177 protein-coding genes, 4 pseudogenes and 1 riboswitch (2 of these 182 only partly in view) are annotated in these 230,686 nt (G+C 72.4%); of the genes and pseudogenes, 86 read left to right on the forward strand and 95 right to left on the reverse strand.

What is annotated here, in order from left to right:
* The 8 genes from KHP12_RS09070 to KHP12_RS09125 form a co-directional block, all read right to left on the reverse strand.
* On the reverse strand, nucleotides 1-2,770 hold the 5' portion of the coding sequence (locus tag KHP12_RS09070; RefSeq protein WP_211832498.1) for a type I polyketide synthase. It extends 2,174 nt beyond the left edge of the window; 2,770 of the gene's 4,944 nt are visible here — the first part of the coding sequence; the start codon lies at nucleotides 2,768-2,770; its stop codon lies off the left edge, out of view.
* Nucleotides 2,771-2,831: 61 nt separating this feature from the next.
* The gene (locus tag KHP12_RS09075) at nucleotides 2,832-7,973 is read right to left on the reverse strand and encodes a type I polyketide synthase (RefSeq protein WP_211832507.1); all 5,142 of its coding nucleotides are present in this window, start codon (nucleotides 7,971-7,973) and stop codon (nucleotides 2,832-2,834) included.
* A complete protein-coding gene (locus tag KHP12_RS50845) occupies nucleotides 7,973-21,283 on the reverse strand; it encodes a type I polyketide synthase (protein ID WP_308289338.1) in 13,311 nt (4,436 codons plus the stop codon). The genes KHP12_RS09075 and KHP12_RS50845 overlap by 1 nt, the downstream gene beginning before the upstream one ends.
* Before the next feature lie 137 nt (nucleotides 21,284-21,420).
* Nucleotides 21,421-22,395, reverse strand: coding sequence for a dTDP-glucose 4,6-dehydratase (gene rfbB, locus KHP12_RS09105; protein ID WP_086883944.1), 975 nt, complete (start codon nucleotides 22,393-22,395; stop codon nucleotides 21,421-21,423).
* Between the two features lie 13 nt (nucleotides 22,396-22,408).
* Nucleotides 22,409-23,281 carry a glucose-1-phosphate thymidylyltransferase RfbA gene (rfbA, locus tag KHP12_RS09110; RefSeq protein ID WP_086883945.1) on the reverse strand — a complete coding sequence of 291 codons (873 nt, stop codon included), beginning with the start codon at nucleotides 23,279-23,281 and terminating at the stop codon, nucleotides 22,409-22,411.
* 135 nt (nucleotides 23,282-23,416) lie between these two features.
* Nucleotides 23,417-26,293 carry a helix-turn-helix transcriptional regulator gene (locus KHP12_RS09115; RefSeq protein ID WP_086883946.1) on the reverse strand — a complete coding sequence of 959 codons (2,877 nt, stop codon included), beginning with the start codon at nucleotides 26,291-26,293 and terminating at the stop codon, nucleotides 23,417-23,419.
* Between the two features lie 556 nt (nucleotides 26,294-26,849).
* Nucleotides 26,850-28,568, reverse strand: coding sequence for a 3-hydroxyacyl-CoA dehydrogenase family protein (locus tag KHP12_RS09120; protein WP_086883947.1), 1,719 nt, complete (start codon nucleotides 28,566-28,568; stop codon nucleotides 26,850-26,852).
* 38 nt (nucleotides 28,569-28,606) lie between these two features.
* Nucleotides 28,607-29,641 (reverse strand): 3-oxoacyl-ACP synthase III family protein, encoded by a 1,035-nt coding sequence (locus tag KHP12_RS09125; protein ID WP_086883948.1) that lies wholly within the window; start codon nucleotides 29,639-29,641, stop codon nucleotides 28,607-28,609.
* A gap of 296 nt (nucleotides 29,642-29,937) precedes the next feature.
* On the opposite strand from KHP12_RS09125, the gene KHP12_RS09130 reads away from it, so the two are divergent.
* The gene (locus KHP12_RS09130) at nucleotides 29,938-31,383 is read left to right on the forward strand and encodes a lipase maturation factor family protein (RefSeq protein ID WP_086883949.1); all 1,446 of its coding nucleotides are present in this window, start codon (nucleotides 29,938-29,940) and stop codon (nucleotides 31,381-31,383) included.
* A 46-nt stretch (nucleotides 31,384-31,429) separates the two neighbouring features.
* Here the strand turns inward: KHP12_RS09130 and KHP12_RS09135 are convergent, their stop codons facing one another.
* On the reverse strand, nucleotides 31,430-31,750 hold the full coding sequence (locus tag KHP12_RS09135) for a hypothetical protein (RefSeq protein ID WP_086883950.1): 321 nt from the start codon (nucleotides 31,748-31,750) through the stop codon (nucleotides 31,430-31,432).
* Between the two features lie 105 nt (nucleotides 31,751-31,855).
* Here KHP12_RS09135 and KHP12_RS52345 point away from each other — a divergent pair, with 105 nt between their 5' ends.
* A complete protein-coding gene (locus tag KHP12_RS52345; protein ID WP_281429933.1) occupies nucleotides 31,856-36,490 on the forward strand; it encodes an HAD-IC family P-type ATPase in 4,635 nt (1,544 codons plus the stop codon).
* 167 nt (nucleotides 36,491-36,657) lie between these two features.
* A complete protein-coding gene (locus KHP12_RS52350; RefSeq protein ID WP_269146172.1) occupies nucleotides 36,658-36,786 on the forward strand; it encodes a hypothetical protein in 129 nt (42 codons plus the stop codon).
* A gap of 99 nt (nucleotides 36,787-36,885) precedes the next feature.
* Here the strand turns inward: KHP12_RS52350 and KHP12_RS09145 are convergent, their stop codons facing one another.
* The gene (locus KHP12_RS09145; protein WP_210608770.1) at nucleotides 36,886-37,869 is read right to left on the reverse strand and encodes a cation diffusion facilitator family transporter; all 984 of its coding nucleotides are present in this window, start codon (nucleotides 37,867-37,869) and stop codon (nucleotides 36,886-36,888) included.
* Between the two features lie 319 nt (nucleotides 37,870-38,188).
* Here KHP12_RS09145 and KHP12_RS09150 point away from each other — a divergent pair, with 319 nt between their 5' ends.
* On the forward strand, nucleotides 38,189-38,443 hold the full coding sequence (locus KHP12_RS09150; protein ID WP_037958082.1) for a hypothetical protein: 255 nt from the start codon (nucleotides 38,189-38,191) through the stop codon (nucleotides 38,441-38,443).
* Nucleotides 38,444-38,519: 76 nt separating this feature from the next.
* Here KHP12_RS09150 and cobN read toward each other — a convergent pair whose 3' ends face one another.
* Nucleotides 38,520-42,164, reverse strand: a complete 3,645-nt coding sequence (gene cobN / locus KHP12_RS09155) for a cobaltochelatase subunit CobN (RefSeq protein WP_211834826.1) — start codon at nucleotides 42,162-42,164, stop codon at nucleotides 38,520-38,522.
* 52 nt (nucleotides 42,165-42,216) lie between these two features.
* A riboswitch (cobalamin riboswitch) is annotated at nucleotides 42,217-42,302 on the reverse strand.
* Nucleotides 42,303-42,444: 142 nt separating this feature from the next.
* Between cobN and KHP12_RS09160 the strand changes: the two genes are divergently transcribed.
* From KHP12_RS09160 to KHP12_RS09170, 3 genes are read left to right on the forward strand one after another with little or no spacing between them, the layout of a single operon-like run.
* Nucleotides 42,445-44,034, forward strand: coding sequence for a ferredoxin-like domain-containing protein (locus KHP12_RS09160; protein WP_211832509.1), 1,590 nt, complete (start codon nucleotides 42,445-42,447; stop codon nucleotides 44,032-44,034).
* Complete coding sequence (locus KHP12_RS09165; protein WP_086885768.1) at nucleotides 44,031-44,681, forward strand: precorrin-8X methylmutase; 651 nt, start codon at nucleotides 44,031-44,033, stop codon at nucleotides 44,679-44,681. Before KHP12_RS09160 ends, KHP12_RS09165 begins: the two co-directional genes overlap by 4 nt.
* Entirely contained in the window at nucleotides 44,678-46,288 is a 1,611-nt protein-coding gene (locus tag KHP12_RS09170) for a precorrin-2 C(20)-methyltransferase (RefSeq protein WP_210608772.1), read from the forward strand. The genes KHP12_RS09165 and KHP12_RS09170 overlap by 4 nt, the downstream gene beginning before the upstream one ends.
* A 34-nt stretch (nucleotides 46,289-46,322) precedes the next feature.
* On the opposite strand, the gene KHP12_RS09175 is transcribed toward KHP12_RS09170, so the two are convergent.
* Complete coding sequence (locus KHP12_RS09175) at nucleotides 46,323-47,081, reverse strand: cobalt-precorrin-6A reductase (RefSeq protein WP_210608773.1); 759 nt, start codon at nucleotides 47,079-47,081, stop codon at nucleotides 46,323-46,325.
* A gap of 59 nt (nucleotides 47,082-47,140) precedes the next feature.
* Between KHP12_RS09175 and KHP12_RS09180 the strand changes: the two genes are divergently transcribed.
* The gene (locus tag KHP12_RS09180) at nucleotides 47,141-48,289 is read left to right on the forward strand and encodes a cobalt-precorrin-5B (C(1))-methyltransferase (RefSeq protein ID WP_086884939.1); all 1,149 of its coding nucleotides are present in this window, start codon (nucleotides 47,141-47,143) and stop codon (nucleotides 48,287-48,289) included.
* 659 nt (nucleotides 48,290-48,948) lie between these two features.
* Here the strand turns inward: KHP12_RS09180 and cobM are convergent.
* From cobM to KHP12_RS09245, 13 genes are all read right to left on the reverse strand, one after another.
* Entirely contained in the window at nucleotides 48,949-49,719 is a 771-nt protein-coding gene (gene cobM / locus KHP12_RS09185; RefSeq protein ID WP_210608774.1) for a precorrin-4 C(11)-methyltransferase, read from the reverse strand.
* Nucleotides 49,716-51,023 (reverse strand): precorrin-6y C5,15-methyltransferase (decarboxylating) subunit CbiE, encoded by a 1,308-nt coding sequence (gene cbiE / locus KHP12_RS09190; RefSeq protein ID WP_086884552.1) that lies wholly within the window; start codon nucleotides 51,021-51,023, stop codon nucleotides 49,716-49,718. Before cbiE ends, cobM begins: the two co-directional genes overlap by 4 nt.
* Before the next feature lie 50 nt (nucleotides 51,024-51,073).
* Nucleotides 51,074-51,910 carry an acyltransferase gene (locus KHP12_RS09195; protein WP_086884551.1) on the reverse strand — a complete coding sequence of 279 codons (837 nt, stop codon included), beginning with the start codon at nucleotides 51,908-51,910 and terminating at the stop codon, nucleotides 51,074-51,076.
* Nucleotides 51,911-51,997: 87 nt separating this feature from the next.
* On the reverse strand, nucleotides 51,998-52,756 hold the full coding sequence (locus tag KHP12_RS09200) for a (2Fe-2S)-binding protein (protein ID WP_086884554.1): 759 nt from the start codon (nucleotides 52,754-52,756) through the stop codon (nucleotides 51,998-52,000).
* Nucleotides 52,749-53,828, reverse strand: a complete 1,080-nt coding sequence (gene meaB, locus KHP12_RS09205) for a methylmalonyl Co-A mutase-associated GTPase MeaB (protein ID WP_244203210.1) — start codon at nucleotides 53,826-53,828, stop codon at nucleotides 52,749-52,751. The genes KHP12_RS09200 and meaB overlap by 8 nt, the downstream gene beginning before the upstream one ends.
* 3 nt (nucleotides 53,829-53,831) lie before the next feature.
* A complete protein-coding gene (scpA, locus tag KHP12_RS09210) occupies nucleotides 53,832-56,060 on the reverse strand; it encodes a methylmalonyl-CoA mutase (RefSeq protein WP_086884550.1) in 2,229 nt (742 codons plus the stop codon).
* Nucleotides 56,060-57,943: a methylmalonyl-CoA mutase small subunit gene (mutA, locus tag KHP12_RS09215; RefSeq protein ID WP_211832511.1), complete on the reverse strand. Its 1,884-nt coding sequence runs from the start codon at nucleotides 57,941-57,943 to the stop codon at nucleotides 56,060-56,062. The genes scpA and mutA overlap by 1 nt, the downstream gene beginning before the upstream one ends.
* 231 nt (nucleotides 57,944-58,174) lie before the next feature.
* Nucleotides 58,175-59,458, reverse strand: a complete 1,284-nt coding sequence (locus KHP12_RS09220) for a cytochrome P450 family protein (protein ID WP_211832520.1) — start codon at nucleotides 59,456-59,458, stop codon at nucleotides 58,175-58,177.
* A gap of 194 nt (nucleotides 59,459-59,652) precedes the next feature.
* A complete protein-coding gene (locus KHP12_RS09225) occupies nucleotides 59,653-60,837 on the reverse strand; it encodes an MAB_1171c family putative transporter (RefSeq protein ID WP_167442681.1) in 1,185 nt (394 codons plus the stop codon).
* Nucleotides 60,830-61,492: an ImmA/IrrE family metallo-endopeptidase gene (locus KHP12_RS09230; protein ID WP_086884546.1), complete on the reverse strand. Its 663-nt coding sequence runs from the start codon at nucleotides 61,490-61,492 to the stop codon at nucleotides 60,830-60,832. Before KHP12_RS09230 ends, KHP12_RS09225 begins: the two co-directional genes overlap by 8 nt.
* Nucleotides 61,479-62,006, reverse strand: a complete 528-nt coding sequence (locus tag KHP12_RS09235) for a helix-turn-helix domain-containing protein (protein WP_211832522.1) — start codon at nucleotides 62,004-62,006, stop codon at nucleotides 61,479-61,481. Before KHP12_RS09235 ends, KHP12_RS09230 begins: the two co-directional genes overlap by 14 nt.
* Before the next feature lie 280 nt (nucleotides 62,007-62,286).
* Nucleotides 62,287-62,457, reverse strand: coding sequence for a hypothetical protein (locus KHP12_RS09240; RefSeq protein WP_020866352.1), 171 nt, complete (start codon nucleotides 62,455-62,457; stop codon nucleotides 62,287-62,289).
* Between the two features lie 181 nt (nucleotides 62,458-62,638).
* Nucleotides 62,639-64,096 (reverse strand): FAD-dependent monooxygenase, encoded by a 1,458-nt coding sequence (locus tag KHP12_RS09245; RefSeq protein WP_244203209.1) that lies wholly within the window; start codon nucleotides 64,094-64,096, stop codon nucleotides 62,639-62,641.
* A gap of 110 nt (nucleotides 64,097-64,206) precedes the next feature.
* Between KHP12_RS09245 and KHP12_RS09250 the strand changes: the two genes are divergently transcribed.
* The 4 genes from KHP12_RS09250 to KHP12_RS09265 all read left to right on the forward strand — a co-directional run bounded on the left by KHP12_RS09250 (nucleotide 64,207) and on the right by KHP12_RS09265 (nucleotide 70,306).
* Entirely contained in the window at nucleotides 64,207-64,803 is a 597-nt protein-coding gene (locus tag KHP12_RS09250; protein ID WP_086884544.1) for a TetR/AcrR family transcriptional regulator C-terminal domain-containing protein, read from the forward strand.
* A gap of 250 nt (nucleotides 64,804-65,053) precedes the next feature.
* Entirely contained in the window at nucleotides 65,054-67,378 is a 2,325-nt protein-coding gene (locus KHP12_RS09255) for a glycosyl hydrolase family 95 catalytic domain-containing protein (RefSeq protein ID WP_211832528.1), read from the forward strand.
* 116 nt (nucleotides 67,379-67,494) lie between these two features.
* Nucleotides 67,495-69,054, forward strand: a complete 1,560-nt coding sequence (locus KHP12_RS09260; protein ID WP_211832540.1) for a bifunctional phosphatase PAP2/diacylglycerol kinase family protein — start codon at nucleotides 67,495-67,497, stop codon at nucleotides 69,052-69,054.
* Between the two features lie 97 nt (nucleotides 69,055-69,151).
* Nucleotides 69,152-70,306, forward strand: a complete 1,155-nt coding sequence (locus tag KHP12_RS09265; protein ID WP_210608775.1) for a DMT family transporter — start codon at nucleotides 69,152-69,154, stop codon at nucleotides 70,304-70,306.
* Here the strand turns inward: KHP12_RS09265 and KHP12_RS09270 are convergent.
* Nucleotides 70,303-70,758 carry an Lrp/AsnC family transcriptional regulator gene (locus KHP12_RS09270; RefSeq protein WP_086884721.1) on the reverse strand — a complete coding sequence of 152 codons (456 nt, stop codon included), beginning with the start codon at nucleotides 70,756-70,758 and terminating at the stop codon, nucleotides 70,303-70,305. The genes KHP12_RS09265 and KHP12_RS09270 overlap by 4 nt on opposite strands.
* 112 nt (nucleotides 70,759-70,870) lie before the next feature.
* Here KHP12_RS09270 and KHP12_RS09275 point away from each other — a divergent pair, with 112 nt between their 5' ends.
* Entirely contained in the window at nucleotides 70,871-71,923 is a 1,053-nt protein-coding gene (locus tag KHP12_RS09275; protein ID WP_086884720.1) for a Glu/Leu/Phe/Val dehydrogenase dimerization domain-containing protein, read from the forward strand.
* A 9-nt stretch (nucleotides 71,924-71,932) separates the two neighbouring features.
* Entirely contained in the window at nucleotides 71,933-72,484 is a 552-nt protein-coding gene (locus tag KHP12_RS09280; protein WP_086884719.1) for a DinB family protein, read from the forward strand.
* 21 nt (nucleotides 72,485-72,505) lie between these two features.
* Here the strand turns inward: KHP12_RS09280 and KHP12_RS09285 are convergent, their stop codons facing one another.
* Nucleotides 72,506-73,390 (reverse strand): NAD(P)-dependent oxidoreductase, encoded by an 885-nt coding sequence (locus KHP12_RS09285; RefSeq protein ID WP_211832542.1) that lies wholly within the window; start codon nucleotides 73,388-73,390, stop codon nucleotides 72,506-72,508.
* A 149-nt stretch (nucleotides 73,391-73,539) separates the two neighbouring features.
* Here KHP12_RS09285 and KHP12_RS09290 point away from each other — a divergent pair, with 149 nt between their 5' ends.
* Complete coding sequence (locus KHP12_RS09290; protein WP_086884399.1) at nucleotides 73,540-73,869, forward strand: winged helix-turn-helix transcriptional regulator; 330 nt, start codon at nucleotides 73,540-73,542, stop codon at nucleotides 73,867-73,869.
* Nucleotides 73,870-73,967: 98 nt separating this feature from the next.
* Complete coding sequence (locus tag KHP12_RS09295; RefSeq protein ID WP_086884398.1) at nucleotides 73,968-75,308, forward strand: MFS transporter; 1,341 nt, start codon at nucleotides 73,968-73,970, stop codon at nucleotides 75,306-75,308.
* A gap of 24 nt (nucleotides 75,309-75,332) precedes the next feature.
* On the opposite strand, the gene KHP12_RS09300 is transcribed toward KHP12_RS09295, so the two are convergent.
* Entirely contained in the window at nucleotides 75,333-75,800 is a 468-nt protein-coding gene (locus tag KHP12_RS09300) for an ATP-binding protein (RefSeq protein ID WP_086884397.1), read from the reverse strand.
* 225 nt (nucleotides 75,801-76,025) lie between these two features.
* Between KHP12_RS09300 and KHP12_RS09305 the strand changes: the two genes are divergently transcribed.
* From KHP12_RS09305 to KHP12_RS09315, 3 genes are read left to right on the forward strand one after another with little or no spacing between them, the layout of a single operon-like run.
* Nucleotides 76,026-76,883: a Sco1979 family transcriptional regulator gene (locus KHP12_RS09305; protein ID WP_086884396.1), complete on the forward strand. Its 858-nt coding sequence runs from the start codon at nucleotides 76,026-76,028 to the stop codon at nucleotides 76,881-76,883.
* A gap of 2 nt (nucleotides 76,884-76,885) precedes the next feature.
* Nucleotides 76,886-77,182 carry a DUF397 domain-containing protein gene (locus KHP12_RS09310; protein WP_037958038.1) on the forward strand — a complete coding sequence of 99 codons (297 nt, stop codon included), beginning with the start codon at nucleotides 76,886-76,888 and terminating at the stop codon, nucleotides 77,180-77,182.
* Nucleotides 77,179-77,997, forward strand: coding sequence for an SAM-dependent methyltransferase (locus KHP12_RS09315; protein WP_086884395.1), 819 nt, complete (start codon nucleotides 77,179-77,181; stop codon nucleotides 77,995-77,997). The genes KHP12_RS09310 and KHP12_RS09315 overlap by 4 nt, the downstream gene beginning before the upstream one ends.
* 274 nt (nucleotides 77,998-78,271) lie before the next feature.
* Here the strand turns inward: KHP12_RS09315 and KHP12_RS09320 are convergent, their stop codons facing one another.
* Complete coding sequence (locus KHP12_RS09320; protein WP_086884308.1) at nucleotides 78,272-79,684, reverse strand: sensor histidine kinase; 1,413 nt, start codon at nucleotides 79,682-79,684, stop codon at nucleotides 78,272-78,274.
* On the reverse strand, nucleotides 79,684-80,388 hold the full coding sequence (locus KHP12_RS09325; RefSeq protein WP_037958047.1) for a response regulator transcription factor: 705 nt from the start codon (nucleotides 80,386-80,388) through the stop codon (nucleotides 79,684-79,686). The genes KHP12_RS09320 and KHP12_RS09325 overlap by 1 nt, the downstream gene beginning before the upstream one ends.
* 174 nt (nucleotides 80,389-80,562) lie before the next feature.
* Here KHP12_RS09325 and KHP12_RS09330 point away from each other — a divergent pair, with 174 nt between their 5' ends.
* A complete protein-coding gene (locus KHP12_RS09330; protein ID WP_211832544.1) occupies nucleotides 80,563-81,825 on the forward strand; it encodes a glycosyltransferase family 4 protein in 1,263 nt (420 codons plus the stop codon).
* Nucleotides 81,826-81,907: 82 nt separating this feature from the next.
* Here the strand turns inward: KHP12_RS09330 and KHP12_RS09335 are convergent, their stop codons facing one another.
* The 7 genes from KHP12_RS09335 to KHP12_RS09365 form a co-directional block, all read right to left on the reverse strand.
* Nucleotides 81,908-83,386: an SDR family NAD(P)-dependent oxidoreductase gene (locus KHP12_RS09335; protein ID WP_086884310.1), complete on the reverse strand. Its 1,479-nt coding sequence runs from the start codon at nucleotides 83,384-83,386 to the stop codon at nucleotides 81,908-81,910.
* A gap of 91 nt (nucleotides 83,387-83,477) precedes the next feature.
* On the reverse strand, nucleotides 83,478-84,584 hold the full coding sequence (gene pqqE, locus KHP12_RS09340; RefSeq protein ID WP_086884311.1) for a pyrroloquinoline quinone biosynthesis protein PqqE: 1,107 nt from the start codon (nucleotides 84,582-84,584) through the stop codon (nucleotides 83,478-83,480).
* On the reverse strand, nucleotides 84,581-84,871 hold the full coding sequence (pqqD, locus tag KHP12_RS09345) for a pyrroloquinoline quinone biosynthesis peptide chaperone PqqD (RefSeq protein WP_086884312.1): 291 nt from the start codon (nucleotides 84,869-84,871) through the stop codon (nucleotides 84,581-84,583). Before pqqD ends, pqqE begins: the two co-directional genes overlap by 4 nt.
* Nucleotides 84,868-85,599, reverse strand: coding sequence for a pyrroloquinoline-quinone synthase PqqC (pqqC, locus tag KHP12_RS09350; RefSeq protein WP_086884313.1), 732 nt, complete (start codon nucleotides 85,597-85,599; stop codon nucleotides 84,868-84,870). Before pqqC ends, pqqD begins: the two co-directional genes overlap by 4 nt.
* Nucleotides 85,596-86,495: a pyrroloquinoline quinone biosynthesis protein PqqB gene (gene pqqB, locus KHP12_RS09355; protein ID WP_086884314.1), complete on the reverse strand. Its 900-nt coding sequence runs from the start codon at nucleotides 86,493-86,495 to the stop codon at nucleotides 85,596-85,598. The genes pqqC and pqqB overlap by 4 nt, the downstream gene beginning before the upstream one ends.
* A gap of 10 nt (nucleotides 86,496-86,505) precedes the next feature.
* Complete coding sequence (gene pqqA, locus KHP12_RS09360; RefSeq protein WP_037958064.1) at nucleotides 86,506-86,649, reverse strand: pyrroloquinoline quinone precursor peptide PqqA; 144 nt, start codon at nucleotides 86,647-86,649, stop codon at nucleotides 86,506-86,508.
* Nucleotides 86,650-86,710: 61 nt separating this feature from the next.
* A complete protein-coding gene (locus KHP12_RS09365) occupies nucleotides 86,711-88,552 on the reverse strand; it encodes a discoidin domain-containing protein (RefSeq protein ID WP_086884315.1) in 1,842 nt (613 codons plus the stop codon).
* A gap of 312 nt (nucleotides 88,553-88,864) precedes the next feature.
* On the opposite strand from KHP12_RS09365, the pseudogene KHP12_RS09370 reads away from it, so the two are divergent.
* The 3 genes and pseudogenes from KHP12_RS09370 to KHP12_RS09380 all read left to right on the forward strand — a co-directional run.
* Nucleotides 88,865-90,082 (forward strand): annotated as a pseudogene (locus KHP12_RS09370) (glycoside hydrolase family 27 protein); the annotation flags it as partial.
* Nucleotides 90,083-90,166: 84 nt separating this feature from the next.
* On the forward strand, nucleotides 90,167-90,973 hold the full coding sequence (locus tag KHP12_RS09375; protein WP_211832545.1) for a hypothetical protein: 807 nt from the start codon (nucleotides 90,167-90,169) through the stop codon (nucleotides 90,971-90,973).
* Between the two features lie 11 nt (nucleotides 90,974-90,984).
* Nucleotides 90,985-92,067, forward strand: a complete 1,083-nt coding sequence (locus tag KHP12_RS09380) for a PQQ-dependent sugar dehydrogenase (protein WP_086884317.1) — start codon at nucleotides 90,985-90,987, stop codon at nucleotides 92,065-92,067.
* Nucleotides 92,068-92,119: 52 nt separating this feature from the next.
* Here KHP12_RS09380 and KHP12_RS09385 read toward each other — a convergent pair whose 3' ends face one another.
* The 3 genes from KHP12_RS09385 to KHP12_RS09395 are packed head-to-tail and all read right to left on the reverse strand — an operon-like array spanning nucleotide 92,120 to nucleotide 95,973.
* On the reverse strand, nucleotides 92,120-93,265 hold the full coding sequence (locus tag KHP12_RS09385) for a glycoside hydrolase family 88/105 protein (protein ID WP_211832547.1): 1,146 nt from the start codon (nucleotides 93,263-93,265) through the stop codon (nucleotides 92,120-92,122).
* 27 nt (nucleotides 93,266-93,292) lie between these two features.
* On the reverse strand, nucleotides 93,293-94,579 hold the full coding sequence (locus KHP12_RS09390) for an NAD(P)/FAD-dependent oxidoreductase (RefSeq protein ID WP_211832549.1): 1,287 nt from the start codon (nucleotides 94,577-94,579) through the stop codon (nucleotides 93,293-93,295).
* Entirely contained in the window at nucleotides 94,576-95,973 is a 1,398-nt protein-coding gene (locus KHP12_RS09395) for an MFS transporter (protein ID WP_086884320.1), read from the reverse strand. The genes KHP12_RS09390 and KHP12_RS09395 overlap by 4 nt, the downstream gene beginning before the upstream one ends.
* Before the next feature lie 167 nt (nucleotides 95,974-96,140).
* Here KHP12_RS09395 and KHP12_RS09400 point away from each other — a divergent pair, with 167 nt between their 5' ends.
* From KHP12_RS09400 to KHP12_RS09425, 6 genes are all read left to right on the forward strand, one after another.
* On the forward strand, nucleotides 96,141-97,355 hold the full coding sequence (locus KHP12_RS09400) for a CdaR family transcriptional regulator (RefSeq protein ID WP_086884324.1): 1,215 nt from the start codon (nucleotides 96,141-96,143) through the stop codon (nucleotides 97,353-97,355).
* A 200-nt stretch (nucleotides 97,356-97,555) separates the two neighbouring features.
* Nucleotides 97,556-98,914 carry a type I glutamate--ammonia ligase gene (locus KHP12_RS09405; protein ID WP_086884321.1) on the forward strand — a complete coding sequence of 453 codons (1,359 nt, stop codon included), beginning with the start codon at nucleotides 97,556-97,558 and terminating at the stop codon, nucleotides 98,912-98,914.
* A 3-nt stretch (nucleotides 98,915-98,917) separates the two neighbouring features.
* Nucleotides 98,918-100,087 carry an amidohydrolase family protein gene (locus KHP12_RS09410; RefSeq protein ID WP_086884322.1) on the forward strand — a complete coding sequence of 390 codons (1,170 nt, stop codon included), beginning with the start codon at nucleotides 98,918-98,920 and terminating at the stop codon, nucleotides 100,085-100,087.
* A 382-nt stretch (nucleotides 100,088-100,469) separates the two neighbouring features.
* A complete protein-coding gene (locus KHP12_RS09415; RefSeq protein ID WP_211832551.1) occupies nucleotides 100,470-101,261 on the forward strand; it encodes an SDR family NAD(P)-dependent oxidoreductase in 792 nt (263 codons plus the stop codon).
* 160 nt (nucleotides 101,262-101,421) lie between these two features.
* On the forward strand, nucleotides 101,422-103,827 hold the full coding sequence (locus KHP12_RS09420) for a GH92 family glycosyl hydrolase (protein WP_211832553.1): 2,406 nt from the start codon (nucleotides 101,422-101,424) through the stop codon (nucleotides 103,825-103,827).
* A gap of 84 nt (nucleotides 103,828-103,911) precedes the next feature.
* Nucleotides 103,912-104,976, forward strand: a complete 1,065-nt coding sequence (locus KHP12_RS09425; RefSeq protein WP_086882759.1) for a zinc-dependent alcohol dehydrogenase family protein — start codon at nucleotides 103,912-103,914, stop codon at nucleotides 104,974-104,976.
* Between the two features lie 69 nt (nucleotides 104,977-105,045).
* On the opposite strand, the gene KHP12_RS09430 is transcribed toward KHP12_RS09425, so the two are convergent.
* Together KHP12_RS09430 and KHP12_RS09435 are read right to left on the reverse strand one after the other, a co-directional pair.
* Nucleotides 105,046-107,142 carry a 3-hydroxybutyrate oligomer hydrolase family protein gene (locus KHP12_RS09430; RefSeq protein WP_086882760.1) on the reverse strand — a complete coding sequence of 699 codons (2,097 nt, stop codon included), beginning with the start codon at nucleotides 107,140-107,142 and terminating at the stop codon, nucleotides 105,046-105,048.
* A gap of 27 nt (nucleotides 107,143-107,169) precedes the next feature.
* On the reverse strand, nucleotides 107,170-108,477 hold the full coding sequence (locus KHP12_RS09435) for a CitMHS family transporter (RefSeq protein WP_211832555.1): 1,308 nt from the start codon (nucleotides 108,475-108,477) through the stop codon (nucleotides 107,170-107,172).
* Nucleotides 108,478-108,621: 144 nt separating this feature from the next.
* Between KHP12_RS09435 and KHP12_RS09440 the strand changes: the two genes are divergently transcribed.
* The 3 genes from KHP12_RS09440 to KHP12_RS09450 all read left to right on the forward strand — a co-directional run bounded on the left by KHP12_RS09440 (nucleotide 108,622) and on the right by KHP12_RS09450 (nucleotide 111,931).
* Nucleotides 108,622-109,563: a LysR family transcriptional regulator gene (locus tag KHP12_RS09440; protein ID WP_086882762.1), complete on the forward strand. Its 942-nt coding sequence runs from the start codon at nucleotides 108,622-108,624 to the stop codon at nucleotides 109,561-109,563.
* Between the two features lie 180 nt (nucleotides 109,564-109,743).
* The gene (locus KHP12_RS09445; RefSeq protein ID WP_086882763.1) at nucleotides 109,744-110,958 is read left to right on the forward strand and encodes a CaiB/BaiF CoA transferase family protein; all 1,215 of its coding nucleotides are present in this window, start codon (nucleotides 109,744-109,746) and stop codon (nucleotides 110,956-110,958) included.
* 22 nt (nucleotides 110,959-110,980) lie between these two features.
* Nucleotides 110,981-111,931 (forward strand): HpcH/HpaI aldolase/citrate lyase family protein, encoded by a 951-nt coding sequence (locus tag KHP12_RS09450; protein ID WP_086882764.1) that lies wholly within the window; start codon nucleotides 110,981-110,983, stop codon nucleotides 111,929-111,931.
* Here the strand turns inward: KHP12_RS09450 and KHP12_RS09455 are convergent.
* On the reverse strand, nucleotides 111,920-112,495 hold the full coding sequence (locus KHP12_RS09455) for a CGNR zinc finger domain-containing protein (protein WP_086882765.1): 576 nt from the start codon (nucleotides 112,493-112,495) through the stop codon (nucleotides 111,920-111,922). The genes KHP12_RS09450 and KHP12_RS09455 overlap by 12 nt on opposite strands.
* Nucleotides 112,496-112,577: 82 nt before the next feature.
* Here KHP12_RS09455 and KHP12_RS09460 point away from each other — a divergent pair, with 82 nt between their 5' ends.
* Nucleotides 112,578-113,750 carry an epoxide hydrolase family protein gene (locus tag KHP12_RS09460; RefSeq protein WP_086882766.1) on the forward strand — a complete coding sequence of 391 codons (1,173 nt, stop codon included), beginning with the start codon at nucleotides 112,578-112,580 and terminating at the stop codon, nucleotides 113,748-113,750.
* On the opposite strand, the gene KHP12_RS09465 is transcribed toward KHP12_RS09460, so the two are convergent.
* A complete protein-coding gene (locus KHP12_RS09465; RefSeq protein WP_372455185.1) occupies nucleotides 113,701-115,251 on the reverse strand; it encodes a serine hydrolase domain-containing protein in 1,551 nt (516 codons plus the stop codon). The genes KHP12_RS09460 and KHP12_RS09465 overlap by 50 nt on opposite strands.
* Before the next feature lie 110 nt (nucleotides 115,252-115,361).
* Here KHP12_RS09465 and KHP12_RS09470 point away from each other — a divergent pair, with 110 nt between their 5' ends.
* The gene (locus KHP12_RS09470) at nucleotides 115,362-116,582 is read left to right on the forward strand and encodes a sensor histidine kinase (RefSeq protein ID WP_086882773.1); all 1,221 of its coding nucleotides are present in this window, start codon (nucleotides 115,362-115,364) and stop codon (nucleotides 116,580-116,582) included.
* Nucleotides 116,573-117,220 (forward strand): response regulator, encoded by a 648-nt coding sequence (locus KHP12_RS09475; protein ID WP_211832557.1) that lies wholly within the window; start codon nucleotides 116,573-116,575, stop codon nucleotides 117,218-117,220. Before KHP12_RS09470 ends, KHP12_RS09475 begins: the two co-directional genes overlap by 10 nt.
* A 24-nt stretch (nucleotides 117,221-117,244) precedes the next feature.
* On the opposite strand, the gene KHP12_RS09480 is transcribed toward KHP12_RS09475, so the two are convergent.
* Nucleotides 117,245-118,477, reverse strand: a complete 1,233-nt coding sequence (locus tag KHP12_RS09480; RefSeq protein ID WP_086882768.1) for a glycosyltransferase — start codon at nucleotides 118,475-118,477, stop codon at nucleotides 117,245-117,247.
* A 208-nt stretch (nucleotides 118,478-118,685) separates the two neighbouring features.
* On the reverse strand, nucleotides 118,686-119,591 hold the full coding sequence (gene sigJ, locus KHP12_RS09485) for an RNA polymerase sigma factor SigJ (RefSeq protein WP_086882769.1): 906 nt from the start codon (nucleotides 119,589-119,591) through the stop codon (nucleotides 118,686-118,688).
* A 187-nt stretch (nucleotides 119,592-119,778) separates the two neighbouring features.
* Here sigJ and KHP12_RS09490 point away from each other — a divergent pair, with 187 nt between their 5' ends.
* The gene (locus KHP12_RS09490; RefSeq protein ID WP_086882770.1) at nucleotides 119,779-121,614 is read left to right on the forward strand and encodes a glycoside hydrolase family 9 protein; all 1,836 of its coding nucleotides are present in this window, start codon (nucleotides 119,779-119,781) and stop codon (nucleotides 121,612-121,614) included.
* A gap of 52 nt (nucleotides 121,615-121,666) precedes the next feature.
* On the opposite strand, the gene KHP12_RS09495 is transcribed toward KHP12_RS09490, so the two are convergent.
* Nucleotides 121,667-122,155 carry a glutathione peroxidase gene (locus KHP12_RS09495; RefSeq protein WP_020866409.1) on the reverse strand — a complete coding sequence of 163 codons (489 nt, stop codon included), beginning with the start codon at nucleotides 122,153-122,155 and terminating at the stop codon, nucleotides 121,667-121,669.
* A gap of 147 nt (nucleotides 122,156-122,302) precedes the next feature.
* Nucleotides 122,303-122,791 carry a hypothetical protein gene (locus KHP12_RS50855; protein WP_246644223.1) on the reverse strand — a complete coding sequence of 163 codons (489 nt, stop codon included), beginning with the start codon at nucleotides 122,789-122,791 and terminating at the stop codon, nucleotides 122,303-122,305.
* A 13-nt stretch (nucleotides 122,792-122,804) separates the two neighbouring features.
* Here KHP12_RS50855 and KHP12_RS50860 point away from each other — a divergent pair.
* Nucleotides 122,805-122,861, forward strand: a pseudogene (locus KHP12_RS50860) (DUF3761 domain-containing protein); the annotation flags it as partial.
* A gap of 57 nt (nucleotides 122,862-122,918) precedes the next feature.
* Here KHP12_RS50860 and KHP12_RS09505 read toward each other — a convergent pair.
* Nucleotides 122,919-123,833 (reverse strand): YceI family protein, encoded by a 915-nt coding sequence (locus KHP12_RS09505; RefSeq protein ID WP_211834827.1) that lies wholly within the window; start codon nucleotides 123,831-123,833, stop codon nucleotides 122,919-122,921.
* 88 nt (nucleotides 123,834-123,921) lie between these two features.
* Nucleotides 123,922-124,218: a hypothetical protein gene (locus tag KHP12_RS09510; protein WP_208653070.1), complete on the reverse strand. Its 297-nt coding sequence runs from the start codon at nucleotides 124,216-124,218 to the stop codon at nucleotides 123,922-123,924.
* A gap of 164 nt (nucleotides 124,219-124,382) precedes the next feature.
* On the opposite strand from KHP12_RS09510, the gene KHP12_RS09515 reads away from it, so the two are divergent.
* From KHP12_RS09515 to fxsT, 6 genes are all read left to right on the forward strand, one after another.
* Nucleotides 124,383-126,257: a sigma-54-dependent Fis family transcriptional regulator gene (locus tag KHP12_RS09515; RefSeq protein WP_210610320.1), complete on the forward strand. Its 1,875-nt coding sequence runs from the start codon at nucleotides 124,383-124,385 to the stop codon at nucleotides 126,255-126,257.
* A gap of 65 nt (nucleotides 126,258-126,322) precedes the next feature.
* Nucleotides 126,323-126,880: a hypothetical protein gene (locus KHP12_RS09520; RefSeq protein WP_086886023.1), complete on the forward strand. Its 558-nt coding sequence runs from the start codon at nucleotides 126,323-126,325 to the stop codon at nucleotides 126,878-126,880.
* A 69-nt stretch (nucleotides 126,881-126,949) separates the two neighbouring features.
* Entirely contained in the window at nucleotides 126,950-128,092 is a 1,143-nt protein-coding gene (locus tag KHP12_RS09525; RefSeq protein WP_210610318.1) for a phosphorylase family protein, read from the forward strand.
* Between the two features lie 416 nt (nucleotides 128,093-128,508).
* The gene (locus tag KHP12_RS09530) at nucleotides 128,509-129,972 is read left to right on the forward strand and encodes a VMAP-C domain-containing protein (RefSeq protein WP_244203305.1); all 1,464 of its coding nucleotides are present in this window, start codon (nucleotides 128,509-128,511) and stop codon (nucleotides 129,970-129,972) included.
* Nucleotides 129,969-131,153 carry an AAA family ATPase gene (locus KHP12_RS09535; RefSeq protein ID WP_086885168.1) on the forward strand — a complete coding sequence of 395 codons (1,185 nt, stop codon included), beginning with the start codon at nucleotides 129,969-129,971 and terminating at the stop codon, nucleotides 131,151-131,153. Before KHP12_RS09530 ends, KHP12_RS09535 begins: the two co-directional genes overlap by 4 nt.
* Nucleotides 131,150-135,517: an FxSxx-COOH system tetratricopeptide repeat protein gene (gene fxsT / locus KHP12_RS09540; protein WP_210610316.1), complete on the forward strand. Its 4,368-nt coding sequence runs from the start codon at nucleotides 131,150-131,152 to the stop codon at nucleotides 135,515-135,517. The genes KHP12_RS09535 and fxsT overlap by 4 nt, the downstream gene beginning before the upstream one ends.
* A 45-nt stretch (nucleotides 135,518-135,562) precedes the next feature.
* Here fxsT and KHP12_RS09545 read toward each other — a convergent pair whose 3' ends face one another.
* The 3 genes from KHP12_RS09545 to KHP12_RS50865 form a co-directional block, all read right to left on the reverse strand.
* On the reverse strand, nucleotides 135,563-137,293 hold the full coding sequence (locus KHP12_RS09545) for an HEXXH motif domain-containing protein (protein WP_308036086.1): 1,731 nt from the start codon (nucleotides 137,291-137,293) through the stop codon (nucleotides 135,563-135,565).
* 86 nt (nucleotides 137,294-137,379) lie between these two features.
* Nucleotides 137,380-137,568, reverse strand: a complete 189-nt coding sequence (locus KHP12_RS09550) for a hypothetical protein (RefSeq protein ID WP_198282495.1) — start codon at nucleotides 137,566-137,568, stop codon at nucleotides 137,380-137,382.
* A gap of 162 nt (nucleotides 137,569-137,730) precedes the next feature.
* On the reverse strand, nucleotides 137,731-138,096 hold the full coding sequence (locus KHP12_RS50865; RefSeq protein ID WP_241787711.1) for a DUF4232 domain-containing protein: 366 nt from the start codon (nucleotides 138,094-138,096) through the stop codon (nucleotides 137,731-137,733).
* On the opposite strand from KHP12_RS50865, the gene KHP12_RS50870 reads away from it, so the two are divergent.
* Together KHP12_RS50870 and KHP12_RS52355 are read left to right on the forward strand one after the other, a co-directional pair.
* Entirely contained in the window at nucleotides 138,089-138,478 is a 390-nt protein-coding gene (locus KHP12_RS50870) for a hypothetical protein (protein WP_244202498.1), read from the forward strand. The genes KHP12_RS50865 and KHP12_RS50870 overlap by 8 nt on opposite strands.
* Nucleotides 138,479-138,753: 275 nt before the next feature.
* Nucleotides 138,754-139,173, forward strand: a complete 420-nt coding sequence (locus KHP12_RS52355) for a LysM peptidoglycan-binding domain-containing protein (protein WP_037952635.1) — start codon at nucleotides 138,754-138,756, stop codon at nucleotides 139,171-139,173.
* A gap of 94 nt (nucleotides 139,174-139,267) precedes the next feature.
* Here KHP12_RS52355 and KHP12_RS09565 read toward each other — a convergent pair whose 3' ends face one another.
* Complete coding sequence (locus tag KHP12_RS09565; RefSeq protein ID WP_037952439.1) at nucleotides 139,268-139,537, reverse strand: DUF1876 domain-containing protein; 270 nt, start codon at nucleotides 139,535-139,537, stop codon at nucleotides 139,268-139,270.
* Between the two features lie 35 nt (nucleotides 139,538-139,572).
* Nucleotides 139,573-140,217 (reverse strand): annotated as a pseudogene (locus KHP12_RS09570) (phosphoribosyltransferase); the annotation flags it as partial.
* A 125-nt stretch (nucleotides 140,218-140,342) separates the two neighbouring features.
* On the opposite strand from KHP12_RS09570, the gene KHP12_RS09575 reads away from it, so the two are divergent.
* Complete coding sequence (locus tag KHP12_RS09575; protein ID WP_037952441.1) at nucleotides 140,343-140,582, forward strand: hypothetical protein; 240 nt, start codon at nucleotides 140,343-140,345, stop codon at nucleotides 140,580-140,582.
* On the forward strand, nucleotides 140,579-141,337 hold the full coding sequence (locus KHP12_RS09580; RefSeq protein WP_086879594.1) for a DUF72 domain-containing protein: 759 nt from the start codon (nucleotides 140,579-140,581) through the stop codon (nucleotides 141,335-141,337). The genes KHP12_RS09575 and KHP12_RS09580 overlap by 4 nt, the downstream gene beginning before the upstream one ends.
* An 18-nt stretch (nucleotides 141,338-141,355) precedes the next feature.
* Here KHP12_RS09580 and KHP12_RS09585 read toward each other — a convergent pair whose 3' ends face one another.
* From KHP12_RS09585 to KHP12_RS09600, 4 genes are read right to left on the reverse strand one after another with little or no spacing between them, the layout of a single operon-like run.
* Nucleotides 141,356-142,180 (reverse strand): carbohydrate ABC transporter permease, encoded by an 825-nt coding sequence (locus KHP12_RS09585; protein ID WP_086879589.1) that lies wholly within the window; start codon nucleotides 142,178-142,180, stop codon nucleotides 141,356-141,358.
* Nucleotides 142,177-143,085 (reverse strand): carbohydrate ABC transporter permease, encoded by a 909-nt coding sequence (locus KHP12_RS09590; RefSeq protein WP_037952445.1) that lies wholly within the window; start codon nucleotides 143,083-143,085, stop codon nucleotides 142,177-142,179. Before KHP12_RS09590 ends, KHP12_RS09585 begins: the two co-directional genes overlap by 4 nt.
* The gene (locus KHP12_RS09595) at nucleotides 143,082-144,500 is read right to left on the reverse strand and encodes an extracellular solute-binding protein (protein WP_086879588.1); all 1,419 of its coding nucleotides are present in this window, start codon (nucleotides 144,498-144,500) and stop codon (nucleotides 143,082-143,084) included. The genes KHP12_RS09590 and KHP12_RS09595 overlap by 4 nt, the downstream gene beginning before the upstream one ends.
* A gap of 22 nt (nucleotides 144,501-144,522) precedes the next feature.
* A complete protein-coding gene (locus KHP12_RS09600; RefSeq protein WP_086879587.1) occupies nucleotides 144,523-145,650 on the reverse strand; it encodes a carbohydrate kinase family protein in 1,128 nt (375 codons plus the stop codon).
* Nucleotides 145,651-145,804: 154 nt separating this feature from the next.
* On the opposite strand from KHP12_RS09600, the gene KHP12_RS09605 reads away from it, so the two are divergent.
* The 9 genes from KHP12_RS09605 to KHP12_RS09645 all read left to right on the forward strand — a co-directional run bounded on the left by KHP12_RS09605 (nucleotide 145,805) and on the right by KHP12_RS09645 (nucleotide 155,649).
* Nucleotides 145,805-146,566, forward strand: a complete 762-nt coding sequence (locus KHP12_RS09605) for a DeoR/GlpR family DNA-binding transcription regulator (protein WP_086879586.1) — start codon at nucleotides 145,805-145,807, stop codon at nucleotides 146,564-146,566.
* Nucleotides 146,563-147,915 (forward strand): 6-phospho-beta-glucosidase, encoded by a 1,353-nt coding sequence (locus KHP12_RS09610; protein ID WP_086879585.1) that lies wholly within the window; start codon nucleotides 146,563-146,565, stop codon nucleotides 147,913-147,915. Before KHP12_RS09605 ends, KHP12_RS09610 begins: the two co-directional genes overlap by 4 nt.
* Before the next feature lie 331 nt (nucleotides 147,916-148,246).
* Nucleotides 148,247-149,008, forward strand: a complete 762-nt coding sequence (locus KHP12_RS09615) for a DeoR/GlpR family DNA-binding transcription regulator (protein WP_020866433.1) — start codon at nucleotides 148,247-148,249, stop codon at nucleotides 149,006-149,008.
* A gap of 51 nt (nucleotides 149,009-149,059) precedes the next feature.
* Complete coding sequence (locus KHP12_RS09620; protein WP_086879584.1) at nucleotides 149,060-150,409, forward strand: ABC transporter substrate-binding protein; 1,350 nt, start codon at nucleotides 149,060-149,062, stop codon at nucleotides 150,407-150,409.
* Nucleotides 150,406-151,371, forward strand: coding sequence for a carbohydrate ABC transporter permease (locus tag KHP12_RS09625; RefSeq protein WP_107471656.1), 966 nt, complete (start codon nucleotides 150,406-150,408; stop codon nucleotides 151,369-151,371). Before KHP12_RS09620 ends, KHP12_RS09625 begins: the two co-directional genes overlap by 4 nt.
* Nucleotides 151,368-152,246 carry a carbohydrate ABC transporter permease gene (locus KHP12_RS09630; protein ID WP_086879582.1) on the forward strand — a complete coding sequence of 293 codons (879 nt, stop codon included), beginning with the start codon at nucleotides 151,368-151,370 and terminating at the stop codon, nucleotides 152,244-152,246. Before KHP12_RS09625 ends, KHP12_RS09630 begins: the two co-directional genes overlap by 4 nt.
* Nucleotides 152,243-153,232 carry a zinc-dependent alcohol dehydrogenase family protein gene (locus KHP12_RS09635; RefSeq protein ID WP_086879581.1) on the forward strand — a complete coding sequence of 330 codons (990 nt, stop codon included), beginning with the start codon at nucleotides 152,243-152,245 and terminating at the stop codon, nucleotides 153,230-153,232. Before KHP12_RS09630 ends, KHP12_RS09635 begins: the two co-directional genes overlap by 4 nt.
* A gap of 79 nt (nucleotides 153,233-153,311) precedes the next feature.
* Entirely contained in the window at nucleotides 153,312-154,682 is a 1,371-nt protein-coding gene (locus KHP12_RS09640) for an NAD(P)/FAD-dependent oxidoreductase (protein ID WP_086879580.1), read from the forward strand.
* 169 nt (nucleotides 154,683-154,851) lie between these two features.
* Nucleotides 154,852-155,649 (forward strand): DeoR/GlpR family DNA-binding transcription regulator, encoded by a 798-nt coding sequence (locus tag KHP12_RS09645; protein ID WP_051573119.1) that lies wholly within the window; start codon nucleotides 154,852-154,854, stop codon nucleotides 155,647-155,649.
* A gap of 86 nt (nucleotides 155,650-155,735) precedes the next feature.
* On the opposite strand, the gene KHP12_RS09650 is transcribed toward KHP12_RS09645, so the two are convergent.
* Nucleotides 155,736-156,302 carry a snapalysin family zinc-dependent metalloprotease gene (locus tag KHP12_RS09650; protein WP_308289348.1) on the reverse strand — a complete coding sequence of 189 codons (567 nt, stop codon included), beginning with the start codon at nucleotides 156,300-156,302 and terminating at the stop codon, nucleotides 155,736-155,738.
* 158 nt (nucleotides 156,303-156,460) lie between these two features.
* Here KHP12_RS09650 and recQ point away from each other — a divergent pair, with 158 nt between their 5' ends.
* Nucleotides 156,461-158,332, forward strand: coding sequence for a DNA helicase RecQ (gene recQ, locus KHP12_RS09655; protein ID WP_086879579.1), 1,872 nt, complete (start codon nucleotides 156,461-156,463; stop codon nucleotides 158,330-158,332).
* Between the two features lie 207 nt (nucleotides 158,333-158,539).
* Here recQ and KHP12_RS09660 read toward each other — a convergent pair whose 3' ends face one another.
* Both KHP12_RS09660 and KHP12_RS09665 read right to left on the reverse strand, forming a co-directional pair.
* Nucleotides 158,540-160,693 (reverse strand): OmpL47-type beta-barrel domain-containing protein, encoded by a 2,154-nt coding sequence (locus KHP12_RS09660; protein WP_244202500.1) that lies wholly within the window; start codon nucleotides 160,691-160,693, stop codon nucleotides 158,540-158,542.
* 62 nt (nucleotides 160,694-160,755) lie between these two features.
* Nucleotides 160,756-163,233: a ThuA domain-containing protein gene (locus KHP12_RS09665; RefSeq protein ID WP_246643093.1), complete on the reverse strand. Its 2,478-nt coding sequence runs from the start codon at nucleotides 163,231-163,233 to the stop codon at nucleotides 160,756-160,758.
* A gap of 223 nt (nucleotides 163,234-163,456) precedes the next feature.
* On the opposite strand from KHP12_RS09665, the gene KHP12_RS09670 reads away from it, so the two are divergent.
* The gene (locus tag KHP12_RS09670) at nucleotides 163,457-164,461 is read left to right on the forward strand and encodes a multicopper oxidase domain-containing protein (RefSeq protein WP_037952470.1); all 1,005 of its coding nucleotides are present in this window, start codon (nucleotides 163,457-163,459) and stop codon (nucleotides 164,459-164,461) included.
* 58 nt (nucleotides 164,462-164,519) lie between these two features.
* Here the strand turns inward: KHP12_RS09670 and KHP12_RS09675 are convergent, their stop codons facing one another.
* Nucleotides 164,520-165,713 carry a S1 family peptidase gene (locus tag KHP12_RS09675; protein WP_086879578.1) on the reverse strand — a complete coding sequence of 398 codons (1,194 nt, stop codon included), beginning with the start codon at nucleotides 165,711-165,713 and terminating at the stop codon, nucleotides 164,520-164,522.
* A 142-nt stretch (nucleotides 165,714-165,855) separates the two neighbouring features.
* Nucleotides 165,856-166,566, reverse strand: coding sequence for a FadR/GntR family transcriptional regulator (locus KHP12_RS09680; RefSeq protein WP_086879577.1), 711 nt, complete (start codon nucleotides 166,564-166,566; stop codon nucleotides 165,856-165,858).
* A 232-nt stretch (nucleotides 166,567-166,798) separates the two neighbouring features.
* Between KHP12_RS09680 and KHP12_RS09685 the strand changes: the two genes are divergently transcribed.
* Nucleotides 166,799-168,073 (forward strand): SLC13 family permease, encoded by a 1,275-nt coding sequence (locus KHP12_RS09685; RefSeq protein ID WP_086879576.1) that lies wholly within the window; start codon nucleotides 166,799-166,801, stop codon nucleotides 168,071-168,073.
* Between the two features lie 35 nt (nucleotides 168,074-168,108).
* Here KHP12_RS09685 and KHP12_RS09690 read toward each other — a convergent pair whose 3' ends face one another.
* The 3 genes from KHP12_RS09690 to KHP12_RS09700 form a co-directional block, all read right to left on the reverse strand.
* Nucleotides 168,109-170,526 carry a glycoside hydrolase family 65 protein gene (locus KHP12_RS09690; protein ID WP_211832564.1) on the reverse strand — a complete coding sequence of 806 codons (2,418 nt, stop codon included), beginning with the start codon at nucleotides 170,524-170,526 and terminating at the stop codon, nucleotides 168,109-168,111.
* A gap of 91 nt (nucleotides 170,527-170,617) precedes the next feature.
* The gene (locus KHP12_RS09695; protein WP_086881792.1) at nucleotides 170,618-171,073 is read right to left on the reverse strand and encodes a lamin tail domain-containing protein; all 456 of its coding nucleotides are present in this window, start codon (nucleotides 171,071-171,073) and stop codon (nucleotides 170,618-170,620) included.
* 248 nt (nucleotides 171,074-171,321) lie between these two features.
* A complete protein-coding gene (locus KHP12_RS09700) occupies nucleotides 171,322-172,074 on the reverse strand; it encodes an SDR family NAD(P)-dependent oxidoreductase (protein ID WP_086881793.1) in 753 nt (250 codons plus the stop codon).
* Nucleotides 172,075-172,326: 252 nt separating this feature from the next.
* Between KHP12_RS09700 and KHP12_RS09705 the strand changes: the two genes are divergently transcribed.
* Nucleotides 172,327-174,888, forward strand: a complete 2,562-nt coding sequence (locus tag KHP12_RS09705; protein ID WP_372455186.1) for a PA14 domain-containing protein — start codon at nucleotides 172,327-172,329, stop codon at nucleotides 174,886-174,888.
* A 184-nt stretch (nucleotides 174,889-175,072) separates the two neighbouring features.
* Here KHP12_RS09705 and KHP12_RS09710 read toward each other — a convergent pair whose 3' ends face one another.
* Together KHP12_RS09710 and KHP12_RS09715 are read right to left on the reverse strand one after the other, a co-directional pair.
* A complete protein-coding gene (locus KHP12_RS09710) occupies nucleotides 175,073-175,738 on the reverse strand; it encodes a TetR/AcrR family transcriptional regulator (protein WP_086881795.1) in 666 nt (221 codons plus the stop codon).
* A gap of 342 nt (nucleotides 175,739-176,080) precedes the next feature.
* Nucleotides 176,081-177,300 (reverse strand): annotated as a pseudogene (locus KHP12_RS09715) (RNA-guided endonuclease InsQ/TnpB family protein).
* A 62-nt stretch (nucleotides 177,301-177,362) separates the two neighbouring features.
* Here KHP12_RS09715 and KHP12_RS09720 point away from each other — a divergent pair.
* The 9 genes from KHP12_RS09720 to KHP12_RS09760 all read left to right on the forward strand — a co-directional run bounded on the left by KHP12_RS09720 (nucleotide 177,363) and on the right by KHP12_RS09760 (nucleotide 186,284).
* Nucleotides 177,363-177,614 carry a hypothetical protein gene (locus KHP12_RS09720; protein ID WP_211832568.1) on the forward strand — a complete coding sequence of 84 codons (252 nt, stop codon included), beginning with the start codon at nucleotides 177,363-177,365 and terminating at the stop codon, nucleotides 177,612-177,614.
* A 55-nt stretch (nucleotides 177,615-177,669) separates the two neighbouring features.
* Nucleotides 177,670-179,175 carry an MFS transporter gene (locus KHP12_RS09725; RefSeq protein ID WP_372455187.1) on the forward strand — a complete coding sequence of 502 codons (1,506 nt, stop codon included), beginning with the start codon at nucleotides 177,670-177,672 and terminating at the stop codon, nucleotides 179,173-179,175.
* 427 nt (nucleotides 179,176-179,602) lie between these two features.
* Nucleotides 179,603-179,761, forward strand: a complete 159-nt coding sequence (locus tag KHP12_RS09730; protein WP_167442488.1) for a hypothetical protein — start codon at nucleotides 179,603-179,605, stop codon at nucleotides 179,759-179,761.
* Nucleotides 179,761-180,255 (forward strand): GNAT family N-acetyltransferase, encoded by a 495-nt coding sequence (locus tag KHP12_RS09735; RefSeq protein WP_086881797.1) that lies wholly within the window; start codon nucleotides 179,761-179,763, stop codon nucleotides 180,253-180,255. The genes KHP12_RS09730 and KHP12_RS09735 overlap by 1 nt, the downstream gene beginning before the upstream one ends.
* A 177-nt stretch (nucleotides 180,256-180,432) precedes the next feature.
* On the forward strand, nucleotides 180,433-181,341 hold the full coding sequence (locus tag KHP12_RS09740) for an amino acid ABC transporter permease (protein WP_086881798.1): 909 nt from the start codon (nucleotides 180,433-180,435) through the stop codon (nucleotides 181,339-181,341).
* Complete coding sequence (locus tag KHP12_RS09745; RefSeq protein ID WP_086881799.1) at nucleotides 181,338-182,126, forward strand: amino acid ABC transporter ATP-binding protein; 789 nt, start codon at nucleotides 181,338-181,340, stop codon at nucleotides 182,124-182,126. The genes KHP12_RS09740 and KHP12_RS09745 overlap by 4 nt, the downstream gene beginning before the upstream one ends.
* Nucleotides 182,123-183,376 (forward strand): dipeptidase, encoded by a 1,254-nt coding sequence (locus KHP12_RS09750; protein WP_086881800.1) that lies wholly within the window; start codon nucleotides 182,123-182,125, stop codon nucleotides 183,374-183,376. The genes KHP12_RS09745 and KHP12_RS09750 overlap by 4 nt, the downstream gene beginning before the upstream one ends.
* Before the next feature lie 53 nt (nucleotides 183,377-183,429).
* Entirely contained in the window at nucleotides 183,430-184,374 is a 945-nt protein-coding gene (locus KHP12_RS09755; RefSeq protein ID WP_086881801.1) for a transporter substrate-binding domain-containing protein, read from the forward strand.
* Nucleotides 184,375-184,382: 8 nt separating this feature from the next.
* Nucleotides 184,383-186,284 (forward strand): CocE/NonD family hydrolase, encoded by a 1,902-nt coding sequence (locus KHP12_RS09760; RefSeq protein WP_246643094.1) that lies wholly within the window; start codon nucleotides 184,383-184,385, stop codon nucleotides 186,282-186,284.
* Between the two features lie 33 nt (nucleotides 186,285-186,317).
* On the opposite strand, the gene KHP12_RS09765 is transcribed toward KHP12_RS09760, so the two are convergent.
* From KHP12_RS09765 to KHP12_RS09830, 14 genes are all read right to left on the reverse strand, one after another.
* Nucleotides 186,318-187,409, reverse strand: a complete 1,092-nt coding sequence (locus KHP12_RS09765; RefSeq protein WP_210610307.1) for a helix-turn-helix domain-containing protein — start codon at nucleotides 187,407-187,409, stop codon at nucleotides 186,318-186,320.
* A gap of 110 nt (nucleotides 187,410-187,519) precedes the next feature.
* Nucleotides 187,520-187,825 carry a gas vesicle protein K gene (locus KHP12_RS09770; RefSeq protein ID WP_020866465.1) on the reverse strand — a complete coding sequence of 102 codons (306 nt, stop codon included), beginning with the start codon at nucleotides 187,823-187,825 and terminating at the stop codon, nucleotides 187,520-187,522.
* A complete protein-coding gene (locus KHP12_RS09775; protein WP_037952512.1) occupies nucleotides 187,822-188,040 on the reverse strand; it encodes a gas vesicle protein in 219 nt (72 codons plus the stop codon). Before KHP12_RS09775 ends, KHP12_RS09770 begins: the two co-directional genes overlap by 4 nt.
* Nucleotides 188,037-188,846, reverse strand: a complete 810-nt coding sequence (locus KHP12_RS09780) for a GvpL/GvpF family gas vesicle protein (RefSeq protein WP_086882261.1) — start codon at nucleotides 188,844-188,846, stop codon at nucleotides 188,037-188,039. Before KHP12_RS09780 ends, KHP12_RS09775 begins: the two co-directional genes overlap by 4 nt.
* A complete protein-coding gene (locus KHP12_RS09785) occupies nucleotides 188,843-189,235 on the reverse strand; it encodes a gas vesicle protein (RefSeq protein ID WP_037952516.1) in 393 nt (130 codons plus the stop codon). The genes KHP12_RS09780 and KHP12_RS09785 overlap by 4 nt, the downstream gene beginning before the upstream one ends.
* Nucleotides 189,232-189,681, reverse strand: coding sequence for a gas vesicle protein GvpO (locus KHP12_RS52855; RefSeq protein ID WP_086882262.1), 450 nt, complete (start codon nucleotides 189,679-189,681; stop codon nucleotides 189,232-189,234). Before KHP12_RS52855 ends, KHP12_RS09785 begins: the two co-directional genes overlap by 4 nt.
* Before the next feature lie 3 nt (nucleotides 189,682-189,684).
* Complete coding sequence (locus KHP12_RS09795) at nucleotides 189,685-189,936, reverse strand: gas vesicle protein GvpG (protein ID WP_037952520.1); 252 nt, start codon at nucleotides 189,934-189,936, stop codon at nucleotides 189,685-189,687.
* Nucleotides 189,937-189,938: 2 nt separating this feature from the next.
* Nucleotides 189,939-190,742, reverse strand: a complete 804-nt coding sequence (locus KHP12_RS09800) for a GvpL/GvpF family gas vesicle protein (protein WP_086882263.1) — start codon at nucleotides 190,740-190,742, stop codon at nucleotides 189,939-189,941.
* Nucleotides 190,742-191,185 (reverse strand): gas vesicle protein GvpJ, encoded by a 444-nt coding sequence (gene gvpJ, locus KHP12_RS09805; RefSeq protein WP_078559206.1) that lies wholly within the window; start codon nucleotides 191,183-191,185, stop codon nucleotides 190,742-190,744. Before gvpJ ends, KHP12_RS09800 begins: the two co-directional genes overlap by 1 nt.
* Nucleotides 191,186-191,215: 30 nt before the next feature.
* The gene (locus KHP12_RS09810) at nucleotides 191,216-192,238 is read right to left on the reverse strand and encodes an SRPBCC family protein (RefSeq protein WP_086882264.1); all 1,023 of its coding nucleotides are present in this window, start codon (nucleotides 192,236-192,238) and stop codon (nucleotides 191,216-191,218) included.
* Nucleotides 192,239-192,243: 5 nt separating this feature from the next.
* Nucleotides 192,244-192,774 carry a hypothetical protein gene (locus KHP12_RS09815; protein WP_086882265.1) on the reverse strand — a complete coding sequence of 177 codons (531 nt, stop codon included), beginning with the start codon at nucleotides 192,772-192,774 and terminating at the stop codon, nucleotides 192,244-192,246.
* A 140-nt stretch (nucleotides 192,775-192,914) separates the two neighbouring features.
* Nucleotides 192,915-194,060, reverse strand: coding sequence for a glutathione-independent formaldehyde dehydrogenase (locus KHP12_RS09820; protein ID WP_086882271.1), 1,146 nt, complete (start codon nucleotides 194,058-194,060; stop codon nucleotides 192,915-192,917).
* 162 nt (nucleotides 194,061-194,222) lie between these two features.
* The gene (glpK, locus tag KHP12_RS09825) at nucleotides 194,223-195,740 is read right to left on the reverse strand and encodes a glycerol kinase GlpK (protein WP_086882266.1); all 1,518 of its coding nucleotides are present in this window, start codon (nucleotides 195,738-195,740) and stop codon (nucleotides 194,223-194,225) included.
* 38 nt (nucleotides 195,741-195,778) lie between these two features.
* The gene (locus KHP12_RS09830) at nucleotides 195,779-196,621 is read right to left on the reverse strand and encodes an MIP/aquaporin family protein (protein WP_086882267.1); all 843 of its coding nucleotides are present in this window, start codon (nucleotides 196,619-196,621) and stop codon (nucleotides 195,779-195,781) included.
* A gap of 249 nt (nucleotides 196,622-196,870) precedes the next feature.
* On the opposite strand from KHP12_RS09830, the gene KHP12_RS09835 reads away from it, so the two are divergent.
* Nucleotides 196,871-198,142 carry an FAD-binding protein gene (locus KHP12_RS09835; protein WP_086882268.1) on the forward strand — a complete coding sequence of 424 codons (1,272 nt, stop codon included), beginning with the start codon at nucleotides 196,871-196,873 and terminating at the stop codon, nucleotides 198,140-198,142.
* Between the two features lie 19 nt (nucleotides 198,143-198,161).
* On the opposite strand, the gene KHP12_RS09840 is transcribed toward KHP12_RS09835, so the two are convergent.
* Nucleotides 198,162-200,555: a phosphoketolase family protein gene (locus tag KHP12_RS09840; RefSeq protein WP_086882269.1), complete on the reverse strand. Its 2,394-nt coding sequence runs from the start codon at nucleotides 200,553-200,555 to the stop codon at nucleotides 198,162-198,164.
* A 139-nt stretch (nucleotides 200,556-200,694) separates the two neighbouring features.
* The gene (locus KHP12_RS09845) at nucleotides 200,695-201,645 is read right to left on the reverse strand and encodes a universal stress protein (RefSeq protein ID WP_086882272.1); all 951 of its coding nucleotides are present in this window, start codon (nucleotides 201,643-201,645) and stop codon (nucleotides 200,695-200,697) included.
* 220 nt (nucleotides 201,646-201,865) lie between these two features.
* Here KHP12_RS09845 and KHP12_RS09850 point away from each other — a divergent pair, with 220 nt between their 5' ends.
* From KHP12_RS09850 to KHP12_RS09880, 7 genes are all read left to right on the forward strand, one after another.
* Nucleotides 201,866-202,468, forward strand: a complete 603-nt coding sequence (locus tag KHP12_RS09850; RefSeq protein ID WP_037952537.1) for a CBS domain-containing protein — start codon at nucleotides 201,866-201,868, stop codon at nucleotides 202,466-202,468.
* Entirely contained in the window at nucleotides 202,465-203,370 is a 906-nt protein-coding gene (locus KHP12_RS09855; RefSeq protein ID WP_037952539.1) for a universal stress protein, read from the forward strand. The genes KHP12_RS09850 and KHP12_RS09855 overlap by 4 nt, the downstream gene beginning before the upstream one ends.
* A gap of 562 nt (nucleotides 203,371-203,932) precedes the next feature.
* A complete protein-coding gene (locus KHP12_RS09860; protein ID WP_086882270.1) occupies nucleotides 203,933-204,787 on the forward strand; it encodes a universal stress protein in 855 nt (284 codons plus the stop codon).
* A 128-nt stretch (nucleotides 204,788-204,915) separates the two neighbouring features.
* A complete protein-coding gene (locus KHP12_RS09865) occupies nucleotides 204,916-205,983 on the forward strand; it encodes an alcohol dehydrogenase catalytic domain-containing protein (protein WP_037952545.1) in 1,068 nt (355 codons plus the stop codon).
* Nucleotides 205,984-206,001: 18 nt separating this feature from the next.
* On the forward strand, nucleotides 206,002-206,853 hold the full coding sequence (locus tag KHP12_RS09870; protein WP_210610306.1) for a universal stress protein: 852 nt from the start codon (nucleotides 206,002-206,004) through the stop codon (nucleotides 206,851-206,853).
* A 129-nt stretch (nucleotides 206,854-206,982) separates the two neighbouring features.
* Nucleotides 206,983-208,341, forward strand: coding sequence for a nicotinate phosphoribosyltransferase (locus KHP12_RS09875; protein ID WP_210610304.1), 1,359 nt, complete (start codon nucleotides 206,983-206,985; stop codon nucleotides 208,339-208,341).
* A 64-nt stretch (nucleotides 208,342-208,405) separates the two neighbouring features.
* Entirely contained in the window at nucleotides 208,406-209,071 is a 666-nt protein-coding gene (locus KHP12_RS09880) for a CBS domain-containing protein (RefSeq protein WP_086886453.1), read from the forward strand.
* 423 nt (nucleotides 209,072-209,494) lie between these two features.
* Here the strand turns inward: KHP12_RS09880 and KHP12_RS09885 are convergent, their stop codons facing one another.
* On the reverse strand, nucleotides 209,495-210,076 hold the full coding sequence (locus tag KHP12_RS09885) for an Rv1733c family protein (RefSeq protein ID WP_086886450.1): 582 nt from the start codon (nucleotides 210,074-210,076) through the stop codon (nucleotides 209,495-209,497).
* 147 nt (nucleotides 210,077-210,223) lie between these two features.
* On the opposite strand from KHP12_RS09885, the gene KHP12_RS09890 reads away from it, so the two are divergent.
* Together KHP12_RS09890 and KHP12_RS09895 are read left to right on the forward strand one after the other, a co-directional pair.
* Nucleotides 210,224-210,928, forward strand: a complete 705-nt coding sequence (locus KHP12_RS09890; protein ID WP_107471949.1) for a response regulator — start codon at nucleotides 210,224-210,226, stop codon at nucleotides 210,926-210,928.
* Between the two features lie 65 nt (nucleotides 210,929-210,993).
* Nucleotides 210,994-211,998, forward strand: coding sequence for an Acg family FMN-binding oxidoreductase (locus KHP12_RS09895; protein WP_211832570.1), 1,005 nt, complete (start codon nucleotides 210,994-210,996; stop codon nucleotides 211,996-211,998).
* A gap of 189 nt (nucleotides 211,999-212,187) precedes the next feature.
* Here KHP12_RS09895 and KHP12_RS09900 read toward each other — a convergent pair whose 3' ends face one another.
* Nucleotides 212,188-213,900, reverse strand: a complete 1,713-nt coding sequence (locus KHP12_RS09900; RefSeq protein ID WP_210610302.1) for a sensor histidine kinase — start codon at nucleotides 213,898-213,900, stop codon at nucleotides 212,188-212,190.
* A 192-nt stretch (nucleotides 213,901-214,092) separates the two neighbouring features.
* Between KHP12_RS09900 and KHP12_RS09905 the strand changes: the two genes are divergently transcribed.
* On the forward strand, nucleotides 214,093-218,706 hold the full coding sequence (locus tag KHP12_RS09905) for a glycoside hydrolase family 2 TIM barrel-domain containing protein (protein ID WP_211832572.1): 4,614 nt from the start codon (nucleotides 214,093-214,095) through the stop codon (nucleotides 218,704-218,706).
* Between the two features lie 28 nt (nucleotides 218,707-218,734).
* On the opposite strand, the gene KHP12_RS09910 is transcribed toward KHP12_RS09905, so the two are convergent.
* Nucleotides 218,735-219,256 (reverse strand): NUDIX hydrolase, encoded by a 522-nt coding sequence (locus KHP12_RS09910; protein ID WP_167442664.1) that lies wholly within the window; start codon nucleotides 219,254-219,256, stop codon nucleotides 218,735-218,737.
* Between the two features lie 50 nt (nucleotides 219,257-219,306).
* Entirely contained in the window at nucleotides 219,307-220,077 is a 771-nt protein-coding gene (locus tag KHP12_RS09915) for a class I SAM-dependent methyltransferase (protein ID WP_086884253.1), read from the reverse strand.
* Nucleotides 220,078-220,209: 132 nt separating this feature from the next.
* On the opposite strand from KHP12_RS09915, the gene KHP12_RS09920 reads away from it, so the two are divergent.
* Nucleotides 220,210-220,767 (forward strand): winged helix-turn-helix transcriptional regulator, encoded by a 558-nt coding sequence (locus KHP12_RS09920; protein ID WP_086884252.1) that lies wholly within the window; start codon nucleotides 220,210-220,212, stop codon nucleotides 220,765-220,767.
* A gap of 60 nt (nucleotides 220,768-220,827) precedes the next feature.
* On the forward strand, nucleotides 220,828-221,316 hold the full coding sequence (locus KHP12_RS09925) for a DUF2267 domain-containing protein (RefSeq protein ID WP_086884251.1): 489 nt from the start codon (nucleotides 220,828-220,830) through the stop codon (nucleotides 221,314-221,316).
* 9 nt (nucleotides 221,317-221,325) lie between these two features.
* Here the strand turns inward: KHP12_RS09925 and KHP12_RS09930 are convergent, their stop codons facing one another.
* Nucleotides 221,326-221,664: a DUF8129 domain-containing protein gene (locus tag KHP12_RS09930; RefSeq protein WP_086884250.1), complete on the reverse strand. Its 339-nt coding sequence runs from the start codon at nucleotides 221,662-221,664 to the stop codon at nucleotides 221,326-221,328.
* Nucleotides 221,661-222,071 (reverse strand): ChaB family protein, encoded by a 411-nt coding sequence (locus tag KHP12_RS09935; RefSeq protein ID WP_211832579.1) that lies wholly within the window; start codon nucleotides 222,069-222,071, stop codon nucleotides 221,661-221,663. The genes KHP12_RS09930 and KHP12_RS09935 overlap by 4 nt, the downstream gene beginning before the upstream one ends.
* Before the next feature lie 316 nt (nucleotides 222,072-222,387).
* Here KHP12_RS09935 and KHP12_RS09940 point away from each other — a divergent pair, with 316 nt between their 5' ends.
* The 3 genes from KHP12_RS09940 to KHP12_RS09950 all read left to right on the forward strand — a co-directional run bounded on the left by KHP12_RS09940 (nucleotide 222,388) and on the right by KHP12_RS09950 (nucleotide 224,892).
* The gene (locus KHP12_RS09940) at nucleotides 222,388-223,080 is read left to right on the forward strand and encodes a peptide deformylase (RefSeq protein ID WP_086884248.1); all 693 of its coding nucleotides are present in this window, start codon (nucleotides 222,388-222,390) and stop codon (nucleotides 223,078-223,080) included.
* A 202-nt stretch (nucleotides 223,081-223,282) separates the two neighbouring features.
* Nucleotides 223,283-224,038, forward strand: a complete 756-nt coding sequence (locus tag KHP12_RS09945) for a GNAT family N-acetyltransferase (RefSeq protein WP_086884247.1) — start codon at nucleotides 223,283-223,285, stop codon at nucleotides 224,036-224,038.
* Nucleotides 224,039-224,052: 14 nt separating this feature from the next.
* Nucleotides 224,053-224,892, forward strand: a complete 840-nt coding sequence (locus tag KHP12_RS09950; RefSeq protein WP_246648479.1) for a lysophospholipid acyltransferase family protein — start codon at nucleotides 224,053-224,055, stop codon at nucleotides 224,890-224,892.
* Nucleotides 224,893-225,100: 208 nt separating this feature from the next.
* Here KHP12_RS09950 and paaK read toward each other — a convergent pair whose 3' ends face one another.
* Nucleotides 225,101-226,408 carry a phenylacetate--CoA ligase PaaK gene (gene paaK / locus KHP12_RS09955; protein WP_086884246.1) on the reverse strand — a complete coding sequence of 436 codons (1,308 nt, stop codon included), beginning with the start codon at nucleotides 226,406-226,408 and terminating at the stop codon, nucleotides 225,101-225,103.
* Between the two features lie 255 nt (nucleotides 226,409-226,663).
* Here paaK and KHP12_RS09960 point away from each other — a divergent pair, with 255 nt between their 5' ends.
* Nucleotides 226,664-227,200 carry a hypothetical protein gene (locus KHP12_RS09960; protein ID WP_086884245.1) on the forward strand — a complete coding sequence of 179 codons (537 nt, stop codon included), beginning with the start codon at nucleotides 226,664-226,666 and terminating at the stop codon, nucleotides 227,198-227,200.
* Between the two features lie 320 nt (nucleotides 227,201-227,520).
* Here KHP12_RS09960 and KHP12_RS09965 read toward each other — a convergent pair whose 3' ends face one another.
* The 3 genes from KHP12_RS09965 to KHP12_RS09975 form a co-directional block, all read right to left on the reverse strand.
* Nucleotides 227,521-228,297, reverse strand: coding sequence for a sugar phosphate isomerase/epimerase family protein (locus tag KHP12_RS09965; protein ID WP_211832582.1), 777 nt, complete (start codon nucleotides 228,295-228,297; stop codon nucleotides 227,521-227,523).
* Entirely contained in the window at nucleotides 228,294-230,249 is a 1,956-nt protein-coding gene (locus KHP12_RS09970; RefSeq protein ID WP_211832584.1) for a DUF2264 domain-containing protein, read from the reverse strand. Before KHP12_RS09970 ends, KHP12_RS09965 begins: the two co-directional genes overlap by 4 nt.
* A 69-nt stretch (nucleotides 230,250-230,318) precedes the next feature.
* Nucleotides 230,319-230,686, reverse strand: the 3' portion of a protein-coding gene (locus KHP12_RS09975) for a hydroxyacid dehydrogenase (RefSeq protein ID WP_210610522.1). The gene runs 613 nt beyond the window's last position; 368 of the gene's 981 nt are visible here — the last part of the coding sequence; its start codon lies off the right edge, out of view; it ends in the stop codon at nucleotides 230,319-230,321.

A 230,686-nucleotide genomic window follows, 5' to 3' on the forward strand; every position in this document is an offset into this window, starting at 1 on the left:
CGCCCCCGGTGGCGGCCGCCTGCGCCACGGGCCGCTCCAGCCAGTAACGCTGCCGCTGGAAGGCGTACGTGGGCAAGTCCACCACGGACGCGCCCAGCCCGGCGAACACCGCCGCCCAGTCGACGGCGACGCCCCGGACGAACGCCTCGCCCAGCGAGGTGATGAACCGCTCCGGACCACCCTCGTCACGCCGCAGCGACCCCACGACCACGGCGTCCTCGGCGGTCGCCTGGAGCGGCATGGTCAGCACCGGATGCGGCGACATCTCCAGGAACGTGCCGAACCCCGCGGCCGACAGAGCCCGCACCGCCGACTCCAGCTCGACCGTCTCGCGCAGATTGGTGTACCAGTACCCGGCGTCCAGAGCCGCGGTGTCCAGGGGTGTGCCCGTGACCGTGGAGTGGAAGGTGATGTCCGAGGTGCGCGTGCGGATCGGGGCGAGCAGGTCGAGCAACTCCTCACGGAGCGCCTCCACATGGGCCGAGTGGGACGCGTAGTCCACCGGGATCAGCTTCGCCCGTACCTCCTCGGCCTCGCACTCCGCCTGAAGTTCACGCAGCGCCTCCGGATCACCGGACACCACGATCGAACCCGGGCCATTGACCGCCGCCACCGAGATACGCCCATCCCAGGCCGTGATCCGCTCCCGCACCCGACCGGCACCCTCCGAGACGGACATCATGCCGCCGTGTCCGGCCAGCCCACGTCCGATGGCCTGCGAGCGCAGCGCCACCACCCGCGCCCCGTCCTCCAACGACAACGCACCCGCCACCACCGCCGCCGCGATCTCCCCCTGCGAATGCCCCACCACAGCCGCAGGAACCACCCCACACGCCCGCCACACCTCCGCCAACGACACCATCACCGCCCACAACGCCGGCTGCACCACATCCACCCGCTCCAACGCCTTCTCATCCCCCAGCACATCCGCCAACGACCAGTCCACAAACGCCGACAACGCCACCTCACACTCCGCGACCCGCCCCGCGAACACCGGCGAGCAATCCAGCAACTCCACCGCCATCCCCACCCACTGCGACCCCTGCCCCGGAAACACGAACACCGGCTTCCCGGCGTGGCCCGCCACGCCCTGGGCCACCAGGCCACCGGGCTCGGCCCGGGTGAGCGCCGTCAGCCCGGCGCGGAAGTCCTCGACGCCACCACCGACCACCACCGCGCGGTGGTCGAAGCGGGCGCGGGTAGTGGCCAGCGAGAACCCCACGTCCGCCGGGGACGGCTCCGGACCCTCCGCGAGACGCGCCAGCAGCCGCTCCGCCTGCCCGCGCAGACCCGACTCGGTCTTGGCCGACAGCACCCACGGCACCGCCGCGCCACCCACGGGTGCCACGCCCTCGGTCGACCTGTCCGCGGGCCCGGTGGCCTCGGGGGCCTCGGGGGCCTGCTCGATGATGGCGTGGGCGTTGGTGCCGCTGGCGCCGAAGGCGGACACCCCGGCGCGGCGGACCCGCCCGGTCTCCGGCCACGGCCGGGCCTCGGTGAGCAGTTCGACGGCGCCCGAGGTCCAGTCCACGTTGGGCGACGGCTCCTGGATGTGCAGGGTGCTGGGCAGCACCCCGTGGCGGATCGCCTGCACCATCTTGATCACACCGCCGACCCCCGCGGCGGCGGCCGTGTGGCCGATGTTGGACTTCAGCGAGCCGAGCCAGAGCGGCCGGTCGGCCGGGCGGTTCCCGCCGTACGTGGCCAGCAGGGCGTTCGCCTCGATGGGGTCGCCCAGCGACGTCCCCGTGCCGTGTGCCTCCACCACGTCCACATCGGTGCCGGACAGGGTGGCGTTGGCCAGCGCCTGGCGGATCACCCGCTGCTGGGCACGGCCGTTGGGCGCGGTGAGACCGTTGCTGGCGCCGTCCTGGTTGACGGCGCTGCCGCGGACCACCGCGAGCACGGTGTGGCCGTTGCGGCGGGCGTCCGAGAGCCGTTCCAGCAGCAGCACCCCGACGCCCTCGCCCCAGGCGGTGCCGTCGGCCGTCGAGGAGAACGCCTGGCAGCGGGAGGAGGTGGACAGCGCCCGCTGGCGGCTGAACTCGATGAAGCCGCTCGGCGTGGACATCACGGTGGTGCCGCCGGTGAGCGCCATCGAGCAGTCGCCCTGGCGCAGCGCCTGGCACGCCATGTGCAGCGCCACCAGCGAGGACGAGCACATGGTGTCGACCGTGACGGCCGGTCCCTCCAGGCCCAGGGTGTAGGCGACCCGGCCGGAGAGGATGGCGCCCGAGGCGCCCATGGACATCTGGCCTTCGAGCCCCTCGGGGAGTTCGGTCAGACCGCGGGCGTAGTCGAAGTCGGTGGCGCCCATGAAGATGCCGGTGTCGCTGCCGCGCAGGGTGCCCGGGTCGATTCCGGCCCGTTCGAAGGTCTCCCACACCACTTCCAGCAGCAGCCGCTGCTGCGGGTCCATGGTGAGGGCCTCGCGCGGCGAGATACCGAAGAACGCCGGGTCGAACTGGTCCACGTCCTGGAGGAATCCGCCCTGGCGGGCGTAGGTGCGGCCCTCGCGGTCGGGGTCCGGGTCGAAGAGGTTCGGCAGGTCCCAGCCCCGGTCGGCCGGGAAGTCGCGCATGCCGTCCCGGCCTTCGGCCACGGCCTGCCACAGGTCCTCGGGGGACCGGATGTCGCCCGCGTAGCGGCAGTTCATCGCCACGATGGCGATGGGCTCGGGGGCCTGCAACTCCTGGATCCGGCGGTGGGCGGCGCGGAGATGGCCGGTGGCCCGCTTGAGGTAGTCGCGCAGCTTCTTCTCGTTGTCCATGGTCGTCAGCTCCTCAAGAGGGCCGGAACGTCGGTGGCGGCCGGGGCGGTGGCGCGGCGGTTCATGGGGCCGTCAGATCCCGGCCCAGCAACTCGAACACCCCGTCGAGCAGCTCGAACATCTCGTCGTCGGTGGCCGATTCGATGTCGTCCAGCTCCAGGGCGGCGAGGGTGGACTGGACGCGGTCGAGCTCGGCGAGCGCCACGGTGTCCGCGGGCTCCCCGCCCGAGGGCAGGAGCTCCTCCCGCAGCAGCACGGCGAGGTCGTCGGCGGTCGGGTAGTCGAAGACGAGGGTGACGGGCAGCCGGAGCCCGGTGGCGGCGTTCAGCCGGTTGCGCAGATCGACGGCGGTGAGTGAGTCGAAGCCCAGCTCCTTGAAGGCCCGTCCGGTCTCGACCGCGCCCGCGTCGGCGTAGCCGAGGGCCGCGGCCGCCTGCTCGCTCACCAGCTCCACGAGGACGGTGTGGCGGTCGGCCGGGCCGAGCTCCGTGAGCCGCGTGCGCAGCGCGGCGGCGCCACCGGCATCCTCCCGCTCCGCCCCGGCCGGGTCCTGCCAAGTGCCGCCCGCCTCGGGGAGGTCGGCGAGCAGCGGCAGCGGACGGGTGGCGGACAGGGCGGGGGCGAAACGGCCCCAGTCGATGTCGGCCGCGACGAGGAAGCCATCGCTTCGCGCGACGGTCTGCCGCAGCAGTTCCAGCGCCCGTACGCCGTCGATGGGCGGCGCGCCACGGCGTCGCAGCTGGTCCGCCATCTCGCCGTCGATCATTCCGCCGCCCGCCCAGGCGCTCCAGGCCACCGAGGTGGCGGGCAGGCCGTCCGCGCGGCGCAGTTGGGCGAGTGCGTCGAGATACGCGCTGGCCGCCGCGTAGTTGCCCTGTCCGGCGGCGCCCACGGTGCCGGCGATCGAGGAGATCAGGACGAACGCGTCGAGGTCCAGGTCCAGGTCCCGGGTGAGCTCGTGCAGCAGGCGCGCGCCCGCCACCTTGGGGCGCAGTACGGCCTCGATCCGCTCGGGGGTGAGCGCGTCGACGGTGGCGTCGTCCAGCGCGCCCGCGGCGTGCACCACCGCGGTGAGCGGGTGGTCCGCGCCGTCGCGCGTGACCTGGTTCAGCAGGTGTGCCAGTGCCTCGCGGTCGGCCACGTCGCACGCGGCGACGGTCACCCGGGCGCCGCGCGCGGTCAGTTCGGCCTCCAGCGCGGCCGCGCCGGGGGCCTCGGGGCCACGGCGGCTGACGAGCACCACGTGTTCGGCGCCCTCGTCGACCAGTCCGCGGGCGATCTGGGCGCCGACGCCGCCGGTGCCGCCGGTGATCAGGACGGTGCCGCGGGGCTGCCAGCGCTCACCGGAGCGGGTGGCCCCGGCCCGCCGGAGCCGCCGGGCGAGGGTCCCCGAGGCGCGGATGGCCAGCTGGTCCTCGCCGTCCTGGCCGGTCAGGGCGCGGGCGAGCGCCCGGAGGGATCCCTCGTCGAGCGTCCCGGGCAGATCGATCAGCCCGCCCCAGCGCTGTGGATGCTCCAGGGCGACCACAGCGCCCAGGCCCCAGACGAGGGCTTGCGCGGGGGCTTCGAGACGGTCGGCGCCGCTGGTGGAGACGGCGCCCCGGGTGACACACCACAGGGGTGCGTCGACGCCCGCCTCGCCCAGCGCCCGCACCAGGTCGAGGGTGGTGGCGAGCCCGGTGGGCACGTCGGGGTGTTCCGGGTGCGGTGCCTCGTCGAGAGCGAGGAGAGACACCAGGCCGCCGGGCGCCCCGGTGTCCCCGAGGGCCTCGGTGATACGGGCGGCGAGCCGGGTGCGGTCGGTGTCGTCCGGGCCGATGCGCAGGGGGACGACCTCGACGCCGAGCGCGGCGAGCCCGGCCATGATGGCCTTGGTGACAGCGGGGCCAGGGGTGGCGGGGGCGTTGTTGGTGAGCCCGGCGGTGGCAGGACCGGCGGCACCGGCCTCGGTGTCGGTGGCTCCAGAGCTGACGGGCCCGGCCTCGGCGACCGTGGTGTCGAGGGTTCCGGTGTCGACGGCTCCGGCAGTGGTGGCACCGGAGTCGTTGGCCCGGGCGTCGGCGGGCCCGGCCTCGGCGGCCTCGGTATCGGCGGCCTCGGTATCGGTGGCCTCGGTATCGGTGGCCTCGGTGTCAGTGGCGCGAGCCTCGGCGGGCACCGCCACCAGGAGGCGGCCCGGGAGCGTGAGGGTCCGCCGGCCGTCGAGCGATTGCCAGTCGAGCGGTTGCCAGCCGATGCGGTAACGCCACGAGTCGAGCGCCGCCTGGTCGCTCAGCCGGGACCGCCACGACGAGAGCAGCGGAAGCACCTCGCTGAGGGGCGCGTCGGCGGCCGCGCCCAGCGTCGCCGTCAGCGTGTCCAGGTCCGCGTTCTCGACCGCGGTCCAGAACTCCGTCTCCGCCGGGCCGGTGGCCGCCTCCGCGACGGGGCCGGTCCGGGGCTCGACCCAGTAGCGGGTGCGCTGGAACGCGTAGGTGGGAAGGTCGACGCGCCTCGCTCCCCGTCCGGCGAACAGTCCCCGCCAGTCCACCTCCGCGCCATGGACGTAGCCCTGGGCGAGCGAGAGCAGCATCCGCTCGGGGCCGCCCTCCTCGCGGCGCAGGGTGCCGATGACGGCGGCCGAGCCCTCGGCCGCCTCGACGGTGGCCTCGATGGCGGCGGCCAGCACGGGGTGCGGGCTCACCTCCACGAACAGCCGGTGGCCGCTGGTGAGCAGCGCCCGGGTGGCCGTTTCGAGCCGTACGGTCTCCCGCAGGTTGCGCGCCCAGTAGGCGGCGTCGAGCCCAGCGGTGTCCAGGGGTTCACCGGTGACGGTCGAGTGGAAGACGATCCGCGAGGTGCGCGGCCGGACAGGGGCGAGGATCCGGAGCAGTTCGTCGTGGATCTCCTCCACCTGCGCGGAGTGCGAGGCGTAGTCCACCGGGATCAGCTTCGCCCGGACGTCCTCGGCCTCGCATTGGGCCAGCAGCTCGCGCAGGGCCTCCGGTTCGCCGGAGACGACCACCGCGCCGGGGCCGTTGACGGCCGCCACGGAGATACGGCCGTCCCAGGCGGCGATCCGCTCCCGCACCTCCTCGACCGGGAGCGACACGGACATCATGCCGCCGTGTCCGGCCAGCCCACGGGCGATGGCCTGCGACCGCAGCGCGACGACCCGCGCCCCGTCCTCCAGCGACAGCGCACCCGCCACCACCGCGGCCGCGATCTCCCCCTGCGAATGCCCCATCACGGCGGCGGGAGTCACACCACACGCCCGCCACACCTCCGCCAGTGACACCATCACCGCCCACAACGCCGGCTGCACCACATCCACCCGCCCCAGCGCCTTCTCATCCCCCAGCACCTCCGCCAACGACCACTCCACAAACCCCGAAAGCGCCGCCTCGCACTCCGCCAACCGACCCGCGAACACCGGCGAGGAGTCCAGCAACTCCACCGCCATCCCCACCCACTGCGACCCCTGCCCCGGAAACACGAACACCGGACGGGCCTCGGGCACCGCCGCGCCCTCCCCGCGCACCACCCCCGGGGACACCCCGCCGGAGGCCAACGCCTCCAGGGCGCCCAGCAGTTGGGGGCGGTCCGCGCCCACCACCGCGGCGCGGTATTCGAAGACCGACCGTCCGGTGGCGAGCGAGTGGCCGACATCGGCCGGGGACACCTCGGGGCGCTCGTTCAGACGCGCCAGCAGCCGCTCCGCCTGTGCCCGCAGGGCCGCTTCGCTCCTGCCCGAGAGCACCCAGGGGACGGCGGATCCGCCGAGCGCGGTCCCGTCCAGGGCGGGGACGCCTTCTTCGCCGTCCTCCTCCTCAGCCGGAGCCTGTTCGAGAATGACATGCGCGTTGGTGCCGCTCACGCCGAACGCGGACACCCCGGCGCGGCGCGGACGGCCGCGCTCCGGCCACTCCCGCGCCTCGGTCAGCAACTCGACGGAGCCGGAGGACCAGTTGACGGCCGGGGACGCCTGCTCGACATGGAGTGTCCTCGGCAGCGTGCCGTGGCGCAGCGCCATCACCGTCTTGATGACCCCGCCGACCCCGGCCGCCGCCTGGGTGTGGCCGATATTGGACTTGAGCGAGCCGAGCCACAGCGGATGGCCGGAGGCGCGGCCCTTGCCGTACGTGGCGAGCAGCGCGCCCGCCTCGATGGGATCGCCGAGCGCCGTGCCCGTGCCATGGGCCTCGACGGCGTCGACGTCGTCCACGGTGAGCCCGGCGGCGGTCAGCGCCGCCTCGATGACCCGGCGCTGGGCCGGGCCGTTGGGCGCGGCGAGGCCATTGCTGGCGCCGTCCTGGTTCATCGCGCTGGATCGCAGCACGGCGAGGACGGGGTGGCCGTTGCGGCGGGCGTCGGAGAGCCGCTCCAGCAGCACCATGCCCGCGCCCTCGCCCCAGCCGGTGCCGTCGGCGCCCGCGGCGAAGGACTTGCAGCGGCCGTTGGCGGCCAGTCCACGCTGATGGCTGAACTCGACGAAGACACCCGGGGTGGCCATGACCGCCACCCCTCCGGCCAGCGCCAGCGAGCATTCGCCGCGGCGCAGCGCCTGGGCCGCCAGATGCATGGTCACCAGTGACGAGGAGCACGCGGTGTCCAGGGTGATGGCCGGCCCTTCGAGGCCGAGGGTGTAGGAGATCCGGCCGGAGGCCACGCTGGAGACGTTGCCGATCAGCAGATGGCCCTCGACGCTCTGCGGGGCGTACTGCGGGTCCCCGCCGTACTGGAACGAGGCGAGCCCCACATAGACCCCGGCCCTGGTGCCCTTCAGCGAGAGCGGGTCGATGCCCGCGCGCTCGATCGCCTCCCAGGACACCTCCAGCAGCAGCCGCTGCTGCGGGTCCATGGCCAGCGCCTCGCGCGGGGAGATGCCGAAGAAGGCCGGGTCGAACTGGTCGGCGTCGTGGACGAAGCCGCCCTCGCGGGTGTTGCAGGTGCCGGACCGGCCCGGGTCGGGGTCGTAGAGCCCATCGACGTCCCAGCCCCGGTTGGCGGGGAACTCCGAGATCGCGTCGCGGCCCTCGGCCACCAGCCGCCACAGGTCCTCCGGCGAGCGGACACCACCGGGGAAGCGGCAGCCCATCGAGACGATGGCGATCGGCTCCCGCTCATCGGCCTCGATCCGCTCCAGCCGGTCACGGGCCTGCTTGAGGTCGGAGGAGACCCGCTTGAGGTAGGTGAGGAGTTTCTCTTCGTTCTCGTTCGCCATCAGGAAGCCCCGAATTCGTTGTCGATGAAGTCGAAGACCTCGTCGGCGGTGGCGGAGAGGAGGCCGGTGTCGGGGGACGGCCCGCCGGTGTGTTCCCCGGGCGTGCCGCCCAGCTTCGCCATGAGGTCGTTCAGCCGCCCCGTCAGCCGCTCCCGCACCCCGTCCTCGGCCATCAGCTCCGGCAGCGCGGACTCCCACCGGTCCAGGTCGTCGAAGAGGGTGCGCGCGTCCGCCGGGCGGGCCGACGGCAGCTGGCCGCGCAGGTACTCGGCCAGTGGCGCGGGCGCCGGATAGTCGAAGACGAGGGTGGCGGGCAGGTCGAGTCCGGTGACCGCGGCCAGCCGGTTGCGCAGTTCGACGGCGGTGAGCGAGTCGAAGCCCAGCTCCTTGAACGGGCGGCCGCCGGCGACCGCGTCGGACGAGGAGTGGCCGAGTACGGCCGCCGCCTGGGCGTGCACCAGGTCCCGCAGGGCCCGGTCCAGGTCCTCGCCCGTCAGGTCCGCGAGGCTCGCCAGGAAGGTGTCCGCCACGTCGTCCGGCCCGGTGGTGTCGGGAGCCGCGGTGGTGGCGAGGGCGTCGCGCACCTCCGGCAGCTCGCCGATCAGCGGCCGGGGGCGGGCGGCGGTGAAGCCGGGGACGAAGCGGTCCCAGCGCACATCGGCGAGGACGAGGGAGGTCTCGCCGGTGTGCAGCGCCTCGCTCAGCGCGGTCACGGCCAGCTCCGGTGCCATCGCGGGCAGTCCACGGCGGCTGAGGTGCTCCGCCACCTCGCCGTGCTCGATCATGCCGTGGTCGGCCCAGGGCCCCCAGGCCACGGAGGTGGCGGGGAGGCCGCGTGCCTCGCGGTGCTCGGCGAGGGCGTCCAGATGGGCGTTGGCGGCCGCGTAGGCGCTCTGCCCGCCGCTCCCCCAGGTGGCGGCGATGGACGAGAAGAGCACGAACGCCTCGAGGTGGTCCTGGTCCAGCAACGCGTCCAGATGCGCGGCGCCCAGCACCTTGCCGTCGGCCATCTCCGCGAAGTCGGCCACCGTACTGTCGGCGAGCTGGGAGAACTCCACGACGCCCGCCGCGTGGAAGACGGCGTGCACCGGGTCGCCCCCGGTGGTGATCCGGCGCAGCAGTGCCGCCACCTCGTCGCGGTCGCGGACGTCGCACGCCGCCACCGTCACCCGGACACCGCCCTCGCCCAGCGCGATCAGCTCGTCGCGCAGTCCGGCGGCGCCGGGCGCCGCCATGCCGCGGCGGCTGGTGAGCACGAGGTGTTCGGCGCCGGAGCGGGCCAGCCAGCGGGCCACCTGGGCGCCGAGCCCGCCGGTGCCCCCGGTGATCAGCACGGTGCCATGCGGTTTCCAGCTCTCCCGGCCCGGTGTGCGCAGCGGCGCCCGGACCAGCCGCCGGACGAACACCCCGGCGTCGCGGAGGGCGAGTTGGTCCTCCAGGCCGCTGTCGCCGGCGATGCCGGAGAGCGCGGCGCACAGCCGGTCCGCCGTGCGCTCGTCGAGGTTCTCGGGAAGGTCGACCAGTCCGCCCCACCGCTGCGGGTGCTCCAGGGCCACGACCCGGCCGAGGCCCCAGGTGGCGGCCTGCGCGGGGCTGCCGAGCGGATCGGATCCGCTCACCGAGACGGCGCCGGTGGTGGCGAGCCACAGCGGGGCGGCGATCCCCGCGTCGCCCAGCGCCTGGGTCAGCCCGACGTTGAGGGCCAGACCGGTGCTGAGCGCGGTGTGTTCGGGGTGCGGGCCGTCGTCGAGGGCGAGCAGCGAGAGCACACCGGCCGGTGTGCCACCGGTGTCCGCCTCGTGGCGCAGCCGCGCGGCCAGCGCGTCACGGCCGGTCGTGGCCACGGTGAGGGGCACCACGCGCGCCCCGCGCCGGTCGAGGGCGGCCGCCACGGCGGCGACCCGCGCGCCGTCCGCCCGGCCCTCCGGCACGGCCACCCACCAGGTGCCGGACAGCGGCGCCGTACGCCCCTCGACGGCCATCGGGGACCAGGTGATCCGGTAGCGCCAGGAGTCCACGGTGGCGCGGTCGCTCTGGCTCCGGCGCCAGGAGGAGAGCGCGGGCAGCAGGTCGCCGAGCCGCGCCTGCTGGTCGATCTCCAGGGTGGTGGTCAGCGCCTCCAGGTCCTCGCGCTCGACCGCCTCCCAGAAGCGGGCCTCCACGGAGGACGCGTCCGTGGTGGCGGCGTCGGTCGGCGTTCCCGGCGTGGCGGGGTCGAACCAGTAGCGCTGCCGCTGGAAGGCGTACGTGGGCAGCTCCACCCGATGCGCGCCGCGCCCGGCGAACACCCGCTCCCAGCCGACCTCGCCACCGTGAGCGTGCACCTGGGCGACCCCGGAGAGCAGCGCCTCGGTCTCCTCGCGGTCCTTGCGCAGGAGCGGTACGAACGCGGCCGGACCAGAGACGCATTCCTGCCCCATGGCGGAGAGCACACCGGCCGGACCGAGCTCCACAAAGCGAGTGACACCCTGCCCTTCGAGGAACCGTATGCCGTCCCCGAAGCGCACCGCCTGACGCACATGACGCACCCAGTACTCCGGCGAGCACACCTCATCGCCCGCCAACTCGCCCGTGAGGTTCGAGACGATCGCGATGTGCGGCATGGCGTAGGTGATCCGGCCCGCCACCTCGGCGAATTCGCCCAGCATCCCCTCCATCAGCGGCGAGTGGAACGCATGCGAGACGCTCAGCCGCTTGCTCTTGACCCCCACCGCGTCCGCCACCGCGAGCACCGCGGACTCCTCACCGGAAATGACGGTCGCCACCGGGCCGTTGACCGCCGCAACGCTCACCCGGCCCTCGTAACCGACCAGACGCGGTGTCACATCGGCCTCGGCGGCCTTCAGCGACACCATCGCACCGCCCTCGGGCAGCGCCTGCATCAACCGGCCACGCGCCGCCACCAGCGCACAGGCGTCCTCCAACGAGAACACCCCCGCCACATGGGCCGCCGCCAACTCCCCCACCGAGTGCCCCACCAGGAAGTCCGGCACCAGACCCCAGGACTCCACCAGCCGGAACAGCGCCACCTCCAAAGCGAACAGCCCGGTCTGGGTGAACACCGTCCGATCCAGCGCCTCAGCATCCCCGCCGAAGACCACCTCCCGCACCGAACCGCCCAGATGACGGTCCAGCCCCGCGCACACCTCGTCGAACGCCGCCGCGAACACCGGGAACGCCGCGTACAACCCCCGCCCCATCCCGAGCCGTTGAGCGCCCTGACCGGTGAACAGGAACGCCGTCCTGCCCTCGTCGTCGGCCACCGTGCCCGGGGTGACACCCGTGGCGAGCTGCTCCAGTCCCCTCAGCAGCTCCTTCTGGTCGCGGCCGACGACCGCCGCCCGGTGGCCGAAGGCGGACCGGGTCAGCGCCAACGAGTAGCCCACGTCCACCGGATCCAGCTCCGGCCGCGCCGCCACATACGACCGCAGCCGCTCCGCCTGAGCGCGCAGCGCCACCTCGCCCCGTGCCGAGAGCACCCACGGGACCACATCGGTGCGCACCGACGGCTCCGGCTCGGTGGCCGGTTCGGTGGCCGGGGCGGCGGGCGGTTCCTCCAGGATGAGGTGGGCGTTGGTGCCGCTGATGCCGAAGGCGGACACCCCGGCGCGCCGCACCCGCTCGCCCGCGGGCCACTCCCTGGCCTCGGTCAGCAGCTCGACGGCCCCGGCCGTCCAGTCCACATGCGGGGTGGGCTCCTTGACGTGGAGCGTCCTGGGCAGCAGGCCGTGGCGCATCGCCATGACCATCTTGATGACACCGGCGCCGCCGGCCGCACCCTGGGTGTGGCCGATGTTGGACTTCAACGCGCCCAGCCTCAGCGGCCGTTCGGCCTCCCGGCCCTGGCCGTAGGTGGCGAGGATGGCCTGGGCCTCGATCGGGTCGCCGAGCGTGGTGCCGGTGCCGTGCGCCTCGACGGCGTCCACCTCATCGGCCGACAGCCCGGCGTTCGCCAGCGCCTGGCGGATCACCCGCTGCTGGGACGGGCCGTTGGGGGCGGTGAGGCCGTTGCTGGCGCCGTCCTGGTTGACGGCCGAGCCACGCACCAGCGCCAGCACCTCATGGCCGTTGGCCCGCGCGTCGGACAGCCGCTCCAGCAGCACCATGCTGACGCCCTCGCCCCAGCTGGTGCCGTCGGTGTCGGAGGAGAACGCCTTCGACCTGCCGTCCGGGGCGAGCCCGCGCTGCCTGCTGAACTCGATGAACAGGCTCGGCGTCGACATCATCGTCGTGCCGCCCGCCAGCGCCATCGAGCATTCGCGCTGGCGCAGCGCCTGCGCCGCCTGGTGGATGGCGACCAGGGAGGAGGAGCACGCGGTGTCGATGGTGAGCGCAGGACCCTCCCAGCCGAGGGAGTAGGCGATGCGGCCGGAGACCACACTGGCGGCCTTGCCCGTCAGCAGATACCCCTCCATGTCCTCGGGGATCTCGCCCAGCCGCGAGGCGTAGTCCTGGCCGGTGGAGCCGATGAACACGCCCGCCGTGCTGCCCTTCGTGGAGTGCGGGTCGATCCCGGCGCGCTCCAGCGCCTCCCAGGAGGTCTCCAGCAGCAGCCGCTGCTGCGGGTCCATGGCCAGCGCCTCGCGGGGGGAGATCCCGAAGAACTCGGGGTCGAAGTCGTAGGCGTCGTAGAGGAAGCCGCCTTCCTTGGCGTAACTCCGGCCCGGCGTATCGGGGTTGGGGTCGTAGAGCTCCTCGACGTTCCAGCCGCGGTCGGTCGGGAAGGTCGAGATCACATCGCGGCCGTCCGCCACCAGCTCCCACAGGTCCTCGGGGCCGCGGACCCCGCCGGGCAGCCGGCAGCTCATGGCCACGATGGCGATCGGATCGTCATCGGCGGGGCGGACGGCGGCCACCACGGCCGCCACTTCCGCCTGCTCGCCCAGTGCCTCGCGCCGCAGGTGGTCCACCAGCACGGCGGGGGTCGGGTAGTCGAAGAGCAGGGTGGTCGGCAGCCGCAGCCCGGTGGCGGCGCCCAGCCGGTTGCGCAACTCCACGGCGGTCAGGGAGTCGAAGCCGACCTCGCGGAAGGCGCGGGTGGCCTCGATGTCGTCCGGGGCGGCGAGCCCCAGCACGCCCGCCGCGTGTTCCCGCACCAGGTCCAGCAGGAACGGGTCCCGGTCGGCCGCCGGCAGGGCGGCCAGCCGCCGCCCGAACGAGCTCTCGTCGCTCTCCGCGGCCCCGCCTCCGCCACCGGCCCGTACGACGCGGCGCACCGGTGTCCGGACCAGGCCGCGCAGATGGGCCGGTACGGCGTCCTGGCCGGGGGTGGCGGCGCCGCTCGCGGCGCGCTTGCGCAGCTCGGCGAGGTCGAGCCGGACGGGTACCAGCGTGGCATCGCCCGCCTCCCGCGCGGCGTCGAAGAGTTCCATGCCCTCCGCGCTGGGCAGCGGACGGATGCCGGAGCGCGCCATGCGCCGCACATCGGCGTCGTCCAGATGCCCGCTCATGCCGCTGCGCTGCTCCCACAGGCCCCAGGCGAGGGACTGGGCGGCCAGGCCACGGGCCCTGCGGTGCTGGGCGAGGGAGTCCAGGAAGGCGTTGGCGGCGGCGTAGTTGGCCTGTCCGGCGTTGCCGATGGTGGCGACGACGGAGGAGTAGAGCACGAACGCGGCCAGGTCGTGGTCCGCGGTCAGCTCGTGCAGATTCCACGCGGCGTCGACCTTGGGCCGCAGCACCCGGTCGAGCCGCTCGGGGTTCAGCGCGTCCACGACGCCGTCGTCGAGCACACCCGCCGCGTGGATCACGGCCGTCAGTGGACGCGCGGCGGGGATCGCGCCGAGAAGCCCGGCGAGCGCCTCCCGGTCGGCGGCGTCGCAGGCGGCGACGGTGACGGTGGCTCCCGACCCGGCCAGCTCCGAGCGGAGTTCACCCATACCGTCGGCCGCGGGCCCACGCCGACTGACCAGCAGCAGATGCCGTACGCCATGCTCGCCCACCAGATGGCGGGCGACGAGCCCACCGAGGGTCCCGGTGGCGCCGGTGATGAGGACGGTGCCCTCGGGGTCCAGCGGCCGGTGGCCGCCGGCGGGCCCGGTGGCCCGGGCGGCGGTGGTCTCGGCGGGCCCGGTCGCGGCGGCCACAGTGCCGGTGGCACCGGCCCCCTGGGCAGCCCCGGCAGCCCGGGTTGCGGCGACCGCGGCAGCCCCAGCAGTCCCGGTAGCCCCGGGGCCTGCGGCCCCGGCAGCTCCGGTGGTGGCAACCTCCGCGACCCCGGTGGCGGTGGCCCCGGTAAGCGCGGTGGCGGTAGCCTCGGTGGCCCCCGTCCCCCTCGCCACCCGCCCCAGCCGGGGCACCCTCACCAGTCCCTCGCGTACCGCGCACTGAGGTTCGCCAGAAGCCACCGCGGCCGGGAGAGCGGTCGCCGACTCCGGATCGGCGTCGAGGTCGACGAGGACGAAGCGGCCGGGGTGTTCCGACTGGGCCGAGCGCACCAGGCCCCATACGGCTCCGTGGGCCACGTCCGGGACCGCTTCGCCGGGGGCGGCCGCGACCGCGCCGCGGGTGAGGAACACCAGCCGGGACGAGGCGAGGCGCTCATCGGAGATCCAGCGCTGGATCAGCGCCAGCGCTCGGTGGGTGGCCGCGTGGGCCGCCTCCGCCACATCGCCGTCGCCCTCGGCGACGCACGGCACCAGCACCGCGTCCGGCGCGTCCGCCGTCTCGTCGTACGGCACCGCGTCCACGGCCGCGGAGAGCCCGAGCGGGTCGTCGCCGAGCACCGCCCAGCTCGCCGGGGTCCAGATGGTGTCGCCGGACACCGCGGGCCACTCCAGCCGGAACAGCGACGGGTGGAGGGCGGAGCGGCCGCCGATCGGTTCGGGCGTGTCCACCGCGCGCAGCACGAGCCGGTCCACCGACGCCACCGGGGCGCCGCTCAGGTCGACCGCGACGACCGCGTACGTACCGGGACCCGTCGGCGTCAGCCGCACCCGCAGCGCGGTGGCACCCGTCGCGTACAGGGCGACACCGCTCCATACGGCGGCCAGCCGCGACCCGCCACCGTCGCCATGGCCATCGCCGCCACCGTCGCCCGGGGTCTCCACCGCGTCGAGCGCCGACTCCAGCAGCACCGGGTGCAGTCCGTAGCGCGCGGCGTCGGCCTCCTCGGCCTCGGTCAGCCCGACCTCGACGTAGAGGTCCGCACCGAGCCGCCAGGCCGCGACGGAGCCTCCGGCCACCCCCGCCGGGACGGCGTCGGCCGGGGGCCACGTGGCGAGGCCGATGTCGGCGGCCGGAGCACCCGTGCCCAGAACCGCCGTGGCGTACCGCGTCCACGGCTCGTCCGGGTCGGCGCCCTCGGCGCGCGCGTGGACGCTGAGGGCGCGCAAGCCCCCGCCGTCCGGGGCGCCGATACGCACCTGGATCACCGCGGCGCCCTTCTCGGGCAGCACCAGCGGCGCCTCCAGGGACAGTTCCTCGATCCGGTCGCAGCCGACCTGGTCGCCCGCGCGGATCGCCAGTTCGGCGAGGGCGCTGCCGGGGAGCACGGCCGCGTCGGGGCCGGTGCGCTCGGTGAGCCAGGGGTGGTCCTGTGCGGAGATCCGGCCGGTGAACAGGTGGTCGTCGGCGCCCGCCAGCGGGACCGCCGCGCCGAGCAGCGGATGCCCGGCCGCGTCGAGTCCGGCCGCCGCCACATCGCTCGCCGCGGCCGGCTTGTCCAGCCAGTACCGCTGCCGCTGGAACGGATACGTCGGCAGCTCCGGGGCACGCTCACCGCGCCCCGGGGCGCCCCCGAACACCGTGTCCCACGACGGCTCGACGCCCTGCACGTACGCCTCGGCGAACGAGCCCACGAAGCGCTCCGGGTCGCCCTCGTCCCGGCGCAGCGTGCCGACGACGGCGGCGTTTCCGCCCGCGTCCTCGATGGTCTGCTGGAGCGACATGGCGAGCATGGGGTGCGGGGAGCATTCGATGAACGCGGTGTGGCCGTCGGCCAGCAGCGCCCGGGTGGCCCGCTCGAAGTCCACCGGCTCGCGCATGTTCCGGTACCAGTAGTCGGTGTCCAGCTCGGTGGTGTCCAGCGGTCCACCGGTCACCGTGGAGTAGTACGCGATCCGCGAGGCGCGCGGCCGTACCCCCGCCACCTCGCGCAGCAGCCGCTCGCGCAACCCGTCGACCTGCGGGGAGTGTCCGGCGGTGTCCACGCCCGGCACCCGGCGGGACTTCACCCCGTCGGCGGCCAGCTCGGCCATGAAGGCGTCCAGGGCCTCCGGGTCGCCGGAGACGGTCACGGTGGCGGGACTGTTGACGGCGGCGATGCCGAGCCGTTCGCTCCACGGCCGCAGCCGCTCCGCGACCGTCCCGGCCGACGCGAGCACCGAGAGCATGCCGCCCTTGCCGCTCAGTTCGGCCCATGCCTGGCTGCGCCGGGCCACCACCTTGGCGGCGTCCTGGAGCGAAAGCCCTCCGGCCACGTACGCGGCGGCGATCTCGCCCTGCGAGTGGCCGACCACCGCGGCCGGTTCGACGCCGTGACTGCGCCACAGCGCCGCCAGCGACACCATCACCGCGAACAGCGCGGGCTGCACCACGTCGATACGGGACAGCGACGGCGCGCCCGGCTCACCGCGCAGCACATCGCGCAACGACCAGTCCAGGAACGGCTCCAGGGCGTCGGCGCACTCCTCCAGCCGCTCCGCGAAGACCGGCGAGGTGTCCCACAGCGGGAGCGCCATCCCGATCCACTGCGAGCCCTGCCCGGGGAAGACGAACACGGTCTTCCGCCGGCCGCCCGCCGTGCCCTGGACCACATGGGGCGCCGGGGTGCCCTGCGCGAGCGCGCCGAGGCCGTCCAGGAGCCGCTCCCGGCCCCGGCCGAGGACCACCGCCCGGTGGCCGAAGGCCGTGCGGGTGGTGGCGAGGGCGTGGCCGAGTGCGGCGAGGTCGGTGCCTGGGTGGTCGGCCAGCTGGTCCCGCAGCTGCTCGGCCCGGGTGCGCAGGGCCTGTTCGGTGCGCCCGGACAGCACCCAGGGCAGCACGGGCAGCCCCGGGGCCGCCGGGCGCGGCTCGTCGTGGCCGGCGGCCGGTTCGGCCGGGGCCTGCTCCAGGATGGCGTGCGCGTTGGTGCCGCTGATGCCGAAGGACGACACGCCCGCGCGGCGCGGCCGCCCGGTCTCCGGCTCCGGCCACGGCCGGGCCTCGGTCAGCAGCTCCACGGCCCCGGACGACCAGTCCACATGCGGAGAGGGCTCGTGTACGTGGAGGGTCTGGGGCAGCACGCCGTGGCGCAGCGCCAGCACCATCTTGATGACACCGGCCACGCCCGCGGCCGCCTGGGGGTGGCCGACGTTGGACTTCAGCGAGCCGAGCCACAGCGGCCGGTCCTCGGCACGGTCCCGGCCGTACGTGGCGAGCAGCGCGCCCGCCTCGATGGGGTCGCCGAGCGAGGTGCCGGTGCCGTGGGCCTCGACCGCGTCCACATCGGCCGCGGTGAGCCCCGCGTCGGCCAGCGCCTGCCGGATGACCCGCTGCTGGGCCGGGCCGCTCGGGGCGGTGAGGCCGTTGCTCGCGCCGTCCTGGTTGGTGGCGGAGCCACGGACCAGCGCCAGCACCTGGTGGCCGTTGCGCCGCGCGTCCGACAGCCGCTCCAGCAGCACCATGCCCACGCCCTCGCCCCAGCCGGTGCCGTCGGCGTCGGACGAGAACGCCTTGCAGCGGCCGTCGGGCGACAGCGCCTTCTGGCGACTCAGCTCCACGAAGATCCCGGGGCTGGACATCACGGTGGCGCCGCCGGCCAGCGCCAGCGAGCACTCGCCCTGGCGCAGCGACCGCACCGCCATGTGCAGGGCCACCAGGGAGGACGAGCAGGCCGTGTCGACGGTGACCGCCGGACCCTCGAGCCCCCAGGTGTAGGCGATCCGGCCGGAGGCCACGCTGGTGGTGCCACCGGTGAGCAGATAGCCCTCGAACCCCTCCGACGCCTCGTCCATCCGCGGCCCGTAGTCCTGCGGCATGGCGCCGACGAAGACACCGGCGTCGCTGCCCTTGAGCGTGGTGGGGTCGATCCCGGCGCGCTCGAACGCCTCCCACGCGGTCTCCATCAGCAGCCGCTGCTGGGGGTCCATCGCCTGGGCCTCGCGGGGGCTGATGCCGAAGAAGGCCGGGTCGAACTGGTCGGCCTCGTAGAGGAATCCGCCCTCGCGCACATAGCTGGTGCCGTGGCGGGCCGGGTCCGGGTCGTAGAGCGCGTCCAGATCCCAGCCCCGGTTGGCGGGGAAGCCGGCGATGGCGTCCCGGCCCTCGCTGACCAGCTCCCACAGTTGCTCGGGGGTGCGCACCCCGCCGGGGAGGCGGCAGCTCATCGCCACGATGGCGATCGGGTCGTCGTCGTCCGTGGTGACGGTCCGGGTGGCGGCCGGGCGCGGGGCCACGGCCGGCCGAGTGCCCACCACCACCTCCCGGAGGTGGTGGGAGAGGGCCAGCGGGGTGGGGTGGTCGAAGAGGACGGTCCCGGCGAGCCGTGTTCCGGTGGCGGTGCTGAGGAGGTTGCACAGTTCGACGGACATCAGCGAGTCGAAGCCGAGGTCCTTGAAGATCTTCTCGGGGTCGACCGCGTCGGGTCCCGGGGAGCCCAGCACCCAGGCGGTGTGCGTTCGGACCAGCTCCAGCGCCACGCGCTCGCGCTCGGCGGCGTCGGTCAGGGCCGCGAACTCCGCACGCCAGGAGAGGGGTTCATCGGTGGCGGCGTCCTCGGTGCCGGGGAGGTCGGTGTCCAGCCAGTAGCGCTGCCGCTGGAAGGCGTACGTGGGCAGCTCCACCCGATGCGCGCCGCGCCCGGCGAACACCCGCTCCCAGCCGACCTCGCCACCGTGAGCGTGCACCTGGGCGACCCCGGAGAGCAGCGCCTCGGTCTCCTCGCGGTCCTTGCGCAGGAGCGGTACGAACGCGGCCGGACCGGAGACGCATTCCTGCCCCATGGCGGAGAGCACACCGGCCGGACCGAGCTCCACAAAGCGAGTGACACCCTGCCCTTCGAGGAACCGTATGCCGTCCCCGAAGCGCACCGCCTGACGCACATGACGCACCCAGTACTCCGGCGAGCACACCTCATCGCCCGCCAACTCGCCCGTGAGGTTCGAGACGATCGCGATGTGCGGCATGGCGTAGGTGATCCGGCCCGCCACCTCGGCGAATTCGCCCAGCATCCCCTCCATCAGCGGCGAGTGGAACGCATGCGAGACGCTCAGCCGCTTGCTCTTGACCCCCACCGCGTCCGCCACCGCGAGCACCGCGGACTCCTCACCGGAAATGACGGTCGCCACCGGGCCGTTGACCGCCGCAACGCTCACCCGGCCCTCGTAACCGACCAGACGCGGCAGTACCTCGGCCTCCGGGGCCTGGAGGGAGACCATCGCACCGCCGCCGGGCAGCCCCTGCATCAACCGGCCACGCGCCGCTACGAGAGCGGCGGCGTCCTCCAGCGAGAACACCCCCGCCACATGGGCCGCCGCCAACTCCCCCACCGAATGGCCCACCAGGAAGTCCGGCACCAGACCCCAGGACTCCACCAGCCGGAACAGCGCCACCTCCAAAGCGAACAGCCCGGTCTGGGTGAACACCGTCCGATCCAGCGCCTCAGCATCCCCGCCGAAGACCACCTCCCGCACCGAACCGCCCAGATGACGGTCCAGCCCCGCGCACACCTCGTCGAACGCCGCCGCGAACACCGGGAACGCCGCGTACAACCCCCGCCCCATACCGAGCCGTTGGGCGCCCTGACCGGTGAACAGGAACGCCGTGCCGCCGCTGACCGCCTCCGCGCCCGGGACCACGCCCGCGGCGATTTGCTCCAGCCCGTTCAGCAGCTCCTCACGGTCGCGACCGACGACCGCCGCCCGGTGGCCGAAGGCGGACCGGGTCAGCGCCAACGAGTAGCCCACGTCCACCGGATCCAGCTCCGGCCGCGCCGCCACATACGACCGCAGCCGCTCCGCCTGAGCGCGCAACGCGCCCTCGCTACGGGCCGAGAGCACCCACGGCACCGTGTCGAGGGCCGTCTGCCGTTCCGCGGCCGGGTCGTCGGCGGGTGCCTCCTCCAGCACCATGTGCACATTGGTGCCGCCCATGCCGAACGAGCTGACACCCGCGAGCCGTGGGGCGTCCGGCTCCGGGGCCCAGGCGTCGAGGGCGGTCTGGACCGTCAGGCCCAGGGTGTCCAGGGGGATCGCGGGGTTCGGCGTCTCGTGGTTGAGGCTCGGGAACAGCTCGCGGTGGGCGAGCGAGAGCACCGTCTTGATGAGGCCGGTGATCCCGGCCGCGCCCTCGAGGTGGCCCACGTTCGTCTTGGCGGAGCCGACCCGCAGCGGCGCGCCGTCCGCTCGGCCGGCGCCGAGGACCGCGCCCAGCGCCGCGGCCTCGACCGGGTCGCCGACCTTGGTGCCAGTGCCGTGCAGTTCGACGTACTGGACCCGGGCGGGGTCGACTCCGGCGCGCTCGTAGGCGGCGCGCAGCATGGCCTCCTGCCCGTGGGCCGCGGGGGTGGTGAGGCTGTCGCCGCCGCCGTCGTTGTTGGCGTCGGAACCGCGGATCACACACAGCACCGGGTCGCCGTCGCGCAGCGCGTCCGGGAGCCGTTTGAGCACGACGAGGCCGCCGCCCTCGCCGCGCACATAGCCGTTGGCGCGGGCGTCGAAGGTGAAGGAGCGGCCGTCCGGGGAGAGCGCGCCGAACCGGGAGGCGGCGATGAAGCCGTCGGGGGCGAGGTTGAGCTGGACGCCGCCCGCGACGGCGGTCTCGCTCTCGCCGCGCCGCAGGCTCTCGCAGGCCAGGTGCACGGCGGCCAGGGACGAGGACTGCCCGGTGTCCACGGCCACGCTCGGGCCGCGCAGCCCGAGGGCGTAGGAGACCCGGTTGGCGATGATGCCGCGGTTGAGGCCGGTGAGGGTGTGCTGGGTGATGGCGGCCGGTTCGCCGCGGTGGACCAGGGCCGCGTAGTCGTCGGCGATGGCGCCGATGAAGACGCCGGTGCGGCTGCCGTCGAGTCGCGCCGGGACGAGTCCCGCGTTTTCCAGCGCCTCCCAGCACAGTTCCAGCGCGAGCCGCTGCTGGGGGTCCATCGCCCGTGCCTCTCGGGGTGAAATCCCGAAGAACTCCGGATCGAACTCGGCTGCCCTTTCGACGAATCCACCGAATCGAATACCGGCGTCCCGGAGCTCATCGGCATACCGGTCCGCCGGGATCTCCGTGATGGCGCTCTCTCCATTGCGCAGCAACTGCCGGAACTCATCCGGGGTCGATGCGCCCGGCACGCGACATGCCATACCGACGACTGCGATGTGCCCGTCACGCATCAGGGAGTTCTCCGACATCACGACCTCAGACTCTTCTCTCAGTTGAGATTACGACGCGACTGGACTGACCATGATCCGAAAGTCGACGGTATGGGGCGGGAGTCGGCTCAACCACCCCTAACCGCATCCACCCCTAACCCTTGGCGTAGGGGTGGTCACCTCTTCTTGAGCGGTTCCCACCAACCGCGGTGTGTCATGTACCACTTGGCGGTTTCCGCGAGGCCGTGTCCGAACGACATCTCGGGGCGGTAGCCGAGTTCGGCGGAGATTTTCGCGATGTCCACCGAGTAACGGCGGTCATGGCCCTTGCGGTCGGCCACCCGCTCGATCAGGGACCGGTCGGCGCCCAGCAGTTCGAGCAGCTGTTCCGTGAGTTCCAGATTGGTCAGTTCGGTGCCGCCGCCGATGTTGTAGACCTCTCCCGGGCGGCCGTTCTCGGCGACCAGGGCGATACCGCGGCAGTGGTCGTCCACGTGCAGCCAGTCCCGGACATTCCCGCCGTCGCCGTAGAGCGGTACCGGTTTGCCGTCCATGAGGTTGGTGACGAAGAGCGGTATGACCTTCTCGGGGTGCTGGTACGGGCCGTAGTTGTTGGAGCAGCGGGTCACACAGACGGGCAGTCCATGGGTGCGGTGGAAGGCCCGGGCCAGCAGATCTGAGGACGCCTTGGACGCGGAATACGGCGAGTTGGGTTCGAGTGGTTCCTCCTCGCTCCAGGAGCCGCTTTCGATGGAGCCGTAGACCTCGTCCGTGGAGACGTGGACGAACTTTCCGACCTCCGCGTTCGCGGCCGCGTTGAGGAGGGTGTGGGTGCCCAGGACATTGGTGCGCACGAATTCCTCGGCGCCGGATATCGAGCGGTCGACATGCGATTCCGCGGCGAAGTGAACCACCAGATCGGTGTCCCGCAGCAGCTTGCCGACGAGCTCGCCGTCGCAGATGTCACCGCGGACGAAGCGCAGCCGGGGGCTGTCCGCGACCTCGGCCAGGTTGGCCTCGTTGCCCGCGTAGGTGAGCTTGTCGACCACCACGACCTGGGCGTCCGCCCAAGCCGGGTACGCCCCTGTCAGGGTCTGCCGGACGAAGTGGGAGCCGATGAAGCCCGCGCCGCCGGTCACAACTATGCGCACTGGAGACAACCCTTCAGCGGTTATTGGCCGCGATATCCATCAGATAGTGTCCGTAGTCCGTCTTGCTGAGCTCCGCACCGAGCTCATAGCAGGCGGCGGCGTCGATGAACCCCATGCGGAAGGCTATCTCCTCGAGACAGGCGATCCGCACGCCCTGGCGCTGCTCCAGAAGCTGCACATACTGCCCCGCCTGAAGCAGCGAGTCATGGGTTCCGGTGTCCAGCCAGGCGAATCCGCGGCCGAGCCCCACCAGTCTGGCCTTTCCGCGTTCCAGATAGACGCGGTTGACGTCGGTGATCTCCAGTTCGCCGCGTGCGGAGGGTCTTACGTTCTTGGCGATGTCCACGACGTCGTTGTCGTAGAGATACAGACCGGTGATCGCCAGATTGGATTTGGGGGCGGCCGGCTTCTCCTCGAGGGAGATCAGCCGACCCCGCTCATCCATTTCCCCGACCCCGTAGCGCTCGGGGTCCTTGACTCCGTAGCCGAAGAGCACACAGCCGTCGACATGGCTTGCCTCATCGTGCAGCATCTTCGAGAACCCGGGCCCGTGGAAGATATTGTCGCCGAGGACCAGCGCCACCTGTTCGTCGCCGATGAACTCGGCTCCGATGATGAATGCCTCGGCGATTCCATTGGCTTCGGGCTGCTCGGCGTACTCGATCGAAAGACCCAGCCGGGCGCCGTCGCCGAGAAGCGCGCGGAACAGCTCCACATGGAGCGGGGTCGAGATGATCTGGATTTCCCTGACGCCGCCGAGCATGAGCACCGACAGCGGGTAATAGATCATCGGTTTGTTGTAGACGGGAAGGATCTGCTTCGACACCGCATGTGTCAAAGGATGCAGTCGGGTACCGCTTCCTCCGGCGAGGACTATGCCCTTCATGCGGCCAGAAGCTATCAACGCGGCCGGCCCGCGCTCCAGGTCTGTCGCGGCGATAGGGGGGTAATCAGGGGTGGGCATGGAACAGGGGTGGCCGCGTGTGGCCACCCCTTCCGCGGGACATCGCCCCGTCTTCGCTCAGGCGATTTCGTCCACCTGGGCCCGGAGCGCGGTCGGCAGCTGCTGCCGGCTCCTGATATTCAGCTTGCGGTACACCCGCGTCAAATGCTGTTCCACCGTGCTGATGGTGATGAACAGGCTGGCGGCTATTTCCCGGTTCGTATAACCGTCCACCGCCAGGGCGGCCACCCGGGCCTCGGATTCGCTGAGCTTGGTGCCCAGGGACGGCGGCACCGCCGGTTTCGGGCCGAGCGGTCCGGACACCGGCCGCACCACCGGCCGTGGATCGCGGGCCTCCAGACCGGAGTCGAGACGGATCCGGGCGCACAGCTCCTCGGCGCCGCACTCCTTGGCCATCCGCCAGGCCCGGCCCATGATGGCGTCGGCCCGCCCCAGCTCCCCGGATCCGCGCAGCGTACGTCCCAGATCGTCCAGCGCCCGGGCCAGCTCCAGGCGGTCGCCGGAGCACTGGAGCTCCTCGACGGCCTGGCCGAGCAGCCGGGACCGGTTCTCGATGTCGCCCGCCGCGGCCAGTAACCGCAGGGAGACGCCACGGACCCGGGAGTCCCCGGCGCCGTTCCTGGCCAGCTGTTCGGAGACCAGGTTGGCGGCCTTCTCCCGGTCGCCGAGCTCCAGCCATGCCTCGGCGGCGTCCGACCGCCAGGGCAGCAGCGCCGGCTGGTCGAGCTCCCACAGCTGGGCGAGCCGGCCGGCCATGAGGAATTCGCCGAGCGCGGCGTTGATGCGGTTGGTGGCCAGGTAGTAGCGGCCGCGGGCGCGGGTGTAGCCCAGTCCGTAAATGCTCTTGAACAGCGCCTCGGGGACCGGACGGCTCAGATGCCGCGCCGCCGCGTCATGCTTGCCCATCTCCGTGTACGCCAGGATCTGGCTGGCCAGGGGGCCGCCGATGAAGACGCTTCCGTCGCGGCCCGGCACGATCTCCAGGGCGGTGGTCGCATAGGCCGCCGACTCCACGAGATTGCCCTGCCGCAGGGCGATTTCGGCGCGGATCGAGGCGAAGATGGCCCGCCAGCCCGGCGCCCGGCGCCGCTCGGCCTCCTCCATCAGCGCGTCGCACCACGGCGCCGCCTTGTCCGGGCGGCCCGCGTACACCAGCGCGTTCACCGAATTGACGATGGGCTCGAAGGTGGCGTCGGTGAGCGGCGAGACATCGAGCACCTTCTCCGCCGCGGCCACCGGCGACTCCTCGCTCCCCCCGCGGCCGAAGAAGCCGCTGAACGCCGCCGTGATCGTCGACAGCGCGGAGGGTCTGCGGGATCTGAGCTGCGCACGGAGGGCGCCGCCGTCCTCGCCCTGGCGCGCCGTGGCCCCGGGGGCCCGGTCCTGCGCACCGGACTCCTGGGCCCAGCGGGTGGTCAGCCGGAACTGGGACATCGAGGTGGGTCCCGCGTTGCTCATCACGGCGTTGAGCCGGCCGATGGCACCGCGCGCCTCCTCGATCCGGCCGTGGGCGAGCAACAGCTCGATCAGCCGCCCGATATGGGAGGCGGGCAGCCGGTCGGCGTACAGCGCGGCCAGCGGCTCCTCCAGCATCCGCTCGGACGCCGAGGGGTTGAGCCGCCACATGATCCCGGCGGTGCCGATCCTGATGCCGGCCCGCAGCTCCTCGTCCGCGCAGGCCGCGTACGCCAGCTCCAGGCAGGCCACCGCCAGCTTGGCGTCGTCCTCGGCGAGCGCCTGCTGCGCGGCGTCCCGCAGCAGCGGCACCGCCCAGGGCTCGTCCGCGGCCTGGGCGGCGAGCAGATGGCGGGCCACGGCGAGGGTCCCCCCGCCGCCCTGGTGCAGCAGAACGGCGGCGCGCCGGTTCATGTCCAGCCGGACCTCGGGGTCCATGTCCTCCAGCACCGCGGCCTCGACATACGGGTGACGGAAGGCGAGACCGTCGACGAGGCCCGCCGCGTCCAGCGCGGCGACTCCGCGGCGGGTTCCGGCGGGGCCGATGCGCAGCAGCCGGCCGAGGAGTTCGAGGGAGGCGGACGCCCCGAGCACCGCGATGCCCTCGGCCAGCCGGGAGACGGTGCGCCCACTGCGGTAGACGCAGGTGAGCACGGCCTGCACAAACATGTCGCCCACCACGGGCTCCACTGCGCGGCTGCGCCGTGGGGGCGCCCCCGCGGTGCGGTAATCGTCAATCACCGCGCGTAACAACAACGGATTACCGCCGCTCACCTCATACCAGGTGTAGGCCACATCGGTGGAATCCGGAAGTCCCAGACGGGTGGTGAGCAGATGTGCCGTCTCGTCCCAGGACAGCCGTTCCAGCCGCAGCCGCTGGAAATTGGGCTGGCGCAGCAGTTCGGTATTGAAGACCGCGTCTTGTCGTTCGCTGTCCGTCGCCTGTGCGAACACCATGAGGAGTTTGGCGGAGCGCGAACGGGTCGCCAGGTACAGCAGGTACTGAAGTGACGCCGCGTCGACGAGCTGGAGTTCGTCGACGCAGATCACCACCGGTTCGCGGGAGGCGAGTTCATGGAGTGCGGCACGGAACTCCCGGGCTCCCTGGACATGGCTGGGGTTCGTGCCGACGGGGTCGCCACCTGGGGTTTCCCGGGGCGGTGCGGCGTCGAGGGCGCCGTGGTCGAGCGCCCGGCGCAGATGGTCGGCGGTCGCCCTGGGCAGCCGGGGCGAGTCCAGGAGCTGGCGCAGTGTGCCGAGCGGGGCCCGGTCGGCCGAGGTTCCGTATGCCTTGAGGACGAGGGCTCCGGCCTTCGCCGCATGGGCCGTGACGGCTTCGAGCGTATGGGTCTTGCCACAACCGACCGCGCCCTCGACGAGCACGATACCCGCCTCCCCGGACAGGCATCTGGAAAATGCCCGCCGAAGTCTCTCGAATTGCGCGTCGAATTGTCTGGCTCTGGCCGATGAAAACACCATTGCTCGCAACCCCCGAATGCGACGCGAAGCACTGCTACGGCAGTCCGAACGCCTCCCAGCAAGCTATACACCTACCGGTCACGCCACCATCGCCGCACGTAAAATCATCGTTAACGAATTACCAATTCTGAGCGGACTGCCCGACGATCGACAAAAGCGATGCGAGTGAGACACCCCCACCTGGGGCAACACGTGGCAGCCGAAGCGCACCGACACCCTGACAACCTGCGCCACCCCCGTTCACGTGGGCATTTGTTCGGAACGGCCAGCATACACGAGACCCCCTAGCCGCACCCGGGAAAGCTCTCGACATCCTTGACTCCGACACGAAGTGGTCATACACAGAGGGTTTCGAGGATCCGTTTCGAACATTTATTTGCCCGTTTTGATCGCCAATGCGGTTCTTATGTCTGTTGCCACTGGTAACCGCAAGTGATTCGCCGGGAATTCTCATGCCATAAAGCGGACAGAGGGTGGGCACGCCTATTCCCGCGCCGATGAATTCCGGAGCCACACACCTCGCCGTTGGACTGTTCCCATGGCATCTGACCCGCCGCTATCGCTCGTGGAGATGCAGCCCCCTCCCGCCCTTGCGGCCCAGGTGGCCCGCCTCGACCAGGCGCCGGAGATGGCGTGCCGGGGTCAGGGCCGGGTCCCGGAAGGTGCCGTGCAGAGTGCGCTGGATGGCGAGCGAGACATCCAGACCGATCACATCCAGCAACCGCAGCGGGCCCATCGGATAGCCCTGCCCGGCCGCCATCACCGTGTCGATGTCAGCGGCGGTGGCCCAGCCCTCCTCGAGCATCGCCACCGCGCTGTTCAGATAGGGGAAGAGCAGGGCGTTGACGATGAAACCGGCCCGGTCGGGGCAGTCCACCGCACGCTTGCCGAGCGCCGCGGCCACCGCGTGCGCCGTGCCGAGCGCCTCCTTGGAGGTCAGCACGGTGTGCACCACCTCGACCAGCCGCATCACCGGGGCGGGGTTGAAGAAGTGCATCCCGATGACGTCCTCGGGCCGCCGCGTCGCCATCGCGCACTCGATGACGGGCAGGCTGGAGGTGGAGGTGGCGAGCACCGCGCCCGGTGCGCACACCCGGTCCAGATCGGCGAAGACGGCCCGCTTGACGTCGATGTCCTCCGCCACGGCCTCCACCACCAGATCGCAGGCGCCGAGGGCCTGGAGTTCACATCCCGCGGCCAGTCTGCCCATCGCCTCGGTGAGCAGCTCGGGCGCCAGCTTGCCGCGCCGCACCCCACGCTCCAGCGAGCGCTCCACGGCGGCCGTGGCCTCTTTAGCCCGCATTTCGCTCCGGGCCACCAGCACCGTCGGATAGCCGGAGCGCGCGCACACCTCGGCGATCCCGACGGCCATCGTGCCCGAGCCCACCACCCCGATCCGCCGTACCGCACGGGCCGGTACGGGCTCGCCCAGGCCGTCCGTCTCCCCGCCCCGCGCCGCGCCGCCCGCGCCGTACTCGTAGAAGCCGCGGCCCGTCTTCACCCCGAGCAGACCGGCGGTCACCATATGGGCCAGGGTGGGCGCGGGCGCGTACCGCGGATCGCCGGTGCGCTCGTACAGCGCCTCCAGGGAGTCCCGCGCGGTGTCCAGACCCATGGCGTCCAGCTGGGCCAGCGGCCCCATCGGCAGTCCGCAGCCGAGGGTCATGGCGGTGTCGATGCTGTCGCGCGAGGCGTAGCGCCGCTCGTACATGGCCACCGCGTTGTTGAGGTACGCCATGGTCAGCGCGCCCCCGACGAAGCCCGGCCGGTCGGGCACCCGCACCGGGATCCGACCCAGGTCGCGTATGAGTTCCCGGACGTCGGCCAGGACCGCGTCCGCGGTGAGCGGGGTGCCCACCACCTCCACCGCCGGCTGCTCGCGGTCGGGGCCCAGCGGGAAGAGGTGCAGCCCCACCGTGCGGTCGGTCCGCCCGGAGCCGACGGCGATCTCGGTCACCGGGAGGCCGGTGGTCGTGGTGGCGAACACCGTCTCCGGCGGGCAGTCGGCGTGGGCGCGGGCGAGCAGCCCGAGCTTGGTCTCCAGCCGTTCGGGGACCGCCTCGACCACCAGATCGGCCCGCGCGGCGGCCGCCGGGTCGGTGGTGAACTCGACGGCGGATCCCGGCGCGGCCACCTCCGCCCGGCCGCGCCGCAGGGCCGGTTCGTCCCGCTCCACGGCGATCACCCGCCGGCCGCCGCGGACCAGGGCGTCCACGAGGTGGCGGCCGGTGGTGCCGAGCCCGAACACCGCGACGGTGGGGAAGCGCTGTGCCATGCCGATGAGTCCTTTCGCTGGCTGGGGCCTTGGGTTGGTCATGGACCGCGGTGGCCGTCCTGCCATGTGAGCAGCGCGGCGCCGAGCGACATCCCGCCGCCGAATCCGGCCAGCAGCAGCAACTCCCCGTCGCCGAACACGCCCTGCCGCCGGGCGTCGTCGAGCGCCAGCGGGATGGAGGCGGCGCTGGTGTTGCCGTGCTCGGCCACCGTCAGATGAGTGCGCGCCCGCGGCAGTCCGAGCTCCGGAAGCGCATTGGCCAGCAGCACACCATTGGCCTGATGGGGGATGAAGTGGTCCACGCTCGCGGGGTCCGTGCGGTGCGCGGCCAACAGGCGCCTGATCGCGCGCGGCAGCTCGGCCAGGACGTATTCGCTGACCGCGCGGCCCCGCATCCGGAAGAAGTGGCCCCCGTCGGCGAGGGTCTTCTCCGACGCCGGGGCGCGGCTGCCGCCCGCCGTCACCTCGATCAGGTCATGGAGCGCGCCGTCGCTGGTGAGCAGCGATCCACTGAGGCCGTAGCCGGGACGCACGGGTCCGAGCACCACCGCCCCGGCCCCGTCGCCGAAGAGCACGGCGGTCCGCCGATCGGTGCGGTCGATGATGCGGGAGTAGACGTCGGCGCCGATCACCAGGGCGTACCGGGCGCCGGACCCGGCGGACAGCAGCCCCGCCGCCGTCACCAGGGCGAAGACAAAGCCGCTGCACACCGCGTTGAGGTCGAAGGCGGCGGCGCCGGTCGCGCCGATCCGGTGCTGCACCAGACAGGCGGTGGCGGGCTGGGGTTGATCGGGAGTCGAGGTGGCCACCACGATCCAGCCGAGCTGATCGGCCCCGATCCCGGCGTCCGCGAGGGCGGCGCGGGCGGCCGCCACGGCCAGATCGGAGGTGGCCTCGTGGTCGGCGGCGTAACGGCGGCGGTGGATCCCGGTCTTCGCCGAGATCCAGTCCGGGGTCACCCCCGCGCGCTCGGCCACCAGCTCGTTGGACACGGTCTCGGCGGGCAGATACGAGCCGGTGCCGAGGATCCCGATGGGCCGCCCGCCGGAGGTCCGGACCGGCTGCCCGGTCATCTGGGTCTCCCGGCCGGCGCGGCCACCGCCGCCGTCGCCGGTGCCATCGCTGTCGTCGCTGTGCGCGGGGTGCGGCGGTGCTCGAGAAGAAGCATTGGGTGGTTCCCTCCGGATCCATGCCGGGCATTGACGCTACGGACCGGGCACGGCACCGATAACCCCTAACCCATCACCCCCCTAGGCCCCCTACCGAATGAACCCGGTCCGCCGTATGACCCGGCGCATGACGGGCACCCGTCGGAGGTGGTACCGGATATATGCAGGCCGAAAGCGCACCGGCCCAGGGAGCGGTCCCCATGGAGTGGTTCACCTCATCCGACTACTGGCTGAGCCGGCTGGTCTTCCAACGGGGGCTGGCCGCCATCTATCTGATCGCCTTTCTGGTGGCGGCCCGGCAGGGCCGGGCGCTGCTCGGCGAGCGGGGGCTGACGCCGGTGCCGCGCTTCCTGGACCGGGTGCCGTTCCGCCGCTCGCCCAGCCTGTTCCAGCTGCACTACTCCGACCGGTTCTTCGCCTGCTGCGCCTGGCTGGGGGCCGCGCTGTCGGCCGCGCTGCTGGCGGGGGCGGCGGACCGGGCGCCGCTTGCGGTCGCGATGGTGGCGTGGCTGGTGCTGTGGCTGCTGTATCTGTCGATCGTCAACGTGGGGCAGGTGTGGTACGGCTTCGGCTGGGAGTCCCTGCTGCTGGAGTCCGGGTTCCTCGCCGTGTTCCTGGGCAATGAGCACACCGCGCCGCCCGTGCTCATCCTGTGGCTGACGCGCTGGCTGCTGTTCCGGGTGGAGTTCGGCGCCGGGCTGATCAAGATCCGTGGGGACCGCTGCTGGCGGGACCTGACCTGTCTGTACTACCACCATGAGACCCAGCCGATGCCGGGGCCGCTGAGCTGGTACTTCCACCATCTGCCGAAGCCGCTGCACCGGGTGGAGGTGGCGGCCAACCATGTGGCGCAGCTGATCGTGCCCGTGCTGCTGTTCACGCCGCAGCCGGTCGCGAGCGTGGCCGCGGGCATCGTCGTGGTCACCCAGCTGTGGCTGGTGGCCTCGGGGAACTTCGCCTGGCTCAACTGGCTGACCATCCTGCTGGCGCTCCCGGCGGTCGACGGGCGCCGGGCCGCCGAGGTGCTGGGGCTGCCGGGGCCGCCGCACCTCGCCGCTCCCCCGGTCTGGTACGAGGCGGTGGTGCTGGCCGCCACCGCCCTGGTGCTGGTGCTCAGCTACTGGCCGGCCCGCAATCTGCTGTCGGGCCGTCAGCTGATGAACTTCTCGTTCAATCCGGTGCACCTGGTCAACACCTACGGGGCGTTCGGCAGCGTCAACCGCAGCCGGCAGGAGGTGGTGATCCAGGGCACCGACGAGGCGGTCCTCACCCCGGACACGGTCTGGCAGGACTATGAGTTCCGGGGCAAGCCGGGCGATGTGCGCCGGTTGCCGCGCCAGTACGCCCCGTACCATCTGCGGCTGGACTGGATGATGTGGTTCGCGGGGCTCTCACCGGGCTACGCCGGGTCCTGGTTCACGCCGCTGATCGGCAAGCTGCTGGTCAACGACCGGGCGACGGTGAAGCTGCTGCGGACCAATCCGTTCCCCGGAGTGCCGCCCACCCATCTGCGGGCGCGGCTGTATCTCTACCGCTTCACCACCCGGGCGGAGCGGCGGGCCACCGGGGCCTGGTGGCACCGCACCCTGCTGAGCGAGTTCCTGCCACCGGTCAGGCTGGAGGATCACGGCTCGTCGCGGGCGTGACACCAGGCGGGCCCGGGTCCCGGCGGCTGTGTGGCGCGGCCCGGGCTCAGGCGGTGGCGCCCTTCGCGTTCGGGGTCTCGGCGCCGGGCGGTGGGTTGCGCAGCACGGCGTAGCCGACGCCGACGCCCACCGCGATCGGCCATTCCAGGACTCCGGCGAGGCCCATCGCGCCGAGGCCGAGGTAGAGCGGCAGCCCGCCCTTGGCGGGCAGCACCCGCCGTGCGGTCCTGATCGGCATCGTGGCGATGTTCGCTGTGGCCATGGCGGCACGGGGGACGGTGAAGGTCACCGTGCGGTCGCCGTTCTTCCTCGCGGACGTGCCCGTCTTCCGGGTGTCGGCCGTCTTGGATGTGGTCGCTGCGCTCACGCCTTCCTCCTACCGGACGTCCTTTTGATTACTTTATGACGGAATTAGGTAAGTATAGGCCGATTTTAGGTTCCCGGCATATCAGGACCGAGGGGAGAGCAGCCCTTGCTGCCCATCACTGCGCTCACGGGCCTCGTCTCCGCACCGTCCCGCGGACTGAACGGTCTGCGGCTGCGGTTCGCGGACATCACCGATGTCCTGCGGGACACCGGCGACGGGCGCGGCGGCCGGAGGGTGTGGGCGCGGGCGGGCCGGGCTCATGTGGAGGTACGCGGGCTGACCGGCCACGGCGAGGGTCATGAGCGGCTGGTCCAGGAGCTGGAGGACGCGCTGCGGCAGGTGGCGGGCGTCAACTGGGCCGGGGTGAACGCGGCACTGGGCCAGGTCCTGGTCGACTTCGACGAGGACCGGCTCGGTCCCGACGAGGTGCTGAAGCTGGTCGAGCGCGTCGAGGAGGCCCATGGGACGGACGGGGACGCCTTCCCGACGAGCCGTCCGCAACCGCCGTTCGCCTCCGCTCCGGCGACGCTGGCCGCGACCGCGCTCGCCGCCGACTGTCTGGGTCTGATGACGGCCACGATCCGGCGGGTCGCGATGCGCCCCGCCCTCTCCCCCGCGCTGCGGATCCCGACGGTGATGGCGGAGCTCCAGCCGCGGGTGCGCGGTCTGCTGGAGTCCCGGCTGGGCCGTGCCCACGCCGACACCCTGATCGGCGTGTCGAACGCCGTGGTGCACGCCCTGACCAGGGGTGAGGCCCCGCTCGCCCTGGACGCGCTGCAACGTGTGCTGCAACTTGCCGAGATCCGCGGCCGGCAGGTCGTATGGCAGCGCCGGGAACCGGAGTTGGTGGCGGACGGCGATGGGCTCCCGGCGCGCTCGCATCCGCCCACCCCCCGGCCCGCGCCGCTGCCCTCCGGGCCGGTGGAAAACTGTGTCGACCGCACCTCACTGGCCTCGCTGTCCGGGGCGGGCGGGCTGCTGGCGTGGACCCGGGACCTCGAGCAGTCCGCCAAGGCGCTGCTGGCCACGGTGCCGAAGGCGGCCGCCATGGGCCGGGAGGCGTTCGCCGCCCGGCTGGGCGATGTGCTGGCGCGCGACGGCGTGGTGCCCATGGACGGCACCGCGCTGCGGCTGCTGGACCGCGTGTCGGCGGTGCTGATCGACTCGCGGGTGCTGTGCGCCGGCCGGCCGCGGCTGCTGTCGGTCACCACCGTGGGCGATCTGGGGGAGGCCGAGGCGTGGAGCGCGGCGCAGTCCGTCCTGGACCGCCGCACACTGCGGGAGCTGTCCGGTGAGGGGCCCTGGACGCGCGGCCCGTGGCGGCTGGAGCGGCCCTCCGGGCTCCCCGCGGCGCCCCCGACGAGCCCGCTGGCCCTGACCGCGGATCTGCACGGCGAGGACGGCCGGCGACAGGCCCGGATCCGGATCGGCTGTGAACTCGACCCGCTGGCCGACGCCCTGGTGGCGGCGGCCCGCTGCGGTGCGCGGCGTCTGGTGCTCACCAGCCACGCCAGCACGGACGAGATCGCTCCGTGGGCCGATGAGCTGCTCCCCCTCGGCGTGTCGCTCCCCGACTCGGTGCGCCGGCTACAGATCGAGGGCCACGGCGTGTTGGTGATCAGCGGCGAGGACGACGAGGCGCTGGGCGCGGCGGATCTCGGCGTCGCCGTCACGGCGCGCGGCGCGGGCCGGGTGTGCTGGTCGGCCGATCTGCTCTGCGGCCCGGGGCTGCTCCACGCGTGGCGTGTCCTACGGGCGCTCGAGGACGCGCGCTCGGTCAGCCGGCGGTCGGCCCGGCTGTCGATGGGCGGATCCGCGCTCGGCGCGCTGATCGCCGCGGCGGGGACCCGGCCCGCGGTGGCCGGGCCGGCCACCTCCCCGGTGTACAGCGCGGCGTTCCTGGCCATGCTCGGCGGGATCGGCGCGGCGCGCCGGGTGGAGCGCCGCCCGGCACCGGCGCCCCGTATCCGCGGCAACTGGCATGCCCTGGGGGCCCGGGAGACCCTGAGCGTGCTGTGCGCGTTCCGGGAGAACGGAACGGAGCTGCCCGACGGCTCGGGCGTGTCGCGCGGCGCGGGGACCGGGGACCCGGGCGCGTCGCGGACGTCCGGGGCGCTGTGGGCCGCCGGGGTGCGCCCCGTGCGCAGGGCCGCCGGGATGGTCGTACGGGCCGGGGCGGCCGATGCCGCGGGATCCGCCTCGGCCCGGTTCGCGGCCCTGACCCGGTACACCGTCTCGCTGGTGCACACGGTGCGCGAGGAGCTGCACGATCCGCTCACCCCGGTACTGGCGCTGGGCGCTGCGGCCTCCGCGGCGGTGGGATCCGGAGTGGACTCCTTCCTCGTCGTCAGCGTCATGGCGGGCAACGCGATGATCAGCGGCGCACAGCGGCTCCGGGCCGAGCGCTCGCTGCGCGGCCTGCTGCTGAGCGAGCGGATGAACGGCCGGCTGGTCGACTGGGCGCCCGCGATGTCCCTGGCGGACGGGGTGACGGTGGACCGTGAGGTGTTCTTCGCGGGGCTGACCACCGCCCCGGTGCGCACGGTGGCCGCCGAGGAGCTCCGGGTCGGGGACATCATCGCGCTGCGGCCCTCGGATGTCGTACCGGCCGACGCCCGGCTGCTGGTGAGCGACCGGCTGGAGCTGGACGAGGCCGGGCTGACCGGCGAGTCCGGGCCGGTCGCCAAGGACCCGGCCGCCACGCCGGGCGCCGACCTGGCGGACCGGTCCTGCATGCTCTACCAGGGCTGCACGGTGCTCGCCGGAACCGGATACGCCGTCGTCGTGGCCGCCGGGGCGCAGACCGAGGCCGGGCGCGCCGCCGAACTGGCCGGGCGCGCCACCGCGCCCATCGGGATCGAGGGCCGGCTGGCCGCGCTCACCAAGGTCGCGCTGCCCGCCACCGGCCTCGGGGGCGCCGCCGTCACCCTGCTGGGGCTGTTGCACGGGGTGCCGGTGCGCGAGGCGCTGTCCACCGGCGTGGCCATCGCGGTGGCCGCCGTGCCCGAGGGGCTGCCGCTGGTGGCCACGGTGGCGCAGTCCGCCGCGGCGCGCCGGCTCTCGCACCGCGGGGTGCTGACGCGCTCGGCGCGGGTGCTGGAGGCCCTGGGCCGGGTGGACGTCGTCTGCTTCGACAAGACCGGCACCCTGACCGAGGGCCGGCTGGCCGTGGCCCGGGTCGCCGGTTACGACCAGGAGCTGCCGACCCGCGGCGCGCTGGGCAAGCGGCTGCTGCGCACGGCGGCCCGGGCGTGTCCCGAGCCGGAGGGCGGGCGGGCGCTGGCCCACGCCACCGACCAGGCCGTCATCGACGCGGCGGCGGCGCACTGCGACGGGGACGGCGCCTGGCGTCCGGTGTCCGAGCTGCCCTTCGAGGCCAGCCGGGGATTCTCGGCGTGTCTGGGCACGCAGTCCGGGCGCCCGCACCTGGCCGTCAAGGGCGCGCCCGAGATCGTGCTCGCCCGGTGCGCGTACGCCCTGAGCCCGGGGGCGGCGGACGACACCGTGCCGCTGACCCCGGAGCGGCGGCGCGCCACCGAGCGCCTGCTGTACTCGCTGGCCTCGGACGGGCTGCGGGTGCTGGCGGTGGCCGAGACCCGGCCCGCCGCGTCCGACACGCCGACGGCGGAGGTGGCCGAGATCGCCCGGGAGCTGACCCTGCTGGGCTTCATCGCCATCGCCGACACCACGCGGCCGGGTGCCGCCGAGACCGTCAAGCGGCTCACGGACGCCGGGGTACGCGTCGCCATGGTCACCGGCGACCATCCGACCACGGCGGTCGCCATCGCCCGGGAGCTGGGCATCCCGGACGCCGAGCCGGTGCTCACCGGGGCGGAGCTGGACACCCTGCCCGAGGGCGAACGGGTCGAGCGGATCTCCCGTGCCACCGTCTTCGCCCGGGTCTCTCCCGAGCACAAGGTCCGTATCGTCCAGGCGCTGCGGCAGGCCGGACAGGTGGTGGCCATGACCGGGGACGGGGTGAACGACGCGGCCGCCATCCGCCTCGCGGACATCGGCATCGGGCTGTCCGCCCACGGCTCGGCCTCGGCCCGCGCCGCGGCGGACCTGGTGCTCACCGACCCGGACCCGACCCGGATCCTGGACGCCCTGCGGGAGGGCAGGGCGCTGTGGCGCAGTGTGCGCGACGCGGTGGCGATCCTGGTCGGCGGGAACGCGGGCGAGGTCGCCTTCACCCTTCTGGGCGCGGCGGTGGCCGGGCGGGCGCCGCTGGGCACCCGTCAGCTGCTGCTGGTGAATCTGCTGACCGACATGCTGCCCGCCCTCGCGGTGGCCCTGGCCCGGGCCCGGGAGCACAAGTCCGGTGAGGACCCGCTGGTCGGCGGCCCGTCCTCCGTGCTGTTCGGCTCCGATCTGGGCCGGATCCTCGCGGTGCGCGGCAGTGCCACCGCGCTGGGCGCCGCGGCGGCCTGGCAGTGCGGGCGGATGACGGGCCGGGCCCGGCGGGCGAGCACCATGGGGCTCGCGGCGCTGGTCGGCACCCAGCTGGGCCAGACGTATCTGACCGACTGGCACAGCCCCCTGGTGCTGATCACCAGCGTCGCCTCGGCGGCCACGCTGTTCGCCATCGTGGAGACGCCGGTGGTCAGCCACTTCTTCGGCTGTACGCCGCTGGGCCCGATGGCCTGGTCGATCGTCGGTGGCTGCTCGGCCGCCGCCACCGTGGGGGCGGCCCTGGCGCCGCGGCTGCTCTTCCCCCGGCGGGTGCCGCTCGCGGTCTGAGAACGCCGCTCACGAACGGGACATCCCGGGCGTTTCTCACCCAGATCTTTCCGTCCGTTAACCGGACGCTCACCCGGTGTGTGCCGCCCGCTTTCCGACCCCGGTCAGGCTAGGGAACTGGAAGCGGATGCCTTGCTTCCGTTCGTGTTCCATCCAGTGAGGTACTCATGGCCGACATTCTCACGACCGTCCTGGTCAAGCTGGCCCAGCTCGCGCTGGAGGCATTGGTCGCCCAGCTCGCGAAGACACTTCTGACCGCCGCCTTCAGGCCGACCGCCGCCCCGGCCGCGGCCTGACACGGCCGCCCCGCCGACCGTTCCCGGGTCTCCATCCCGGGCGACCGTTCCCGGACCCCCGACCCGCCGACCGTTTCCGGACCCCCGTCCCGCCCCCGCTCAGTGGCCGTACGACGCGGCCCGGTGCACCGGACCGTGGGCGGTCGGGCAGTGCTCCCCCTCTGGACGTCCCCGCTCGGCGGGCTCGTCCAGATGATCCACTTGCAGCGTGGTGTGGGTGATCCCGTACTCGCCGCTCAACACCGCCTCCAGATCCTCCCGTACGGCGTGGCAGTCGCCGCCCGCCGCCACCAGGACATGGGCGGAGAGGGAGACCTCGCCCGAGGTGATCTGCCAGACATGCAGATCGTGCACCTCGGCCACCTGCTCATGGGCGACCAGCCGGCCGCCCACCTCATCGGGCTCGACACCGGCGGGCGCGGCCTCCAGCAGCACCCGGCCGGAGGCCCGCAGCAGTTCCACGCCCGCCTTGATCATGAGGAGGACCACCAGCAGACCGGCGATCGCGTCGGCCCGGGCGAAGCCCGTCACCACCACCACCAGGCCCGCGATGGCGGTGGCGATGAAGGCGTAGAGATCGTTGAGCACATGCTGGAAGGCACCCTCGACATTGAGCGAGGAGCGGTTCGCCTTCGACATGCACCACGCGGCCGCGAGATTCACCACCACACCGGCCAGCGCCGTGGCCAGCACCAGACCGCCGGTCACCTCGGGCGGATCGATCAGCCGCCCCACGCTCTCATAGCCGAGATAGGCGCCGAGCAGCAGCAGGGAAAGCCCATTGGCCTGGGCGGAAAGGATTTCCGACCGCTTGAGCCCATAGGTGTATCCGCCACGTGCGGGGCGCGCCGAGAGCCGGATCGCGATGAGGGCGAGCACGATCGAGGCGGCGTCGGTGAGCATATGGGCCGCGTCGGACAGCAGCGCCACGGAGCTGGCCACGATCCCGACGATGACCTCCACCGCCATGAAGCCGCTGATCAGCGCGAGGGCGAGGGTCAGCCACCGGCGGTCGGCGTTCTCCGCCACCCCGTGGGTGTGGCCGCCGTGCCCCTCGTCGGGTCCGTGCGCATGAGCTCCCACCGGCTCCTCCTCGGATCGTCTTCGGGACAGGGCAATTGAAACAGGCCCGAGGGGAATTCGCCAAAGGCTGCAATGGACACGGTTATCAATAGACTCTTGCCACGGCGGCGAATGGATTTATGAATGCGGCAATGCTTTTCATTTCGCCGGGTGAAAAGAGAAACGGCCCGGTCGCCGCCCGGGCGGGTCACCGTGGAGCCGCCAGGCCGGGCCGGCCGGCAGTCGCTGACATGTGCGACAGCACGCCGATGCGGGTGAGACCAGCGTGCGGAAGGTGACCCGGCGGGGCGCGGCGCGTTGTCCGAATATGACGACGACGATGCGACGCCGTTCTCTCTCGCAGCCGAGCAGAGCGCTGGACCGGAGCACCGAAGGCGACGGAACGGTTCATCAGACCGTTCACACATCCACATCCGTACCGATCTACGCGGCGCTGGTCGAGCGCTGGGCCTCCGCGGGGCGCGCGGTGCCCGGGCGCTACGACCGCGAGTGGACCGAACTGGTCAACTGTCCCCCGTGGCCGGACCGGATCCGGGCGGCGACCCGCCCGGCGGCGCGCTCGTCCACCGACTGAGCCACCGCCGGATTCACCCGGACCCACCCGGACCCACCGGACAAGCGGCGGACGTGCGAGGAAGCGGCGGACGCGACTACTCGTCGTCCCCGCCCTCCAGGCCGCCCTCCGTCTCCAGATACAGCTCCCGCACCCGCTCCAGCACCTCCGGGTCGGGCTCGTCCCACAGCCCGCGGCTCTCGGCCTCCAGCAGCCGCTCGGCCATGCCGTGCAGCGCCCAGGGGTTGGCCTCCTCCAGGAACGCGCGGTTCTCCGGGTCGAGCAGATAGGTCTGGGCGAGCTTGTCGTACATCCAGTCGGCGACCACGCCCGTGGTCGCGTCGTAGCCGAAGAGGTAGTCGACCGTCGCGGCGAGCTCGAAGGCGCCCTTGTAGCCGTGGCGGCGCATCGCCTCGATCCAGCGCGGATTGACCACCCGGGCCCGGAAGACCCGTGAGGTCTCCTCGTGGAGGGTACGGGTGCGGACCGTCTCGGGACGGGTGGAGTCGCCGATGTACGCGGCGGGCGCGGTGCCCTTCAGGGCGCGCACGGTGGCCACCATGCCGCCGTGGTACTGGAAGTAGTCGTCGGAGTCGGCGATGTCGTGCTCGCGCGTGTCGGTGTTCTTGGCCGCCACCGCGATCCTGCGGTAGGCGCTCTCCATCTCCTCGCGCGCCGGCCGCCCCTCGAGACCGCGGCCGTAGGCGTAGCCGCCCCAGACCGTGTAGACCTCGGCGAGGTCGGCGTCGGTGCGCCAGTCGCGGCTGTCGATGAGCTGGAGCAGTCCGGCGCCGTAGGTGCCGGGGCGGGAGCCGAAGATCCGGGTGGTGGCGCGGCGCTCGTCACCGTGTGCGGCGAGGTCGGCGCGGGTGTGCGCCCGTACGTAGTTGTCCTCGTCGCTCTCGTCGAGGGAGGCGGCGAGCCGTACGGCGTCGTCCAGCAGCCCCACGACATGCGGGAAGGCGTCCCGGAAGAACCCGCTGATGCGCAGGGTGACATCGACGCGCGGGCGGCCCAGCTGGTCGAGGGGTACGGGTTCGAGTCCCGTTACTCGCCGCGAGGCGTCGTCCCACACCGGGCGGACGCCCAGCAGCGCCAGCGCCTCGGCCACATCGTCGCCGGAGGTGCGCATCGCGCTCGTCCCCCACAGCGAGAGGCCGACGGACTTCGGCCACTGACCGTCGTTGTCGGCGCGGTAGCGCTCCAGGAGCGAATCGGCGAGGGCCTGGCCGGTCTCCCAGGCCAGCCTGCTGGGCACGGCCTTGGGGTCGACGGAGTAGAAGTTGCGGCCGGTCGGCAGGACGTTGACCAGTCCGCGCAGCGGCGAGCCGGACGGCCCGGCCGGGACGAAGCCGCCGTTCAGCGCGTGTACGGCGTGGTCGATCTCGTCCGTCGTGGCGGCCAGCCGGGGTACGACCTCGCGGGCGGCGAAGTCGAGGACCGCGGAGACCGCGGGGCGCTGCTCGTCGGGCAGGGCGAGGACGGCCTTCTCGACGGCCTCCGGAGCCCATGCGGCGTCCTCCATCGCCTGGACCAGCGCGCGGGCCCGCTCCTCGGCCTCGTCGGCACCGGTGCGGGTGGCGGCCGACTCGTCCAGGCCGAGCGCCTCGCGCAGACCGGGGAGCGCGGACGTACCGCCCCAGATCTGGCGGGCGCGGAGGATGGCCAGTACGAGGTTGACGCGCTCGGGGCCGGTCGGCGCGCCGCCGAGGACATGCAGTCCGTCGCGGATCTGGGCGTCCTTGACCTCGCACAGCCAGCCGTCGACGTGCAGCAGGAAGTCGTCGAAGCCGTCGTCGTCCGGCCGCTGCTCCAGGCCCAGGTCGTGGTCGAGCCGGGCGGCCTGGATGAGGGTCCAGATCTGGGCGCGGATGGCGGGGAGCTTGGCCGGGTCCATCGCGGAGATGGCCGCGTACTCGTCCAGCAGCTGCTCCAGCCGCGCGATGTCGCCGTAGGAGTCGGCGCGGGCCATCGGCGGCACCAGGTGGTCGACCAGGGTGGCGTGGACGCGGCGCTTGGCCTGGGTGCCCTCGCCCGGGTCGTTGACCAGGAAGGGGTAGATCAGCGGCAGATCGCCGAGCGCGGCGTCGGGGCCACAGGCGGCGGACAGCCCGGCGTTCTTGCCCGGCAGCCACTCCAGGTTGCCGTGCTTGCCCAGGTGGATCATGGCGTCGGCGCCGAACCCGCCATCGGCCGTCGGGGTGGCCATCCAGCGGTAGGCCGCCAGGTAGTGGTGCGAGGGCGGCAGATCGGGGTCGTGGTAGATGGCGATGGGGTTCTCGCCGAAGCCGCGCGGCGGCTGGATGACCACCAGGAGGTTGCCGCGGCGCAGCGCGGCCAGCACGATCTCGCCCTCGGGGTCGCGGCTGGTGTCCACGAACATCTCGCCGGGCGGCGGGCCCCAGTGCTCCTCGACCGCGTCCCGGAGCTCCTGTGGCAGCGTGGCGTACCAGCGGCGGTAGTCGGCGGCCGGGATGCGGACCGGGTTGCGGGCGAGCTGCTCCTCGGTGAGCCACTCCTGGTCATGGCCGCCCGCCTCGATGAGGGCGTAGATCAGCTCGTCGCCCTCGCCGGAGACCAGGCCCGGGAGCGCGTCCGGTCCGTCCTCGGGGCCGAGGTCGTAGCCTTCGGCGCGCAGCCGGCGCAGCAGGGCGACGGCGCTCGCGGGGGTGTCGAGGCCGACGGCGTTGCCGATCCGGGAGTGCTTGGTGGGGTAGGCGGAGAGGACGAGCGCGAGGCGCTTGTCGGCGGCGGGGATATGGCGGAGCCGGGCGTGTCGTACCGCGATTCCGGCGACACGCGCGGCGCGCTCGGCGTCGGCGACATAGACCGGCAGGCCGTCCTCGTCGACTTCCTTGAACGAGAACGGCACGGTGATGAGCCGCCCGTCGAACTCGGGGACGGCGACCTGGGTCGCGGCGTCCAGCGGCGAGAGCCCCTCGTCGTTCTCCTCCCATGCGGCGCGCGGCGAGGTCAGGCACAGCGCCTGGAGCACGGGCACGTCGAGCGCGGTGAGCGCGCGCGCGTCCCACGCCTCGTCGTCGCCGCCCGCGGACGCCTCGGCGGGGCGGGTGCCACCGGCCGCGAGGACGGTGGTGACGATGGCGTCGGCCGCGCCGAGTGCCTCGATCAGCTCGGGTTCGGGGGCGCGCAGCGAGGCGACGAACAGCGGCAGCGGGCGGCCCCCGGCGTCCTCCACGGCGCGGCACAGGGCCTCCACGAAGGCGGTGTTGCCGCTCATGTGGTGGGCGCGGTAGTAGAGCACCGCGATGGTCGGGCCGGTGGCGTCGGCTGGGGCGGCCGCGCGGGCGGTGCGCTCCAGCGGACCCCAGGTGGGCGCGGGCGCGGGCGGTTCGAAGCCATGACCGGTGAGCAGCACGGTGTCGGAGAGGAACCGGGCCAGCTGGCCCAGGTTGGCGGGCCCGCCGTGGGCGAGGTAGGCGTGCGCCTCGGCAGCGATGCCGACCGGGACCGTGGACGCCTCCATGAGCTGGGCGTCGGGCGCCTGTTCACCGCTGAGGACCACGACGGGGAGGTCGCCCGCGAGCAGCGTGTCGAGCCCCTCCTGCCAGGCGCGGATGCCGCCGAGGAGCCGTACGACGACGAGTTCGACGCCGTCGAGCAGGCCGGGGAGGTCCTCGAGGGCGAGGCGGGCCGGGTTGGCGAGGCGGTACGGCACCGGGCCCGTGGCGGCACGGGCGCTGAGCAGGTCGGTGTCGGACGTCGACAGCAGCAGAATCATGCGGCGCATGCCTTCCTCGGGGTCCGCGCCCCGGGCGGGTTGAAGACGGCGGTAGTTCCTGGCTCGCGCGGCCGCTGCCGTTCGGCAGCCGCCGCGCTCACAGTGGCGGGACCGCGCCGGATTTCCACCGGCTTCCTACCGTGAGTGCCGTCTTGTGAGTTCGGCGAGCCGGGATCGACCCGCCGCTGAGCATAGTAAGCGTTGCTGACCTGCCACGGGACGGTGCGTTCCGGTCTCCGTGGAGCCTGGCCGGGGCGGTGGGCCGGACCGGATCGTCGGTATGCTCGCCGCCATGCCCCTCCCCCCGACAACCACCCCATCCGGGGATGAAACCCCCGTGCGCGGGCGCGATGACGCCTGTCCGGGCGCGCTGCGGCTACACCCGGCGGACGACGGTTCGCTGGCCCGGATCCGGGTGCCCGGCGGCCTGCTGACGACTCGTCAGGCGCAGGCGCTGGGGCGGGTGGCCGAGGAGCTGGGCGACGGGCGGCTGGACATCACCTCGCGGGGCAATGCGCAGGTGCGCGGCCTGGCGGCGGGGTGCGGCGCGGAGCTGGCGGCCCGGCTGCGGGCGGCCGGACTGCTTCCCTCGGACCGCCATGACCGGGTGCGCAACATCGTGGCGTCGCCGCTGTCCGGCCTGGACGGTGGCGGGCACGCCGATGTGGTGGCGTGGGTGCGTGAGTTGGACGCCGTGCTGTGCGGCGAGGCATGCGTCGACGCGTTGGCGGGGCATGGGGAATTGTCGGGCTTGTCGGGCAGGTTTCTGTTCGCGCTGGACGATGGGCGTGGCGATGTGGCCGCGTTGGGTGCGGATGTGACATTGATCGCAACGCCTGGTGGTGGGGCGATGCTGCGGATCGGGGGGCCGCCGGCGGATGCGGGCGTGGCGAGCGTCGCCACGGGCGGAGCGGCCGCGGGGGGTGATCTGTGGGTGCGGAGCGAGGACGTGGCGCGGGCGGCGGCGCTGGCCGCGGTGGAGTTCCTGGCGAGGGCCCGGGAGAGCGGGACCCGGGCGTGGCGGGTACGTGAACTCCCCGCCCGACACGCCGTGACCGCCGACGGCTTGGCCGCGCGACTCGCCGACGCGGGCGTCGAGGCCGTACGGGCGAAGCACCAACCAGCGGCATCTGCCGCACCCCCCGCCCCCGGGCCGGTCCCCGGCCCGGACGGGCGCCACGCGCTGTCCGTCGCCCTCCCCCTGGGCCGGGTGAGCGCCGCGCAGTGGCGGCTGCTCACCGGGCTCGCCTCCCGGAGCGGGGCGGATGAGCTGCGTATGACACCCTGGCGCGGCGTGGTGCTCCCCGGGTTCGCCCCGGACGACACGCGCGATGCCTTGTCCGAACTGTCCGACGCGGGACTGGTGACCACGCCGGACTCGCCGTGGCTCGGGGTCGGCGCGTGCACGGGACGGCCCGGCTGCGCCAAGTCCCTGGCGGATGTGCGGTCCCACGCGACACGCATGGTCGCAGACACGGTGCACGGGGTCGCGGACATGGCGCGCGGGGTCTCGGACATGGCGCGCGGGGTCGCCGACACGGTGCGCGGGGTCGCCGACACGGCGGAAGTGGGACCGGACACCGGACGAGTTGTCGCCGCCGGTTCGGAGCCGCGCCCGATGAACGGCACGGGGGCCGACGGCGGTCGCGGGGGCGCGCCCGATCCGCTGCCGGTGTACGTCTCCGGCTGTGAACGGCGCTGCGGCCACCCCGGGGGCCGCTGGGTGGACGCGCTGGCGACCGGCGACACGGACTATCGGGTCACCGTGCGGGGCGACGCGAAGGGCGACACGCCGGAGGCGGAGGACGGCGTGGAAGTGACAGCAGAGCAGTTGGCCGGCGCCGTTGCGGCGGCCCGTGGAACGACATGATCGAGGACACCGTGTTCGACTACGAGAAGGACGGAGCGGCCATCTACCGCGCGTCCTTTGCCACCATCCGCGCCGAGGCCGACCTCGGCGGGCTCCCCGCCGACATCAGCCAGGTGGCGGTGCGGATGATCCACGCCTGCGGCATGGTCGACCTGGTCAAGGACCTCGCGTACACCCCCGAGGTGGTCTCCCGCGCCCGCGCCGCGCTGCGGTCCGGCGCGCCCGTGCTGTGCGACGCGCGCATGGTGGCCAGCGGGGTCACCCGCAAACGGCTGCCCGCCGACAACGAGGTGATCTGCACCCTCTCGGACCCGGCCGTACCGGAGTTGGCGCGGCGCATGGGCACCACGCGCAGCGCCGCCGCGCTGGAGCTGTGGCGGGACCGGCTCGAGGGTTCGGTGGTGGCGGTCGGCAACGCGCCCACGGCGCTGTTCCGGCTGCTGGAGATGATCGAAGAGGGCGGGCCCGGCGCGCCGCGCCCGGCCGCCGTGATCGGCGTGCCGGTGGGCTTCATCGGCGCGGCCGAGTCCAAGGAGGCGCTGGCCGGGCATCCGGCGGCGCTCGACCACCTGGTGGTGCACGGCCGGCGCGGCGGCAGCGCCATCGCCGCGGCCGCGATCAACGCGATAGCGAGCGAGGAAGAGTGAGCGAGCAGCAGACGGGCCGGCTCTACGGTGTGGGGCTCGGCCCCGGCGACCCCTCCCTGATGACCGTACGCGCGGTGGAGGTCATCGCCGCGGCCGATGTCATCGCGTACCACAGCGCCCGGCACGGGCGCAGCATCGCGCGCTCCATCGCCGAGCGCCATCTGCGGCCCGACCACATCGAGGAGCGGCTGGTCTACCCGGTCACCACGGAGACCACCGACCATCCGGGCGGCTATCGCGGCGCGATGGAGGAGTTCTACGCGGACGCGGCCGCCCGGCTCGCCGCGCATCTGGACGCGGGGCGCACGGTCGCGGTGCTCGCGGAGGGCGATCCGCTCTTCTACGGCTCGTACATGCACATGCACAAGCGGCTCGCCGATCGCTACCCCACCGAGGTCATCCCCGGTGTCACCTCGGTCAGCGCCGCGGCCGCCCGGCTCGGCACACCGCTGGTGGAGGGCGAGGAGGTGCTGACGGTCCTCCCCGGCACCCTGCCGGAGGAGGAGTTGACGGCCCGGCTGGCGACGGCGGACGCGGCGGCCGTGATGAAGCTCGGCCGGACCTTCCCGACGGTGCGCCGGGCGCTGGAGCGGTCGGGACGGCTCGCGGACGCGCGCTATGTGGAGCGCGCCACGATGAACGCGGAGCGGACCGCCCCGCTGGCCGAGGTCGACCCGGAGTCGGTGCCGTACTTCTCGATGGCGGTGCTGCCCAGCCGCGTGGACGCGCCGCACGGTGACGGCGGTGCGGGCGTTGCCGGCGGTGACCGCGGTGACCGCGGCGACGCGCCGAACGGTGACCGCGTGGGCATGCCGAGCGGCGAGCGTGCGGACGCGCCGGGCGGTGTGTCCGGCCGCCCGGGCGAGGTCGTGGTCGTCGGCCTGGGCCCGGCCGGTCCGCTGTGGCTCACCCCCGAGGCGCGCGGCGAGCTGGCCGCCGCCGAGGACCTCGTCGGCTACACCACATACCTGGACCGGGTGCCCGTACGGCCGGGCCAGCGGCGCCATGCCTCCGACAACAAGGTCGAGGCCGTACGCGCCGAGTTCGCCCTCGACCTCGCGCGGCGGGGTCGGCGTGTCGCCGTGGTCTCCTCGGGCGACCCGGGCGTGTTCGCCATGGCCACCGCCGTCCTGGAGGCCGCCTGCGAGGACCCGTATCGCGAGGTCCCGGTGCGGATCGTCCCCGGTATGACGGCGGCCCACGCGGCCGCCGCCCGGGCCGGTGCCCCGCTCGGCCACGACTACGCGGTGATCTCCCTCTCCGACCGGCTCAAGCCCTGGGAGGTCATCGCCGAGCGGCTGCGCGCCGCCGCGGCCGCCGACCTGGTGCTCGCCCTCTACAACCCCGGTTCGCGCAGCCGCGTCTGGCAGGTGGGCAAGGCCCGCGAACTCCTGCTGGAGCACCGCGCCCCCGACACGCCCGTGGTGCTGGGCCGTGACATCGGCGGCCCCGGGGAGCGCGTGCGGATCGTCCGCCTGGCCGACCTCGACCCGGCCCAGATCGACATGCGCACGATCCTCCTGGTGGGCTCCACCCAGACCCGCACGGCCCGCCGCGGCGACGGCACCGACATCGTCTGGACCCCGCGCCGCTACCCGGAGGCGTAGCGCCTGGAGGGCTCCTGGCGCGGAGCGCCCCGGCTCAGGCCAGGGTCGTCCTCAGCCAGGTGACGGCCTCGGCCGGGGTTTCGGCCACCGGGATGCCCTGGGGCGCGGGTGGGCGGCGGACGATGACGACCGGGAGGGCGGCGGCGCGGGCCGCGGCGAGTTTGGGGGCGGTGGCGTGGGCGCCGCTGTCCTTGGTGACCAGCACCTCGACGCGATGGCGGCGCAGCAGTTCCGCCTCGCCCTCGAGGGTGAACGGGCCGCGGTCGAGGATCACCTCCATCCGGGGCGGGACCGGCGGCTCGGGCGCGTCGACCGAGCGGACCAGGAACCACTGCTCGGTGAGATGGGCGAAGGCGGCCAGGCCCATCCGTCCCGTGGTGAGGAAGATCCGCTCCCCCAGGCCGGGCAGCAGCCGCGCGGCCTCGGCCAGCGAGCCCGTCGAGTGCCAGCGGTCGCCCGGACCGGGTACCCAGCCGGGGCGGCGCAGGGCGAGCAGGGGAACATGGACGTCTGCGGCCGCCCTGGCCGCATGGGAACTGATCGTGTCGGCGAAAGGATGGGTGGCGTCGATGAGCGCGTCCACCTGGTGCTCGCGGAGCCAGCGGGCCATGCCCCCGGCGCCGCCGAACCCGCCGATCCGCACCTGCCCCACCGGCAGCCTCGGCGTGGCGACCCGGCCCGCGAGGGAGCTGGTGACGCGCAGCGCGGGCGTGTCGGCGAGCTCCTCGGCGAGGCGGCGCGCCTCGGTGGTGCCGCCGAGGATGAGCACATGGCGCGCCGGTGCGCTGTTCATCGGGATCGGGTGCCTTTCGTCGTCCGTGCGCCCGTCATCGTATGCGCGGCGGCCCGCCCATGGCTGAGGCGAAGACGACGGCCGAGGCGGCCGGGGGGCGGGGCGCGCAGCTGGAGCGGTCGGGGCTGCGGCACGGCTGGACCACGGGGGCGTGTGCCACCGCCGCGACGACGGCCGCGTACACCGCGCTGCTGGGCGCGGAGTTCCCCGATCCGGTGACCGTCGAACTGCCCAAGGGGCAGCGGCCCGCGTTCGCGCTCGCCGCCGAGGAGCTGACGGCGGACCGGGCCATGGCCGCGGTCGTCAAGGACGCGGGGGACGATCCGGATGTGACCCACGGCGCGCTGGTCAGGGCCACGGTACGGGTACTGCCGCCCGGCAGCGGAGTGGTCTTCCGGGCCGGTCCGGGCGTCGGCACGGTGACCCGGCCCGGGCTGCCGCTCGAGGTGGGCGAACCGGCCATCAACCCCGTCCCGCGCCAGATGATGCGCGACCACATCGCCTCGGTCGCGGCCCGGTACGGCGGCACCGGTGACGTCGAGATCGAGATCTCCGTGGACCACGGCGAGGAGATCGCCCGCTCCACGTGGAATCCGCGGCTGGGCATCCTCGGCGGGCTGTCCATCCTCGGCACGACCGGCATCGTGGTGCCCTACTCCTGCTCGGCCTGGATCGACAGCATCCGGCGCGGGGTGGATGTCGCCCGCGCGGCGGGGCGCACGCATGTCGCGGGCTGTACGGGCTCGACGTCCGAGAAGGTGGCGGTGGCCGTGCACGGGCTGCCGCAGGACGCGCTGCTGGACATGGGCGACTTCGCGGGCGCGGTCCTGAAGTATCTGCGCCGCCACCCGGTGGACCGGCTGACGGTCGCCGGCGGCTTCGCCAAGCTCTCCAAGCTGGCCGCGGGCCATCTGGACCTGCACTCCTCACGGTCCCAGGTGGACAAGGGCTTCCTCGCGGAACTGGCCCGCCGGGGAGGGGCCGACGCGGAGCTGGCGGAGGCGGTGGCCACGGCCAACACCGGCCTTGAGACGGTGCAACTGTGCACCGCCCGCGGCGTCCCTCTGGGCGACCTGGTCGCGGCGGCGGCCCGCGACACGGCCCTCGGGGTGCTACGCGGGGCACCGGTGGCCGTGGACGTCATCTGCATCGACCGCGCCGGCACGATCGTGGGCCGCGCGGAACCCCGCGGCCCCGGGGGTGGCTGACCCCCGGGACCGGGACGCGACACGCCCCGCGCGCCGGTGCCGACGGCTTCGCCCGCCGACACGACACGCCGGGGAGTCATACGGGCCGCCGCGCCCACCACGCTGCCGCACCAGGTGGACGCCCTCGTCACCACGAACGCGGCGTGCCACGCACAACACGCCCAGGCGATGCCGCGCACAGAACACCGCACGGACGCCCGCTGCGCGCCACTGCGGGCAGTCACCCTCCCCGCGTCCAGGCCCACACGCCGGGCGCACGGATCGCCGCACCCGCCACCCGGCCCACCGCACAGGGCGCCGCCACGTCTGCCACGCCGACGATCACGCCACGCGCCCACCACGCATGCGACGCCGTACCCGGGCCCGCCGGGCGCCTGTCACCGCCCGGCCCCACATGTCGCAGGGGCGCGGGTCGCACTCACCCTGCGGTCCGCCGTGCGCGGCGCCGACACCATCGCCGCCGCGGACATAGCGCGCCAAGCGCAGCATGGCCCACGCGAGCCCGCCGCGCGCCGCCGGGCCGGACGCTCGTCACCGCCCGGCCCGACACGCCAATCCGCCGCGCGCGCCGATGCTCCCGCCATCACGGACATGGCGCGCCGTGTGCGGCGCGGCTCACGCGAAAACGCTGCGCACGGGTGCCCGCCGAGGCGGCGGCCTCAGGGGGTGGGTGGGGAGCCGGGGGCGCAGGGGCGAGCCCTGGTCGGGGAGTAGAGGTGGCTGTCGGGGAACTGGGCGGCGGCCAGGGTGCGGCCGACGATGATGACCGCCGTGCGGACCACGCCTGCCGCCTTCACCTGAGCCGCGATGTCGTCCAGGGTGCCGCGCAGGACCAGTTCGTCGGGGCGGCTGGCCATGGCGACCACGGCGGCCGGGCAGTCGGCGCCGTAGTGCGGGAGGAGTTCGGCGACGACGCGATCCACGTAGCGGGCGGCGAGGTGCAGGACGAGAAGAGCGCCGCTGCGGCCCAGGGTCGCCAGGTCCTCGCCGTCCGGCATGGGGGTGGCCTGCTGGGCGATGCGGGTGAGGATGACGGTCTGGCCGACGGTCGGGATCGTCAGTTCGCGCTTCAGCGCGGCGGCCGCGGCGGCGAAGGCGGGGACGCCCGGGACCACGTCGTACGGAACGCCGGCCGCGTCGAGGCGGCGCATCTGCTCGGCGACGGCGCTGAAGACCGACGGATCGCCGGAGTGGAGGCGGGCCACGTCGTGCCCCGCCTCGTGGGCGGCGACGAGCTCGGTGGTGATCTGGTCCAGGTCGAGCTGGGCGGTGTCGACCAGGCGGGCGTCCGGCGGGCATTCGACGAGGAGTTCACGGGGCACCAGACTGCCCGCGTAGAGACACACCTGGCAGCGGGCCAGGGTCCGGGCGCCTCGGACCGTGATCAGGTCGGCGGCGCCGGGGCCCGCGCCGATGAAGTACACCGTCATCGTGGTTCTCCTTGAGCGGCTTGAGCGGCTTCGACGGATCGCCCGGGATCGGCGGCGTCCCCGCCAGGGCCGCGGAAAGCGAGCGGTTTGGCGGCGGACCACTGGGTGACCGGCATCGCCTGCCGCCAGCCGGTGAACCCCCCGACCGGGGTGGCGTGGGAGACGGCGAGGCGGACGAGGTCGCCGCCGTGGCGGCGGTACCAGTCGGCGAGCAGCGCCTCGGACTCCAGGGTCACGGTGTTGGCCACGATCCGGCCGCCCGGCGGCAGGGCCGCCCAGCACGCGTCCAGTACCCCGGGGGCGGTCAGGCCGCCGCCGATGAACACCGCGTCGGGGGTGGGCAGTCCGGCCAGCGCGTCGGGCGCGGCGCCGGTGACGACGGTCAGCCCGGGCACGCCGAGCGCGTCGGCGTTGCGGGCGATGCGCTCGGCGCGCACCGGGTCGCGTTCGACCGAGATCGCCCGGCAGGTGCGGTGGGCGCGCATCCACTCCACGGCGATGGAGCCCGAGCCGCCGCCGACGTCCCACAGCAACGCGCCGGGGGCCGGGGCGAGCATGGCGAGGGTGGCGGCCCGCACATGGCGCTTGGTCAGCTGGCCGTCATGCTCGTACGCCGCGTCGGGCAGCCCCGGGGCGAGCGACAGCGGCCGGGCGCCGTCCGCCGGGGCGCAGTCGACCGCGATGACGTTGAGGGGGTCGCCGGGCGGATGGGGCCACTCCTCCGCCGTGCCCTCCACACACCGCTCCCGTTCGCTCCCCAGCTGTTCCAGCACCCGCAGCCGGCTCGGGCCGAAGCCGCGCTCCCCGAGCAGCCCGGCCACCTCGGCGGGGGTGTCGGCGCCCGCGCTGAGCACGAGCAGCCGCCGTCCGGCGTAGAGCTCACGGTTCAGCGTGGCCAGGGGGCGGCCGACGAGGCTGATCACCTCGGTCTCCTCCAGCGCCCAGCCGAGCCGCGCACAGGCCAGGGAGACGGACGACGGATGGGGCAGCACCCGCAGCCGCGCGGCTCCCAGCAGCTCGGCCAGGGTGCGGCCGATGCCGAAGAACATGGGGTCGCCGCTGGCCAGCACGGAGATCCGCCGCCCGGCGTGCGCGGCGAACAGCCCGGGGACGGCGGGGCGCAGCGGGGACGGCCAGGGCACCAGGTCGCCGGGGCACTCCGGCGGCAGCAGGCCCAGCTGGCGCCGTCCGCCGATCACCACCTCCGCGGTGCGCAACGCCTCGCGGGCGGCGGGGCCGAGCCCCTCCCAGCCGTCGGCGCCGATGCCGATGACGGTCACGGGGGGAGTCGGCGGCGGGCTCACAGTGGTCACCTTCGCGGGTCGGGGACGGTCCACGAAACTCTACTGACCTGCTACGACGCCCCGGCCCCCGGCTCCCGCTCCAGCCCGTGCTCCGCCACATCGAGCTTCCGCTCCCCCGCCTGTTCGCGCTCACGCCCGCGCCCGCGCTCCCGCTCGCGCTCCAGCTCCGCCAGCGCGAGCAGTTGCTCCACGGTCATGTCCTCGGGGATCGGCACCGGCGCCGGGGTGCGCAGCGGCGGCTGCCAGCCCTCGTCCGGGGCCCAGCGCCGTATGATCCGGGCCGGCGCCCCGGCCACCACGGCGTGGTCGGGCACCTCGCCCCGTACGACCGCGCCCGCCGCGACCACCACATTGCGGCCCAGCCGCGCCCCCGGCAGGATCACCGCGCCCGCGCCCAGCCAGCTGCCGGGGCCGATGTGGACGGGCGCGGAGCGTGGCCACTGGCGGCCGATGGGCTGGTCCGGATCGTCGTAGGAGTGGTTGTCGCTGGTGACATAGACGTACGGACCGCAGAAGACATCGTCGCCGAACTCCACGCACACGGAGGCGATCACATGGCTGCCCCGGCCCAGCACCACGCCGTTGCCGATGCGCAGCACCGGTTCGGGGCCGAGGTCCACATCGGGCATCATCCCGGCGGTGAGGGTCACCTGCTCGCCGATGACACAGTGCTCGCCGAGCTCGATCCACGGTTCGCCGAAGAGGGTGCCCTGGGGGAACGCCAGCCGGGTGCCGACGCCGATGCGGCCGAAGCGGTACGGGCCGGGGCGCTCGGCGGTCACCGCGCCGGCCCGCTGTACGGCGCGCCAGCCGCGGTGGACCAGACGGGAAGTGACGCGTCCGCACCAGCCTCGCCAGGATGAGAACACGTTCTCCTTCTTCGGCATTCGCCCACCGTATCGACCCATCGGGAGAGCGTCTCCACCGGGAGACGCCCCTACCGGGAGACCGGCCGCCTCAGGAGAGCGTCCGCCTCACCCCGGCGTCCCGCGCCCACTCCCCCGCCCCGGTGCCTCGCGCAAGACGCAGTCGCCGCACAACCCGCCGCCCGGCACCCGGTAGTAGAGACAGCAGGTGCGGCGCCGATAGCCGAGCGGCGCGGTGCTGAGGGTGCCGGCGTCGCGCAGCGGCGGGTGGTCGAGCTGGGCGCGCGCCAGCTCGACGGCCCGGTCCGCCGCCTCGGTGCGGCCGTGCGCCAGGCACCAGTCGTGCAGCACCCGCAGCGAACCGGCCAGCGCCGAGGCCGCGTTGCCCCACAGCAGCCGCCCCGAGACCCGGTACGCCCGCTCGATGGCCTGGTGCAGCGGCACCAGATGGACATATGCCGCGGTGCCCACCGGACCGGCGAGTCCTCGCGGTTCGCCCATCACGGACGGCGCGCCGGGCCACCACAGGTCGTCGGGGGCGACACGCCCGGGGTTCCACCACAGCCGGTCGGGCCGGAGGTGGGGCACCCCGCCGGAGAGGGCCGCCGGACCGAGCGCGAGGGACCACACCCGGGCGGCGAGCCCCTGGAAGACGAGCGAGGCGGCGACCCTCGGCTCATCGGTGCGCAGGCTCGCGGCGACGGCCTCGACACGGGCGCGCAACAGCGGCCCGGCGGCGCCCGTGCCGGTCAGCCGGTACGCCTCGCCGATCCGCGCGTACCCCTCCGCACCCGGATCGCCGCCGCCGGTGCGCAGCGCGAAGAACGGCCCGACCCGCGCCGCGTCCGGCAGCGGTGCCTCATCCACCGTCGGCCGGGGCCCGAGGCGCCCCACCGTCAGCCGGAGCCTGGGACGCCCCACCGTCGGCCGGGGCCCGAGGCGTTCCACCGTCGGCCGGGCCCTGGAACGCCGCCAGCAGCCGGTCCGCCGCCAGCGTGGCCGTCAGCGCGCCCTCGCGGACCCGCTGCTCCAGCTCGGGCCCGAGCCGCCGCACCTCGGGGTGGGCGTGCAGCCGCGCGAGCAGCTGGTCGCGCACCATCGACCAGGTCCAGTCCACCTGCTGGTCGCGCCGCTTGGTCCGCAGCGCGCCCGTGGCCTCCAGCACCCGGCGGTGCTGCTCCAGGCGCTCCCACACCACATCGAGCCCGGTGGACTCGCGGGCGCTACAGGTGAGCACCGGCGGGTTCCAGGGCGCGTCCGGGGGCTGCAACAGCCTCAGCGCGCCCGCCAGTTCGCGGGCCGCCGACTTCGCGTCCCGTGCGTGCGGCCCGTCGGCCTTGTTGATGGTGACCACGTCGGCCAGCTCCAGGACGCCCTTCTTGATGCCCTGGAGCTGATCGCCGGTGCGGGCCAGGGAGAGCAGCAGGAAGGAGTCGACCATATTGGCCACCGCCGTCTCGGACTGGCCCACGCCCACCGTCTCCACCAGCACCACGTCATAGCCCGCGGCCTCCATGACGACCATGGACTCGCGGGTGGCGCGGGCGACCCCGCCCAGCGTCCCGGCGCTGGGCGAGGGCCGTACGAAGGCGTTGGGGTCCACCGCCAGCCGCTCCATCCGGGTCTTGTCACCCAGGATGGAGCCGCCGGTGCGGGTCGACGAGGGGTCGACGGCGAGCACCGCGACCTTGTGGCCGGCCCCGGTGAGCATGGTGCCCAGGGCGTCGATGAAGGTGGACTTGCCCACCCCGGGCACCCCGCTGATGCCGATCCGCCGCGCCCCGCCGGTGTGCGGCAGCAGCTCGACCAGCAGCCGCTGGGCGAGGTCGTGGTGGTCGGGCCGGGTGGACTCGACGAGCGTGATCGCACGCGCGATGTACGCGCGCTTGCCGTCGAGCACACCCTTGGCGTACTCCTCGATGTCAATCGTCCGCGGCATGGCCTACAGCTCGTGGCCAAGGTCGGCGGCCAGCTTCCGCACCAGGTCGTGGGCGGCGTCCGGGATGACCGTGCCCGGCAGGAAGACGGCGGCGGCGCCGGCCTCGTGCAGGGTCTGGACGTCCTGCGGCGGGATGACCCCGCCGACCACGATGGTGATGTCCTCGCGCCCCGCCTCGGCCAGCTGCTCGCGCAGCGCGGGCACCAGCGTGAGGTGGCCGGCCGCGAGCGACGACACGCCGACGATGTGCACATCGGCCTCCACCGCCTGCCGCGCGACCTCCTCGGGGGTCTGGAACAGCGGGCCGACGTCGACGTCGAAGCCCAGGTCGGCGAAGGCGGTGGCGATCACCTTCTGGCCGCGGTCATGCCCGTCCTGGCCCATCTTGGCGACCAGGATCCGGGGGCGGCGGCCCTCCTCGCGCTCGAACGCCTCGACCAGCGTGCGGGTGCGGTCCACGCCGGACGACTTTCCGGCCTCGTCTCGGTACACACCGGAGATCGTACGGATCTGCCCCGAGTGGCGGCCGTAGACCTTCTCGAGGGCGTCGGAGATCTCGCCCACGGTGGCCTTGGCGCGGGCGGCGTCCACGGCCAGGGCCAGCAGATTGCCCTCCAGGCCCGCGCCGGGCCCGGACTCGGCGGCCGCGGTCAGGGCGCGCAGCGCGTCCTGGCAGGCGGCCTCGTCGCGCTCGGCGCGCAGCCGCCGCAGCTTCTCGATCTGCTGGGCGCGCACCACGGAGTTGTCGACCGCGCGGACCTCGATCGCCTCATCGCTGTCGACCCGGTACTTGTTGACGCCGATCACCGGCTGGCGCCCGGAGTCGATCCGCGCCTGGGTGCGGGCCGCGGCCTCCTCGACGCGCAGCTTGGGGATGCCCGCGTCGATGGCCTTGGCCATGCCGCCGGCCGCCTCGACCTCCTCGATGTGCTGCCAGGCCCGCCGCGCCAGGTCGTACGTCAGCTTCTCGACGTACGCGCTGCCGCCCCACGGGTCGATGACCCGAGTGGTGCCCGACTCCTGCTGGAGCAGGATCTGGGTGTTGCGGGCGATGCGCGCGGAGAAGTCGGTGGGCAGCGCGAGCGCCTCGTCCAGGGCGTTGGTGTGCAGCGACTGGGTGTGGCCCTGGGTGGCGGCCATGGCCTCCACGCAGGTGCGCGCCACGTTGTTGTAGACGTCCTGGGCGGTCAGCGACCAGCCGGAGGTCTGCGAATGGGTGCGCAGACTGAGCGACTTGGGGTTCTTCGGGTCGAACTGCTTGACCAGCTTGGCCCAGAGCAGCCGCGCCGCCCGCAGCTTGGCGATCTCCATGAAGAAGTTCATGCCGATGGCCCAGAAGAACGACAGCCGGGGCGCGAAGGCGTCCACGTCCATCCCGGCGTCCCGGCCGGCCCGCAGGTACTCCACACCGTCCGCGAGGGTGTACGCCAGCTCCAGATCGGCCGTCGCCCCGGCCTCCTGGATGTGGTAGCCGGAGATGGAGATGGAGTTGTAGCGCGGCATCCGCTGCGAGGTGAAGGCGAAGATGTCGGAGATGATCCGCATCGACGGCTGCGGCGGATAGATGTAGGTGTTGCGGACCATGAACTCCTTGAGGATGTCGTTCTGAATGGTCCCGGCCAGCTTCTCGGGCGGTACGCCCTGTTCCTCGGCGGCCACGATGTAGAGCGCGAGCACGGGCAGCACCGCGCCGTTCATCGTCATCGACACGCTCATCCGGTCCAGCGGGATGCCGTCGAAGAGCTGCCGCATGTCGTAGATGGAGTCGATGGCCACGCCCGCCATGCCGACGTCACCGGTGACCCGGGGGTGGTCGCTGTCGTAGCCCCGGTGGGTGGGCAGGTCGAAGGCGACCGACAGGCCCTTCTGGCCGGCCGCGAGGTTGCGGCGGTAGAAGGCGTTGGACTCCTCGGCGGTGGAGAAGCCCGCGTACTGCCGGATGGTCCAGGGCTGGTTGACGTACATCGTCGGGTACGGGCCGCGCAGATAGGGCGCGGCGCCGGGGTAGGTGCCCAGGAAGTCGACGCCCTGGAGGTCCTCGGCGGTGTAGAGCGGTTTGACCCCGATGCCCTCGGGGGTGTCCCACACCAGGTCCTCCACGCCCTTGCCCACGCCGTTCTGGAACGCGGCGGCCCAGTCACCGGAGCTGGGCACCGGGCCTTCGGCCGGTCCGTCCAGATCGACCGCCGAGAAGTCCGGGATCTTCCCGGGCTCCACCGGAGAGCCGGTCATCACGCCACCCCCATGGTGTTCAGAGCCGAGGAGAGCACCTCGACCGCGTCGCAGCCCGCGAAGACGTATCCGTCCACTCCGGCCCGCTCGTACTCGTCCTGTTGTGCCCCCGGCCGTCCGGCCAGGTAGACCCGGGTCGCCCCGGCCGCCTTCAGCCGCTCGGCCACGGCGGCCGCCTCCTCCGCGTACAGCTTGTCGCTGGAGCACAGGCAGGCCACGCGGGCGCCGCTGGCGGTGAACGCCTCGGCGACCGTCTCCGCGGTCACGGTGACCGGTTCATGGACCGCCTCGATGCCGCCCGCCTGGAAGAGGTTGGCGGTGAAGGAGGCGCGGGCGGTGTGCGCGGCGGCGGGGCCCAGCGCGGCCAGGAAGATCCTCGGGCGGCCGCCCTCGGCCGCCAGATGGGCGTCGGAGCGGGTGCGCAGCGCCTCGTACGCCTCGTCGCGGCGCACCCTCGGCAGTCCGCCGCCGGGCTGCTCGGGCGCGGGCTCGCGCTCGAGGGGCCGCTCGGCGAGGTTCGGGAACTCGCTGACGCCGGTGATCGGCTCCTTGCGGCGGGCGAGGGCGCGGCCGCGGCGGGCCCAGGTCTCGGCGAGCCGGTCGCGGACCAGCCCGGAGGCGAGGGCGGCGGCCATGCCCCCGGCGCGCTCGATCTCCTGGAACCAGGCCCAGGCGGCGCGGGCGACGTCGTCGGTGAGCTTCTCGACGTACCAGGAGCCGCCGGCCGGGTCGATCACCCGGGCCAGGTGCGACTCCTCCAGCAGGATCGTGGAGGTGTTGCGGGCGATGCGCCGGGCGAAGTCGTCGGGGAGTCCGATCGCGCTGTCGAAGGGCAGCACGGTGACCGCGTCCGCGCCGCCGACGCCCGCGGCGAGGGTGGCCACGGTGGTGCGCAGCATGTTCACCCAGGGGTCGCGCCGGGTCATCATCACCGGCGAGGTCACCGCGTGCTGGCGCTGGGCGCGCGCCTCGGAGGGCGCGCCGCACGCCTGCGCCACGCGCGCCCACAGGCGCCGGGCGGCCCGGAGCTTGGCGATGGTGAGGAACTGGTCGGCGGTGGCCGCGTAGCGGAACTCCAGCTGCGCACAGGCGGCTTCGACGCTCAGCCCCTCCCCGGTGAGGGTGCGCAGATACGCCACCGCGGCGGCGAGGGAGCAGCCGAGCTCCTGGGCGGCCCCGGCGCCCGCCTCGTGGTACGGCAGCGCGTCCACCGCGAAGGCTCGCACCCCGGGGTGGTCGCGGTCGCAGGTCAGCGCGAGGTCCGCGGCGGCGGCCAGCTGCCCGGCCAGGCCCTCGTCGCGTCCGGTGCGGGCCGCGAGGCCCAGCGGGTCCGCTCCGAGGTTGCCGAGCGCGGCACCGGGCGGCACCTCGCGGCCGGCGTAGAGCCGCAGCAGGGCACGGGCGGCGTCCTCGAAGTCGGCGCCCGCGTCGAGGGCGACGGTGGCGAGGTCGAGATAGACCCCCTTCAGCGCCTCCGGCAGGGCGTCCACGGGCACCCCGGCCGCGCCGACCGCGAGCCAGACCGAACCGGCGCCGTTCTCCAGGTCGGCGAGGATCGCCTGGTTGGTGCGGGCCGGATCGGGGTGGGCGTGGCGCTGGCGTACGTCCCAGCCGGACACGGCGGAGCCCTCGGCCCGGCCGCCGCGCACGAAGGGCGCGAAGCCGGGGAATCCGGCGTCCTCGGGGGCGTCGTCGGCGGTGTAGAGGGGGTGGACGGTGATTCCGTCCTCGACTGCGGTCGCGAGGGCCTGTTCGGCCTCGGCGCCCACGGCGTCCGAAGTGCCGGTTTTACGCAGCACGCCTTCGACGAGGTGGCGCCATTGGGCTCGCGTCACTTCCGGGAAATCGTCGGCTAGGGGAAGCCCGTCGGGCAGGACCGTCATAGGAGGAGGCTAATGGGGTCCGCTAAAGCCGGAGCAGTGATTGGGGCTGTGAGCTTACTCTCTAGTGATCTCAGGGGTGAGCACTAGGGATTTCAGGGGTAGCGCCACATGGCACCCCGGAGACACAGAGGCCCGCCCGGTGCGACGGGGGATGCACACCGGGCGGGCTCGAAGACCTTTTTACCGCATCGGCGGGGGGTTATGCATCAAAAACCTGTTCGCTTCCCCCGCTCACCATGCGACAGGCAGCGAGATCAGGCCACGCGCGCGGATCGTCGGCCGCCACCGGAGCCGTTCCCTCGGGACGTCCAGCCGCAACCCCGGGAAACGGCGAAGCAGCGCGGCCAGAGCGGTTTCCAGCTCCATTCGGGCCAGCGGGGCGCCGAGGCAGTAGTGGATGCCATGGCCGAGCGCAAGGTGACCGGACCGGCCAAGATGTGGATTGAACTCGTCCGGATCCTTGAAGTGGGCCGGGTCACGGTGGGCCGAGGCCGCCGACAGCAGCACCGTCTCCCCGGCGGGGATGGTCACACCGCCGATCTCGATGTCCTCCAGCGGGAAGCGGCGGATCCCCAGCGACACCGGGCCCTCGTACCGCGCCAGCTCGTCGAAGGCGGCCGCGAGACCGCTCGGATCCTCGCGCAGCTCCTGGAGGGCCGTGGGGTGGTCGAGCAGGGTGAGCACCGAATTGGCGATGAGGTGGACGGTGTTCTCGTAGCCCGCGAGGAGGATGAGGAAGGCGAGCGAGGTCAGTTCGTCCTCGCTGAGCCTGCCGTCACCGCTGCCGTCACCGCTGCCGTCGCCGCCGCTGCCGCCGCCGCCGCTGCCGCCGCCGTCCCCGGCCTCGTCGTCACGGACCCGGATCAGATCCGAGAGCAGATCGTCCGCGGGCTCGGCGCGCTTCTTGGCGATCAGCTCGGTGTAGAAGCGCAGCATGCTGCCGACCGCTTCCTTCGCCGCCCCCGGCCGCGCCGGATCGGGGGTGATCAGGGCGTCGCTCCAGGCCCGGAAGTCGCGCCGGTCGCGCTGCGGGACGCCGAGCAGATCGCAGATGACGATGATGGGCAACTGCCCGGCGTAGGCGGCCAGGAGATCCGCGCGGCCGTCGGGCTCGATGGCGTCGAGCAGTTCCTCGGCGACCCGCCGGACCGGTTCGCGCATCTTCTCCACGCGGCCGGGGGTGAACGCCTTGACCACCAGCCGGCGCACCCGGGTGTGGTCCGGCGGATCCATGTTGAGCAGATTGGCGTCGAGGGCGGGCGGCAGGGAGAAGCCGCTGTAGTTGCCCGGCGCGGCGTGGCGCTTGTCCAGGGCGAGGCGCGGATCGGCGAACAGCCGCCGCACATCCTCGTAACGGGTCACCAGCCAGGCGGGGCGTCCGTCGGTGCCGGCGATCCGGTGGACCGGGCCGGCCTCGCGCAGCTCGGCCAGGGCCGGGTAGAGGTCCTCGACCAGCGGGGCGGTGTCAACGAGCTCCGGGCCGTCCGTTCCGGCGGCGTTCGCGGTGTTCTGCATGGATCCCGACTCTAGGCCGTGGCGTCCCCGGCGCCTGGACGGGTGGGCCATTCCAGCCCGTCCAGGCGATGTGCACGCCGGTGGTGAATGGTGGTGGCCGGGAGGCGGCGCCGGGGCTGAATCCCCCCGGCGCCGCCTGTGCCACGGGCGGCCCCGACCCCCGTCCAGGGCCACCTCGTCTGTGATCCCCCCGTTCACCGCCGCTGGGCGGCGGTCTCCTCTCTCAGTTCCGCGAGCACCTCGTCCACCAGCGGCAGGTGGTAGACGTCGGCGACGCGGGCCAGATGCTCATGCTCCTCCACCAGTTCGGCCCCTGTCGTCACCACCACGCTGTCCGCCGCGGACTCCGGCACATGTCCGTCTGCTTGATTCAGCAAACCGCGTCTGAGCGCCGCTGCTTCCACTACGGCAGCAAGTTGCCAATCGTCGAGTCGCGCCGCGCCGCCCTTGACATGCGCAATCTCCAGCGCGCGGGCCTCCACATGACGCCGTACGCCGCGCTGGACGTCCCGGATCTCCGCCATCTGACGGTTGGCCCGCCACTCCAGATCCGCGAACGGCCACCAGCCGGTCCAGCGGGACTGCCCCATGGACACCTCGGGGGCCTGCTCGGTGACCTCCCGCCACAGCGGCCGCAGCCTCCGGAAGCGGCGCCACGCGGAGGCCCGCGGGCCCACGGCGGGGATGGCGAAACCGGCCAGCACCAGAAGCGCCGCGACCGAGGCGGTCAGCGGGGCCACTCCGTTGGAAAGCCAGTAGAGCTCATGGCCCGCCCAGGAGAAGACGAAACCGATCAGCTTGCAGGCGCAGTACGCCAGTCCCAGCCAGCATCCGGCGGCCAGCACCCGCAGTCCCCGGGCCAGCCACGAGCCGCGCAGGCTGGCGGCATAGCGCGGGCACAGGATGCCGAGGCCCGCCAGACCGGCTCCGAAAATGGCCAGATACAGCACCAGGAAGAGGACCACTCCGGGGGCGTCGGCGTAGGCGGTGCTGAAGTCGCGGGGGTGCTCCACGGCGTCCGGACGGCCCACCGCGAAGCCGACGATGGCCACGGTCCACGCCACGGCCACGGCGGCGACCACCGCGCGGGGCGGCACCGCGGAGCCCGTCCAGCGCAGCAGCAGCACCAGGGCGCCGGTGGCGAACACCACGACGGAGGAGTAGAGGAAGACCATGGCGAGATTGGCGACGCCCACCAGCCCGTCGAACCAGCGGTAGACGCTGGGCGCGGAGAGCAGGAACACATTCGCCACGGCCGCGGTCATCACACACGCCAGGCCGAGATCGGCGTTGGCGCGGTCGCGGAACCAGGCCCGGGCCTTGTAACCGGCCATCGCCCAGGCGGCTGCGCCGAAGCACAGATAGACGAGGTCAAACACCGGCGTCACCGCCCGGTTCACCGCGTGCGCCATCACTGCGGTCGGCCTCGTCGGTGCGCACATGGCGCAGCGCCGGGCCCAGCGCCGCGGCGAGTTCGGCCGCCCGGCCCTCGAGCGGCAGCCCGTGGTCCGGCGAGGTCGGCACCACATGCTCCATCAGGAGGGTGCCCAGCACCTCGGTCTCGCGCTCGGTGAGGTTGTCGTAGCAGTGGTGGCGGGCGAAGTCCGGGGTCATCCCCAGCCGGCGCATGGCGGTGGTCACATCGACCGACGGCGTCCACATCCGCAGCGCGTCCTCGGTGACCGCCGGGTCCTGCTCGTGCCCGAGCAGCAGATGGCCGATCTCGTGCAGCACGATATGGATCTGGTGCCAGGGGGACGTCCTGAGCTCGTAGAAGATCCAGTAGTCCTCGTCGGTGGAGGCGGTCATGCCCGAGACCACGCCGCCCAGGCTCATCGGCACCAGATGGACGGGGCGTCCGACCCGGCGGGCCACGAGGTCGCACAGACCGGGCAGGTCGGTCGAGGCGGGCAGCCCGAGCTCCTTGATGAGCTGCTTGCACCGCCGCCGTATCCGGCCCACTCGCATGCCTGTACCACCCTCGTTTCCGGTCCGCCGCCAGGAGGAGAACAGTTCCGGGTCATCGGCTGCCATTCGTCGCCCCGCCGTCCGGACCGCCCGAACCGTCCGCCTCCCCGGCGTCGTTCGTACCGGGCGGCTCGGGCGGAAGGTTCATCTGCTGCCGGAACTGGGAGATGATCGTGGTGAGACTGTCCTGGACCTCTGGCGGGAGGCCCACGGAGCGCAGCGCGATGCTGCGGACCCGCTTGTCGCGCATGGCGACGAGGAACCGTACCTCCTCCTCGACCCGCTCCGCCTGCGAAGCCGACAGATCGCCCAGCAGATAACCGACGGGCACGGCGAAGAACTTGGCGAGCGCCCGCAGCACATCCGGGCTGGGGTTGGTGCGCCTGCCGTTGCGCAGCATCGACAGATACTGCTCGGTCAGGCTCACCCCGCCGTACTCCCCGCCGCCGCTGATCTCCTCGGCGACATACGCGTTGGTGTACGGCGCGCCCGGCGGGTGCATGGTGGTGAACAGGTAGTTGAGCCGGTCCGCCAGCGGGCTGCCGGTCGCGTCCGGTGACCTGTCTCCACCCGCTGCCATCTGCGCCCCCTCACGGCTGCTCCCGGGCTCGCACACCCTCACGGTTGGTTAAGGCGGACGATGCCGTGCGACGCATCTTGCCATGTGCCTCGCGGGGCGCACCAGCCCGGTCCGGCATCGCGGGGGTGGAGGACTTAACTACCAGTTGGTAGCTGAGCCAGAAGGGTGATCCGACGGGCGAGGGAGGCGACCGGTCGACGGCCGGGATGTCCGCTTGCTGCCAGCGGCCGCGGCCGGAGGACCGGTGTCCTCCCTCGCTCTCAGAGCCTGCGCCGGGCCATCAGTCCACGCTCTGGAGGATGTGCGGCTCGGCGAGGTCGTCCTCGTAGCCGGCGAGTCGGATCGGCGCGGAACGCGCCCATACCTCCAGACTGCCCACCTCGGCGGCCTGCACGAACCGCCCGCTGTTATCGGCGCGCGCGTCGTCGCTCTGCGTTTGTTCGGGGGTCACCGCACACTCCCTCGTGTCGGCTGAACCGGATCTGTCGTCAGATTAACCAGCGCTTGAACGCTCCGCGCGTCGATTCTCAGGGAATGGACAACGAGCCGCCGCCGGGACCGCGTTCCGCGCCCGGTGGCCGCGCGGGACCATCCGTGGTGAGCTGGTACGTACGGGATCCACCGAACTCGTCTCACTTGGTGGACAGCGCGGTATCCCAGGCGACATGGCCGTCGGGGCGCACCAGGACCGTACGCCGCCCTGCCCAGCCGTCATGGGCGGTGGTCGGGCGCGCGGTCACGGCCCGTATCCGGTCCGGGCTCCCGGCGATCGCCCCGGCGGCGAGGGCGTCGCCCGGTTCGCGTCCCGCATCGCCCTCCGTACCGAGGTGGAGCAGCACGAAGCGCCCGTCGGCCAGGAGCGGATACAGGCTGGGCTCGGGCGCGCCGTCCAGCCCGAGGTCGGGCGCCCGGGTGCCGGTGAGCCGGTCGGCCGCCCCGTCCGCCGGGTAGGCCACGTCCAGCGCGGAGAGCTCCCCGGCGAACTGCCGGTTCACCGCCGGATGGGCGGCCAGGAGCCGGCTGAACACCGAGCGCAGGGCCTGTGCGTCGGGCGTGTGGGTGGCGCCGAGCACGGTCTGGGCCTGGGTGTTCTCCAGCAGCGCGGCCCCCACGGGGTGGCGCTCGGCGTGGTAGGTGTCCAGCAGCCCGTCCGGCGCGCGGCCCTGGCAGACCGCGGCCAGCTTCCACCCGAGGTTGAAGGCGTCCTGGAGCCCCACGTTCAGGCCCTGGCCGCCCATGGGCATGTGCATATGCGCCGCGTCCCCGGCGAGCAGGACGCGGCCGTCGCGGTAGCGGGCGGCCTGCCGGGCGGCGTTGCCGAACCGGGACAGCCAGCGGGGTGCCCGCATCCCGAAGTCCGTGCCCGCGACCTGGCACATATGGCCGCGCAGCTCCTCGAAGGTGAGCGGCCGGTCGGCGGGGATGGTGAGGGACTCCCTGGTGGAGCCCGCGACGCGGTGGTGTCCGTCGGCCAGCGGGACGATCAGGAAGCCCCCGTACTCGTTGTCGACCGAGGGGGCCGACGGTGGCGCGTCGAGCACCACATCGCCGAGGAGGCCGGTGGCCGTGGTCCCGGTGCCGGGGAAGTCGATCCCGGCGGAGGTCCGTACGGCGCTCCCGGCCCCGTCGCAGCCCACCACCCACGCCGCGCGCAGGGTGTACGTCCCGTCGGGGCCCGCCACGTCCACCTCGGCGCCGTCCGCGTCCTGGCGCACCTCCAGCGCCCGGTGCCGCCAGTGGATCTCCCCGCCCAGCGCCCGCAGCCGCTCCTCCAGCAGCTGCTCGGTGCGCAGCTGCGGCAGGACCAGCGTGTACGGGAAGCGGGTGTCCAGCACGGAGAAGTCCAGCCGGACCGGCAGCCCGCCGTAGTGCCCGGTGGGCACGGGCACCCCTTCACGGACGAACGGCCCGGCGAGACCGCGCATCGCCAGCACCTCCAGGCTGCGCGGATGCAGGGTCAGCGCCTTGGAGTGCGGGCTGCGGGCGGCCGCGCGCTCGATCACGGTGACGTCCACGCCCACCAGCCGCAGCTCGGCGGCGAGCAGCAGCCCCACGGGTCCGGCCCCCACCACGACGACGTCGTTCACCACACCATCTCCCTCGCTCGGTTCCGGATCTCGACCTCTTGATCCAGGATCAATGATCTGGCCCCAGTAGACTTGATCCCGGATCAAGAGGCAAGCGAGGGGAGAGCGACGGCATGGGCCTGGACCGCACGGCCGTGGTGACGGCGGCGCTGGAACTGCTCGACGAGGCGGGGCTGGACAAGCTCACGATGCGCAAGGTCGCCGAGCGGCTGGGGGTGCAGCTCAACACCGTCTACTGGCACGCCTCCAGCAAGCCCCGGCTGCTGGAACTGATGGCCGACGCGATGCTCGAGGGGTGCGCCGACGCGCCGCTACCGGAGCCCTGGGACGAACGGGCGCAGGCGCTCGCCCACCGCTATCGCGCCGCGCTGCTGGCCCGCCGCGACGGCGCCCGGGTCGTGGCCGGGACGTATGTCGCCGAGGAGCACACCTTGCGCTTCGCGGACGCCATGGCGGGCGCGTTCCTCGGCGGCGGCCACAGCCCCGCCGAAGCGGGCTGGCGGACCTGGTCGCTGGTGTACTTCACGCTCGGCCTGACCCAGGAGGAGCAGGCCGCCCAGGGCATCGGCGGCATGGAGCCGCTGCTGCGGGCGGCCACCGCCGAGCGCTTCCCTTCCCTCGCCGCGGCCGTCGAACACTTCGGCGACTTCGAACACCGCTTCCGACATGGCGTCGGGCTGATCGTCAGGGGACGGGAGGCGAGCGCGTAACCCGCCCGCTTCCGGGCCAGGAGATCCGAGGTATTGCCGCGCCCACCCTCGCGTGGGCGCCATTTCCGCCAGCCGCCCTGGCCGTCCATCCGATGTTTATGACGCCCGAGGGGTTCCGGTTCCGCGATGAGGGCTGCATCATGCCCGAGGGGTTCAGATCGAGGAACCTCAGGCATGTACGTGACCGCCGCCGCGCCCCGCCGCCCCCGCCGAAGAACACCCGCACCCCGGTTCACACCCCTGGAGCGTCATGTCATCCGCACCCACCAGAAGGACCGTCGTCGGCACCGCCATGGCCGCGGGCGCCGCCGCCGGACTCGCCGGTCCGGCCACCGCGTACGCCGCCGAGCCGCAGGCCCCCGCCGCGGCCGCCCGCCCCGCGGGGGACCCCTGGGAAACGGTCCTCGCCGACGCCGACATGGTGTGGCAGAAGATGCCGCAGACCTGGTACGAGGGCCCCTTCCTCGGAAACGCCCTGCTCGGCTCGGGCATCTACGCCGAGCCGGGCGGCGCCAACGCGGTGCGCTTCAATGTGCAGCACAGCGAGGTCCAGGACCACCGGCCGGAGTTCGGCTCCCTCTTCGGGCTCGCGCGGCTGCCCATCGGGTATTTCACCCTGGAGCCGGTCGGCGCCATCACCGCCGTCGACTGGCGGCTGCGGCTGCGCGACGCCGAGCTGACCGGAACCATCACCACCGACCAGGGCACCCTCACCCTCCGCGCCCTGGTGCACAACTCACGCTCCGTCATGGCCATCGAGGTGACCCCGAGCGCCGGTGAGACCGCGTTCCGCTGGGTGTTCCACCCCGCCGAGGCGATCAGCCCGCGGGTCGACTTCAAACCGGTGCCCGACGGCTACACCGGCAACCCCCCGGCCGTCGTCGAGGACCACCACGGCGTCCAGGCCGCCGTGCAGCCGCTGCTGGCCGGCGGACAGCATGTGACGGCCTGGCGGGAGCGGACCCGCGGCGGGCGGCGGACGCTGTACGTCACCGTGGCCCACTCCCACCCCGGGCGCACCGCGCGCGACCGGGCCCTGAAGGACATCGGGTCCGCCTCGGCGCTCCCCTACGACGCCCTCGCGCCCACCCATCGCGCCTGGTGGCACGCCTACTACCGGAAGAGCTTCCTCTCCCTCCCCGACGCCCGGCTCCAGCGCTTCTACTGGATCCAGCTGTACAAGGTGGCGGCGGCCGCGCGCGCCGACGCCCCCGTGATGGCCACCTCGGGACCCTGGCTGGAGTCCACCCCGTGGCCCGCCACCTGGTGGAACCTCAATGTGCAGCTGGAGTACTGGCTGATCCACGGCTCCAACCACCTCGAACTCGACGCGGTGACACGGGCGCTCGGCGAATTCCGCGACAACCTCTCCAACCAGCTCGACGCCCCGTACCGCAAGGACTCTGCGGGCATCCCCCGGACCACCGACATCCATCTGGTCAACGGCGGCGCGGTGGCAGGCGGCGGCTTCGCGGTCGGCATCCCCGGCCAGGACCCGCCCACCCCCGAGGTCGGCAACCTCACCTGGGCGCTGCACAACGTGTGGCTGACGTACCGCCACACCATGGACGAGTCGGTGCTGCGCGATGTGGTCCATCCGCTGCTGCGCAAGGCCGTCGCCTACTACCTCCACTTCCTCACCCCCGGCAGCGACGGCAAGCTGCATCTGCCCGCCACCTTCTCGCCCGAGTACGGCGTCAACGCGCCCGACTGCAACTACGACCTGATGCTGCTGCGCTGGGGCTGCGCCACCCTCCTGGACTCGGCCCGGATCCTCGGCATCAAGGACCCCTCCGCGCCGCGCTGGCGGGAGGTGCTGGCCAAGCTCACGCCGTACCCCGTCGACGAGAACGGCTTCATGATCGGCGCGGGGGTGCCGTTCGCCAAGTCCCACCGCCACTACTCCCATATGCTCGCGGTCTATCCGCTGTACGAGGTCACCTGGGAGGACCCGGCCAAGCGCGAGCTGATCGAGACCTCCCTCAACCACTGGGTCGGCTTCGAGGGCGCGCTCCAGGGCTACACCTTCACCGGCGCCGCCTCGATGTCGGCGCAGATGGGGCGTGGTGAGGACGCGCTGAAGTACCTGGGCGAGCTGATGCGCCGCTTCATCCAGCCGAACACCATGTACAAGGAGTCAGGACCGGTCATCGAGACGCCGCTGTCCGCCGCGCAGTCGCTGCACGACATGGTGTGCCAGAGCTGGGGCGGGGTGATCCGGGCATTCCCCGCGCTGCCCGCCGCCTGGGGCGAGTTGATGGTCCACGACTTCCGCACCCAGGGCGCCTTCCTGCTGAGCGCCGCCCGCGAGGGCGGCCGGACCCGCTGGGTGCGGCTGCGCAGCGAGGCGGGCGCGCCGTGTGTCGTACGGCACTCCCTGGACGGGCCCATCGAGGTGCGGGACGCGCGCGGGCGGCGGCTGCCGTACGAGACCGTGGGCGCGGGCACGATCCGGATCGCGCTCGCCCGGGGCCAGGAGGCCATCATCACCGTCCGCGGCGACCGCCCGGACCTGACGGTCCGCCCGGTCGAGGCGGGCGAGCCGGCGCCGCGCTGGGGGCTCCCCGCGTCCTGAACCGCGTCCCGAACCGCGTCCCCGGTCTCCCGAACCGCGTCCCCGGTCCCCCGGGCCGGGCCCCGGTCGCCGACGAATGACGCGTGCCGACCGCCGTTCCGGGTTACCCATCACGCATGAGACGCATCAGTGACTTCGACCGCCGGCTGTTCGCGCGGGTCGCGGACAGCCGGCTCCGCGGTGCCCATCCGCTGCTGCCCCGGCTCAGCCGCACCGCCGACCACGGCCGGCTGTGGTTCGGCACGGCCGGGGTGCTCGCCACGGTCGGCGGCCGCACCGCGCGGCGGGCCGCGCTGCGCGGCGTGGGCTCGCTCGCCGCCGCCTCGCTCCTGTCGAACGTCGTGGTCAAGTGGGCCGTGGAACGCAAGCGTCCGGTCATGGACGCGGTGCCCCTGGTGCGCCGGCTGCGCCGGCAGCCGTGGACCAGCTCCTTCCCCTCCGGGCACTCGGCCTCCGCCGCCGCCTTCGCCACCGGGGTGGCGCTGGAGTCGTCGCGGTACGGCCTGCTGGTCGCCCCGCTCGCCGCCGCCGTCGCCGCCTCCCGGGTGTACGTGGGCGTCCACTACCCCAGCGATGTGCTGGCCGGTATCGCCCTCGGCGCCGGGGCCGCCGCGCTGACCTGCCGCTACTGGCCGCCGCGCCCCGAGGTCCCGGCACAGGCCCGGCCGCGGATCTCGGCGCCCGCCCTGCCCAAGGGCGACGGTCTGGTCGTCCTGGTCAACCAGCGGGCCGGTATGGGATCCCCCACCGGCGGATTCACGGTCGCCGAGCAGCTGCGGGTGCTGCTGCCCGCCGCGGACATCGTGGAGTGCGGACCCGACGACGACTTCATGGACCTGCTCCGGCAGTCCGCCCAGCGCGCCGCCGAGCGGGCCGGGGCGCTGGGCATCTGCGGCGGGGACGGCAGCGTCAACGCGGCCGCCACGATCGCGGCCGAACGCGGGCTGCCGCTCGCCGTGTTCCCCGGCGGCACCCTCGACCACTTCGCGCTGGACCTCGGCGTACCGGCCTTCGAGGACACCGCGCACGCCGTGACCGAGGGCGACGCGGTGGCCGTGGACCTCGGCCGCGCCACGCCCCTCGCCGGAGGCGGCGGGACCAGCCACTTCGTCAACACCTTCAGCCTCGGCTTCTACCCGGAGCTGGTGCGGATCCGGGAGAGCCTCCAGGGCCGGCTCGGCAAGTGGCCCGCGGCCGCCGTCGCGCTCACCCGGGTGCTGCGCACCGCGAGCCCCTTGGAGGTCGAGGTCAACGGGCGGCCGCGGCGGCTGTGGATGCTGTTCGCCGGCAACGGCGTCTACTCCCCCGAGGGTTTCGCGCCCGCCTACCGTCAGCAGCTCGACGACGGGCTGCTCGATGTGCGGGCGATCGACGGCGATGAGCGGCTGGCCCGCACCCGGCTGCTGATCGCGGCGCTCACCGGCACGCTCGGGCGGTCGCATGTCTATACGACGCGGCGCATGCGCCAACTGCGCCTGTCGGGCCTCCACGGCGTGGACAGCCGTGCCTACGATGGAGAGGTGGCCGCCGACCCCGCGGAGAAGCTGCTCATCGACAAGTGGCCGGGGGCGCTCACCGTCTACCGCCCCGCCGAGCCGCAGAACGAGCTGCTCCAAAGGGCCCGTACGGCGGCCGCGAAGGCACCCCATTGGTGGAGGGCCCTACTACGCAAGTAGTACGCGCAAGTCTGTGCTCAAGGACGACGACGGGGGCGCGCCCCACCGTCAAGGATGAGGGCATGGACGAAGACCGATCGGCCCAGGGGGCCGCGACGTGACCTCCCTCGCGCTGTCTGTGCTGCTGGCCCTGGCCTCGGCGGTCTGCTACGCCGCCGGAGCCATACTCCAGGAGCATGTCGCGGCCACGACGCCGCGCCTCGCGTCCGCTCCGCTGCGGCGCGGGAGTTGGTGGACCGCGGTGACCCTCAACGGGGCGGGCGCGATCCTCCATGTGGCCGCCCTGGCCTACGGCCCGCTGAGCGTGGTGCAACCCCTAGGGGCTCTCACGATCGTCTTCGCCCTGCCGATGGCGGCCGTGTTCGTCCGCCGCCGGGTCGGCGCGGCCGGCTGGCGGGGCGCGCTGCTGGCCACCGTGGGGCTCGCCGGGCTGCTCTCGCTGACCGGCTCCTCGCGGGCCCAGTCGCTGGCCGAGCGGGACGGCTTCTGGCTGATCGTGATCACGGTCTCCGCCATCGCGGTGCTGATCGGGGCGGCTCGTCTGATGCGGTCGCCCGGGATCCGCAGTGTGCTGCTGGCGGCGGCCGCGGGGACGGCCTTCGGTGTCTCGTCGGTGGTCACCAAGAACGTGGCCTTGGAGTGGACCTGGGACGCGTGGGAGGACAACCTGCCCGGCCTGGTCGCGATCGGGCTGCTGGCCTCGGGCGGGGTGCTGCTGTCCCAGGCGTCGTACCGGGGCGCCGGGCTGGCCTCGCCGCTGGCGACGGCGACCGTGGTCAACCCCGTGGTCGCCACCGCCGTCGGCCTCGCCGCGCTGGGCGAGCACTTCCGGCACGGCGCGCCCGGCACACTGCTCGCCCTGGTGGCGGCCCTCGTCGCGAGTACCGGCCTGGTGATGCTGACGGTGCACAACGCCGAGGCGGAGACCGAGGCGGAGGCGGCCGCCAAGGGCGCCGAGGCCACGGTCATCGAGGCGCCGGGCGCCCCCGGACACGACGGGCACGATGCCGCGGGTGGAGCCGGTGGAGTCGGCGGATCGGAGATTCCGCAGGGGCGCGGCGGACCCGGCCCGCACGAGGTGCCGGTCGGCCCCGACGTGCCCGCCGAGCCCGGCCCCTCGCTCCGTCTCTCCCGCCCGATCCCCCGCCAGCCCACCGGCGACGAGGAGCCCGACCCCCACCTGTCCGACCCCCGCCTGTCCGACCCGCGTCTGCCCGAGTGCGGCGAGGCCGTCCTTCAGCCCAACGCCTAGCCAAGGCGCGCGGGGGCGGTGTTGCTCACCTGCTGAAAGATGACCGACGTGCGGAAGCCGGTGATCTCACCGCGCTTGCTGAGCCGGTCGGTCAGGAAGGCATGCAGGTGGTCGAGGTCCTGCACCGCCACGTGCAGGAGGAAGTCGTCGTCTCCGGAGAGGACGAACACATGGAGGACTTCCGGCAGGCCGCTGGCGAAGCCCTTGAACGCGTCGATGACCACGCGGCTGAGCGGACGGACCTGAACTGACACGAGCGCCTGGACCCCGCGGTTGAGGGCCGCGGGGTCGATGTCGGCGTGGTAGCCGCGGATGACGCCCCGTCGGTGGAGCGCCCGGACCCGCTCCAGGCACGTCGAGGGGGCGACACCGAGCCGCCTGGCGAGTTCCCGGTTGGACGTCCGTGCATCTGTCTGGAGGAGCCGCACGATCTCCGAATCAAGTTCGTCCATGGCCGATGACCGTATCCCATCTTCATTCAAACGTTCGGTGACGACCCCGTCCCATGAATCGATCACGCAGCATGACGCCATCTGACCGAACAGATGAAAGGACGGCAGGCGCATGCTCCTCGATCATGAGCGGGTCGCGATCCACACCGGTCCGCGCTCGCGGCTTCCGGTGATCGTGGCCGTTCACTCCACGGCGCTCGGTCCGGCAGCCGGCGGCCTTCGGCTCTGGCACTATCCGGATTGGCGGGACGGCCTCACCGACGCCCTCCGCCTGTCGGCCGCCATGACCTCCAAGTTCGCCGTGGCCGGGCTGCCCAGCGGCGGAGGGAAGGCCGTCGTGGCCCTGCCGGAGGGGGTGACACTCGATACCGGACGACGCCGCGAGGTGCTGCGCGACGTGGCAGACGTCATCGACTCGCTCGGCGGGATGTACGCCACCGGACCGGATGTCGGGACCGGCCCCGCCGACATGGCGCTGATCGGGGAAACCACCCCCCATGTGTTCTGCCGGCCGGCGCAGCTGGGCGGCAGCGGCGACTCGTCCCCCCACACCGCGCGGGGGACGCTCGCCGCGCTGCGGGCCGTCAGCCGACGGCTGTACGGCACCGCGAGCCTGAACGGCCGCAGTCTCGCCGTGATAGGTCTCGGCCGTGTCGGTGCCGGCCTCGCCCGCCTTCTGACCGCGGAAGGCGCCGCCCTGACGGTCACTGACATCGACCCGGACAAACGGAGGATCGGCGAGGAGCTCGGCGCCGTCTGGCGGGCGCCCGACGAGATCCTCGCCGCAGACGTGGACATCGTGGTCCCTTCGGCGCTCGGCTCCGTCCTGACCGGGCAGAACGTGGCGGAGCTACGCTGCCGAGCCGTGGTCGGACCGGCCAACAACCAGCTCGCCACGCCCGAAGTCGCGGATCTGCTGCACCACCGGGGCATCATCTGGGTGCCGGACTATGTCGCAAGCGCGGGAGGGGTCATCAACGCCATCAGCACCGAACTCCACCACGCCGGTGCCGACGCGGCCGACGCACGCGTCCGCGCCATCGAGGAAACCGTCAACGACCTGCTGGAGACGGCCCACCGCCTCGGCCGGACCCCGGCGCAGGCGGCCGACGAGCTGGCCACCCGCCGCCTGGGCGCCGCCTCGGGTCTTCGACGGGGCGCCTGAAGGGCGGACATGAGCCATCCCACCAGACGAGGCGAACTGTTCGGCGGCGCCGACGGCGCTCGCCGATTCACCGGCCCGGCCACCGGCGACGAGCGGCGCATGCTCGTCGATGTCCTGCGCGCCCAGCGCGCCACGCTGCGACTGAAGTGCTCCGGCCTGGGCCCGGAGTTGTCCCTGCGGTCCGTGGAGCCGTCCACGCTTTCGCTGCTCGGCCTGGTCAGACACCTCGCCGAGGTGGAACGCCGCTGGTTCCGGCGGGTCCTGGCCGGGCAGGACCCGCCGGCGCTCTTCTCCTCGACAGCCGATCCCGACGGGGACTTCGACGGCGCCACGGACGACCACGGGGGGATCGCGGCGGCGTGGGAGACGTGGCGGACCGAGGTGGCCTTCGCCGAACAGTTCGTCGCCGAGGCCCCCGGCCTCGACGTCGAAGGTGACGACTCATGGCGCGGAACGGTCTCGCTGCGCTGGGTCCTCATCCACATGATCGAGGAATACGCCCGCCACAACGGCCACGCCGACCTGCTGCGCGAGCGGATCGACGGGGCGATCGGCATGTGAGGCCGGGACACCCCACGACGGCTAGGCCGTGCCGGGCCGCCCCTGGCCGAGCAGTTCCACCAGCCCCGAGAGGCCCTCATGGCCATGGCCGTCGGCGACCCGGCGGGCCATGAGGTGGCCGATCGGGGCGATCAGTTCGGGGCTGATGCCCTGGTCCCGTGCGGAGCCGGTGAAGTTGACAAACGCGGCCGACTGCATGGCGAGGTTGGAGACCACCCCGGTGGCGTGGTCACCGGAGTCGATCTGCCGCGCGTAGCCGTCCACGGCCCCGGACATGGCGGTGAGCCAGCGCCCCACCAGCGGGGCGACATCGGCCGCCGCCACCCCGTCGGACCGTACGAGGGCGTAGGCGTGCAGCACCCCCGAGAACATCCCGTACATCGCGCTGAGCAGGGCGATGTCGTACAGCGGGGCACGGCCGGGGTCCTCGCCGAGATCGTGGCTCTCGCCGAAGAGGTCCAGTACGGCCCGATGGTCCGCGAAGGCGGCGGGCGAGCCGCTGTAGAGGAGGAAGGCGGCGGGTGTGCCGATCATCGGCGGGACGGCCATGATGCCGCCGTCGAGGTACTGGGCACCGTGTCCGGCCGCCCACGCGGCCAGCTCACGGGCCTGCCGCGGAGTGCCGTTGGTGAGGTTGACGACGGCCTTGCCGGACAGGGCGTCCCCGAGGGGGGCCAGCACCTGCCGTACGGAGTCGTAGTCGAGCAGGCAGACCACCACCAGGGGGCTCGCCGCGACGGCCTCACCGGCCGTGGCGGCGGTCAGCGCGCCCTCGGCGGCGAGCGCCTCGGCCTTGGCGGCCGTACGGTTCCACACCGTCGTCCGGTGCCCGGCCCGCAGCAGGGCGCGGGCCAGGGCGGTGCCCATGTCGCCGAGGCCCAGCACCGTCACGGGGGATTCGCTCATCTCGGTTGCTCCAGGGGTTTCGATACCGCTTGGTCGTAGGGGTTCGTCGCGCCGATCACAGGCTCGTTCCCCGGCGGTAGTGTGGGCAAGTACGCACTAAATAGTGCGTACTTACCTTGAGGTCAGTGGGGGCGGGCGGGGCTTTGGGAATGCAGCCTTATGTCTGCGGTCTGGACGCGGCCGTGGATGTGATCGACGGAAAGTGGAAAGTCCTGATCATCTGGGCGCTCAATCACCAGAGGTGCCGTTTCGGGGAATTGCGGCGGCTGGTCCCGGGCGTGACCGAGAAGGTGCTGACGCAGCAGCTCAGGGAGTTGGAGGCGGACGGAATCGTCCACCGGGAGAGCTACGACACGAAGCCGCCGAAGGTGGAGTATTCGCTCACCGAGCTGGGCGACGAGCTGAATACGGCGCTGGGTCCGCTGGGCGCCTGGGGCAGGCGGCGGAAGGCGGCGCTGGAGCGGGCGGGGCAGGGCTGACCCCCGGGCCGGAGGGGCGGGCCCCCGCGGAAACTCTTTTCCAACCGGCCCTCCACGGGGTAGGGGTGAGGAGTTCACCCCGCTCACTTGGAGGCCCCGTGACCGACAGCGCTCCCCGGAGCCAACCACGCACTCCCTGGCGAGCCGTGTTCGGCGGCTCGATCGGAAATCTCGTCGAGTGGTACGACTGGTTCGTCTACGCCAGCTTCGCCACCTACTTCGCCGGAGCCTTCTTCCCCAAGGGCAACGACACGGCGCAGCTCCTCAACACCGCCGGGATCTTCGCGGTGGGCTTCTTCATGCGCCCCGTCGGCGGCTGGCTGCTGGGCCGGTTCGCCGACCGGCGCGGCCGCAAGGCGGCACTCACCCTGACGGTGACGCTGATGTCGGCCAGTGCGCTGCTCATCGCCATCGCCCCGACCTATGGCCAGGTCGGCTACTTCGGCGCGTTCGTGCTGCTGGTGGCGCGGCTGCTCCAGGGCCTGTCGGTGGGCGGTGAGTACGCGGCCAGCGCCACCTATCTCACCGAGGCGTCCCGGCCCGGCGGCCGCGGCTTCGTCTCCAGCTTCCAGTACGTGTCGATGACGGCGGGTCAGCTGATCGGCCTCGGTCTTCAGATCCTGCTTCAGCACACCATGTCCGACGACGCGCTGCACTCCTACGGCTGGCGCATTCCGTTCGTCGTCGGCGCCGTGGGCGCGGCCGTGATCTTCTGGCTGCGGCGCAATCTGCTGGAGACCGAGGTCTACACCGAGGAGGAGGACCACCAGGACCAGGAGCGGGGGACGATCGCCGAGCTGCTGCGCCACCGCAAGGAGGCGGCGCTGGTCATCGCGCTGACCATGGGCGGCACGGTCGCGTACTACACGTACACCACGTATCTCACCAAGTACCTGTCGAACACGGCCGGGATGAGCAAGTCCGACGCCTCGCTGGTGAGCTTCTGTGCCCTGTTCCTGTTCATGCTGTTGCAGCCGCTGGCCGGATCGTTCTCGGACCGGATCGGGCGCCGTCCGCTGCTGATCACCTTCGGCATCGGCTCGATGCTCTGCACCGTCCCCATCATGACCGCGCTCTCGCACGCCGACAGCTTCGCCGGGGCGCTGCTGCTCTCGCTCGCGGCGCTGGTCATCGTCACCGGCTACACCTCGATCAACGCCGTGGTGAAGGCCGAGCTGTTCCCCACCCATGTCCGGGCGCTCGGGGTGGCCCTGCCGTACGCGCTGGCCAACGCGCTGTTCGGCGGCACCGCCGAATATGTGGCGCTGTGGTTCAAGAAGGGCGGTGTGGAGTCCGGGTACTACTGGTACGTATCGGCCTGCGCCGCGGTCTCGCTCGTCGTCTACCTCACCATGCGGGAGACCCGGGACGCCGCCCTCTCCCGGGGCCGCGCCGATGACCCGGCCGCCCCGGGGAAGCGGCGGACGACGGCGGTGTGACGGGCCGAGGGGCCGGTCCCGGCGTCAGCGGTCGGCGGTCACGCTCATCTGGGCCCAGACCACCCGTCCGCCGTTCACGCCCGGCCGGTCCCCCCACGCGTCGGCCAGGGCGCGGACCAGCGCGAGTCCGCGTCCGCACTCATCCTCAAGACCGGCCTCCCGCGGTGTGGGGACGGCCGGTCCACCGCCCTGGTCGGCGACCTCGACATAGAGCATCCGCCGCTCATGGGCGCGCAGCACACAGAGGATCTGCTCGCTCCCGGTGTGCACCAGGGCATTGGTGAACAGCTCGGACATCACCAGTTCGGCGGCCTCGCAGACCTCCTCCGTAAAGCCCCACTCCGGCGCCCGGGACCGCACCCGGTGCCGGGCGACCGCGACCGAGGCGCCTCTGGCGGGCAGCTGGAACCTCTCCTGACGGAGGGCGGAGTCAACGCTCCCGGAGCTCGGGTGGTGGGCCATCGTCGAGCGCTGACGCAATGCCACGGCCATGTGCCTTCCGTCCGTCCTACCTGTGGGGGCGTGAATGCCGTACGTGAATGCCGCAAGTGCGCGACACAGCAGCCACGTTGGACTGGTCACACCCGTCACTATCGTTGCTGCAAGCATCAGTTGGCAAGGCGCGATCTGCAAAATGCAGAATAGCCAGCGCACTCTGTCGCCCCCACCTCGTACGTGGCACACTGATCCTGACAAGACCGTCCCAGGAGGTACGACGTGGGTGAAGCGCGGTCTGCCCCGACCGTCGGGCAGATGGTCCTCGGCATGCGACTGAGGGACCTTCGCGAAAAAGCCGGCGTCAGTTACGACGTGGCTGCCAGGGCGCTGCACGTCAACCAGACCACGGTGCGCAGGATGGAGAAGGCCGAGGTCGGCCTGAAACTCCCCTACGTCGAGAAGCTGCTCCAGACCTACGGCGCCGAGCAGCAGGAGATCGACGCCTTCCTCGCACTCGCCGAGGAGGCCAACCGGCCCGGCTGGTGGCACCGGTTCCGCGATGTGCTGCCGGACTGGTTCAGCCTCTATGTGAGCCTCGAGGGCGCGGCCAGCCGGATCCGCGCCTATGAGCCGCACTTCATACCCGGGCTGCTACAGACCGAGGACTACGCCCGCGCGCTGCTCTCCATCGGCTTCCCGCACGGGTCCGCCCAGGAGCTCGAGCGCCGCGTGGCGCTGCGGATGGAGCGCCAGGAGCTGCTCAGCCGCCCGGACGCGCCGCATCTGTGGGTCGTGATGGACGAGACGGTGCTCCGTCTGTCCATCGGCGGTCCCGCGGTGATGCGCGCCCAGATCGACCGTCTGATCGAAGAGGTGCAAAGACCGAACATCACCCTTCAGGTGGTGCCGTTCTCCGCCGGCCCTCACCCGGGCATGGGCGGACCCTTCCAGCTCTTCCGGTTCCAGATCCCGGAACTGCCGGACATCGTCTACGCCGAGGGCCTGACCGGCGCCGGCTATCTCGACCAACGTTCCGATGTGGTCGCTTATCTGGAGGCCCTGGACCGCATGGGCACCCAGGCCACATCGGCGCGGCGGACGGAGAACTTTCTCCGTGGGATTCGCAAGGAGCTCTGACTGTGGATCAGGTACACGTGTACAACGGCATGCCCGCCAAACATCTGGGAACCGAAGGCTGGGCCAAGCCCTGGAGCGGCCCCAACGGCGGTGCTTGCGTAGAGGTCATGAGGCTGAACGACGGGCGGGTGGCCCTGCGTCAGTCGACCGATCCGGACGGCCCCGCCCTGATCTACACCCACCACGAAATCGAGAAGTTCATCCAGGGTGCCAAGGCCGGCGCCGCGGACTTCCTGCTCACACGCCCAGAAAACCTGACCACCTCGGCGGGTACCGCATCGGAACGGAGGGCCGCGTGACCGACAACGGACTCGCCCCTGACCAGATCGACACCACCAAGCCGCACCCGGCTCGGATGTACGACTTCTACCTCAACGGCAAGGACCACTACGAGGTCGACGCGGAGGCCGCCGGGCGGGTGCTGGAGGTCTATCCGACCGTCCGGCTCAACGCCACGGTCAACCGGGCCTTCATCCACCGCGCCACCCGCTGGCTGGCCCGGGAGGCCGGGGTCCGGCAGTTCCTGGACATAGGCACCGGGATACCCACCGAGCCCAACCTCCACCAGGTGGCCCAGGCGGTCGCCCCGGAGGCCCGGGTGGTCTACACCGACTACGACCCCATCGTGCTGGCCTACGCCCAGGCGCTGCTCGTCGGCACCCCCGAGGGCCGTACGGCCTATGTGCAGTCGGATGTGCGCGATCCCCAGCGGATCATGAGCGCGCCCGAGCTGCATGAGACGCTGGACTTGGACCAGCCGGTGGCGATCTCCGTGAACGCGCTCTTCCACTTCATTCCGGAGGAGGACAAGCCGTACGAGATCATCCGCGAGCTGATGGCGCCGCTGGTCCCGGGCAGCTATCTGATGCTGACCCACTCCACGCATGACTTCTCCGAGGAGACCTGGCGGAACGTCATCCAGGTCTACAAGGAGAGCGGGATCTCCTTCACCACCCGCTCCCAGAGCGAGGTCGGGGCCTTCTTCGACGGTCTGGAGCTGGTCGACCCGGGTGTGTCGGAGCCCCACCACTGGAATCCGGACCCCGAGGACCGGCCGGAGAGCATCCGCAGCGCGGACATCAACATGTGGGCGGGAGTGGCCCGCAAGCCATAGGGCAAGCCACGGGGGGTGTTCGGCGGGTCCTGGCGCCTGCGGCGGGCTGTTCCCCTCCCCGCCCCTTCCCACAACTGGGGCTCCGCCCAGACCCCGGTGCGGGTGTTCACGGCGGCGCCGGTCGGTTCGATGGTCCCCGGGGTCTGGGGCGGAGCCCCCCACGCGGCGGAGCCGCATAGCGTCAGGTGCCGGGAAGGGTCGGGGAGGGGAAAGACCCGCCGGGCCACCCCGTAACAGCGGCACGCAGGATGGCCGGGGGCTTCGCGGCGCGGTGTTACGGCGCCTCCGTGGTGTCGGCGACCGTGAAGCCCAGTATCGCGCCCCCGCCCGGTCGCGGCCGGGCGAAGACGGTGCCGCCGTGTGCGAGGGCGACCTCGCGCACGATGGCCAGGCCCAGCCCAGAACCGGGCAGGCTGCGGGCGCCGGGCGCGCGGTAGAAGCGGTCGAAGACCCGCTCGCGGTCCTCCTCGGCGATGCCCGGGCCCCGGTCGAGTACCTCCACCCGGCGGCCGCTGATCACCACCTCGACCGGCTCGGTGCCGCCCTGGTCGAACTTGGCGGCGTTCTCCACCAGATTGGAGACCGCGCGCTGGAGAGTGGCCGGGTGGCCCGTCAGCCGGGTGTCGCCCTCGGCCCGTACGGTGATCTCCCGGCCGGTCCGGCGCCGGGCGAGGGTCGCGGCGGTGGTGGCCACCTCCTCCAGCGAGACCTCGGTACGGGGTTCGTCGTCCCGCTGCCCGGCCGCCAGGTCCACCAGCTCGTTGACGAGATCGGTCAGCTCCCGGGTCTCCCCCGCCAGATCGGCCAGCAGATCCTCGCGCGCGGGCCCCGGCAGCTCCTCGAAGCGGCGCAGCAGGGAGATGTTGGTACGCAGCGAGGTGAGCGGGGTGCGCAGTTCGTGCCCGGCGTCCTGGACCAGCCGCCGCTGGTCGTCCTTGGAGCGCGCGAGCTGTCCGAGCATGCCGTCGAAGGCCCGCCCGAGGCGGCCCACCTCGTCGTCCCCGGCGACCGGCACCGCCACCTCCATCCGGCCGGTGGCGGCCACGCTCTCGGCGACCCGGGTCAGCCGCACCAGCCGCCGGGTGATCCGCCCGGCCAGCCACCAGCCGGCCAGCCCGGCGGCCAGGATGACGGCGACCACGAACAGCGCGGTGCGCTTCTGGAGCTCGCGCAGCAGATCCTCGGTGTCGCTGATCTGCTGGGCCACCTGGATCGCGCCGGTGCCGTCGCCCACGGCGACCGTGGCCATCCGGAACTGCTCCCCGCCGATGCCGATCTCGCGCCGTAGGACGGTGCCCGGGGTGCTGGAGGCGGCGGTCGTCCGGTCGTCGTCGATCACCGGCAGCGGGGGCTTGCCCGCGTCGTAGACCGTGCCCCGGCCGTTGATCACCTGGACGTCCATCCTGCTGATCCGGCGCAGATCGTCCCGCAGGTCGTACGGGACGGGCACGACGGCCTCCGTGGGGTACTGCCGCAAGTCCACCTTATCGCTGCGGACCTGGCTGCGCAGATCGCGGATGACGTCGTCGAACGCCGACTGCTGGTCCACCCGCACCAGCCCGGCCGCCGCGTCATAGCTGAGCCCGCCGACCAGCAGGGTGACCACGGTGGCCGCCGCCGAGAACAACAGCGCGAAGGTGGTCCGCAGGCTGGGCCGGCCACGGCGGAGCGGGGGGAGCCGCACCATCACTCCTCCCGCAGGCTGTAGCCGACCCCGCGCACCGTGTGGATCAGCGGGGTGCGCCCCTCCGGATCGACCTTGCGGCGCAGATAGCCGATGTAGACGGCGAGGTTCTTCGAGCCGGGGCCGAAGTCGTAGCCCCAGATGCGGGCGTAGATGGTGGTGTGGTCCAGGACGATGCCCGCGTTGCGGGCCAGCAGCTCCAGCAGGTCGAATTCGGTGCGGGTCAGCTCCAGCTCCGTACCGCCGCGCCAGACCCGCCGGGCCGAGGAGTCCAGCCGCAGATCGGCGACCTCCAGCACCCCGTCGATGGCGGTGTCCTCCGGCGCGGCCGGTTCGGCGGGGGCGGCGCGGCGCAGCAGCGCGCGCAGCCGGGCGAAGACCTCCTCGATCTCGAAGGGCTTGGCCACATAGTCGTCGGCCCCGGCGTCCAGGCCCTCGATCCGGTCGGCGGTCTCGACCCGCGCGGTGAGCATGAGGATGGGGGTGCGGTCCCCCTCGGCGCGCAGCACCCGGCACACCTGGAGCCCGTCCACGCCCGGCATCATCACGTCCAGCACGATCACGTCCGGGCGCTCGCGGTGGATGGCCGCCAGCGCCTCTATCCCGTCGGGCACGGCGGTGACGCGGTACCCCTCCAGGGTCAGGGCGCGTTCCAGGGCCTGGCGGATGGCACGGTCGTCCTCGGCGAGCAGCACGGTGTTGGTCACACCCCGAGTCTGCCAAGGCCGCAGCGGTGCCCGCGGCGGGCGGGGTCCTGAGCGGGGCTTCTTACCTCGCTCTCACCTTCTTCACGCGGTGGGCTTACCGGGCCTCGACAAGGTGTCAAGCAGCTTCCGGGGGAAACTCGCCCCGGGGACGCACCCGGCCGGAGAAAATACCGCATGAAGATCGCATTCCTGCTGCACAACGCCTACGGGATCGGCGGAACGATCCGGACGACCATGAACCTCGCGACGGCGCTCGCCGACCGCCACGAGGTCGAGATCGTCTCGATCATGCGGCACCGCGAGACGCCGCGTTTCGCCCTGGACCCGCGCGTGCGGCTGGTCCCCCTGGTGGACACGCGTCCGGAGAGCGCGGACGCGAAGGACCCGCTGTTCTTCGAGGCCAGCCGGGACTTTCCGGCCGCCGAGAAGCGGGTCAAGCAGTACAACCGGCTGATGGACACGCGGGTCGCGGAGTATCTGCGCGGCTGCGACGCCGAGGTGATCGTCGGCACCCGGCCGGGGGTGAACGTCTACATCTCCCGCTTCGCCCCGCGCCGCGCGCTGCGCATCGCCCAGGAGCATCTGCGGTACGAGGCGCACAGCAAGAAGCTGCGGGCGGAGCTGGCCCCGTTCTACCGCACGCTGGACGCCGTGGTCACCACGACGGAGGCGGACGCCGCGGTCTACCGCAGGAAGATGCCGATGCCGGGGGTGCGGACCCTGGCGATACCCAACAGCGTCCCCGACCCCGACGTCGCCCCCTCCGAGGGCACCGAGCCGGTGATCGCGGCGGCCGGGCGGCTGGTCCGCGGCAAGCGCTTCGACCTGCTGATCGACGCCTTCGCGGAGATCGCGGCGAAGTTCCCGGCCTGGCGGCTGCGGATCTACGGCGGGGGCGCGGAGAAGGAACGGCTCGCGGAGCGCATCGAGCGGCTGGGCCTGTCCGGGAGCGCGGAGCTGATGGGGCCCCGCTCCCCCATCGAGGCGGAGTTCGCCAAGGCGTCGCTGGTCGCGGTCGCCTCGGACGCCGAGTCGTTCGGGATGACGATCGTGGAGGCCATGCGCTGCGGGGTGCCGGTGGTGAGCACCGACTGCCCGCTCGGCCCCGCCGAGATCATCAAGGACGGGGTCACCGGACGGCTCGTCCCCACCGGGGACAAGCACGCGCTGGCGAGCGCCCTGATGGAGCTGATGGGCGACGCCCCGGCCCGGCGGGCGATGGGCGCGGCCGCCCTGGAGAGCTCCCGGATCTATGACCCGGAGCCGATCGCCCGGCGCTATGACCAGCTCTTCGAGGAGCTGCGCGCGAGCCGGTCCGCCCGCCTCTGGGAGCGCTATCGGACCGCCGCCCGCGCCCGTCTGCGGCGGCTGGCCCGCCGCTTCGGCCTCTCGCCCGGCCGCCGCTCCCCGGCGGCGGACCGCAAGGCGAGCGCGTGACCCGACGCCGGACCGCGGTGCCCCGTCGTCACCAGGACGTCGGGGCGCGTGGTCCCTCCCAAGGCGTCGGGTCGCGTAGTCCCTACCAGGACGTCGGGGCGTAGTCCTTCAGGAAGCAGCCGAAGAGGTCCTCGCCGCCCTCGCCCCGGACGATCGGGTCGTAGACCCGCGCCGCGCCGTCCACCAGGTCGAGCGGGGCGTGGAAGCCCTCGGCCGCCAGCCGCATCTTGTCCGGGTGCGGGCGCTCGTCGGTGATCCATCCGGTGTCGACGCTCGTCATCAGGATGGCGTCGGACTCGAACATCTCGCGTGCGCTGGTGCGGGTCAGCATGTTCAGCGCGGCCTTGGCCATATTGGTGTGCGGATGGCCCGCGCCCTTGTAGCCCCGGCCGAACTTGCCCTCCATCGCGGAGACGTTGACCACGTACTTGCGCCGGGCGGGCGAGGCGGCCATCGCCGGGCGCAACCGGCTCACCAGGATGAACGGCGCCGTCTCATTGCACAGCTGGACCTCGAGCATCTCGACCGGGTCCACCTCGCCGACCCGCTGCACCCAGGTGTTGCTCGGGTCCAGGTCCGGCACCAGCCCGCCCGCGTCGATCGCGGTCCCGGCCTCGATCCGGGCCGGTGAGGCGGAGCCGCGCTCAAGGGCGAGGGCGGTGAGGTCCTGCGGGGTGAGGGCGCCGTCCCGGGACGCGCGGGGCGCCGGCAGGGCCGCCTGGGCGCCGCTGCCGAAGGCGCCGAGGACCACGGACTCGGGGAGCTCCCCGGCGGGGAGCGGCGCGGACTCGCCCGCTATCAGCTCCGCGTACGCCTGCGGGGTGCGGCGGACGGTCTGGGCGGCGTTGTTGATCAGTATGTCCAGCGGACCCGCGGCGCTCACCGCGTCGGCCAGCGCGATCACCTGGGCGGGATCGCGCAGATCGATGCCGACGACCTTGAGCCGGTGCAGCCACGCCCCGCTGTCCGGCATGGCCTTGAAGCGGCGGATGGCGTCGGCCGGGAAGCGGGTGGTGATGGTGGTGTGCGCGCCGTCGCGCAGCAGCCGCAGCGCGATATACATGCCGATCTTCGCCCGGCCGCCGGTGAGCAGGGCACGGCGCCCGGTGAGATCGGTGCGGGCGTCGCGGCGGGCCCGGTTCTCGGCGGCGCAGTCGCGGCACAGCTGGTGGTAGAAGGCGTCGACCTCGACATACCGGGTCTTGCAGACGTAGCAGGAGCGGGGGCGCTCCAGGATGCCCGCGATCTCCGTGGTGACGGAGCTGGTGAGCGCGCGGCCCAGCGTCTCGTCGTCGATCCGGTCGGCGGCGCCGGTGGCGGTGGCCTCGGTCACGGCCTTGTCGTTCGCGGTCTTCGCGGCCCGCCGCTCCTGGCGCCTGCGCTGCTTGACGCTGCGGTAGATCCCGGAGGTGGCCCGGCGGACCATGATCGCGTCGGGGTGGTCGACCGGCAGCCGGTCGAGTTCCGCGAGGACGCTCAGACAGGTCGCCAGCCGCTCCGGGTCGATGCCCGGCCCCTCGGCCGGGGCACGCTCGGCCCGGCCTTCGTCAGTCACCGTCATCGCCGCTGCCGCTTTCTTGGTTCGTCTGTTCCCCTGGACAACGGCGAAACTTTACGGAAGCGGGGGCGAATGCGCCAAACCGCGTCCGGCCTCACCCTCCCGGCTTGCGGTACGCATAGCCGCCGGTCGGCGCCGGGGTGCCCGCTCCGGCCGGGTGCCCGGTGCCCGTCGTCAGCGCGCGGATCACCCCGTGGTCCGGGGAGAGCGCACAGGCGGGGTCGGTGCGGGCGGCGTCGCCGGTCAGGGCGTACGCCTGGCAGCGGCAGCCGCCGAAGTCCTCCGCGCGGCGGGAGCAGGTGCGGCACGGCTCGCGCATCCACTCCTCGCCCCGGTAGCGGCTGAAGGCTCCCGAGTGGTCCCAGATCCACTCCAGGGGGTGGTCGCGGACGGTGGGCGGGTCCAGGTCCGGCAGGCTCGCGGCGGCGGGGCAGGGCAGCACGGTGCCGTCGGGCGCGACGGTCAGCGAGACCGCGCCCCAGCCGCCCATACAGGGCTTGGCCACGCCGTCGAAGTAGTCGGGCACGACCCACACCAGGTCGGTGGCGCCGCCCAGCCGGTCCCGCCACCGCTGGACGGTGTCCCGCGCCCGGGCGAGCTGGTCGCGGGTGGGCAGCAGGGCGTCGCGGTTGCGCAGCGCCCAGCCGTAGAACTGGGTGTTGGCCAGCTCGATCCGGTCGGCGCCCCAGTCCAGGCCGCGTCGGATGATGGCGTCGAGCGCGTCGAGGTTGTCGCGGTGCAGGACGACATTGATCCCGAGCGGCAGTCCGGCCGCGCGCACCAGGGCGGCGGCGCGTTCCTTGGCGGCGTACGAGCGGTGCCCGGCGATCCGGTCGGAGGCGGCCGGATCGGCGTGCTGCACGGACAGCTGGACGCTGCGCAGCCCGGCGGCGGTCAGCGTGGCCAGCCGGGCGCCATCCAGGCCCACGCCGCTGGTGACGAGCTGGGTGTAGATCCCGGCGGACTCGGCGGCGGTGACGATCTCGGCGAGATCGCCGCGCAACAGCGGTTCCCCGCCGGAGAGATGGGTGTGCACCACCCCCAGCTCCCCGGCCTGGCGCATCACCTCCGCCCACTCGGCGGTGGACAGCTCACGGGAGCGGCGGACCAGCTCCAGCGGGTTGGAGCAGTAGGGGCAGTGCAGCGGACAGCCGTGGGTGAGCTCGGCGAGCAGGGCCCACGGGCGGGGCGCGGCGGTCACCGGACCCAGCCCTGGGTACGCAGCCGGTCGAGGAAGGCGGGCACGTCCTCGGCGACGGGCGCGCCGGGGAAGCGGCTCCGAAGCTCCGCCACGATGGCGTCGAGGTCGCGGTCGCCGTCGCACAGCCGCAGGATCTTCGCGGCGCTGCCGCGCAGCACCACCACCCGCTCGGGCAGCACCAGCAGATCGGCGTCCCGCACCCGGTCGTGGCGCAGGCTCACGGCGGGGGCCAGCGCGGGCCGCCATCCGGTCGGGGCGGGCCCGGTGCCGGGGCCAGGGCCGGTCATATGCCCTCCCCCGGGTTGTCCCTGATGTCGGCCCCCGGACCGTCCTTGGTGTCGGCGTGGTCGACCGCGTCCAGCAGCGACCACAGCACATCGCATTTGAAGGCGAGCGCCGCCACCGCTCGGTCCTCGTCCTCGGGGGTCCGCGCCCAGGTCAGGACCAGGTCGAGGGCCTCGGTGCTGTCCCGGCGCCCCTGGCCGACCCGGTTGCGGAAGTAGACCAGGCCCTCGCGCTCGATCCAGGGGTAGTACCGCTCGAAGGCGTCGATCCGGGTGAGCATGATGCCGGGCGCGGACAGCTCGGTGAGCGAGGCGGCGACGGCTTCCAGGGGCCCGCGCAGCCGGCAGAAGTTGACATAGCCGTCGACCGCGAGCCGCACCCCGGGCACCACCTCGGCACCCGACAGCAGCCGGTCCCGGTCCAGCCCCGCGGCCTCGCCGAGCCGCAGCCACCGCTCGATACCGCCCTCGCCCTCGGTGGCGCCGTCGTGGTCCTGGATGCGCCGCAGCCACATCCGGCGCAGCCGTGAGGTGTCGAGCTTGGCGGTGATCAGCGCGTCCTTGACGGGGATGTGGCGCTGGTAGTGGAAGCGGTTGAGGATCCAGCGGCGCAGTTCGGCGGGGGTGAGCTCGCCCGCGTGCATCCGTACGTTGAAGGGGTGGCGGTCGTGGTAGCGCTCCTGCGCGACCGCGCGCAACCGCTCCTCGAGCCGGGTCCGTGGGGTGCTCACAGGTCGATCACCATCCCGTCGGCGGCCACCTCGACGCCCAGCTTCCGCAACCCCGAGTGCTGGGGCGCGGCCGGGTCGTTGAGGGGGTTGGTGTTGTTGAGGTGGGTGTACAGGGTGCGCGCTTCGAGTGCGGCGAGCCGGTGCGCCGTGCCGTCCGGTCCTTCGATCGGCAGATGGCCCATGGCGGTGGCGGTACGCGAGCCGAAGCCGCTGGTGAGGGGCTCGTCATCGGACCAGAAGGTGCCGTCGACGATCACGCAGTCGGCCGCTTCGGCGGCGCGCTGGAAGGTGTCGGGCCAGGCGGCGAGCGCGGGGGCGTAGAGGAGGGAGCGACCGGTGGCGCGGTCGGTCAGCCGCAGGGCGACCACCCAGGCGTCGTCGTCCGGGGCGCCCCGTCCAGCCGCGTAGCGGGGGCGTTTGGCGGAGACGGGGACGGCGCCGACGGCGAGGGGCGAGCCCTCGACGAGCGGCCGGTCCCCGGGGCCGAGGGGGCGCCAGTCCAGCCGGGCGTAGGGGGTGAGGACCTCGCCCAGGTGGAGCCCGGTCAGCAGGGCGTGCCGCACCGGGTCGGTGGCCACGATCTCGATGGCGTCCGCCTCGCGCAGCCGGGCGATGCCGAGGGTGTGGTCGAGTTCGGCGTCGGTGAGGATCACCCCGGCCAGCGGGGTCCGGCGCGGTTCGGGCCCGGGGTGCAGTTCGGGGCAGTCCTCGATCTGGTCGCCGAGGTCGGGGGTGGCGTTGACCAGGTACCAGCGGCCTTCGTCGGCCTGGACGGCGAGCGAGGCATGGCGGCGGCGCCACCCCGGGTGGGCGCGTGCCCCGGAGCATCCGGGGCACGCGCAGTTCCACTGGGGTACGCCGCCACCCGCCGCGGTGCCGAGCACGCGCACGCGCATGGCGGGGAGCTCAGCGGGCGTTCAGCGAGTAGGCGGTGACCTCCAGCGCGGTCTCCACGACCACGTAGTCGGGGGTCTGCCAGGCGGTCTCGCCGGCCTCCGTACGGGTGCGGTCCGCCGTCTCGGGCGCCGTGCGCGGTGTGGTCTCGTTCATGGCTTCGACCTGCCTTCCATCTGGGTGGGGGATGAATCAACGGGACGGGGCGGCCGGGCCGTCAGCGGGCGGTCCGGATCCGCGGTGCCCCGCCGTCGGTGGTGGTGCGGCCGCTCCCGGGGTAGGCGGATCCGATGCGCACCTCGTCCAGCAGCAGCTTGCGGTAGTGCTTGGTGTCGGTGGCCGCGGCCCAGGTGCTGTTCACCGTGAGCCGGACATAGCGCTTGGTGGTGGCGGGGATGTCGATGAACCGCACCCCGCGGGCGCTGGGCAGCGTTCCGGAGGCGACCGGGCTGCCCCAGTCGCGGCCGTTGTCGGAGACGTGCACCTGGTAGTCGCGGATGCGGGCGGACTGCTCGGTGTCGGAACGGGCGTAGGAGACCGACCACTCCCGCTGGTTCACGGCCAGATAGCGGATGCTCTTCGCGGACCGCAGATCGAGGGTGACCGAGGCGGGCAGGGTGGTGTTGTTGTCCCAGTACGTCTGCGGATCGCCGTCGAGCACGGCGGAGGCGGGGTGGCCGCTCGCGGAGACACTGGCGCTCGCGGTGACGGAACCGGGCGGGACGATGCCCTGGCGGCCGTCGGTGCGGACCGCGAGGACGGTGTCGTACGGATCCCAGTCCGTGATGCCGGAGATGGTGATCCGGCCGTCGCTCTGGCGGAAGTCGAGCTTCTTCCCGGTGCGGTAGTCGGTGACGCCGGTCGCCTTGTAGCCGTTGTCCCGCAACGTCAGCGTGGAGCCCGAGGGCCGGGTGAGGACGTGGACGAAGTGGCGGTCGGGGTCGGCGGTGCTCACCGTGGTCACTCCGTGGGCGCCGTCGTTCCAGGCGCCGGGCTGGAGTCCACCGTAGGAGTAGCCACCGCCCTCGGTGCCGTCCAGCGATCCCCAGATTTTGTCGAGATAGGTCTTGGCGTAGTTGTTGAAGGCTTCCTGTTTGCCGGGGAAGCGCCCGTTCACCTGGGCGGTCTCGGCCATGAGGGATTTGACGGAGGAGCCGGAGTCGCTGATCAGCCGGCCGAGGGTGAGTCCCTGGTCCACCGCCGAGTCGGTGCCGCTGTACCACCAGGCCCCGCTGCTGGGCAGCTTGAAGCAGGCCTCGGTGAGCCGGGGCTGCGGGGTCCAGATGGCCTGGGGGTAGTCGTAGGCCGGGGTCATCCCGGTCTTCTGCTCATTGCTGACCGTGTCCATGATCGGCGTGTCTTCGTTGTTGTTGCTCAGCAGCCAGCCGGGACGGTCCGCGCGGATCTTCTCGTAGAGCCCGTGGTCGATCCAGTAGTCGTTGTCGTTGTCGATCCAGAACCCGGACAGCCCGGGGTACTTCCGCATCACTTCCACGAAGTTGTCGTAGGAGTACTCGCCGAAGCCGTCGCGCGTGGTCAGGTCGACGTCATGGCCCTTGTACGACGAGTAGGCCGCCGAGTCGAGCCATTCGTGGCCGCCTTCGGCATGCCACTGCGGATCGTTGGTCATGTAGAGCATGACCTTCAGCCCCTGGGCGCTCGCCGCGTCGATCAGCTCGCCGAGGAAGTCCCGCTTGGTGGAGCAGCTTCCGGGGATGGCGGACGGCCAGGCCCGCGCATAGCCCAATCGGCTGTGGAAGGAGGCGAGCACCAGGTAGGAGGCGTGCAGCTTCTTGGCCTCGGCCACCCAGTAGTCCGCGTCCCAGCCGCCGTCGGTGACCGCCTTCTCCCAGGCGGAGCAGCTGGTGTAGCCGGGCGAGGTGCGCATGCCCCAGTGCAGGAAGAGCCCCGCCTGGGACTGGCGCAGCCACTGCTGCCGGGGGTTGGTGACCTCGGCCCGCGCCGGGGTGGGACCGGTGAGGGTGAGGGCGAGGGCGATGACGGCCGACAGCACGGCGGCCGGCCAGGCGCCAAAGCGGCGGCGCGATCTGTGGCCCATGAGGGCTCCTTCTCCGAGCTGTGAATGCCGATGGAGGGATGGAGCGTGGTGATGTTCCGTTCTGTTGCAGGGTCACCAGCGGTCGGGGTGCGGTCAAGAAGCGTGCATCAAAAAGTCCTCCGATCTCTTTCGATGGCCCCGCCACACATAAGAGAATCAAGCTGAGCCAACCAAGCTGAATCCACAGGTAGTTGGCGCATTCTCATCGCTGAAGCCCCATCAGATCCCGCTCTTGGTCCACACCAATCCTTGACTCATCGCGCCATACCTCCTACCTTCCGCGATGCATTGTCACACCCAAAGGAGATGATCATGCAGAGATCGGCACGATTGCGCAGACTCCGCTCCTGTCTCGCAACCGCCACCGCGGTCACCACGGTCGCCGCCGGAGCCCTCACCGCCGGCCTCATCACGGGCGCGACACAGGCCGCGGCGCTCGACAACGGCGTGGCCCGTACGCCCCCGATGGGCTTCAACAACTGGAACGCCACGCACTGCGACGCCTCCTTCAACGAGTCCATGGTCAAGGGCATCGCCGACGCGTTCATCAGGCTCGGCTTCAAGGACGCCGGCTACACCTACGTCAACATCGACGACTGCTGGGCCGAGCCCACCCGGGACTCGGACGGCGCTCTGGTGCCCAACCGCACCCGCTTCCCGAACGGCATCAAGGCCGTGGCGGACTATGTGCACGCCAAGGGGCTGAAGTTCGGGATCTACACCAGCGCCGGCACCAAGACCTGCAACGGGGCGAACGGCTTCCCGGGCGGACTGAACCACGAGAAGCAGGACGCCAAACAGTTCGCCTCCTGGGGCGTGGACTACCTCAAGTACGACAACTGCAACAACCAGGGCGTCGACGCCCAGCAGCGCTACAAGGCCATGCGGGACGCGCTCGCCGCCACCGGCCGGCCGATCGTCTACTCGCTGTGCGAATGGGGCCAGACCAACCCCAAGGTGTGGACCTGGGGTGAGCCGGTCGGCAACTCCTGGCGGACCACCGGCGACATCAGCGACAAGTGGTCCAGCATGATCGACAAGCTGCACATCAACGACGACCTGGCGCAGTACGCGGGGCCCGGCCACTGGAACGACCCCGACATGCTGGAGGTCGGCAACGGCGGGATGACCGCCACCGAGTACCGCACCCACTTCAGCCTGTGGGCGATGATGGCGGCGCCGCTGCTGATCGGCAGCGACATCCGCGACGCCTCCGCCACCACCCAGTCGATCCTGAAGAACACCGACATCATCGCGCTCGACCAGGACACCCTGGGCAAACAGGCCACCATCGTCTCCTCCAGCGGCGGAAAGACCGTGTACACCAAGCAGCTGGCGAACGGCGACCGCGCCGTGGCGCTGCTCAACGAGAACTCGTCCAGCAAGACGATCTCGACGACGGCGAGCGCGATCGGTCTCGGCGGCTCCTCCTCGTACCGCCTGAAGGACCTGTGGTCGAAGGCCACCTCCACCACGAGCGGCTCGATCAGCGCCTCGGTACCCGCACACGGCACGGTCGTCTTCCGGGTGACGCGCGGCTGAACCTGTTGACGCATTAGGAAACTTTCCTTACTGTCCCTCGATGTGAACAAGGATCAGACAGGAGAATCCTTGATGGAGCGTCCACCGCTCTTACCGCGCACCGCCCTGACCCTCGCGGCCACTGCCGCGCTGATCGCCCCGGCCGCGGTCGCCTATGGCGCCGAGCGGTCCCCGCAGGCGCCGGCCGCGTCCTGGAGCCTCAAGTGGAACCCCGCGTCGGGGGCGAGCGTCGCCTCCGCGTTCGAGGGCGCCGAGGACGACCGCGCCGACTCCCACCCCGGCGTCACCCACATCTACCCGTACCAGGACGGTTTCCGCACCGACATCCACTACCCCAAGGACGTCGACACCAGCACCGACCGCCAGCGCCAAGAGGTCAGGGGCATGAAGCAGGGCGGATCCGCCGTCAAGATCCTCAAGAACGAGACCTGGCGGATCCAGTACCAGATGTATGTGCCGGACACCCTGGACGCGACCACCGGCTTCACCCACATCATGCAGATCAAGGTGGGGGACGTGGCCGCCCCGCTGTTCACCATGTCGCTGCACCAGCACAGCGACGGCCCGAAGGTCGAGATACGGACGTCGGACGACGACGACAATCTCACCGAGGCCGGCGCCGCGGACCTGGCGCCGATCCAGGGCAAGTGGAGCGATGTGTCGGTCGAGGTCAAGGCGGCCGACTCGGGTGCGTACGCCGACTGGTCGGTGACCACCGACGGCAGAGAAGTCGCCTCGTACAAGCGCACCGGCCTGGACCTGTGGCGCGGCAAGAACTACCTGCGGCCCAAGTGGGGCATCTACCGGAGCCTGAACAGCAGCGGCCTCCAGACCACGTATCTGCTCACCCGAAACTTCAAGGCGTACAAGCTCCAGTAGGAGGACGCGCGATGAAGAGTCACCGGAACACCCTCGTGGCCGCGGCCGCGACCACCGCACTCGCGGCCGGGCTGCTGCTCACCCAGACGGGCGCGGGCAACGCGGCACCGGCGCGGGCCGACTCCGCCCCGTCGGACATCAAGACCGTCTCGTCCGGCTGGAGCATCCCCTGGGGGCTCAGCTGGCTGCCCGACGGCTCGGCGCTGATCACCGAGCGCGATTCCTTCAAGCTGTACAAGCTCACCCAGTCGGGCACCAGGACGCAGGTGGGCACGGTGCCCAATGTGGTGACCACCGGCGGTGAGGGCGGGCTGATGGGCCTCGCGGTCTCCCCGAACTGGAGCAGCGACCACGCCATCTACCTGATGCACACCGCGTCCGACGGCAACCGCATCGCCAGGATGACCTACGACGGCTCCTCGCTCAGCGGCTACAAGGCGATCGTCACCGGCATCAAGAAGAACAAGTACCACAACGGCGGACGCCTCAAGTTCGGCCCGGACGGCTATCTCTACGCCACCACCGGCGAGGCGCAGACACCCGACCTCGCGCAGGACAAGAACTCCCTCAACGGGAAGATCCTGCGGATGACCACGGACGGCAAACCGGCCCCGGGCAATCCGTTCGGCACCCTCGTCTACTCGTACGGCCACCGCAATCCGCAGGGCATCACCTGGGATCCGCAGGGCCGGCTGTGGGAGGCCGAGCTCGGCAACAGCAAGTACGACGAGCTCAACCTGATCGAATCCGGCAAGAACTACGGCTGGCCGGTCTGCGAGGGCGAGTGCTCCACCTCCGGGATGACCAGCCCCAAGCGCCAGTGGTCGGTCGGCGACGCCTCGCCCAGCGGGGTCACCTACGCCGACGGCGCGCTGTACATGGCGGCGCTGCGCGGTGAGCGGCTGTGGCGGATCCCGGTGGACGGGACCAGCGCGGGCACCCCGAAGGCGTACTACACCAGCTCCTACGGGCGGCTGCGCACCGTGGAGACCGTGCCGGGCGAGAACACGCTGTGGCTGTCCACGACGAACGCGGACAACAACGGCGGGGAGCCGGACGGCGCGGACAAGGTCTTCGAGGTGGGACTGAAGTAGCGGCCGCCACGCGTACGGTCGCGCTCCCCCGGGGCGCGACCGTACACGTGCGTCAGTGCGCGAGCCGCTCGTTCATCAGCAGGAAGGCGCCCAGACCGTGGAGGTCGTTCGTATTGCGCTTGCGGCCGAGGTAGTAGGCCAGGTCCCCGACGTTGGTGCCCTCGCTGATGTCGGTGATGTTCGTCAGCCCGTCGGAGCCGACCGACACCTTCTTCAGCACGCCCTGATAGCCCCTGCGGGCCGCCGCGGAGTAGCCGCCGCCGCTGATCCAGCCGTGTTCCAGGGCGGCGTGCAGCATCAGGGTGTACATGCTGGAGGCGGAGGTCTCGGTCCAGTTGCCGGGGTCGCCGGCCTTGTCGACGACCTGGAACCAGCGACCGGTGGCCGGATCCTGGTAGCGCGTGAAGCCCTTCGCCAAGTGCCCTATGTTGCCGATCAGTTCGGCGCGGCGCGGGTGTTTCGCGGGGAGCAGCTCCAGCACCTCGACATGGGTCATCGCGGTCCAGCCGATGGCCCGTGCCCAGAAGTGGGCGGAGGTGCCGGTGGTGGGGTCGGGCTTCCAGGGGGCGTCGCCGTCGGCGTCATAGGCGTGGTAGATCAGCCCGTTGGCCGCCTTGAGGTGGCGGAAGTACACCGAGAGGTTCCTGGTGACCTCCTCGTACGCGAACGACTCGTCGCCGTAGGCGATGCCGTAGCGCAGCAGGAACGGCTGGGCCATGAAGACCCCGTCGCCCCACAACTCGTTGGTCTTGCCGGTGGCGTGCCACATCCCGCCGTCCGCGGTGCGCGGATAGGTGGTGATGCGGGCCCGGATCTGGTCGGCGGCGGTCCGGTAGCGCGGATCGCCGGTCTCCTGGTGGAGGATCAGCAGCAGATTGCCGGACTGCATCGCGTCCAGGTTGTCGAAGGTCCGGCTCATATGGCCGTCGGCGTCGACGAAGTTGTCCACCCACCCCTTGATGTACGCCAGGTACGAGGGCTCCTTGACCCGCTGGTAGACGCGGTAGGCGCCGAGCAGGAAGAGCCCTTGGGTGTAGCCCCAGCCGCCGAGGGTCGTGGGGTCCGGTTTGCGGGCGATGGTGGAGTCCACCACCGCCCGGGACCAGTCGGCGGGCGCCGCGTCGGCGCCCGCCGTGGGGAGGAGAAGGCCGCCGGTGATGCCCAGTGTGCTCGTGAGCAGGGTTCTGCGACTGACCACTGCAAGCTCCTTGGGTGTCAGGGCGCTTCAGTGAGCGCCATGTACACGCCAAGAGTACCGACGAATGTTCCGTACCGGGGCGAAAGTGGAGGAAAGCCCAGGATCCGCCGTACCCGTCAGCAGTCCGGCCACCAGCCGGCCGGTGGCGGGCGCGAGCATCAGCCCGAGCATGTTGTGGCCGGTGGCCAGCAGCACCCGGGGATGGCCCGGCACCGGACCGATCAGCGGCAGCCCGTCGGGGGTCATGGGCCGCGGCCCGACCCACTCCTCCTGGCGGTCGTCCCAGTCGGCATGGCGCAGATACGGACGCGCGGCGGCGACGATGGCCTCGATGCGCCGCTGCCGGAACCGGTCGGCGTCGCGCTCGAACTCCATCGTCCCGGCGACCCGGACCCGCTTGCCCATCGGCGTGAGCACCACCTTGGCCGCGCCGAGGTGGACCAGACGGGAGGGCGGCGGCTCGGCCGCCACCGAGAAGCTGTAGCCCTTGCCCGCCACCAGGTCGATGTCCTTGCCGAGCCCGCGCACCAGCTCCCGCGAGCCGATGCCCGCCGCGATGACCACCGTGTCGGCGCGGAAGGTGCCCGCCGAGGTGCGGACCTCGGTCCGGTCGGAGCGGTCCACGATCGATGAGACCCGTGCCCCCTCGACCAGTTCCACACCGTCGCTCCGCAGCCGCTCGGCGAGCCGGTCCACGAAGAGCGAGGGATCCAGGGACCACTGACGCTCCACCACGAACCCCGCCCGCGCGCCCTCGGTGAGCGAGGGCTCCGCCGCCGCGAGGCGGGCCCCCTCCAGCACACCGCCGGGCGCGATGGGCGCGTCCAGCCGGCGGAAGGCGGCGAGCGCCTCGGCGGCGTACTCCCGGGAGGGGAAGGCGAACAGGAAGCCGTCCTTGTGCGCCTCCCCGTCCACCCCGGCCGCCTCCAGCTCCTCGAAGAGCCCGAAGGTGCCCCTCGCGAGCGCGCCGAGGGCGGCGGCCCCCCGCGCGTAGTGGCGCGAGGTGGCCCGCATCCCGAACCGGACGAGGAACCGCAGCAGTTCGGCACCGGCCGGGGGGTGGATCGCCAGCGCGCTGTCCCGGCGGTGCAGCCCGCGCAGCGCCGTACCGATGACACCGGGCGCGGCCAGCGGTTCGACCAGGTCGGGGCAGACCTCCCCGGCGTTGCCACGGGACGCGCCGCTGCCCAGCCGGTCGCGTTCGAGGACGGTGACCCGCAGCCCGGCGCCACTGAGGTAGTGGGCACAGGCCAGGCCGACGACTCCGCCGCCGATGATCGTGACCGTGGAGGGCGGGGTGTCCGGAAAGGTCATGAGGGCTCCTTCACCGCGGGGGACGGGGTGGTCGAGGAGGCGTCACGGCGGGCCCGCAGCCGCCCGCGACGGCTGTGGTCCGTATCCGCCGCACTGGCGTCGGCGAGGGTGAGCCCGCTGGTCTCCGGGGCGAGGATGTACGACGTTCCCCAGCCGATGGCGCAGATCACCGCGCCGAGGAGCATGGCCAGCCGGGTGCTGTGGTCGAGGACGACGGGCGCTCCCCAGGTGCCGATGGCGGCGCCGACCCGGCTGATGCCGGTGGCGAACCCGTTGGCGGTGGCCCGGACCCCGGTCGGGAACAGCTCGGAGGGGTAGATGGCCTGGAGGCACTGGCTGGAGAAGCACGCCACTCCGAAGGCCGCGAAGAGGACGATCACGACGGCCGGTGAGGGGTGGGCGAAGGCCGCCAGGCAGAGCAGGGGGATCGCGGAGAGGCCGAAGCTCCACAGGAGCAGGGTGCGCCGCCCCTTGTTGATGACCAGGATCCCCGAGAGCGAGCCGAGCACGAAGAAGATCTGCACCACGACCGAGCCCAGGTAGGAGTCGTTGCCGTCGGCCAGTCCGAAGGAGGACAGGATGGTGGGTTCGTAGGTGGTGATGGCGTAGATCGGCAGCAGCTGACACGCCCAGAAGACGCTGACGAAGACGGTCCGCCGCAGATAGGCGCCGCGGAAGATGTCGCCGTAGCGGGTGCGCGAGGCGGTGTCGGCCTCCAGGTCGTCCAGGCTCGCGTCCGGGCCGAGCATCTGCTTCAGCACGGCCTCCGCTTCCTGGCCGCGGCCCTTGCTGAGCAGCCAGCGCGGGGACTCGGGGGTGCCGAAGCGCAGCAGCAGGATGAGGACGGCGGGTATCGCGCTGCTCGCGAGCATCCAGCGCCAGTCGTCGTGGCCGGAGGACAGCATCGCCCAGCCGACGACGTACGCGACGGCGGCGCCGACCGACCACATGGTGACCATGATGACCAGCAGCGGTCCCCGGGAGTTCCGCGGCGCGAACTCGGAGGCGATGGTGCCCGCGATCGCGAAGTCGGCACCGATGGCGATGCCCATGAGGAAGCGCAGCACGGTGAGCTGCCAGGGATCGGTGACGAAGAACTGGGCCGCGGAGAGCAGGATGAAGGCGGCGATGTCGAAGAGATAGACCTTCTGCCGCCCGACCCGGTCGGTGACATAGCCGAAGACCAGGCCACCGGCGAACATGCCGATCAGGGAGGCGGAGCCGACCACTCCGGCGTCGAAGGAGTTGAGGTGGTAGTCGGCGGTGAGGAGCGGAAGCGCGACGCCGATGATGCTGAGGATGTAGCCGTCGCAGAACTCGCCGCCGCCGGCGTACAGCGTGATCAACCAGTGAGTGCGGGTGGGACGGGACTTCTCCAGGGATGCTGTGCTCATGGCCGTCTCCTGAGGAGGGCTCCTGGGGAGGAGGGGACGGATGGCCGGGCGGTGCGGGGCGCCCGGTGGTGTTGACGGAAGACGGTATGCAGCGACGGGTCCCCGGTCATCGTTCGAAGCGTATGAAGACATCGACCTGAGAGCGGGTGCGTCTGTACGATCCGCCCATGGACCACCTTGGCGGCCCGCGCGGCGGCCCTCCCATACTGACGCCGGAGCTGGCACAGGAGATCGCCCGCGACATCGGGCGGATCACCGGTTTCAATGTACTGATCACCGATCCCGGGGCGGTCGTCATCGGCTGTGGCGACCTCGCGCGCGTCGGCACCGTCCACGAGGCGTCCCTGGAGGTGGTGCGCACCGGGCGCCCCGCCACCCACAGCGCCGAGCAGGCGGGCCGGATGCGGGGCGTACGGCCCGGGATGAGCCTGCCGATCACCGTCGGGGAGGAGGTGATCGGCACCGTCTGTCTGACCGGGGTGCCCGAGGAGGTGCACCGCTTCGGCCTGGTGGTGCGGCGGCAGACCGAGATCCTGCTGGAGGAGGCGGCGCTGCTGCGCTCGCGGATGCTCCATGAGCGGGCGGTCGACGACTTCGTCCGGGACATCGCGCTCTACGACCCCGAGGTGGTCGGCCCGGACGCGGTGGCCGCCCGCGCGGTCGAGCTGGGGCTCTCGCCCGGGGCGGCCCGCAGCGCGGTGCTGCTGGAGGTGCGCTCGGCGGGCGCGCCGGGCCGGGCGGACGAGGGCCCCGCGGCGGTGTCCCGGCTGACGGTGCTGCGGACGGTGCGGGAGGTGTTCCGCGACCGCCAGGACGTGGCGGGCGAGCAGACCGCGGGGCGGTACGCGGTGCTGGCCGTCGCGCACGAAGGGCGCGCGGCCCCGGAGAGGCTGCCCGAACGGTGCGAGCACCTGCTGGCGCTGCTCGCGGAGCGCCATGGTCTGGACGGCCGGATGGCCGTCGGCGAACCGGGGGCCGGGGCGGCCGGGATGCACGCCTCCTATCGCGACGCGGCGACGGCGCTGCGCACCGGACCGGCGGTCTTCCCCGGGGAGCGGGTCTTCATCGCCTCGGAGCTGCGGGTGCCGCATCTGCTGGGCTCGATACCGCCCCACGACCGGGCCCGGTTCACCGAGGCGGTGCTGGGGCGGCTGCGCGAGCAGCCGGACTGGCCGACGCTGCGGGAGACGCTGATCGGCTGGGCGGAAGGCGGCCTGTCGCTGGTCCGGGTCGCCGAGCGGCTGCACATCCACCGGAACACCCTGCTGTACCGGCTGGAGAAGATCGGGAAGTTGTCGGGCCGCCGGGTGCGCGAACCCGGCCAGGCCATCGAGATGTATCTCGCCTCCCTCGCCGACATCCTCCGGGAGGGGGCCAGGTGACGTAGGCGGCCTCCGCTACCTGGCCGAAACCGGACGCCTCGGCGGGCGGGCCGACCCCCCTCGACGCCACGGCCGGTCATGTCAACCACCGACCGGCATAAGCCACCGTCACACCCCGTATGCGATCGGGACAATGCGTCACCACAGGAACGTCCGCAGGCAATAGTCTCGGCGTACAGGACGTGGCTGAGGAGGCGCCCATGGGGACCGGGGATCGCGAGCAGGCATACGCACGAGCTCGGCAGGAGGCCGAGCGGCTCACCGCGAACGGCATCCAGGCCATCGCGCTGACCTGGGTGGACAACGCGGGTCTGACCCGGGTGAAGTCCGTGCCCACCGCGCGGCTGCCCCATGCCGCGCGGCGCGGGGTCGGGATGTCCCCCGTCTTCGACGTCTATCTCGTGGACGACTCCATGACCACCAGCCGCCATGTCGGCGGCCCGGACGGGGATCTGCGGCTCCTCCCCGACCTGGACCGGCTCACCCCGCTGGCCGCGCAGCCCGGCTGGGCCTGGGCCCCGGTCGACCGGTACGACCAGGAGGGCCGGGCGCACCCCGTCTGCCAGCGGCTGTTCGCCCGGCGGATGGCCGAGCAGGCGCGGAAGCGGGGGCTGACCGTGCGCATGGGGTTCGAGACCGAGTGGGTCGTCACCACGGGCGACCCGGACCAGGACCCGCCGCGCTACCCCACCGCGGGCCCCGCCTACGGCATGGCGCGGGTGGTCGACCTCGCCGACTACCTCGCCGATCTGCTCGGCGCGCTGGAGGCGCAGCAGGCCGAGGTGCACCAGCTCCACCCCGAGTACTCCCCCGGGCAGTTCGAGGTCTCCCTGGCACCCGCCGATCCGGTCGGCGCGGCCGATCTGGCCGTCCTGGTGCGGGAGACGATCCGGGCGTGCTCCGGGCGCGCCGGGTTCAACCCCATGTTCGGCCCGGTGGTGGACCCGGGCGGGGTCGGCAACGGCGCCCATCTCCATCTGAGCCTGTGGCAGGGGGACCGCAATCTGTGCCGGGACGGCGACGGGCCCAACGGCATGACCGCGACGGCCGAGGCGTTCCTCGCCGGGGTGCTGCGCGAGCTGCCCGCCCTGCTCGCCATCGGCGCCCCCTCCCCCGCGAGCTACCTCCGGCTCGAACCCTCCCGCTGGGCCGGGGCGTACCAGTGCTGGGGCCTGGAGAACCGGGAGGCCGCGGTGCGCTTCATCACCGGCGCGCCGGACGACCCGGGGGCCTCCAACGCCGAGATCAAGTCCTTCGACCCGGCGGCCAACCCCTACCTGGTGGCGGGCGCGGTCATCGCCGCGGGCCTCGGCGGGCTGGACGCCGGGCTCTCGCTCCCCCCGCCCGTCTCCGGGGACCCGGCCGCCGAGGGACGCGAGCGGCGGCTGCCCACCTCGCTGCTGACGGCGCTTGAGCACTTCGAGGACTCGGCCGTGCTGCGCGAGGCGCTGGGCGATCCGCTCTTCGAGTCCATCGCCGCGGTGCGCCGGGCGGAGGCCGCGCTGTTCGAGAAGTCGTCCCCGCGCGAGATCGCCGTCGCGACCCGGAGGCGGTACTGACCGATGGAGGCCGCCGAGCAGACGGATCCGACCGAGCCGCCGCTGCCGCCCCTGGTGGACCACCACTGCCATGGGGTGGTCCGCTCCGAGCTGGGCTCGGCCGAATTCGAGGCGTTCCTGACCGAATCCGACGCGCCCGCCGCGCTCGGCACCACCTTCTTCGACAGCCAGCTGGGGTTCGCGGTGCGCCGCTGGTGTCCGCCGCTGCTGGACCTCGAACCGCACTGCCCGCCCGCCCCCTACCTCGCCCGGCGGCGCGAGCTGGGCGCGCGGGAGGTGACCCGGCGGCTGCTGAGCGCCGCCGGGATCAGCGAGTTCCTGGTGGACACCGGGCTGCCGGGCAATCTGACCAGCCCTCAGGAGCTGGCCCTGGCGGCGGGCGGCACCGCGCATGAGATCGTCCGTCTTGAGCAGCTGGCGGAGCGGATCGCCGACACCTCGCTGACCGCCGACGACTTCCTGACCGGAGTGGCGGACGGGATCCGGGAGGCGGCCCGTACGGCGACCGGTTTCAAGTCGGTGGCCGCCTACCGCTACGGCCTGGACTTCGAGCCCGATCCGCCGGGCCCCGGCGCCGTCCACACCGCCGCCGAACACTGGCTGGCCCGGCGCGCCCAGGGCGGCACCGCCGCCGCCCGGGTCACCGACCCCGTGCTGCTGCGCCATCTGCTGTGGTCGGCGGCGTACACCGGGCTGCCGCTGCAACTGCACACCGGGTTCGGCGATCCCGATCTGCGGCTGGACCGCTGCGATCCGCTCGCCCTCACCGACTTCATCCGCGCCGTGCGCCCCACGGGCTGCACGCTGATCCTGCTGCACGGCTATCCGTACCACCGCGGCGCCGCCTATCTGGCCGCCGTCTTCCCGCATGTGTACGCCGATGTGGGGCTGGCCCTGTCGCACACCGGGGCGCGGGCCGGGGCGGTGCTCGCCGAGATGCTGGAGCTCGCCCCGTTCGGCAAGGTGCTCTTCTCGACCGACGCCTACGGGCTGCCCGAACTGTATGTGGTGGGGGCGCGGCTCTTCCGGGAGGCGCTGACCGCGCTGCTGACCCACTGGGTGGCGGAGGGCGCCTGGTCCCGACGCGACGCCCGCCGGGTGGCCGCGCTGCTGGGCGCGGACAACGCCCGCCGCGTCTACGGCCTGGGCACCCCTGCTCCCCGCGAGGGGTAAGGGGCGTCCGGCGGTACGCGTACGCCTGCGGCGGGCCACGCGGCGGAGCCGCATATCGGTGCTTCCCCCTACCCGCCCCTTCCCTCGCAGCGTCGATGTGCGGCTCCGCCGCGTGGGGGCTCCGCCCCAGACCCCGGGGTCCAGGGGCGAGGCCCCTGCCCCGCCGCGTGGCCCGCCGGACACCCCCAGCCACCCCGATGCGGCACCTCACCGGAACGGCCCGCTCCCGGGGCCCGGAGACCCACGGCCGCCGACGCGTACGGGCCGGGGGACACGCCGTCGCGGGCCGCCGCGTGCGTACGGGGGCGGGCCCATGCCCGGCGCGGAGCGCATACGCAGTACCGTGCCCGGAACGTACTCGACCGTAACCGGAGGAGATCGCATGCGGATCGCCGGCACGACCGTCCTGCTCACCGGGGCCACCGGCGGCATCGGCCAGACACTGGCCCGCGCGTTCGCGGCCAAGGGCGCCAAGCTGCTGCTCACCGGCCGCCGTGAGGAGGTGCTGCGGCCGCTGGCCGAGCGGCTGGGCGGCCGGGTGATCGTCGCCGATCTGGCCGAACGGTCCGATGTGGAGCGGCTCGTCGAGGAGGCGGCGGACGCCCGAATCGTCATCGCCAACGCCGCGCTGCCCGCCAGCGGCCCGGTCCTGGACTACCGGCCGGAGGAGCTGGACCGCGCCCTCGATGTCAATCTGCGCGCACCGATCCTGCTGTCCCGGCTGATGGCACCGCGCATGGTGGAGGCGGGCTCCGGACACCTGGTGATGATCGGCTCGCTGTCGGGCCGTACGGCCTCCCCCGGCGCGGCGCTCTACAACGCGGCCAAGTTCGGGCTGCGCGGTTTCGCCCTCGGGCTGCGGCAGGATCTGCACGGCACGGGGGTCGGGGTCTCGCTGGTGCAGCCCGGATTCGTGGGCGACGCCGGGATGTTCGCCGACGCGGGCACATCCCTGCCCACCGGGGTCCGTACGGTCTCCTCCCGGCGGGTGGCGGCCGCGACGATCCGGGCGGTCGAGCGGAACCGGGCCGAGGTGAACGTGGCCCCGCTGGAACTGCGCCTGGGCAGCGCCATCGGCGGGCTGTTCCCGAGCATCGCCGAGCGGGCCCAGCGGGGCGCGGGCGCGGGCCATACGTCCCGTCAGCTCGCCGACGGGCAGCGCGACAAGCGATAGCCCCACCCGCGCGCCCGGACGCCACGGCCCTGTGCGCGGGCGGTGTCGTCGGCCCTTCCGTCAATGACCCGCCCGCGCGCGGGTCATTGACACCGCCCAGCCCCCGTGCCAAAGTTTCGCGACCCTGGTCGGACAACGTTGTCATACGGAGGTGCGTCCCATGCGGTCGCTGATCGGTGGAATCCGTGCGCGCGCTGCGGGCACGGTCGCGGGCGTGATGGCGGCGGCGCTGCTGGGCGGCGGTCTGCTGGGACCACCGGGCGCGGCGGCCGCACCCTCGGCCACGTCCCCTCCGGCCGACCCCACCTCGCTGGTCCATCAGTTCGTGGGCACCGAGAACTTCGGCAACACCTTCCCCGGGGCGAGCGCCCCGTTCGGCATGGTCCAGGTCAGCCCGGACACCGGCGGCCAGGGCGGCTACGACTACGACCAGGACGCCATCCACGGCTTCAGCCAGACCCATCTGTCCGGCGTCGGCTGCGGGGTGGCGGGCGAGCTGCCCATCATGCCGACGACCGGCGCGGTCAGCGACGTGGACCCGGAGCACTACCGCTCCACCTACAGCCATGACGACGAGGAGGCCACCCCGGGCTACTACCGGGTGGGCCTGAAGTCCTACGGCATCGACGCCGAGCTGACCGCCACCCAGCGCACCGGCTGGCAGCGCTACACCTTCCCGGCCACCGGCGCGGCCAACGTCCTGTTCAACACCGGCAAGGCCAATCAGAAGGTCTTCGGCTCCGAGATCCGCGTGGTCGGCGACCGGACCGTCGAGGGCCGGGTCGAGGCCGGGAACTTCTGCGCCGGGAAGGACCGGCACACCGTCTACTTCACCGCCACCTTCGACCGCCCCTTCGCCTCCTACGGCACCTGGCGCGGCACCACCCCCACCCCCGGCTCCCGCGAGGCGGCCGGAGAGGGCGGCAACGGCGCCTGGGCCACCTTCGACGCGACCGAGGACCGGGATGTCGTGGTCAAGGTCGGGCTGTCGTACACCGGCCCCGAGGGTGCCCGGAAGAATCTCGCGGCGGAGACCGGGGACTCCTACGACTTCGACGCCACCCGCGCCGCGCTGCACGACACCTGGCGGAAGAAGCTCGACGCGATCCGGGTCGGCGGCGGCACCGAGGAGCGGCAGCGCGCCTTCTACACCGCGCTGTACCACGCCCAGCTGCACCCCAATGTGGCGGGCGACGTGGACGGCCGCTACACCGGTTTCGACGGCGCGACCCACACCGCCTCCGGCTACACCCCGTACCAGAACTTCTCGCTGTGGGACACCTACCGGCCGCAGAACCAGCTGCTGGAGATGGTGGAGCCGGGGGTGGCCCGCGATGTCGCGCTGTCGGTGGTCGCCATCGGCCGGGACGGCGGCTGGCTGCCGCGCTGGGCGCTGGCCAACAGCGAGACCAACATCATGACGGGTGACCCGGTGACCCCCTTCCTCGTCGAGGCGTGGTCCAAGGGCCTGCTGGCCGGGCACGAGGACGAGGCGTACGCGCTGCTGAAGAAGAACGCCACCAGCACCCCGCCCGCCGACTCGCCCTACAACGGCCGCTCCGGAGTGGACTATTACCGCGAGCTGGGCTACGTCCCCTCGGGGCTGAAGCTCGGCACCGACTGCGCCGACAAGGGCGGCGACAACGACTGCGTCCACCCCGCCTCGGCCACCCTGGAGTACTCGGCCGCGGACGCCGCGCTCGCCCTGATGGCGCGCGGGCTCGGCCACCGCGCCGACGCCCGGATGTTCGCCGAGCGCGGCCAGACGTACCGCACGCTGTGGGACGCCTCGATCGGGCAGTTCCGGCCGCGCACGGCCGACGGCGCGTGGGTGACCCCGTACGACCCGGTGGAGGCGGGCCGGCAGTTCCACGAGGGCGGCGCCTACCAGTACCAGTGGCTGGTGCCGCAGGACCCGGCCGGGCTCGTGGGGCTTATGGGCGGCAGGAGCGCGACCGAGAAGCGGCTGGACGACTTCTTCGCCTACGGCAGGCTGCTCACCGACCCGGCGGGCACCGCCCGTAAGGACTGGATCTCCGCCCCGTACGACTACTACGGCAAGCCCACCTACAACCCCAACAACGAGCCCGATCTGCACGCCCCGTACATGTATCTGTGGGCGGGCGCGCCCGCGAAGGCGGCGACCGTGGTGCGGGCGGCGATGACGCTGTTCACCACCGGGCCGGACGGGATGACCGGCAATGACGACCTCGGCACCATGTCGGCCTGGTACGTCTTCTCCTCGCTGGGTCTGTACCCGACGATGAGCGGCGGGGACTTCCTCGCCCTGTCCAGCCCGCAGTTCTCCTCGGCCGTGGTCCGTATCGGGCACTACGGCACCCGGCAGGGCGGCACGCTCACGGTCACCGCGCCGGGCGCGAGCGACACCAAGCGGTATGTCCGGAGTGTGTCGCTGAACGGCCGGAACGTGGCGCGGACTTGGCTGGACTGGGACCAGGTGGCCCACGGCGGGAAGCTGGCCCACCGGCTGTCCACCGAGCCCTCGTCCTGGGGCACCGGCCGGGGCACCGAACCGCCGTCGGTGGGCGCCACCCGCAAGGGCTGATACCGGCCGGTTGTGGTGTAGGTTCTATGGCCCGCCTGGACACACGGGCCATGGGGGATGTGGTCGAGCGAGGGAGCGGTGTCCATGCGTGCTGTGGTGTTCGACGAGTTCGGGCGCCGGCCCGAGGTCCGGAGCGTCGAGGACCCCGCTCCCTCCCCGCGCGGCGCGGTGATCCGCGTCGAGGCCACCGGACTGTGCCGCAGCGACTGGCACGGCTGGATGGGGCACGACCCGGACATCCGGCTGCCGCACGTCCCCGGCCATGAGCTGGCGGGGGTGATAGAGGAGGTCGGCCCCGACGTCCTCAACTGGCGGCCGGGGCAGCGGGTCACCGTGCCGTTCGTGTGCGCCTGCGGGCGCTGTGCCGCCTGTGCGGAGGGCGCCCAGCAGGTGTGCGAGCGGCAGACGCAGCCGGGGTTCACCCACTGGGGCTCGTTCGCCGAGTACGTGGCGATCGGACACGCCGATGTGAACCTGGTCGGGATACGCAACGAGCTGTCGTTCACCACCGCCGCCGGTCTGGGCTGCCGCTTCGCGACCGCCTTCCGCGCCGTCGTCGCCCAGGGCCGGGTGGCCCCGGGCGAGTGGGTCGCGGTGCACGGCTGCGGTGGGGTGGGGCTCTCCGCGGTGATGATCGCCGCCGCGGCCGGGGCCCGGGTGGTGGCGGTGGACATCTCGCCGCAGGCACTCGCCCTCGCCGCCCGGTTCGGCGCGGCGGTGTGCGTGGACGTGGCGTCCACCCTGGGCTCGGTGGCGGAGGCGGTCGCGGACGCGACGGGCGGCGGCGCCCATGTCTCGCTCGACGCGCTGGGCTCCCCGCGGACCTGCGCGGCGTCCATCAAGAGCCTGCGCCGCCACGGCCGCCACGTCCAGGTCGGGCTGCTGCCCCCGGCCGCCGGGACCCCGATGATCCCGATGGACCGGGTGATCGCGCTGGAGCTGCGGCTGCTGGGCAGCCATGGCATGGCCGCCCACGACTACGGGCCGATGATGGAGATGGTCGAGGCCGGTTCGCTGCGGCCGGATCTGCTGGTCACCGATGTGATCGGGCTGGACGCGGTCCCGGAGGCGCTGTCCACGATGACCTCCGGGGGCAGGGGCGGGGTCACGGTCATCGAACCGCACCGCCCGCCCCTGGCCGGGGACTGACCACGCGGCCCCGGCCAAGGTCTGACCACGCCCCTGGCCGGGAGCTGACGAACCGTCCCCGCGCGGTGCTCACGGCACCCACACCGTCCCGCCGGTCACCCGGATGCGGTCCCCCGCCGCCGGAGCGGAGGCGATGGGCGGGACGTTGGCCCGGGTCAGCTCGGGGGCGTGCCCCGGCTCACCGCCGCGTGGCACCGTGCGCACGACCTGGCTGGGCGGTAGCCCGGCCCGCCCCCGCAGCCGCTCCCCCATCAGATCCAGGGCCTGCTGGTAGTAGTAGCCGAGCGGGACGTACCGGTTGTCGAACCCGGCCGCCTGGGAGTCGCTGTGGTGGGCGTGGGTGACCTCGACATAGCTGACGGTGCCCCGCCCGCCCTGAGCCCGGGAGTTGAGCCCGAGGTACGGGCGTGAGCTGTGGTTGACCGGCACCCTGGTGTCATCGCGGCCCTGCACGATCAGCGTGGGCTTGCCGTGCAGATCGCCGTCGCGCCGGGTCTCGGCCAGCCCCTCGGCGAGCCGTGCCGCCCAGTCCCGCTCGGCGCGCGGCGCCCCGGCCCGGGGGAAGGCGAGCCGGTAGACGCAGGCCTCTCCCCGCAGGTTGTAGTCGTGCTCGCCGCCGGGTCCGACGGAGCGGGCGTCGGCCACGGGTCCGCCGGGCGAGTTCTCGTCGATCAGCACGCCCGGGGCGGGCGCCCGGCCGGAGCTGGTACCGAAGGCACCGGCCAGCTCCGCCCGGCGATACGGGACCGGGTTCCCGGAGGAGTCGGTGCGGGCCCAGCCGTAGCCGCACAGCGCGTCGTCGACCGAGGCGCGGGCGAAGCTCATCGCATAGGAGGCGGGGGTCTGCGGGTCGTAGTGCGAGACCTGGAGATACCCCGACTGGGGCTGGAATCCGGCGCGTACCAGGGCGTCCTGGGCGAGGCGCGGCAGCCCGTCCGGACCCGCCCGCTCGGCGTCCCGGCGCGGGATCAGCCGCGGGTCGTCGCCGACGAGGGCGGCGCAGCGGCGCCGTGCGGCGGACACGTCCACGCCCGGATAGCCGGGCGCGGTGGGCTCGGCGAGCGCGGCACACGGCTGGAGGAGTGAGGCCAGCGCGTTGTACCGGATCAGGGGCAGTCCGGCGGCGGGTACGGCCCGCCCGCCCTGACGGACCCGGATTCCGTCCAGCGGGGCGAGGTTCAGCTGCGGTTCGGAGGCCACGACCGCGTCGACGAGCCCGGTGCGGTCGGCCTCGCCCGCGGCGACGGCCGCGCCGCCGCCGTTGGAGACCCCGGTGGCCAGGACCGTGGTGGAGGCGGGGGTGTAGCCCGCCGGGGGCGCTCCGTCGCGCCAGTCGCGGTTCAGTACGGCGAGGGCGAGCCGGATCGAGCGCAGCACATCGCGTCCCCAGGTGGCCTGCGGATTCGCCCCCGAGTGGGCCATCTTGTAGGCGACGCGGTACGGGTGCTCCGCGTCGAAGCGGGCGCGCTCGGCGTCGCTCAGCCCGGCGTCGAAGGCGGTACGGCCGCGGAGTTCCGCGCGTGGACCGGTGGTTCCGTCGTGGGCCATGACGGTGCCCGAGTGAAGGTCGTCGAAGGCCGGGCCCATCCCCTTGTCGGTGTAGGCGACCGCGCAGCGGTGGTGCAGACCCCAGGCCCCCGCGGTGCCGACCATGCTGTAGACGCCGCCGAGCCCGGTCGCGGGCGCGGCGACGACGCACGGCCGGTCGCGGTCGATGTCGTCCGGGACCTGGACGACGAAACTCACGCTGTGGGCGCCGGTGCCCGCCACGGCCCGGTACTCGACGCCCGCGACCTTGCCGTCGCCGGGCACCGGCCGGCCCCGGTCGACATCGGGCCCGTACAGCCGCCCGAGGCCGCCGCCGGAGCCCGCGGACAGTCCGGCCGACCCCCAGATGGCCTGGCGGCGCAGCTCGGCGGCGGTGGGCCGGTCGGGGTCGGCGGCCCGCGGTATCGGCCCGCGCAGCCCGGTGAAGCCGAGCCCGGCGGTGAGCAGATCGTCGCTCCTCCCGTCGTAGTGCCGCGCCGTCAGCTCGCCGACGAAGGAGGGGAGAACGGACGGCTCGGGCCCTGCGGCGTGTGCGAGCGGGGTGGCGAGGGCCGTGGTGAGGGCCGTGGTGAGGGCGATGACCAGGGGCAGGTCGGACAGCCGGGGTACGGACGGCATGGACGGGTCCTCACTGATCGAAGCGGGTCAGAGCGGCAGGGCGCCCGTCGCGAGGGCGGCGGCGGTCATCACGAACGTCGTCCCGAACGCCCAGCGGAAGAGGAAGCGCTGGTGCTCCCCGAGCTGTACGCCGCTCATGCTCAGGAGGATGAAGGTCGCGGCGGTGAGCGGGCTCAGCGGGAAGCCGGTGGTCATCTGGCCGAGGACGGCCGCGCGGGCGATCTCGGCGTGGCCGGTGCCGAAGGCGTCGGCGGTCCCGGCGAGCACCGGGAGCACCCCGAAGTAGTAGGCGTCCGGGGTGAGGACGAGGCTCAGCGGCATGCTGGTGACGGCCACGAGCACCGGGAGATGGCCGCCGAGCCCGGCGGGGATGATGTCGACCAGCGCCTCGGCCATCTTCCCGATCATCCCGGTGCCGCCGAGGATGCCGGTGAACACCCCGGCCGCGAAGATCATGGTGATGACGAGCACCACGCTCTTGCCGTGCTTCTCCAGCAGCTCCTGCTGGTCCTCCCAGCGGGGGTGGTTGACCAGCAGCGCGAGGACGAAGGCGAGGACGAAGAGCACGGGCAGCGGCATGGCCTCCAGCACCAGACAGACCAGCAGGGCCACGGTGAGCAGCAGATTGAAGACGGTGAGCGCGAGACCGGCGCGTGCGGCGACCCGCGGTGTGCCGGGGCCGTCCCCGACCGCCACCTCGGCCCGTGGCGCGGGCTCGAGCGCGCCGAGCCGCCGCCGCTCACGGCGTCCGATGAGATACGCGGCGAGCAGCACCCAGGCGATACCGGCGGCGAGGGCGGGCAGCAGTGGCATGATGATGTCGGAGGTGTCGATCTTCAGGGCCGCCGCGGCGCGGGCCGTCGGCCCGCCCCACGGGATCATGTTCATCACGCCCGCGCCCAGGCCGACCACCCCGGCGAGCACCAGCCGGCTCATCCCCAGCCGCTGATAGACGGGGAGCAGCGCGGAGATGGTGATGAGGAAGGTGGAGGCGCCGTCGCCGTCGAGCGCGACGCATACGGTCAGCACGGCGGTGCCGACCGTGATCCGTACCGGGTCGTTCCTGGAGGCGCGGAGGATGCCGCGGATCAGCGGTTCGAAGAGGCCCGCGTCGATCATCAGGCTGAAGTAGAGCACCGCGAAGGCGATCATGATGCCGGTCGGGGCGACCTTGGACAGCCCGTCGAGCGCCATCGGGCCCAGGTCGTCGCCGTATCCGCCGATGACCGCGGTGACCACGGGCGTGAGGACCAGTGCCACCAGCACGGAGACCCGTTTGGTCATGGTGAGCAGCAGGAAGCCGCCGATCGTGCAGAACCCCAGTGCTGCCAGCATGGCCGCTCGCTTCCTCGTCCGGTCGGGTGCTGCCGAAGAGTTTCCGAGCGGGGAAAGATCCGCGTCCAGCATCGAACACAGATCTATCCATGCGTTTCGCGCAACAGTTCCCCTGCCCGGCCGCCGCGCCTACGCTCACGGACCATGGACGTCACCCTGCGCCAGCTGACCGCGTACGCGGCGGTCGCGCGCGCCGTGAGCTTCACCGCGGCCGCCGCCGAACTGCATGTGTCCCAGTCGTCGCTGAGCCGGGCGGTCGCCGATCTGGAACGGACGCTGGGGATGCGGCTGCTGGAGCGGGACACCCGCAATGTGCGGCTCACCCCGGCGGGCGCCGAGGCGCTGCGGATCGCCGACCAGATCCTCTCCGCGCACCGCGCGGGCCTGGCCCAGCTGGGGCGCTACGGCGCCGGTGAGCGCGGTGCGGTGGCCCTGGCGACCCTGCCCTCGGTCGCGGCCGTGCTGCTGCCGCCGGTGATCTCCGCCTTCCGCGCGCGCCGCCCCGAGATGACCGTACGGCTGCTGGACGGGCTGGAGCGCTCGGTGCTGGACCGGGTGGTCGACGGGGACGCCGACTTCGCGGTCAGCACGGTGGCCCGGCGCGCCCCGGGCATCACGCTTCGGCCGCTGGTGCGGGACCGCTTCGACGCGGTGCTCCCGGAGCACCATCCGCTGGCCGAGCGGGCGGAGGTGACCTGGGAGGAACTGGGCCGGGAGCCGTTCCTCGCGGTGGGCACCGACTCCAGCGTGCGCCGGATGACCGACGCGGCCTTCGCCCAGGCGGGGATGGAGGCGAACCCGGCGGCCGAGGCGTCGAACGTGGCCACGGTGGGCGGCCTGGTGGCGGCCGGGCTCGGCGTCTCCGCGCTGCCCGCCCTGGTCCATCCGCTGGTGGGGCCGGGCCGGCTGGTGCGGCGCCCGCTGGTGGGGCCGGTGGTGGAGCGCCGGCTGTACGTCGTCCTGCCGACGCGCCGCACGCTTCCGCCGGGGGCGCGTCGCTTTCTGGAGCAGCTGGAGGAGTTCCGCTCCGCGGCGGACGCCTTGCCGGCGGGGGTGGTGTGGGAGGAGGCGGGCGAGGACCAGTGAGGGCGCCGGGGGCACACCGCCGGGCGGCGACAGCGGCGATGGCTGCGACGGCGGCGGTGGCGGTGACGGCGGTGGCGATGACGCCGGTGGCGGCGGTGGCGGCGATCCTTGCGAGATCCGCATGAATTGATCCCCTTTCATTGCTGGACGCGCATACCCCCCGCCCCGCAGCCTGGCCGCATGGAGGACCAGACCAGCACAGGGCAGGGACAGCTCGCGGGGCTCAAGGTGGTGGAGTTCGCGCATGTGGTGGCGGGCCCCCTCGCCGGGGGGATGCTCGCCGACCAGGGCGCGGACGTCGTCCACGTGGAGCCGCCGGGCTCCGGTGACGCGGCGCGGGCGATGGGCCCGCGGCGCGACGGCGTACCGCTGTGGTTCAAGGTGGCGGGCCGCAACAAGCGCTCGGTGACCCTGGATCTGCACCACGAGGAGGGCCGGGAGGTCGCCCGGGAGCTGATCGCCTGGGCCGATGTGGTGATCGTGACGCTCCGGGCGGGCCGGCTGCGCGCCTGGGGCCTGGACTGGGAGGCCGTCCACGCGCTCAACCCCACCGCGATCCTGCTCCAGATCTCCGGGTTCGGCGCGACCTCCTCGCGGGCCGACGCCCCCGGCTTCGGGAAGATGGGCGAGGCCCGCAGCGGGGTGGTCCATCTGACCGGCTTCCCCGAGGGCCCGCCCGTGCACACCGGCTTCTCGCACGGCGACGCGGTCACCGGGCTGATGGGCGCGTTCGCGGTCCTGGCCGCGCTGCACCGCCGGGACACCGATCCGGACTCCTTCGACGGCGAGTGGATCGACCTGGCGCTGTTCGAGCCGCTGTACCGGCTGGTGGAGTGGCAGATCATCGCGTACGACCAGCTCGGTACGGCCCCCGAGCGGGCGGGCAACCAGCTGGCCGTCGCCCCGGCCGCCGTCATCAACACCTACCGCAGCGCCGATGGCGACTGGCTCACCGTCACCTCCGCCACCACCCGTTCGGTGCGCAATGTGGTGCGGCTGCTGGGCCTGCCCGACGAGGAGTTCGTCACCGTGGAGCAGCAGCACGCGGGGCGCGAGCGGCTCGACGCGGCGCTGCGGGAGTGGGTGGCGGCGCGCCCGGCGGCCGAGTGCCTGGCGGCGTTCGAGCGGGCCGAGGTGGTGGCCTCGCGGGTGTTCACCGCCGCCGATATCGTCGCCGACCCGGTCTACGCCGAACGCGAGGACATCATCACGGTGGACGACCCCGATCTCGGCCCGGTGCGGATGCAGGCGGTGATCCCGCGCTTCCACCGCTCCCCCGGCGCGGTGTGGCGGACCGGCCCCGCGCTCGGCGCGGACAACGCGCTGGTCTACGGGGAGTGGCTGGGCATCGACGGCGGGCGGCTGGCGAAGCTGGAGGCCGAGGGTGTCATCTGAGTCGTCTGAGTCGTCTGGCGGGGTGACGGGCGCGACCGGCGCGACCGCGCGCCGCGTCCCCCTGCGCTCCCTGCTCTTCGTGCCCGGCAGCCGCACCGGCTGGCTGCCCAAGGCGGAGGCGGCGGGCGCCGACGCGGCCATTCTCGACCTGGAGGACGCCGTTCCGGAGGACGGCAAGGCGGTGGCGCGGGAGGCGGTGGCCGAGGCCGTCGACCGGGCGGCCGGGACGCCCCCCGGCCGGATGCGACTGCTCGTACGGATCAACGCGCTGGACCGCGCGGCGGGCTGGCAGGGCGCCGACGAGCTGCGGGCGGTGGCCCGCCCCGGGCTCTACGGCATCGTGCTGCCCAAGGTGAGCGGCCCCGAGGACGTGATCACCGCCGACCGGCTGCTGGCCTGGTGCGAGCGCGAACACGGCCTGCCCGAGGGCCATTTCGCCCTGCTGCCGCTGCTGGAGACGGCCCGCGGGCTGCGCGAGGCGTACGCCATCGGCCGGGCCGCCGCCCGGATCGCCCACCTGGGCGCGGTGGCCGCGCCGGGCGGGGATGTGGAACGGGCGGTCGGCTACCGCTGGAGCCCCGAGGGCGACGAGACCCGCGAGCTACGGGCCCGGGTGCTGCTCGACGCCCGCGCCGCGGACCGCCCCCATCCGGTGGCCGGGCTGTGGGCCGACGTAGCGGACCTCGTGGGGCTACGGCGCTTCGCCGAGCAGAACCGTGCCCTGGGGTACGAGGGGATGGCGGTGATCCACCCGTCGCATGTGCCGGTGGTCAACGAGGTGTTCTCCCCGGACGCGGAGGAGCTGGCCCGCTGTCGGCGGCTGATCGCGGCGGTGGAGCGGGCGCAGGCGGAGGGGGCGGGGGCGGTGCGCTTCGAGGGCCGGATGGTGGACGAGGCGATGGCGGCCACGGCCCGCCGGACCCTGGCCGGTACGGAACACCGCCGAACCGGGTCAACCGGATCAAGCCACTGATCCGGGGGTTTTGCGCTGGTTGGCATTGAACCGCGCTTTCTTCTGACGGTTTCCGCACGTGTTCATGTCACACCATTTGCGCGTGCGGCTTTGGCTGGTGTCGAAGAAGGCGGCTCGGCAGGTCGGTGATGCGCACAGGGCCAGTTTTCCGTCTCGTTCGCCCGCGATGATGCTGATCGCGTCGGCGGCGATCACGCCGAGGGCGTCTTCCACACAGGAAGCCGAGCCGAGCCGCCATCGCCGCTCACCCTCGGGCGTCAGGATCGCCGCGGCCCGGCCCTGAGCGCTGCGGTCATTGATGACCTGGACAGCAGACGCGGGGAGAGCGTCCTGGATCGCGGCCGCTGTCGCGGCGGCGTGGATCGACTCCCTCAGTTCCCGGGCGAGGTCGAGCTGGGCAGGGGTGCAGGAGTCCACGGCGAGATCGTTCACCGCCAGCCAGTCGACGAGTCGGTGCGGCACTGGAATCCGCTCCACGGCGTTGCCATGCCGCTCCGACAGAGTCCCCGTGAAGCTGGTCGCCAGCACATTGCCGAGGCGGAAGTCAGGGAATCCAGCACGCATGGAACCACCTTAGCTGGTTGCGGCATGACTCCGAGAGCTGCTAGAACCGCCTTAGCCGGTTCCTCGATGGCCAGGAGGTCTCATGCCCCGTCCGACCAGCGACGTACAAGCATGTGAAGCCCACGCGACTGACGCCGACCTCGACGATCTGCGCGCGCGACTAGCCGCGGCGCGGCTACCGGAGGCCGAGACGGTCCATGGCGCCGCGCCCGGCCCTCGCCGATGGGAACAAGGCGTTCCGCTCGCCGACCTCATCGATGTCATGGACTACTGGCGCACCGGGTACGACTGGCGGCCGTTCGAAGAGCGCCTCAACCGGATCGGCCAGTTCCGCACGACCATTGACAATCTGGGAATCCACTTCCTGCACCGCCGGTCCCCGCGCGCGGATGCCACTCCCCTGATCTTGACGCACGGCTGGCCGGACAGCGTTGCCCGGTTCATCGATGTGGTGGACGAGCTGGCAGATCCGAAAGACGCGGACGCGCCGGCGTTCCACGTCGTGGTCCCGTCGCTGCCAGGCTTTGGTTACAGCGACAAGCCGGCCGCCACCGGGTGGGGAACCGAAAAGATCGCGGCCGCATGGGTGGACCTCATGGGAAGGCTCGGGTACCACAAGTTCGCAGCCCACGGCGGCGACTGGGGAGGCAATATCACCACCGTGCTCGCCGGCAGGTTCCCGTCGCACGTCCTCGGCATCCACACGACGTTCGCGGAGGGACCACCCGGGTCGACGACCGACGGGCTGACGGCGGTCGAGCGCGAGTGGGCCGAGGAGACCCGCGACTTCTGGCGCCACCGCGCGGCGTACGCGAAGCAGCAGGCGACCCGACCGCAGACCATCGGCTACTCGCTCGTCGACTCACCGGTCGGACTGCTCGCCTGGATCCTCGACAAGTTCGCCGAGTGGTCGGACACCGAGGACAGCCCGTTCGAGACGATTTCCAGAGACCGCGTTCTCGACAACGTCACCCTGTACTGGCTCACGCGGACCGGAGCATCGGCGGCCCGCATCTACTACGAAAGCCACAACTCCCTGGACCCCGAACTCCGGGTCGACGTCCCGTCAGCACTCACCATGTATCCCCGCGACGTCGAGAAGTGTCCGCGCCCCTGGGCACAGGAGCGGTACCGGCAGATCGTCCGGTGGAGCGAGCCCGAAACCGGGGGACATTTCCCGTCGCTGGAGGTTCCCGAGCATTTCGTCAAAGACCTGCAAGAGGGCCTCGCGGCAGTGCTGGCCGCTCACCGGTGAACGCGGCTCCACGCCCCGGAACACGGGCCCTCCGGGCCCGGAACACGGCGAGCGACCGTGCGGCGATCGCCACCGTGGAGGCCAGGGCGGCCGCGGCCGACCAGATGACGAGGGCGGGCCAGATGTACAGCAGCTGGGCCAGGGTGCCCTCGCGGTTCATGAACAGGCCGACCATATCGGTGAGTTGGGCGAAGAGGACGATGGGGACAGCGCAGGGCAGCATGCGCAGGACGACTCGCCACAGCGGCCGGCCCGCGGTGCGTCGCGCCCAGCGGCGTGCCCGAACGGCCCCGAGCACACCCAGCGCGATCGCCAGCAGGGTCAGCGCCGCGAGGACGTAGTCGGCCTTCATCGTGAACGGAGTGCGCACCGCGGGAGACTTGCCCCGGGCCAGGTCGACCAGTCCGTCGAGCATGACGGCGGCGTCGTCCCCGGAGATCATGCCGGTGTTGGCCACGATCGCGATGCCGGTCCGGCTGTCGGGCAGCAGCGTCTGGATGGCGTTGTGGGTCAGGAGTTCCCCGGTGTGCCGGATCTGCCGGGGCTTCTCCCCGGACGGACTCAGGGACCAGCCCATCGCGTACTCGCGGCCCTTCGGCGGGGTGTGCATGATGTCGATGCTCCGGGCGGAGACGACGCGCCGCCCCGCCGCGGACACGCCCTGGTTGTTCTGCGCGATCAGCCACCGGGAGAGGTCGTCCGCCGTGGTCACGACGCCGTGGCCGCCGGCCGCGAACCAGCGGGGGTGGGAGCGCGGGAACAGCATGCCGTAGGCGCGGACGTAGCCCCGGGCGTGATCGGGCATCTCATCGGTGGTGTCGACCGACTCGGTGTGGGTCATGCCCAGGGGCCGGAACACCTGGGTGGCCAGGTAGTCCGCGAAGGGCCGCCCGCTGACGACCTCGACCAGCCGTGCGGCGACGAAGTAGTTGGGGTTGTGGTAGTTCCACTCGGTGCCCGGCTCCGCGGCGAGCCGGGCGCCGCGCATGTCCGCGACCGCCTCGGTGAGGGTGTGTGCCTGGGGCCGGGCGAGGTCGGGGTAGGCGGAGTCGGCCATGCCCGATGTCTGGTTCAGCAGCTGCCGTACGGTGATCTTCTCGGCCCGCCGGTCGGCCATCGTGAACTCGGGCAGATAGCGATGGGCCGGCTGGTCCAGGTCGACCCGGCCCTCCTCGACCAGCCGCATCACGGCCAGGGCGGTCATGGATTTGGAGAGCGAGGCCACCGGCACCGGTGTCCGCGCGGTCATGGCCTTCCCGGCCGCGGTGTGCCCGTATCCGGCCGCGTGGACGACCTTGTCGCCCCGGGTGACCGCCACCACGGCGCCCGGCAGATCGGTCCGCTCCATATAGGCGTTGACGTAGGCGTCGATCGAGGCGGCGTTCAGCGTGGGGTGGGAAGGCGTGGTGGCGTGCGCGGTCGCCGGGCGCCACCACGCCGTCGAGGCGATGAGCAGGGCGATGGCCAGGTGGATGAGACGTCTGTGGCTACGGATCGGCATGGCGCTCATCCCACCGGGAGCGGAGCGGGTGGCGCATTGGTGTGCGGAGGAGATCAGAGGTAGTGCACGCACTACCGACCGGGCGGCGACGGGTCGCATATCTTCTGCGGGTGCCTTCTCGAACAGCCTGGCAGGCTCTCGCTCAGCATCCGTTGGGGTTCCTGGCCTCGGCCTGGCCCTGGCGGGCGTTGGCCTATCTGCTGTCCGGTGTCGTCTTCGGCGCGATCGCCATGGTCACGCTGCTGACCATGGCCGCGGCCGGGCTGGTGTCGCTGATCGTGGGGGTGGGGGCCGTTCTCCTCCTCGCCGTGGCGCTGTCCGGAATCGTCGTCACCCGGATCGAACGCGGGCGGCTGCGGCTGGTGGACCCGGACCCGGCGCCGGATCCGCACCGGGCCCCTGAACGCCCCGGGCCGCGGGGGTGGCTGGAGACCCGGCTGCGGGAGCCCGCGACCTGGCGGGAGCTGAGCTTCACCGCGGTGTCGATGACCGCCCTGTGGTGGATGGACCTGCTCGTCCTGGCCTTCGCCCTCGCCCTGCCCGTCCTGCTCATGACCTCGCCGGTGGATGACCCCGGCGCCTGGCCGTGGCTGGTCATCGGCCTGTGTCTGCTGCCCGCGGCGCCGTACACCATCACCGCCTGGGCCGGTGCCCGCGCCGCGCTGACCCGGCTGATCCTGGCGCCGCGCGACGGTGAACTGGGCCGGGAGCTCACCGAGGTGCGGGCCTCCCGGGCGCGTCTGGTGGACGCCTTCGACGCCGAGCGCCGCCGGATCGAGCGGGACCTGCACGACGGCGCCCAGCAGCGGCTGGTCTCCATCAATGTGATGCTCGGCCTGGCCGGTCTTGACGCGGAGCCGGGCTCGCCGGTGGCCCGACAGCTCGCGCTGGCCCAGGACGAAGTCACCCTCGCCGTCAACGAGTTGCGTGAGCTCAGCCGGGGTGTGCACCCCAAGGCGCTCACCGACCACGGCCTCGCCGCGGCCGTGGACAACCTCACCACCCGCTCCGCCCTCCCCGTCGCCGTCGACATCCGGCTTCCGTACCGCCTGCCCGCGACCGTGGAGAGCACGGGGTACTTCGTCGTCGCCGAGGCCCTGGCCAACGCCACCAAGCACAGCCGGGCCGCCCGGGCCGAGGTCCACGCCCGGCTGGACGCGGATGTCCTGACGCTGTCGGTCCGGGACGACGGCGTCGGCGGAGCGGACCCGGCCGCGGGCACCGGTCTTGTCGGCCTGGCCGACCGCGTCGCCGCGGCGGACGGCAGACTGCGGATATCCAGCCCCGCGGGCGGCCCTACACTGCTGCGCGTGGAGCTCCCGTGCCGCTGAACATCGTGCTCGCCGAAGACTCACCGCTGTTGCGGGACGGCCTGGTCAGCGTGGTCACCCGCTTCGGCCACCGGGTGTCGGCGGCCGTCGGCGACGCCGACGCGCTGATCGCCGCGGCCCATGAGCACGACCCCGACATCGTCATCACCGATGTGCGGATGCCCCCGGGCAACGCCGACGACGGCCTCCGCGCCGCGGTCGCGCTGCGCGGCCACCGCCCCGACCTGCCCATTCTGGTGCTCAGCCAGTACATCGAGCAGTCCTACGCCACCCACCTGCTCGACCTGGGCAGCGAGAGCGGCATCGGCTATCTGCTCAAGGACCGGGTCAGCGCCGTCACCCACTTCGCGAGCGCGGTGGAGCAAGTGGCCGCCGGGGCGACGGTCATGGACCCCGAGGTGGTGCGCCAGCTGCTGCGCCGACGGCAGGACCCCCTGCGGCGGCTCACGCCCCGCGAGCGCGAGGTCCTCTCCCTCATGGCCGAGGGACGCTCCAACGCCGAGATCGCCCGCGACCTCTATGTCACCGAGGCCGCGGTCAACAAGCATGTCAGCTCCATCCTCCAGAAGCTCGACCTCCGCCTGGACGGCCACGGTCACCGGCGCGTCCTCGCGGTGCTCACCTACCTGCGCGCCTGACGGTCTGTCTGCGCGCCTGAGCGTCTATCCGCGCGCTTGACCGTCCGACGCCCCGGCATCGAGGAGCAGCTTCGCGGCCACCGTCGTCCCGTCGGTGCGCATCGTGCCCGCCACGGCCCTCGCCCGTGCCCGGGTCCCGGGGGTCAGGGCGGTTTTCAGCGCGGCCGACAGGGAGTCGAGGGTCGGGGCCGGACCGTCGTGTGCCGCGCCGATGCCCAGCTCGGCCACTCGGGCGGCCCAGTGCGGCTGGTCCGCGACCTGAGGGACCACCACCTGAGGCGCACCGGCCTTGGCGGCCGTCGTCGTGGTGCCCGCGCCACCGTGGTGGACGACGGCGGCCACCCGGCCGAACAGCGCCTGATGGTTGACCTCGCCGACGGCGAGGCAGTCGTCCCGGTCGTCGATCGGGGCCAGTCCGGCCCAGCCACGGGCGAGGAGGACACGGCGGCCCTGCGCGCGGACCGCCTCGACGGCCACCCGGGCGAGGTCGGTCGAGGTGTGCATGGCCATGCTGCCGAAGCCCACGTACACCGGCGGTTCACCGGCGCCCAGGAACGCCTCCAGCTCATCCGGCAGCGGGCGCTCGTCCGGCAGGATCCACGCCCCGGTCTGTACGAGGTCGAGTTCCGTCATGTCCTGCCACGGACCCAGGACCGGGTCCGCGGCCAGCAACGCCCGGTCGGTGAAGACGTAGTCGCGGACGTTGTCCACCGGCGGCAGGCCGATCGCCGCCCGGTGGCGGTTCTCCGCCTCGCCGTACAGCTCGTTCACGCGCTGGGCGTCCTGCTCCCACAGCACCTCGAGGTCGGTCTCCTCCGCGGGGGACGGCGTGCCGGGCCGCCTTCCCGGGCGGAAGTGCCGCGAGGGCAGCCCGAACGGATGGAAACACGCGAACACATAGCGGATGCCCAGCTTCTCGGCCACCGAGCGGGCGCCGGCCGGCATCAGGCCGGTCGCGAGCAGTACGTCGCACCCCTCGGCCGCCGTGGTGAGCGTGTCGAACCGCGCGGCGACCAGCTCGGGCGCGAGCCGGAACGCGGCCGCGGCCGACGGCGGCCGCGTTCCGGTCACCACCGAGCGCACCGTCGGGCCGAGCGGCACCAGCTCCACGCCGACACCGGCCAGCAGCGCCGCGAACTCCTCGTCCGGCGGCGCGCAGACCCGCGCCTCCGCGCCGAGTTCCCGCAACCGCACCGCGAGTCCCGCCAGCGGTTCGACATCCCCGCGCGACCCCCATGACGACAACACCACACGCATATCGCAAACTCCCCGTTTCCCCAGGTCCTGGCATCGGCCGCCCATCCTGAGGCACACCCCGGGTCTTGCCGCAAGCCCCCCGGTGCGCTATAGGTTGATAGTGGCGGGGAGAGTTATCTCCCTGCCTTCGCTGTTTCATCAGCCCAGGTCCGTGAGCCCAGGTCCGTGAGCCCAGGTCCGTCAGCCCTGGTCCGTCACGCCCTATCCGTCAGTCCAGGTCCGTCAAGTCCAGGTCCGTCACATCGAGCCCGCTCAGCCGCTCCGGGTCGGCCAGGATGTCGATCGCCACGATCCTGCCGTCCGCGACCGTGAAGGCCAGCACCGAGTACGGCCGCCCCTCCCGCGAACTGACCACGCCCACGGCCCCGTTGACGAGCGCGGGCCGGGCATGGAGGCCCGGTCCGCTGAGGCGGGAGAAGGTGAGCGCCTGGTCCGCCACGGCCGCCGCGCCATGCACCTCGCGCGGGGCGGGGGCGGGTACGGGGCCGTAGTCGGCGCGCAGCACGACATCCGGGTCGAGCACGGCGATCAGCCCCTCGAAGTCGCCCTCGCGCGCGGCGGCGAGGAAGGCGCCCACGACCTCGCGCTGCCGGGCGAGGTCCGCGTCGGGGACCGGGGCCGCTCCTCGCACCCGGCGGCGGGCGCGGCTGGCGAGCTGACGGGCGGCGGCCGGGGTCCGGTCGACGATGGGGGCGATCTCGTCGAACGGCACGGCGAACAGATCGTGCAGTACGAAGGCCAGCCGTTCGGCGGGGGCCAGCGTCTCCAGGACGACCAGCAGGGCGAGGCCGACGGAGTCGGCGAGCAGCGCCTGGTCCTCGGGGCCGGGCCCGCTCGCACGGCTGATGACCGGGTCGGGGAGGTGCACCCCCAGGGGCTCCTCGCGCCGGGCGGTGCGCGAGCGCAGCATGTCCAGGCAGACCCGGCCGACGACGGTGGTCAGCCAGCCGCCCAGGTTCTCCACCGCGCCGGTGTCGGAGCGGCTGAGCCTCAGCCATGCCTCCTGGACGGCGTCGTCGGCCTCGTTCAGCGAGCCGAGCATGCGGTAGGCCACCGCGCGCAGATGGCCGCGGTGGGCCTCGAAGCCCTCCGCCAGAAGGTGGTTCTCGTTCATCGGTCACATCCCCTTGTCCAGACCACACCGTCGCGGGCCACACCGTGCTGACGGATGGGCCGGGCGCGATGTGACAGAGGGGGGCGGGATGGACCGTGCACCCGTCCAGTCCCTTGACGCACTGCGATCACATCATTACACAAGTTGGGAGCGCTCCCATGCCTCCCACTCCCCAGGAGGGTCCCTCATGTCCCTGCCCCTGTTACGCCGTCCGCGCGGTGCGCGGGCCGCCACCGCGCTGCTCACCGGTGCGCTACTGCTGATCGCCGCCCAGTCCGCGCCCGCCGGAGCGGACTCCCCCGCCGCGCCCTCGGCCTCCGCCGCGCCCTCCGCCGTCCAGGTCAATCAGCTGGGATATCTGCCGGACGGCCCCAAACGCGCCACCGTCGTCAGCGCGAGCACCACCGCCCTGCCCTGGCAGCTGCGCGACGCCGCGGGGCGGACGGCCGCCTCGGGCACCACCACCGTACGGGGCGCGGACGCCGCCTCCGGGCAGTCCGCCCATCTGGTGGACTTCTCCTCGTACCAGGGGACGGGCACCGGTTACACCCTCACCGTGGACGGGCGGACCAGCCACCCCTTCGACCTCCGCGCGAACCTCTACGACGGGCTGCGCGCGGACGCGATGTCGTTCTTCTACCAGCAGCGCAGCGGTATCCCCATCGAGGCGTCGCTCGCCGGCGCGGCCTACGCGCGCCCGGCGGGCCATCTGGGCGTCGCCCCCAACCGGGGCGACACCGCCGTGCCCTGCGTCAGCGGGGTGTGCGACTACACCCGGGATGTGCGCGGCGGCTGGTACGACGCCGGTGACCAGGGCAAATACGTGGTCAACGGCGGGCTCGCGGTCTGGCAGCTGGTCAACTCCTTCGAGCGCGCGAAGCGTACGGGGCACGCGGCCGCGCTCGGGGATTCCACGCTGCGCGTCCCCGAGCGCGGCAACGGGATCCCCGATGTGCTCGACGAGGCGCGCTGGGAGCTGGAGTTCCTGATGCGCATGCAGATCCCGGAGGGCAAGCCGCGGGCGGGCATGGCCTTCCACAAGGTCCATGACGCCGCCTGGACCGGGCTGCCCACCCGGCCCGAGCAGGACACCGAGCCGCGTGAGCTGCACGCGCCGTCCACCGCCGCCACCCTCAATCTGGCCGCCGCGACGGCGCAGTGTGCCCGGGTGTACGCCCCGTACGACGCCGCGTTCGCCGCCCGCTGCCTGGACTCCGCGCGCCGCGCGTGGGCCGCCGCGCGGGCGAACCCCGGTGTGCTGGCACCGGCCACCGACTCCACCGGCGGCGGGGCGTACGACGACAGCGAGGTGGGCGACGAGTTCTACTGGGCGGCGGCGGAGCTGTACGCGACGACCGGGGAAGCGCGGTACCGGGACGCGGTCACCTCCTCGCCGTATCACACCGCGAGCGATGTGTTCGCCCCGGGCGGCTTCAGCTGGCAGGCCACCGGGCCCCTCGGGCGGCTCGTCCTGGCCACCGTCCCCAACGGCCTGCCCGCCGCCGACCTCGCCCGCGTCCGCGCCTCCGTGGTCTCCGCGGCCGACGCCCGCTTGAACACGATGGCAGGCCAGGGCTATGCGGTGCCGCTGCCGGCGGACGGTTACGTATGGGGCTCCAACGGCCAGGTGGCCAACAACGGGACGGTCCTGGCCGTCGCCTACGAGCTCACCAAGCAGCGGAAGTACCGCGCCGGGGCGCTGGAGACGCTGGACTATCTGCTCGGCCGCAACGCGCTCGGCCAGTCGTATGTCACCGGCTACGGCGAGCGCGCCTCGCAGAACCAGCACCACCGCTTCTGGGCGCACCAGTACGACGCCTCGCTGCCGAACCCGCCCGCCGGATCGATCGCGGGCGGCGCGAACTCCGGGCTACAGGATCCGGTGGCACAGGAGAAGCTCCCGGGCTGCGCGCCCGCGGCCTGCTACATCGACGACATCGGCTCGTACTCCACGAATGAGGTGGCGATCAACTGGAACGCGCCGCTGGCGTGGCTGGCCGCGTTCGCCGCGGAACGCGGCTGACCGGGCGGGCGAGGGACCTGAAGGCCCCTCGCCCCACCCCCTTCGCCTCACCTCACCGGGGCAGCTGCGCCTCGATCGCCGCGACGACGTCGTCCGCCTCCGGCTCGGTCCGCGGCCGGAACCGGCCCACGACCTCACCGTCCGGCGAGATCAGGAACTTCTCGAAGTTCCACTGCACATCCCCCGCCTCGCCCTGCGCGTCCGGCGTCCCCGTCAGCTCGGCGTACAGCGGATGCCGCTGCTCGCCGTTGACATCGACCTTCTCCAGCAGCGGGAAGGACACCCCGTAGGTCGTCGAGCAGAACGTCTGGATCTCCTCGCTCGTCCCCGGCTCCTGCCCGGCGAACTGGTTGCACGGAACCCCCAGCACGGTGAACCCGCGCCCGGCATAGCGCTGCTGGAGCCGCTCGAGCCCCTCGTACTGCGGGGTCAGACCGCACTTGGACGCCACATTGACCACCAGCAGCGCCGCACCCCGGTGCTCACCGAGCGAGGTCGGCTCGCCGGTGAGGGTGCGCAGGGGGATGTCGTACAGGCTCATGGGATCTACCGCCTTCGTCGTTCGGTGAGTGAGCCCAAATCTATGCGCTCCGGGGCCCGTGACGCCGGATCACAATATGAACACCGAGCACACACAAACTCTTCACTTTTCAATCAGCGCGGTTAAGGTCGGTTCCTCGCGTATCACTCAAGGGGGGACCATGTCCTGGAATAACCAGCCATCACCGGCGCCGAGACGCCCCGGATGGGCACGCAAACGCGTCGCCGTCCCGGTCGCGGCCATCCTGCTCTTCGCCGGAGTCGGCATAGGGTCGGCCCAGGGCAACGACACGAAGTCGTCCGACGGCGACAAGCCCACGCCCAAGGTGACGGTCACCGTCACGGCCAAGCCCGCCCGGGTGAAGGCCAAGGCCGAACCGGCGCCCACCGTGACGGTCACCAAGACCGTCACCGCGAAGCCGAAGGCTTCGCCGAAGCCGAAGCCGAGCCGTGCGGACGACTCGTCCTCCTCCACCAGTGGTGGCGGCACGTCATCCGGCGGCACGTCCTCGTCGAGCTCCGGGGGCGGCGGGTCGTCTTCCGGCGGGTCGTCATCCGGCGGGTCTTCCGGCGGCTCGTCGTCCAGCAGCACGGGCGGATCGAGCAGCGGGGCCACGGCCCGCTGCAACGACGGCACCTACTCCTACGCCGCCCACCACCAGGGCGCGTGCTCGCATCACGGTGGTGTCGCCGTCTTCTACCGGTGATCTGCCACGGCGATGGGGGCGGGCCGCAGCCCGCCCCCATCGGTAACCGAGTACCGCCTACTCCGGCGGCGTCGGCGTGTCGTGATTGCGGTACATCGCCTGGATGTCGAGCTCCAGCTTGACCGTGGGGCCGACCACGGCGATGCCCCGGGCGAGCATATTGCGCCAGTTCAGGGTGTAGTCCTCGCGGTGGAGTTCGGCCGTGGCGAGGGCGGCACAGCGCAGTTCCTGTTCATAGCCCCCGTTGACGGCGCCGAGGTACGTGGTGTCCAGGGTCACCGAGCGGCTCACGCCGTGCATCGTGAGGGGGCCCTGGAGGGTCCACTTGGGGCCGCTGCGCCAGATGAAGCGGTTGCTGGCGAAGTGGATCTCCGGGAAGTTGTCCACGTCGAGGAAGTCGGCCGAGCGCAGGTGGGCATCGCGGGTGTTGTTGCCGGTGTTGATGCTGGAGGCGTCGATGACGACCTCGACGCGGGAGTCCTCCATTCGCTCGGCGATGTGGATGCCGCCCCGGAAGCGGGTGAAGCGGCCGTGCACATTGGCCATGCCGACGTGACGGGCGATGAAGCGGATCGCGGTGTGCGGCGGGTCGAAGAGCCAGGTGCCCGGCGGGGGGAGTTCGAGCTGCTGGGAGGGCTCCATCTGCACCCGGCGGGGAGGTTCGCTCCGGCCGGGGACGATGTCGACGGTGAGGCGGTTGGGCTGGAGACCGCTTCCGGTGAGCAGCACCGTGTACTGCCCCGGCTCGAGCGTGGCGAGGAACAGTCCATGCGGATCGGTGGTGGCCTTGGCCACCGTACGGGCGGCGCCACGCGTCTCGGTGACGGTGACCTCCACGCCACCCAGGGCCTGGCCGACGGGGTCCAGGACCTCGCAGCTGAAGGCTCCAGCACCCACGGGCAGGGGCACTCTGAGTCCTGATCCGCGGTCCGGACGCTTGGTGCGCATGCGCCGGAGCAGTGGGAGGGGCATTGCAGTCATCTCACTAACGTTCTTTGGGGATGGGGGCGCGTCTATGATGAAGCCCCAGGGTGGGCTCCGAACGCCTGGGGGGTGGGTGTCAGCCGTGGCCGAGGATCTTCCGTAGCGCGCCGAGCAGCAACTCCCCCGCCTGCGGGGAGACTTCGGCGTGACGGAAGCCGACGTGGTTGTCGGGGCGGGTCAGCAGGGCGCCGCGGTCGCCGATTTCGCGCAGCCGCTGCCGTTGCTCGGCGCCCTCCGGTGTGGCGTCCTCACGCGCGTCGACATTGCGCCACATCTGCTCGGGATCCGAGGTGGAGAGCAGATCCAGCGCCTCGAAAACCGGCGCGGTCTCACCGATGCTCCGGTTGGCGCGCTCGGTCTCGACGGTCTCCACTGCTGAAGGGCTCCTCTCGGTCCTCTCCCCGTCCCCTCCCCGGCGATGGCCGGTCTCCCGGCCCGATCGGTGATCGCCGACCGACCATTGATGATCTTGTTCCAGAACCCGGACCCCGAGGTGTCTCATTTCGAAACAGTGGCGACGTATACGGTGGAGAGGTTGTGACGACCACCGACGACACCCCCGCCACCGACGACACCCCCGCCGACCCGGCCCTTTCATCGCTGCGCCGGGCGCGCGACCGGTTCTTCAGCGGACGGCCACCGGGCGACGGGGTTCCCGAGGACCTCGCCCAGGCCTGGCGGCGGGCGCGGTTCTTCGGCGTACCGCGCGACCTGGCGGCCCCGCCCAGGGTCCGGCCACCGGTGGACTCACCGCTACTGGCCGCGGCGCGCCCCGTGCTGGACCGTACGGCGCCCACGCTGAGCAGTGCGATGGGGCTGGTGCTGGTGGACTCCCGCTGCCGGACGCTGTGGTCGGGCGGCGGGCACTACGCCGGTACGCCCGCGCCCGACGGCATGGCCGGTCTCGATCTGTCGGAGAAGGCGGTCGGGCACAACAGCGCCGCGCTCGCGCTGCGCACGGGGCGCCGGGCCGAGGTCCACGGCCCCGAGCACTTCCTCGATCTGTGGCAGGAGGTGTCGGCGGTCAGCGTTCCGCTGTACGAGCCGACGGCGGGCCGCCCGGCCGGCACCGTCACCGTGGTGGCCCCACTGGGCGAGGGCCACACCACCCACCCCGGCGCGGCACTCGCCGAGGCCATCGCGCACGCGATCGAGACGGAGCTGCTGGGCCGGGCGCGCCCGCCGGAGCGGGTGCTGCTCGACGCGTATCTGCGGCGGCGGGCCGAGGGGGCGGCGGTGGTGGCGCTCGACGGCAGCAGCCGCCTCATCAGCCCGGAGGCCGCGCGGCTGCTGTCGCACGAGACACTGGCGCGGCTGGAACGGCATGCCACGGCCCTCCTCAGGGACGCGGGCGCGGGTCCGGCCACGGGGCCGGAGGAGCACGCACCGGAGGAGATCGCCGTACCGGACGGCGAGATCCCCGTACCGGACGATGAGTTCGCCGTACCGGACGGCGCCGGGCTCACCGTAAGGATGACGCGTCTGGTGCACCGGGGCGAGGTCATCGGGGCCGTGGCCACGGTGTGCACGGCGGCCCGGCGGGCGCGGTCGGCGGAGCGCCGGGGCGATGACCGGCTCCCGGGGCTCGTGGGCACGTCCCGGCCCTGGCGGCTGACCGTCTCCCGGGCGACGGAGCTGGCGCGGGCCGTGGAGCCGCTGCTGCTGATCGGCGAGCCGGGCGTGGGCAAGACCGCGCTGGCCCGTGCCCTGCTCGGCCTGCGGGGCACGGCCGCACCGCGTGTCATCGACGCCGCCGAGCAGGTGCCCGGCGAGGTCCCGCGCTGGTGTCAGGCGCTCGCGGAGCCCCCGGAGTCCGAGGCGGACGGCGGCGCGCCGCCGCTGCTCCTGCGCCACGCCGAGCGGCTGGGCCAGTCCGATGTGGCGGCGCTGCTCTCGCTGCTGGCGGAGCGGCCCGCGGTGCCGCTGGTGGCGACGCACACCCCGGGCGCGCCCACCGGCCCGTGTCTGAGCCGGCTGCTGGACATCCTCGCGGCCCGGTCGGTGACGCTGCCGCCGCTGCGCGAACGCGTCGAGGACATCCCCGCGCTGCTGGCGGGCCTCCCCGAGCGCCCCTCCCCCGGACGTCCCCCGCTGACCTGGAGCCTGGACGCGCGCCGGGCGCTGGAGCAGCACACCTGGCCGGGCAATGTGGCCGAACTCGCCCAAGTCGTACGGGAGGTGGCCGGGCGCCGCCGCGCCACCGGGCCGGTGCGGCGCGAGGAGCTGCCGTACGGACTGCGGGTGCCACCGGCCACCCGCCGGCTGAGCGGTATCGAACGGGCGGAGCGCACCGCCATCCTGGAGGCGCTGCGCCGGCACGGGGACAACAAGGCGCGCGCGGCCGAGTCCCTGGGCATCGGCCGGGCCACGTTGTACCGGAAGTTGCGGGCGTACGGAATGGACCAGGCCTAACGGCGGAAACAGTCACCAGGGGGCCGGTCACACCGGAGCTGGTCATGGGCCGCGGAGGGGGCACGGTGACGCGAGACAACAGCGCCGAGAGCGAGGCGGTCACGGGCAGGCTGCTGATCCTCGAGTACGAGCAGGTGAAGGAGGAGCAGCGGGCACGGATCGGGTTCCGCGACAATCTGCTCTACGCGACGCTGGCCGCGATGGCGGCCATCATCACCTTCTCCCTGCAGAGCCATGGGCGTCCGGAGCTGCTGTTGCTGCTGCCCCCGGCGTCGGCGCTGCTGGGCTGGGCGTATCTGGTCAACGACGAGAAGATATCAGCCATCGGACGGTATGTCCGGGAGGATCTGGGGCCCCGGCTGACGGCGCTCGCCCCGGGCCGGCCACCGGTGTTCGGCTGGGAGCGGGCCCACCGCGACGACGGCCGCCGGATCTCCCGCAAGCGGCTTCAGCTCGCGGCGGATCTGCTGCTGTTCACGGTGGCGCCGATCGCCGCGCTGATCGTGTACTGGACGTCAGAGCCGGTGCGGGCGGTGTTGCTGGCGGTGTCGGTGGCGGAGGTGGCGGTGGTCGTCGTGCTGGCGGTGCAGATCGTGCTGTACGCGGATCTGCACCGGCCGTGATGTGGGATGACCCGTGGGAGTCCGTCGGGCTCCGTAAGGTGTCGGCAAGGGCAGTCCTAGGGGGGACACGTGGGCGCTGAGGGCAATGGGGGTACGGCGCGGGCCGATGTGGTGGTCCTGACCGCGCTGGAGGTCGAGTACCGGGCGGTGCGCGCCCATCTGGAGGATCCGCGTCCGGTCCAGGCGGAGCGGGGTGCGCTGTTCGAGGTAGGCGTGTTCCGCGAGGGGTCCGAGGAGCGGACGGTCGCCATCCATATGACGGGCCCGGGGAATCCGGGTGCCGCGGCCTCGGTCGAGCGGGCGGCGGCGCTCTTCGCGCCCCGGGCGATGCTGTTCGTCGGGGTGGCGGGCGGCGTCAAGGATGTCGCGCTGGGCGATGTGGTGGCCGCCGACGCGGTGTACGACTACGAGACCGGCAAGGACACCGAGTCGGGGTTTCTGCCCCGGCAGAAGACCTATCAGCCGGCTTACGGGCTGGTGCAACTGGCCCGGCTGGTGGCCGCGGGCGACGCGTGGCAGCGGCGGATCCCCCCGGGAGACGACCCGACGCGCCCCCGCGCCCATGTCAAACCCCTCGCGGCGGGCGGCCGGGTGGTGGCGCACCACCGCTCGGACGTCGGGCTCAGGCTCGCGGCCAGTGCGGGTGACGCGCTCGCGGTGGACATGGAGGGCTTCGGCTTCCTCGCCGGCGCGTATGTCAACCAGCAGCTGGACGCGCTGGTGATCCGCGGCATCTCGGACCTGCTCGGCGACAAGGGCGAGGCACACGACGAACGCTGGCAGCCCGTGGCCTCCCGGCACGCGGCCGCCTACGCCTTCGAACTGATCGGCCGCATGCTGACGGCGGACCCTGCGGCGCCCCGACCACTCGCCCCCGATACGCGACCCCTCGCCGCCGGTGCACCGCCCGAGATCCCCCGGCGCCGCAGGCGGCTGACCATCCGTGACCTCGGCGTACTCGTGGACACCCTGCTGGCCGTGCCCGGCATGACCTCCCCCGCGCGCTGGCAGCAGCTGCTCGACGAACTGCCCACCGTCGGCACCGCGGTGGGCCGCCAGTCGGCGAGCCGCGCGGAGGCCCTGTCCCTGCTGCGCGTCTGCGAGGCGCGGCGGGCGATGGGCGAACTGGTGGAGGTGGTCGCGGTGCTCGCGCCGGACGATCCGGCGGCCGCCGAACTCGCCCGGCGCGTCGAGGCACTCGGATTGGAGTGACCCTCCTCACCCTCCCGACCCCGCGGGGGAGTGCCCCGGGCCGCCCTCCCCGCACCCGCTCTGCGCCACCCCGGTACGGCGTCCCCCACCCGAGCTCAGCGGAACCGTCCAGGTGGGCCCCTGAGGAGGACGGCCCTCCGCCTCGCGGTCACCGCGGGCGCGGGCTCCCCGGTCCACCGCCGGGAGGTGTCCCGGCCGCGGCGGGGCCCGCCCCGGGCGCGGGGGACGGTGCCACCGACATACTCGCGATGGGTGTCACGAGAGGCTCCCGGGGCATACAAGTTGTCCCGGAGTCCGGGCGGGTGGTATCCGCGTGTGGCAGGGTCTCCGGCGGGATCATCGGCGGCGGGGACCGATGATGCGGCCTCGGGGGAGGGCACGGCATGGCGGCCATGGGGGAAGGTGGCCTGAAATCGGTGGGCAGCCTCGTCACGGCGTTGAAGGAGTTCCGCTGTCTGACGGATCCGGATCTGCGCGCGCTGTGTCTGGATCTGGTCGCCATGGAGCTGGAGATGACCAGCGTCCCCGTGCGCGCCCACCGGGTGACCGACTACTTCCTGGTGGAGCTGGCCCGCGAATGCCTGGAAAACGTGCGGATCATGCACGCGCTACGCGCGTCCCTCGCGGTGATGGCGGCGGCGGACGAGGACGCGATCAAGCGGCTCGACTCGGTCATGGAGCAGATGACGGCCCGTCCGGCGCTGCCCGAGACCGCCGTCGCGAAGCTGCGGTCGCTGCTGGAGGAGCTGGAGATCGAGCAGCTGGGCCAGTTGTGCCGTGCGGCGGCGGGCCCGTTGCAGGACGTCCCCGCGGTCACCGGCCCCTGGCACGCCTTCGAGGTGCTCAGCCGGATGAACGCGCAGCCGGGCGGGCTGCCGCCGCAGCTCGCCCTGGTGGAGTACCTCGCGGCGGCGGCGCGTCCGTTGCAGAGGGCCGACGCGCTGCGCGAATGGGCCGATGAGCAGGCCCGGGAGCTGGGCCTGACGCCCCAGCTGCGGTCGCTGCGGCAGCAGGTGGGGCATGCCGCCCCGGCCGGTCCGGTGGACGCCTATCTGGTGATCCGGCTGCTGCCGCGGGAGGAGGCCGGGTGTTACGAGCTCTCGTCCTGGCACCAGTACGACCCCACCGGCTGGCATCCGGTCCGCGGGCCGGTCACCCAGGTCACCGCGGAGACCGCGGAGCGGGCGGTCCAGACGCTGGTGTACCGGGCGGCCGAGGAGTGGGACGACGCCCGGGCGATCCACATCGAGTTCATGCTCGGCCCGGATGACCTGAATCTGCCGGTCCACCGCTGGCGTCTGGAGCTCGACAGCGAGCTGCCCATCCCGCTGTACATGGACCATCCGGTGGTCGTACGGAGCCTGGAGCGCAGCTGGACCAGGCGCTGGCACCGGGAGTGGAAGCACCGTTGGAACCGCTTCGACCAGCAGCCCGAGCGCGCCAAGCAGCTCGTCGTGGGCGGCGAGAACCCGGACAGCCCGCGCTCCGGCGACCCCACCGCGCTGCTGGCCCGGCTCAAGGCCGATCCGCGGGTGGTCGCCCTGGTCCTGACCTCGCCCCCGGGCGTCACCCCCGAGGGCACCTCGGAGGCGCTGACCGCCTGGCGGGCCGGGATTCCGGTGGTCGCCTGGGACGGCCGGGCGACCCGGGACCCCTGCTTCGTCCAGCAGCTGGGACAAAAACAGGCCGACGCCAGCGGGAACCTGGCACGGCTCCGCGAAGCCGTGACAGAGTTACGTCTGGACGCCCATACGATCGACTCCGCGGAGCGGGAGCATCACCTGGGGCAACATGTGGTGCTCGTTTGGGACGACCCGACCCGTCCCGTGGAGCCGGCTGGGCGCATGACGGGGCCGGACGAGGGGGTGGGTGGTCGATGAGCGACGAGGAGCCTGCGCGGCGCCACAACGGACGGATCCACCAGGATTCCGGTTCCGCCCCGGCCGCTCTGCCGTCCGGGATACCGCGCCCCTGGTGGATCTACCAGGGCACCGGGCGCCCGCTGCACGACGTGAGCCTGGAGGAGATCCTTCCGCCGCCGCCCCCGTGGCGCGCCTTCGGCGGGGTCTCGGCCTGCCCGGTCGAGGGCAACAGCCGGTCCGGCGCGTTATCGGACGCGGACGACGACGCCCCCACCGAGCCCCCGGCGCCGCCGGAGGACGAGCAGGACACCGCCCGGCGGCTGGGCGCGACCCCCCTGGGCGTGCGCTCCGATCCGGAGGAGGCGGACCTCGTCAACGCGGCGCTGATCCTCAGGCGTCCCCTTCTGGTGACCGGCCGCCCGGGCACCGGCAAGTCCACGCTGGCGTACCGCATCAGCCGGGAGTTGGGCCTGGGCCGGGTGCTGCGCTGGCCGATCACCACGCGTTCGACCCTGCGGTCCGGGCTTTACGGCTACGATGCCGTCGGCCGTGTGCACGCCGCCGCGGCCGGCCAGGCGTCGGAGGGGGACACGCACGAACCCGGACCGGAGGACATCGGCGACTTCCTCCAACTCGGGCCGCTGGGCACGGCGATGCTCCCGCACCGCCTGCCGCGCGTCCTGCTCATCGACGAATTCGACAAGAGCGATATCGATCTGCCCAATGACCTCCTCGACATCTTCGAGGCCGGCGAGTACTCCATTCCGGAACTGGTGCGCATCCGCAGACGCCGCCCGGCCGTATCGGTCCTCACCGACGACCCTGAGCGCAGTACCGTCATCGCCTCGGGGCGGGTGCGCTGCCGCGCCTTCCCCGTCGTCGTCATCACCAGCAACGGCGAGCGGGAGTTCCCGCCCGCGTTCCTGCGGCGCTGTCTCCAGCTGCGGCTGCCCGACCCGGACGCGGACCGGCTCGCCGCGATCGTGGCCGCGCATCTGGGGCGGGCCGACGATCCGCGTGCGCGGGAGCTGATCCAGATGTTCGTCGAGCGCAGCGAGCGCGAAGGCGGCCTCGCCGCCGACCAGTTGCTCAACGCGGTGTATCTGGTGACGTCCCAGTCACATGTTCCGGGGCCCGAGTGGGAGGAGCTACTGCAGGCCGTCTGGCACCGGCTGGACAGCGCAGCGGGCTCGACATGACACACGACCCAGGCGGCAGGTCCGCCGGGCCGGGCCCACAAGTCCTCGACTGGCGGCAGCTCGCCGACGCCCTGTGGCTGGCGGTCTGCAAGGCCGAGACGGACCGTGGCCCCGGACCGCCGGCCCCCGGCCCCCTCCCCGGGGCACCGGAGGCGGACGCCCCGCCGCCCGGCGACGGGCCGTCGGACGAGCCGTGGCAGGACCGGCAGGGGGAGCGCCCCGCGTCCGGCCCCGAGGCGGCGCCCGCGGTGTCGGAACCGCCGCTCCCCGCGGAGCTGGTCGGCGTCTCCGCGCCGCCCGGCGAGGCGGAGCCGGCGACCGTCGCGGAGGTCTTCGTGCCGGTGCGCCGGCCGTCCCCCGACGGGCCGCCGCTGCCCGAGCGCGCTCTGTCCCGGGCGCTGCGGCCGCTCAAGCGCACCGCTCCCTCGCCGGTGGAGACGGAGGTCGACGAGGAGGCCACAGCCGAGCGCGCGGCGCGCGAGGGGCTGTGGGTGCCCGACCTGGTGCCCGTGCGCGAGCGCTGGATGGACGCCGTCCTGGTGGTGGACTGCGGCAGTTCGATGGTGGTGTGGCGGCGGACGGCCGCGCATCTGGTCACCGTGTTGCAACGCACCGGCGCCTTCCGGGATGTGCGGGTGCACCGGATGAACACCGACCATCCGTTATCCGCCGAGGACCGGTCGCCGGTGGCCGGGATGCCGCCGCGCGGCAAGCGGACGGTGCTGGTGCTGACCGACGGCATCGGCGCGGCCTGGGCCGATGAGAGCGCCCGGCGCGCGCTGGCCGGCTGGGCGCGGCACGCGTCGGTCGCGGTGCTGCACGTCTTACAGCAGGGCCGCTGGCACCACACCGGGGTGGCCCCGGAGCGGGTGCGGGTGCGGGTGCCCGGACCTGGCGCGCCCAACGGCACCTGGCGGCGGGCGGACGGCGGTTCCTGGCCGGGCGGCGCGCCGCCGGTCCCGGTGCTGGAGCTGGACGCGCGGTGGATGGCCAACTGGGCGCGGCTGGTGGCCCGTCCGTCGGCGCGCGGCGAGGACACGATGGCGCTGCTGCCCGGGGTGCCCGCCGAGCGCTGGGACCCCGAACCGGAACCGAGCGCCTGGGACCGCGTCTTCCGGTTCCGCGCCACCGCCTCGCCGGGCGCCTTCCGGCTGGCGTCCCGACTGGCCGCCGCCCCGTTGAACATTCCCGTGATGGAGTTCGTGCAGGGCATCCACCAGCCGGAGGGCAGCCCGGGCGATCTGGCCGAGGTGCTGCTGGGCGGGCTGCTGCGCAAGGTGGGGGCCGCCGACCCGCTGGACGAGACGGGTATCGGCTACGAGTTCCACGACGGGGTGCGCGAACTGCTGCTGTCCGCCGGGATGCGGGACGAGTCGCTGTACATCCTCGGCAGCGTCCTGGACCGGCTGGGCCGACGCTGGAAACCGCTGCTGATGCTGCGGGATCTGCTCAACCACCCCTCGGGCTCGGTGGGGAACCTGCCCAGGACGGAGCGGCTGCTGCCGTACATCCGCCTTCAGGAGCAGGTCTACCAGGCGCTTTCCGGGCCCTACCTGGAAGGTGCGCGCTCCTTTCGCGCCCTTGTCCTGGCCCATCAGGCGCTCGCCCGCTCGGGGGAAAGCCCGTCCGATCCAGTTGAAGACGCATCACACAGGGGAAAATATGTGGTCTCCGAAACGGTTGCGGCCATGACTGACTCCACCACTCCCCGAACAACAGACCCGCTGTCCCAGGCCGACGATTCACCATCCCCGCCGGAGCACGGCACGCCGGGCTCGGCGGGGGAGCCATTGAGAGGAACATTCGTGTCCGTGACCGCTGCCCGGACCCTGCCCACCGTGGAGGAGCGCCAGCCCGGGGAACCCCCGTCCATCTGGGGAAATGTACCGCCCCGGAACAACAACTTCACCGGGCGGCAGACGTTGCTCGACACTCTCCACGAACGGCTGAGGAGCGAGGGCACGGCCGCCGTGCTGCCCGAGGCCCTGCACGGGCTCGGCGGGGTGGGCAAGTCACAGATCGCCCTGGAGTACGTCCATCAGCACGCCGGCGACTACGACGCGGTGTGGTGGATCCCGGCCGAGCGCCCCGAGCAGATCCGCCAGGCGCTGGTCCAGCTCGCCGACCGGCTCGGGCTGCACGCGGGCATGGAGGCCAACACGGCCGTGCCCAGCGTCCTCGACGCGCTCCGCACCGGACGCCCGTGCCGCAACTGGCTGCTGGTCTTCGACAACGCCGAGGAGCTGGAGACGGTTCGGCCGTTCTTCCCCGCGGGCGGGCCGGGCCGGATCCTGGTCACCTCGAGGAACGCCCAGTGGTCGCGCGCCGCCCGCACCGTCGAAGTGGACGTCTTCGAGCGGGAGGAGAGCATCGAGCTGCTGCGCCGCCGGGGGCCGGAGCTGCCGCGCGAACAGGCGGACCGGGTCGCCGACGCCCTGGGGGACCTTCCGCTGGCCATCGAGCAGGCGGCCGCGTGGCTCACCGAGACGGGGATGCCGGTCGACGAGTATCTCCAGGTCTTCGAGGACGAGCGGGCCGATGTCTCCACCCGCCGCAATGAACTGCTGGCGGCGGGCGTTCCGGTGGACTACCCCGAACCGGTCGCCGCCGCCTGGAACATGTCGCTGCGTCGGCTGGCCGAAACCCATCCCGGTGCCATCCAGCTCCTCCAGATGTGCTCGTTCTTCGCGCCCGAGCCGATCTCCCGGCGGCTCTTCTCCGGCGTGCGCGGGGTGTCCCTCTCCCCCGAGCTCTCGGAGGTGCTGCAGGACCCGATCAAGCTCGGTCATGCGATCCGTGAGATCAACCGCTACGCCCTGATCAAGATCAATCACCGCAGCAACACGATCGAGATGCACCGGCTGGTGCAGGCCGTGCTGATCGGCCAGATGTCCACGCAGCAGCAGGCGGACATGCGGCACAGCGCCCATGTGCTGCTGGCCGTCGGCGACCCCAACGACGTGACTCCCGCCAACTGGGGGCGGTACGCCGACCTCCTCTCCCATGTCCGGGCGTCGCGCGCGATGGAGTGCGACGACAAATGGGTGCGGCAGATGGTGCGGAACCTGGTCCGCTTCCTCTTCATCTGGGGGGACCACGAGGGCGCGCTGGAGCTCGGCAACCAGGTGCGGCGGCAGTGGGTGGAAACGCTCGGTGAGGACAGCGCGGAGACGCTGGCGGTCTCCCGGACCCTGGGCCATGCCCTGACCGTGCTCGGCCACTTCAAGGAGGCCCGGGAGCTCAACCGCCGGACGCTGGAGCTCCAGCGCGCCAAGGACGGTGACGACCACGAGAACACCCTGGTGACTCAGGGCGCGGTCGCCGTCGACACCCGCTACCAGGGCGACTACGCGCGCTACGTGGAGCTGGAGAAGGATCGCTGGACCAGGACCCTGCGGCTCTTCGGGGACGAGGACCCGTACTCCATCGGCGCGGTGAACGACTACGCCCTGGCGCTGCGCGCGGTGGGGGACTACGAACGCGCCCGGCAGCTGGACGAGGGCGCCCGGCGCACCGCCGGTCTGGTGCTCGGCGAGGACGCCCTGCTCACCATTCTGGTGGAGGCCAACCTCAGCATCGACGTCCGCGAGGGCGGGGACTACCTGGCCGCCCGCGACATGCTGGAGCAGACCTGTGCCCGCGCCCGTCAATCGCTCCCGCCGAACGCGCCCATCGGGGTCTTCGCCCTGCGCAACCTCGCCGTGGCGCGTCGTAAGGCGGGCGACCACGAGGGCGCCCTGGACCTCAGCCGGGAGGTGCTGGAGCGCTACCGGCTGCGCTACACCGAGCCCAACCTCCACATCACCATCACGGCCCTGGCCCTCTCGATGGATCTGCGGCAGACCGCCGATCTGGAGGGCGCCCGTGAGCTGGGCCGCAAATGCCTCGACGAGATGCGCGTCCTGCTGGGGGAACGGCATCCGGCGACCCTGGGCGCGGCGACCGACCTCGCCGTGACGCTGCGGCTGCTGGGCGAGACGGATGAGGCGCTCGCGCTGAACAAGGAGACGCTGCCGGTGCTCGTCGAGCGGCTGGCAGCCGACCACCCCACGGCGCTGGCCTGTGCCATCCACATGGCCAGCGACCACTACACCCTCGCGGACTACCAGGAGGCCCACGACCTGGACACCGCGACCCTGGCGGCCTGCCGGTCCCGGCTCGGTGAGGACCATCCCACCACGCTCGCGTGTGCGGTCAATCTGTCGGGGGATCTGCGCGCGCTGGGCGAGGGCAGGCGGGCGGAGGAGCTGCACCAGGACGCGCTCGGCCGGCTGCGCCGGGTGCTGACGGCCAACCACCCGGCGACGGTCGCGGCGGCCCGGGGCATCCGGGCGGACTGCGATGTGGAGGCGATCTCCATCTGAGCCGCCGTCCGGGGCTCCGTTCGCGGGGCCCGCGCCGCGCGCGGTTCACTCGCGCGTACGCGTCCCGATCCACCGCGCCAGAGCCACCGGATCGGGACCCGTGTCCGGCGCGGTGCGCAGCTCCCGGTGGACGGCCAGGGCCAGTTCGGGGTGGTTCAGCAGTGTCGTCCTCGCCGCGCCGTCCGGCAGGCTGAGCGCGAGCCCTGCCCATGCCGCGATGTCGTCCGGGTCCGCTTCCAGGCGGGCCCGGTAGCCGCGCAGCGCGGCCGCGGTGTCCCCCGCGGCCCAGTCGAGGTCGGCCGGGTCGGGGGCGTCAACGCCCTCGGGCAGCCCCGTTCCCCGGCCGTCGCCCAGCCGGGCGAACCCGGCCGGATCCGCGAGCCGGAGCCGGGCGAGCGCGTGGCGCGCCGGCGCCTCGGGGCGGGTCGGCCGCACGGAGGTCCCGGGCAGCTCTCCGGGCGGGTCGGTCCGCTCCCGCCAGGCCCGCGCCCACTGTGCGGTCGGCTCCGGGTCCGCCGCCAGGTGGCGCATGCGGTGGACGAGCCGGTGGTCGTGGATCAGATCCGACGCCAGGCTCTTCGGTACGGAGGGCACTCGCTGCGCGAGCCACAGGGTCAGCCGGTCCTCCAGCCGGTGGAGGAACTCCTCGCCCCGGGGCGTCAGGTCGGCATGAGTGAGGAGCGTGCGCAGCCCCGAGGCGGTCTGGGCCCGGCGCAGGGCGAACTCGAACGCGGCGGTGTCCCGGGCCGGGCCGGGCTCGGCGCGCCGCAGCCGGTCCCACCAGAATCCGGTCACGCCCAGGAACGCGTACACCCCTTGCAGGAGCCCGCGCAGCGGTCGCGGGTCCAGCCGCCAGGGCGCGTAGTGGATCTTCTCCAGGCCCCCTTCGATCAGGGGCACCAGGTCCATCAGGGCGCTGAGTTTGATGTGCTGGGCCTCGTGCACCAGCGCGGCGGCGAGGGTCAGCGGGTCCGTGGCCCCGTTGAGCAGCACACAGCCGAAGGCCTCCGGCGATGAGGCGCTGAACGGTTCGGGCCAGGCGTCGTACGGCACGGGCACGACGGAGGACAGGCAGGCGCCGATTCCCCGGGGGTCCACCTGGCGCTGCTCCGAGACCAGCCGCCACGCATTGCCGAATCGCTCCTGCCAGCCCTGCCACTCTTCGCCGTCGAGCCGCTCCGGGTCCCGGATCCGGAGAAAGTCGCGATAGGGATCGAGGTCATCGACAAGGGGGGCGCAGACAATCCCCCCGTGCTCTCCGCGCAGCCGCCGCAGACCGTGCCAACCGGGAGCGTCCTCGGAGAAGTCGGCGGGCAGCGTCACCGAATAGGGGCCGGATAACACCGCCGCCTTCCGGCCGTATCCGACGACCTCGGCGACATCGGTGGTGTCCGGAATGCGGGCGAGTCCCAGGGCGGGCAACATCACCGCGCCCTCGCGCGCCGGAACGGCGCCGCGAAAGTCGATTCCGGCGAGAAGTGCCGCCGAGGCCGCTATGGCATGCAGATGTCCCACCGCGCTCCACACCGGCCCGTCACCCGGTTCCAGACCGCGCAGCCTGCGCAGACAGCGGTTGAGCCATACGCCGGTGGGAGGGTGCAGCAGCAATCTGTCCACGGCTGCCGCGGAGCGGTTCTCGGCCCGAATCAGCAGGTGCCAGGCGTCCCGGGGCGGGGGAAGGGGGCCGGGCGGGGCGGGGTGCGCGGAGGCGATGTCCACCAGGGCGTGGAGCAGCAGCATGGCCCGGCTGCGCTGCCCCGACCTCAGTTCGGCCACCGTCGAAGGGCCGCCCGAACCCCGCGCCAATTCGGCGAAACTCTCCGCCGACAAACGATGGTTGAGGCCCCGCGGGGAAGAGGGCGTCATAGCGGGCTGACTGACCCACAGCCTTCCGACGACGACGAGTTGCCGCCGACCGTCGGCGGGCACTGGACGATGTCGAGCAGCCGCTCCGTCACCGCGGAAAGCCCTTCGTGCCGCTCGAGGTCTTCGAGTGTCGCCCCCGAAAGGTCCAGCAGCTCTGTCTCGACCTCGGTCGCGACCCGCTCCATGACACCGTCCCCCTCCGGACACTCCCTAAAGGCTCATATGAGGCATCCCCATGGTGTCCTACCCCTTTTGATTGCGAAAGAGTGAACACGGCCAGTCGGCGCCTGCGTTGTCAAGATTTTCGGTCACTTCCGCGCGCCCGGGAGCCCCCCGATATGCCGGTGTCATCCACCCGTTCCGGATTGCGTCGTCTCGACCTCGAACACGCCTCCGCACACTCGGAACGACCGGGCCGAGACGTACATCGCGTCGAAGGAATCCGGCGGATAGACCCGGATCCGCGCGGCGGTGCGCCGGCACGGGGTGTCGTTCATGCCCTCGTTGAGCGTGTGCAGACTGCTCGAGGCGCTGCCGCCGGGCGGCAGGGAGACCGGGGAGCGGGTGGGGCCGCGCCGGGTGGCGGGGTCGCCGATCACCGCGCCGGTGGAGTCGAGCAGCGAGACACCGGGATATCCGGTGAGGGTGCAGGTCGTGGTGGACCTGTTGGTGAACACCAGGGGCAGGTACACATTGCCGGCGCCGATGTCCATCCGGCCCACCGACAGCGTCAACTGCGCCTTGGAGCAGACGCGGCGCACCCCGGACGCGGCGGCGGGCCGCGAGGAGGACGGGTGCGAGGGCCGCGCCGAGGGCGGAGGGGACTGCGCGGTCCGCGAGGCGGGCCGTTCGTTCCGGGAGGAGCCGCTCTCGGAGGAGGCGGAGGAGGCGGCCGAAGGAGAGGAGGGTGGCGCGGCGGAGGAGGCGGAGGTGACGGACGAGGCGCGCCGCGCGGAGTCCCCGTCCCCGGTGTCGCTGCCGCACGCGGTGACCGTGGCCAGCGCGCCGATCAGCAAGGCGCATAAGACGGGCGGCCGGGACCGCGCTGCCGCCGTGCGCCCGGTCGTGCGCCGACGAACCGAACCGTTCCGTTGACTCATGAGCGACCTCCCGAGGTCAGCCGTCTGCCGGGCCACCGGCATCGAGGGCGGGTGCCCCGATGCCTCCCGCGCATTCCCCCTTTTGGTCTCCCTTCCCCGCGCGCGGGCTCTTATGTCCGGGGCACATTGATCGCGTCGGCGCTCAAATTCCTCACATTGGATTCTCTACCGCAAACAACCGAACACCTTGTCCACGCCAGAACCCTGGGATTACTGTTCGGCAGCCATCGCACTCGCCAACTGCCGTACCAGGACAGGAAGAAGGACTCCATGGCAGCACGCGGACGTCATCGCCGGCCCCGGCCCCACCGTGTCTCCCGCACCTCGCTCGCGATCACCGCGGGCGGTGCCGGCGTCGCCCTGCCGCTCATCGGCATCGGCCAGGCGAACGCCGCCTCAACCCCCACGCCCACCTCGCCGACCCCGACCGCCACCACCGTCACGGCCGTCACGACCACGAGGGCCGAGCCGCTGCTCATCGTCCCGAAGGCCGTGCCCGAACCACCGGCCAAGGCCCAGCCCCGGGCCGGGTCGTACACCGTCGTCCACGGCGACACCCTCTCCCGGATCGCGGACCGGGAGAGAGTGGCGGGCGGCTGGGAGCGGCTCTACGAGATCAACCGCCAGGTCGTCGGCGCCGACCCGGATCTGATCCGGCCCGGCCAACAGCTCACCCTCGGCCACCGCTGAACGAGCCCGCACACGGACAGTGCACACCGTGCAGGCACAGGAGCCTCCGCCCGCGGTGGACCACCGCGGCGGACGCTCCTTCGCCTCAACGGCCTTACATCACCAAATGCGCCTTGGAATGGGTGACTTCCTCAATGTCGCCGCCCGCCTTGCCGATCAGCCGGTGCGCCAGATTGGTCAGTGCCCGCGCCGCCGCGATCTCCTCGCCGACCCTCGGCTGTGCCGGGTCGTCGGGGTTGCGGTTGGCACGGCCCTGGGCCAGCATCTCCGTGCCGTCGTGCATCCTCAGCCGGACGACCGCTTCGGTCAGCGGGCCGATCTCACGGAACTCCATCTGAATGTCGCATCCCACGATCGTCTCCATCGCGCTCACCTCCTGCGTCACCTTCCAGGATGCGCCTCACCGGTCTCTCCGGTCGACCGGGACAGCAACTCCACCACCTCGTCGTCCGCGGTCTGCGAGAAGTCCTCGTACCACTCCCCCACCGCCGCGAAGTCCGAGGGGGTGGAGAGGGCCACCACCTCGTCCGCGTCCTCGCGCAGCGCGGCGACCGCGTCCGGCGGCGCCACCGGCACGGCGAGGACCACTCGCGCGGCTCCCTGGGCCCGTGCCACCCGGCAGGCGGCCTGGGCCGTGGCGCCGGTCGCGATGCCGTCGTCCACGATGATCACGGTGTGGCCCTCGGCCGGGATCCGCGAGCGGCCCTGGCGGAACCGGTGCGCCTTGCGGGCCAGCTCCTCCCGCTCGGTCCGCTCCACCTCGGCGAGGTCTTCCTGATCGGCCCGGCTCATCCGGACGATCGCCTCGTGGATGACCCGTACATCGCCCTCGCCGATGGCGCCGAACCCCAGCTCCCGGTGGTAGGGGACGCCGAGCTTACGGACGATGATCACGTCCAGGGGCGCATGGAGCACCCGGGCCACCTCGAAGGCCACCGGCACCCCGCCCCGCGGCAGCCCGAGCACGACCGGTTTCTCATCCGCCAGGGGGCGGAGTGCCTCGCCGAGGCGCTGCCCGGCGTCCGTCCGGTCGGTGAAGATCATGACTCACCCCCGCTCCTGAAGGACTCATCTCCCATATCAAGCCGACGGTCCGCCCGTCCGCGAACCGGCGGTTCCCGGCCGGTGGCCGGGGCGCGCGGATACCGGAGACCCGGCACCCTGGAGGTATGGAGAACGCCACAGACCCGGACGAGTCCGGTTACCCCGTCTTCGTCGAGTCAATCGAGGCCGACGGCCGCTACCGGCTGGTGCGGCTGCGCGGTCTGGGGTGCGAACCGCTGGAACGGGAGGAGTTCGAGCCGCGCGTCCGGCAGGTCTTCCCCGATATCGACCTGGAGGACCCGGCCCAGGTGCACTGGGAGGACCGGCCCGGGCAGTGGCCGCCCTGGCATCCGGGCGAGGCATGACCGCCCTGATCGGCACCTCGGGCTGGCAGTACCGGGACTGGCGCGGCGATCTCTACCCCGAGGGCTGCCCGCAGCGGCTGTGGCTGGAGGAGTACACCCGCGCCTTCGCCACGGTCGAGAGCAACAACGCCTTCTACCGGCTGCCCTCGTACGACCAGTTCGCCACCTGGCGGGAGCGGCTGCCCGAGGGATTTGTGATGGCGCTCAAGGCGAGCCGCTACCTCACCCATATCAAGCGGCTGCGCGATCCGGAGGAGCCGGTGGCGCGGCTGATGTCCCATGCGGCCGGGCTCGGCGACCGGCTGGGCCCGGTGCTGGTGCAGCTGCCGCCCACCCTGCGGGCCGACGGCGAGCTGCTGGACCGCTGTCTGGGCTGCTTCCCCTCCGGGACCCGGGTGGCCGTCGAACCGCGGCACACCTCCTGGTGGACCGAGGAGATCCGCGCGGTGCTGGAGCGCCGCGCGGCCGCGCTGTGCTGGGCGGACTCCGGCTCCCGGCCGGTCACCCCGCTGTGGCGGACCGCGGAGTGGGGGTATCTGCGCTTCCACGGCGGTCTCGCCCGCCCGGCCCCGCGCTACGGGCGCCAGGCGCTGGCCACCTGGGCGCGGCGGATCGAGGACACCTGGCCGGCCGACGCGGAGGTCTATGCGTACTTCAACAACGACACGGGCGGGGCGGCGGTGCACGACGCGGCCGTCTTCGCCCGCGCCGTGGCCCGCCTCGGCCGCCCGGTCAGCCGCACCCCTTCGGCATGACCCCGGCGCCCGCCGGGCTCACTCCTTCACCGCCCCGCCCAGCATGCCCTCGATGAACCGGCGCTGGAGTGCCACATAGACCACGACCACGGGCAGGGCGATGAGCACCGAGGCGGCCGCGAGCAGCGCCGCGTCGGAGCTGTGCTGCCCCTGGAAGAAGGCGAGGCCCAGGGGCACCGTGCGGTGGGCCTCGTCGCTGACCATCACCAGGGCCATCAGGAACTCGTTCCAGGTCCACATGAAGGTGATCACGACCATGGTGGAGATCGCCGGGCGGCCCATCGGGACCAGCACCCGCCACAGCGTGGTCCAGGTGTTCGCCCCGTCGATCCGGGCCGCCTCGATCACCGACCGTGCGCTGCCGCGGAAGTACGTACGCATCCAGAAGACCCCGAAGGCCAGGGACTGCGCGGTCTGCGGCAGGATCAACGCCCAGTAGCTGTCGGTGAGTTCGGCGTAGCGCAGATCGAAGTAGAGCGGGACGACCAGCGCCTCCTGGGGCAGCGTCAGCCCGATCACGAAGAGGTGGAACAGCACCGTGGAGCCGGGGAAGCGCATCACCCCGAAGGCGTACGCGGCGAGGATGGCCAGCACGGTGGTGGCGGCCACCACGGCCGCCGTGACCAGGACCGAGTTCCCCAGATAGGTGCCGAAGTGGCCACGGCTCCAGGCGTCGGCGAAGTTGCTCCAGTGCAGCCCGTCCTTCGGCAGCGAGAAGCCGGTGTCCAGCGAGTTCTGCGAGCCGAAGGCCGTGGAGAGGATGCCGATCACGGGGGTGAGGGCGAGGACGGTGAAGAGGGCGAGGATGCCGTAGGTGACGTTGCGTTCCAGGCGTGTGGTCATGCCCGCCGCCCTTCCACGAGCCGGGAGACCGTGACGGTCAGGACGAAGATCAGGACCGTGAGGGCCACGCCGACGGCGGCGGCCGAGCCGACCTGGTTGGTCTCGAAGGCCCGGTGGTAGACCTCGTAGGCGGGGACGGAGGTGGCGTTTCCGGGGCCACCGCTGGTGGTGATGTAGATCAGGTCGAAGTTGCGCAGCCCCGCCACGATGGTCAGGGTCAGCGCCACCGCGATCTGCGGCCGCAGACCGGGCAGGGTGACGGTGCGGAACTCGCGCAGCGGCCCGGCGCCGTCCATCCGCGCCGCCTCGTACAGCTCGCGCGGGATGCGCTGGGCCCCGGCGAGGAAGAGGACCATGCACAGCCCGGTGCCGACCCAGGTGCCGACGACGCCCACGGCGGGCAGCGCCCAGGTGTAGTCGCCGAGCCAGGGGCGGGCGAGCCCGCCGAGGCCGACCGCGCGGAGGGCGTCGTTGAGCAGCCCGTCGGGGGCGAGGATCGAGCGCCAGGCCACGCCGACCACGATCAGCGCGAGGACTTGCGGCAGGAACAGGACCGTACGGAAGAAGGTCATCCCCCGGACCCGGGCCCGGGACATCACGGCGGCCAGCAGCAGCCCGATGGCCACCGGCAGGGCGGCGTAGAAGACGAGCAGCAGCAGCGCGTGGAGGAAGGGGGCGCGCAGACTCGCGTCGGTGAACAGCGCGCGGTAGTTGTCGAATCCGGCGGGGGTGGCGACCGTCAGCCCGTCCCAGTGCACGAAGGACAGCCACACCGACTGCCCGAAGGGGTAGAGCAGGAAGACGGCGTACACGATCACCGCGGGCAGGATGTAGAGGTAGCCGATGGCACGCGGTTCGCCGGGCGCGCGGCGGCGGTAGGCCCTGGTCAGGGCGGCGAGCCTCATCGGGGGCCCGCCGAGGTGTGCTGCTCGCGCTGCTTCTTCACAAAGGCTCCGTAGTCCTTCTGGAGCGTCGCGGCGAAGCTGTCCGGGGAGGTCTTGCCGCTGACCACGCCCTGGAGGGCGGCCGAGAGGGTGTCGTAGAAGGTGGGGGTGGAGTAGTCCAGGTACGGGACGAGTCCATCGGCGGCGCTCAGCCGCTTCCACCCGGCGATCATCTGGCCGTCGACGCTGTCCGGGCTCACCCCCGCCGCGGCCTTGGCGGGCACGGCGGGCAGCACTCCGTGCCGGGTCATCACATCGGCGGCGTGTGCGTTGGTGAGGAAGTCCAGATAGGCGGCGGCCACCTCCGCGTGGCGGGAGCGGGAGGTGATGGACCAGGCCAGGCCCTGGCCGCCGGTGGTGACGGGGTCGCCACCGGCCTTGGCGGGCGGGGGCGGCATGATGCCCAGCTTGTCCCCCATGGGCTTCTTCAGGTCGGCCAGCTGCCAGGTGCCGGTCAGCAGATACGCGCCGTCGCCGGAGGCGAACTTCTTGGCCGCGTCGTCGTAGCCGAGGCCGTTGGCTCCGCCGGGCAGATAGCCGCGCTTCGCCCAGTCGGCGAGGGTGGCCGCGGCGTTCTTGGTGGCGGCGTTGCCGAAGCCGTCGCCGCGGCCGAGGACGGTGTCACGGGCACCGGCGGCGCCGAGTTGGTCGTGCAGCACCCCGAAGGTGTGGATGGCGGGGTACTTGTCGAGGTTGCCGAACTGGATCGGCAGCTCGCCGCGGTCCTTGAGCCGGGCCAGGCCGTCGGTGAACTCGCCCCAGGTGCGCGGGGGTTGGAGCCCCGCCTGCTTCAGCTTGTCCTTGTTGTAGTAGAGGCCGATGTACTCGCCGGTCTGGGAGATGCCGTACAGCCGCCCCCTGCCGAAGTCGTCGCCGTCGGCGGAGACCCGGTTGAGGCCCAGGAGGGTGGCGGGGTAGCGGGTGTTCCAGTCGTAGATCCCGGCGTAGTTGTCCAGCGGGGCGAGCAGCCCGGCCCGGACGAAGGCCACCATGTCCGGGTAGCCCTGGTTGGCCTGGATGACATCGGGCGGATGGTTGCCGGAGACGGCCAGCTTCAGGGTGGTCTTCAGATCGGTGAAGCTCCGGGCGACCCGCTTGATCCGCACATTGGGGTACTTCCGCTCGAACTCCCGGTTCAGCTGCTCTATCTCGCCGTTGGTCCCGCCGCGTATCTCCTGGTCCCACACGGTCAGCGTGGTCTTTCCGGCCCTCGCCGGATCGGGTATGGCGGTGGCCGCGCCGGTCCCGGCACCGGCGGCCCCCGAGCCGTCGGTGCCGGGGACACACCCCGCGGCGAGCAGGACGACGCCGAGGGCGAGCGCGGCCGGGACGGCTCTGCCGCGTGTCCGGCGCGCCCCGGTACGGGCGAGTTCCATGGGGTTCTCCTCGATGCGGTGATCAGGACCGTCGGGCACTGTCTTGCACCCGGAAACCGATGGTGGGCAGGGCCCGCAGCCGTGGGCAGCCGCGCACCCGGTCCGGGATCAGCTCGCCCAGGAAGGCGTAGCGGCGGGCGAGTCCGGCCGCGTCCGCCCCGTCGTCGGCCGCCCGGCGCGCCCGGTTCCACCAGGCGGCCACCTCCGGCCAGCCGGGCGCGGCCAGGGAGCCGCCGAAGTGCTGGACGGAGAGGGCGGCGGTGAGGTTGGCGAAGGCGAGCCGGTGGGCGAGCGGCCAGCCCGCGAGCGTGCCGGTCATGAATCCGGCCACGAAGACATCGCCCGCCCCGGTCGGGTCCAGCGCGTCCACGGGCAGCCCGGGCACCTCGGCCCGCTCCCCGGTGAGCGAGTCGATGGCCACGGCGCCCTCGGCGCCCCGGGTGACGACGGCGATCGGCACCAGCTCCGCCAGGGCGCGCACCGCCCGCTCGGGGCTGTCGGTTCGGGTGTAGCGCTGGGCCTCGGCGGCGTTGGGCAGGAAGGCGTGGGCGTAGGGCAGATCGGGGAGCGCGGCGGGGTCCCAGCGGCCGGTCTCGTCCCAGCCGACATCGGCGAAGATCTTGCTGCCCTGGGCGTGTGCCCGGCCCACCCAGTCGTCCTGCCGCCCCGGTTCGAAGGTGGCCACACACGCGCGGGAGCGGGGCGGCGCGCCCCGGACGGCGGGCGGCGGAGCCGGGTGTTCATGGGTGACCATGGTGCGCTCGCCCTCGTACGCCATGGAGACGGTGACCGGGGAGTGCCAGCCGGGGACGCGGCGGGAGGGGGTGAGGTCCACGCCCTCGCCGAGGGCCAGGCTCTCCCAGCAGTAGTCGCCGTAGACATCGGTGCCGAAGGCGGCGGCGAGCGTGGTGTGCAGGCCCAGCCGGGCCAGGGCGGTGGCCATGTTGGCGATGCCGCCGGGGCTCGATCCCATGCCGCGCGCCCAGGACTCGGTGCCGCGGACGGGGGCGTGGTCGAGCCCGGTGAAGATGATGTCCAGGAACACGGTGCCGGTGAGGTAGACGTCGTGCTCGGGGTCCGTGGGGGCGCGCAGCGCCGCGAGCGGGTCGATCGGGTGGATCGGATCGGGGGTTCCGGCCGTGGTGCTCACCGACGTGCCTTTCCTTGTCCGGCGGGGCCTGTTCGCGCCCAGGGCCGTCAGAAGGACCCTGGTGGCGTGAGCGACACCTTGCACCTCACCCGGGGTGAATGCAAGAGGTCGATCAGAGTCGCGCACACTCGCTCACCTGGAGTACGTTGCCACCATGCTGCGAGAGAGCCGCCACGAGAAGCTGCTGAGCATCCTCGGCGAGGAGGGCGTGCTGCCCATCGGGGAGATCGCCACGCGTCTCGGCGTCAGCGAGGCCACGGCCCGGCGGGACATCACCGAACTGGGCCGGGCGGGCCGGCTCACCCGGGTCTACGGCGGCGCGGTGGCGGCGCCCACTCAGGACGAGGAGCGCCCGTTCAGCGAGGTGGTGGTCGACGACCTGTCCGACAAGGAGGCCGTGGCCCGGGCCGCCGCGGAGCTGGTGGCGGACGGCGATGTGCTGCTGCTGGACATCGGCACCACCACCCTCCAGCTCGCCAAGCTGCTGCGCGGCCGTCCGGTCACCGTGGTGACCAGCAATCTCGCGGTCTACGACGAGCTGCGCGACGACCCGAAGGTGACCCTGATCCTGCTGGGCGGGCAGGTACGCGCCAACTACCGCTCCGTGGTCGGCTTCCTCACCGAGTCCAACATCCGCCAGCTGCGGGTCGGCCGGCTCTTCCTCGGCGCGAGCGGGGTGCTCCCCGACGGCAGCGTGCTGGACAGCACCCATGTGGAGGTGCCGGTCAAACGGGCCATGCTCGGCGCGGCCCGGGAGGTGGTGCTGCTGGTCACCGCGGGGAAGTTCCCCGGTGACACCGGCCTCGCCCGGATCTGCGGACCGGAGGGCATCGACACCCTGATCACCAACAAGACATCCGACCCGGCGACGCTCGACGTGTTCCGCGAGGGCGATGTGGAGGTAGTGACCGTATGAGGCTGACCGTGCTGGGCGGCGGAGGGTTCCGTATGCCCCTGGTGTACCGGGCGCTGCTCGATGACACCGGGGACGAGGCGGGGCGCTGCACCGAACTGGTGCTGTACGACACCGACCGGCGCCGGCTGGACGCGATCCGCGCGGTCCTGGCCGAACAGGCCACGGGCCGCTCCACCGCCCCCGCGGTCCGGGCCACCACCGATCTCGACCAGGCGCTGCGCGGCGCCGACTTCGTCTTCTCGGCCATCCGCGTCGGCGGTCTGGAGGGCCGGGCGAACGACGAGCGGGTTCCGCTCGGCGAGGGGGTGCTGGGGCAGGAGACCGTCGGCGCGGGCGGGGTGCTCTACGGGCTGCGCACTCTGCCGGTGGCGGTGCGGATCGCCGAGCGGATCGCCACCGTGGCGCCGGACGCCTGGGTCATCAACTTCACCAACCCGGCGGGCATGGTCACCGAGGCGATGCAGCGGGTGCTCGGCGACCGGGTGATCGGCATCTGCGACTCCCCGGTCGGCCTGTGCCGCCGCGCCGCGCGGGCGGTCGGCGCCGACCCGGACCGGGCCACGTACGACTATGTGGGCCTGAACCATCTGGGCTGGCTGCGCCGGGTGGTGGTGGACGGCCGGGACCGGCTGCCGGAGCTGCTCGGCGACACCGGCGCCCTGGAGTCGTTCGAGGAGGGCAAGCTCTTCGGCGCCGAGTGGCTGCGGGCGCTGGGCGCGCTGCCCAACGAGTATCTGCACTACTACTACTTCAACCGGGAGGCGGTGGCCTCGATCCGGCAGGCCCCGGCCACCCGTGGCGAGTTCCTCCGCGACCAGCAGGCCCGGTTCTACGAGACGGCGGGCTCCGGCGCGCCCGGGGCGCTCAGGGAGTGGGAGCGCACCCGGCTGGAGCGCGAGGCCACGTACATGGCCGAGAGCCGCGAGGCCACCGGCGGCTGGGAGCGCGACTCCTGCGATCTGGACGGCGGTGGCTACGACCGGATCGCGCTGGCCCTCATGCGGGCGATCGCCCGCGATGAGCGCGCCACGCTGATCCTCAACGTACGCAACCGGACGGCCGTCCCCGGTCTTGACGAGGACGCCGTGGTGGAGGTGCCCTGTCTGGTGGACGCGGGCGGCGCGCGACCGCTCGCGACCGGCGCGGTGGCGCCGGACCAGCTCGGCCTGATGCTGACGATCAAGGCGGTGGAGCGCTCGGCCATCGAGGCGGCCACGACCGAAGCGGGCAGCGATTCGGGCATCACCCGCGGTGCGGCCCTGCGGGCCCTGGCACTCCATCCGCTGGTGGACTCGGTCAAGGTCGCGGGCCGGATTCTCGACGCCTCCGGAGCGCTGACACGCCCTTAGGGCCTGTCTGGGGTTGTGATCTGGGCTCAGATCACAACCCCAGACAGGCCCTAGCACATGTCCGTTCGGGCATTCCCCAGTATCTGAACCCGCCCGGACGGGCTCCGTTCACGCCCTCTTTCGGCAAACGGGCGAGAAACGGGCCCGCCGGGTGGATAATCAGACAGCCGGGTTCCTCACCGTCCGTTGCGCCATCTGCCCCGACCTGCTCTTATAACGGTTGTGAAACGGGCGCATACGGTCACGATCTCTGTGGTGCCAAGACTGGCTTCCCCTGTTGCAGGCTTGTAAAACTGCCACGCAAGCGAAAGACCTAGGCAGGAGGTGCGGCGTGGACGCGGAGGAACGCCGTCGGGAGATCCTCGACACGGCTCGCCGTGCCGGCGTCGTCGACGTCGGCAAGCTCGCCGCCGACCTCGGGGTGTCCAAGGAGACGGTGCGCCGCGATCTGCGGGTCCTGGAACAGCATGGACTGGTGCGGCGTACCCATGGCGGCGCCTACCCCGTGGAGAGCGCCGGTTTCGAGACCACCCTCGCCTTCCGCACCACCATGCACGTACCGGAGAAGTCGCGGATCGCGACCGCGGCGGCCGATCTGCTGGGCGATGCCGAAACGGTCTTCATCGACGAGGGATTCACCCCGCAGCTGATCGCGGAGGCCCTGCCCAGGGACCGGCCGCTCACCGTGATCACCGCTTCCCTCACGACCGCCACCGGCCTCGCCACCCGTGACAACACCACCGTGCTGCTCCTCGGCGGACGGGTGCGCGGGGGCACGATGGCCACCGTCGACCACTGGGCGACCCATATGCTCTCGGGCTTCGTCATCGACCTGGCGTTCATCGGCGCCAACGGCATCTCCCGCCAGTACGGCCTGACCACCCCGGATCCGGCGGTCAGCGAGGTCAAGGCGCAAGTGGTGCGGGTGTCCCGGCGGAAGATCTTCTCCGGGGTGCACACCAAATTCGGAGCCGTCAGCTTCTGCCGATTCGCCGATGTCTCGGACTTCGAAACGATCGTGACCGACACGGGTCTGCCGCTGACCGAGGCACACCGCTATTCGCTGCTGGGCCCCCAGATCGTCAGGGTCTGACGCCCTCCCCCGCTGTTTTTCCTTCCCCACGTCCCTTCGATTGGACCCGTTATGCCAGTCCTGACTCTTCGTGCTGCCCGGATACCGGTGGTGGCCCTGACCGCGGGCGCGCTCCTGAGCGGTTGCGCCGGTATGGGGGGCGGCAGCTCAGGCGACAAGACCATCCGCGTCCTGATGGTGAACAACCCGCAGATGGTGGATCTGCAAAAACTCACCAAGAAGTATTTCACCAAGGAAACGGGCATTACGGTCGACTTCACGATGATGCCGGAGAACGAGGTCCGCGACAAGATCAGTCAGGACTTCGCCAATCAGGCGCGCCAGTACGACGTGGCCACCATCAGCAATTTCGAGGTGCCGTTCTACGCGAAGAACGGCTGGCTGATGCCGCTCGACAGCTACGCCGCCAAGGACAAGGCATTCGACCAGAAGGACGTCCTCCCCTCGATGCGGGAGTCGCTGACCGCCGAGGACGGCAAGCTCTACGCCGAGCCCTTCTACGGTGAGTCGTCGTTCCTGATGTACCGCAAGGACGTCCTCGCCGAGAAGCATCTGAAGATGCCCGAGCGGCCCACCTGGCAGCAGGTCGCGGACATCGCCGCCAAGGTGGACGGCTCCCGCAAGGGGATGAACGGCATCTGCCTGCGCGGACTGCCCGGCTGGGGCGAGCTGATGGCCCCGCTCACCACGGTGGTCAACACCTTCGGCGGCACCTGGTTCACCAAGGACTGGAAGGCCCAGCTGGACTCGCCGGAATTCACCAAGGCGACCAAGTTCTATGTCGACCTGGTGCGCAAGCACGGTGAGGCCGGTGCGGCCCAGTCGGGCTTCGCCGAGTGCCTGAACAACCTCACCCAGGGCAAGAGCGCCATGTGGTACGACGCCACCTCGGCCGCCGGGTCGCTGGAGGCCAAGGGGTCCCCCGTCAAGGGCAAGATCGGATATGTCCAGGCGCCGGTGGTGAAGACCGACACCTCGGGCTGGCTCTACACCTGGGCCTGGGGCGTGCAGAAGGCGTCGCGCCACCCCGACAACGCGTGGAAGTTCATCTCCTGGGCATCCAGCAAGAAGTACGAGTCCCTGGTCGGCAAGACCTTCGGCTGGGCCAATGTGCCCGCCGGCAAGCGGTCGTCCACCTACTCCAACCCGGACTACCGCGACACCGCGAGCACCTTCTCCGAGCAGACGCGCAAGGCCATCACCAGCGCCAAGCCGCGCGATCCCGGAGTGCAGCCGCGGCCGACCATCGGCATCCAGTTCGTCGACATCCCCGAATTCGCCGATCTCGGCACCAAGGTCGCCCAGGAGATCAGCGCCGCGATCGCCGGTAAGCAGTCCGTCGAGGCGGCATTGAAGAATTCGCAGAAGCTGGCCGAGAAGGTCGGCGAGGAGTACCGATGAGTAATCCGACGACGGCAGTACCCGTCAGCGGCCAGCGGCCACCGACCGCGGCCCCCGCCTCCGTGGGGCGCCCCATGGCGACCCGGAACCGGGCCCGGGAGTGGGCCACCCGGGCACCGCTGCTGCCCGCGCTGATCTTCCTGATCGTGGTCACCCAGCTTCCGTTCGTGGCCACGCTGGTGATCTCGCTCTTCGACTGGAACTCGTTCCGGCCCGACCGCCGTGCGTTCGCGGGGCTGGACAACTACAAGACGGTGCTCAGCGACGCGTCGCTGCGCGAGTCCATCCTCACCACCGTGCTGCTGACCGCCTCCGTGGTGATCGTCAGTGTGGTGCTGGGGCTGCTGCTGGCGCTGCTGCTGGACCGCAAGTTCCGCGGCCGGGGCCTGGTCCGCACCATGCTCATCGCGCCGTTCCTGCTGGTGCCGGTGGCCTCGGCGCTGCTGTGGAAGCACGCGCTGTACAACCCCGAGTACGGCCTGTTCAACGGCGTGCTCAACTGGCTGGGCGGCCCCCAGCCGGAGTGGCTCACCGATACGCCGCTGATTGCGGTGGAGGCGTCGCTGATCTGGCAGTGGACGCCGTTCATGATGCTCATCCTGCTGGCCGGGCTACAGAGCCGCCCGCTGGACATGATCGAGGCGGCCCGGCTGGACGGGGCGGGCAACTGGCAGATCTTCCGCTTTCTGACCCTGCCGCATCTGCGCCGCTATCTGGAGCTCGGCACCCTGCTGGGGTCCATCTACATCGTGCAGAACTTCGACGCCGTGTTCACCATGACCCGCGGTGGCCTGAACACCGCCAACCTCCCCTACACCATCTACGAAACCTTCTACAACGCCCACGAGTACGGGCTGGCATCGGCCGCTGGGGTCGTCGTGGTGATCGGCACGATCATCATCGCCACCTTCGCGCTGCGCGTGGTGTCGTCCCTCTTCCGTGAGGAGGTGTCCCACGCATGACCGCCGTGAGCACGCCGGTCACCATCACCGGCCTTCCGGAGCCCGCCCGCCGGGCCAAGCGGCGCGGTGCGGCGCTGGGCCTGCTGGCCTGGTTCGTCGGCATCGTGTTCGTGCTGCCGGTGCTGTGGATGCTGCTGACCTCGTTCCACTCCGAGGCCGACGCCGCCACCAACCCGCCGTCGCTGACCGCTTCGCTGACCCTCGACGGGTACAAGGAGTTCTTCGGCTCGGGCGGCGGGGCCAGCCCCTGGCCCTCGCTGCTGAACTCGATGGGCACGTCCCTCTTCTCCACCGGCTTCGTGCTGCTGCTGGCGCTTCCGGCGGCGTACGCGCTGTCGATCCGGCGGGTGCGCAAGTGGACCGATGTGATGTTCTTCTTCCTGTCCACCAAGATGCTGCCGGTGGTGGCCGGGCTGCTGCCGGTGTTCCTGTTCGCCAAGGACATCAGCTTCCTGGACAACGTCTGGCTGCTGGTCATCCTCTACACCTCGATGAACCTGCCGATCGCGGTGTGGATGATGCAGTCCTTCCTCGCCGACGTCCCGGTGTCGATCATCGAGGCCGCCCAGATGGACGGGGCGCGGCTGCCCACCATCCTGTGGCGGGTCGTGGCCCCGATCGCGGGTCCGGGCATCGCCGCCACCTCGCTGATCTGCTTCATCTTCAGCTGGAACGAGATGCTCTTCGCCCAGGTGCTCACCGGTGTGGTCGCCCAGACCGCCCCGGCGTTCCTGACGACGTTCGTGACCAGTCAGGGGCTGTTCCTGGCCAAGGTGTGCGCCGCGTCGATCGTGATTTCCCTGCCGGTGCTCGCCGCCGGTTTCGCCGCCCAGGACAAGCTGGTCCAGGGCCTGTCGCTAGGAGCAGTCAAATGAGGGCCGCAGTCATCGAAGCCCCCGGGAAGGTCACCGTCGCCACCGTCGCGGACCCCACCCCGGGCCCCCGTGAGGTCGTGGTGGATGTGGCGGCCTGCGGGCTGTGCGGCACCGATCTGCACATCCTCCAGGGGGAGTTCGCGCCCACCCTGCCGATCGTCCCCGGGCATGAGTTCGCCGGTGAGGTCGTCGGTGTGGGCAGCCATGTCACCGAGCTGGCGGTGGGCGACCGGGTCGCCGTCGACCCCTCCCTGCACTGCCACGAGTGCCGCTACTGCCGGATCGGCCGGGGCAATCTGTGCGACAACTGGAACGCGATCGGGGTCAGCGTCCCCGGCGGGGCCGCCGAGTTCGCGGTGGCCCCGGTGGCCAACTGCGTCAAGCTGCCCGAGCACGTGGACGTGGCCGACGCGGCCCTGATCGAGCCGCTGTCCTGCGCGGTGCGCGGCTATGACGTGCTCAACGGCAACCTGGGCGCCGAGGTGCTCATCTACGGCTCCGGCACCATGGGGCTGATGATGCTGGAGCTGGCCAAGCGGACCGGCGCCACCAGCGTGGACATGCTCGATGTCAACGCCGAGCGGCTGTCCACCGCCACCACCCTCGGCTGCTCCCGGTCCGCCGCCTCGGCGGACGAGCTGGACCAGCCGCGGGGCTGGGACGTGGTCATCGACGCCACCGGCAACCAGGCCGCCATTCAGGACGGCCTGGGCCGGGTGGCCAAAGCCGGAACGTTCCTTCAGTTCGGTGTCTCCGACTACGCGACGCGGGCCACCATCGAGCCGTACAAGATCTACAACCAGGAGATCACCATCACCGGTTCGATGGCCGTGCTGCACAGCTATGAGCGTGCCGCCGGGCTGTTCGCGAGCGGGGTGCTGGACCCGAAGATCTTCATCAGCCACCGGACGCCGCTGGAGGAGTACCCCAAGGCGCTCGACCAGTTCAAGGCGGGAGTGGGCCGGAAGATCGTGGTCGTCCCGTAACCGTGTGTGGTTGACGGCCCAAGCCCGGGGCACCAGGCTTGGGCCGTTATCGATCACGGTCGGCGGGAGGGGCGGGCATATGGGCAAGGGCGACGCGGTGGTGGTGGGCGGAGGTCTCGCGGGCACGCTGGCGGCGGGCGCGCTCCTCGGCCACGTCGACACGGTCACCCTGGTGGAGCGCGACCGCTACCCGGACCGGCCCGCCTTCCGCAAGGGCGTGCCCCAGGGCCGCCATCTGCATGTCTTCCTCAGCGGCGGGCGGCGCGCCCTGGAGACGCTGTTCCCCGGGCTGAACGGGGAGTTGGAGGCGGCCGGCGCGCACCGGCTGGAGGCGCCGCGCGATGTGATCACCAAGGGCGGCAACGGCTGGCAGCGCCGCTTCCACGAGGGCAGACACGCCACCACCAGCTGCACCCGGGCGCTGTTCGACGCCACCGTACGGGCGCGGGTCCTCGCCGAGGCCGAGGGGTCCGGGACCCGGGTGGAGGTGCTCCAGGGCACCGAGGCCACCGGGCTGCTCGGCGACGCGGACCGGGTCACCGGCGTACGGGTGCGGGCGCGGGACGCCGGGCGTGCCGAGCGGGAGTTACCCGCCGATCTGGTCGTCGACGCCTCGGGACGCGGCTCGCGCGCACCCAAGTGGCTGGCGGAGCTGGGCGCTCCGGCACCGCGCGAGGAGGTCGTCGACGCCGGGATCGGCTACTGCACCCAGATGTTCCGGCCCGTCGAGCCGCTGGACATGGCGATGGTCGTCCAGCCGCGCCCGGACCTTCCGCGCGGGGCGGCCTGGTCCCCGGTCGAGGGCGGCAACTGGCTGCTGACGCTGGGCGGGGTGCGCGGTCAGCATCCGCCGACCGAGAGCTCGGAGGTGCCCGGCTTCGTCAAGTCCCTGGGCGAGCCCGCGCTGTACGAGCATCTGCTGACCTGTGAGCCGGTGTCCCCGCCGTACGGGTTCCGCGACACCTCCAACCGCCGCCGCCACTACCACGCCCCGGGCGGGGTGCCCGAGGGGTTTCTCGCGGTCTCGGACGCCGCCTGCACCTTCAACCCGATCTACGGCCAGGGCATGGCGGTGGCCGCCCTCAGCGGGCTGGCCCTGCGCGGCTGCCTGGCCGAGGGGGGCCTGCGGCCCGGTTTCGCGGCCGCGGCGCAGCGCGCCGTGGCCCGGGCGAGCGACACCGCCTGGCTGACCGCCGTCGGCGCGGACCGCCCTTACGCCACGGACGGGGACACCACACCACCGGGGGCGGCCGAGCGGCTGCGGAGCTGGTATTTCGGGCGGCTGGCGGCCCGGGCGGCGATCGACCGGGTGGTCGGCGCGGCGTTCCGCGATGTCACCTATCTGGCGGCGGGCCCGTCCCGGCTGATGTCCCCTTCGGTCGCCCTGCGGACGGTGCTGCTGCCGAGGGCCCGGGGCCTGGCCGACCCGCCGCTGCGCGTGGAGAGCTGACCGGGGACGGCGCCCGGGAGGGTGTGCTCAGCCGGTCATCACGACGCAGGCCACGTGCCGGTTGGCATTTCCCCGGAGTCTGCGACGAAACGGCACGAAATGCGCAGACTGATAAGGTTGCTCAGGGCTGCGCAGAGTCGCGCAGAGTTACGGAAGGACGGGGGCCGCGATGCGTCAGGGGGCCGGGGCGGAGGAGCGCGGACGGCTGCGCGCCGGAGACCGCAGGGAACGGATCGCCCGGATGATCCAGACCGACGGCACGGTCGTCGTGGAGGAGCTGGCCCGCTCGCTGGAGGTGACGCCCTCCACCATCCGCCGGGATCTCGCGCTCCTCACCGAACAGGGCACCATCGCCCGCACCTACGGCGGCGCGATGAGCGCCGGTCACACCGCCGAGCCCACCCTGGGGCAGCGCAGCGGGCTCGCGGTCGCCGAGAAGGACCGCATAGGGCGCTGGGCGGCCGCGCGGATCGGGCCGGGCGACACCGTCATCCTCGACGCCGGCACCACCACCGGGCGGGTCGCCCACCATCTGCGCGCCCGCGGCGAGCTGACCGTGATCACCTGCGGCCTCACCGCGCTGGGCGAGCTGGCGGAGGCGGACGGCATCGAGCTGATCACCCTCGCCGGAACCCTGCGCCATGTCAGCCAGGGCTTCGTCGGACCGCTCGCCGAGCTGACCCTGTCCCGGCTGACCGCGGACAAGGTGTTCCTGGGCGCCGACGGGCTGGACGCGCGGCTGGGGATCTGCGAGGCGAGCCTCCAGCAGACCTCGCTCAAGGAGATGATGGCCGACCGCGGCAAGGAGGTGTACGTCCTGGCCGACAGCAGCAAGCTGGGCCAGTCCCCGTTCACCGCCTGGGCGCCGCTGGACCGGCCGTGGACGCTGGTCACCGACAGCGGCGCCACCGATGACCAGCTCGGCCCGTTCCGGGCGCTGCCCGACACCGAAGTGATCACCGTCTGACGACGTGCCGACAGCGGCGCGGTGACGGTGATGGGTGAGCGGGCCGGGAGCCTGGCTCCCGGCCCGCTCAGTCCCGGTGCATCGGGTCAGTCCCGGTACATCCGCGGCGTCGCGGCGGCCGTCGCGCCCGCGCCCACGAGGCCGAAGCTGTCCTCGACCTCGGCCTTCTCGGCGGCATTCGGGTTGGGGTTGGTGCAGGAGACCCCGGCGGTGGAGCCGGACATCAGGCTCGAGCACGGCCCCGGCTTCATGTCCGGCAGGCCGAGGATGTGGCCGAGCTCGTGCGAGGAGATCCGCACCGTGTTGTAGCCCTCGTCGACGGCCTCGCGGCCGAAGTAGATCGTGCCACTGCCCAGACCGGTCGACAGGGTGCGGGGCCAGCCGTTGTCCGCGATGATGCGGACGTTGGCCCGCTGCCCGGACGCGGCCGGCTTCAGCTGGACGTTGACCACGCTCGCGTTCCAGATCGCCGCGCCCTTGGCCACGGCGTCCTTGAACTCGGCGGCCCCGCTGGCGTCGTACGTCACCGTCCGCGCGGCGGCGGTGTGCTCCGCCGGGGCGGAGGCGGGGGCGGCCACGGCCTGTCCGGCCGTCAGGGCGAGCACCGCCGTCACCGCGGCGGGTAAGGCACGTAGGAACGTGCTGGATCTCACGATCGGCCTCCTCGTGGGGGAAGGATGGACGGAGCAAGTGGGCATGAGCATGGCATGTCGCCGTCTCATCGGCCACTGTGCCCACCCACCTTGCCTCATCCGGCCGGTTGTCCACAGGCGGTCACCGCGAGTACCTCCCGGCACCCTAGAATCGCGGGATGGCTCTCCCCGACACCGGCCCCGACATGAGCGACGCGCCCGGCCCCGAGACGAGCGAGGCGCTCGGCGTTCTGCACCGCGTCTTCGGTTACGACTCGTTCCGGGGAGGGCAGCAGGAGATCATCGACCATGTGGTGGCCGGTGGTGACGCGCTCGTCCTCATGCCGACCGGCGGTGGCAAATCGCTGTGCTACCAGATCCCGGCGCTGGTGCGGAAGGGCGTCGGTGTCGTCGTCTCGCCCCTGATCGCACTGATGCAGGACCAGGTCGACGCGCTGCGGAACCTCGGGGTGCGGGCCGGGTTCCTCAACTCCACCCAGGACCTGGACGAGCGGCGGATGGTCGAGGCCGAGTTCCTCGCGGGCGAGCTGGATCTGCTCTATCTCGCGCCGGAGCGGCTGCGGGTCGAGTCCACGCTGCGGCTGCTGGACCGGGGCCAGATCTCGCTGTTCGCCATCGACGAGGCGCACTGTGTGGCCCAGTGGGGGCACGACTTCCGGCCCGACTATCTGGCCCTGTCCGAGCTGCACGAGCGGTGGCCCACCGTGCCCCGGATCGCGCTGACCGCGACCGCCACCGAGGCCACCCACGCCGAGATCGCGTCCCGGCTGAAGCTCCAGGACGCGCTGCACTTCGTGGCCAGTTTCGACCGCCCGAACATCCAGTACCGGATCGCTCCCAAGAACGAGCCGAAGAAGCAGCTGCTGGAGCTGTTGCGCACCGAGCACCCGGGCGAGGCGGGGATCGTCTACTGCCTGTCCCGCTCCTCGGTGGAGAAGACGGCCGAGTTCCTGGTGGCCGAGGGTATCGACGCGGTGCCGTACCACGCGGGGCTGGACGCGCCGACCCGCGCCGAGCATCAGGCGCGCTTCCTGCGCGAGGACGGTCTGGTCGTGGTGGCCACGATCGCGTTCGGCATGGGGATCGACAAGCCCGATGTGCGGTTCGTGGCCCATCTGGACCTGCCCAAGTCCGTGGAGGGCTACTACCAGGAGACCGGCCGGGCCGGGCGGGATGGACAGCCCTCCACCGCATGGCTGGCGTACGGGCTCCAGGACGTGGTCCAGCAGCGGAAGATGATCGACACCTCCGAGGGCGACGACACCCATCGGCGCCGCCTCGGCGCCCATCTCGACGCGATGCTGGCGCTGTGCGAGACGGTGGAGTGCCGCCGGGTGGGGCTGCTGGCGTACTTCGGCCAGGAGTCCACCCCCTGTGGCAACTGCGACACCTGCCTCACTCCCCCGGAGTCCTGGGACGGCACCATCCCCGCGCAGAAGCTGCTGTCCACGGTGGTGCGGCTCAAGCGGGAGCGCAACCAGAAGTTCGGCGCGGGGCAGATCATCGACATCCTGCTCGGGAAGAAGACGGCCAAGGTCATCCAGTTCGACCATGACGCGCTGTCGGTGTTCGGTATCGGTACCGAGCTGCGCGAGGCCGAATGGCGCGGTGTGGTACGGCAGTTGCTGGCCCAGGGGGTGCTCGGCGTCGAGGGGGACTACGGCACGCTGGTGCTCACCGACGCGAGCGCTGAGGTGCTGAACCGGCAGCGCGAGATCAGGCTGCGGCGCGAGCCGGAGAAGGCGTCGCGCACCGCGAAGGGAAAGACGGGGGCCTCGGGGAAGGCCAAGAAGGCCCCGGTGGATCTGCCCGAGGAGGCCGTGCCGGTCTTCGAGCGGCTGCGCGCCTGGCGGGCGGCGACCGCGAAGGAGCAGGGCGTCCCCGCGTATGTGGTCTTCCACGACGCCACCCTGCGCGAGATCGCGACCCTTGCCCCGGCCACGCTCGAGGAGCTCGGCACGGTGAGCGGGGTCGGCGAGAACAAGCTGGTGAAGTACGGGCAGGGGATTCTGGACACCCTGGCGTCCTGACCGCCCCAGCCTTCTGACGTTACGTCAAACCCCCGCTTCCGCAACCCGGGAGCGGGGGTTTGGCAGGTCCGGAGCACAGGGGTTACCGATGAGTGTTACCTGAGGTAACCTCAGGGCCCGTGATCCATGGTCCGTGGCCGCCGGGGACTGGGGTGCTCCGGCGGCCACTCACCCTCGCGCCGTTCCTCATACCGTACGAGGCGGTTCCTACAGCTCCTTGATGCGGATGTCGCGGTACGAGATCACATCATCGGTGCTGTGGACCTGGAGACCGATGTACCCGGAGGAGTACCGACGGCCGTCCGTGCCGGGGTCGTCCGAGCGCGGCGGGGTGAACTCCTGACCACCGGTGTTGTCGAACTCATTGAGCAGCACACCGTTGCGGTAGATCGAGAAGTGCTGACCGACCACCCGGATCTCGTAGTCGTTCCAGCTGCCCTTGGGGGTGACCCCCGCCCCGGCCAGCCCGACCCGGTCGAAACCGTAGATCGATCCGGTCTTGTACATATCGCCGTCCGGGCGGTCGAGGATCTGCACCTCGTGCCCGTACTTGATGGCGACCCACTCCGGGCGGGACTCCTCGGGGTGGTCATGGACGTACGGGAAGCGCACGAAGACACCTCCGTTGGCATTGCCCGTCCCGGGTGCGTCATCGCGGAACTGGAGCTTCAGGGAGAAGTCGTCGTAGGTCCGCTGCGGGAACCACAGCATGCCCATGCCCTGGACCGAGGTGCTGCTGGTGATGCTGCCGTCGTCATTGAGGCCGAAGGCCCCGCCGCCCACGTGCTGCCACCTGTCGAGCGACTTCTGGGTGCCGTCGAACAGCGGGCGGTAGCCCTCGTCCTGACCGGGCTTGCCGATCCCGGACTGCTTGGCCGCCTTGTTGATGGCCCGGTACTCGCGCTGGTCGATGACGCCGTCGGTGAGCAGCTTGTCGGTGACGGAGGTGACGTGCTTGAGGAAGAGGGCGTGGGAGGACCAGTCCTTCTCGTCCTCGATCAGCTCATTGATGGTGCAGCGGCTGCGGGTGATGCGGTTGGGTACGCCGGTGTCCACCGTGCCGACGATCACCGTGAGGCGCTCGTCCCACTCCGGACACGCGGGTGCGGGCACCCCGCCGCCTTCGGCCACGGTGAAGGCGATCTGGCGGGCCTCGGAGGTGTTGCCCGCCTTGTCGGTGGCGCGGTACGCCACGGTGTGACGGCCCACCCGGTCCACCACCACGGGGGTGGCGTACGCGAGATAGGGACCGCTGTCCAGGGAGTACTCGACCTTCTCCACCCCGGAGTCGTCGTCCGCGGCGGTGAGTGTGACCTTGGCGCTGCCCACATAGGCGCCGTCGGAGTTCTTGGTCCCATCGACCTGCGCGGAGGTCGACGGCGGAATGGTGTCCTCGGCCGGCGGCACCACCACCGTGAAGTCCACCGACTTCACCTGCGACACGTTCCCCGCCTTGTCCGCCGCCCGGAAGCGCACCGTGTGCGCGCCCGCGTCATGGACCATCACCGGACCGGTGTAGGGCTGGAACTCCCCCTGGCCCAGGGCGTAGTCGATCCGGTTGACCCCGGAGCCGGTGTCCGAGGCGGTGACGGTCACGGTGGCCATGCCGATGTACGCACCGGACGGGTCCTTCTCACCGGAGACGGTGGCGGAGGTCTCCGGCGGTGTGGTGTCGTCCGTCGGCGGCGCCACCACGGTGAAGTCCACCGACTTCACCTCCGACACGTTCCCCGCCTTGTCGACCGCCCGGTAGCGGATGGTGTGCTGCCCGACCTGGTGGACCATCACCGGGGCGGTGTAGGGCTGGAACGCCCCGTCGCCTTCGGCGAACTCGATCCGGTCCACACCGGAGCCCTCGTCGGTGGCGGACACCGAGACGGTGGCCATCCCGATGTACGCGCCGTCGGCGTTCTTCTCGCCCTCGACCTTCGCCGTGGCCTCGGGCGCGGTGGTGTCCCCGCCCCCGCCGCCGTCGGTGACCACCAGGATGCCCTGCATCTGGCCGTGGCCGGGGATGGTGCAGTGGTAGCGGTAGCGGCCGGGGCTGAGGGTGACCTCGGCGGTGTGCTTGCCGCCGCTGTCGTCCGAGGGGTTGGCGAGGATGTTCAGCGGGACGTCGTTGTTGTACTCCGGGTCGGAGACATCGAACGTCAGGGTGTGCGGCATCCCCATGGTGTTGCCGGTGGCCGTGCTGTTCTCGAAGACGATGGTGGTCTTCCCGGCGACCGCGGTAGTGGGCGCCGAGGTGTACTTGGTGATGTCGTCACCCGCGGTCCAGGTGAGGGTCTGCTGGGCGGCCTGCCGGGTGTCGTCCTGTCCATAGGCCACCGTCGCCGTCGCCGAGCTCAGCCCGAGGACCATGAGCAGCGCGGCGAGCAGCGGCAGCCAGGGTCTGATGGGGTGGGGGCGCCTTCGCTTCACGGTCACTCCGCCTTCCTGGCCAGATCCTGGGCGAGCGGAGTGGGCTCGCCGCCGTTGTACGTGATGTGCCACAGCGCCGACTTGGAGTCGGAGGTGAAGAAGCCGCGCCCGTAGTCGAGGACGTAGAGCGAGCCGTCCGGGGCGAACTTCCAGTCCATGAGGTTGCGGATGCCGTCGGCGCCCACCGGGATGATCTTCTTGAGGGAGTCGGCGTGCACCGGCAGCCCGCCCTTGCCGACGGTCTTGGGGTCGGTCAGCACCGCGTGGCGCGGCTGGTCGGCGTCGTAGAAGTCGCCGACGAACCACTTGCCGTCCCAGTACTGGGGCCATTTGGTGGTGCTGTCACTGGTGGCGTCGTACCGGTAGACCGGGCCGTTCATGGTGGCCTGGCCGCCGCCCTTGAGCCACGGCAGCAGGTACTTGGCCTCGGACGTCTTGTAGCTGGGGATGCCATTGGCGTCCCGCGGGTAGTCGGGGGCGCCGCCCTGGGGCGAGTACCAGATGGTGTTCGCGGTGACGGGCGGCAGGTTCACCAGACCGTCGTTGTTGGGCGACTCGTTCTTGGGGTGGTCGCAGTCGTACCAGCCCAGCGGCTTGCTGGGGTCGGGCAGATTGCGGTCCCGGTAGGGCTGCTTGTTGCCCATGCAGAACGGCCAGCCGTGGTTGCCCGCCTTGGTGATGGCCGCGAAGGTGTCGTACTTGGCCGGGCCCCAGGTGGTGCTGGGCTCGCCCGCGTCCGGGCCGACCCACCCCGCGTAGAGGATGTCGGTCTTCTGGTCCACGAAGATCCGGGCCGGGTTGCGCACCCCCATCACATAGATCTCGCCACGGGTCTTGGCCCCGCCCTCGTCGGGCTCCTTGCCGGTGAAGAGATTGCCCTCGGGGAGGGTGTAGGTGCCGTCGTCCTCGGGGTGGATCCGCAGGATCTTGCCGTTGAGGTTGTGGGTGTTGCCCGCGGTGCGGCGGGCGTCGGCGAAGGAGACGCCCTTGTAGTTCGGCTGCGGGTTGTTGCCGGAGTACCCGTCGCTGAACTGGGAGGAGTTGTTGTCGCCGGTGGCGATGTAGAGGTTGCCCTTGGAGTCCCAGCTCATCCCGCCGCCCGCGTGGCAGCAGCTGTGGATCTGGACCGGCCAGGAGAGCAGGACCTTCTCCGAGCCCAGGTCCAGCTTGTTGGTCTTCAGGTCCAGGGTGAACCGGGAGACGCGGCGCTCGGCCATCTGGGTGTCCCGGTTGATCCGGGAGTGCGGGGTGTAGTGCAGATACACCCAGCCGTTGGTGAGGAAGTCCGGGTCCAGCTCGATGCCGAGCAGCCCCTCCTCGACCTTGATCAGCTCATCGCCGCCGCCCTTGTTGCCGAAGACGGTCAGGGCGCCCGCGAGCGTCACCTTGCCGGTGGCCGGGTCATAGACATGGATCTGGCCCTGCCCCTTGCCGATGTCCGGGTCGTTCCAGTCGGTGACCACGGGCGCGCTGTTGTCGCCGCCGCCCCGGCCGATGTACAGCACCCGGCCGTCCTTGGCGACGACGAGGCCGTGCGGCTCGCCGATCTGGTCGGACTGGCCCGGCTGATTGGGCTTGGTGACGCGCTCGGCCTTGTAGTTCGCGTTGATGGTGGCCTTGCAGTCGGCGCGGGAGAGCCGGGTGGTCCACAGCAGCGCGCCGCGCAGATGGGCGCGGAAGTCGGTCTCCTGGAAGGTGGACACCGTGCCGCCCATGCCGGTGTAGAAGGAGCGGCCGCCGTCGTAGTCACGGCACCAGGAGATCGGGTGGTCCGCGCCGTTGGCGCCGGCGCCCGGCTGGTAGCTGGACTCGCGGACCCGGGCCACGGTGTGCACCGTGCCGGAGGGGTTGTCCTTCCAGTTGGTCCAGGTGTCGGTGCGCTTCCACTCCAGCGGCAGCTCCTTGGTGGCCGGGTGGACGCGGTCGCCGACCTCCACCACGGCGCGCTGGGCGGTGGCCGGGCTGGTGGCCGCCGGGCGGGCGCCGATCAGCCCGCTGTACCAGTCGGAGTACGGCTCGTTGCGGGCCGCGTCATGGATGCCGAGGAAGCCGCCGCCCGCCTCCATGTACGCCTCGAGCCCCGCCTCCTGCTCGGGGTCGAGCACATCGCCGGAGCCGGTCAGGAAGACCACGGCGTTGTACTTGCCGAGCCGGGGCTTGGTGAAGACCGAGGCGTCGGCGGTGGCGTCGACGGTGAACCGGGTCGCCGCGGGGCCCTGGTTGCCGATCCGCTCGATGGCCTCGATGCCCGCGTTCACCGTGGCCGGCTCGTCCCCCGCCGAGCCGTGGAACACCAGGACCCGGACGTTGTCACCGCCGGGCGGCGACGGCAGCGTGAGTGGCGCACGATCCTCGGGCCGGGCGCTGGCGGGGGTTCCGCCCAGCAGGGTCGCGGTGAGGGCGCCGAAGAGCAGTGCCGCCACCCCCGCGCGTCTCCTTCGCAGCCGACCGACTGTCAGCCCTCTCCTCTTCGAGGGCATTTGGTACGGTATGTCCCGCATTGGTCACCCATCCCTCTCACGTACCTATAACACCGCTGAAGGAAGCTAGACGGCTTTTCGCAAGTCGCCAATAGCTATGACCGCAACTCAACGAACTTTGTCCTGAGTGTGGATGAACGAGCATCCCCCGGCTACCGTGAAAGCACCCCGGGGCATCTGCGCATCGTCAACGGCAGGGGATCCACAGCGATTTGGGAGAACGATGAGCGACGCACCCGGCTTCACCTCCAGACGCGGTCTCAGCAGACGGCTCTTCACCGGCGGCGCGGCCGCCGCGGCCGTCGGACCGCTGGCCCTCACCTCCCCCGCCGCCGCGAAGGCGCCGAAGACCCCGCCCGGCGGGGTCGAAACGGCGGCCGCGGGCGGCACGGTCCGCCATCTCAAGCTCTACGCGGAGAAGCTGCCGGACGGATCGATGGGGTACGGACTCGAGAAGGGCAAGGCCAGCATCCCCGGTCCGCTGATCGAGCTGACCGAGGGCGACACCCTGCACATCGAGTTCGAGAACACCATGGACGTCACGGCCAGCCTCCATGTGCACGGCCTGGACTACGACGTCGCCAGCGACGGCACCCAGCTCAACCGCAGCGCCGTGGAGCCGGGCGGCACCCGCACCTACACCTGGCGCACCCACACCCCGGGCAAGCGCGCCGACGGCACCTGGCGGCCGGGCAGCGCGGGCTACTGGCACTACCACGACCACGCGGTGGGCACCCCGCACGGCACCGGCGGCCTCCGGAAGGGGCTGTACGGACCGGTGGTGGTACGGCGGGCGGGCGACATCCTGCCGGACAAGCAGTTCACGATCGTCTTCAACGACATGACGATCAACAACAAGGCGGGGCATGACGCCCCCGAGTTCCGGGCCACGGTGGGCGACCGCGTCGAGATCATCATGATCACCCACGGCGAGTACTACCACACCTTCCATATGCACGGGCACCGGTGGGCGGACAACCGCACCGGGCTGCTGGAGGGCCCGGACGATGTGAGCCGGGTCATCGACAACAAGATCACCGGGCCCGCGGACTCCTTCGGCTTCCAGGTGATCGCCGGGGAGAACGTCGGCGCGGGCGCCTGGATGTACCACTGCCATGTCCAGAGCCACTCGGACATGGGCATGGCCGGGCTGTTCCTGGTCGCCAAGGCCGATGGCACCATCCCCGGCTACGACCCGCACCGGCTGTCGGCGCACCGCCCGGGGTAGCCGCCGGAGCGACACGACGGGGCGGGCCGCCGGGCCCGCCCCGTCGCCGTATCGCCCGTCAGGCGGTGTGCAGCCGCAGGCCGTACACCGACAGGATCTCGTTGACCGGCTGGTACCAGGTCTCGCCGCCGCTGGAGCAGTTGCCCCAGCCGCCCGAGGTCACGCCCTGGGCCTGGTCGCCGCTGATGAACGAGCCGCCGGAGTCGCCGCCCTCGGCGCACACGCTGGTCTTGGTCATCTCGTACACGGCGCCCTGGCTGTAGTTCACGGTCTCGTTCTTGGCCAGGACCGTGCCGCAGTGCCAGTGGGTGGTGGAGCCGGAGCGGCAGATGGAGGCGCCGATCGGGGCCTCGGCGGAGCCGCGGACCAGCTGGTCGGGGACGGTGCCCCAGCCGAGCACCACCGGCACGGTCCACCAGCCGCTGCCGACGCTGACGTAGGCGTAGTCATTGCCGGGGAAGGAGGAGCCCTGGAAGTTGCCGATGTACGAGCCGTCCCAGCCGCTGACGGAGCCCCCCGCCTGACCGCAGTGCCCGGCCGTGACGAAGCCGCCCTGGACCGAGAAGCCTATGGAGCAGCGGACGTTGCCGGTGTAGTACGGGTCGCCGCCGACCGTGCCGGCGGCGAAGGTCGTCGGCGCCTGGGCGGGGGCCTTCTCGACGGTGACCGGGACGGAGGCCGAGCGCTTCGCCTCGCGGAGGAACGCGCGGACGGCGGCGTCGCCCTCGCTCCCCTGCCGGACCCGGACCACGACGGCGCCCGCGCGGGGGTCGGTGCTCCAGCTGCTCACCCCGGCCGGGGCGGCCTGCTTCCGGGCCTTCGCGTCGAGGCGCGCCTTGGCCGCGTCGAGCGCGTCGGCGCTGTGCTCGACGATCCTGGTGGTGGCGCCCGTGGCCCGTACCGACGCGGCCCGTTCGGCGCTGGTGACGCCGACGACCAGCTTCCCGCTGCCCGTGTCGAACCACGAGCCTCCGTAGGAGGTGCCCGCGGCGCGCTTGGCCTTGGGCTCCAGCCTCATGGCGGCGGCCTCCTGGCCCAGCCGTTCCCGCGCCTGGTCCGCGGTCAGGCCGAGGTCCCGGCCGAGCGCGCGGACGAGGGTGGCGGACGGCGCCGACGCGGCGGCGGGCTTCGCCGCGGGGGCGGCGGCGCCGGATGCCGCGGCGGCGGTCGAGAAGGCCCCGCCGGCGCCCGAGAGGGCGCCGAGGACGAGGAGTGCGGACAGTCCGGCACGGACAACGGGCTTCCGTCTCATGGAAGTTCCCCTTCTGCTCAGCGGGTGAGAGCGCTTTCACGCGTCGATCGCGCAGAGCCTAGCGAGCCACCGGGGAAAGTCCAGACCAAAGCCGTGATCGGTCACGGTCGGGCAGGAGGCCGGAGAGGATGCCGCCGCGGGCTCAAGGGGCTTCGTCCGGATTCCAGTTGAGCAGCCGCACCTGGGCGACCGTGCGGACATGGCGGCGCATGGCCGCGGCGGCGGCCTTGGGGCGGCGCTCGGCGATGGCGTCCAGGATGCGCTGGTGCTGGGCGAGCGAGCGCCTGGGACGACCGGGCTGGCGCAGCGACTCCTCGCGGCTCTCGGCGATCTGGTCGGCGATCGAGCGCATGAACTCGGCGAGCAGCGGGCTGTGCGCGGCCGCGGTGACGGCGGCGTGGAAGCGGCGGTCACCCTCGACGCCGTGGCGGTCGGACTCGATCTCGTCCTCCATCCAGTGCAGGGCCTGCTGGAGGGCGATGAGGTCGTCGTCGGTGCGGCGCTCGGCGGCGAGTTCGGCCAGCTTGGTCTCCAACGCCTCGCGGGCGTCGAGCACATCGGGCAGCCGGCGGCGGCGCTCCACCAGCCGCTCGACGGGCTCGGTGTCGAGGCTGTCGCGCAGCAGGCACATCCCGCCGCCCTGGCGCACCTCGACGAGCCCCTGCACCTCGAGGACGACGATGGCCTGCTTGACGGAGGCGCGGCTGATGCCGAGGCGCTGGGCCAGCTCGCGCTCGGTGGGCAGCCGGTCGCCCGCCTTCAGGCCGCCCTCCTCGACGTAGGCGCGCAGCCTCTCCAGCACCTGCTCATACAGGCGCTGACGGTTCATCGGGCGCAGCGCGTCCTCGACCATACGGGCTCCCCCCATCGCGGTTTGTGATGGCCCCGATTCGCAGCGTAGCACCGGGTGGCCGGGCGGTGTGGTGGTTGTGCCGCCCTGTGGATAACTGGCCAATTGGCTGAGCCAATCTGCCACCGATGTCTTGACGGCCGAACCGCCCGGCCCTCAACGTGAGTCAGCCAGCAGGCCACTTGGCCCGACCGTCCCCGGTCCGCCGACCGGGTCCCCGTGACGGGAGCGCTCGATGTCCGACGAATTGATCTCGATACTCGTGCTGGTGGTGGTCTTCGTCATCGCCACCACCCGGTCGATCAATATGGGCGCCCTGTCCTTCGCTGCCGCCTTCGGCGTGGGCGAGCTGGTCGCCGACTTCAGCGCGGACCACATCTTCGCCGGGTTCCCGGGCGATCTGTTCGTGGTGCTGGTGGGGGTGACGTATCTGTTCGCCCTCGCCCGGGCCAATGGCACCACGGACTGGCTGGTGCACGCATCGATCCGGCTGGTGGGCGGGCGGGTCGCGCTGATCCCGTGGGTGATGTTCGCGATCAGCGGGGCGCTGACCGCGATCGGGGCGGTGAGCCCGGCGGCGGTGGCGATCGTCGCCCCGCTCGCGCTCTCCTTCGCCGCGCGGTACCAGATCAGCCCGCTGCTGATGGGCGCCATGGTGGTGCACGGCTCCCAGGGCGGTGGCTTCTCCCCCATCAGCATCTACGGATCGATCGTCAACGGCATCGTGGACCGGGAGAAGCTCCCCGGCAACGAGATCACGCTGTTCCTCACGAGCCTGGTGGTCAACCTGATCATCGCCGCCATCGTCTTCGTCGTCTGCGGCGGGCTGAAGCTCCCCAGGACCGCCGTCGCCACCGCCGGGGAGGAGCGGGAGGACGGGGCGGCGGAGGCACCGGCCGACGCGGAGGGCCGTCTCACCCCCGCCCGTATCGCCACGCTGGCCGCCCTGGTGGCGCTGGTGGTCGCGGTGCTCGCCTTCGACCTGGACGCCGGGCTCACCTCGATCAGCCTCGCCGTGGCCCTGAGCGTCTTCTGGCCGGACCACGGCAAGAAGGCGGTGAACGAGGTCACCTGGCCCACTGTGCTGCTGATCTGCGGTGTGCTCACCTATGTCGGGGTGCTGGACGAGATGGGCACCATCGACTACGCGGGCAAGGCGGTCAGCGACATCGGGATTCCGCTGCTCGCCGCCCTGCTGCTGTGCTACATCGGCGCGATCGTCTCCGCCTTCGCCTCCTCGGTGGGCATCATGGGCGCGCTGATCCCGCTCGCCGTTCCCTTCCTCGCCCAGGGCGACATCGGCGCGGTGGGGATGATCGCGGCCCTCGCGGTGTCGGCGACCGTCGTCGACGTCAGCCCCTTCTCGACCAACGGGGCGCTGGTGCTGGCCAACGCGCCGGATGTGGACCGGGACCGGTTCTTCCGGCAGCTGATGGTCTACGGCGGGATCATGGTGGTCGCGGTGCCCCCGGTCGTCTGGCTGGCGATGGTGGTCCCCGGCCTCGGCTGAAGCGGGCGGGCAATCGGCTGAACGGGCAGGCGGGTTCAGCCCGGTGGCAGCGGAACCCAGTGGGACTCGCCCGGGGCCACGGTCAGCGAACGGTCGGCGAGCCGCACCTCGATCGGGCGCTCCTCGGAGTCCGGCACGCTGATCCACAGCCGCTCGGCCCGCACCCGCAGCGCGACGCCCCAGTGGCCGCGATAGCGCATCGAGAACCGGTACTCGGAGAGACCGGACGGCTCGGGCAGCGGCACCGGGTCCAGCCACAGGGCGTCCTCGCGGGTCTCGAGGCCGGTCAGCCCGCGCTGCACCAGATCGAGGGTGCCGCCCATGGCGCCGAGGTGGATGCCCTCGCCGGTGGTGCCGCCCTGGACGTCCGCCACATCGCCGAGCAGCGCCTCCTGGCAGTGCCGCCATGCCTCGGCCCGGCGCGCCCGCGCCAGCACCCAGCCGTGCACCAGCTCGCTGAGGGTCGAGCCGTGGCTGGTCCGGGACAGGTAGTACGCCACCGTGTCCCGCCAGATGTCGTCGTCCAGGGCGTAGCCGAGCCGCCGGAAGAGGCCGGACAGCTCGGCGGGGCCGAAGAGATAGCCGAGCATCAGCGCGTCGGCCTGCTTGGAGACCTGGTAGCGGTTGACGGAGTCGCCCTCGGACTCCAGGATCCGGTCCATCCGGCGGATGTCGTCGTAGCGGGCCCGGTAGCCGTCCCAGTCGAGCTCGGCCAGCTCCCCGTAGCCGTCGAACTGGCTGATGACGCCCTGGTGGAAGGGGACCAGCAGCCGCCGGGAGACGTCCTCCCAGCGCTCCGGCTCCGCGCGGTCCAGGCCCACCCGCTCGAACAGCGCCCGGCGGCGCGGCTCGGGCAGGGTGCGGGCCAGCTCCAGGGCCCGGTCGAGCACCCAGGCGGCGGTCACGTTGGTGTACGCGTTGTCGTCGATCCCGGGGCGGGCGGCGCCGGGGTACCCGTCGTGGTACTCATCGGGCCCGACCACCCCGCGGATCCGGTACCGCCCCCGCTCCGGGTCGAGAACCGCCGTGTCCGCCCAGAAGCGGGCGATCTGCAACAGCATCTCCGCGCCCTTGGTGTGCAGGAACTCGGTGTCGCCGCTGGCCTCGCAGTACTGCCACACGTTGTACGCCACCGCCGAGCCCACATGGTGCTGGAGCCGTGAGTTGTCCGGCAGCCAGCGGCCGGAGCGCGGGTTCAGATGCAGGGTCTGGGTCTCCTCGCGCCCGTCGCTGCCGCTCTGCCAGGGGTACATCGCCCCGGCCCGCCCGGCGTCCGCGGCGGCGCGGCACGCCTGGGGCAGCCGCCGGTGGCGGTAGTGCAGCAGGGCCCGGGACACCTCGGGGAAGTGGAGGTTCAGATACGGCAGTACGAACAGCTCGTCCCAGAAGACATGTCCGCGGTACGCCTCGCCGTGCAGGCCCCGGGCGGGGACGCCCACGTCCAGCTCCGCGGTGTGCGGCGAGAGCGTCTGGAGGATGTGGAACAGGTGCAGCCGCAGGATGTGGCCCGGCTCGCCGGAGACCTCCAACGCCGCGTCGCGCCACAGGTGTTCCCATGCGGTGCGGTGGGAGGCGAGCAGCTTCCCGAACCCCGGCGCCCGGGCCACCCCGTCGAGGGCTGCCTGGACCGGATCGCTGATCGCGGGGTCCCTCGAGGTGTAGAACGCCACGGTCTTCTCGACGGTGACCGGGGCGTCCGGCGCGAGCGGCACGGCCAGGGTGCGCAGCGCGGCGCTGTGGGTGAGCCGCTGCCCGGTGCCGGTGGGCGTCCCGCCGCGCACGGCCAGGGTGCGCGCGGCCATGGCCACCCGCACCTCGGAGCTGGTGGTGCGGCAGCTCAGCCATACGGTGTCGGGGCCCGCGGCGCCGGTGCGGTGGTCGACGAGATGGCGGCCGGCCAGCGCGCCGTAGCGGGCCACGCCGGTGTTGGCCACGGCACCGTCGAGCCCCGACTCCAGCTCGACGGTGCCGGACCAGCCCTCGGCCCGAAAGGTGGTGCGCAGGGCCGCCAGATGCGGATCCCCCATGTGGACGAGGCGCCGCTGCTCGACGTGGAGCACCCGGCCGTGGCGGTCGGTGAACCGCAGCCGCCGCATGAGGGTGCCGTGCCGGAGGTCGAGGGTCTGCCGGTAACCGGTGAGCTCGTCCCCGTCGGGGGTGAGCCAGCCGCCGGGGCCCGCGGACCGGCCCGGGTCGCGGACGCGGTAGCGCAGCGGCAGCCAGTTCGGCAGGTTGACCATGTCCTCGTTCTCGACCTGGCGCCCGCCGACCACCGAGGTCAGCCGGTTGTAGCAGCCCGCCACATAGGTGCCGGGGTAGTGGGTGTCATCGGCGGCCGTCTCGGGGGCCGCGCCCCGGGTGGCGGCATAGCCGTTGCCGAGCGTGCACAGCGACTCCCGCAGCCGCTCCTCGCCGGGCTCGTAGCCCTCGTACTCCCACACCCAGTCCGACACGGCCGCTCACCGGCTCTCCTCCTCGACACCCCCATTGTGGTCCGGGCCGGAGGACTTCACCGGCTGCGCCGCGCCCCCGCGCGGCGCGCGCTCAGCAGTTGGTGTAGTCGACCCGGCTGTTGTTGTACGAGCAGGTGTCGACCGTGGAGCCGCCGGTCTTGCGGAGGGTGGCCTTGTCGCGGTCGTTGTTCCAGACGTACGCCCGGCGGTCCTGGTACTTGGTGGCCGAGGTGTCGGAGCCGGAGCCGGTCCGGACGGTCACGGTCTTGCCCGCGCCGAGGGTGTAGCCGGGGAAGGTGTACTTGTGGTTGCTCGAATCGACGAGCACCCAGCCCTTGAGGCTGACCCCGCGCGAGGTGGAGTTCTTGATCTGGACGTACTCGCCGTTGAGGCTGGAGTTGCTCCGGTTGTCCGTACCGGGCGAGTCGTAGTAGATCTTGGAAAGGTGTACGGAGCCCGCGGCCCCGGCGGGTGTGGCCGGGTACAGCAGGGCGATCGCGCAGCCGGCGGCGAGTGCCGCGCCGATGCGGGCGGTGTGTGCGGACATGAGTCCCCCCTTGCGTTGGTGCGTGGTGAATAACGCAGGACGGACGGGCGGCCGCGCCCGAAGATGGTTTGGAGTCAGCGAGCTGACTCCTTCGGCGCGGCCGTCCGTCCGTCTTCCCCCCACCTGTGTGGAGGACCAGAGTGGACCATGGCCGGAACGCGGCGGCAGGGCTGCGCGGCCCTTGCTCCAGGGCCGTACGGCCCTAGCGCGGATCCGGTTCCCCGCCCCCTGTCCGGGGTGGGACCGGGTCAGCGGCCGTACTGCGCCCCACCGTTGATGTGCAGCACCTGGCCGGTGACATACGCGGCCTCCGGGGAGGCCAGATAGCGGATGGCGGCCGCGATCTCGACGGGTGTGCCGGGCTGTCCGGTGAGCGTCTGCCCGATCTGCTGGGCGATGAACTCGGGGGTGCCGCGCTCGCCGAAGAACTCGGTGTCCTCGACATAGCCGGGGGCCACCGCGTTGGCGGTGACGCCCTCCGGGCCGAGCCGCTTGGCCAGCTCGAAGGTGTAGGTGTGCAGCGCGGCCTTGGTGCCGCCGTACGATCCGGGGCCGCGCAGCGCCGCGACCGAGGACAGGTGGACGATCCGGCCGCCGGGCCGGGTGAGGTGGGGCAGCAGCGCCTCGGTGAGCAGCACGGCGGTCAGCACGTTGGCCTCGAAGTTCCGCTGGTACTGACCGGCGATGCCCTCGAGGGTGCCGTCGTTGGAGGGCGCGACATTGCCGCCGGCGTTGGTGACGAGGACATCGACGCCACCGCCCCCACCGTCCGCGGTGATGAACTCGGCGGCGCGCCGGGTCTGCTCCGGGTCGCTGAGGTCCGCGCTGGTCCAGGTGACCAGGTCGGCGCCGTAGGCGGCGTTCAGCTTGTCCGCCGCGGCGCGCAGCACCTCGGCGCGGCGTCCGAGGATGACCACCCGGTCACCCTCGGCGGCGAAGGTCTCCGCGGTCGCCAGTCCTATGCCGGTACCGCCGCCCGACACCACGATCCGTCGCCCCATCACGGGCCTCCTCAGTGCAGCTTGTTGAATATCGATCACATCTATGAACAAGCACGCTAGGAAGAAAGCGCATTCCCGTCAAGGCTCAGTACCCAACAGCCAAGCTGTTGCCTTGCGTTCACTATTGACAGGTTCTGTTGGAGATGGCGCAATGGCGGCGCCCCACTTGTCCCAGCAGCAGCCACAAAGCTGTTCCAGCAAGGAGGACATGTGCGTTTTCGTTCATCTTTCGCCAGATCCGTGGTCGCGACCGTGACCCTGGCGCTTGGCGCGCTCGGTCTGCTGACCGCCCCCGGTCCGGCCGCGGCCGACACCCCCTCCGACGATCCCTCGGTCGTCCATGGCCTCCGCGGCGACTACTACCTCCAGTCCGCCCCGGGGGCCTTCGACTTCCACGAGCTGAAGGCCACCAGCCTCGACCCCGCCCTCGACTTCGGCAATCTGGAGCCGCGGCTACAGGCCACCACCGGACGGTCCGACGACGTCAGCGTCCGCTGGACCGGCCAGATCACACCGGAGCGCTCCGGTGCGCACACCTTCTCGATCACCGCCGACAACGGCTTCCGGCTGTGGATCGACGGCAAACCGGTCATCGACCACTGGGTGGACGACTGGGACAAGGAGCAGACCTCGCAGCCCGTCGAGCTCACCGCGGGCAAGGCGTATGACATCAAGGTCGAGTACTTCGAGCACTACGGCGGCTCCAACTTCCACCTGTCCTGGACCCCGCCGGGCGCGGCCAAGGCGCCCGTGCCCGCGTCCGCCTTCCGGCTGCCCGCCGACTTCGACTACGACGGCCCGGTGGCCAGCGCCGTCCAGCCCGACGGCCGGACGCTGCTGCTGGACTTCGCCCGGCCCCTGACCGCTCCCCCGGCCGATCTGACGTCGCATCTGTCCGCCGTCATCGGCGGCGCGGCCTGGCCGCTCGGGCGCGCCCGGCTGGACGCGGCCGATCCGTCCCGGCTGCTGCTCTCCCTGAAGGAGCCGGTGGTCGGCCACGGCGGCGAGGCCGTGGTGCGCTACGACGGCGAGGGCGGCCTCGAGGACGGCGACGGCGCCATCGACCCGTATGTCTCCTTCGGCGGCAACAAGTCGACGTATCAGCTGAGCACGCCCTGGGCCAAGGACGTCGGCCCGGACAACGCCCACCCCGAGTACCCGCGCCCCCAGCTGACCCGCGATCAGTGGCACAACCTCAACGGCAGCTGGGAGTTCGCCGCCGCGAAGGAGGGGCAGAAGCCCCCGGTCGGGCAGAAGCTCAAGGAGCGCGTCCTGGTGCCGTACCCGGTGGAGTCCAAGCTCTCCGGTGTGGAGCGCCATGAGGACCGCATGTGGTACCGGCGGACCTTCACCGTCCCGGCCGACTGGAAGGTCGGCCAGGACAAGCGCTTGCGGCTGAACTTCGACGCCGTCGACTGGCAGGCCGAGGTGTATGTGAACGGCACCCGGGTGGCCGACCACCGCGGCGGCTACGACCGGTTCAGCGCCGATGTCACCGGCGCCCTGCGTCCGGGCCGCACCCAGGAGCTGATCGTCGGCGTCTACGACCCGACCGACGCGGCCGACGGCGAGAACCCGCCGATGGGCAAGCAGCGCCTCGACCCCAGCGGCATCTTCTACACCCCCTCCTCCGGGATCTGGCAGACCGTCTGGATGGAGCCGGTCGCCACCGACCACGTGGACACCCTCAAGCTCACCCCGGACGTCCCCGGTAAGGCCCTCACCACCGAGGTCCGCGGGGTGCGGGACGGCGTCCCGGTCACCGCGACCGCCTACGACGGGCGGCGCGTGGTCGGCACCGCCACCGGGCGCACCGGAAAGCCGCTGACCGTCCCCGTGCCCTCCCCGCATCTGTGGTCCCCCGACGATCCGCATCTGTACCAGCTGAAGGTGACGGTCGGACGGGGCGCCTCGGCGGACCGGGTGGAGAGCTACTTCGGCATGCGGAGCATCGCCGTCAAGGAGGTGGACGGCAAGCAGCGCACCGTGCTCAACGGAAAGCCGATCTTCTCCATGGCCACCCTCGACCAGGGGTTCTGGCCCGACGGGCTGCACACCGCGCCGACCGACGAGGCCCTCGCGTACGACCTGAAGATGCACAAGAGCATGGGCTTCAACTCGGTGCGCAAGCACATCAAGGTCGAGCCCGACCGCTGGTACTACTGGGCCGACCGGCTGGGCCTGATGGTGTGGCAGGACATGCCCGCCATGAACACGGTCACCCCGTCCGAGAAGGCGCAGGCGCAGTACGAGCACGAGATGAAGCGGATGATCGACCAGCACATCAGCAGTCCGTCGATCGTCATCTGGGTGACCTTCAACGAGGGCTGGGGCCAGTACGGCGGCCCGAAGGTGCCGACGCTCGCGAAGGGCTGGGACCCCAGCCGGCTCATCAACGGCGCCAGCGGCTGGAACGACACCGGCAACGGCGACCTCGCCGACATCCACGCCTACCCCGGCCCCGGCGATCCACGTCCGGACGCCTCACGGGCGGGGGTCACCGGCGAGTACGGCGGCCTTGGCCTGGCCGTCCCGGGGCATGCCTGGCCCGTGCAGCACACCTATGTCGGCGTGGACAAGGACAAGTACACCGACGAGTATCTGAAGCTCCTGGACAAGGTGCGCGGGCTGGTGGCGTGCAACGGCAGCAGCGGGGCCGTCTACACCCAGATCACGGATGTGGAGGGCGAGCTCAACGGGCTGCTCACCTATGACCGCAAGGAGATCAAGCCCGATGTGAAGCGGCTGCGCCAGGCCCATCAGGCGCTGATCCGCGACGCGGCGGACCCGGCGTCCATGGAGTGCACCGGCTAAGCGCTCCGCGGGACGTGCCGCGATGGGTCGTCGGCCGACTGCGGCGCCGTCGTGGCTGGTCGCGCAGTTCCCCGCGCCCCTTCGGGGCGCTGCCCGAACCGTAGCGGACTTCCTCCGACCTGCCTAGCCGCACGGCTCGGCCCATGGTGGTGACCCGTTCCGGGGCGTGTGTCCCCGGGGCGGGTCATTCCGCCGCCAGCGCCTCGACGGCGGCCACCGTACGGTCCACCACCACGTCGTACAGCCTGCTGTACGCCTGCGGCAGCCGGGCCAGCAGCGGGGCCACCGCCTCCCGCTCGTCCGGAGGGTAGAGGGCCAGCGCCTCGCTCAGGGCGTCCAGCTTGCGGGCGGAGACCGGGCCGCGGTGGGTCTCGTAGACCGCGTGGCCGATGACGGTGGAGCCGATGAGGGCCACGGCCAGCGCGAGATCGTCCTCGGTCAGCTTCAGGGGGCGCAGCATCCGGGTCATGGTCACCAGGGAGGAGATCCGGGCGGGCTGCTGGGTGGCGGCCATATAGGGGAGCAGCTGGCGGTAGGGCAGCAGATAGTCGCGGCTGTTGTGCATCCAGGCCCGCAGCCGCTCCTGCCAGGTCTCCCCCGGCGGATCCTTGTGCTGGGCCTCGGCCAGGACGCGGTCGGCCACGGCCTGGAGGAGGTCGTCACGGTCGGGGAAGTAGCGGTAGAGCGCCATGGGGGCGGAGCCGACCGCCTCGGCGACCCTCTTGACGGTCAGCGCGGTCTCCGGCTCGCGGACCGCGAGCTCCGCGGCGCTGCGGACGATCTGCTCGCGCGACAGACGGGGCGGGCGCCCACGTCCTCTGCGGACGGTCCCCTCCACGGTCCCGGCCATCCGGTGTCCTTTCACTCGCCCCCGTCGTACCAGGCCCCAAGGCTACGCAAGGTCGCTCGGGCGCCGCTCGTGGCGGTCCGAGGCATTGGACGCCATCCCACGCCGTGCCGGGATGACGACCCGTCCGGCCCATCCGGACCCCCGGGAGATCTGACGATGACCGCGTCCGATCCGCGCGTGTGCCTTCGGGGCGCGAGGTGGAGGAGGTGGGCCACGTCCATCCGTCGGCCGCGGAAGCCGCGGTGTTCGGGGTGCCGCATCCGTACTGGATCGAGGCGTTGACTGCTCCCCTCCCTGAAGGGCGGGGATTCCAGCCCTCAGGGTCGAGTGGGGATCTACGGCTCAGGCCGCCACCTGGACCAGCGGTCCAGACGGTCTTACGCCCTCAGCACCGTCCGGGTTCAGACCAGCCCGGACCAGCATCACGCGGGCGGAGTTCTTATCCCGAGGGGATACGGCTCCACACACCGTGCAAGCATAGGTTCGTTCCGAAAGAGGCAGTGCGTGCTTGGTTCTCGCTCCGCACGATGCGCACTCCATGGTCGTTTGCGCGGGGTGCACCAAGTGCACGATGCGCCCGCGCTCGCGGGCCATCCCCACGAGCGCCTTCTTGGTGGCGCCGATCGCGGCATCGGCGGCCTTCGGCGCCATGGTTGTCCTGGCCAGGAACTTCGGCCGGAAGTCCTCCACCGCTACCGCGTCATGGTCGCGCACCACACGCTTGGCCCATTTACGGGCGGTGTCCTCACGCTGCCGCGTGATCTTCTTGTGCAGCTTCGCCGCCCGCGCCTGGGCGGTCCGGTAGCCCTTGGACTGTGCTTGTCCCTTCCGGCGGCGCCGGGCCATCATCCGCTGGTAGCGGGCAAGCCGCTGCGCAGCCTTGCGCCCGTGTCCGGGGTGCGGAAGGTCGTGTGCGTCGGAGGTGGTGGTCGCTATCTCCTTCACACCCCAGTCCACCCCGAGCACACGCCCGGTCGCGGGCAGGGGTTCCCGCTGTGCCGGGACGACGAACGAGGCGTACCAGTGCCCGAGCGTGTCCTGGTACACGCGCACACTCGACGGCTCGGCCGGAAGGTGCCGCGACCACACCACGGTCAACACGATGTCCCCGGCCAGGTGCAGGCGCCCGCCCTTGAGACGGAAGCCACGACGGGTGTAGTTCAAACTCAGCCGGGCGTCCCGCTTGGTCTTCCAGCGCGGCATCCCCGCCCGGCGGCGCACCGGCAGCCGGTCCTTGACGTCCTTCAATGCCTTGGCCCGCGCCGTGGAAAAAGCGCGGATCACCTGCTGCTGCGGAACACTCGCGCCCTCCGCAAGCCAAGGAGTGCTACGCCGGGCCTGCGTCAGCATCCTGTCGAGCTGGGCCGGACCGCACGTCAGCTTCTCGCCGCTCGCCTTGCTGCGCTGATGCACGCGGCCTTGGACTTGGCGACGCATTCGTTCCAGATCCACCGACACCGGTCCCACTCCGCCAGCAGTGCCCCACCAGCGGTCGACGACACACGAAGCCGGTACGTGTACCGGGTATGCCCAGACTTACCAGCTTCACTTAGCGTAGTCATGTCGCCAACGTAGCGTCATCATTCGCTTGGCACTCCCTAGTCCGGCAGACCTACTCGAACGAGTGACCATCCAAGCCGCTACGGACCGGCGAACACCCCAACTCCGTGACCCCGCAGCCCCTGGAGATCGCCCTCAGCTCTCCCCTGGCAGACGCCGGACCGCCCGGCGCCGATCCGGCTTCTCCTGCCCCACTACACGGCTCACCGAGGCGCTGCCGAAGAATCCCAGCGGCAAGATCCTCAAGCGTGAACTGCGGGAGATCTACCGCGACATGGCCGAGGCGCCGCCGGACGACCGGGGCGCCCATATTTGACGTACCAGTTACACAAAATTGTGCGACACTGCTGCGGCACTGATGTGAATCGGCCATGCCCCGACGAAGGACCACCGTGACTTCCTCACCTCCGACCCCCGATACCCCCGAAGCGGCGATGACCGCCCACCCGCCGCGCTCCGGCCCGGTGGTCGCCGTCCTGGCGTTCGGCGGGATCGTCGTCTCCCTGATGCAGACCCTGGTGGTGCCGCTGGTCCCGGACCTTCCGGAGCTGCTGCACAGCTCGGCTTCGGACGCCTCCTGGGCGATCACCGCCACCCTGCTCGCCGGCGCCGTGGCCACCCCGGTGCTCGGCCGGCTCGGCGACATGTACGGCAAGCGGCGGACACTGCTGCTCAGCCTGGCGATGCTGGTGGTCGGCTCGGTGGTGTGCGCGCTCTCCGACACGCTCGCGCCGATGATCGTCGGCCGTGCGCTCCAGGGCTTCTCCGCGGGCGTGATCCCGCTGGGCATCAGCATCATGCGCGATGAGCTGCCCGCCGAACGGCTCGGCTCGGCGATGGCCTTGATGAGCTCCTCGCTGGGCGTCGGCGGCGCCCTCGGTCTGCCCGGCGCCGCGGCGCTGGCCGAACACGCCGACTGGCATGTGCTGTTCTGGGTTTCGGCGAGCCTGGGCGCGGTGGTGGTCGCGCTGGTGCTGGCGGTCGTGCCGGAGTCCCCCGTGCGCGGCGGCGGGCGGTTCGACCTGGTGGGCGCCCTCGGGCTGTCGGCCGGGCTGCTGTGTCTGCTGCTGGCCATCTCCAAGGGCGCCGACTGGGGCTGGGCCAGCGGTGTCACCACCGGGCTGTTCGCCGCGGCGGTGGTCGTGCTGCTGCTGTGGAGCCGGTGGGAGCTGCGGGTGAGCGGACCGCTGGTGGATCTGCGCACCACCGTGCGCCGTCAGGTGCTGCTGACCAATCTGGCCTCCATCGTCATCGGCTTCGCGATGTTCGGGATGTCGCTGGTGCTGCCGCAGCTGCTCCAGATGCCCGAGGCCACGGGGTACGGACTGGGCCAGTCGATGATGACCGCCGGTCTGTGCCTGGGCCCGTCCGGTCTGGTGATGATGGCGATCTCCCCGCTGTCCGCGCGGATCACGGCCACCCGGGGGCCCAAGACCTCGCTGATGCTCGGCGCCGCGGTGATCGCCGTCGGCTACGGCATGGGCATCTTCCTGATGGACGCCGTGTGGCAGATCGTGGTCATCTCGTGTGTGATCGGCGCCGGGATCGGCCTCGCGTACTCCGCCATGCCCGCGCTGATCATGTCGGCGGTGCCGGTGTCCGAGACGGGCGCGGCCAACGGGCTCAACACCCTGATGCGGTCCATCGGCACCTCGACCGCCAGTGCGGTGGTCGGCGTCGTCCTCGCCCATATGACCACCGAGTTCGGGCCCGTCGAGCTCCCGTCCCTGGACGGCTTCCGCACCGCCTTCGCGATCGGCGGCGGCGCCGCGCTGGTGGCGCTCGCGGTCGCCTCGCTGCTGCCGGGCCGCGGTCCGGACCGGCGCACGGCCACCTCGGAACGACCGGGCACACCGGAGCCGGTGGCGGGCCGCTGAGCCCGCGGCATCGGTATGCGGCGCCGCCGCGTGGCGGGGCCACAGCCGTCCGTACCCCCTGCCCGCCCACTCGGCGGCGGAGGAGAATACGGGCGGCTTTGTCGTGACAGGGCGCATACGGGCCATCATGTGGACGGCTGTTGACGGAACGGGCCCCTGAGGTGCTGAATGATGCGAGTGAGGACTGAGCTGCCCCTGGTCACCCGCGACCACATCGACTTCGGTCGGGTGTGGTCCGCCTCCTGTTCCGGCTGACCCGCGGCGGGCCGCCCGACCGGCCGCCCTCCTCTCATCCCGGGCCCCTCGCCCTCGCTTCCCGCGCCTGACGCGTCATCACCCCCGGTAGGCCAACGCCGCTTCCCGGGTCCGTGGCGCTTCCCGCCGTCCCGCCTTCCTCGGCTTCTTCGCCCTCCGAAAGGTCACCCCCATGCCCGTGGAGTTCCTCGGCATCGCCGCCACCAACGACGCCTGCGGCTCCGGCTCGCCCGATCCCACGTACATCGCCACTCGCCGCGAAGACGTTCGCCAAGCGGGACGCCGAGCGCGCGCGGTCCGGGGCCCGCAGACCCTCGCGGCGGTGCGCTGATGACCTCCGTGGCCGAGCCCCCGCCCCAGCCCCAGCTGACGGTGGTCCGGGTGACCGTGGACGACCCGCGGGTCGAGCCGTTGCTGCGCGAGCTGGCGCATGAGTACGCCACCCGCTACGGCAGGGCGGCCGACGGTGAGCTGAACCGCTATCCGGCCGAGGAGTTCGCCGCGCCGCACGGGGAGCTGCTTCTGCTGCTGGAGGGCGGTGAGCCGGTCGCCGGGGGCGCGTACCGGCGGTACGACGAGCGGACGGCGGAGCTCAAGCGGATCTGGACGCACTCGGGCCACCGGCGGCGCGGGCTGGCCCGCCGGGTGGTGGCGGAGCTGGAGCGGTCGGCCGCCGAGCGCGGCTACCGCCGGATCCACCTCACCACCGGGCCCCGCCAGCCGGAGGCGCGCGGGCTGTATCTGGCCACCGGCTACACCCCGCTGTTCGATGTCTCGGCCGACCCGGAGACCATCGGTCCGCTTCCGTTCGAAAAGGGGCTGTAGGCCCGGCGGAGCGCCCTCCGCCAATGCGCGTCCGTCCGTCCGCCCGGCCGCTCCGGGCGGACGGACGCATTCCCCCGTTTACGGTTGACCGTTCTGTGTCAACTGTTGCCGGGCGCCCGTGGGTGCGGTTTTAGGATGCGGTAATTCTGCCGCGACCCGACCGTCCGAAGGCACACCATGACCAAAGTCCTGAACGTCGACGCACTACCCGAGCCGTCCGTGCTCAAACGCGCGAAGCGACGGCGTCCCGGACTTCTGGTGGCCAATGCGATCGTGCTGGTACTGGCCGCGATGGCGGTGACCACGATATTCACCAACCCTCGTTTCGAGTGGGAAACCGTCGGCAAATACTTCTTCGAGATCCGGGTGATGAAGGGCATCGGGGTCAGTATGGGAATGACCGCGGTGACAATGGTGCTCTCATTGGTGTGCGGCACCGTGGTCGCACTGATGCGCATGGGCGACTCCCGACTTATGTCCACGGTCGCGGCCGCCTTCATCTGGGTTTTCCGCAGCATTCCGATGCTGGTGCAGCTGCTTTTCTGGTACAACCTCGCGGCCCTCTTTCCGACGCTGTCCCTCGGAATTCCCTGGGGGCCGCGTTTCGTCACCTTCGATGCGAACAGCGTCATCGGCCCGCTGACCGCCGCGATCATCGGTCTGACCCTCCACGAGACCGCGTACATCGCGGAGTTGATCCGATCCGGACTGCTTGCCGTGCCCGATGGACAGCGTCAGGCGGCCTCCGCACTGGGGTTGACGCCGGCTCAGATCTTCTTCCGCATCACCCTCCCCCAGGCGCTGCGGGTGATCGTCCCTCCGATGGGAAATGAGCTGATATCTCTCCTCAAGGCCACCTCTCTGGTCAGCGTGATCACCCTGGCCGACCTGCTGTACTCGGTCCAGCTGATTTACGCCAAGAACTTCCAGACCGTTCCCCTGTTGATCGTTGCCGCCATTTGGTACATGATCATCACTGGCGCCATTACTCTTCTTCAGCAGCGCCTGGAGCGACGTCTGGGACGACACACCCTGATTTCGGCCGACAAGGCCGGGAGAGTGAAGAGGATCGAGCACTCGGTATGACCGCGGCATCGCAAATGGAATCGCAGGCCATCGTCTCCCTGCGCGGGATCCGCAAGTCGTTCCGCGGAACCGAGGTGCTGCACGGCATCTCCCTGGATATCCACCGAGGTGAGACGGTCTGCCTGATCGGTCCCTCCGGATCCGGAAAGAGCACGCTGCTGCGCTGTGTCAACCACCTCGAAGTGCCCGACCAGGGCGTGGTGGTGGTCGACGGCAGCGTAATCGGCTATCAGCTGCGCGGGCGCACCCTGCACGACCTCGGCGCCCGGGAGCTGGCCGCCCAGCGCTCGGCGATGGGCATGGTGTTCCAGAGTTTCAATCTGTTCCCGCACCTCACCGCCCGCGAGAACATCGTGGAGGCCCCGCGCCGGGTGCTCGGGCTCTCCAAGGCCGCGGCCGACGCACGGGCCGTGGAGCTGATGACCCGGGTGGGGCTCGCCCACAAGCTGGACAGCTATCCCGACAAGCTCTCCGGCGGCCAGCAGCAGCGAGTGGCCATCGCCCGCGCCCTGGCGATGCGCCCCAAGGTGATGCTCTTCGACGAGCCGACCTCCGCCCTGGACCCCGAGATGGTGCAGGAGGTGCTCAACGTCATCAAGGACCTGGCCCGCGACGGCATGACGCTGGTCGTCGTCACCCATGAGATGCGCTTCGCCGCCGATGTGGCCGACCGGATCGTCTTCATGGACGACGGCCGGATCGTCGAGCAGGGCACCCCGGAGGCGCTGCTGCGCGCTCCCGCACACGACCGCACCCGCATGTTCCTGTCGAAGGTCAGCCCATGAGCACCGAACTCCCCCTGCCCGCCAAGACCGCCCGGCGCCTGAAGCTGTGGGACTCCTACCGCTCGTACCAGTACCTGGCGGCCGGGGAGGACTACCGCGCCTTCGAGCTGGCGCCCGCGCTCGGACGGGTCCCCGGGGCCGCGCTGACGTGGAGCGAGGACGTCGAGGCCCGCGCGCGGGACTTCGAGGAGCGCCATCTGGTGATCTCCGCCCATGACCATCTCTCGCTGCGCCCCGCCGATCCGGGCGACTTCGCCGCGTACCGCCGCCAGGGCCGGGAGTCGATCCCCTACGAGGGCATCGCCCACTCGGGGGTGGACCTGTTCTTCGACGGCGGCCCGGCCGCGGTGAGCATGATCCGCTCCCATGCCCCCTGGGACTGGGACGACGCGGTCAGCGATCTGGCCATGCGCCAGGCGGACCTCGCCCACCAGCGGCTGGTGGCGCCCGTCCGCACCCTCGAGGACGCCGACCGGGCGCGGGCCGGCCACCAGGTGGGGGTGGTGCTGACCCTGGAGTCCGCCTCCCCCATCGGCAATGACATCGACCGGCTCGATCTGCTCTACGGTCTGGGCGTACGGCTGCTCGGCCTGGTCTACAGCGAGAGCAACCAGCTGGGTTCGGGGCTCGCCGACGCCGGGGACACCGGTCTGACCCTGCTCGGCCGCCGGGCGCTGCGCCGGATGAACGACCTCGGGATCATCGTCGATGTCTCGCACAGCGGGGACGCGACGGCCCTGGACGCCGTGCGCCGCTCCACCGCCCCCGTGGTGATCACCCACGCCGGGTCCCGGGCGCTGTGGCCGACCCCGCGGATGAAGCCCGACGATGTGATCCGGGCCTGCGCCGGGTCCGGCGGGTTCATCGGCGTCGAGGCGGCGCCGCACACGACCGTCACCGCCCGGCACCCCCGGCACGATCTGGACTCGGTGATGGAGCACATCGAGCGCTGTATCGATCTGGTCGGCATCGACCACGTGGCCTTCGGCCCGGACACCAACTTCGGCGATCACACCGCCTGGCACCGGACGTTCGCCCCGCTCTTCGGCAAGGACGACGCGCACGACGGCAAGGCCCCCGAACTGCCGCCGCACGAGGAGGTCGAGTACGTACGGGGCTGTGAGAACCCCGCGGAGGCCGTCGGCAATATGATCCGGTGGCTGTTCGACCGCGGCTACTCCGAAGCGGACGTGGCCAAGCTGGCCGGAGGCAACGTACGGCGCGTCGCCGAGACCGTCTGGGGCCGCTGACCGGTCCCGTAGCACCGCATCCGCCACCCCCCACCTCCCGAAATGGAGCACCCATGCGCAACCGTCCCCATGTCGCCGCATGCGCCCTGCTGACCTGTCTGACCCTGGGCCTGTCGGCCTGTTCGGTGGATGACACCCCCGAGGACGGCAAGGACAGCAAGAGCCGTCCGGCGGTCACGCTCGCCCCCGAGCCCAGGGACAGCGCGCTGGCCGCCGAGGTGCCCCAGGCCTACGCCAAGAAGACGCTGATCATGGGCGTCAGCGAGTACGCGCCGTATGTCACCTTCGAGTCCGACGGGAAGGTCACCGGGCTGGTCCCCGACCTGGCCGCGCAGCTCTCCTCGTTGCTCGACATAAAGATCAAGGTGGAGCGGACCAACTTCGACGCGGTCATCCCGGGGCTGAAGTCCGGCCGGATCGACCTCAGCGCGCCCTCCGGTGACTTCACCGAGCGTCAGAAAGAGGTGGACTTCGCCGACTTCGCGCAGAGCAGTGTGACGATGATGGTGCTCACGGACGGCTCCTTCCGCCCCAAGAACGGCCTCGAGGTCTGCGGCCACAAGGTCGGCGTCGAGAAGGGCGCCGGAACGCAGAACGTGCTCGCGGCGCAGAACAAGCGGTGTGCCGCGAAGGGCAAGCCGTCGGTGGACGTGAAGCTCTACACCGATCTGCCCGCCGCCTCGCTGGCGCTCCAGAGCAAGCGCGTGGAGGCGGTGGCCGCGCCCAGCGCCTCCAACACCTCGGTGAGCCAGAACTCGCACGACCGCTTCGAGACGGTCGAACTGAAGGACATGCTGGACCTGCCCGCCGCGACGGCCGTCTACGGCATCCAGGCCAAGAAGGACGCCGGGCTCGCGCCCGTGATCGTCAAGGGGCTGCGGAAGCTGTACGAATCGGGCACCTACGCCAAGCTCTTCGGTCAGTGGGGGCTGCCGCTGTCCACCGTCACCCGGGACCAGATCGCCCTCAACGGCTCCAAGCAATCCCAGACCCAGTGAGATCTTCCATGGCACGAACCAGTCAGACCGAAACGACCGGCGACAGAGGGCGGGCGGCCCGGGAGGAGTCCGCCCGCCCGCTGGACGAGCGGGTGTGGCGACGCACCCTGCGCGTCCCGATGCGGGACGGGATCGTCCTGGCCGCCGATCTCTTCACCGACCAGGAGCGGCCGGGGCCCCGCCCGGTCATCCTGGAGCGGACCCCGTACGGCCGCCGACAGATGCGCGACTCCGACCGCAGCCGCCACGACGAGCCGGTGCCCACGCCCGAGGAGACCTCGGCGTTCTTCGTCCGCGCCGGGTATCACGTGGTGCGGCAGGACTGCCGGGGCCGCGGGGACTCCGAGGGCACCTTCGTGAAGTACCTCGGCGAGGGGCCGGACGGGGCGGACACCATCGACTGGATCGCCGCCCAGCCCTGGTGCGACGGCCGGGTGGCCATGATGGGCGTGTCCTACTCGGCCCACGCCCAGACGGCCGCCGCGGCCGAGTCCCCCGCCGGGCTGTCCGCGATGTTCATGGACTCCGGCGGCTTCGCCAGCGCCTACGAGGCCGGGATGCGGATGGGCGGCGCCTTCGAGCTCAAGCAGATCACCTGGGCCTTCCGGCACGGTGAGGAGAGCCCGGAGGCGGAGCGGGACCCGCTGGTGCGCAAGGCGTTCGCGGGCACGGATCTGCGCGACTGGTTCACCGTGCTGCCGTGGCGGACCGGTGTCTCACCGCTGCGCCAGGTGGGCAGTTACGAGCGCTATCTGCTGGACCAGTGGCGGCATGACGCCTTCGGGGCGTACTGGCGCCAGCCGGCCATCTACGGGCGCGGCCACTACGACCGCTTCCCGGATGTGCCGACGCTGCACATGTCGAGCTGGTACGACCCGTATGTCCGCTCCACCATCGAGAACTTCACCGCCATGGGCCGGCTCAAGCGGTCCCCGGCGTATCTGGTGATGGGACCGTGGAAACACGGGCTGCGCTGTGCCACCTTCGCCGGCGACGTGGACTTCGGGCCCGCCGCCACCCTCAGCGGCAATGTGGACACCTCGTATCTGTCCTTCCGGCAGCGGTGGTTCGACGCGGTGCTGGGGGGCGGCGACCCGGAGTCGATCCCGCGGGTCCAGTACTTCCTGATGGGCGGCGGGGACGGCCGGCGGGACGAGGCCGGGCGGATGCGGCACGGCGGCCGGTGGCACACCGACACCCAGTGGCCCCCGGCCGGGGCCCGGGAGACCGCGTACTACTGCCACGCCTCGGGCGAGCTGAGCCGGGAGCAGCCGACGGCGACACGGTCCTGGGTGGAGTACGACTTCGACCCGAACGACCCGGTGCCCACGCTCGGCGGCCAGGTCACCTCGGGCGAGCCGGTGATGGTCGGCGGCGCCTTCGACCAGGTGCCGGACGAGCGGTTCTACGGCGCCCGGCCGCCGTATCTGCCGCTGAACTCCCGGCCCGATGTGATCTCGCTCGCCACCCCGCCGCTTGAGGAGCCGCTGGTGGTGGCCGGACCGGTCACCGCGCGGCTGTTCATCTCCTCGTCCGCGCCGGACACCGACTTCACGGTGAAGCTGGTCGATGTGCACCCGCCGAACGAGGACTATCCGCACGGCTTCGCGATGAACCTCACCGAGGGCATCTTCCGCTGCCGCTTCCACAAGTCCTTCGAGCGCCCGGAGCCGCTGGAGCCGGGCGAGGTCTACGAGATCGAGATCCCGGCGCCGGACACGGCCAACCGCTTCGAGGCCGGACACCGGCTGCGGGTGGACATCTCCTCGAGCGACTTCCCCCGGTTCGACGTCAACTCCAACACGGGGGTGCCGGAGGCGGTGAGCCGTCGCAAGGTGGTGGCGACCAACCGCGTCCACATGGACGCGGACCACCCCTCGGCGGTGCTGCTGTGGACCCAGCCGGGCTGACGCCGGGCTGACGGATCGTCGGCGTAACCGCCGTCACCGCATGATGGTCGCCAGCACGTCCTGCCCCAGCCGGAGCAGGGTGCCTGTGGCCAGCCGGTGGTAGACGTACTTGCCCTCGCGCTCGGACTCGATCAGCCCGGCGTCCCTGAGCTGGCGCAGGGTGCGGGAGACCTGCGTATCGGCGAGCCCCAGCCGCTGGGCCAGCTCGGTGGTGGTGATGGGCTCGCCCAGCAGATGGCGGCACAGCTCCATCCGGCCCAGGGACGCCAGTGCGGACATCCGGGCCCGCAGCTCGGCCTGGGTCAGCTGATCGGCCGTGCCGCCCTCCCGGGCGGCGAACTGGAGCACCACGGGGTGGCACTCCTCGTCCTTGACGGTCAGATGCGGCCAGACATGGACGGAGGGGAGCAGGAAGAGCGGGCGGGGGCCGATCTCGATCTCGGCGACGGCCAGCTTGTCGTAGCGCACCCGCGAGCCGCCCCTGGAGACCACCGCGGTGGGGCTGAGCCCGGCCAGCACCTCGGCCAGACCGCGCCGCCGGATGTCGGCACGGACCCGGGCGGCGGCCGACTCCAGCCGGTCGCGTACCGAGCGCCACTCGGAGGCGAAGAACGCCTCGGCGCAGGAGTCCAGGAAGCACAGGAGCCGGTCGCGCAGCCCCTCGGGCGAGGCCACCAGGTCGTGGGCCAGCTCGCCCCGCCGGAAGGAGCGCCGCTCGCACTGCGCCACATAGCGCTCGGCGGCCTCGGGGTCGGTGAGCAGGCTACTGGCCGGGGGCACGGCCTCACGGAAGCCGAGCACCCCCTGGGAGCACAGGCCCACGAACTCCTCGAGCGGCAGCCTCTCCAGATGGCGCAGCTCGTCCTCGAAGGGCTGGTCCAGCGGGAGCTCCAGCGGGAACAGCAGCCGGCAGCGGAGCCGGGCCCACAGCGGGGACAGGGCGCTCATCTCATGGGCGAGGGAGGGGGCGAGCGCCGTCCCGAGCCGCCGCGTCCAGCGCTGGGCCTCGGGGTGGTGGTCGGGCTCGGCCATGATGTGCAGCGCCGACATGAGCTCGGCCAGCGGTGACCGGCCGACGTGCACGTCGGCCGGCTGGGCGCGCTGGAGGTTGAGCGTGATCCCCACACCCGCACATTACTCGGCGACCGCGGGGCCCGGCCCATGTGTCGCGCGAATCGGCGCCGGACTGCCTGGTCAGGGGCGGGGCGGGAGGCTCTCCGAGGGGCTGGGGCCGGTCAGCGGTCGCGGGGCAGCAGGGGGCCGAGCGGGCCCAGGTCCAGGTTGAGGTCGTCCTCGGTCAGCCCGAAGTGCTCCCGCAGCTCGGCCATGTTCCGCTCCAGGGCCATCAGCGTCAGCCCGAGCTCCTCGATCTGCTCATCGCTGATGCCGCCCTGCTCGACGCGGCGCAGCGCCTGCCGCTCCATGAGCTGCCGCAGCAGCTCGACGATGGTGAGCACCAGTCCGGCCAGGCTCCTGCGGACCGACTCCTCGTCCACCTCGATCCGCCGCCCGGGCCGCCGGGGAGCGCGGTCGTCCGTCATGGCGGTCCCCCTGCACGGCGATCATGGCGATCCCCCTCCCGCCCCTCCTCGTTCTCCACCCGTACGGAGGCGATCAGGGCGCGCAGCGAGATCCGCACCAGATCGATGTCGGCGATGCTCAGGGTGATCTCCCCCGCGATCACCACGCCTCCGGCGAGCACCCGGTCGAGCAGGTCGACCAGGGCCACCTCCCGCCGCTCGATCGCCCGGGTCACGACGGCGTCTCCTCCTGCTGGGCCTCCTCCGCCCGCTTCGGCGGGGCGGTGAAGGAGTACGGCGGCCAGGGGCCGCTGACCTCCAGGGTGATGGCGGGGTACCGCTCCCCCAGGTCGGTCACCAGGGCGGTGAACTCCTCGTCGAGGGCGTCGGGCACCAGATAGGAGTTGTTCAGCACCATCCACCCCTCGTACGCGGCCAGCGCGGTGTCCTGCGGTGGATGGGCGGCCGTGGCCACCGCCAGCGCGGCGAGCGAGGCGTGGATCGCCTCCGCCTGCTCGGTCGCGCGCAGATGCGCGGTCTCCTGGTCCTGCCGCTGGGCGCGGCGGCGCAGCAGATAGGCGGTTCCCGGGCTCTCCTCGCCGCCGGTGGGCTCGTCCGGGTCGGGCAGGAAGGACCTGGGGTCCACGTACGCCTTGACGCCCCACTCGGTGCGGCCCGCCACCCGCCGCAGCGTGGCCGTGAAGTCGTCCCGGCGCTCCTGGAGCATCGCGCGGACCCGGTCGTCGTCGTGGTAGAGCGTGGCGAAGCGCAGCGGGATGACCTGGCCGTGGCCGGTCGCGCCGTTGATCACCCGGTGGTGGGCGCGGGCGGTGCGCTCCAGCCACTCCAGGTCCTCCAGATGGTCGCGCAGCGCGTCCTCGCCGAAGTCCTCGAGCGGTACGGAGCCCACGACGGCGGCCAGCCCCGCGCTCTCCACCAGGCGCACCGGCTCGTCCGCCACACCGGTGAGCCCCCGCGGCGGGGTGCCGTCCTCCGGGGCGGCCGTCACCGCGTACAGCCAGGTGGCGAGGGAGCCGTTCACCGTTCGTCCTCCCGCTCCGCGCCGTGGGTTTCGTGGTCGTCCTCCCGGTGCGCGCCGCGGCCGTCCTCCAGCTCGCCGACGCGGCGCCGCAGCCGCTCGTTCTCCTCCAGGACGTCCCGGGCGCCGGAGGAGAGCGAGGGGTCGTGCTCCCACCAGTCGATGCCCATCTCCTTGGCCCGGTCCACGGAGGCGACCAGCAGCCGGATCTTGATCGTCAGCAGTTCGATGTCCAGCAGATTGATCTGGATGTCGCCCGCGATGACGATGCCCTTGTCGAGCACCCGCTCCAGGATGTCGGCCAGGCTGGACGGCTCGGCGCCCCGGCGGGCGGGTTCGCGTGCGGCGCCGGTGCGCCGGACCGGTGGGTTCCAGTCGGAGCTCTGGTTCATGTCCGGTTCTCCGCCCTGCCCCGGTAGTAGCGCTCGGTGCGGCGGTAGGAGACGAGTTCGCCGCGGTCGTCCAGCTCGACCCGGTACTCGGCGAGGATGTCGGTGGAGTCGGGGATCCGGTGGGTCTCGACCACCTCGATGCCGATGGTCCAGCCGTCCTCGGTGCGCTCCAGCGAGGTGACGCCCTCCGGGGCCCGCCCGGTCAGCCCCCGCACATGGCGGGCCGCGCTGCGCGCGGCGTCACGGGCCACGAGCGCGGGACGCCGGGGGCGGCGCTCCCGCTCGGGCTCGCGCTCGTGCTGCTCCCGCTCGGGCTCGTGCTGCTCCCGCTCGGGCTCGCGCCGCTCCCGCTCCGGCTCGGGCTCGCGCCGCTCCCGCTCCGCACGGGGCCGGGCGCGTGGCCTCTCCTCGCGGTGGCGTTCCTCGCGGGGCCGTTCGCGGGGCACGGCTCACACCTCCAGGCCCCCGTCGGGCGGCCCCTGGGACATCAGCCTGCGGACCAGCTCGTCCTCCTCCCGGGCCGCCTCCTCCTCGGTGAGCTCCCCGCTCTCCCGGGCCTCCGCGACCTCCTCCAGCCGCTGCTTGATCACCTCGGGGTCGTACAGCTGCCGATGGGCCTCGTCATGGATCCGCTCGGCGATCCAGACGACACCTCGCACCGGGGCCAGCGGCAGCGTGGCCAGGCCGGTGAACAGTCCCATGGCTACTCGTCGCCTTCCTTCCCTTCGAGCGTCGCGTCCCCTTCGAGCGTCGCGTCGGCCACGAAGTCGTACGGCGCCAGCGGGCCGAGCAGACGCATCCGGACCCGGCCGTGCCAGTGCGCGGCGAGCTCCTCGGCCGCCTCCTCGAACGCCTCCCGTTTCGCGTCCTCCACCAGGAACGAGGCGTTGATCAGCCCCTCGGGGGACGCCGGCTCCTCCGACACCGAGCCCAGCGCGTACGGCGCCAGCCGCCGGTCGAGCTCCAGCGCGTCCACGCTCCGCTTCGCGGCGATGCTGTCCATGACGAGCTGGCCGAGTTCGAGCCGCTGCTCGTAGCCCGCGTCCTCGGGCAGCCCCCGCAGCTCGTCGCGGAGCCGTCTGGCCTCCGGCTGTTCGGTCACCACCTCGCGCAGCACCGCGTCCTCGTCATAGCGGGCCCGCACGGTGAGCTGCGTACGGCCGCGGAGCCGGTCGAGGCCGCGGGCGAAGTCGTCGTGCCCCTCGGCCAGCAGCTCGTCCGCCACCGCCGCGGTGTCGCGCACCACGGTGCCGAAGCGGAACGGCAGCACCGGTGAACCCTGCGCGGCCAGGTGGTCCAGCACCCTGGCGTGGGTGCGCAGATCCTCGGGGGTGCCCAGCGGCTTGTCGACGGGCACCTCGCTGACCACCGCGGCCTGGCCGCCCTGGCGGACCAGGGTCACCGGGGCCTCCGGGTCCCCGACGGCGGGCAGATCCTTGACCGACTCATCGGGCCGGTCGTCCGTGACGACCCCGTAGACATAGCAGGCACGTCCGTCCTCGGCCATCACCGCTCGCGCTCCCTGTGGCTGGGGGAACCCCTGGTGCGCCGGGGCCGCTCGCGCTCCTCGGCCTCGGGTTCCCGGTCCTCGTCGTCATCGTCCCGCAGCAGATCCGAGACCGACTCCTTGACGCCTTCCAGCGCGCCCTTGGTCTTCTTCTTGCCGCCGCTCTCCTGGATCTCGTCCATGAGGCCGGGCAGACCATGGGTTTCGGTGCCGCTGCGGGCGAGGTCGAGTCGGTTGGTCGCCTCCGCGAACCGCAGGTACGTGTCCACGCTGGCGACGACGATACGGGCGTCGATGGTCAGGATCTCGATGCCCACCAGGGACACCCGCACATACACGTCGATGACCAGGCCCTTGTCCAGGATGAGGTCGACCACGTCGACCAGGGCGCTGGAACTCGCCCGGTCCAGATACTGGCTCTGCTGCTGCCGTGCTACGGTCACCGCGCTCACCCGTTCCGGGGGCGGGGTCCGTCAGCGGCGCGCGCGGCGCCGTGCGGGCTCCTCGTCCTCGTACTCCTCCTCGTATGCCTCCCGGGGCTCTTCGTCCTCGTACCCCTCGGGCTCCTCGTCCTCGTACTCGCCCTCCGGCTCCTCGCCCTCCTCGGGCTCCTCCTCGGGCTCCTCCTCGCGCTCCCGCCCTCGCTCGTCGTCCTCCACGATCTCGCCGTCGCGCACCACGCCGCGCCAGCCCACGACCTCGTCGGGTTCGAGCAGCACCTCGCGCATGAGGTGGCGGCGGAAGTGCTTCATCTCCAGGCGCACCCGGCGGCCCTGGGCGCGCCAGAGGTTGCCGGTGCGCTCCATGAAGCCCTGCGGGTAGTACTCCAGGACGAACAGGATGCGGGTGAGGTCGGGGGCCAGCTCGTGGAAGGTGATCGTGCCGTCCACATGCCCCTTGTCGGCCCGCGACGTCCAGATGATGCGCTTGTCCGGCACCTGCTCGACGACCTCGGCCCGCCACTTGCGGTGCGACCAGAAGACCTGGGCCTTCCACTCGGATTCCGTCCCGCCCCCGTCCTCGTCCCCGTCCTCGTTCCGGACGTCCTCGACCTTCTTCATGTACGAGGGGAAGTTCTCCCACTCCGTCCAGAGGTTGTAGGTGAGGGAGAGGGGCGCGCCGACGTCCATCTGCTCCACGATGTTGGTGACCTTGAGCTTCTTGCCGCCCTTGCCCCCATCGCCGTCACCGCCGCCGCCGAGGCCCGGGATGATGTTCTTGGCCGTGTCGACGACCTTCTCCTTGACCTGGTCCTTGACCTTCCCCTTGACCTGGTCCTTCATCTGCTCCTTGGCCGTGTCGACGACCTTCTCCTTGACCTGCTCCAGACCGCCCTTCAGCGCGCCCGGCCCGGGGTTGCCCAGGTGGGTGACCGACGCCAGGGCCCGTTCGCCCAGCGCCGCCAGCAGGCCCTGCGCCTCCTTCAGCAGGCGGTCGGTGGGCAGTTCCCGGGCGAGCGCGCGCCCGCCGGTCCGCCCCTTGGTTTCCTCAGCCATGGCCCTCACCTCTGGCTTCGCCGCGCGGGCCCTTCGGAGCCGGTCCGCTTCCTGGCCTGCGCCGGACGGTCCTCCGCTTTGCGCTGTCCGCCGGCTCGCTCGCGCGACCCGCCCTCGCGGGACCGTGCGGCGCTCCCGCGTTCGCGCTCGCCGCGCTCGCCGAGCTCCTTGTGCTCCTCGTGCTCCTCCGGCTCCTCGTCCTCCCCGGCCTCCCCGGCCTCCGGCTCCCGGCCCCCCGCGCCACCGGTGCGCAGGGTCTCGGCGCGCCGCTCCAGCCGGTCGCTCAGCGCGTCCATACGGTTACTGGCGGCCGACATGGCCGCCTCGCGGCCCGCGGAGACCAGCCGGCTGCCGATGTCCTGGCCGAGCCTGCCGAGCTCGGAGGACTTCAGCTGCTCGGCGCCCGGTGGGTTGATCCCGGAGGTGAGGCGCTTGCCCGCGGCGAGACCGGCGAGGCCGAGGACCAAGGTCCCCCTGTGGCCGCGCCCGAAGAGATAGCCACTGACGAAGGCCAGTGCCACCCGGCAGTTCTTCATGATCGCTCCTCCTCCCGGAGCCGAACGAGACAGCCGTTCGGGTGCACATAACCAAGTATGGTGCATATCACCCTATTCAGTGACCTTTTAGCTCATGGGCGGTCGCGGGGGATCGCAGCGGTCACGGTGCCGAGGGGCCGTCAGGCGGCGAGCGCCGGATGCAGCACCACTTTGGTGTAGCCCTCGACCCGCTTGTCGAACTTCTCGTACGCCTGCGGGGCCTGGTCCAGCGGCAGTTCATGGGAGACCACGAAGCTGGGCCGGGCGCGCCCGGCGATGATCAGGTCGCGCAGTTGGCGGTTGTAGCGCTTGACGTTGCACTGGCCCGTGCCCATGCGCTGGCCCTTCTCGAACATCCGGCCGATGGAGACCAGCAGCTGGCCGCGTTTGGCGTGCTCATCGGGGCCGCCGGGGTCGGAGGGGACGTACAGCCCCGGCACGCCGAGCCGTCCGGTCGGCCGCACCGTGTCGACCAGCGAGTTGAGCACCGACGCGGGCTCCTCATGACTGGCGTCGTGCGCCTGGGCCTGGTAGCCCACCGCGTCGATGCCCTTGTCGGTGCCCTCGCCGCCGGTGCGGTCCATGATCTGCGGCACCGGGTCGCCCTTGCTGAAGTCGATGGGGACGGCGCCGATCTCCCTGGCCTTCTCCAGCCGCTCGGGGACCCGGTCCACCACGAACACCGTGGCGGCCCCGCGCAGCAGCGCGGAGTAGGCGGCCATCAGCCCCACCGGGCCCGCGCCGTAGACGGCCACGCTCTCGCCCGGGGAGACCTGGGCCAGCTCACAGCCGTGGTAGCCGGTCGGGAAGATGTCGGCGAGCAGGATGAAGTCGGTCTCGAGCTCATCGCCCTGGGGCAGCTTCAGGCAGTTGAAGTCGGCGAAGGGCACCCGCAGCCGATCGGCCTGGCCGCCCTTGTACGGGCCCATCGCCACATAGCCGTAGGCGCCGCCCGCGAAACCGGGGTTGACGGTGAGGCAGAAGCCGGTGTCGCCCGCGAGGCAGTTCTTGCAGAATCCGCAGGCCACGTTGAACGGCATGACCACGCGGTCGCCCTTGGACAGCGAGACGACGCCGGAACCGGTCTCCTCGATCACGCCGAGGTTCTCGTGCCCGAAGACGATGCCGGGCTCGGCCGCCGTCCGGCCCTCGTACATATGCAGATCGGAGCCGCAGATCGCGCTGGAGGTGACGCGCACGATCACATCGTTCGGATGCTCGATCCGAGGATCGTCGACGTCCCTCACCGCCACCGAGTAGGGCTTTTCGTAGACGACGGCTTTCACCTGGATCACCTCCGCGTCGATCGCTGACAAGCGGCGGTGGTGGCGGACAACGGCACGGTCCCAGGGTGTCTCGGCCACCACCGGGTACTTCCAGCGAACCGCCGCGGGACGCCGGGTGCAACCGCGTCCGCCGCGGTCGTCCCGCCCCGGGCCCCGCCGGGCCTACTCGACCGTGACCCAGTCCAGGGTGCGCTGGACGGCCTTCTTCCAGCCCGTGTACCCCTCCTTCCTGGTCCTCTCGTCCCACTGGGGCTCCCACCGCCTGGACTCGCTCCAGTGGGAGCGCAGCTCGTCGGTGTCCCGCCAGAACCCCGTGGCCAGCCCCGCGGCGTAGGCGGCGCCCAGGGCGGTGGTCTCGGCGATCACCGGGCGGCTGACCGGTACGCCCAGCACATCGGCCTGGATCTGCATGCACAGATCGTTGTCGGTGACCCCGCCGTCCACCCGCAGGACGTCCATGTGGATGTCGGCGTCCCGCTCCATGGCCTCGACCACGTCCCGGCTCTGGTAGCAGATGGCCTCCAGGGTGGCGCGGGCGATGTGACCGTTGGTGTTGAAGCGGGTGAGGCCGACGATCGCGCCGCGGGCGTCGGAGCGCCAGTACGGGGCGAAGAGCCCGGAGAAGGCGGGCACGAAGTACACCCCGCCGTTGTCCTCGACGGTGCGGGCGAGCCGTTCGCTGCCCGGGGCGTCGTCGATCATCTTCATCTGGTCGCGCAGCCACTGGACGGCCGAGCCGGTGACGGCGATCGAGCCCTCCAGGGCGTAGACCGGAGCGCTGTCGCCGAACTGGTACGCCACGGTGGTGAGCAGTCCGCTGGTCGAGCGGATCAGCTCCGTTCCGGTGTTGAGCAGCAGGAAGTTGCCGGTGCCATAGGTGTTCTTGGCCTCGCCGGGGGCGAAGCAGACCTGGCCGACCGTGGCCGCCTGCTGGTCGCCGAGGACGCCGGTGATGGGAGTGGCGGTGCGCAGCGGGCGGGAGGTGCGGGCCTGGCCGTACGCCTCGGGATGGGAGGAGGGGCTGATCGTCGGCAGCATCGCCCGTGGAATGCCGAAGATCTCCAGCAGCTCGTCGTCCCAGTCCAGCGTCTCCAGGTCCATCAGCATGGTGCGGCTGGCGTTGGTGACATCGGTGGCGTGGATGCCGGCGCCGGGTCCGCCGGTGAGGTTCCACAGCACCCAGGCGTCGGTGTTGCCGAAGAGCGCGTGGCCGGCTTCCGCGGCCTCGCGGACGCCCTCGACATGGTCCAGAATCCACTTGATCTTGCCGCCGGAGAAGTAGGTGGCGGGCGGCAGCCCCGCCTTGCGGCGGATGACCTCGCCCTTGCCGTTCCGTTCCAGCGCGGCCGCGATGGCGTCGGTGCGGGTGTCCTGCCAGACGATGGCGTTGTAGTACGGGCGGCCGTTGCGCGGATCCCAGATCACCGTGGTCTCACGCTGATTGGTGATGCCGATCGCGGCCAGGTCGGAGGGGGAGAGCCCGCCCGCGCGGAGGGCGTTCTGCATCACCGAGTTGGTGCGCTCGTAGATCTCCACCGGGTCGTGCTCGACCCACCCCGCGCGCGGCAGGATCTGGCGGTGCTCCAGCTGGTACCGCGCCACCTCGTCACCGTCGTGGTTGAAGATCATGAAGCGGGTGCTGGTGGTTCCCTGGTCCACCGCACCGATGAATTCCGGCATGCTGCCGCCTCTCGTGGGTGGGGTACGGCCCGGATCGGCTACTCGGGGGTCGGGGTGCGGCCCACCTCCGGTTCCGCCGCCGGGAGGAAGCGGCTGATCAGCGCCTTGTAGAGGGCGGCGCCGACGGGCCCGCCGATCAGCGGGCCCACGATCGGCACCCAGAAGTACAGATCCCCGTACTGGTCCCGCCAGGCGCTGCGATAGCCGGTGATGAAGCTGGCCAGCCGGGGGCCGAAGTCACGGGCCGGGTTGATGGCGTACCCCGCGTCGGCGCCCCACGCCATGCCGATCGCGACCACGATCAGCCCGATGACGAAGGGCCCCAGATTGGCCTTCGGGGCCGAGTTCAGCACATCGGTGACGGCGAAGATGAGCAGCACCAGGATCGCGGTGCCGATGATCTGGTCGCGCAGCGCGCCCCACTCGCTCACCGGAAGGGCTCCGTTGCCGGGGAGGGTGGAGAAGACGAACTGGGTCTTGAAGGTGTGGCCCGGGTCGGCGTGGCCCAGGGCCTCGGTGTAGTTCCAGCGCACCAGCAGGGCCCCGACGAACGCGCCGAGCGTCTGGGCCACGGTGTACGGCAGGACCTTGCTCCAGGGGAAGCCCTTGAAGGCCGCCAGGGAGAGGGTGACCGCCGGGTTGATATGGGCCCCGCTGAGCCGCGCCGCCACATACACGCCGAAGGTGACGCCCAGCCCCCACGCCCAGGAGATGGAGTCGTGGTCGCCGAGCGCGCCCGTGGGCTTGGTGAGAGCGCCGCCCGCCACGACCTGCGCCACCACACCGCAGCCGAAGAGGATCAGCACCATGGTGCCCGCGAACTCCGCGCAGAGCTCGCCGACCAGTGCCGACCTCGGACGCTGTGGCCTCGGGGCGGTCATGGGCCCATCGTGGGGGCGCTTCGGCGCGGCGGCCCGTCCTGCTGGGCCGTCCGGGTCATGGGCGGGTCAGGACGAGTCATGGGCGGGTCAGGACGGGTCATGGACGGGTCATGGACGGCGAATCCGGGTCTGTACGGATCAGGGTGCGGACCTGTACGAAGGTGCTGACAACATCACCCATCGCCCTCCCCTCACCTCTCGCCCCTCGCCCCTCGCCCCTCGCCCTCCAGCCGAAACAGGACGACACGGATGCCGACCACCCAAGCCCCGACGAACTGGGCCGGGAACATCACCTTCTCCGCCGCCCGGCTGCACCATCCGGACAGCGTCGACGAGCTGCGGCGGATCGTCAGCTCCGCCGACCGGGTACGGGTACTGGGCACGGGCCACTCCTTCAACCGCATCGCCGACACCGAGGGCGATCTGGTGAACCTGGACCGGCTGCCGCACCGGGTGGAGATAGACCCCGGGAAGGGCACCGCGACCGTCGCGGCGGGCATGCGCTACGCCCATGTGGCCCAGGCCCTGCACGCGGAGGGGTTCGCGCTGGCCAACCTCGCCTCGCTGCCGCACATCACGGTCGCGGGGGCCTGCGCCACCGCCACCCATGGCTCGGGGAGCGACCAGCGCTGTCTGGCGGCGGCGGTCGCGGGGCTGGAGATCGTCGGCCCCGACGGGGAGGTGACCCGATTCGGCCGGGACGAGGACCGGGACCGGCTGAACGGGGCCGTGGTCGGGCTCGGCGGTCTTGGCGTGGTCACCGCCATGGCGCTGGACATCGAGCCCACCTTCGACGTGGCCCAGTGGGTGTGGACCGGGCTGCCGCTGGACCGGCTGGACGACAGCTTCGAGGAGATCTTCGGCGCCGCCTACAGCGTCAGCGTCTTCACCGACTGGCGCTCGGGCGAGGGCGTGGTGTGGCTGAAGTGCCGCACCGACCTGCCCGATCCCCCCGAGCCCGGACAGCCGTGGCTGGGGGCCCGCCCGGCCAACCGCCACCACCACCCGGTGCCCGCGATGCCGCCGCTGCACTGCACCGAGCAGCTGGGCGCGCCGGGGCCGTGGCATGAGCGGCTGCCGCACTTCCGCCCGGACTTCACCCCCAGCAACGGCGATGAGCTCCAGTCGGAGCTGCTGCTGCCGCGCGAGTCCGCCTCGGCGGCGTTCGCCGCGCTGCGCGGCCTCGGCGACCGGATCGCGCCCGTGGTGCAGGTGTCCGAGGTCCGTACGGTCGCGGCGGACGAGCTGTGGCTGAGCCCCGCGTACGGCCGGGACAGCGTGGCCTTCCACTTCACCTGGGTCCCGGACCACGACGCGGTGATCGAGGTGGTGGCCGCGATGGAGGAGGCGCTGCTGCCGCTGGGGGCGCGGCCGCACTGGGGCAAGCTGACGACGGCCGCGCCGGAGCGGATCCTCTCCTCGTACGACCGGGCCGGCGACTTCGCGCGGCTGCTGGCCGAGCAGGACCCGGCGGGGAAGTTCCGCAACGCCTATCTGGAGGGTTACTTCCCCACCGGGTGAGAGCGGCACCGGCCGGTGGTCAGCCGGTCCAGGACCATTCGGCGACCTCGGGCATATCGGTGCCGTGCTCGCGGATCCACGCCTGGTGGCGGGTGCGGGCGTCCTGCATCCGCTGCCGTACGGCCGTGGCGCGCACCGCGAGCCCGGGGGTCCGGTCGATGACGTCCATCACCAGCCGGTAGCGGTCCAGGTCGTTGCGGACCACCATGTCGAACGGCGTGGTCGTGGTGCCCATCTCCAGGTAGCCGCGCACATGGAGGTTGGGGTGGACGGCGCGGCGGTAGGACAGCCGGTGCACCAGCCACGGATAGCCGTGGTAGGCGAAGATGACCGGGCGGTCGCGGGTGAAGAGGGCGTCGAACTCGTGGTCCGTCATCCCGTGCGGATGCTCCTCCTTCGGCAGCAGCCGGGTCATGTCGACCACGTTGACCACCCGCACGGCCACATCGGGCAGATGGCGGCGGAGGATCCCGGCGGCCGCGATGACCTCCTGGGTGGGCACATCGCCCGCGGCGGCCAGCACCACGTCCGGCTCCCCCGCGCCGTTCTCGGTACCGGCCCAGTCCCAGGTCCCGGCGCCGCGGGCGCAGTGGGCGCGCGCCTGGTCGAGATCGAGCCAGTCGAAGCAGGGCTGTTTGCCCGCGACGACCACATTGACGTAGTCGCGGCTGCGCAGGACGTGGTCGGCCACGCTGAGCAGGGTGTTGGCGTCCGGGGGCAGATAGACGCGCACCACCTCCGGGCTCTTGTTGAGCACATGGTCGACGAAGCCGGGGTCCTGGTGCGAGAAGCCGTTGTGGTCCTGGCGCCACACATGGGAGGTCAGCAGGTAGTTGAGGGAGGCCACCGGGCGCCGCCAGGGCAGTGAGCGGGACACCTTCAGCCATTTGATGTGCTGGTTGACCATGGAGTCCACGATGTGCACGAACGCCTCGTAGCAGGAGAAGAGGCCGTGCCGCCCGGTCAGCAGATAGCCCTCCAGCCAGCCCTGGCAGAGGTGCTCGGAGAGGATCTCCATGACCCGGCCGCCCCGGCTGAGGTGCTCGTCGGTGGGCGCGACGGACTCCTGCCACGCCTTGCCGGTGGCGCGGTAGAGGGCCTCCAGCCGGTTGGAGGCGGTCTCGTCGGGGCCCACCACCCTGAAGTCGCGGCGGTCGGCGGTGTCCTCCATGACCTCCTCCAGCAGTCCGCCGAGGACCCGGGTCGGCTCGTGCAGGGTCGCGCCGGGCTTGTCCACGGGCACCGCGAACCGCTCCAGGTCCGGCACGGGCAGCGAGCGCAGCAGCAGTCCGCCGTTGGCGTGCGGATTGGCGCCCAGGCGGCGGTCGCCCTCCGGGACCTCGGCCAGCAGGTGCGGCCGGGGCCGCCCGTCGGCGTCGAAGAGCTCCTCGGGGCGGTACGAACGCAGCCAGCGCTCCAGCTGCCGCAGATGCTCCGGGTTCTCCCGGACGCCCGGCAGGGGGACCTGATGGGCGCGCCAGGTGCCCTCCACCGGGAGCCCGTCGACCTCCTCGGGCCCGGTCCAGCCCTTGGGCGTACGGAGCACGATGACGGGCCAGCGCGGCCGCTCGGCGATGCCCTCCTCGCGGGCGGTGCGCTGGAGCAGGGCGATCCGGTCCAGCGCCTCGTCCAGGGCGTGCGCCATGGACCGGTGCACCTGAAGCGGTTCGTCTCCGGCGACGTGGATCGGCTCGTGGCCGTACCCCCGCAGCAGGTCGTCGAGTTCGGGCTCGGGCAGCCGGGCGAGCACCGTGGGGTTGGCGATCTTGTACCCGTTGAGATGGAGGATCGGCAGCACGGCGCCGTCGTGGACCGGATCCAGGAACTTGTTGGCGTGCCAGGAGCCGGCCAGCGGGCCGGTCTCGGCCTCGCCGTCGCCGATGACGCAGGCGACCAGCAGCCCGGGGTTGTCCAGCGCGGCCCCGTAGGCGTGGGCGAGGGAGTAGCCGAGCTCACCGCCCTCGTGGATCGAGCCGGGGGTCTCCGGGGCCACATGGCTGGGCACCCCGCCGGGGAAGGAGAACTGCCGGAAGAGCCGGGCCATGCCCGCCGCGTCCCGGCTGACGTCCGGATAGACCTCGGAGTAGCTGCCGTCCAGCCAGGAGCCCGCGAGCACCGCGGGGCCGCCGTGGCCGGGGCCCCAGACGCAGATGGCGTCCAGGTCGCGGTCCTTGATGACGCGGTTGAGATGGGTGTGGACGAGGTTGAGCCCGGGTGAGGTGCCCCAGTGGCCCAGCAGCCGGGGCTTGATGTGGTCCGGGCGCAGCGGTTCGGTCAGCAGCGGGTTGGCCAGCAGATAGATCTGGCCCGCCGCGAGGTAGTTGGCGGCGCGCCAGTGGGCGTCCAGGGCGCGGATCCGGTCGTCGGCGAGCCCGCCGCCCGGCGAGCCCGTCGTGGTCGGTGCGTCTGGCATGGACCTCTCTCTCCCTCGTGGTCTCCTGTGACGTGCTCGTCTCGTGGTGTGCGGTTGTGTACCCGCCGGTCGTACCGCCTGGTGCGTACGGCCGGGTCGTGCCGCCTGTTGTGTACGCGCCGGTCATGCCGCCTGCCGTTCAGTCCCGGTCCGGCACGTTTCCGTCCCGGTCCGGCACGTTTCCGTCCCGCTCCGGCACGATGCGGTCCCGCTCCGGCACGATCACCACCGGGCAGGGCGCGTGGTGCAGGGCCGCGTGGGCGATACGGCCGAGTTGCAGCCCGGCGGTGTGACCGTGGCCGCGGTGAGCGCCGAGGACCAGCAGATCGGCGGTGGCGGCCGCGTGGAGGAGCGCCTTGCGGGCCGTGCCCTCGACCGTCGCGCGGTGCACGGTGACCTCGGGGTGGTCCCGTACGGGGGTCCGCAGGGCGTCCTCCAGCGTCCGCTCCGCCCGTGCCCAGTGGGCCCGTACCGGGTCCCCCTCCAGCAGCAGATCATCCGTCACCTCACCGACGGGCGCGCGCCAGGCCCGTACGGCCTCCAGGGTGCGGCCGCCCGCCTCGGCCTCGTGGAAGGCGAACCGGACCGCAGCCGACGGACCGCCCGCCCCGCCGGGCTCGCCCACGCCGAGCACGATCCGGCCGAAGGCGCCGCCCCGGTTGGGCTCGCCGCCGCGTACGACGGTCACCGGGCAGCCGGCGCGGGCGGCGACCGCGAGGCTCACCGAACCGAGCAGCAGCCCGGCGAGTTCGCCGCGGCCGCGGGAGCCGACGACCACGCCCGACGCCTCCCGCCCGGCGCGCAGCAGCGCGTCCACCGGGTCCTCCGGCAGGACCTCGGCGGCGACCTTCACATCGGGGCCGCGGCGGCGGGCGCGCTCCGCGGCGGACGCGGCGATCTCCTCGTCCCTGATCTGTTCCCAGGGGCGCCCGGGGGCGGCGGCGGGCGCGATGCCCTCGTACCGCTCCCACAGCGAGGCGTGGACCAGCCGCAGCGGCACCGCGTGCCGGGCCGCCGCGTCCACCGCCCAGTCCACCGCCTGGAGGCTGTGGTGCGAGCCGTCGACGCCCACCACGAGGGGGAGCTCCACCGTGTCCACCACCTTCCGCACCCGCACGCCTTCGCCCCCCGTCCCGACGCCTTCACCCTCGCGCCCGTCCGGGATCCCGCGCGAGGGGCGTTTCGGCCCCGCCGAGGGTCGTTCGGCCCAGGGCACCCGTGCGGGCCGAACGGTCCCGAGCGGACCCCGGGCAGCCCAAGAAGAGGGCCGGAGCGCCGTCCCACGCTGGGAGCGGACCGGGGAGGCACGGATGAAGCACCGCAAGATCGGCAATGTGATGACCGACGACGTCGTCCGGGTGAGCTCCAGGACCTCGTTCGACGAGGTCGGTGCGCTGCTCTCCCGGCACCGCTTCAACGGGCTGCCCGTGGTGGACGGGGACGACAAGGTGGTCGGCATGATCACCGGGACCGATCTCAGCGAGCCCGCCCCGACGGCCGGAGAGCTGATGTCGCGCCCCGCGGTCACCGTGCGCCCCCAGGACAGCATCGTGGACGCGGCCCGCGCGATGGACCGCCATCGCGTCGAGCGGCTGCCCGTCGTCGACGAGGAGGACCGGTTGATCGGCATCGTCACCCGCCGGGACCTGCTGCGGGTCTTCCTCCGACCGGATGACGAGATCCGCGCCGAGGTGATCGACGAGGTGCTGGTCCGCTCGCTGTGGCTCGGCCCGCAGTCCGTGGCGGTCACCGTGACCGACGGGGTCGTACGGCTGGAGGGGCAGCTGGACCGGCACAGCGAGATCCCCATCGCGGTCCGGATGACCGGGCAGGTGGACGGCGTGGTCGCCGTGGTCGACCGGCTCAGCTACCGGGTCGACGACTCCGCGGGCCGGGGAGGTGCGCGGCGATGACCCGCCCGGCCGGCAAGCCGCTGCGGGACGGCCGGGTGGTGGTGGGCCTGGACGGCTCCGACAGCGCCTGGGCCGCGCTGGACCGGGCGGTCGCCGAGGCGCGGCGCCGTGACGCCACGCTGGAGATCGTGCACGCCTGGCCGTGGGCCCGGACCGACCCGCTCGCCTTCGACCCGGACAGCGAACCGCGGCGGCCCGCGGTGGAGATCGCCAGAACCGTGCTGCGGCTGGCCATGTCGCGGGCCCAGGAGCAGGATCCGCACCTGCGGATCGTGCCCACCCTGACGGCCCAGGACGCGGTGCCCGAGCTGCTGCGGATCGGCGAGGACGCCTCGCTGATCGTCATCGGCACCCGGGGGCTGGGCGGTTTCACCGGACTGCTGCTCGGCTCGGTCGGGCTGCGGCTGGCCGCCCACACCCGGCGCCCGCTGCTGGTGGTGCGCGGCGGGTCCACGAGGGCGTACGGGCCCGAGGGCCACGGCAAGGTGCTGGTCGGGGTGGAGAGCGGCGCGGACGCGGCGGCGGCCCGCTTCGCCTTCGAGGAGGCGGCCCGGCGCCGGGCCCGGCTGCGGGTGCTCTACGCCTGGCCGAAGCCGCGGGTCTTCGCGGGCGATCACGCCCTGCCCGCGCGCGAGGTGGTGGCGCTGCGCGCCGAGCGGGAGCAGACGGTGGCGCACGGGATGGTGGCCGGGCTGCGCGAGGAGTTCGGGCACATCCGGGTGCGGGAGCACACCACCCACAGCGGCCCCGCACAGGCCCTGGTGGAGGCGTCGCGGGCGGCGGACGTCCTGGTGCTGGCCGTCCACCGGCGGACACCCCGGCTCGGTATGCAGCTCGGCCCCGTGACCCATGCGGCACTGCACCATGCGCACTGCCCGGTGGTGCTGGTGCCGGTCGAGTAGAGAGCGATCGGCTGTTGGCTGATGGCTGTTGGCTGATGGCTGATGGGTGCGGGTCTCGTTTCGCGCCTTCGGCGCCATTGAGCAGCGGGGCAGGGGGCGGAGGGCGCGGGACTCGCCGCCGCCCGCCGGGCCGGTGAGGGCAAGGCCGTGGCGGCTTCCGTGTTCGGTGGCCGGAGCCTCTCCGGACCTCGGGTCGGCGGGGGCCGGTACCCCTTTCCGGAAAATGCTTGATCTGGCGCAACTAGTTCATCAAGCCAGGGCCGGGGCCGGGCGGCGGAAAGGGCCGTAAGACCTGGTCCCCGGGGCCTCCCCGGGACCGGTCGGCCCTGTCGGCCGGGGCCCGGTCATGGTCCGCTGGAGATGGCACCGGGGGCAACCGGCAGACGCGGAGAAGCGGACGTCCCACTACCGCGCACCGCGCAATCAGGGCCCGCGAGAAGTGGGCGCCCCCGGCGCCGCGCCTCGGGCCGGGCACCCTCCCCGCGAGCCCGCGCGGCGCGGCGGCCCGCACGCGCCGGGCCGAACCGAGGTGCCGAGTGGGCCTGCCGGGAAGGAGGCAGCGATGGCGCGCCCCGTCACCGTCGGACTGGACGGTTCCGACGAGAGTCTGGCCGCCGCCGGCTGGGCGGCCCATGAGGCCCGTTCGCGCGGAGCGCCCCTGCGGCTGGTGAACGCGTGGCCGGGGCCCGAGCAGACGGATCTGACCCCGGGCCGGGAGGCCGCCTGGCAGTACTGGTCCGAGCGCGCCCTGCGCTCGGCGCACGCCGAGCTGGACGCCGACCAGCCCGAGACGACGATCGTCACCACCCAGGTCTCCGGCCTGCCCGCGCCCGTGCTGCTGGCCGAGGCGGAGCGGGCCCAGTTGCTGGTGGTGGGGTCCCGCTCGATCGGCGTGGTCGCGGGTTTCTTCCTCGGCTCCGTCGGTCTGGAGCTCGCCGCGCGCTCCATGACCCCCGTGGTCCTGGTACGGGCGGACGGGCACGAGGAGCGGCACGGCGATGTGGTGGTCGGGGTGGAGCCGCGCGAGCCGTGCGACGACATCCTGGAGTTCGCCTTCGACGCCGCGGCCCGGCGCGACGGTGTGCTGCGGGCCGTCCACGCCAGCCGGGTCCCCGCCATCCGGGGCGACGCCCCCTGGGTGGTGGACGTGGGGCTGAGCGACGCGCGCAAGGAGGCCGAGCACGCGCTGGGCGAGGTGCTGGCGCCGTGGCGGGACAAGTTCTCCGAACTGCGGGTCTTCGAGGAGGTCGCGTCGGACAGCCCGGCCCGGCGGCTGGTGGCCGCGGCGGCGGGGACGGCGCTGATGGTCGTGGGCCGCGGTCCGCGCCGGGTGGGGTTCGGCCCCCGGCTGGGACCGGTCACTCAGGCCGTGGCGCACCACGCCGCCTGCCCGGTCGCGGTCGTGCCCCAGCGATGAGCGCCCACCCCCGCTCGTGACGAGGCGGCGTAAGCCGAAGGCAGCCCAAGGCAATCGGAGGACACCGGAGGAGAGGAAACCGTCGGAGGACACCGGAGGAGAGGAAACCGGAGGAAAGGGAAACGGCCATGAAAGCACTCGTCTTCCACGGGCCGGAGCGGTCCTCCTGGCAGGAGGTGCCCGACCCCGAACTCGTGGCCGCCACCGACGCGATCGTCCGGATCGACACCACGACCATCTGCGGCACCGATCTGCACATTCTCCGCGGCGAGGTGCCGGACATCGAACCCGGCCGGGTGCTCGGCCACGAGGGGGTCGGCGAGGTCGTCGAGACCGGTGCCGACGTCCGCGGGATCCGTCCCGGCGACCGGGTGCTGATCTCCTGCATCTCGGCCTGCGGCCACTGCCGCTTCTGCCGGGAGCGCGGCTACGGGCAGTGCCGTGACGGCGGGGGCTGGATCCTGGGCCGTACGGTCGACGGCACCCAGGCCGAGTATGTGCGGGTGCCCTTCGCCGATCTGTCCACGCATCCGCTGACGGGGTCGGTCGAGGGCCATGACGCCGTGCTGCTGGCGGATGTCTTCCCCACCGCGTACGAGGTGGGCGTGCTCAACGGCCGGGTGGGGCCGGGCGACACGGTCGTCGTGGTGGGTGCCGGTCCCGTCGGGCTGGCCTCCATCGCCACGGCGCAGTTCTTCTCCCCCGGCCGGATCATCGCCGTCGATCCGGACACGGCCCGGCTGGACGCCGCCAAGCGGGTCGGTGCCGACGCGGTGGCGGACTCCGCCGAGGACCCGGAGCGGCTGGTCGACGATCTCACCGAGGGGCTCGGCGCCGATGTGGTGATCGAGGCCGTGGGGAGCCCGCGGTCCTTCGAGACCTGCACCCGGATGGTGCGGCCGGGCGGCCGGATCGCCAACGTGGGGGTGCACTCCCAGCCCGCGACGCTGCATCTCGAAGAGCTGTGGATCAAGAACGTGACGATCACCACCGGGCTGGTCGACACCTACTCGACCCCCACCCTGCTCTCCCTGCTGTGCGCCGGGCGGCTGCCCACGTCCACGCTGATCACCCATCTGTTCCAGCTGGACCAGATGGAGGAGGCGTACGACGTCTTCGCCCGCGCCGCCGACACCGGCGCGATCAAGATCGCACTCGGCGAGGCCGCCCGTCCGCTGGTGGCCCGGGAGACATGAGTGGGGAGGCCGATGCGCATGGGAGCACCCATCACCGTCGGGGTCGACGGTTTCGCCGAGAGCCCGCCGGCCGCGCACTGGGCGGCGCGCGAGGCGCTGCTGCGCGATCTGCGGCTGCGTCTGATCCACGCCTGGAACCCGCCGTCGCCCCCGGCCCCGGCCCTCCCCCACGAGGACGACCAGAGCTACTGGTCGCAGCGGCTGCTGACCGACCTGGTGGGCGAGTTGCGCGACACCCACCCGGGGCTGCGGGTCTCGGCGGAACTGGCGCCGCGCGAAACCGTGCCCGCCCTGCTGGACGCGGCCCGGGACGCCGAGATGCTGGTGCTCGGCTCGAGCGGCCGCGACACCCCCGGCGGCTTCCTCCTCGGGTCGACCGGCCGCCAGATCCTCGCGCACGGGGTACATCCGGTGATCATGGTGCACGCCGACGACCAGCCGCTGACCGCCGATGTGGCCGTCGGGGTGTCCCTGCGGCAGCCGAACGAGGAGGCGCTGCGGTTCGCCTTCGACGCCGCCGCCCGGCGCGGCGGTGTGCTGCGCGCCGTGCACGCGGGCACGAGCGGGCCGGGGCACGGGGAGGCAGTGGGGCACGAGGAGGCAGCGGGGGATGAGGAGGAGCCGGGGGCGGAGGGCGCGCTGGAGGCGGCGCTGCGCCCCTGGCGGGAGCGATACCCCGGGGTGCCGGTGGCGGAGGCCCTCACCGCGGAGCGCCCGGCGCTCGGCGTGGTGCACACCGCGTCGGGCTCGGGGCTGCTCGTGCTGGGCCGCGACGAGACGGAGCCGGGCCCCGTTCCCCACCTCGGCTCGGTGATCCACGCGGCGGTGCACCACGCGCCGTGCCCGGTGGCGGTCGTCCCACGCGGCTGATGTCCGGAGGGAAGCGAGCGATGTCCGGAGGGAAGCGGCTGATGTCCGGAGGGAAGCGAGCGATGTCCGGAGGGAAGCGGGTGATGCCCGGAGGGAAGCGAGCGTTGTCCGGAGGGAGGCGAGAGTGACGTGTCGGAGGCGATGACCACCGACCTCTACGAGGTGACGATGGCCCTGTCGTATGTGCGCGAGGGCATGACGGCCCCCGCCACCTTCGACCTCTACGTCCGCGATCTGCCGCCCGAGCGGGGCTTCCTGGTCGCCGCGGGCCTGGAACCGGCGCTGGACTTCCTGTCCGGCCTCCGTGTGGAGCCCGAGGACGTGGCGGCGTTCGCCGCGGCGATGGGCCGTCCGTACGAGGACCTCGAACCGCTGCTGGGACTCGGCTTCGACGGCGAGGTGCGGGCGGTGCCCGAGGGGCGGATCGTCCTCGCCGGGGAGCCGCTGCTTGAGCTGACCGCGCCGCTGCCACAGGCCCAGCTGGTCGAGACGTATCTGCTGGGGCAGCTGAGCCACCAGACCACCATCGCCTCCAAGGCGGCCCGGTGCGTGGTGGCCGCGGAGGGGCGCCCGGTGGTGGACTTCTCGCTGCGCCGCACCCACGGCCCCTGGTCCGGGCTCCAGTCGGCGCGGCTGGGCGCGATGACCGGGTTCACGGCGACCAGCAATGTGGCGGCGGCCACGGCCTACGGGATCGAGGCCACCGGGACGATGGCGCACTCGTACATCGAGGCGTTCCCGGACGAGGGGACCGCGTTCCGCGCGTTCGCCCGTACCCACCCCGGCCCGGTCACCTTCCTGGTGGACACCTACGACACGGCGACCGGTGTGGCCACCGCGGCGCGGGTGCTGCGCGAGCTGGAGTCCGGGCCCCTCGGCGCGATCCGGCTGGACAGCGGTGACCTGGGCGAAGAGGCGGTGCGGGCCCGGAAGATCCTCGACGCGGCCGGTCTGCCGGAGGTGCGGATCGTGGCGAGTGGCGGGCTCGACGAGTACGCCATCGAGGAGCTGATCCACTCGGGCGCGCCGATCGATGTCTACGCCGTGGGTACCCGGATGGGCGTGTCAGCCGACGCCGCCTCCCTCGACACCGCGTACAAGCTGGTCGCCTATGACGGGCGGCCGGTGATGAAACTGTCCTCGGCCAAGGCCACGGCCCCGGGCAGCAAGCAGGTGTGGCGGCGCCCCGGCTTCGCCGATGTGATCGGCGAGCGCGACGAACTTCCGCCCCACGGCGGCACGCCGCTGCTGGAGACCGTGATGCGGGAGGGCGCACGGACCGCGGCCCCCGACACCCTCGACCGCGCCCGGCGGCGGTTCGACACCGATTTCGCGGGGCTGCCGCCGCACGCCCGGCGGATCCGCCGCCCGGCCCCGCCCCGGCCCGCCACCTCCGCCGGGCTGGCCCGGCTCGCGGGGCGGGTGCGCCGCCGGATCGAGGTCCGGCTGGCGGCCGGGGGCGAGGTGGGCGGAAGACAGGCAGCGTGACGAAGGCGGAAGACAGGCAGCCTGACGAAGACGGATGACAGGCAGCGTGACGAAGGAGGATGCCGTGCCCCGGAGTGCGCACATCGTGAGCGATGTGATGACCCATACCGTCGTCGCCGTCGGCCGCGAAGCGCCGTTCAAGGAGATCGTCAGAACGCTGGAGCAGTGGCGGGTGAGCGCCCTGCCGGTGCTGGAGGGCGAGGGCCGGGTCATCGGCGTGGTCTCCGAGGCGGATCTGCTGCCCAAGGAGGAGTTCCGCGACAGCGATCCCGCGCGGGTGACGCAGCTGCGCGACCTTCCCGGTGTCGCCAAGGCGGGCGCGGTGACGGCCGATGAGCTGATGACGTCCCCCGCCATCACCGTGCACGCGGGCGCCACGCTCGCCGAGGCCGCGCGGATCATGACCCACAAGCGGGTCAAGCGGCTCCCGGTGGTGGACGAGGAGGGGAGGCTCGAGGGCATCGTCAGCCGCGCCGACCTGCTGAAGGTGTTCCTGCGGCCGGACGACGACATCGAGGACGAGGTACGCCGCGAGGTGGTGACCCACCTCTTCCCGGCCCAGGGCGAAACCGTCCGGGTGAGCGTGAACGAGGGCGTGGTCACCCTGGCCGGACGGGTCAAGGAGGCCGTCCTCATCCCGGCGGCGGCCCGCCTCATCCGCGCGATCGAGGGCGTGGTCGACTTCGACAATCAGCTCACGGCCGCGCCCCATACGACCCAGCGGCGGTAGGCGCGCCGTCCGGCGGCCCCTAGCGGGCCCTAGCGGGCCATGTGGCTTAGGGCCCGGGCCCTGGGGGTGGCGGGCCCGCTCGATCAGCCGCCGCGGCCCGCTGACACGGCCGCTGACGGGCGGGACGCCCGAGGGCGCCGATCGGTTGTTGGGTGCGGGTTTCGTTTCGCGCCTTCGGCGCCATTGAGCAGCGGGGCAGGGGGCGGGGAGCGCGGGCCTCGCCGCCGGCCGCCGGGTCGGTGAGGGCAGGGGCGGTGGCGGCTTCCGTGCTCGGTGGCCGGAGCCCCTCCGGGCTGCGGGTCGGCGGGGTCTGCGGACCCCCTTCCGAAAAATGCTTGATCTGACGCAACTAATTCATCAAGCGATGGGGGCCCGCCGGGTCCGCCGGGGCGGGGTCCTGGGCGTCCGGGCACGGCCATCGTGTCAGCGGATGTGGCGGCTCCAGCGGGGGCCGACCTCGGCCCAGGCGCGGCCCCACTCCTGGGTGCGGGCGCGGTCCAGGCGCCAGCGCGCCACGCCGCGTCCGGCCAGCGACACCGCGCCCACGCCCGCCGCGGCGGAGGTCCCGGCGAGCACCGCGCGGGTGGCGATCTGCTCGGGGGTGGGCGGCCGCTGGACCAGGCGGCCCCGGCCGTCGGTCCAGATCTCGGTGGCGGTGCCCGCCTTGCTCCCCTCGTGGACCCGTGCCGTACCGGTGTGGACGGCGCCGTCCGGGCCGGTCCACCGGACGATCGCGCGCACCAGGCCGGTGGTGGAGCCGTCGGCGGCGGGCTGTGCGACGGGGGCGTCCTCCTTCAGCACTGCGGGCACCCGGTGCCGGTCCGCCCGCTCCTGCCGCAGTGACGCGTCCACGGCGGTGCCCGCGGCCACCCCGGCCGCCGGGCCGCCGACCGCCATCACCAGGCCGGTCACGAGCACGACCCACGCCTCGATCACGTCCGAGCGGCGTCTGAGCGGATTGCGCCGCCACCGCCACAACCGCCGCCCCCGCACTTGCGTGCCCATGCCGTGACCGTCGCACGCGCGGGGCGGGCGGGACGAGGGCCGGGCAGCCCCCTTGGGGGCCCGTTCGGCCCTGGTACCGCGCTGACCTGCTGCGCCACGATTCCCACCGGGGGCCGGGCGGACGGCGGACGAACGGTGCGAGAGCCCATGACGGAGACCGAAGCGACACGAGCGACACCGGCGACGCCCATCAGGGTGTTCGTCCTCGACGACCATGAGGTCGTCCGGCGCGGACTGCACGATCTGCTGGACGCCGAACCGGACATCGAGGTGGTCGGCGACGCCGGGACCGTGGACCACGCGATGGCCCGGGGCCCGGCGCTACGGCCCGACGTGGCCATCCTGGACGTCCGGCTGCCGGACGGGGACGGCATCACGGTCTGCCGTGAGCTGCGCTCCCGTATGCCGGGTCTGGCCTGTCTGATGCTGACGTCGTTCGACGACGACGATGCCCTGCTGGACGCGATCATGGCCGGGGCGGCGGGCTATGTGCTCAAGCAGATCAAGGGGTCGGACCTGGTCTCGGCGGTGCGCACCGTGGCGTCCGGCCAGTCGATGCTGGACCCGGCCACCACCGCCCGGCTGATGAGCACCCTGCGGGGCGACACCGCCCCGCAGGAGCCCCGGGACGAGGTGCTGGCCGGGCTGTCCCCGCGCGAGCGGGAGATCCTGGTGCTGATCGGCGACGGGCTCACCAACCGGCAGATCGGCAAGCGGCTCTTCCTGTCCGAGAAGACGGTCAAGAACCACATCTCCCGGCTGCTGGCCAAGCTGGGCGTGGAGCGCCGCATCCAGGCGGCGGTGCTGGCGACCCACTCGGCCCCGCGCCCCGACGACGGCCATCCGGGATGACACGGCTCCACCACCCTGATGGACGACCACCACCACTGACGGCGCACCGGCGAGGAGAGGACCCCATGCAGCCCGCAATGCTCGACGCGGCGATCCTGGAGAAGCTCATCTCCGCGGCCGTGGCCGCTCCCTCGATCCACAACACCCAGCCCTGGCGCTACCGGCTGAACCCCGACACCGTCACCCTGGAGGTCCGGGCCGCCCCCGAGCGGGCGCTGCGGTACGCCGATCCGATGGGCCGGGCGCTGAGCGTCTCCGCCGGGGCCGCCGTGTTCAATCTGCGGGTCGCCGTGGCCCACTTCGGCTGGGATCCGGTGGTCCGGCTGCTGCCGTCCCGGTCGCAGCCGGATCTGCTGGCCACGGTGCGCCTGGCCGCGTCGCCCACTGACCGTGCCGGGCGCCACGACGGCGGACACGACGACCTGTACGACGTGATCTGGCGGCGGCACAGCAGCCGCTCGCCCTATTCCGCGCGCCGGCTGCCCGCACGGGTGCTGTGCGACCTGACGGAGGCCGCGCGCGCGAACGGGGCCACGCTGTGGCTGGCGGACCCCGAGGAGACCGCATGGCTGCTGCGGCTGACCGCCGAGGCGGAGCGGCGCGTCTCCGGGGACCCGCGCCGGCTCGCCGAGAGCCGTACCTGGATCCGCGACACCGGGCCGTACGGAATCCCCTCGACCGCCCTCGGCCCACGGGACGCCACCGGACGGCTGCCGATGCGCGACTACCTCGGGCCGCGGCCCGACGGCCGCTGGGGCGGCGACCGGTCCGCCGCCGCCCCGTTCGAGTCCCACCCGACCATCGCCGTGCTGACCACGGACCAGGACCGGCGCACCGACTGGCTGCGGGCCGGGCAGGCGCTGGAACACGTCCTGCTGCTGGCGACCTCGCACGCGGTCCGGGCGTCCCTGCTGCACCAGGCGCTGGAGTGGTCCGATCTGCGGTGGTCGCTGGGCGGCGCCCACCCGGCGCCCGGCCATGTGCAGATGCTGATCCGGCTGGGTTACGGACCGGTGGGCCCGGCCACGCCGCGCAACGGGGCGGCCGAGGCCCTGGACGGCGGCCGCTGACGCGGCACAGGCCAGCACCTACAGCGGCGCCACGGTCGGCGCTTGTCGCCGCGCCACGGCCGACGCCGACCGCCGCGCCAGGGCAGGCATCCATCACCACGCCACGACCAGCGCCGACCGGCTACGCCGCGGGCCACCGCCAATCGCCGCGCCACGGGCCACCGCCGACCGCCGCCGCCCGGCCACCGCCTACCGCTCCGGCAGCGGTACCGACCACACCAGGCGGGTGCCGCCGCCCGGCGGCTCGCCGAGTTCCAGCTCACCGCCGAGCTTCTCGGCGCGCTCGGCCATGTTCCGCAGTCCGCTGCGACGGCCGCCCTCGGGGATGCCCACCCCGTCGTCCGTGACCGTGAGGGTCAGCCGCCCGGACGCCACGATCAGCGAGATCTCGGCGGCGGCGGCCTCCGCGTGCCGGGCGATGTTCGACAGCGCCTCGGCCAGCACGGCGACCATGTCGTCCGCGACCAAGCGCGGCACATCGGTGTCGACCAGGCCCTCGGTGCGCAGCGAGGGGGTGAAGCCGAGCGCGGGCACGGCCTCCTCGATGGTCTTGGCGGTACGGACCCGCAGCCCCTGGACCGCGGGGCCCGCCTCGTGCGAACGCAGCCCGAAGATCGTCGAGCGGATGATCTTGATGGTGTCGTCCAGGTCGTCCACCACCCGCAGCAGCCGCTCCGAGCCCTCCGGATGCTGGACGAACCGCAGCGTGGACTGGAGCGTCATTCCGGCGGCGAAGAGCCGCTGGATGGCCAGGTCGTGCAGATCGCGGGCGATCCGGTCGCGGTCCTCGAGCAGGGCGAGCTGCTCGGCGTCGCGCCGTCGCTCGGCCAGTTTCATCGCGATCGCCGCCTGGCCCGCGAAGCCCAGCAGGGTGTCGGTCTCGATCTGGGTGAAGACGGGGCTGTCCGCCACCCGGGCCAGCGCGAGCACCCCGCCCACCCCGTCCCGCGTCCGCATCGGCACCGCGACGGCCGGGCCGAGCCCCTCCCAGCGCTGCGGACCGACCGTGATCCGCGGGTCGTTCTGGACGTCGGTGCTGGTGACCGGCTCGGAGGCGGTGAAGGCCGCACCGCCGAAGGTGCCCCGGCGGGGCAGCACCAGACCGCGGTGGGCCTCGGCGTCGGTGCCCGCCGCCAGCGCGACCTGGAGCTCGTCGGTACCGGCCATCGGCAGCATCAGCACACCGAGGTCGGCGGAGAGGATCCGGCGGGCGTGCTCGACGATCAGCGCCAGGACCCTGGTCTCGTCCACTCCGGACAGCAGGCTGCGGGTGACCTCGGCGTTCGCCTCCAGCCAGCGCTGGCGGTGCTGGGCCTCCTCGTACAGCCGGGCGTTCTCGATGGCCACCCCGGCGGCCACGGCGAGGGTGGACAGCACCGTCTCGTCCTGGCCGTCGAACTCCTTACCGCCGCGCTTCTCGGTGAGGTAGAGGTTGCCGAAGACCTCGTCACGCACCCGGATGGGGACTCCGAGGAAGGAGTGCATCGGCGGGTGGTTCGGCGGAAAGCCGTAGGAGGCCGGGTGCTCCGAGAGCTCGGCCAGCCGCAGCGGCTGGGGGTGGCGGATCAGCTCGCCGAGCAGCCCGTGGCCCGACGGCAGCCGCCCGATCGCCTCGGCCCGCTCCTTGGCGACGCCCACCGGCAGGAACTCGGCCAGCCGCTCGTCCTCGCCGATCACGCCCAGCGCCCCGTATTCGGCGTCGACCAGCACCACCGCGGCCTCGACGATCCTCCGCAGCACATGCGACAGATCCAGCTCCCGGCCGACCGAGAGCACCGCTTCCAGCAGGCTGTGCACCCGGTCCTGGGTGCCACGCACCCCGTCGATGCGCACCTGGAGCTCTTCCAGCAGCTCGTCCAGCCGCAGCCGGGGCAGGTACTCCGTACTCCTCGTGCTCTCCATACCCACGGTGCCTCCGTCGGCCCCACCGTGCTCGGCACGGCATTCCGCACGGCCCTCACTCCTTTCACGGTAGCCGCGCCGGGCCGACGGTGAGTGCTGCGGGACATCTTGGCGGGAGGGGGTGCGTTGGCTAATGTGCGGGCCTGTTCGTTCTGGAGCGTTTCCACACCCCACAGAAGGGTGGACCACCAGATGCCCCGACGCCCCCGACGTCGCTTCCCCCTCCCCCGTTTCCCTTCGCTCTCCCGGTTTCCCCGGCTCGCCGCCGTCGCCCTGGCCCTCGCGCTCGCCGCCCCCACCGCCCCGGCGGCAGCGGCGGCCACCCCCGAGCCTCCCTCGGATGTCTACAAACTGCTGGAGGATCCCGAGGTCACCGCGGTCGGACAGGAGCCCGCCCACGCCCGGTTGACCCCGTACGCCGACACCGCCGAGGCCCTCGAAGGCGGCGCCAGGAGCCGCTGGACCGCCTCGCTCGACGGCACCTGGAAGCTCCATATGTCCGACCGCCCCGAGGAGGTGCCGAAGGACTTCTTCACCGAGGGCTACGACACCTCCAGGGGCGGCTGGCGCAGTGTGAGCGTGCCGCACACCTGGCAGACGGACGGCCTGGACCATCCGGTGTTCCGGAACATCCCCACCGAGATGTATCCGGACGACCCCCCGAAGGTCCCGCACGACGTCAATCCGACCGGTGCCTACGTCAAGACCTTCGAGCTGCCGAAGAGCTGGGAGAAGCGGCGGACGTTCCTCCGCTTCGAGGGCGTCACCAGCGGCTATCTGGTCTGGGTGAACGGCTCCTACGCGGGCTATGACCAGGGCGGTTACACCCCCGCCGAGTTCGACATCAGCGACCGGCTGCACCCGGGCCGCAACACCATCGCGGTGCAGGTCCACCGCTGGGGTTCGGGGTCGCATATGGAGGACTACGACCAGTGGCGGTTCTCGGGCATCTTCCGCTCGGTCGGGCTGTACTCCACCCCGGCCGAATATCTGCGGGACATCACCGTCAAGACCGATCTGGACGCCCGGTACCGCGACGCCCGGCTGACCGCCGAGGTCGATGTGGCCGCCAAGGGCCCGGAGCGCGCCGCGGACGACCGCAAGGCACTCGGCGACCGCAAGGTGCTCGGCACCCTCTACGACGAGCACGGACGCAAGGTGACAACGATGTCGGGGACGGTGGGCGGCGGCGGTGGCTCCACCACCCTCGCCGCCGATGTGGCCGACCCGGCCAAGTGGACCGATGAGACGCCCCACCTCTACACCCTCGTCGTCCGGCTCACCGGCGCCGACGGCTCGGTCACCCACACCACCGCCCAGCCCGTGGGGTTCCGCGAGACAGAGATCAAGGACAGACAGCTCCTCGTCAACGGGAAACGCATCCTCGTCAAGGGCGTCAACCGCTCCGAGACCGACCCCGACACCGGCCGCCACGCCACCCGTGAGCGCACCGCCTCCGACGTCTCGCTGATGAAGCAGCTCAACATCAACTCCGTGCGCACCTCGCACTACCCCTCGGATCCGTACCTCTACGAGCTGGCCGACGCGCGCGGTCTGTGGATCGACGACGAGGTGGACATCGAGACCCATCACCACGACGGCTGCCCGGACGACTGCCTGGCCGAACGGCCCGAGTGGCAGGCGGCGTTCATGGACCGCCTCACCGCGATGTACGAACGGGACAAGAACCATCCCAGCGTGCTGATGTGGGACACCGGCAACGAGGCCGGACTGGGCAAGGCCCACTACGCGATGGCCGACTTCCTCGACCGCGAGGACCCGGCCCGGCCGGTCTACCACCAGCCCAACGTCCCGGACGGCGACGCCCCGTTCGCCGATGTCTGGGGCCCGCGCTACCCCTCCCCCTCGGGCCTGGAGGAGAAGGCGAAGGCCACCACCAAGCCGATCATCATGGGTGAGTACGCCCACGCCATGGGCAACTCGCTCGGGAACTTCCGCGAGTTCTGGGATGTGGTGCGGAAGTACCCCCAGGTCCAGGGCGGCTACATCTGGGACTGGGCGGAGCAGAACATCACCCAGCCGCTGCTGACCACCCCCGACACCTCCGGCAACGACATCCTGTCGTACGTCTCCGGAAAGCCCGGCCTGGTGGCGGGACACCGGGGCAAGGCGCTGGAGCTGTCCGGTCTTGACGACTTCGTGGAGGTCTACCGCGATCCGAAGCTGGACGCGGTGTCGGACGCGCTCACCCTGGACGCCTGGGTGAAACCCGCCGGCTGGACCGGCTCCTTCGCCATGATCGCCAAGGGCGACCACAGCTATGCGCTGAAGATGCGCGACAAGGACACCCTGGAGTTCTCTGTCTACGGCGACGGGGACTGGCACACCGTGGCGGCCGATGTCCCCGCCGGCTGGTACGGCTCCTGGCATCGCGTCTCCGCCACCTTCGACGGCCGGACACTCCGGCTGCTCATCGACGGGAAGCAGACCGCGTCGGCCGACTGGACCGGCTCGGTCGGCTACTCCGCGCAGCCGGTGAACATCGGCCGCAACCCGGAGACCGACCAGGAGAACATCCGCACCCGGATGGCACACGGCACCGTCGACCAGGTCCGCGTCTACCACAAGGCGCTGAGCCCCGATCAGCTCGCCGCCGACCCCAGCGCGGACGCGGTGCTCGCGCTCGACTTCGACCGGCTCGACCGCAAGGGGGACTTCCTGTCCTACGGTGCCGGGACCGGCGGGGTCGACGGGGTGGTCTCCTCCGACCGCACCGTCCAGCCCGAGGCCCGCACCATGGCGGCCGTCCACGCCCCGATCCGGATCTCGGGCGAGGAGGCCCGCGCGGGCCGGATCGAAGTGCGCAACGAGCGGTCCTTCACCGGCACCGGCGACCTCCGGCTGCGCTGGCGCGTCACCGAGGGGGCCCGCACCCTGGCCCGGGGCAGCCGGAACCTCGACCTCGCCGCCGGTGAGCGGAGCACCCTCCAGCTGCCCAAGCCGCCTGCCAACCCTAGGGACGCCGACCGGCAGCTGACCGTGGAGGCGGTGCAGGCGGCGGACACGGCCTGGGCGAAGGCCGGACACCGGGTGGCGGTCGAGCAGTTCGACATCGGCGGCCACCAGCTCGCGGGCACGACGCCCGCGCGGGCACCGGGGAAGGTGCGGGCCACCACCTCCGGCGACCGCCTCACGGTCACCGGGGACGGCTTCAGTTACGGCTTCGACCGGGCCAGTGGCGAGCTCGTCTCCATGAAGTCCGGCGGCCGGGAGCTCCTCGGCTCCGGACCCGAGCTGGACGCCTGGCGCGCCCCGGTCAGCAATGAGATCGGCTCCGAAGAGGGGCCCTGGCGCGAGGCGGGCCTGGACCGGCTGCGCACGAAGCCGGGCAAGGTCACGGTGGACGAGCGGAACGGCGAGGTCGTCGTCACCGTGCCCTCCTCGGCCGCCGCGCCCGGCGTCAAGGACTCCTCGTTCGCCCAGACCCTGCGGTACACCGTCAGCGGCACCGGGGAGCTGCGCCTCGACCACCGGGTGGAGGCCCGGGGCGCGGCGCGCAAGGTGCCGTATCTGCCCCGTATCGGGCTCTCACTGCGCATACCCGACCGCTACGACCGGTTCAGCTGGTACGGGCGCGGGCCGCAGGAGAACTACAACGACCGTACGGACGGCGCCCCCGTGGGGGTCTACTCCACCGACGTGGACGAGCAGTTCGCCGGATACACCAAGCCGCAGGACTACGGGAACCACGAGGACGTCCGCTGGGCCTCGCTGTCCGACGGCAGCGGCGGACTCCTGGTGTCCGGGGACTTCTCGGCCGGGGTGACCCCCTACACCGGGATCGACCGCGCCGCCTACCCGTTCGCCCTCCGCGAGGACCCGGGAGGCAACACCCTGCACCTGGACCACGCGGTGAGCGGGGTGAGCGAGACGTTCCACACCGTGCTGCCCGAGTACCAGGTGCGGCCCGCCAAGGAGTACGCCTACACCCTGCGGCTGCGCCCGCTGACCGGCGCCGAGGCCCGCACCGGCACCCCGCGCGGCCCGGTGGTCTGCGCCCCCGAGGCGAAGCTCACCGCCGCCGACACCACGGTCCCGGCGGACGGCTCCACTTCGGCCGAGCTGACCGTCACCAACCCCTGCGACACCCCGCTGCGGGATGTCACGGCCGCCTTCGGCCTGGCCGAGGGGTGGACCGCCGAGCCCGGCACCCTCGACCTCGGCGACCTCGCGGCGGGCCGGACCGCGACCGTACGGACCACGATCAGCCGTGGTGAGGGCAGCCCGGACGGTCCGCGGCCCGCCGTGGCCGATGTCCGCGCGACCTCGGCCGGTGGCGCGCGGGTGAGCGGCTCGGCGTCGGCCGAGCTCGACGGCACACCTCCGCCGCCGCGCGGTGAGGCGGCGGTGTCCACGCTCGACTTCATCACCGCGGACAACGGCTGGGGCCCGGTCGAACGCGACCGCAGCAACGGCGAGTCCGCGCCGGGCGACGGCAAGACCCTCACCATCGACGGCACGGCCTACGAGCGCGGCCTCGGCACCCACGCCGACTCCACGGTCGAGGTCTTCCTGGGCGGCAACTGCTCGACGTTCACCGCGAAGACCGGCCTGGACGACGAGGTGGGGTCCGACGGCAGCGTCGTCTTCGAGGTCTACGCCGACGGCGAGCGGGTGTACCGGGGTGAGACGGTGCGCGGCTCGGACGCGGCCGTACCGGTGGAGGCCCGGGTCGAGGGCGCGCAGCGGCTACGGCTGCGGGTCACCGACGGCGGCGACGGCAACGCGCATGACCACGCGGACTGGGGAGCGGCCACGGTGCACTGCGGAGGTGGCTCCGCATGACATGACGGCTGACGGGCGCGGGTCCCGGTCATGCGCCGCCGGGGCCCGCACCCTCCGCGCCCTCCGCACCCTCCGCGCCCTCCGCGCTCCGGAGCAGCTCCTCCAGCCGGTCCAGGAAGGCCCGCTGCTTCGACACCATCTTCCGGCGGGCCTCGTCCAGGCCGAACCAGGCGACCCGGTCGATCTCGGGGAACTCCCGCATCCGGCCGGAGCCCTTCGGCCACTCCATGACGAACGTCCCGGGGGTGATGCCCGCCGGGTCGAGGTCGCCCTCCAGCGCCCAGGCGGTGACCAGCTTGCCCCCGGTCTGGGTCACGGAGCCCAGCGGAACCGGCTCCCCGCCGGGCGGGGGCACACCGAGCTCCTCCTGGAACTCCCGGCGCGCGGCGGCCTCCGGGGTCTCGTCCTCGTCGTACTCCCCCTTGGGCACCGTCCAGGCGCCCGCGTCCTTGGTGGCCCAGAACGGGCCTCCCATATGGGCGAGCAGAACCTCAACGGCCGGGCCCGCACCCCGGTAGAGCAGGAGCCCGGCGCTGCGCTTACGCGTCACGGTGCCCAGTGTGCGCCCACAGGGCCGGGGCTGAGTGCCGGGCTCACCGTTCAGCCCTTGCGGGCGTAGCCGAGGTAGGTGACCAGCGGCCGGGCGTCCGGCGCGAGCACGAAGTCGACGATCGGCGGGATCTGCTCATCGGTGATCCGCCCCCGGCGGCGCGCCATGGTGGCCTTGACCAGGCTGCGCGGGTCCTTGGGCTTGAAGTCGCAGATGTCCTCGTTGCGCAGCCCCTGCCGCTCCAGGGCGGCGGTCAGCTCGGCGGGGGTGCGCAGCCGGGCCGCCGCGTAGCGGCCGGCGGGCATGATCCGGGTCATCGGGACGCGCTGGAAGGCGCCGAGGTAGATCAGCCGGGAGAGCAGGGTGCGGTTGACGGTGTCGTAGATCAGCACCCCGCCGGGCCGCAGCACCCGGGCGGCCTCCGCCAGCACCCGGTCGAGATCCGGGGTGATCTCGAAGGTGTCCGCGTAGTAGGCGAGGTCGAACGCGCCGTCGGCGAGGCCGAGTCGCTCTGCGGGCGCGGTGCGGTAGTCGATCCCGGGGTGCTCGCGCTCGCCCGCCTCGCGCGCCATCTCGGTCGCGGTGGCGGAGGGGTCGACGGCGACGACGTCGAAGCCGAGACCGGCCAGCCCGCGGGGCAGCAGCCCGCGGCCGCTGCCCACGACCACGGCGCGGCTTCCGGACGCGGAGAGGTCCACGCTCTTGAGCGTGGTGCGGACGTACTCCAGACGGCTGTCCTGGAAGGTGACGGCCCTGATCTGACGGCCGTCGACGGCCTCGGGCGACCGTGAGTCCAGTTCGATGTGCGGGGCGGCGGCCATCGTCTTCTCCCTCACGGGTGCGCGGATTCGCGGATTCACCGGTGCCTGGGGCGGCCCGGGCGGGCTCGCCGGGTTCCCCGAGGAAACCTAACACCCTTAAGTTCCCTCGGGGAACTCGGGTAGGGTCGTGTCATGACCCGTACCCCGCTCGCCGATGTGGCCTGTTCGATCGCCCGCGCCACCGATCTGTTCGGCGACGCCTGGACGGCACTGATCATGCGGGATGTGCTCACCGGGGTCACCCGCTTCGACGATCTCGCCCATGACCTGGGCATATCGCGTAAGGTCCTGGCCGCCCGGCTGTCCCGGCTGGTCCAGGAGGGGGTGCTGGTCCGGGAGCGATACCAGGAGCGGCCGCCGCGTGAGCACTATCGCGCCACTCCCAAGGGCGAGGAGCTCTATCCGGTGCTGCTGGCGCTGATGGAGTGGGGCGACCGCTGGTACGCGGGCCCCGCGGGGCCCCCGGCCCGGATCCGCCATCTCGGCTGCGGGCGGGACACCACGCCGGTGACCACGTGCGCCCACTGCGGGGAGCCCCTGACGGTCGGCAACACCACCCAGCTCCCGGGCCCCGGCGGGCGCAGCGGGCCCGGCACCCGGGTGCTGGGCCCGCTGCTCACCGCGCGGAAGAACCGGCGGGAGGACCGGCGGGAGGACACCCCGGAGGCCGGGCGCCCGGCGACGGTTTGAGCGAATGGCACGGGGCACTCGGCACAGCAGCCGGGCACCCGACCACGAGGAGCGCCGACCATGCGCTACGAAGAAATGACGGGCCTGGTCCAGGCCCGGGCTCAGCTCCCCGACCGGCAGTCCGCCGAGCGGGCGGTACGGGCCACGCTCGAAACGCTCGCCGAGCGCATCCCGGACGGGCTGGCGGACCATGTGGCGGCCCAGCTGCCGCAGGAGGCGGCGGAGCCACTACGGCGCGTCGCCGCCTCCCACGAGGGCTCGCCCGAGGAGCGGACGTACCGGCGGGACCACGGCGAGCGATTCGACCTCACCGGTTTCGCGGGCCGGATCGCCTGGCGCACCGAACACACCGAGGAGGAGGCGCTGCGTGAGGCGGCCGCCTTCTTCGAGGTGCTGGACTCGGCCGTGGACCCGGAGCTGATGGAGAAGCTCTACGGCGTGCTGCCGAGCGACATCCGGGAGCTGCTGCCCGAGGCACGGGCCGAGCAGGACGCGCGTCGCTCCGAGCGGGGCCGGCGACCGGACCCCCAGGGCCCGCGGGGGCGGTAGGAGCGCGGTTCACTTCGACTGCCCCGGGTGGTCGGGATGACCGTGGCGCGGCGGCGGGCTCGGCTCGGCCGTCGTCTGCGGGGTCACCGGCGATCCGCCCTGCGGCGGAGAGGGCCGCTCGGGGAGCGGCTCGGCATCCGGCTCACCGGGCGAGGGGGTGGCGCCGCCCTCCAGCTGGTGCAGGCGCGCCGTCATCACCTCGATGACCGGAAGGCGGTTGGCATGGGAGCGCTCGTACTCCAGCAGCTGCCGCAGCTGCTCCTCGGTGAGGGCGCGGATGCGGTGCTGCAGGGCACTGAGCGGAAGATGGTCGTAGTCGGCGAGCGGCAGGTCGTCGTGGGTGCTCATCCGTTCTCCTCCCGGGCCCGCCGGGTGCGTATGCGGTTGGCCTTGCGGATGGCGTCCAGCAGCTCCGGCCGGTTCATCCGCGAGCGACCCTCGATGCCCAGCCGCTGCGCCACGTCATAGAGGTGCTGTTTGGTGGCCCGCTCGTCGACGCCCTCGCCGGTACGGCCACCGAGCTGCCGCGGCCGTGCGGACCGCGGATCGGAGGGGCCCTTGCGCCCCTTCTCCTTGCGTTCCCAGTGGTCGCCGATCTTCTCGTACTTGTGCTTCAGGGCCCCGTAGGCCACCCGGTGAGCCCGCTCGCCCTCGCCGTACTGCTCGACGGCCGAGTCATGGGCCTTGATCCAGGTGCGCCGCGCGTCCTCCGGGGAGCGCTCCAGGGTCGACGGAAGCTCTTCCCGTCCCGGCATGGCCGATCACCTCCACTGCTGAGCGCCGAGCGGGTACCCGCGCACATACGGCGAAAACGACATAGCGGGCGAAAGGCGACTAAAAGGGCTGCCGCCCCGGCGTGCACAACGGGGGGAGCACCGCGGGGCGGCAGCGACCGAGCCGGGAGGGCTCGGCCGAGCCGCGGGGGCGTGGGATGTTCCCGGCGGCTCATCGGCGTCTACGGACCCCATCGGTGCCCCGTTCACCTTTTGTCCGATGGTGAGCACCCGCTGGTAAGCACCTGCCGCTCGAGCACCGGCCACGCCCCCGGTGATCGTCTGTCAGGCTGTCCCCATGCCGACCACCACCCTCTCCGAGCTCGTCGACGAACTGCTCTCCGGGACCCGCCCGCTGCCGATCCTCTCCGCGGGCATCCCCGTGCTGCGGCAACCGGCCCTGCCGTACGAGGGCCAGCTGGCCGCGGACCAGCTGGACCGGCTGCTGACGGCGATGCGGGAGGCCATGCACTCCGCGCCCGGAGTGGGGCTCGCGGCCCCGCAGATCGGTGTGCCGCTGCGGCTGGCGGTGATCGAGGACCCGGCGGAGGTGACGGCCGAGGTGCGCGAGGCGCGCGGCCGGGTGCCGCAGCCGTACCGGGTGCTGGTCAACCCCCGCTACGAACCGGTCGGCGACGGCCGGTCGGCGTTCTTCGAGGGGTGCCTGAGCGTCCCCGGCTGGCAGGCCGTGGTCGGCCGCCCGGATCGGATCCGACTGCGCGGGCAGGACGAGACGGGGCGGGAGCTGGACGAGGAGTTCACCGGCTGGCCCGCGCGGATCGTCCAGCACGAGACCGACCACCTCGACGGCGTCCTCTATCTGGATCTGGCCGAAACCCGCTCCCTGTCCTCGGCCGAGGCGGTAAGCGACTACTGGTCCCAGCCCACCCCCGCCACCGCGGCCCATGCGCTGGGATTCCCGCTCCCGAGCGCCACCGATGCCACCGGTGCCGCCGATGACAGCGGCGGCACCGGCGCTACCGCTCCGTAACCGGGGCCGACCTGCGGCATGTTTTCGTCATCGACTGGCAGTCGCCGAATCACCGCACGGACACTGTGACGTACGTCGCCACGGCAAGACTGGTGGACGCCCCGGTACGCGCCGCCTCCGCGTACCGCACGGCGAGTGAGGCGTTTCTTCCGCTCTTCCCCAGTCCCCACCGCTCCTGACTTCCCTCGAACGGAGAACAGGAATGCCCGTGCTCACGACGTCCACGACGGCGCCCACCAGCTCGTACGTCACCTCGATCGCCCACACCCGGGAGCAGATCCACGCCGCGCAGCGGCTGCGCTACCAGGTGTTCGGCGAGGAGAGGGGCGGCCGGCTGGACGCGGCGGTCGACGGCCGCGACGTGGACGAGTTCGACGAGGTCATGGACCACCTGATCGTCACGGACACGGCGACGGACACCGTGGTCGGCACCTACCGGCTGCTTCCCCCGGGGCGCAGTGAGCGGCTCTACTCGGACACCGAGTTCAATCTGCACGGGCTTCCGGCCGAGGTCCGCTCGTCCATGGTCGAGGCCGGCCGCGCCTGTGTGCACGCCGACCACCGCTCGGGCGCCGTCATCAACCTGATGTGGGCCGGTCTGGCCCGCTACGTACTGCTGTCCGGCCACCGCTATCTCGCGGGCTGCGCCTCGGTGCCGCTGGCCGAGGGCGAGCAGGCCGCCGCCAACGCCTGGCTGCTCGGCACCACCAAGCACGCCGCCCCGCCGGAGATGCGGGTCCACCCGCTCGACCCCTGGATACCCTCGCGGCCGCTGGACGGCGAGCCCAGCTACGCCGATCTGCCGCCGCTGCTGCGCGGGTATCTGCGGGTCGGCGCCTGGATGTGCGGCTCCCCGCAGCACGACCGGGCCTTCAACGACGCCGACTTCTTCGTGCTGCTGGACACCGAGCGGATGAACGACCGCTACCGCCGCTACTTCCTGGGTGAATCCCAGTGACCGTCCCGGCCGCGATGAGTCTGCCCGCACACGCCTGGGCGGCCTGGTCGCCGTGCACCACCGGCTGTGTCGCCCACGCCGCCGACCGCGTCCCGGCCACGCGGGTCGCCCGGCGGGCGGCGGTCTTCGGCCGGGCGGTGCTGGGCGCGCTGGTGTCCAGCCGGCGGATCGCCGAGCCCGAGACGTTGCGGGCGCGGGCGGCGACACTGCTGGACTCCCTCGGCGTCCGGCTGGAGGTGGCGGGCGACAGCACGCTCAGCGCCCCGGGGACCACCGGCACGCTGATCGTGGCGAACCACATCTCCTGGCTGGACATCATCGCGCTGCTGTCGGTGGAGCCCGTGGTCATGCTGGCCAAGCGGGAGATCGCGGGCTGGCCGCTGATCGGCCCGATGGTCACCCGCGCGGGGACCCTGTACATCGACCGCGACTCGCTGCGCGAACTCCCCGCGACCGTACGGGAGATGGCGGCCCGGCTGCGCGACGGCCAGTCGGTGATGGCCTTCCCGCAAGGCATCACCTGGTGTGCGGGCACCGGCGGCAGCTTCCGCCGGGCCACCTTCCAGGCCGCGCTGGACGCGGGCGCGCCGGTGCGCCCGGTGACCCTGGACTACGTCCAGCACGGCGCCCCGACCACGGTGGCCGCCTTCGTCGGCGAGGACGACTTCGGCCACTCGCTGCGCCGGGTGATCCGCGCCGACGGACTCACGGTGCGGGTGAATGTGCACCGGCCGCTGCGGCCGATGCGGGACGTCGACGACCGGCGCCGGGTCGCGGCGCAGGCCCAGGCGACCGTCTGCGGGGCGCGGCTGCCCCTGCATCACGAGGTCACCGCCCTCGGGTTGGCACGCTGAGCGACTGGCACGCCGAGAAGCCCTCGGGGTGACACCCTGAGCCCATGCGCCCCGGGTCCCGTCCTGTCCTGTCCTGTCCGCGGACGGCGCCCGGGGCGGCTCGGCTTGGTGTCCGTTCGGCCTGGCGTCGGCTTGGTGTCGGCTCGGCCTGGTGTCCGCTCGGCCTGGCGTCGGCTCGGCCCTGTGTCCACTCAGCCTGGTGTTCCGCTCAGCCCTCCGTCCGCAGGTCCTTGACCCGGCGGATCTTGCCCACCGAGCGCTCCAGCGTCTCCGGGTCCACGACCTCCACCTCGACCGTGAGCCCCACCCCCTCCTTCACGCCCCGCGCGATCGCCGTGGCGGCGTCCGCGCGCCGCTCGGGGCCGACCCCGGGGCGTGCCTCGATCCGCACCGCCATATGGTCCATCCGGCCGCGCCGGGTCAACTCGAGCTGGAAGTGCGGGGCCACCGACGGGATCCGCAGCACGATCTCCTCGATCTGGCTGGGGAAGACATTCACCCCGCGCACGATGAGCATGTCGTCGCAGCGGCCGGTGATCTTCTGGATGCGCCGGAAGGCGGGGCGGGCGGTGCCGGGCAGCAGCCGGGTGAGATCCCGGGTGCGGTAACGGATGACGGGGAGCGCCTCCTTGGTGAGGGTGGTGAAGGTCAGCTCCCCCTCCTCGCCGCCCGGCAACACCTCATCGGTGAGCGGGTCCACGATCTCGGGGTAGAAGTGGTCCTCCCAGACGTGCAGCCCGTCCTTGGTCTCCACGCACTCCTGGGCCACCCCCGGGCCCATCACCTCCGAGAGCCCGTATATGTCCACCGCGTGGATGTCCATGCGCTCCTCTATCTCCCGGCGCATCTCCTCCGTCCAGGGCTCGGCGCCGAAGATGCCGACCTGGAGGGAGGTGGAGCGGGGATCGACGCCCTGCCGCTCGAACTCGTCCAGGAGCGTCAGCAGATAGGACGGCGTGATCATGATGATCTCGGGTCTGAGGTCCTGGATGAGCCGCACCTGCCGGGCGGTCATCCCCCCGGAGGCGGGGATGACCGTGCAGCCGAGCCGCTCGGCGCCGTAGTGGGCGCCGAGGCCGCCGGTGAACAGGCCGTAGCCGTAGGAGATGTGCACCTTGTGGCCGGGGCGGCCGCCGGCCGCGCGGATCGAGCGGGCGATCACCTCCGCCCACACCGCGAGGTCGTGCTCGGTGTAGCCGACGAGGGTGGGGCGGCCGGTGGTGCCGCTGGAGGCGTGCAGCCGCCGCACCTCGCTCTGCTCGACGGCGAACATCCCGAAGGGGTAGCTGTCGCGCAGATCGGCCTTGGTGGTGAAGGGGAACCGGGCCAGGTCCTCCAGGGTGCGGCAGTCCTCGGGGCCGACCCCGGCCGCGCGGAACTTCTTGCGGTACAGCTCGACGTGGTCGTACGCATGGCGCAAGGTGGCGCGCAGCCGGGTGAGCTGAAGCGCCCTCAGCTCCTCGGGGCTCATCCGCTCGGCGTCGTCGAGCGGAGCCGCGCTCAGCGATTCCACCATGGGCCGTCCACCACCTCCGGATGCCGACCGAACATTCGGTTACCTTTCGGGCGCGGTCCAGTAATCCAGCATCCGACCTGACTGTCAAGGGTCCGGGCACTCCGTGCGCGCCCGGCCCGGCGTGGACCGGTGCGGAAGGGCGAGGAAGGACGCGGAAGGGCGCGAGGCCGGTGAACGATCGGCACTCTCCATCCGTACCCGTAGCCGCGAGGGGCGCAGCCGCACCCCGGATCCGACGATGCGAGAGGGCCGTTCATGTACGACGCCGCCGACGCCGACGCCGACACTCCGCACCCGGTCCGGACCGCCGACCGCGCCCCGCGCCGCCACGGTCCGCGCGCGGTGGCCGTCGCGGCGGCGGTGGGCGCGCTGCTCGCCATCGCGGGATGCGGCGGCGGGGGCGGAGACGGTAAGGCGGACGCCAAGGCGGAGGCCGGGGGGAACGCCGCCCGGCCGAGCGCGAGCGCCAGCCCCACGCCCAAGGCCGCGCGGGTGGAGCAACTCGCCTCGGCCGCCGGCTGCAAGCCCGAGTTCACCACCAAGGTGGACGACTACCGCCAGGCCGTCTGCAAGAACTCCAGGGGCAAGTTCCTCTTCCTCGACTTCGCCACCGCGAAGAACCAGCGCGACTGGCTGGAGACGGCCCAGATGTACGGCGGCGTCTATCTGGTCGGCAACCGCTGGGTGCTGTCGTCCTCGCCCCGGAAGAACATGGAGGAGTTCCGGGAGAAGTTCGGCGGCACCATCGAGGAGGGCACCTCCTACGGCGGCGCCTCCCGCACCCCCCGGTGAGGATCTTTCCCCTCCCCGCCCCTTCCCGCGGCATGCATGTGCGGCTCCGCCGCGTGGCAGGGACTCCGCCCCTGGACCCCGGGGCCCGGGGCCCGGGCCGGAACCCCACCATGCGGCGGAGCCGCATATCGATCCCGCGGGAAGGGGCGGAACCCGGGTCCGGGCCTGAGGCGAAGCCCCAGGCCGGGGCCTGGACCGGCACCCCCTCCAGCGCCTGAGGCGAAGCCCCGTCCAGGGCCTGGACCGGCACCCCCTCCGGGGGCTGGGGCGGAGACCCAGTTGTGGGAAGGGGCGGGGAGGGGAGTAGCTCGGCGTGGGCGCTAGACGGCGGCGAGTGCCCTCAGCGTGGCGGCCTCCCGGGGCAGCAGCCGCTCGTCGTCGTCCGGTACGAACTCCAGCAGGACATCGAGCGGCGGGCCGTCGTCGGACACCGCGGCGCGGTGCGTGAGCAGGCGCTCGAAGGCGCTGCGCCACAGCGGGGCGCGGGCGGTCAGCGGTAGCCGGGTGGTCCCGGGCCACCAGGAGAAGGCGTGCACCGCGGCGATCCGGTCCCCCAGCGCGTCCAGCCCCTTCAGCGCCTCGGCGTCGGGCATGTCGACGGGCGGCTGCCAGTAGGTGGCCACATCGGCGCGGTCCACCTCCTCCAGCAGCCGGAGGGTGTGGTCCGCGCCGTCGGTCAGGGTGTTGCGGTGGAACTCATAGGCGAGTTCGACCCCCGCGTCCGCGGCGAGCGCGGCGGCGCGCCGGGTGGCCTCGACCACCGCGCGGCGCCCCTCGGGCGGGGTCTCCGCCGTGCCCGAGGCGCCCGCCCAGATCCGGATGCGCGGGGCGCCGAGCGCCACGGCGGAGCGGAGCACCGCGTCGAACTCCTCGGGGTCGCTTCGCCCGGCGCGGTAGTAGGAGCCGTACGAGGCGACGGCGAGCCCGGCGTCCACGGTGGCGTCGCGGACCCGCCGGGCGGTGTCCTCGTCGCCGGGCGGCACATGGACGTCGCCGCCCCATTCGACGCACTCCAGGCCCGCTCCGGCCACGGCGGCGATCACCCGGTCCGGGGCGAGCCGGCGCAGGGTCACCGAGCAGATACCGAGCCGCGTCACGCCCCCACCTCCGTGACGGTGGGCGTGACGGTGGGCGCGTCGCCCGCGCCGAAGTCCACCACGAAGGCCCCGCCGTCCGCCGGCCGTACGGTGACCGCGAGCCCGTTCACCTCGGCGGTGGCGAGATCGGCGAGCGGGGCCGGGTCGCGCTCCCCGGTGAGCGAGGCCAGCGCGACGAAGAGGGTGCCGGAGGGGTCCTCGCCGACGGTGCCGGTGAGTTCGGGGACCAGGGCCCACGGCCCGTACGCGGTGCCCTGCGGCGCCCGGACCGCGGTGGCGGTCTGCCAGCCGTGCAGTCCGAGGAGCTGACCGGTCACCTCTCCCCCGTCCAGCCGTATCTCGGCGCCCTCCTCGGTCTCCGCGGGGGTGCCCGGGGGCAGGGCGACGGCCCAGCCGCTGTGGTGGATCCGGGTTCCGGCGGGGACGCCCACGGTGCGGTGGACGCGCACTTCGAGTCGGCCGCGGACGAGGGTCAGGCTGTCGATGCGGATCGAGGGCACCTTGGGGCCGTCGTCGGGGAAGGCGGGGGTGTGGGAGGAGGCGAGCCAGTCGGGGCCCGCGGCCAGGGGGTGGATGCGCAGTCGGGCGGTGCGCACGCCGCGCTCTTCGAGGGCGATGTGGTTGTCGGGGGTGTTGTCCGCGCTGGTGGGGCCGGTGCGGGTGGAGTAGGCGAGCCGGGCGTAGAGCGGGTCGGCGGGCGCGTGCTCCGCCTCCCAGGGGCGGAGCTTGTAGCTGCCGTGGTTGTGCAGCCGCACCAGCCCGTCCCGGCCGGTGGTCTGGACGAGGAACCCGGCGGCGGGCAGCGCCAGCGCCCGGTCATGCCCCTCGGCGGGCGCGGCCTCCTCGGTCGCGGTCCACACCGGGTGGTCGGGCGGGAGCAGCAGGGCGAGGAACCCCTTGGAGGCCCAGTAGGGCGAGCCGGGCCCGGAGTAGCGCTGGAGGGTCGCGGCGTGCGGCCCGTACCAGCCCAGGCTCAGCACCCCGTCCTCGGTCAGCGCCCCGCGGTCCAGGAAGTGGCGCAGCGCTCCGCTGAGGACGCGGCGGGTGGCGCCGGAGGCGAGGGGGGTGTGGCCGGTGAGGGCGCCGAGTGCCACCGAGGCCACGGCGGCGAAGCGGTAGGTGAGGGAGCGGCCGTGGTGGATGGGGGCGCCGTCGGCGTCGAAGAGCAGCGAGAAGCCCTCGAGGAAGGTGTGCAGCCGGGGGCCGAGCCGGTCCAGGAGTTCCCCGTCGCCCGCGAGATGGGCGTGCAGCAGCGGGTACATGTGCAGCGCCCAGCCGTTGTAGTGATCGAACGACCGCCCGTCGCCGTCGGAGTACCAGCCCTGGCCCTGGTACCAGCCCTCCAGCAGGGCGAGCCCCCGCTCGATGGCGCGGGCCGTCTCGGCGTCGCCGCGTCCGACGGCCTCCAGGAAACCGGCCACGGTGAGGGGGAAGAGGTACCAGTTGTTGGGGGCGGGCTGGTGGCGCAGCGCCCCGCGCAGCCACTCCTCGGTGCGGTCCTGGGCGTCGGGCGGCAGGGCCTCCCAGGTCCACGGCGCGGTGAGCCGCAGGCCGAGGGCCACGGACGCGGACTCCACCATGGGCTGGCCCTGGGCCCCGTGATGGCCGATCACCGGCCAGGACTCGGCGTCCCCGCGCCCGGGGGTGAGGGTGCCGCGGGCGATCCCCGCGGTGTAGCGCTCCAGGATGCCGTGCTGGTCCTTGCCCGAGGCCCCGGCGGTGCGGAAGGCGGCGAGGAGGAAGGTGCGGGCGAACCCTTCGAGCCCGTCGGAGCGCACCCCGGACCTGGACGGCGGGCCGGGCAGGTCGATCAGGGCCTGGCCGGGGGTGGCGTAGCGGAGGGCGGCGTGCAGCATGCCGTCCGCGGCGGCCTCCCAGTGGGCGCGGGTGTAGCCGGTGTGGGGGCTGAGGGCGCGGTCGTCGGCGGGGAGGAGGAAGGGGAGCTCGGGCATGGCGGGGTGGGCCTCCTGGGGGTCGCGGGACGTGAGAGGGCGCGCGGACGGGTGGGGTGGCGCGCCCCCTTATGCCGAGCGGTCGAGGATCTCCGGTCGTACGGGGTGGGCGAAGGGGCGGCCGGTGACGTAGTGCTCGATCTCGCCGATGGCGAGGTCGGCCAGACGGCGCAGCTCACCGCTCTTGGATCCGGCGATGTGGGGGGTGATGAGCGCGTTGTCGCAGTCGTAGAGCGGAGAGGTGGCGGGCAGCAGCTCCGGCACGGTGACGTCGAGGACGGCGCGGATCCGCCCGGCCACCACCTCCTCGGTGAGCGCCTCCTGGTCCACCACCGCCCCGCGCGCGGTGTTGATGAGCGCGGCGCCGTCCGGCATGGCGGCCAGCAGCTCCCGGCTGACCAGCCCCTGGGTGGCGGGCAGCAGGGGGGTGTGGACGC

Origin of the sequence: Streptomyces asiaticus, from assembly GCF_018138715.1 — a bacterium.
Lineage (GTDB): Bacteria > Actinomycetota > Actinomycetes > Streptomycetales > Streptomycetaceae > Streptomyces > Streptomyces asiaticus.

Coding starts and splice junctions, on each gene's coding strand:
- KHP12_RS09075 (WP_211832507.1), bottom strand. CDS start 7,973: ATGGCGAACGAGAACGAAGAGAAACTCCTCACCTACCTCAAGCGGGTC.
- KHP12_RS50845 (WP_308289338.1), bottom strand. CDS start 21,283: ATGTCGGAGAACTCCCTGATGCGTGACGGGCACATCGCAGTCGTCGGT.
- rfbA (WP_086883945.1), bottom strand. CDS start 23,281: ATGAAGGGCATAGTCCTCGCCGGAGGAAGCGGTACCCGACTGCATCCT.
- KHP12_RS09115 (WP_086883946.1), bottom strand. CDS start 26,293: ATGGTGTTTTCATCGGCCAGAGCCAGACAATTCGACGCGCAATTCGAG.
- KHP12_RS09120 (WP_086883947.1), bottom strand. CDS start 28,568: ATGGCACAGCGCTTCCCCACCGTCGCGGTGTTCGGGCTCGGCACCACC.
- KHP12_RS09125 (WP_086883948.1), bottom strand. CDS start 29,641: ATGACCGGGCAGCCGGTCCGGACCTCCGGCGGGCGGCCCATCGGGATC.
- KHP12_RS09130 (WP_086883949.1), top strand. CDS start 29,938: ATGGAGTGGTTCACCTCATCCGACTACTGGCTGAGCCGGCTGGTCTTC.
- KHP12_RS52350 (WP_269146172.1), top strand. CDS start 36,658: ATGGCCGACATTCTCACGACCGTCCTGGTCAAGCTGGCCCAGCTCGCG.
- KHP12_RS09150 (WP_037958082.1), top strand. CDS start 38,189: ATGCGACGCCGTTCTCTCTCGCAGCCGAGCAGAGCGCTGGACCGGAGC.
- cobN (WP_211834826.1), bottom strand. CDS start 42,164: ATGATTCTGCTGCTGTCGACGTCCGACACCGACCTGCTCAGCGCCCGT.
- KHP12_RS09160 (WP_211832509.1), top strand. CDS start 42,445: ATGCTCGCCGCCATGCCCCTCCCCCCGACAACCACCCCATCCGGGGAT.
- KHP12_RS09165 (WP_086885768.1), top strand. CDS start 44,031: ATGATCGAGGACACCGTGTTCGACTACGAGAAGGACGGAGCGGCCATC.
- KHP12_RS09175 (WP_210608773.1), bottom strand. CDS start 47,081: ATGAACAGCGCACCGGCGCGCCATGTGCTCATCCTCGGCGGCACCACC.
- KHP12_RS09180 (WP_086884939.1), top strand. CDS start 47,141: ATGGCTGAGGCGAAGACGACGGCCGAGGCGGCCGGGGGGCGGGGCGCG.
- cobM (WP_210608774.1), bottom strand. CDS start 49,719: ATGACGGTGTACTTCATCGGCGCGGGCCCCGGCGCCGCCGACCTGATC.
- KHP12_RS09195 (WP_086884551.1), bottom strand. CDS start 51,910: ATGCCGAAGAAGGAGAACGTGTTCTCATCCTGGCGAGGCTGGTGCGGA.
- meaB (WP_244203210.1), bottom strand. CDS start 53,828: ATGCCGCGGACGATTGACATCGAGGAGTACGCCAAGGGTGTGCTCGAC.
- scpA (WP_086884550.1), bottom strand. CDS start 56,060: ATGACCGGCTCTCCGGTGGAGCCCGGGAAGATCCCGGACTTCTCGGCG.
- mutA (WP_211832511.1), bottom strand. CDS start 57,943: ATGACGGTCCTGCCCGACGGGCTTCCCCTAGCCGACGATTTCCCGGAA.
- KHP12_RS09220 (WP_211832520.1), bottom strand. CDS start 59,458: ATGCAGAACACCGCGAACGCCGCCGGAACGGACGGCCCGGAGCTCGTT.
- KHP12_RS09230 (WP_086884546.1), bottom strand. CDS start 61,492: ATGGCAGCCGATGACCCGGAACTGTTCTCCTCCTGGCGGCGGACCGGA.
- KHP12_RS09235 (WP_211832522.1), bottom strand. CDS start 62,006: ATGGCAGCGGGTGGAGACAGGTCACCGGACGCGACCGGCAGCCCGCTG.
- KHP12_RS09250 (WP_086884544.1), top strand. CDS start 64,207: ATGGGCCTGGACCGCACGGCCGTGGTGACGGCGGCGCTGGAACTGCTC.
- KHP12_RS09255 (WP_211832528.1), top strand. CDS start 65,054: ATGTCATCCGCACCCACCAGAAGGACCGTCGTCGGCACCGCCATGGCC.
- KHP12_RS09260 (WP_211832540.1), top strand. CDS start 67,495: ATGAGACGCATCAGTGACTTCGACCGCCGGCTGTTCGCGCGGGTCGCG.
- KHP12_RS09270 (WP_086884721.1), bottom strand. CDS start 70,758: ATGGACGAACTTGATTCGGAGATCGTGCGGCTCCTCCAGACAGATGCA.
- KHP12_RS09275 (WP_086884720.1), top strand. CDS start 70,871: ATGCTCCTCGATCATGAGCGGGTCGCGATCCACACCGGTCCGCGCTCG.
- KHP12_RS09280 (WP_086884719.1), top strand. CDS start 71,933: ATGAGCCATCCCACCAGACGAGGCGAACTGTTCGGCGGCGCCGACGGC.
- KHP12_RS09285 (WP_211832542.1), bottom strand. CDS start 73,390: ATGAGCGAATCCCCCGTGACGGTGCTGGGCCTCGGCGACATGGGCACC.
- KHP12_RS09290 (WP_086884399.1), top strand. CDS start 73,540: ATGCAGCCTTATGTCTGCGGTCTGGACGCGGCCGTGGATGTGATCGAC.
- KHP12_RS09300 (WP_086884397.1), bottom strand. CDS start 75,800: ATGGCCGTGGCATTGCGTCAGCGCTCGACGATGGCCCACCACCCGAGC.
- KHP12_RS09320 (WP_086884308.1), bottom strand. CDS start 79,684: ATGGTGCGGCTCCCCCCGCTCCGCCGTGGCCGGCCCAGCCTGCGGACC.
- KHP12_RS09330 (WP_211832544.1), top strand. CDS start 80,563: ATGAAGATCGCATTCCTGCTGCACAACGCCTACGGGATCGGCGGAACG.
- KHP12_RS09335 (WP_086884310.1), bottom strand. CDS start 83,386: ATGACGGTGACTGACGAAGGCCGGGCCGAGCGTGCCCCGGCCGAGGGG.
- pqqD (WP_086884312.1), bottom strand. CDS start 84,871: ATGACCGGCCCTGGCCCCGGCACCGGGCCCGCCCCGACCGGATGGCGG.
- pqqB (WP_086884314.1), bottom strand. CDS start 86,495: ATGCGCGTGCGCGTGCTCGGCACCGCGGCGGGTGGCGGCGTACCCCAG.
- pqqA (WP_037958064.1), bottom strand. CDS start 86,649: ATGAACGAGACCACACCGCGCACGGCGCCCGAGACGGCGGACCGCACC.
- KHP12_RS09365 (WP_086884315.1), bottom strand. CDS start 88,552: ATGGGCCACAGATCGCGCCGCCGCTTTGGCGCCTGGCCGGCCGCCGTG.
- KHP12_RS09375 (WP_211832545.1), top strand. CDS start 90,167: ATGGAGCGTCCACCGCTCTTACCGCGCACCGCCCTGACCCTCGCGGCC.
- KHP12_RS09380 (WP_086884317.1), top strand. CDS start 90,985: ATGAAGAGTCACCGGAACACCCTCGTGGCCGCGGCCGCGACCACCGCA.
- KHP12_RS09390 (WP_211832549.1), bottom strand. CDS start 94,579: ATGACCTTTCCGGACACCCCGCCCTCCACGGTCACGATCATCGGCGGC.
- KHP12_RS09395 (WP_086884320.1), bottom strand. CDS start 95,973: ATGAGCACAGCATCCCTGGAGAAGTCCCGTCCCACCCGCACTCACTGG.
- KHP12_RS09400 (WP_086884324.1), top strand. CDS start 96,141: ATGGACCACCTTGGCGGCCCGCGCGGCGGCCCTCCCATACTGACGCCG.
- KHP12_RS09405 (WP_086884321.1), top strand. CDS start 97,556: ATGGGGACCGGGGATCGCGAGCAGGCATACGCACGAGCTCGGCAGGAG.
- KHP12_RS09410 (WP_086884322.1), top strand. CDS start 98,918: ATGGAGGCCGCCGAGCAGACGGATCCGACCGAGCCGCCGCTGCCGCCC.
- KHP12_RS09415 (WP_211832551.1), top strand. CDS start 100,470: ATGCGGATCGCCGGCACGACCGTCCTGCTCACCGGGGCCACCGGCGGC.
- KHP12_RS09420 (WP_211832553.1), top strand. CDS start 101,422: ATGCGGTCGCTGATCGGTGGAATCCGTGCGCGCGCTGCGGGCACGGTC.
- KHP12_RS09425 (WP_086882759.1), top strand. CDS start 103,912: ATGCGTGCTGTGGTGTTCGACGAGTTCGGGCGCCGGCCCGAGGTCCGG.
- KHP12_RS09430 (WP_086882760.1), bottom strand. CDS start 107,142: ATGCCGTCCGTACCCCGGCTGTCCGACCTGCCCCTGGTCATCGCCCTC.
- KHP12_RS09435 (WP_211832555.1), bottom strand. CDS start 108,477: ATGCTGGCAGCACTGGGGTTCTGCACGATCGGCGGCTTCCTGCTGCTC.
- KHP12_RS09440 (WP_086882762.1), top strand. CDS start 108,622: ATGGACGTCACCCTGCGCCAGCTGACCGCGTACGCGGCGGTCGCGCGC.
- KHP12_RS09445 (WP_086882763.1), top strand. CDS start 109,744: ATGGAGGACCAGACCAGCACAGGGCAGGGACAGCTCGCGGGGCTCAAG.
- KHP12_RS09455 (WP_086882765.1), bottom strand. CDS start 112,495: ATGCGTGCTGGATTCCCTGACTTCCGCCTCGGCAATGTGCTGGCGACC.
- KHP12_RS09460 (WP_086882766.1), top strand. CDS start 112,578: ATGCCCCGTCCGACCAGCGACGTACAAGCATGTGAAGCCCACGCGACT.
- KHP12_RS09465 (WP_372455185.1), bottom strand. CDS start 115,251: ATGCCGATCCGTAGCCACAGACGTCTCATCCACCTGGCCATCGCCCTG.
- KHP12_RS09480 (WP_086882768.1), bottom strand. CDS start 118,477: ATGCGTGTGGTGTTGTCGTCATGGGGGTCGCGCGGGGATGTCGAACCG.
- sigJ (WP_086882769.1), bottom strand. CDS start 119,591: ATGAACGAGAACCACCTTCTGGCGGAGGGCTTCGAGGCCCACCGCGGC.
- KHP12_RS09490 (WP_086882770.1), top strand. CDS start 119,779: ATGTCCCTGCCCCTGTTACGCCGTCCGCGCGGTGCGCGGGCCGCCACC.
- KHP12_RS09495 (WP_020866409.1), bottom strand. CDS start 122,155: ATGAGCCTGTACGACATCCCCCTGCGCACCCTCACCGGCGAGCCGACC.
- KHP12_RS09505 (WP_211834827.1), bottom strand. CDS start 123,833: ATGCCCCTCCCACTGCTCCGGCGCATGCGCACCAAGCGTCCGGACCGC.
- KHP12_RS09535 (WP_086885168.1), top strand. CDS start 129,969: ATGAGCGACGAGGAGCCTGCGCGGCGCCACAACGGACGGATCCACCAG.
- fxsT (WP_210610316.1), top strand. CDS start 131,150: ATGACACACGACCCAGGCGGCAGGTCCGCCGGGCCGGGCCCACAAGTC.
- KHP12_RS09550 (WP_198282495.1), bottom strand. CDS start 137,568: ATGGAGCGGGTCGCGACCGAGGTCGAGACAGAGCTGCTGGACCTTTCG.
- KHP12_RS50870 (WP_244202498.1), top strand. CDS start 138,089: ATGTCCATCCGGCCCACCGACAGCGTCAACTGCGCCTTGGAGCAGACG.
- KHP12_RS50865 (WP_241787711.1), bottom strand. CDS start 138,096: ATGGACATCGGCGCCGGCAATGTGTACCTGCCCCTGGTGTTCACCAAC.
- KHP12_RS52355 (WP_037952635.1), top strand. CDS start 138,754: ATGGCAGCACGCGGACGTCATCGCCGGCCCCGGCCCCACCGTGTCTCC.
- KHP12_RS09565 (WP_037952439.1), bottom strand. CDS start 139,537: ATGGAGACGATCGTGGGATGCGACATTCAGATGGAGTTCCGTGAGATC.
- KHP12_RS09575 (WP_037952441.1), top strand. CDS start 140,343: ATGGAGAACGCCACAGACCCGGACGAGTCCGGTTACCCCGTCTTCGTC.
- KHP12_RS09580 (WP_086879594.1), top strand. CDS start 140,579: ATGACCGCCCTGATCGGCACCTCGGGCTGGCAGTACCGGGACTGGCGC.
- KHP12_RS09585 (WP_086879589.1), bottom strand. CDS start 142,180: ATGACCACACGCCTGGAACGCAACGTCACCTACGGCATCCTCGCCCTC.
- KHP12_RS09590 (WP_037952445.1), bottom strand. CDS start 143,085: ATGAGGCTCGCCGCCCTGACCAGGGCCTACCGCCGCCGCGCGCCCGGC.
- KHP12_RS09595 (WP_086879588.1), bottom strand. CDS start 144,500: ATGGAACTCGCCCGTACCGGGGCGCGCCGGACACGCGGCAGAGCCGTC.
- KHP12_RS09605 (WP_086879586.1), top strand. CDS start 145,805: ATGCTGCGAGAGAGCCGCCACGAGAAGCTGCTGAGCATCCTCGGCGAG.
- KHP12_RS09610 (WP_086879585.1), top strand. CDS start 146,563: ATGAGGCTGACCGTGCTGGGCGGCGGAGGGTTCCGTATGCCCCTGGTG.
- KHP12_RS09620 (WP_086879584.1), top strand. CDS start 149,060: ATGCCAGTCCTGACTCTTCGTGCTGCCCGGATACCGGTGGTGGCCCTG.
- KHP12_RS09625 (WP_107471656.1), top strand. CDS start 150,406: ATGAGTAATCCGACGACGGCAGTACCCGTCAGCGGCCAGCGGCCACCG.
- KHP12_RS09630 (WP_086879582.1), top strand. CDS start 151,368: ATGACCGCCGTGAGCACGCCGGTCACCATCACCGGCCTTCCGGAGCCC.
- KHP12_RS09635 (WP_086879581.1), top strand. CDS start 152,243: ATGAGGGCCGCAGTCATCGAAGCCCCCGGGAAGGTCACCGTCGCCACC.
- KHP12_RS09640 (WP_086879580.1), top strand. CDS start 153,312: ATGGGCAAGGGCGACGCGGTGGTGGTGGGCGGAGGTCTCGCGGGCACG.
- KHP12_RS09645 (WP_051573119.1), top strand. CDS start 154,852: ATGCGTCAGGGGGCCGGGGCGGAGGAGCGCGGACGGCTGCGCGCCGGA.
- recQ (WP_086879579.1), top strand. CDS start 156,461: ATGGCTCTCCCCGACACCGGCCCCGACATGAGCGACGCGCCCGGCCCC.
- KHP12_RS09660 (WP_244202500.1), bottom strand. CDS start 160,693: ATGGTCCTCGGGCTGAGCTCGGCGACGGCGACGGTGGCCTATGGACAG.
- KHP12_RS09665 (WP_246643093.1), bottom strand. CDS start 163,233: ATGCCCTCGAAGAGGAGAGGGCTGACAGTCGGTCGGCTGCGAAGGAGA.
- KHP12_RS09670 (WP_037952470.1), top strand. CDS start 163,457: ATGAGCGACGCACCCGGCTTCACCTCCAGACGCGGTCTCAGCAGACGG.
- KHP12_RS09675 (WP_086879578.1), bottom strand. CDS start 165,713: ATGAGACGGAAGCCCGTTGTCCGTGCCGGACTGTCCGCACTCCTCGTC.
- KHP12_RS09680 (WP_086879577.1), bottom strand. CDS start 166,566: ATGGTCGAGGACGCGCTGCGCCCGATGAACCGTCAGCGCCTGTATGAG.
- KHP12_RS09685 (WP_086879576.1), top strand. CDS start 166,799: ATGTCCGACGAATTGATCTCGATACTCGTGCTGGTGGTGGTCTTCGTC.
- KHP12_RS09695 (WP_086881792.1), bottom strand. CDS start 171,073: ATGTCCGCACACACCGCCCGCATCGGCGCGGCACTCGCCGCCGGCTGC.
- KHP12_RS09700 (WP_086881793.1), bottom strand. CDS start 172,074: ATGGGGCGACGGATCGTGGTGTCGGGCGGCGGTACCGGCATAGGACTG.
- KHP12_RS09710 (WP_086881795.1), bottom strand. CDS start 175,738: ATGGCCGGGACCGTGGAGGGGACCGTCCGCAGAGGACGTGGGCGCCCG.
- KHP12_RS09725 (WP_372455187.1), top strand. CDS start 177,670: ATGCCCCGACGAAGGACCACCGTGACTTCCTCACCTCCGACCCCCGAT.
- KHP12_RS09730 (WP_167442488.1), top strand. CDS start 179,603: ATGCCCGTGGAGTTCCTCGGCATCGCCGCCACCAACGACGCCTGCGGC.
- KHP12_RS09735 (WP_086881797.1), top strand. CDS start 179,761: ATGACCTCCGTGGCCGAGCCCCCGCCCCAGCCCCAGCTGACGGTGGTC.
- KHP12_RS09740 (WP_086881798.1), top strand. CDS start 180,433: ATGACCAAAGTCCTGAACGTCGACGCACTACCCGAGCCGTCCGTGCTC.
- KHP12_RS09745 (WP_086881799.1), top strand. CDS start 181,338: ATGACCGCGGCATCGCAAATGGAATCGCAGGCCATCGTCTCCCTGCGC.
- KHP12_RS09750 (WP_086881800.1), top strand. CDS start 182,123: ATGAGCACCGAACTCCCCCTGCCCGCCAAGACCGCCCGGCGCCTGAAG.
- KHP12_RS09755 (WP_086881801.1), top strand. CDS start 183,430: ATGCGCAACCGTCCCCATGTCGCCGCATGCGCCCTGCTGACCTGTCTG.
- KHP12_RS09760 (WP_246643094.1), top strand. CDS start 184,383: ATGGCACGAACCAGTCAGACCGAAACGACCGGCGACAGAGGGCGGGCG.
- KHP12_RS09770 (WP_020866465.1), bottom strand. CDS start 187,825: ATGACGGACGACCGCGCTCCCCGGCGGCCCGGGCGGCGGATCGAGGTG.
- KHP12_RS09785 (WP_037952516.1), bottom strand. CDS start 189,235: ATGAACCAGAGCTCCGACTGGAACCCACCGGTCCGGCGCACCGGCGCC.
- KHP12_RS09795 (WP_037952520.1), bottom strand. CDS start 189,936: ATGGGACTGTTCACCGGCCTGGCCACGCTGCCGCTGGCCCCGGTGCGA.
- KHP12_RS09800 (WP_086882263.1), bottom strand. CDS start 190,742: ATGGCCGAGGACGGACGTGCCTGCTATGTCTACGGGGTCGTCACGGAC.
- KHP12_RS09810 (WP_086882264.1), bottom strand. CDS start 192,238: ATGGCTGAGGAAACCAAGGGGCGGACCGGCGGGCGCGCGCTCGCCCGG.
- KHP12_RS09815 (WP_086882265.1), bottom strand. CDS start 192,774: ATGAAGAACTGCCGGGTGGCACTGGCCTTCGTCAGTGGCTATCTCTTC.
- glpK (WP_086882266.1), bottom strand. CDS start 195,740: ATGCCGGAATTCATCGGTGCGGTGGACCAGGGAACCACCAGCACCCGC.
- KHP12_RS09830 (WP_086882267.1), bottom strand. CDS start 196,621: ATGACCGCCCCGAGGCCACAGCGTCCGAGGTCGGCACTGGTCGGCGAG.
- KHP12_RS09835 (WP_086882268.1), top strand. CDS start 196,871: ATGCCGACCACCCAAGCCCCGACGAACTGGGCCGGGAACATCACCTTC.
- KHP12_RS09840 (WP_086882269.1), bottom strand. CDS start 200,555: ATGCCAGACGCACCGACCACGACGGGCTCGCCGGGCGGCGGGCTCGCC.
- KHP12_RS09850 (WP_037952537.1), top strand. CDS start 201,866: ATGAAGCACCGCAAGATCGGCAATGTGATGACCGACGACGTCGTCCGG.
- KHP12_RS09855 (WP_037952539.1), top strand. CDS start 202,465: ATGACCCGCCCGGCCGGCAAGCCGCTGCGGGACGGCCGGGTGGTGGTG.
- KHP12_RS09860 (WP_086882270.1), top strand. CDS start 203,933: ATGGCGCGCCCCGTCACCGTCGGACTGGACGGTTCCGACGAGAGTCTG.
- KHP12_RS09865 (WP_037952545.1), top strand. CDS start 204,916: ATGAAAGCACTCGTCTTCCACGGGCCGGAGCGGTCCTCCTGGCAGGAG.
- KHP12_RS09870 (WP_210610306.1), top strand. CDS start 206,002: ATGGGAGCACCCATCACCGTCGGGGTCGACGGTTTCGCCGAGAGCCCG.
- KHP12_RS09885 (WP_086886450.1), bottom strand. CDS start 210,076: ATGGGCACGCAAGTGCGGGGGCGGCGGTTGTGGCGGTGGCGGCGCAAT.
- KHP12_RS09890 (WP_107471949.1), top strand. CDS start 210,224: ATGACGGAGACCGAAGCGACACGAGCGACACCGGCGACGCCCATCAGG.
- KHP12_RS09895 (WP_211832570.1), top strand. CDS start 210,994: ATGCAGCCCGCAATGCTCGACGCGGCGATCCTGGAGAAGCTCATCTCC.
- KHP12_RS09900 (WP_210610302.1), bottom strand. CDS start 213,900: ATGGAGAGCACGAGGAGTACGGAGTACCTGCCCCGGCTGCGGCTGGAC.
- KHP12_RS09905 (WP_211832572.1), top strand. CDS start 214,093: ATGCCCCGACGCCCCCGACGTCGCTTCCCCCTCCCCCGTTTCCCTTCG.
- KHP12_RS09915 (WP_086884253.1), bottom strand. CDS start 220,077: ATGGCCGCCGCCCCGCACATCGAACTGGACTCACGGTCGCCCGAGGCC.
- KHP12_RS09920 (WP_086884252.1), top strand. CDS start 220,210: ATGACCCGTACCCCGCTCGCCGATGTGGCCTGTTCGATCGCCCGCGCC.
- KHP12_RS09925 (WP_086884251.1), top strand. CDS start 220,828: ATGCGCTACGAAGAAATGACGGGCCTGGTCCAGGCCCGGGCTCAGCTC.
- KHP12_RS09930 (WP_086884250.1), bottom strand. CDS start 221,664: ATGAGCACCCACGACGACCTGCCGCTCGCCGACTACGACCATCTTCCG.
- KHP12_RS09935 (WP_211832579.1), bottom strand. CDS start 222,071: ATGCCGGGACGGGAAGAGCTTCCGTCGACCCTGGAGCGCTCCCCGGAG.
- KHP12_RS09940 (WP_086884248.1), top strand. CDS start 222,388: ATGCCGACCACCACCCTCTCCGAGCTCGTCGACGAACTGCTCTCCGGG.
- KHP12_RS09945 (WP_086884247.1), top strand. CDS start 223,283: ATGCCCGTGCTCACGACGTCCACGACGGCGCCCACCAGCTCGTACGTC.
- KHP12_RS09950 (WP_246648479.1), top strand. CDS start 224,053: ATGAGTCTGCCCGCACACGCCTGGGCGGCCTGGTCGCCGTGCACCACC.
- paaK (WP_086884246.1), bottom strand. CDS start 226,408: ATGGTGGAATCGCTGAGCGCGGCTCCGCTCGACGACGCCGAGCGGATG.
- KHP12_RS09960 (WP_086884245.1), top strand. CDS start 226,664: ATGTACGACGCCGCCGACGCCGACGCCGACACTCCGCACCCGGTCCGG.
- KHP12_RS09970 (WP_211832584.1), bottom strand. CDS start 230,249: ATGCCCGAGCTCCCCTTCCTCCTCCCCGCCGACGACCGCGCCCTCAGC.